General features: G+C 64.0%; 201 protein-coding genes and 3 pseudogenes (2 of these 204 only partly in view). 83 read left to right on the top strand and 121 right to left on the bottom strand.

Annotated elements, in window-relative coordinates; translation table 11 throughout:
- On the bottom strand, window positions 1-98 hold the beginning of the coding sequence (locus tag ACSKT0_RS10475) for a TspO/MBR family protein (protein ID WP_437773683.1). Its footprint begins 442 nt before the window's first position; only the first 98 of its 540 coding nucleotides appear in the window; the start codon lies at window positions 96-98; the stop codon falls past the left edge of the window.
- A gap of 804 nt (window positions 99-902) precedes the next feature.
- Here ACSKT0_RS10475 and ACSKT0_RS10480 point away from each other — a divergent pair.
- The 7 genes and pseudogenes from ACSKT0_RS10480 (at window position 903) to ACSKT0_RS10510 (ending at window position 5,393) form a co-directional block, all read left to right on the top strand.
- On the top strand, window positions 903-1,622 hold the full coding sequence (locus tag ACSKT0_RS10480) for a DUF4397 domain-containing protein (protein WP_437773684.1): 720 nt from the start codon (window positions 903-905) through the stop codon (window positions 1,620-1,622).
- A gap of 182 nt (window positions 1,623-1,804) precedes the next feature.
- Complete coding sequence (locus tag ACSKT0_RS10485) at window positions 1,805-2,377, top strand: RNA polymerase sigma factor (protein ID WP_437773685.1); 573 nt, start codon at window positions 1,805-1,807, stop codon at window positions 2,375-2,377.
- A complete protein-coding gene (locus tag ACSKT0_RS10490) occupies window positions 2,364-3,197 on the top strand; it encodes an anti-sigma factor (RefSeq protein WP_437773686.1) in 834 nt (277 codons plus the stop codon). Before ACSKT0_RS10485 ends, ACSKT0_RS10490 begins: the two co-directional genes overlap by 14 nt.
- 311 nt (window positions 3,198-3,508) lie before the next feature.
- Window positions 3,509-3,653 (top strand): annotated as a pseudogene (locus tag ACSKT0_RS10495) (transposase); the annotation flags it as partial.
- A 240-nt stretch (window positions 3,654-3,893) separates the two neighbouring features.
- Window positions 3,894-4,247, top strand: a complete 354-nt coding sequence (locus ACSKT0_RS10500) for a MarR family winged helix-turn-helix transcriptional regulator (RefSeq protein ID WP_437774011.1) — start codon at window positions 3,894-3,896, stop codon at window positions 4,245-4,247.
- Window positions 4,248-4,488: 241 nt separating this feature from the next.
- A complete protein-coding gene (locus tag ACSKT0_RS10505) occupies window positions 4,489-5,073 on the top strand; it encodes an SOUL family heme-binding protein (RefSeq protein WP_437773687.1) in 585 nt (194 codons plus the stop codon).
- A 104-nt stretch (window positions 5,074-5,177) separates the two neighbouring features.
- A complete protein-coding gene (locus ACSKT0_RS10510) occupies window positions 5,178-5,393 on the top strand; it encodes a hypothetical protein (RefSeq protein WP_437773688.1) in 216 nt (71 codons plus the stop codon).
- Window positions 5,394-5,944: 551 nt separating this feature from the next.
- Here the strand turns inward: ACSKT0_RS10510 and ACSKT0_RS10515 are convergent.
- On the bottom strand, window positions 5,945-7,465 hold the full coding sequence (locus tag ACSKT0_RS10515; protein WP_437773689.1) for a GH1 family beta-glucosidase: 1,521 nt from the start codon (window positions 7,463-7,465) through the stop codon (window positions 5,945-5,947).
- Window positions 7,466-7,698: 233 nt separating this feature from the next.
- Here ACSKT0_RS10515 and ACSKT0_RS10520 point away from each other — a divergent pair, with 233 nt between their 5' ends.
- The gene (locus ACSKT0_RS10520; protein ID WP_437773690.1) at window positions 7,699-7,902 is read left to right on the top strand and encodes a hypothetical protein; all 204 of its coding nucleotides are present in this window, start codon (window positions 7,699-7,701) and stop codon (window positions 7,900-7,902) included.
- 113 nt (window positions 7,903-8,015) lie between these two features.
- On the opposite strand, the gene ACSKT0_RS10525 is transcribed toward ACSKT0_RS10520, so the two are convergent.
- The 11 genes from ACSKT0_RS10525 to ACSKT0_RS10575 all read right to left on the bottom strand — a co-directional run bounded on the left by ACSKT0_RS10525 (window position 8,016) and on the right by ACSKT0_RS10575 (window position 21,217).
- Complete coding sequence (locus ACSKT0_RS10525) at window positions 8,016-10,412, bottom strand: hypothetical protein (RefSeq protein WP_437773691.1); 2,397 nt, start codon at window positions 10,410-10,412, stop codon at window positions 8,016-8,018.
- Between the two features lie 6 nt (window positions 10,413-10,418).
- On the bottom strand, window positions 10,419-11,060 hold the full coding sequence (locus tag ACSKT0_RS10530; protein ID WP_437773692.1) for a peptidoglycan-binding protein: 642 nt from the start codon (window positions 11,058-11,060) through the stop codon (window positions 10,419-10,421).
- A gap of 1,246 nt (window positions 11,061-12,306) precedes the next feature.
- Window positions 12,307-14,514, bottom strand: a complete 2,208-nt coding sequence (gene glgX / locus ACSKT0_RS10535) for a glycogen debranching protein GlgX (protein ID WP_437773693.1) — start codon at window positions 14,512-14,514, stop codon at window positions 12,307-12,309.
- A gap of 699 nt (window positions 14,515-15,213) precedes the next feature.
- Complete coding sequence (locus ACSKT0_RS10540) at window positions 15,214-15,465, bottom strand: protein kinase domain-containing protein (protein WP_437774012.1); 252 nt, start codon at window positions 15,463-15,465, stop codon at window positions 15,214-15,216.
- A 103-nt stretch (window positions 15,466-15,568) separates the two neighbouring features.
- Window positions 15,569-17,020: a D-alanyl-D-alanine carboxypeptidase family protein gene (locus ACSKT0_RS10545; protein WP_437773694.1), complete on the bottom strand. Its 1,452-nt coding sequence runs from the start codon at window positions 17,018-17,020 to the stop codon at window positions 15,569-15,571.
- A 786-nt stretch (window positions 17,021-17,806) separates the two neighbouring features.
- Window positions 17,807-18,082, bottom strand: coding sequence for a hypothetical protein (locus tag ACSKT0_RS10550; protein WP_437773695.1), 276 nt, complete (start codon window positions 18,080-18,082; stop codon window positions 17,807-17,809).
- Window positions 18,083-18,167: 85 nt separating this feature from the next.
- Window positions 18,168-19,073 (bottom strand): SDR family oxidoreductase, encoded by a 906-nt coding sequence (locus ACSKT0_RS10555; protein WP_437773696.1) that lies wholly within the window; start codon window positions 19,071-19,073, stop codon window positions 18,168-18,170.
- Between the two features lie 98 nt (window positions 19,074-19,171).
- The gene (locus ACSKT0_RS10560; RefSeq protein ID WP_437773697.1) at window positions 19,172-19,471 is read right to left on the bottom strand and encodes an MBL fold metallo-hydrolase; all 300 of its coding nucleotides are present in this window, start codon (window positions 19,469-19,471) and stop codon (window positions 19,172-19,174) included.
- The gene (locus ACSKT0_RS10565) at window positions 19,468-19,983 is read right to left on the bottom strand and encodes an alpha/beta hydrolase fold domain-containing protein (RefSeq protein ID WP_437773698.1); all 516 of its coding nucleotides are present in this window, start codon (window positions 19,981-19,983) and stop codon (window positions 19,468-19,470) included. The genes ACSKT0_RS10560 and ACSKT0_RS10565 overlap by 4 nt, the downstream gene beginning before the upstream one ends.
- Window positions 19,984-20,166: 183 nt before the next feature.
- Window positions 20,167-20,886, bottom strand: coding sequence for an SDR family NAD(P)-dependent oxidoreductase (locus tag ACSKT0_RS10570; protein ID WP_437773699.1), 720 nt, complete (start codon window positions 20,884-20,886; stop codon window positions 20,167-20,169).
- Between the two features lie 82 nt (window positions 20,887-20,968).
- Complete coding sequence (locus ACSKT0_RS10575; protein ID WP_437773700.1) at window positions 20,969-21,217, bottom strand: hypothetical protein; 249 nt, start codon at window positions 21,215-21,217, stop codon at window positions 20,969-20,971.
- Between the two features lie 329 nt (window positions 21,218-21,546).
- Here ACSKT0_RS10575 and ACSKT0_RS10580 point away from each other — a divergent pair, with 329 nt between their 5' ends.
- The 3 genes from ACSKT0_RS10580 to ACSKT0_RS10590 all read left to right on the top strand — a co-directional run bounded on the left by ACSKT0_RS10580 (window position 21,547) and on the right by ACSKT0_RS10590 (window position 23,527).
- Window positions 21,547-22,200, top strand: a complete 654-nt coding sequence (locus ACSKT0_RS10580; RefSeq protein WP_437773701.1) for an alpha/beta hydrolase — start codon at window positions 21,547-21,549, stop codon at window positions 22,198-22,200.
- Entirely contained in the window at window positions 22,197-23,231 is a 1,035-nt protein-coding gene (locus ACSKT0_RS10585) for an LLM class flavin-dependent oxidoreductase (protein WP_437773702.1), read from the top strand. Before ACSKT0_RS10580 ends, ACSKT0_RS10585 begins: the two co-directional genes overlap by 4 nt.
- An 89-nt stretch (window positions 23,232-23,320) precedes the next feature.
- Window positions 23,321-23,527 carry a CPBP family glutamic-type intramembrane protease gene (locus ACSKT0_RS10590; protein WP_437773703.1) on the top strand — a complete coding sequence of 69 codons (207 nt, stop codon included), beginning with the start codon at window positions 23,321-23,323 and terminating at the stop codon, window positions 23,525-23,527.
- Between the two features lie 165 nt (window positions 23,528-23,692).
- Here the strand turns inward: ACSKT0_RS10590 and ACSKT0_RS10595 are convergent, their stop codons facing one another.
- A complete protein-coding gene (locus tag ACSKT0_RS10595; RefSeq protein WP_437773704.1) occupies window positions 23,693-24,628 on the bottom strand; it encodes a LysR family transcriptional regulator in 936 nt (311 codons plus the stop codon).
- A gap of 127 nt (window positions 24,629-24,755) precedes the next feature.
- Here ACSKT0_RS10595 and ACSKT0_RS10600 point away from each other — a divergent pair, with 127 nt between their 5' ends.
- A complete protein-coding gene (locus ACSKT0_RS10600) occupies window positions 24,756-25,895 on the top strand; it encodes a PrpF domain-containing protein (RefSeq protein ID WP_437773705.1) in 1,140 nt (379 codons plus the stop codon).
- 62 nt (window positions 25,896-25,957) lie between these two features.
- A complete protein-coding gene (dctA, locus tag ACSKT0_RS10605; protein WP_437773706.1) occupies window positions 25,958-27,268 on the top strand; it encodes a C4-dicarboxylate transporter DctA in 1,311 nt (436 codons plus the stop codon).
- A 191-nt stretch (window positions 27,269-27,459) separates the two neighbouring features.
- Here the strand turns inward: dctA and ACSKT0_RS10610 are convergent, their stop codons facing one another.
- The 6 genes from ACSKT0_RS10610 to ACSKT0_RS10635 are packed head-to-tail and all read right to left on the bottom strand — an operon-like array spanning window position 27,460 to window position 32,992.
- The gene (locus ACSKT0_RS10610; RefSeq protein WP_437773707.1) at window positions 27,460-28,290 is read right to left on the bottom strand and encodes an alkaline phosphatase family protein; all 831 of its coding nucleotides are present in this window, start codon (window positions 28,288-28,290) and stop codon (window positions 27,460-27,462) included.
- The gene (locus tag ACSKT0_RS10615) at window positions 28,287-28,949 is read right to left on the bottom strand and encodes an HAD family hydrolase (protein ID WP_437773708.1); all 663 of its coding nucleotides are present in this window, start codon (window positions 28,947-28,949) and stop codon (window positions 28,287-28,289) included. Before ACSKT0_RS10615 ends, ACSKT0_RS10610 begins: the two co-directional genes overlap by 4 nt.
- On the bottom strand, window positions 28,946-30,058 hold the full coding sequence (locus ACSKT0_RS10620; RefSeq protein ID WP_437773709.1) for an ABC transporter ATP-binding protein: 1,113 nt from the start codon (window positions 30,056-30,058) through the stop codon (window positions 28,946-28,948). Before ACSKT0_RS10620 ends, ACSKT0_RS10615 begins: the two co-directional genes overlap by 4 nt.
- Window positions 30,055-30,906, bottom strand: coding sequence for an ABC transporter permease (locus ACSKT0_RS10625; RefSeq protein ID WP_437773710.1), 852 nt, complete (start codon window positions 30,904-30,906; stop codon window positions 30,055-30,057). Before ACSKT0_RS10625 ends, ACSKT0_RS10620 begins: the two co-directional genes overlap by 4 nt.
- Window positions 30,894-31,835 carry an ABC transporter permease gene (locus ACSKT0_RS10630; RefSeq protein WP_437773711.1) on the bottom strand — a complete coding sequence of 314 codons (942 nt, stop codon included), beginning with the start codon at window positions 31,833-31,835 and terminating at the stop codon, window positions 30,894-30,896. The genes ACSKT0_RS10625 and ACSKT0_RS10630 overlap by 13 nt, the downstream gene beginning before the upstream one ends.
- Window positions 31,835-32,992 carry an ABC transporter substrate-binding protein gene (locus ACSKT0_RS10635; protein ID WP_437773712.1) on the bottom strand — a complete coding sequence of 386 codons (1,158 nt, stop codon included), beginning with the start codon at window positions 32,990-32,992 and terminating at the stop codon, window positions 31,835-31,837. The genes ACSKT0_RS10630 and ACSKT0_RS10635 overlap by 1 nt, the downstream gene beginning before the upstream one ends.
- A gap of 165 nt (window positions 32,993-33,157) precedes the next feature.
- Here ACSKT0_RS10635 and ACSKT0_RS10640 point away from each other — a divergent pair, with 165 nt between their 5' ends.
- Window positions 33,158-33,943, top strand: coding sequence for a GntR family transcriptional regulator (locus tag ACSKT0_RS10640; RefSeq protein ID WP_437773713.1), 786 nt, complete (start codon window positions 33,158-33,160; stop codon window positions 33,941-33,943).
- A gap of 235 nt (window positions 33,944-34,178) precedes the next feature.
- On the opposite strand, the gene ACSKT0_RS10645 is transcribed toward ACSKT0_RS10640, so the two are convergent.
- The gene (locus ACSKT0_RS10645) at window positions 34,179-35,084 is read right to left on the bottom strand and encodes a LysR family transcriptional regulator (protein WP_437773714.1); all 906 of its coding nucleotides are present in this window, start codon (window positions 35,082-35,084) and stop codon (window positions 34,179-34,181) included.
- Between the two features lie 166 nt (window positions 35,085-35,250).
- On the opposite strand from ACSKT0_RS10645, the gene ACSKT0_RS10650 reads away from it, so the two are divergent.
- Entirely contained in the window at window positions 35,251-36,318 is a 1,068-nt protein-coding gene (locus ACSKT0_RS10650; RefSeq protein WP_437773715.1) for a YeiH family protein, read from the top strand.
- Window positions 36,319-36,342: 24 nt separating this feature from the next.
- On the opposite strand, the gene ACSKT0_RS10655 is transcribed toward ACSKT0_RS10650, so the two are convergent.
- The 16 genes from ACSKT0_RS10655 to ACSKT0_RS10730 form a co-directional block, all read right to left on the bottom strand.
- On the bottom strand, window positions 36,343-37,545 hold the full coding sequence (locus ACSKT0_RS10655; RefSeq protein WP_437773716.1) for an acetyl-CoA C-acyltransferase: 1,203 nt from the start codon (window positions 37,543-37,545) through the stop codon (window positions 36,343-36,345).
- Between the two features lie 69 nt (window positions 37,546-37,614).
- Window positions 37,615-38,088, bottom strand: a complete 474-nt coding sequence (locus ACSKT0_RS10660) for a MaoC family dehydratase (protein WP_437773717.1) — start codon at window positions 38,086-38,088, stop codon at window positions 37,615-37,617.
- Window positions 38,085-38,843: an SDR family oxidoreductase gene (locus ACSKT0_RS10665; protein ID WP_437773718.1), complete on the bottom strand. Its 759-nt coding sequence runs from the start codon at window positions 38,841-38,843 to the stop codon at window positions 38,085-38,087. The genes ACSKT0_RS10660 and ACSKT0_RS10665 overlap by 4 nt, the downstream gene beginning before the upstream one ends.
- A 53-nt stretch (window positions 38,844-38,896) precedes the next feature.
- A complete protein-coding gene (locus ACSKT0_RS10670; RefSeq protein ID WP_437773719.1) occupies window positions 38,897-39,550 on the bottom strand; it encodes a histidine phosphatase family protein in 654 nt (217 codons plus the stop codon).
- A gap of 163 nt (window positions 39,551-39,713) precedes the next feature.
- Window positions 39,714-40,955: an MFS transporter gene (locus ACSKT0_RS10675; RefSeq protein ID WP_437773720.1), complete on the bottom strand. Its 1,242-nt coding sequence runs from the start codon at window positions 40,953-40,955 to the stop codon at window positions 39,714-39,716.
- Window positions 40,956-41,046: 91 nt separating this feature from the next.
- Window positions 41,047-42,372 carry an MFS transporter gene (locus ACSKT0_RS10680; RefSeq protein WP_437773721.1) on the bottom strand — a complete coding sequence of 442 codons (1,326 nt, stop codon included), beginning with the start codon at window positions 42,370-42,372 and terminating at the stop codon, window positions 41,047-41,049.
- Window positions 42,373-42,529: 157 nt separating this feature from the next.
- Window positions 42,530-43,690, bottom strand: coding sequence for an acyl-CoA dehydrogenase family protein (locus ACSKT0_RS10685; protein WP_437773722.1), 1,161 nt, complete (start codon window positions 43,688-43,690; stop codon window positions 42,530-42,532).
- A gap of 64 nt (window positions 43,691-43,754) precedes the next feature.
- Window positions 43,755-44,642: a 3-hydroxyacyl-CoA dehydrogenase family protein gene (locus tag ACSKT0_RS10690; RefSeq protein WP_437773723.1), complete on the bottom strand. Its 888-nt coding sequence runs from the start codon at window positions 44,640-44,642 to the stop codon at window positions 43,755-43,757.
- Window positions 44,642-45,448, bottom strand: coding sequence for an enoyl-CoA hydratase/isomerase family protein (locus tag ACSKT0_RS10695; protein WP_437773724.1), 807 nt, complete (start codon window positions 45,446-45,448; stop codon window positions 44,642-44,644). The genes ACSKT0_RS10690 and ACSKT0_RS10695 overlap by 1 nt, the downstream gene beginning before the upstream one ends.
- The gene (locus tag ACSKT0_RS10700; protein ID WP_437773725.1) at window positions 45,445-46,674 is read right to left on the bottom strand and encodes an acetyl-CoA C-acyltransferase; all 1,230 of its coding nucleotides are present in this window, start codon (window positions 46,672-46,674) and stop codon (window positions 45,445-45,447) included. Before ACSKT0_RS10700 ends, ACSKT0_RS10695 begins: the two co-directional genes overlap by 4 nt.
- Before the next feature lie 67 nt (window positions 46,675-46,741).
- Window positions 46,742-47,944: an acyl-CoA dehydrogenase family protein gene (locus ACSKT0_RS10705; RefSeq protein WP_437773726.1), complete on the bottom strand. Its 1,203-nt coding sequence runs from the start codon at window positions 47,942-47,944 to the stop codon at window positions 46,742-46,744.
- 74 nt (window positions 47,945-48,018) lie between these two features.
- Window positions 48,019-48,729, bottom strand: coding sequence for an SDR family NAD(P)-dependent oxidoreductase (locus ACSKT0_RS10710; protein ID WP_437773727.1), 711 nt, complete (start codon window positions 48,727-48,729; stop codon window positions 48,019-48,021).
- Window positions 48,729-49,589 (bottom strand): alpha/beta fold hydrolase, encoded by an 861-nt coding sequence (locus ACSKT0_RS10715; RefSeq protein ID WP_437773728.1) that lies wholly within the window; start codon window positions 49,587-49,589, stop codon window positions 48,729-48,731. The genes ACSKT0_RS10710 and ACSKT0_RS10715 overlap by 1 nt, the downstream gene beginning before the upstream one ends.
- A gap of 49 nt (window positions 49,590-49,638) precedes the next feature.
- Complete coding sequence (locus ACSKT0_RS10720) at window positions 49,639-51,552, bottom strand: flavin-containing monooxygenase (RefSeq protein WP_437773729.1); 1,914 nt, start codon at window positions 51,550-51,552, stop codon at window positions 49,639-49,641.
- A 49-nt stretch (window positions 51,553-51,601) separates the two neighbouring features.
- Complete coding sequence (locus ACSKT0_RS10725) at window positions 51,602-52,414, bottom strand: alpha/beta fold hydrolase (protein ID WP_437773730.1); 813 nt, start codon at window positions 52,412-52,414, stop codon at window positions 51,602-51,604.
- Window positions 52,407-53,291, bottom strand: a complete 885-nt coding sequence (locus tag ACSKT0_RS10730) for an ABC transporter ATP-binding protein (protein ID WP_437773731.1) — start codon at window positions 53,289-53,291, stop codon at window positions 52,407-52,409. Before ACSKT0_RS10730 ends, ACSKT0_RS10725 begins: the two co-directional genes overlap by 8 nt.
- 347 nt (window positions 53,292-53,638) lie before the next feature.
- Here ACSKT0_RS10730 and ACSKT0_RS10735 point away from each other — a divergent pair, with 347 nt between their 5' ends.
- The 21 genes from ACSKT0_RS10735 (at window position 53,639) to ppsA (ending at window position 76,620) form a co-directional block, all read left to right on the top strand.
- Complete coding sequence (locus ACSKT0_RS10735) at window positions 53,639-54,472, top strand: SDR family NAD(P)-dependent oxidoreductase (RefSeq protein ID WP_437773732.1); 834 nt, start codon at window positions 53,639-53,641, stop codon at window positions 54,470-54,472.
- A 42-nt stretch (window positions 54,473-54,514) separates the two neighbouring features.
- Window positions 54,515-55,366, top strand: coding sequence for an ABC transporter permease (locus ACSKT0_RS10740; RefSeq protein ID WP_437773733.1), 852 nt, complete (start codon window positions 54,515-54,517; stop codon window positions 55,364-55,366).
- 91 nt (window positions 55,367-55,457) lie between these two features.
- Complete coding sequence (locus tag ACSKT0_RS10745) at window positions 55,458-55,760, top strand: hypothetical protein (protein ID WP_437774116.1); 303 nt, start codon at window positions 55,458-55,460, stop codon at window positions 55,758-55,760.
- On the top strand, window positions 55,757-55,879 hold the full coding sequence (locus ACSKT0_RS10750) for a hypothetical protein (RefSeq protein ID WP_437774013.1): 123 nt from the start codon (window positions 55,757-55,759) through the stop codon (window positions 55,877-55,879). Before ACSKT0_RS10745 ends, ACSKT0_RS10750 begins: the two co-directional genes overlap by 4 nt.
- Window positions 55,880-56,000: 121 nt before the next feature.
- The gene (locus ACSKT0_RS10755; protein WP_437773734.1) at window positions 56,001-56,903 is read left to right on the top strand and encodes a LysR family transcriptional regulator; all 903 of its coding nucleotides are present in this window, start codon (window positions 56,001-56,003) and stop codon (window positions 56,901-56,903) included.
- A gap of 297 nt (window positions 56,904-57,200) precedes the next feature.
- Window positions 57,201-59,423, top strand: coding sequence for an acetate--CoA ligase family protein (locus ACSKT0_RS10760; RefSeq protein ID WP_437773735.1), 2,223 nt, complete (start codon window positions 57,201-57,203; stop codon window positions 59,421-59,423).
- Between the two features lie 2 nt (window positions 59,424-59,425).
- Window positions 59,426-61,000 (top strand): acyl-CoA carboxylase subunit beta, encoded by a 1,575-nt coding sequence (locus ACSKT0_RS10765; protein WP_437773736.1) that lies wholly within the window; start codon window positions 59,426-59,428, stop codon window positions 60,998-61,000.
- A 12-nt stretch (window positions 61,001-61,012) separates the two neighbouring features.
- Window positions 61,013-62,398: an acetyl-CoA carboxylase biotin carboxylase subunit gene (locus tag ACSKT0_RS10770; RefSeq protein WP_437773737.1), complete on the top strand. Its 1,386-nt coding sequence runs from the start codon at window positions 61,013-61,015 to the stop codon at window positions 62,396-62,398.
- A 2-nt stretch (window positions 62,399-62,400) separates the two neighbouring features.
- Entirely contained in the window at window positions 62,401-62,622 is a 222-nt protein-coding gene (locus ACSKT0_RS10775) for a biotin/lipoyl-binding carrier protein (protein WP_345449386.1), read from the top strand.
- 3 nt (window positions 62,623-62,625) lie between these two features.
- Window positions 62,626-63,642, top strand: a complete 1,017-nt coding sequence (locus ACSKT0_RS10780) for an NADPH:quinone oxidoreductase family protein (RefSeq protein WP_437773738.1) — start codon at window positions 62,626-62,628, stop codon at window positions 63,640-63,642.
- 70 nt (window positions 63,643-63,712) lie between these two features.
- A complete protein-coding gene (locus ACSKT0_RS10785) occupies window positions 63,713-64,834 on the top strand; it encodes an ABC transporter substrate-binding protein (protein WP_437773739.1) in 1,122 nt (373 codons plus the stop codon).
- Window positions 64,835-64,842: 8 nt separating this feature from the next.
- Window positions 64,843-65,916, top strand: coding sequence for a phosphotransferase family protein (locus ACSKT0_RS10790; RefSeq protein ID WP_437773740.1), 1,074 nt, complete (start codon window positions 64,843-64,845; stop codon window positions 65,914-65,916).
- Entirely contained in the window at window positions 65,917-67,146 is a 1,230-nt protein-coding gene (locus tag ACSKT0_RS10795) for an acyl-CoA dehydrogenase family protein (RefSeq protein WP_437773741.1), read from the top strand.
- A 182-nt stretch (window positions 67,147-67,328) separates the two neighbouring features.
- Window positions 67,329-68,345, top strand: a complete 1,017-nt coding sequence (locus ACSKT0_RS10800; RefSeq protein ID WP_437773742.1) for a PDR/VanB family oxidoreductase — start codon at window positions 67,329-67,331, stop codon at window positions 68,343-68,345.
- A 10-nt stretch (window positions 68,346-68,355) separates the two neighbouring features.
- Window positions 68,356-69,573 carry a cytochrome P450 gene (locus tag ACSKT0_RS10805; RefSeq protein WP_437773743.1) on the top strand — a complete coding sequence of 406 codons (1,218 nt, stop codon included), beginning with the start codon at window positions 68,356-68,358 and terminating at the stop codon, window positions 69,571-69,573.
- Between the two features lie 116 nt (window positions 69,574-69,689).
- Window positions 69,690-71,342 (top strand): amidase, encoded by a 1,653-nt coding sequence (locus ACSKT0_RS10810; protein ID WP_437773744.1) that lies wholly within the window; start codon window positions 69,690-69,692, stop codon window positions 71,340-71,342.
- A gap of 54 nt (window positions 71,343-71,396) precedes the next feature.
- Window positions 71,397-71,714 (top strand): hypothetical protein, encoded by a 318-nt coding sequence (locus tag ACSKT0_RS10815; RefSeq protein WP_437773745.1) that lies wholly within the window; start codon window positions 71,397-71,399, stop codon window positions 71,712-71,714.
- 69 nt (window positions 71,715-71,783) lie between these two features.
- The gene (locus ACSKT0_RS10820) at window positions 71,784-72,185 is read left to right on the top strand and encodes a GlcG/HbpS family heme-binding protein (protein ID WP_437773746.1); all 402 of its coding nucleotides are present in this window, start codon (window positions 71,784-71,786) and stop codon (window positions 72,183-72,185) included.
- An 88-nt stretch (window positions 72,186-72,273) separates the two neighbouring features.
- Window positions 72,274-72,879, top strand: coding sequence for an NIPSNAP family protein (locus ACSKT0_RS10825; protein WP_437773747.1), 606 nt, complete (start codon window positions 72,274-72,276; stop codon window positions 72,877-72,879).
- Between the two features lie 374 nt (window positions 72,880-73,253).
- Window positions 73,254-74,072, top strand: a complete 819-nt coding sequence (locus ACSKT0_RS10830) for a pyruvate, water dikinase regulatory protein (RefSeq protein WP_437773748.1) — start codon at window positions 73,254-73,256, stop codon at window positions 74,070-74,072.
- A 148-nt stretch (window positions 74,073-74,220) separates the two neighbouring features.
- Window positions 74,221-76,620 carry a phosphoenolpyruvate synthase gene (ppsA, locus tag ACSKT0_RS10835; protein ID WP_437773749.1) on the top strand — a complete coding sequence of 800 codons (2,400 nt, stop codon included), beginning with the start codon at window positions 74,221-74,223 and terminating at the stop codon, window positions 76,618-76,620.
- 459 nt (window positions 76,621-77,079) lie between these two features.
- On the opposite strand, the gene ACSKT0_RS10840 is transcribed toward ppsA, so the two are convergent.
- The 5 genes from ACSKT0_RS10840 to ACSKT0_RS10860 all read right to left on the bottom strand — a co-directional run bounded on the left by ACSKT0_RS10840 (window position 77,080) and on the right by ACSKT0_RS10860 (window position 82,196).
- Window positions 77,080-77,508 (bottom strand): cupin domain-containing protein, encoded by a 429-nt coding sequence (locus tag ACSKT0_RS10840; RefSeq protein WP_437773750.1) that lies wholly within the window; start codon window positions 77,506-77,508, stop codon window positions 77,080-77,082.
- 238 nt (window positions 77,509-77,746) lie between these two features.
- Window positions 77,747-77,935, bottom strand: a complete 189-nt coding sequence (locus ACSKT0_RS10845; RefSeq protein ID WP_437773751.1) for a hypothetical protein — start codon at window positions 77,933-77,935, stop codon at window positions 77,747-77,749.
- A gap of 90 nt (window positions 77,936-78,025) precedes the next feature.
- Window positions 78,026-79,246 carry a formaldehyde dehydrogenase, glutathione-independent gene (gene fdhA / locus ACSKT0_RS10850; protein ID WP_437773752.1) on the bottom strand — a complete coding sequence of 407 codons (1,221 nt, stop codon included), beginning with the start codon at window positions 79,244-79,246 and terminating at the stop codon, window positions 78,026-78,028.
- A gap of 233 nt (window positions 79,247-79,479) precedes the next feature.
- Complete coding sequence (locus tag ACSKT0_RS10855; RefSeq protein ID WP_437773753.1) at window positions 79,480-80,895, bottom strand: ferredoxin reductase; 1,416 nt, start codon at window positions 80,893-80,895, stop codon at window positions 79,480-79,482.
- Complete coding sequence (locus ACSKT0_RS10860; protein WP_437773754.1) at window positions 80,892-82,196, bottom strand: aromatic ring-hydroxylating oxygenase subunit alpha; 1,305 nt, start codon at window positions 82,194-82,196, stop codon at window positions 80,892-80,894. The genes ACSKT0_RS10855 and ACSKT0_RS10860 overlap by 4 nt, the downstream gene beginning before the upstream one ends.
- Before the next feature lie 159 nt (window positions 82,197-82,355).
- Between ACSKT0_RS10860 and ACSKT0_RS10865 the strand changes: the two genes are divergently transcribed.
- Window positions 82,356-83,288, top strand: coding sequence for a LysR family transcriptional regulator (locus ACSKT0_RS10865; RefSeq protein WP_437773755.1), 933 nt, complete (start codon window positions 82,356-82,358; stop codon window positions 83,286-83,288).
- A gap of 77 nt (window positions 83,289-83,365) precedes the next feature.
- Here the strand turns inward: ACSKT0_RS10865 and ACSKT0_RS10870 are convergent, their stop codons facing one another.
- The 8 genes and pseudogenes from ACSKT0_RS10870 to purU all read right to left on the bottom strand — a co-directional run bounded on the left by ACSKT0_RS10870 (window position 83,366) and on the right by purU (window position 93,829).
- On the bottom strand, window positions 83,366-84,166 hold the full coding sequence (locus ACSKT0_RS10870; protein WP_437773756.1) for an IclR family transcriptional regulator: 801 nt from the start codon (window positions 84,164-84,166) through the stop codon (window positions 83,366-83,368).
- Window positions 84,167-84,467: 301 nt separating this feature from the next.
- Window positions 84,468-85,784: a molybdopterin molybdotransferase MoeA gene (locus ACSKT0_RS10875; RefSeq protein WP_437773757.1), complete on the bottom strand. Its 1,317-nt coding sequence runs from the start codon at window positions 85,782-85,784 to the stop codon at window positions 84,468-84,470.
- Between the two features lie 85 nt (window positions 85,785-85,869).
- Window positions 85,870-86,085, bottom strand: a pseudogene (locus tag ACSKT0_RS10880) (GTP cyclohydrolase I); the annotation flags it as partial.
- Window positions 86,086-86,136: 51 nt separating this feature from the next.
- Window positions 86,137-88,464, bottom strand: coding sequence for an FdhF/YdeP family oxidoreductase (locus tag ACSKT0_RS10885; protein ID WP_437773758.1), 2,328 nt, complete (start codon window positions 88,462-88,464; stop codon window positions 86,137-86,139).
- 285 nt (window positions 88,465-88,749) lie between these two features.
- On the bottom strand, window positions 88,750-89,625 hold the full coding sequence (locus tag ACSKT0_RS10890; RefSeq protein WP_437773759.1) for a bifunctional 5,10-methylenetetrahydrofolate dehydrogenase/5,10-methenyltetrahydrofolate cyclohydrolase: 876 nt from the start codon (window positions 89,623-89,625) through the stop codon (window positions 88,750-88,752).
- Window positions 89,622-90,248: a cyclodeaminase/cyclohydrolase family protein gene (locus ACSKT0_RS10895; protein ID WP_437773760.1), complete on the bottom strand. Its 627-nt coding sequence runs from the start codon at window positions 90,246-90,248 to the stop codon at window positions 89,622-89,624. The genes ACSKT0_RS10890 and ACSKT0_RS10895 overlap by 4 nt, the downstream gene beginning before the upstream one ends.
- Before the next feature lie 119 nt (window positions 90,249-90,367).
- Window positions 90,368-92,860 (bottom strand): GcvT family protein, encoded by a 2,493-nt coding sequence (locus ACSKT0_RS10900; RefSeq protein WP_437773761.1) that lies wholly within the window; start codon window positions 92,858-92,860, stop codon window positions 90,368-90,370.
- Between the two features lie 54 nt (window positions 92,861-92,914).
- The gene (purU, locus tag ACSKT0_RS10905; protein WP_437773762.1) at window positions 92,915-93,829 is read right to left on the bottom strand and encodes a formyltetrahydrofolate deformylase; all 915 of its coding nucleotides are present in this window, start codon (window positions 93,827-93,829) and stop codon (window positions 92,915-92,917) included.
- Between the two features lie 119 nt (window positions 93,830-93,948).
- Between purU and ACSKT0_RS10910 the strand changes: the two genes are divergently transcribed.
- Window positions 93,949-94,629, top strand: a complete 681-nt coding sequence (locus tag ACSKT0_RS10910) for a GntR family transcriptional regulator (RefSeq protein ID WP_437773763.1) — start codon at window positions 93,949-93,951, stop codon at window positions 94,627-94,629.
- Between the two features lie 130 nt (window positions 94,630-94,759).
- On the opposite strand, the pseudogene ACSKT0_RS10915 reads toward ACSKT0_RS10910, so the two are convergent.
- From ACSKT0_RS10915 to ACSKT0_RS10945, 7 genes and pseudogenes are all read right to left on the bottom strand, one after another.
- Window positions 94,760-94,930 (bottom strand): annotated as a pseudogene (locus tag ACSKT0_RS10915) (MFS transporter); the annotation flags it as partial.
- A gap of 209 nt (window positions 94,931-95,139) precedes the next feature.
- Entirely contained in the window at window positions 95,140-96,117 is a 978-nt protein-coding gene (locus ACSKT0_RS10920; RefSeq protein ID WP_437773764.1) for an ABC transporter substrate-binding protein, read from the bottom strand.
- A 71-nt stretch (window positions 96,118-96,188) separates the two neighbouring features.
- On the bottom strand, window positions 96,189-98,222 hold the full coding sequence (locus tag ACSKT0_RS10925) for an ABC transporter permease (protein WP_437773765.1): 2,034 nt from the start codon (window positions 98,220-98,222) through the stop codon (window positions 96,189-96,191).
- Complete coding sequence (locus ACSKT0_RS10930) at window positions 98,222-99,256, bottom strand: quaternary amine ABC transporter ATP-binding protein (protein WP_437773766.1); 1,035 nt, start codon at window positions 99,254-99,256, stop codon at window positions 98,222-98,224. The genes ACSKT0_RS10925 and ACSKT0_RS10930 overlap by 1 nt, the downstream gene beginning before the upstream one ends.
- On the bottom strand, window positions 99,253-100,806 hold the full coding sequence (locus ACSKT0_RS10935) for an aldehyde dehydrogenase family protein (RefSeq protein WP_437773767.1): 1,554 nt from the start codon (window positions 100,804-100,806) through the stop codon (window positions 99,253-99,255). The genes ACSKT0_RS10930 and ACSKT0_RS10935 overlap by 4 nt, the downstream gene beginning before the upstream one ends.
- Entirely contained in the window at window positions 100,803-102,500 is a 1,698-nt protein-coding gene (gene betA, locus ACSKT0_RS10940; protein ID WP_437773768.1) for a choline dehydrogenase, read from the bottom strand. Before betA ends, ACSKT0_RS10935 begins: the two co-directional genes overlap by 4 nt.
- Window positions 102,501-103,572: 1,072 nt before the next feature.
- The gene (locus tag ACSKT0_RS10945) at window positions 103,573-104,382 is read right to left on the bottom strand and encodes an IclR family transcriptional regulator (RefSeq protein ID WP_437773769.1); all 810 of its coding nucleotides are present in this window, start codon (window positions 104,380-104,382) and stop codon (window positions 103,573-103,575) included.
- Between the two features lie 542 nt (window positions 104,383-104,924).
- Here ACSKT0_RS10945 and ACSKT0_RS10950 point away from each other — a divergent pair.
- Window positions 104,925-106,313, top strand: a complete 1,389-nt coding sequence (locus tag ACSKT0_RS10950) for an HIRAN domain-containing protein (RefSeq protein WP_437774014.1) — start codon at window positions 104,925-104,927, stop codon at window positions 106,311-106,313.
- A 39-nt stretch (window positions 106,314-106,352) separates the two neighbouring features.
- Here ACSKT0_RS10950 and ACSKT0_RS10955 read toward each other — a convergent pair whose 3' ends face one another.
- Both ACSKT0_RS10955 and ACSKT0_RS10960 read right to left on the bottom strand, forming a co-directional pair.
- Entirely contained in the window at window positions 106,353-106,694 is a 342-nt protein-coding gene (locus ACSKT0_RS10955) for a hypothetical protein (protein ID WP_437773770.1), read from the bottom strand.
- Window positions 106,695-106,743: 49 nt separating this feature from the next.
- On the bottom strand, window positions 106,744-107,754 hold the full coding sequence (locus ACSKT0_RS10960; protein WP_437773771.1) for an aldo/keto reductase family protein: 1,011 nt from the start codon (window positions 107,752-107,754) through the stop codon (window positions 106,744-106,746).
- Window positions 107,755-107,980: 226 nt separating this feature from the next.
- On the opposite strand from ACSKT0_RS10960, the gene ACSKT0_RS10965 reads away from it, so the two are divergent.
- Together ACSKT0_RS10965 and ACSKT0_RS10970 are read left to right on the top strand one after the other, a co-directional pair.
- Window positions 107,981-108,964: an aldo/keto reductase gene (locus ACSKT0_RS10965; protein ID WP_437773772.1), complete on the top strand. Its 984-nt coding sequence runs from the start codon at window positions 107,981-107,983 to the stop codon at window positions 108,962-108,964.
- A gap of 200 nt (window positions 108,965-109,164) precedes the next feature.
- Window positions 109,165-109,596, top strand: a complete 432-nt coding sequence (locus ACSKT0_RS10970; RefSeq protein ID WP_437773773.1) for a hypothetical protein — start codon at window positions 109,165-109,167, stop codon at window positions 109,594-109,596.
- Window positions 109,597-110,132: 536 nt separating this feature from the next.
- Here ACSKT0_RS10970 and ACSKT0_RS10975 read toward each other — a convergent pair.
- The 4 genes from ACSKT0_RS10975 to ACSKT0_RS10990 form a co-directional block, all read right to left on the bottom strand.
- Complete coding sequence (locus ACSKT0_RS10975; protein WP_437773774.1) at window positions 110,133-110,429, bottom strand: hypothetical protein; 297 nt, start codon at window positions 110,427-110,429, stop codon at window positions 110,133-110,135.
- A gap of 22 nt (window positions 110,430-110,451) precedes the next feature.
- Window positions 110,452-110,826, bottom strand: a complete 375-nt coding sequence (locus ACSKT0_RS10980; protein WP_437773775.1) for a hypothetical protein — start codon at window positions 110,824-110,826, stop codon at window positions 110,452-110,454.
- Between the two features lie 34 nt (window positions 110,827-110,860).
- Window positions 110,861-111,316, bottom strand: coding sequence for a J domain-containing protein (locus ACSKT0_RS10985; protein WP_437773680.1), 456 nt, complete (start codon window positions 111,314-111,316; stop codon window positions 110,861-110,863).
- A 213-nt stretch (window positions 111,317-111,529) separates the two neighbouring features.
- Window positions 111,530-111,955 carry an Hsp20/alpha crystallin family protein gene (locus ACSKT0_RS10990; protein ID WP_437773681.1) on the bottom strand — a complete coding sequence of 142 codons (426 nt, stop codon included), beginning with the start codon at window positions 111,953-111,955 and terminating at the stop codon, window positions 111,530-111,532.
- Between the two features lie 133 nt (window positions 111,956-112,088).
- Here ACSKT0_RS10990 and ACSKT0_RS10995 point away from each other — a divergent pair, with 133 nt between their 5' ends.
- Entirely contained in the window at window positions 112,089-112,379 is a 291-nt protein-coding gene (locus ACSKT0_RS10995) for a MerR family transcriptional regulator (protein WP_437773776.1), read from the top strand.
- A gap of 319 nt (window positions 112,380-112,698) precedes the next feature.
- Here the strand turns inward: ACSKT0_RS10995 and ACSKT0_RS11000 are convergent, their stop codons facing one another.
- The 6 genes from ACSKT0_RS11000 to ACSKT0_RS11025 all read right to left on the bottom strand — a co-directional run bounded on the left by ACSKT0_RS11000 (window position 112,699) and on the right by ACSKT0_RS11025 (window position 119,079).
- Entirely contained in the window at window positions 112,699-113,391 is a 693-nt protein-coding gene (locus ACSKT0_RS11000) for a GntR family transcriptional regulator (protein ID WP_437773777.1), read from the bottom strand.
- A 39-nt stretch (window positions 113,392-113,430) separates the two neighbouring features.
- Window positions 113,431-114,885 carry an NAD-dependent succinate-semialdehyde dehydrogenase gene (locus ACSKT0_RS11005; RefSeq protein ID WP_437773778.1) on the bottom strand — a complete coding sequence of 485 codons (1,455 nt, stop codon included), beginning with the start codon at window positions 114,883-114,885 and terminating at the stop codon, window positions 113,431-113,433.
- A gap of 27 nt (window positions 114,886-114,912) precedes the next feature.
- Window positions 114,913-116,166, bottom strand: coding sequence for an aspartate aminotransferase family protein (locus ACSKT0_RS11010; RefSeq protein WP_437773779.1), 1,254 nt, complete (start codon window positions 116,164-116,166; stop codon window positions 114,913-114,915).
- A 79-nt stretch (window positions 116,167-116,245) separates the two neighbouring features.
- On the bottom strand, window positions 116,246-117,379 hold the full coding sequence (locus tag ACSKT0_RS11015; protein WP_437773780.1) for an FAD-dependent oxidoreductase: 1,134 nt from the start codon (window positions 117,377-117,379) through the stop codon (window positions 116,246-116,248).
- Between the two features lie 3 nt (window positions 117,380-117,382).
- Entirely contained in the window at window positions 117,383-118,150 is a 768-nt protein-coding gene (locus tag ACSKT0_RS11020; RefSeq protein WP_437773781.1) for an amino acid ABC transporter ATP-binding protein, read from the bottom strand.
- On the bottom strand, window positions 118,147-119,079 hold the full coding sequence (locus tag ACSKT0_RS11025; RefSeq protein ID WP_437773782.1) for an amino acid ABC transporter permease: 933 nt from the start codon (window positions 119,077-119,079) through the stop codon (window positions 118,147-118,149). The genes ACSKT0_RS11020 and ACSKT0_RS11025 overlap by 4 nt, the downstream gene beginning before the upstream one ends.
- Window positions 119,080-119,302: 223 nt before the next feature.
- Between ACSKT0_RS11025 and ACSKT0_RS11030 the strand changes: the two genes are divergently transcribed.
- From ACSKT0_RS11030 to ACSKT0_RS11045, 4 genes are read left to right on the top strand one after another with little or no spacing between them, the layout of a single operon-like run.
- Window positions 119,303-120,580, top strand: a complete 1,278-nt coding sequence (locus ACSKT0_RS11030; protein ID WP_437773783.1) for an NAD(P)/FAD-dependent oxidoreductase — start codon at window positions 119,303-119,305, stop codon at window positions 120,578-120,580.
- 17 nt (window positions 120,581-120,597) lie between these two features.
- Window positions 120,598-122,145, top strand: a complete 1,548-nt coding sequence (locus tag ACSKT0_RS11035) for an aldehyde dehydrogenase family protein (RefSeq protein ID WP_437773784.1) — start codon at window positions 120,598-120,600, stop codon at window positions 122,143-122,145.
- Window positions 122,142-123,278, top strand: a complete 1,137-nt coding sequence (locus tag ACSKT0_RS11040; RefSeq protein WP_437773785.1) for a tartrate dehydrogenase — start codon at window positions 122,142-122,144, stop codon at window positions 123,276-123,278. Before ACSKT0_RS11035 ends, ACSKT0_RS11040 begins: the two co-directional genes overlap by 4 nt.
- Window positions 123,275-124,255, top strand: a complete 981-nt coding sequence (locus tag ACSKT0_RS11045) for a D-2-hydroxyacid dehydrogenase (RefSeq protein ID WP_437773786.1) — start codon at window positions 123,275-123,277, stop codon at window positions 124,253-124,255. Before ACSKT0_RS11040 ends, ACSKT0_RS11045 begins: the two co-directional genes overlap by 4 nt.
- A gap of 23 nt (window positions 124,256-124,278) precedes the next feature.
- On the opposite strand, the gene ACSKT0_RS11050 is transcribed toward ACSKT0_RS11045, so the two are convergent.
- Window positions 124,279-125,301 (bottom strand): LacI family DNA-binding transcriptional regulator, encoded by a 1,023-nt coding sequence (locus tag ACSKT0_RS11050; protein ID WP_437773787.1) that lies wholly within the window; start codon window positions 125,299-125,301, stop codon window positions 124,279-124,281.
- A 162-nt stretch (window positions 125,302-125,463) separates the two neighbouring features.
- Between ACSKT0_RS11050 and ACSKT0_RS11055 the strand changes: the two genes are divergently transcribed.
- Together ACSKT0_RS11055 and ACSKT0_RS11060 are read left to right on the top strand one after the other, a co-directional pair.
- Window positions 125,464-126,399 carry a dihydrodipicolinate synthase family protein gene (locus ACSKT0_RS11055; protein WP_437773788.1) on the top strand — a complete coding sequence of 312 codons (936 nt, stop codon included), beginning with the start codon at window positions 125,464-125,466 and terminating at the stop codon, window positions 126,397-126,399.
- A gap of 123 nt (window positions 126,400-126,522) precedes the next feature.
- Window positions 126,523-127,890 (top strand): MFS transporter, encoded by a 1,368-nt coding sequence (locus ACSKT0_RS11060; protein WP_437773789.1) that lies wholly within the window; start codon window positions 126,523-126,525, stop codon window positions 127,888-127,890.
- Between the two features lie 108 nt (window positions 127,891-127,998).
- Here ACSKT0_RS11060 and ACSKT0_RS11065 read toward each other — a convergent pair whose 3' ends face one another.
- From ACSKT0_RS11065 to ACSKT0_RS11090, 6 genes are all read right to left on the bottom strand, one after another.
- Complete coding sequence (locus ACSKT0_RS11065) at window positions 127,999-128,277, bottom strand: hypothetical protein (protein WP_437773790.1); 279 nt, start codon at window positions 128,275-128,277, stop codon at window positions 127,999-128,001.
- A gap of 294 nt (window positions 128,278-128,571) precedes the next feature.
- The gene (locus ACSKT0_RS11070) at window positions 128,572-128,961 is read right to left on the bottom strand and encodes a lipopolysaccharide assembly protein LapA domain-containing protein (protein WP_437773791.1); all 390 of its coding nucleotides are present in this window, start codon (window positions 128,959-128,961) and stop codon (window positions 128,572-128,574) included.
- A 688-nt stretch (window positions 128,962-129,649) separates the two neighbouring features.
- A complete protein-coding gene (locus ACSKT0_RS11075) occupies window positions 129,650-130,183 on the bottom strand; it encodes a hypothetical protein (RefSeq protein WP_437773792.1) in 534 nt (177 codons plus the stop codon).
- 340 nt (window positions 130,184-130,523) lie between these two features.
- Window positions 130,524-131,234: a hypothetical protein gene (locus ACSKT0_RS11080; protein WP_437773793.1), complete on the bottom strand. Its 711-nt coding sequence runs from the start codon at window positions 131,232-131,234 to the stop codon at window positions 130,524-130,526.
- A 117-nt stretch (window positions 131,235-131,351) separates the two neighbouring features.
- Entirely contained in the window at window positions 131,352-132,773 is a 1,422-nt protein-coding gene (locus ACSKT0_RS11085) for a glycosyltransferase family 2 protein (RefSeq protein WP_437773794.1), read from the bottom strand.
- Window positions 132,774-132,866: 93 nt separating this feature from the next.
- Window positions 132,867-133,262, bottom strand: a complete 396-nt coding sequence (locus ACSKT0_RS11090) for a hypothetical protein (protein ID WP_437773795.1) — start codon at window positions 133,260-133,262, stop codon at window positions 132,867-132,869.
- Between the two features lie 673 nt (window positions 133,263-133,935).
- Here ACSKT0_RS11090 and ACSKT0_RS11095 point away from each other — a divergent pair.
- On the top strand, window positions 133,936-134,583 hold the full coding sequence (locus tag ACSKT0_RS11095; protein WP_437773796.1) for a helix-turn-helix domain-containing protein: 648 nt from the start codon (window positions 133,936-133,938) through the stop codon (window positions 134,581-134,583).
- A 34-nt stretch (window positions 134,584-134,617) separates the two neighbouring features.
- Here ACSKT0_RS11095 and ACSKT0_RS11100 read toward each other — a convergent pair whose 3' ends face one another.
- Window positions 134,618-135,730, bottom strand: coding sequence for a tetratricopeptide repeat protein (locus ACSKT0_RS11100; protein ID WP_437773797.1), 1,113 nt, complete (start codon window positions 135,728-135,730; stop codon window positions 134,618-134,620).
- A gap of 660 nt (window positions 135,731-136,390) precedes the next feature.
- On the opposite strand from ACSKT0_RS11100, the gene ACSKT0_RS11105 reads away from it, so the two are divergent.
- Entirely contained in the window at window positions 136,391-136,897 is a 507-nt protein-coding gene (locus tag ACSKT0_RS11105) for a hypothetical protein (protein ID WP_437773798.1), read from the top strand.
- A gap of 44 nt (window positions 136,898-136,941) precedes the next feature.
- Window positions 136,942-137,097, top strand: a complete 156-nt coding sequence (locus tag ACSKT0_RS11110; RefSeq protein WP_437773799.1) for a response regulator transcription factor — start codon at window positions 136,942-136,944, stop codon at window positions 137,095-137,097.
- Between the two features lie 279 nt (window positions 137,098-137,376).
- On the opposite strand, the gene ACSKT0_RS11115 is transcribed toward ACSKT0_RS11110, so the two are convergent.
- Window positions 137,377-139,962 carry a fibronectin type III domain-containing protein gene (locus tag ACSKT0_RS11115; protein ID WP_437773800.1) on the bottom strand — a complete coding sequence of 862 codons (2,586 nt, stop codon included), beginning with the start codon at window positions 139,960-139,962 and terminating at the stop codon, window positions 137,377-137,379.
- Window positions 139,963-141,096: 1,134 nt separating this feature from the next.
- Here ACSKT0_RS11115 and ACSKT0_RS11120 point away from each other — a divergent pair.
- Window positions 141,097-145,131, top strand: coding sequence for a choice-of-anchor D domain-containing protein (locus tag ACSKT0_RS11120; RefSeq protein ID WP_437773801.1), 4,035 nt, complete (start codon window positions 141,097-141,099; stop codon window positions 145,129-145,131).
- A gap of 148 nt (window positions 145,132-145,279) precedes the next feature.
- Here ACSKT0_RS11120 and ACSKT0_RS11125 read toward each other — a convergent pair whose 3' ends face one another.
- Both ACSKT0_RS11125 and ACSKT0_RS11130 read right to left on the bottom strand, forming a co-directional pair.
- Window positions 145,280-145,477: a hypothetical protein gene (locus tag ACSKT0_RS11125; protein ID WP_437773802.1), complete on the bottom strand. Its 198-nt coding sequence runs from the start codon at window positions 145,475-145,477 to the stop codon at window positions 145,280-145,282.
- 90 nt (window positions 145,478-145,567) lie between these two features.
- On the bottom strand, window positions 145,568-146,314 hold the full coding sequence (locus tag ACSKT0_RS11130) for a maleylpyruvate isomerase family mycothiol-dependent enzyme (protein ID WP_437773803.1): 747 nt from the start codon (window positions 146,312-146,314) through the stop codon (window positions 145,568-145,570).
- A gap of 97 nt (window positions 146,315-146,411) precedes the next feature.
- Between ACSKT0_RS11130 and ACSKT0_RS11135 the strand changes: the two genes are divergently transcribed.
- Window positions 146,412-147,080 (top strand): TetR/AcrR family transcriptional regulator, encoded by a 669-nt coding sequence (locus tag ACSKT0_RS11135; protein WP_437773804.1) that lies wholly within the window; start codon window positions 146,412-146,414, stop codon window positions 147,078-147,080.
- Between the two features lie 316 nt (window positions 147,081-147,396).
- Here ACSKT0_RS11135 and ACSKT0_RS11140 read toward each other — a convergent pair whose 3' ends face one another.
- The 11 genes from ACSKT0_RS11140 to ACSKT0_RS11190 all read right to left on the bottom strand — a co-directional run bounded on the left by ACSKT0_RS11140 (window position 147,397) and on the right by ACSKT0_RS11190 (window position 161,802).
- On the bottom strand, window positions 147,397-147,948 hold the full coding sequence (locus ACSKT0_RS11140; protein ID WP_437773805.1) for a heme-degrading domain-containing protein: 552 nt from the start codon (window positions 147,946-147,948) through the stop codon (window positions 147,397-147,399).
- Between the two features lie 64 nt (window positions 147,949-148,012).
- Window positions 148,013-149,035: a LacI family DNA-binding transcriptional regulator gene (locus ACSKT0_RS11145; protein WP_437773563.1), complete on the bottom strand. Its 1,023-nt coding sequence runs from the start codon at window positions 149,033-149,035 to the stop codon at window positions 148,013-148,015.
- 74 nt (window positions 149,036-149,109) lie between these two features.
- A complete protein-coding gene (locus ACSKT0_RS11150; protein ID WP_437773564.1) occupies window positions 149,110-150,558 on the bottom strand; it encodes an MFS transporter in 1,449 nt (482 codons plus the stop codon).
- Complete coding sequence (locus tag ACSKT0_RS11155; protein WP_437773565.1) at window positions 150,548-152,185, bottom strand: GMC oxidoreductase; 1,638 nt, start codon at window positions 152,183-152,185, stop codon at window positions 150,548-150,550. The genes ACSKT0_RS11150 and ACSKT0_RS11155 overlap by 11 nt, the downstream gene beginning before the upstream one ends.
- Window positions 152,186-152,190: 5 nt before the next feature.
- A complete protein-coding gene (locus ACSKT0_RS11160; protein WP_437773566.1) occupies window positions 152,191-153,405 on the bottom strand; it encodes a glycoside hydrolase family 88 protein in 1,215 nt (404 codons plus the stop codon).
- Between the two features lie 28 nt (window positions 153,406-153,433).
- A complete protein-coding gene (locus tag ACSKT0_RS11165) occupies window positions 153,434-154,951 on the bottom strand; it encodes an aldehyde dehydrogenase family protein (RefSeq protein WP_437773567.1) in 1,518 nt (505 codons plus the stop codon).
- A gap of 44 nt (window positions 154,952-154,995) precedes the next feature.
- Window positions 154,996-155,808 (bottom strand): enoyl-CoA hydratase/isomerase family protein, encoded by an 813-nt coding sequence (locus ACSKT0_RS11170; protein WP_437773568.1) that lies wholly within the window; start codon window positions 155,806-155,808, stop codon window positions 154,996-154,998.
- Window positions 155,805-158,072, bottom strand: a complete 2,268-nt coding sequence (locus tag ACSKT0_RS11175; RefSeq protein WP_437773806.1) for a gluconate 2-dehydrogenase subunit 3 family protein — start codon at window positions 158,070-158,072, stop codon at window positions 155,805-155,807. The genes ACSKT0_RS11170 and ACSKT0_RS11175 overlap by 4 nt, the downstream gene beginning before the upstream one ends.
- Before the next feature lie 33 nt (window positions 158,073-158,105).
- Window positions 158,106-159,740, bottom strand: coding sequence for an acyl CoA:acetate/3-ketoacid CoA transferase (locus ACSKT0_RS11180; RefSeq protein ID WP_437773807.1), 1,635 nt, complete (start codon window positions 159,738-159,740; stop codon window positions 158,106-158,108).
- 18 nt (window positions 159,741-159,758) lie between these two features.
- Complete coding sequence (locus ACSKT0_RS11185; protein ID WP_437773571.1) at window positions 159,759-160,769, bottom strand: Gfo/Idh/MocA family protein; 1,011 nt, start codon at window positions 160,767-160,769, stop codon at window positions 159,759-159,761.
- Window positions 160,770-160,779: 10 nt separating this feature from the next.
- Window positions 160,780-161,802: a LacI family DNA-binding transcriptional regulator gene (locus tag ACSKT0_RS11190; protein WP_437773808.1), complete on the bottom strand. Its 1,023-nt coding sequence runs from the start codon at window positions 161,800-161,802 to the stop codon at window positions 160,780-160,782.
- Window positions 161,803-162,072: 270 nt separating this feature from the next.
- On the opposite strand from ACSKT0_RS11190, the gene ACSKT0_RS11195 reads away from it, so the two are divergent.
- The 6 genes from ACSKT0_RS11195 to ACSKT0_RS11220 all read left to right on the top strand — a co-directional run bounded on the left by ACSKT0_RS11195 (window position 162,073) and on the right by ACSKT0_RS11220 (window position 167,828).
- The gene (locus tag ACSKT0_RS11195; protein WP_437773573.1) at window positions 162,073-163,368 is read left to right on the top strand and encodes an ABC transporter substrate-binding protein; all 1,296 of its coding nucleotides are present in this window, start codon (window positions 162,073-162,075) and stop codon (window positions 163,366-163,368) included.
- Window positions 163,369-163,445: 77 nt separating this feature from the next.
- Window positions 163,446-164,453, top strand: coding sequence for a carbohydrate ABC transporter permease (locus ACSKT0_RS11200; RefSeq protein ID WP_437773574.1), 1,008 nt, complete (start codon window positions 163,446-163,448; stop codon window positions 164,451-164,453).
- 2 nt (window positions 164,454-164,455) lie between these two features.
- Window positions 164,456-165,364: a carbohydrate ABC transporter permease gene (locus ACSKT0_RS11205; RefSeq protein ID WP_437773575.1), complete on the top strand. Its 909-nt coding sequence runs from the start codon at window positions 164,456-164,458 to the stop codon at window positions 165,362-165,364.
- Window positions 165,361-166,329 carry a sugar kinase gene (locus ACSKT0_RS11210; RefSeq protein WP_437773809.1) on the top strand — a complete coding sequence of 323 codons (969 nt, stop codon included), beginning with the start codon at window positions 165,361-165,363 and terminating at the stop codon, window positions 166,327-166,329. The genes ACSKT0_RS11205 and ACSKT0_RS11210 overlap by 4 nt, the downstream gene beginning before the upstream one ends.
- Window positions 166,330-166,376: 47 nt before the next feature.
- Window positions 166,377-167,015 (top strand): bifunctional 4-hydroxy-2-oxoglutarate aldolase/2-dehydro-3-deoxy-phosphogluconate aldolase, encoded by a 639-nt coding sequence (locus ACSKT0_RS11215; protein ID WP_437773810.1) that lies wholly within the window; start codon window positions 166,377-166,379, stop codon window positions 167,013-167,015.
- A gap of 111 nt (window positions 167,016-167,126) precedes the next feature.
- A complete protein-coding gene (locus tag ACSKT0_RS11220) occupies window positions 167,127-167,828 on the top strand; it encodes an HAD family hydrolase (protein ID WP_437773811.1) in 702 nt (233 codons plus the stop codon).
- Window positions 167,829-167,988: 160 nt separating this feature from the next.
- Here ACSKT0_RS11220 and ACSKT0_RS11225 read toward each other — a convergent pair whose 3' ends face one another.
- Window positions 167,989-169,710 (bottom strand): AfsR/SARP family transcriptional regulator, encoded by a 1,722-nt coding sequence (locus tag ACSKT0_RS11225; protein WP_437773812.1) that lies wholly within the window; start codon window positions 169,708-169,710, stop codon window positions 167,989-167,991.
- A gap of 109 nt (window positions 169,711-169,819) precedes the next feature.
- On the opposite strand from ACSKT0_RS11225, the gene ACSKT0_RS11230 reads away from it, so the two are divergent.
- The gene (locus ACSKT0_RS11230; protein ID WP_437773813.1) at window positions 169,820-170,476 is read left to right on the top strand and encodes a peroxiredoxin; all 657 of its coding nucleotides are present in this window, start codon (window positions 169,820-169,822) and stop codon (window positions 170,474-170,476) included.
- A 191-nt stretch (window positions 170,477-170,667) separates the two neighbouring features.
- Here ACSKT0_RS11230 and ACSKT0_RS11235 read toward each other — a convergent pair whose 3' ends face one another.
- The gene (locus ACSKT0_RS11235) at window positions 170,668-171,528 is read right to left on the bottom strand and encodes a universal stress protein (protein ID WP_437773814.1); all 861 of its coding nucleotides are present in this window, start codon (window positions 171,526-171,528) and stop codon (window positions 170,668-170,670) included.
- A gap of 257 nt (window positions 171,529-171,785) precedes the next feature.
- On the opposite strand from ACSKT0_RS11235, the gene ACSKT0_RS11240 reads away from it, so the two are divergent.
- Complete coding sequence (locus tag ACSKT0_RS11240) at window positions 171,786-172,268, top strand: DUF805 domain-containing protein (RefSeq protein ID WP_437773815.1); 483 nt, start codon at window positions 171,786-171,788, stop codon at window positions 172,266-172,268.
- A 23-nt stretch (window positions 172,269-172,291) separates the two neighbouring features.
- Here ACSKT0_RS11240 and ACSKT0_RS11245 read toward each other — a convergent pair whose 3' ends face one another.
- The 5 genes from ACSKT0_RS11245 to ACSKT0_RS11265 form a co-directional block, all read right to left on the bottom strand.
- A complete protein-coding gene (locus ACSKT0_RS11245; RefSeq protein WP_437773816.1) occupies window positions 172,292-172,762 on the bottom strand; it encodes a GbsR/MarR family transcriptional regulator in 471 nt (156 codons plus the stop codon).
- A complete protein-coding gene (locus ACSKT0_RS11250; RefSeq protein WP_437773817.1) occupies window positions 172,759-174,381 on the bottom strand; it encodes an ABC transporter permease in 1,623 nt (540 codons plus the stop codon). The genes ACSKT0_RS11245 and ACSKT0_RS11250 overlap by 4 nt, the downstream gene beginning before the upstream one ends.
- 1 nt (window position 174,382) lies before the next feature.
- Window positions 174,383-175,363 carry an ABC transporter ATP-binding protein gene (locus ACSKT0_RS11255; protein ID WP_437773818.1) on the bottom strand — a complete coding sequence of 327 codons (981 nt, stop codon included), beginning with the start codon at window positions 175,361-175,363 and terminating at the stop codon, window positions 174,383-174,385.
- Window positions 175,364-175,442: 79 nt separating this feature from the next.
- On the bottom strand, window positions 175,443-176,396 hold the full coding sequence (locus ACSKT0_RS11260; protein ID WP_437773819.1) for a hypothetical protein: 954 nt from the start codon (window positions 176,394-176,396) through the stop codon (window positions 175,443-175,445).
- Window positions 176,393-177,100: a cytochrome b N-terminal domain-containing protein gene (locus ACSKT0_RS11265; protein ID WP_437773820.1), complete on the bottom strand. Its 708-nt coding sequence runs from the start codon at window positions 177,098-177,100 to the stop codon at window positions 176,393-176,395. The genes ACSKT0_RS11260 and ACSKT0_RS11265 overlap by 4 nt, the downstream gene beginning before the upstream one ends.
- Before the next feature lie 312 nt (window positions 177,101-177,412).
- Between ACSKT0_RS11265 and ACSKT0_RS11270 the strand changes: the two genes are divergently transcribed.
- Window positions 177,413-177,856: a pyridoxamine 5'-phosphate oxidase family protein gene (locus ACSKT0_RS11270; RefSeq protein ID WP_437773821.1), complete on the top strand. Its 444-nt coding sequence runs from the start codon at window positions 177,413-177,415 to the stop codon at window positions 177,854-177,856.
- 30 nt (window positions 177,857-177,886) lie between these two features.
- Here the strand turns inward: ACSKT0_RS11270 and ACSKT0_RS11275 are convergent, their stop codons facing one another.
- Window positions 177,887-178,765, bottom strand: coding sequence for a universal stress protein (locus ACSKT0_RS11275; RefSeq protein ID WP_437773822.1), 879 nt, complete (start codon window positions 178,763-178,765; stop codon window positions 177,887-177,889).
- A gap of 63 nt (window positions 178,766-178,828) precedes the next feature.
- Entirely contained in the window at window positions 178,829-179,272 is a 444-nt protein-coding gene (locus ACSKT0_RS11280; RefSeq protein WP_437773823.1) for a pyridoxamine 5'-phosphate oxidase family protein, read from the bottom strand.
- Between the two features lie 209 nt (window positions 179,273-179,481).
- Between ACSKT0_RS11280 and ACSKT0_RS11285 the strand changes: the two genes are divergently transcribed.
- On the top strand, window positions 179,482-179,730 hold the full coding sequence (locus ACSKT0_RS11285) for an SHOCT domain-containing protein (protein ID WP_437773824.1): 249 nt from the start codon (window positions 179,482-179,484) through the stop codon (window positions 179,728-179,730).
- Between the two features lie 410 nt (window positions 179,731-180,140).
- Here ACSKT0_RS11285 and ACSKT0_RS11290 read toward each other — a convergent pair whose 3' ends face one another.
- The gene (locus ACSKT0_RS11290) at window positions 180,141-182,549 is read right to left on the bottom strand and encodes a phosphoketolase family protein (protein ID WP_437773825.1); all 2,409 of its coding nucleotides are present in this window, start codon (window positions 182,547-182,549) and stop codon (window positions 180,141-180,143) included.
- 294 nt (window positions 182,550-182,843) lie between these two features.
- On the opposite strand from ACSKT0_RS11290, the gene mgtA reads away from it, so the two are divergent.
- Complete coding sequence (mgtA, locus tag ACSKT0_RS11295; RefSeq protein ID WP_437773826.1) at window positions 182,844-185,522, top strand: magnesium-translocating P-type ATPase; 2,679 nt, start codon at window positions 182,844-182,846, stop codon at window positions 185,520-185,522.
- Window positions 185,523-185,526: 4 nt separating this feature from the next.
- Here the strand turns inward: mgtA and ACSKT0_RS11300 are convergent, their stop codons facing one another.
- Window positions 185,527-186,684, bottom strand: coding sequence for an acetate/propionate family kinase (locus ACSKT0_RS11300; protein ID WP_437773827.1), 1,158 nt, complete (start codon window positions 186,682-186,684; stop codon window positions 185,527-185,529).
- Between the two features lie 176 nt (window positions 186,685-186,860).
- On the opposite strand from ACSKT0_RS11300, the gene ACSKT0_RS11305 reads away from it, so the two are divergent.
- Entirely contained in the window at window positions 186,861-187,769 is a 909-nt protein-coding gene (locus ACSKT0_RS11305; protein ID WP_437773828.1) for a universal stress protein, read from the top strand.
- Here the strand turns inward: ACSKT0_RS11305 and ACSKT0_RS11310 are convergent.
- From ACSKT0_RS11310 to ACSKT0_RS11325, 4 genes are all read right to left on the bottom strand, one after another.
- The gene (locus ACSKT0_RS11310) at window positions 187,766-189,667 is read right to left on the bottom strand and encodes a heavy metal translocating P-type ATPase (protein WP_437773829.1); all 1,902 of its coding nucleotides are present in this window, start codon (window positions 189,665-189,667) and stop codon (window positions 187,766-187,768) included. The genes ACSKT0_RS11305 and ACSKT0_RS11310 overlap by 4 nt on opposite strands.
- Window positions 189,668-189,742: 75 nt before the next feature.
- The gene (locus tag ACSKT0_RS11315) at window positions 189,743-190,810 is read right to left on the bottom strand and encodes a zinc-dependent alcohol dehydrogenase family protein (RefSeq protein ID WP_437773830.1); all 1,068 of its coding nucleotides are present in this window, start codon (window positions 190,808-190,810) and stop codon (window positions 189,743-189,745) included.
- Window positions 190,811-190,863: 53 nt separating this feature from the next.
- Complete coding sequence (locus tag ACSKT0_RS11320; RefSeq protein ID WP_437773831.1) at window positions 190,864-191,328, bottom strand: pyridoxamine 5'-phosphate oxidase family protein; 465 nt, start codon at window positions 191,326-191,328, stop codon at window positions 190,864-190,866.
- 64 nt (window positions 191,329-191,392) lie between these two features.
- Window positions 191,393-191,863, bottom strand: coding sequence for a pyridoxamine 5'-phosphate oxidase family protein (locus ACSKT0_RS11325; RefSeq protein WP_437773832.1), 471 nt, complete (start codon window positions 191,861-191,863; stop codon window positions 191,393-191,395).
- A gap of 167 nt (window positions 191,864-192,030) precedes the next feature.
- On the opposite strand from ACSKT0_RS11325, the gene ACSKT0_RS11330 reads away from it, so the two are divergent.
- Window positions 192,031-193,746, top strand: coding sequence for a GAF domain-containing protein (locus tag ACSKT0_RS11330; RefSeq protein ID WP_437773833.1), 1,716 nt, complete (start codon window positions 192,031-192,033; stop codon window positions 193,744-193,746).
- A gap of 35 nt (window positions 193,747-193,781) precedes the next feature.
- Here the strand turns inward: ACSKT0_RS11330 and ACSKT0_RS11335 are convergent, their stop codons facing one another.
- On the bottom strand, window positions 193,782-194,480 hold the full coding sequence (locus ACSKT0_RS11335) for a response regulator (RefSeq protein WP_437773834.1): 699 nt from the start codon (window positions 194,478-194,480) through the stop codon (window positions 193,782-193,784).
- Between the two features lie 194 nt (window positions 194,481-194,674).
- Here ACSKT0_RS11335 and ACSKT0_RS11340 point away from each other — a divergent pair, with 194 nt between their 5' ends.
- The 4 genes from ACSKT0_RS11340 (at window position 194,675) to ACSKT0_RS11355 (ending at window position 197,634) form a co-directional block, all read left to right on the top strand.
- Window positions 194,675-195,193 (top strand): universal stress protein, encoded by a 519-nt coding sequence (locus ACSKT0_RS11340; protein ID WP_437773835.1) that lies wholly within the window; start codon window positions 194,675-194,677, stop codon window positions 195,191-195,193.
- Between the two features lie 268 nt (window positions 195,194-195,461).
- Entirely contained in the window at window positions 195,462-196,847 is a 1,386-nt protein-coding gene (locus ACSKT0_RS11345; protein WP_437773836.1) for an MBL fold metallo-hydrolase RNA specificity domain-containing protein, read from the top strand.
- A 40-nt stretch (window positions 196,848-196,887) separates the two neighbouring features.
- A complete protein-coding gene (locus ACSKT0_RS11350; protein ID WP_437773837.1) occupies window positions 196,888-197,208 on the top strand; it encodes a DUF3040 domain-containing protein in 321 nt (106 codons plus the stop codon).
- 123 nt (window positions 197,209-197,331) lie between these two features.
- A complete protein-coding gene (locus ACSKT0_RS11355; RefSeq protein WP_437773838.1) occupies window positions 197,332-197,634 on the top strand; it encodes a universal stress protein in 303 nt (100 codons plus the stop codon).
- Between the two features lie 395 nt (window positions 197,635-198,029).
- Here the strand turns inward: ACSKT0_RS11355 and ACSKT0_RS11360 are convergent, their stop codons facing one another.
- The 4 genes from ACSKT0_RS11360 to ACSKT0_RS11375 all read right to left on the bottom strand — a co-directional run bounded on the left by ACSKT0_RS11360 (window position 198,030) and on the right by ACSKT0_RS11375 (window position 200,624).
- A complete protein-coding gene (locus tag ACSKT0_RS11360) occupies window positions 198,030-198,248 on the bottom strand; it encodes a hypothetical protein (protein ID WP_437774015.1) in 219 nt (72 codons plus the stop codon).
- 144 nt (window positions 198,249-198,392) lie between these two features.
- Window positions 198,393-198,815: an Hsp20/alpha crystallin family protein gene (locus ACSKT0_RS11365; RefSeq protein WP_437773839.1), complete on the bottom strand. Its 423-nt coding sequence runs from the start codon at window positions 198,813-198,815 to the stop codon at window positions 198,393-198,395.
- 177 nt (window positions 198,816-198,992) lie between these two features.
- Window positions 198,993-199,421, bottom strand: coding sequence for a pyridoxamine 5'-phosphate oxidase family protein (locus tag ACSKT0_RS11370; RefSeq protein WP_437773840.1), 429 nt, complete (start codon window positions 199,419-199,421; stop codon window positions 198,993-198,995).
- Between the two features lie 129 nt (window positions 199,422-199,550).
- A complete protein-coding gene (locus tag ACSKT0_RS11375) occupies window positions 199,551-200,624 on the bottom strand; it encodes a LacI family DNA-binding transcriptional regulator (protein WP_437773841.1) in 1,074 nt (357 codons plus the stop codon).
- Between the two features lie 121 nt (window positions 200,625-200,745).
- Here ACSKT0_RS11375 and ACSKT0_RS11380 point away from each other — a divergent pair, with 121 nt between their 5' ends.
- The 6 genes from ACSKT0_RS11380 (at window position 200,746) to ACSKT0_RS11405 (ending at window position 208,843) form a co-directional block, all read left to right on the top strand.
- Window positions 200,746-202,056, top strand: a complete 1,311-nt coding sequence (locus tag ACSKT0_RS11380; RefSeq protein WP_437773842.1) for an ABC transporter substrate-binding protein — start codon at window positions 200,746-200,748, stop codon at window positions 202,054-202,056.
- Window positions 202,057-202,059: 3 nt separating this feature from the next.
- Window positions 202,060-203,034 (top strand): carbohydrate ABC transporter permease, encoded by a 975-nt coding sequence (locus tag ACSKT0_RS11385; protein ID WP_437773843.1) that lies wholly within the window; start codon window positions 202,060-202,062, stop codon window positions 203,032-203,034.
- Window positions 203,031-203,927 (top strand): carbohydrate ABC transporter permease, encoded by an 897-nt coding sequence (locus ACSKT0_RS11390; RefSeq protein ID WP_437773844.1) that lies wholly within the window; start codon window positions 203,031-203,033, stop codon window positions 203,925-203,927. The genes ACSKT0_RS11385 and ACSKT0_RS11390 overlap by 4 nt, the downstream gene beginning before the upstream one ends.
- Before the next feature lie 94 nt (window positions 203,928-204,021).
- Window positions 204,022-204,801, top strand: coding sequence for a Gfo/Idh/MocA family protein (locus ACSKT0_RS11395; RefSeq protein WP_437773845.1), 780 nt, complete (start codon window positions 204,022-204,024; stop codon window positions 204,799-204,801).
- 153 nt (window positions 204,802-204,954) lie between these two features.
- A complete protein-coding gene (locus ACSKT0_RS11400) occupies window positions 204,955-207,663 on the top strand; it encodes a LuxR C-terminal-related transcriptional regulator (protein WP_437773846.1) in 2,709 nt (902 codons plus the stop codon).
- Window positions 207,664-207,820: 157 nt separating this feature from the next.
- Complete coding sequence (locus ACSKT0_RS11405) at window positions 207,821-208,843, top strand: DUF4386 domain-containing protein (RefSeq protein WP_437773847.1); 1,023 nt, start codon at window positions 207,821-207,823, stop codon at window positions 208,841-208,843.
- A gap of 151 nt (window positions 208,844-208,994) precedes the next feature.
- Here ACSKT0_RS11405 and ACSKT0_RS11410 read toward each other — a convergent pair whose 3' ends face one another.
- The 3 genes from ACSKT0_RS11410 to ACSKT0_RS11420 form a co-directional block, all read right to left on the bottom strand.
- A complete protein-coding gene (locus tag ACSKT0_RS11410; protein WP_437773848.1) occupies window positions 208,995-209,858 on the bottom strand; it encodes an SDR family oxidoreductase in 864 nt (287 codons plus the stop codon).
- Window positions 209,855-210,862 carry a helix-turn-helix transcriptional regulator gene (locus tag ACSKT0_RS11415; RefSeq protein WP_437773849.1) on the bottom strand — a complete coding sequence of 336 codons (1,008 nt, stop codon included), beginning with the start codon at window positions 210,860-210,862 and terminating at the stop codon, window positions 209,855-209,857. The genes ACSKT0_RS11410 and ACSKT0_RS11415 overlap by 4 nt, the downstream gene beginning before the upstream one ends.
- 119 nt (window positions 210,863-210,981) lie before the next feature.
- The gene (locus ACSKT0_RS11420) at window positions 210,982-211,566 is read right to left on the bottom strand and encodes a helix-turn-helix domain-containing protein (RefSeq protein WP_437773850.1); all 585 of its coding nucleotides are present in this window, start codon (window positions 211,564-211,566) and stop codon (window positions 210,982-210,984) included.
- Between the two features lie 121 nt (window positions 211,567-211,687).
- On the opposite strand from ACSKT0_RS11420, the gene ACSKT0_RS11425 reads away from it, so the two are divergent.
- Window positions 211,688-212,740, top strand: coding sequence for an NAD(P)/FAD-dependent oxidoreductase (locus tag ACSKT0_RS11425; RefSeq protein ID WP_437773851.1), 1,053 nt, complete (start codon window positions 211,688-211,690; stop codon window positions 212,738-212,740).
- Here ACSKT0_RS11425 and ACSKT0_RS11430 read toward each other — a convergent pair.
- From ACSKT0_RS11430 to ACSKT0_RS11440, 3 genes are all read right to left on the bottom strand, one after another.
- The gene (locus ACSKT0_RS11430; RefSeq protein WP_437773852.1) at window positions 212,720-213,736 is read right to left on the bottom strand and encodes an aldo/keto reductase; all 1,017 of its coding nucleotides are present in this window, start codon (window positions 213,734-213,736) and stop codon (window positions 212,720-212,722) included. The two genes, ACSKT0_RS11425 and ACSKT0_RS11430, sit on opposite strands and share 21 nt — an antisense overlap.
- A gap of 19 nt (window positions 213,737-213,755) precedes the next feature.
- Window positions 213,756-214,640, bottom strand: coding sequence for an aldo/keto reductase (locus tag ACSKT0_RS11435; RefSeq protein WP_437773853.1), 885 nt, complete (start codon window positions 214,638-214,640; stop codon window positions 213,756-213,758).
- An 83-nt stretch (window positions 214,641-214,723) separates the two neighbouring features.
- Window positions 214,724-216,184, bottom strand: coding sequence for an MFS transporter (locus ACSKT0_RS11440; RefSeq protein WP_437773854.1), 1,461 nt, complete (start codon window positions 216,182-216,184; stop codon window positions 214,724-214,726).
- A 93-nt stretch (window positions 216,185-216,277) separates the two neighbouring features.
- On the opposite strand from ACSKT0_RS11440, the gene ACSKT0_RS11445 reads away from it, so the two are divergent.
- From ACSKT0_RS11445 to ACSKT0_RS11455, 3 genes are all read left to right on the top strand, one after another.
- Window positions 216,278-217,159, top strand: coding sequence for a helix-turn-helix transcriptional regulator (locus ACSKT0_RS11445; RefSeq protein ID WP_437773855.1), 882 nt, complete (start codon window positions 216,278-216,280; stop codon window positions 217,157-217,159).
- Window positions 217,160-217,194: 35 nt separating this feature from the next.
- Window positions 217,195-217,695 (top strand): hypothetical protein, encoded by a 501-nt coding sequence (locus ACSKT0_RS11450; protein ID WP_437773856.1) that lies wholly within the window; start codon window positions 217,195-217,197, stop codon window positions 217,693-217,695.
- Between the two features lie 84 nt (window positions 217,696-217,779).
- Window positions 217,780-218,742 carry a 5'-3' exonuclease gene (locus tag ACSKT0_RS11455; RefSeq protein ID WP_437773857.1) on the top strand — a complete coding sequence of 321 codons (963 nt, stop codon included), beginning with the start codon at window positions 217,780-217,782 and terminating at the stop codon, window positions 218,740-218,742.
- 17 nt (window positions 218,743-218,759) lie between these two features.
- On the opposite strand, the gene ACSKT0_RS11460 is transcribed toward ACSKT0_RS11455, so the two are convergent.
- The gene (locus tag ACSKT0_RS11460; RefSeq protein ID WP_437773858.1) at window positions 218,760-219,851 is read right to left on the bottom strand and encodes a hypothetical protein; all 1,092 of its coding nucleotides are present in this window, start codon (window positions 219,849-219,851) and stop codon (window positions 218,760-218,762) included.
- A gap of 102 nt (window positions 219,852-219,953) precedes the next feature.
- On the bottom strand, window positions 219,954-221,063 hold the full coding sequence (locus tag ACSKT0_RS11465; protein ID WP_437773859.1) for a fatty acid desaturase family protein: 1,110 nt from the start codon (window positions 221,061-221,063) through the stop codon (window positions 219,954-219,956).
- 267 nt (window positions 221,064-221,330) lie between these two features.
- Here ACSKT0_RS11465 and ACSKT0_RS11470 point away from each other — a divergent pair, with 267 nt between their 5' ends.
- Window positions 221,331-221,855 (top strand): hypothetical protein, encoded by a 525-nt coding sequence (locus ACSKT0_RS11470; RefSeq protein ID WP_437773860.1) that lies wholly within the window; start codon window positions 221,331-221,333, stop codon window positions 221,853-221,855.
- Window positions 221,856-221,858: 3 nt separating this feature from the next.
- Here ACSKT0_RS11470 and ACSKT0_RS11475 read toward each other — a convergent pair whose 3' ends face one another.
- Window positions 221,859-222,767, bottom strand: coding sequence for a prephenate dehydratase (locus tag ACSKT0_RS11475; RefSeq protein ID WP_437773861.1), 909 nt, complete (start codon window positions 222,765-222,767; stop codon window positions 221,859-221,861).
- 257 nt (window positions 222,768-223,024) lie between these two features.
- Window positions 223,025-223,780 (bottom strand): SDR family NAD(P)-dependent oxidoreductase, encoded by a 756-nt coding sequence (locus tag ACSKT0_RS11480; protein ID WP_437773862.1) that lies wholly within the window; start codon window positions 223,778-223,780, stop codon window positions 223,025-223,027.
- Between the two features lie 248 nt (window positions 223,781-224,028).
- Between ACSKT0_RS11480 and ACSKT0_RS11485 the strand changes: the two genes are divergently transcribed.
- Together ACSKT0_RS11485 and ACSKT0_RS11490 are read left to right on the top strand one after the other, a co-directional pair.
- Entirely contained in the window at window positions 224,029-224,532 is a 504-nt protein-coding gene (locus tag ACSKT0_RS11485; protein WP_437773863.1) for a hypothetical protein, read from the top strand.
- A gap of 205 nt (window positions 224,533-224,737) precedes the next feature.
- On the top strand, window positions 224,738-225,455 hold the 5' portion of the coding sequence (locus ACSKT0_RS11490; protein ID WP_437773864.1) for a DUF5996 family protein. The gene runs 209 nt beyond the window's last position; 718 of the gene's 927 nt are visible here — the first part of the coding sequence; it begins with the start codon at window positions 224,738-224,740; its stop codon lies beyond the right edge, outside the window.

A 225,455-nucleotide genomic window follows, 5' to 3' on the forward strand; every position in this document is an offset into this window, starting at 1 on the left:
GAGAGAACCAGAAATCCCAAAAGTGCCGTGATTTGGCGCCCGAGTCCCGTTCTGGCCGTCGCTATGGGCCCGCTCGTCTGTTGGAGTTCAGCCGACACTTGGTCCACCTTGTTCGATCGAGGGTTGGACTTACAGTCTGGCAGGCTGCCGGCTTAACGGGGTGGTCCCATGTCTCATCGTCGGGTTCGCCGTTTCGGCTGTGGTTCCTCCGCCTCCTCGCGGGGCACCCCGGAGCGCGTTCGGCAGGCGGCTCGAATTCGCGGCGAGCTTGTGAAAAAACGTGCCATATCCGGGCACCAAGGTTTTGCCGGGCATCGTAGGGGCCTGTATTTGCCGGGTTGGATGTGGTCGGCGCGGCCAAGTGTCGATTCCCTCGAAGACGACAGGGCCGAACACGCCCACCGCGGCTGGGAACGGTTCCTGTGGCTGATCTAGGCGACCGGGTTATTCGTCACGATGCTGCTGATCTGGTACACGACCACCCGCTGACAATCTGCGCTCACGCAGAAGAAACCGATGAAGGCGGTCTGCATCCAGACCCTGCGTTCCTTTCCCCGGGTTAGTTGACTGTCATCCGAACGATTGGCTCTACTTCCTGCGATCGTCAGTGACTCCACGGAGGGGACGAAACAGGCTCATCAGACCGGCCCCAACAACCCACGATCTCACCACCAAGAATCCAGCGCGTCCTGACCTCCTCGTCCTCCCCGCCGCGCGGAATGCAGGCCCGCGCGCGCGCTGGTTACCCGAGAAGGTTTGGTTAGCTCGTGGAAGCGAACGGCCGGCGTCCACGGCAAGCCGAAGAAACTTCCGTAAGGGTGCATCCGGGGATGGTCTTCGGCCGGTAGTAAGGGTGTAAGCAAAACCACCGCCCCCACTCGGGCCCCTTTGAGGAGTTGGAAATGCGCAAGAAAATCTTTGCAGCCGCCGGAGCAATGACGCTGCTGGCATCGCTGGCCTTGGCCGTCCCGGCCCAGGCCAGCACGTGGCATCACCACGACGACGGGACAGCAAAATTGTCCGTCCTTCACGGCGTCCCTGGCCTTACGGTGGACGTCTGGGTCGACGGCAAGCGGGCCCTGGACAACTTCAAGCCGGGCATGCTGGCGGGCCCGTTGACCGTCCCCGACGGCGACCACAAGATTGCTATTACCGGCGCCGACGCCACGAGCGCCGATAACCCTGTGATCGGCCCCGTGACGGTCGACCTGGAAGCAGGCCGGGACTACACGGCGGTCGCGCATCTGGCCGCTGACGGCACCCCGACGGCCACGCTCTTCACCAATGACACCTCGGCCAGCCCTGATGGAAAGGGCAAGCTGACCGTCAGGCACGTCGCTGCGGCGCCCGCCGTCGATGTCCTGGCCGGCGGGACCGCTGTCATCAAGGGACTGACCAACCCGCATCAAAAGGCTCTGACCCTTAATGCCGGGACCGTCTCCGCTTCGGTCGCCGCCGCCGGAACCACCGCCCCGCTGATCGGTCCCGCCGATGTCAAGGTCGCGGAGGGGAAGAACACGATCGTCTACGCCTGGGGAAGCCTCGCCGAGAACAACCTCGGAGTTGCCGTGCAGGTGGTGGACTCCTCATCGCGCGGACGCGACAACAACCACGAGGAGTAGACGTCCGGAGCGCCCGCTGCCATCCCGTTCCCACTGCCGGTTGGGGCCCGTCGACCACGGCCCCAACCGGCATGTGTTCCGTGGCATCCCGGGCGGCGGGCGCCGTTCGGCTATGGCGGAGCCACGATGGTCGGGGCATAATGTGCTTCAACAGGACCCGTTGCCGTTCAAAGGAACACCCGATGGAGGCTGCCGCAACGCATGATTGGGACGCCGGTCTCGATCACGCGTTTGCCGGTGGCGACGAACGCATCCTCGCGGAGGCGTACCGCCGGTTTGGTCCGTTGGTTTACACGCTGGCGCTGCGAACCTTGGGAGAGCGTGCCGCGGCCGACGACGTCACCCAGGAGGTCTTCATCCGGGCTTGGAAATCACGGACCAGTTATCGCCCCGAGGCGGCACGACTGCCCGCTTGGCTGATCGGCATCGCCCGCAATGCCATCTCCGATGCCTTGTCTGCTCGCTCCCGCCAGCGCCATCTCGAACAAGCAGCGATTCTCCTGGTTGTTGACCCCGTCCCCGGCCCCGATGCCGGGGACGTCGAAGAAGTCGCCGACCGCCTGACCCTTGAGGAAGAACTGGAACATCTAGGGGATCCGCAGCAGGAAATAATGCGGCTGGCATTTTACGAAGACCTGACCCACGACCAGATCTCTTCGCGCCTGAATCTTCCGCTCGGTACCGTCAAAAGCCACATCCGGCGCAGCCTCACCCGGTTGCGCACCCGGCTGGAGGTGGAACATGGAACACCTTGACGCCGAGCTTCTCAGTCTGATTGCCCTCGGGGAGCCCCTGGCCACAGACTCCGACGCAGACCACCTCGCAAGCTGTCCCACATGCAGCGAAACCCTCCGGGGCCTGCAGCACGCCGTTCACATCGCCACCCTCGATCCGGCGGGCATCGACCTGGAGGAACCAGGCAGCCAGAACTGGACCGCCATCCATCAAGCCCTCGGCCTCTCACCGAGCCTCGCGGCAGATCCCCTGAGCCGCCAGGCCGGCCGGGACCCGTCCCCGGCCATCGGGCCGGCCACGCCCGACGCGCCATCGAAACACGGCAACGGATCTGAGGGGGCACCGGTTCCGCTACGGTCCAAAGACCGCCGTGCCCGTCCCGGGCTCTGGATTGCCGTGGCCGCCGGCATCGTCCTCGGCACGGCTGCCGGGTGGGCCGCCGCCGGAGCCCTCCGGGACACCGGAATCCCGGCCCCCGTGTCCACCGAGTCGGCTCCTGCAACCGTCATCCTGGCCCAAACAACCCTGTCCCCGCTGCCCGCGCACACCGGTAGCGGAGACGCACGCGTGGAGCAACTCCCCGATGGGACCCGCCGGCTCGTGGTCAGGCTCTCCAACGACCACATCGCGGGATTCCGTGGAGTTTGGGTCGGCTCTGCCGACTTGTCCAAAATGGTCAGCCTGGGCGTCCTCGCCAATGACTCCGGCAGCTTCGCCATCCCGGCAGGGATTGATCTGGCCCAGTACCCCATTGTCGATGTCTCCGACCAGCTGTACAACGGAGATCCGGCCCACTCCGCCGACAGCATCGCCCGCGGAAAGCTCAAGCCGAAAAGCTGACCCCTACGGCCCCGTCCTGGCGCAGCGAGAAGATTCCGGGGAGGGCAATCTCCTATGCTTTATGGTCAAGCGGCTTGGGAGTCTTTGCATGATCGAGGGTTCCGTTTTTGAGCATGGCCAAGAGAACGATTCAGCGGCGCCGGGCCACACAGATGACGGCGGCGTTGTGCTTCTTGCCTTGGGGGTGTTTCCGGTCGTAGTGGGCCTTGGACGATGGTCGCGGCATGAGCCTATCTAGGTAGATCTGAGGAGTGCCTTCTTGAGTTGTTTGCTTCCCGAGCCATCCGCGATATCCAGCACCATGAGGAGTCCACCATCAGGAGTCCACGATCAGGACCGAACTCTCACACGAGACCCTCTCCAAAATCACCGACGACGTGCTCGATGAACTTACAGCTCTGGAAGCGCCGGTCCCTTGAGCCGATCCTCTATCTGGACGCGATCGTGGTACCGATCTTCAGCTGGCGCGTCGTTGGACTTCCGGACAAGCCGTCGTCCGCAGATACTCCGGTGACCCCACATAGGAAGCAGGCTTACTATTCTCGGGGTATGCCGGACTTAAATGACTGGACAACTCCACGGCTGCTCTCCACTGCCGCGCGATTGGTCGAGCATGCCTGGAATGAGGAGCTTGCCGTCCTGGGCCTGACCCATGCGGGGGTCATAGCGCTGGAAGTTCTCGATGCGGAAGGGTCCATGGTGCAGGCCCGGCTTTCAGCCAAAGTCCGGGTGCAGGCGCAAACCATGGGACAGACACTTTCGAGGCTCGAGGCGCACGGGCACATTACCCGGGAACGAAGTCGCGTGGACGGGCGCTCGCAGCGGGTGGCTGTTTCCGAGTTGGGCAAAACGGCCCTTGCCCAGGCTCGGACGCTTGCCCGGAATCTGGCTCCCGGCGTCGATATCGGTGTGGAGGAACTGCGCGACATGCTGATAGCCGTTATCCGCCGACTCGGGTCTGCCCGCTGGGGCGGAGAGATGCCGGAGGCCGGAGCAACAGCAAAAAAATCAAGAATCTGCCCGAGCAGGGCTAATGCGCCAGCGCTATGAATAGCCGGCAAGCCGCGGGGCGCCTTCGGTACTGCGAAGCGGTCCCCGCCACGGGGCCTCACCGATTCTTCGACCGGCACCGGCAACCTTCGTCTGCCTCTTTTGGCCTCGATTGGATAAAGAGAACGCCGTGGAGTTCGAGCGCGAATTCGAGACCCGGGAGGCTGGCGGCTACCTACCAATCTTCACCATCCTCAGGAACCTCATGGCCTGGGCAACGCCGCGGGAGTAGCGTGATGCCATGACGGCGCAGCAGCCTTACCAGATTGTGCGAAGCTACGACGATTTTGAGGTTCGAAGGTATCCCGAACACCTACTGGCCGAGGTCCTTGTCGAAGGCACTTTTGAAGACTCCGGCAACCGTGCGTTCCGCTACCTGTTTGCCTATATCAGCGGAGAGAACCGCTCCAAACAGAAAGTGGCGATGACTGCGCCGGTGGTTCAGGACTCAGCTCCAGAAAAGATCGCGATGACTGCCCCGGTCGTGCGGCAGGGAATCGAAAGGCAGCCGGGTGAGACAGGAGAGCCAAAATTCCGGGTTGCTTTTGTTCTGCCGGAAGGTTTCACTATCGAGAACGCACCCGTCCCCACCGACCCGAACGTGCACTTGCGGACAGTTCCCCAGAGCCTTGCAGCGGCAATCCGTTACAGCGGGCGCTGGAGCGCGGTGAGCTATCAGCGGCATCTTGAGAAGCTGAACAGTGCTTTGCGGGCGGCTGGGCTCACCCCTGCCGGGACTCCGCGGTCCGCGCGGTTTGATCCACCGTTCAAGCCATGGTTCATGCGACGCAACGAGATAGTGATTGACCTGGAGACCCCTAGCTGAGTCGGTCAGGGGAATATGGCTCTTCGTTCAGGGCCTTGGCGCCGCGTAATTAGGCGCCCCGTAATTAGGTGCCCGTTTGATGTCAATGCGATGTGGAGCACTCCTTGATCGACGTAAAATGCAGCTATGGCATCCAGGCTGGCGCCCTACTTGAGCTACGCCGACGCCTCTGGCTCATGGTGCTCCTGGTGTGGATCAGCAGTTACAGGCACGACTTCGGCGCCGACGAGGGCTGCGATCTGTATTGGGCCGTGGCCGCGGGCGACATCGATTTGCCGCGCAGCGCCGTCCTGATCGAGAAACACCTGATTCGACGGTAGGTCCGGTGGGTGGGATTCCAAGCTGATTGTGGGAAATTGCAAGCGGTTGGCGGGGAGTCTGGAGGGCGAGATTTGGGGTATGTACAACACACAACACCTTGGCCTTTGGACTGAGCCATACATCGGCCGGATTGGGCCGAACCGGCTATGTTTCCGGGAGTTCCCAGTGTTTTCGGGTCCCTGAATGCGGTTTCGAATCACACCTCTGGCACAATGTTGTCGCAGCTCAGGGGCCTTTGGCCCTCTGACCGTGCACAAATCAGGTTTTTGTGTGTTCCTTCGGGGGTCTTTTGTCGGGTCCTCTGCCTTGCCTTCTGTGGGTGGGGGATGGTCCGTGGTCTAGTTTCTTCTTCATGGTGGGGTGGGGACCGGACTGCATGACTTGGGTATGTCAGTCTGATGGGGCCCCCGTTCGGCCTTCTACCGCCGGTGGTGGTGCAACGGCGGCCATTCGTGGGCGCCTTCTCGGAATCTTTCGTTGTCGAGTCGTCTGGTGTTCCACGGGAACCGGGAGGCATTGTCCTGATCGATTGGAAGGACCGGATCGGAAGTCAGTTGTCGGCGGCGTGTTTGGTGCCCTGTCCCGGATCCGTGTCCTTGGTGGTGTGGGCGCGCGCCGGGGCCGCTGAGTTTCGTTCGTCAATGAGTTCCTGAAGCCAGAAGTAGGACGCCTTGGGCGTCCGTGCCAGGGTCTGGAAGTCCACGTGGATCAGGCCGAACGGTTGACTGTAGCCGGCGGACCATTCGAAGTTGTCCATCAGTGACCACACGTAATAGCCGCGCAGGTCTATTACCTCGGCTGGTCCGCCGGGTGCCGTGGCCTTCAGTGCGGCCTCGAGGTGGTCGGATAGGTACTTCAGCCGCCGCTCGTCCGGGATGAAGGTGGTGTTCGTGCGCGTGTCCCGGACGATGATGTCCTCGAAACTGGCACCGCCCTCGGTGAGGATGACGGGGGGGAGGTTGGGGTACCGTTCGGCCATCTCCCTCAGGGTCACGCCCAAGTAATCGGGCTTCACTGGCCACCCATAGGCGGTGATGTCCGCTTCCGGCCACGCTTCAAGGTGGAATGGAGTGCTGCCACCAGAGGTGGCGCTCAAGTCGTCTCCCATGGCCTCCGCCATGTTGGCCGGCACGGTGCCGTCGCCGGCGCCCGCGGCGACTTTGGTAGGCATGTAGTAGTTGAGCCCGTAGAAGTCCAGCGGCTGGGAGATGATCTTCATGTCCTCGTCGGGGTGGTCGAAGGAGCCAAAGAACTTGGCGGCGCGGATCAGGTCCGGGTACTTGCCTGTGAGCACTGGGTCCGCGTACAGGCGGTTCTGCGCGATGTCCATGAAAGCGGCGCTCAGCTTGTCCAGGGGATTGATGGAGTTAGGAACCATGGGCGAATAGACGTTGGTCATTCCGATCTCCCCGGGAACGCCGGCGGCCCGCAATGCCTGGACAGCGAGGCCGTGGCCCAGCAACTGGTGGTGGACGGTGGGCAGCGCCCCGAGCAGTAGGGATTCCCCGGGCGAGTGTAGCCCCAGGGTGTAACCATTCGTGGTGACCGTGGCAGGCTCGTTGATGGTCACCCATCGGGCCACTCTGTCCCCAAAGGCTGCGGCGGCGATGGCGGCGAACTCGCCGAGTCGGTAGGCGGTGTCCCTGTTGAGCCAGCCGCCGGCGTCATCCAGGGGCAAGGGCGTGTCCCAGTGGTAGAGGGTGACCATCGGGGAAATCCCGTTCGCGAGCAGTTCGTCCAGGAGACGGTCGTAGAAGTCCAGTCCGGCCCGGTTCACTGGACCGCTGCCACCGGGCTGGACGCGCGGCCAGGATAGGGAGAAGCGGTACGAATCCACGCCCAGCTGCTTCATCAGCGCAACATCCTCGGGCATCCGATGGTAATGGTCGCACGCAACCGCGGGGCTGTCACCGTCCACGACCGCCCCGGGGCGGGCCGAGAAAACATCCCACCCTGCCGGACCACGGCCATCCTCGTTCAGCGCGCCTTCGATCTGGAAGGCCGCCGTGGCCACACCGAGTGTGAAGTCTGCCGGAATGAGCCTGGCCAGGCCCTTGGCTGTGATATGCATTGATTCAGCCCCTCGTCACAGAGGTAACGATGCCACCGGATCCTTGACCCACGCAACGTACGGACCATATTTTCCCATGGTTCCCTGAGTTACCGACGGGTATGCCGATTCGGATGCGGACCGCGCCGAACACGACCGCCTCTACGATCTCGCGCGCACAGCGAATACCTCGGGCCGGAAACGCCCCGCTAGCGCTGCGGGATCAGCCCGGTCCCGGCTGTAAACACCGCTGCGTGGCCGATGACACCGATGTTACGCAGCTGCGCGTCGGCGATGACTTCATTGACAACACCCGGAATTATGCCCTCTGGGGTATGAAGGTCAAGGATGTAACCATCGCACCTGTTGTGGATGATCGGGGCCGGCCCGGCGAAACGGGGAGTTGCGGCGGCGTTACTGGTGAAATTATCAATTCCTCGTGGGCTTATCAGCAATGAGCGTCATGAACCCCTTTCATCCCCTGTCCCTTGGTCACCCAATAGTGGGGCAGGGAAGCGCGGCGCTCGGTCTCCTGCTGATCGAGGGCTCTCAGCGGCTCGGGCGGGCGATGTTAGCTGCCGGGTACAGCGGTCGCGGGGGGCGTCGCCGGAGCCGGTGTCGGCGCCGGGGCTGTTTGTGCCGGCTGGGCGGTGGCCGGCCCGGGAGCTGCTGTTAGTACCGGTTGGGCGGTGCCCGGCGGGGAGGCTGCCGGGGTCGGTTGCTGTGTGACCGGAGCCTGTGTCGGCGCGGACCCGGGTAGGGGAGACGTGCCCCCGTCGGGGGGTGCGGGGGCTGTGTTTGATGGGGTGTTACTTGGGCCCGGAGCGGTTGTCCCGGATGCGGATTGGGTTGCGGAGGGGTCGTGCGTGATGATCTGCTCGATGCGGGTCTTGTAGTCAGCGAGCCGGGACTGCAGTTCTGACAAGGGTAAGTTTTCGATGTTTGCCTCGAAGTTTCTGACTTCGTCCCATATTTTCGCCAGTTGCTCCGTTCCCGCTGGGCTCAGTGGGCGGTCGAGGGTCAGGACCAGCTGGTTGGCGAGTGCGTAGGTGAGGCATTGGACGCAGTTGTAGTTGGCGGCCGCGGCGAGATTCTGCGGAACGATCACGTTCGCGTGGCCCACAACGAGCACCACTTGGAAGCCGATCGCAACGGCGCCGCAATCGCGACAACTGGCGAAGGCGTACGCTTCGTTTTTGTTGATCGCCTGGCCGTCGTCAACCCAGACGAGGGCGAACGCCACGTCATAGGCCACGGACCCGTCTTTGGTGTTCACAGCCAGTGCCTGGTTCCCGCCGTCGCCCGGGGGCAACGGTTTGTCGAAGGGGAAGACCCAGGCGGGCGCTGCGGCGGGGGCTCCGGTATCTGCGGCGGTTGTTTGCGGGACCCGGGGGATCAGTATCATGGCCAGTTGCGGCTTGTCCGCCGTCGGCCTGACGCTGCCGGAGGGCCAGATGGCTGCTACTTTTCCCTGCGCTCCGTCTACGAGCCGGTTGGGTTTGGGCATTACCAAGGACACGGCGTCGGTGATGGTGCCGCGGTCATAGCGCTGGATTGGCCGGTAGGTGGAGGCGTTGGGCCACCAAGCGGTAATCAGCAGGGCGCAGACAAGGGCGCCGGCGACTGCGGCGCCGGCACGTCGGCCTGGACGGCCCCGGGTTTTCCGCCAAACCGCGCCGGCGCCTTGACGTACCATCCTGACGAGGACGATGCCTGTGCCGAGGATGGGAAGGGCAGCGGCGAGAATCATGAGGATATGCGCCGCGCCGCCGGGCAGGTCCCCATGGCCCCAGGCATCGCCGAGGAGGCTCTGTTGGCGTGCGATGCTCACCACAGCGGTGGCGAGCACGCGCGGGAGTGTGAGAATCATCATCACGATACTAAGGAGCAGGAGAGGCACTACGATCAGGACCCAGACGCTGACGACGGCGCGGGCCCAGGGTTTGAGGGCTTTGGACTCCGGCCTGCCCCAACGCCAGGGAAGAAGGCCCAAGAGGGTGGGCTTGATCCGATGGAAAAGATCCGGTACGCCGGTGAGGTCGGCGAGCACGTGGTATCCGTCGAAACGGACCAGAGGTGTGAGCTGGCGCAGCATCTGCAGGATCTGGGTCAGCACGACCAGAAGCAGCGCGTCGTAGCCGGTGGCACACCAGATCCCGGCGATCAGCACAGTGACGATAGCGTTGAAGTAGAGGCCGCCGAGGTCGGTCCTGACCCGGCCAGCGCGCCCGAGCCGGTATGAGTCCGTCACGTCCGTGTAAAAGGCAGGCCAGAACAGGTACAAGCCTGCGCCCATCGCTCCCGGAGTCGCTCCTCCGTAACGTGCTGCGGCGGCATGGCCGAATTCGTGGAAACCGGAGGAGAAGATCGTCACGGCGACTACAAGCAACAGCAGGGCCGGGTTCTCGAACGCGTCGTGGGTTGCCGATCCTAGTCCTTTTAGTGCCAGCACCCACCAGCAGACAAAAAGGAAGGCGCCCAGCACGGGCACGGCGATGAGTGGATGGAACAGGTGAGCAAACGGTGCGGTCAGCCGCCTGGTTTTCTCGGCATCCGTCACGGCGTAACGGAAGCGCAAGCCAAGCAGCGGATTGGACTTCTTGACTTCCGGCTGTGAGCCGTCCGGGCGCACCAGCAGACCCAACGGCCGCAGCTGGGAGTCGATCAGGGTGCGGACGTTCTCCTCGGAGACCCGGCGCCCGGATTTTTCGCTGACGCTCTCAGCAAGCTGCGCAGCGCTGCTTCGGCCGTCCACGGCGGAGAACACCATATAGAGCAGCCGCGTCAGCTGAAGGGTCTGTCCGTCTGCCCGGCGCACCAAAGACGGCGGTTCCCGGTAGCCCGATCCTTCCATTTCACCGATCAGCTCAACCCCGTCCGCACGGGACGGGTAGCGTTCGTCCGCGCCCGTGTCCGGTGAGCTGGCATAGTCGGCGGGGTCGAGCGGGCCTCCGGGAATCACCGTCACCGGGTGCTACTGCTGCAGGGTCGAGTGTTGGTTCGACGTGGCCGTGGCAGCCCCGTCGATGTGCTGGTTGATCACGGCGTCCTGCTGGGCGGCGGCCACGGCATTGCTATCGATCGCGCCGATGTTTGCTGCCACCCCGGCGTTGATCGGTGCCGAAACATTGGCGTTGGCGGCAACAGCGCCGTTGATGGGGGCAGCGATACCGGCGTTGGCGTCGAGTTTCACATCCACATTCAGCAGGTTCCCGTTCACGGCGGCGGTCGGATCGGTGACCGTCCCGCCAGCAGGAGCGGCCGGGGCCGGCGCGGCCGCAGCCTGTGGCGCTGTGTGGCCGATGCTGCTGTCCTGCGTCGAGTTCGCCGTCGCGTCGGCATTGATACCCTGATCGATTAGTGCGCCCTGATGGGCCACACCCGCGGCCGTGGAACCGGCCGAGAGAACGTTGGCCGATGCGGAGGCATCAATCGGTGCCGCGACGTTGGCGTTCGCGGCCACGCCAAGATCGATCGGCGCGGCCGCCTGGATTCCGAGGTTCAGGTCGGCGTTGAGGTCAAGGATGGACGCAACTTCCTTCGCCGGCAGCGCGGTGATGCCCTCCGCGGCCAGTTCTTCAGCGGACAACGGCTCAAGTTCCTGCTCTTCGTTCATCACAAACTCCATTTCCGGCGAAAGTATCCTGGCCGTTCAGCTCTATCGACAAACACTTCACCCACCGCTTCGGTGACTGATTTCGCACACAGAACCGCACCGGGAAATGGATCAAGGAAGAGCTCACCACCCCAGCGCCACGCTCTCCGATAAATAGTAAGGGTACTTTTCATTATTTGCGACCGGACATCTGTCCGCGCCTACACGGAAAGGTCAGCGCCAACAGTCGAATGGTTCGTCGATCCCGTTCAGGAAAAACTAAGCTTGCTTAGTATTAAGTCTTTCAGGCAAGAGGTGGAGCAAGATTCAAGATCGGGGATGGGCATCGGCCCGGAGCTCTAGCCGGGAGGATATGCGGTCGTCGCGTGGCCCTTTGGTCCGCTCGCCACGGCAGCAGGTGGGGCCCGGAGGGAGGGAATCGAGTTCGGGGGTTGGTTCCCCGGCCGAGAAGTCCGAGGCCAAGAAGTTGCTGGTTAGGGGCTTGTCGTATACGAAGCAGATTCGGCGGGTCGAGGTCCCCAGGGCGTGCTTTGATTTCCGACAGGCCTTGGATCTTGCTTTGGAGTGCGTTGTGGCCGCCGAAGCCGGTCTCGGGGTCCGCCGGCCAGGGGTGGCCGGATCTGACAAGGATATGGGCCCGTTGTGGCCGCCTCCAGCTGCGGTCACGTGGCTCGCTTGCCAGCTGTGCAGGGAGCTGGGCGAGTATCGGTTGGAGGTATCCCTGATCGAACGATGGCTCGCGCACTCAAATGCCGATCACGGAGAAGATCATGCCGTCGAGAAGATGAAATGGCGACTGGCCACAGCGAGTGAGCTCCTGCGGACCGGCCGTCGCCCGGCCTGGCTTCAGTGCGCGATCCTAAGCAACGCCCGGCCTTCGGGAGTTGCCGGGGATCGCCGCGGCCAGAATGCCGGCCACCATGCCCCTTAGGGGCGAGCCGTTGTCCCCGGTCCAGAATGTCTTGCAGGAATTCCCCCCCTGTAGCCCTACCTTGGCGGCCGGCTGCAACTCCCGGAGTTTGGGGCGCTTCTGACGTTGCCAAAGGGAAAGCATCGTCCACCTGATCTGTTGAAGTCGCAACCCGGCTACGGAAGTGGCAGAGCCGGGCCTGAAAGGAGGTCAGGTCCAGCCTGACGAAAGCCGTTTCGGAATTCTCGGCGCCGGTGCGGTCTCCAGGGCAGCTTCAGGGGGTGAGTAACTTTCACAGTCATTCCTCACCGTTTTCTCGCGGGTCGCGGTCTTGGGTTAGGGCACCGCCGGGACTGTGAGGGCTGCGGTTTCGGCAGTGGCCGTATGGGTGAGCGCGGCGAGCGAGACGGCCACGGAGTGGTCGGGCTCTTCCTCCGGTGTGCTGTGGGCTCGGAGCACCACGAGCGACTTCGCCGCGAGGGACACCATGCCGTCTGCTTCAATGGGCGCCGAGTCGGCGCCCACCCCGGCTGTGTCGATGAGGATGTCCCACGCCGGAGCATATTCGTCCGGGGGAAGCACGAACTTGACCTCGTCATCATGGGCGTTGAAGTAGAGCAGGAAGTTGACGTCCGTGATGCGCCGGCCCTGGTTGTCCCGGCCGCGGATTCCGTCACCGTTGAGGAACACGCCCACGGAGCGGCCGAAACCGTTGTCCCAGTCCTCCGGCTGCATGAGGGCTCCCTCCGGGTCAAGCCAGACAATGTCCGGAAGCGGTTCTCCCTCGCTCCTTTGCACGGGCCGTCCGTCGAAGAATCGGCTGCGCCGGAAGGTGGGGTGCTTGGCGCGCAAAGCACTGACCGCGGCCGTGAACTCCACCAAGGGCTGGTCCACGCTGTCCCAGTTGATCCAGGTCAGCTCGGAGTCCTGGCAGTAGCCGTTGTTGTTGCCCCGTTGCGTCCGGCCGAGCTCGTCACCGTGCAGCAGCATCGGGACTCCCTGGGACAGGAGCATGGAGGCGATGAAGTTCCGCTGCTGGCGGGCACGAAGGCCCAGGACCTTCGGGTCCTCCGTGGGCCCCTCGACGCCGCAGTTCCAGGAACGGTTGTGGGATTCGCCGTCGTTGTTGCCCTCGCCGTTCGCCTCGTTGTGCTTCTCGTTATAGGACACCAGGTCGGCCAAGGTGAAGCCGTCGTGGGCCGTGACGAAGTTGATGGAAGCCACCGGGCGGCGCCCGGAGTGCTCGTAAAGGTCCGCCGATCCGGTCAACCGGGAGGCGAACTCACCGAGGGTGGAGGGCTCGCCACGCCAGAAGTCGCGGACGGTGTCCCGGTACTGGCCGTTCCATTCCGTCCACTGCGGCGGGAAGTTGCCCACCTGGTAGCCGCCGGGACCGACGTCCCACGGCTCGGCGATCAGCTTGACCTGCGAAACCACCGGATCCTGCTGGATAAGTTCGAAGAACGTGGACAGCTTGTCCACGTCATAGAATTCGCGGGCCAGGGTGGATGCGAGGTCGAAGCGGAAACCGTCCACGTGCATTTCGGTGACCCAGTAGCGCAGTGAATCCATGAGCAGCTGCAAGGAATGCGGGCTGCGCACGTTCAGCGAGTTGCCGGTGCCCGTGTAGTCCATGTAGTGCTTCTCGTCGCCCTCCATCAGGCGGTAGTACGCGGAGTTGTCGATCCCCTTGAAGGACAGCGTGGGGCCCAGGTGGTTGCCTTCGGCCGTGTGGTTGTACACGACGTCGAGAATGACCTCGATGCCGGCCCGGTGGAGGGACCGGACCATGGCCTTGAAGTCCTGGACCTGCTGGCCGGTATCGCCCTTGGAGCTGTAGCTGTTGTGCGGGGCAAAGAACCCGATGGTGTTGTAGCCCCAGTAGTTGTTCAGCCCCTTGTCCTGCAGGATGCCGTCGTTCGTGAACTGGTGCACCGGCATGAGCTCGATCGCGGTGATGCCGAGCTTTTGCAAGTGGGAAATCACCGCCGGGTGGGCGACGCCGGCGTAGGTGCCGCGCTGCTCCTCAGGAACCTCGGGGTGGAGCTGGGTCAGGCCCTTGACATGCGCCTCGTAAATCACGGAACGGTGGTACGGGATCCGCGGGAGGTGGTCCCCGTCCCAGTCGAAGAACGGGTTGATGACCACGCCCATCATCATGTGGGGCGCGGAGTCCTTGTCGTTGCGGGAGTCCGGATCCCCCATGTTGTACGAGAAAAGCGCCGGGTCCCAGTCGATCTGACGGTGGATGGCCTTGGCGTAAGGGTCCAGGAGGAGCTTGTTGGGATTGAAGCGCTGCCCGTTGGCCGGGTCATACGGACCGTGCACGCGGTAGCCGTACTTCTGTCCGGGCTGGACGTGCGGGAGGTAGCAATGCCATACGTAGCCGTCCACCTCGCTGACGGTGTAGGAAATCTCTTCCCCGTCGTCGTCGAAGAGACACAATTCCACCTTTTCCGCCTTCTCGCTGAACAGCGCGAAGTTGGTTCCCGTGCCATCGAAAGTAGCCCCCAACGGGTATGCGGATCCTGGCCAAACGTCCATTCGTGCTCCTATTGCTTGGTCCAACACGGAATCCGGCAGGAACCCACGCACCTGCTCGGATCTGACCCGAATGCAGCCGCTGAGGGCGCCTTCTGTCTAAATTGCTAAGCATACTTACCTTACACTGTGCTTGGACTCCATGGTGGGGCAGGTTTTCGTGCTGCGGACCCGGTAATAAGGGCGGTGGCAGAGCGGTGCCGACGGCGGTTTCCCGGGCGGTGCGGCCTACTTCAGTCCGGGAACAGGCCTAGGCCGAACCCGTCTCTCCGGCCAGCGACGTCCACTATCTCGGCCCGGTCCACCAGCGCGGCGACGATGCCAGCCAACAGGGACGCGGGCCAGCCGCCTCCCGTTGCCTCCCGTGGGCTTGATTGCTTTCGCGATTGCTCGTGCGATCAGACCGGGATTGGTCCAGCCGGTGGTTCCATGTGTCCTGCCTGTCTGGGCAGCCGGAGCGGGTGGGTTCTGCGCGCCGGTGCCGGGTTGTTTGTTTCTGTGCCGGTGGCCTCGCTAAGGCGCAGGATGATTCCCGCGGCTTTCCTGGCTGAAGGCCGTTTGAGAGGGGCGGGGTTTGACATGTCGAGCAGTACCCTGGCCCAGCGCCTGGGCACGTTGCCGGGAACACGGGGCTCGCGCAGGGTCCTGGCGGCCATCGTTTCCAGAGGTGTTCCCGGGTAAGTTTTGGTGCCGGTGAGGCATTCAAAAGCGACTAGCCCGGTGGCGTAGATGTCGCTTGCCGCGGTCGGCGGGTGGCCGCGGGGCCTCTTCCGGGCTCAGGTAGTGGGGTGTTCCGGCGGAAGGATCCCGCGCGCGGCGTCTGCCGCTGGTCGCGATTCCTAAATCCGAGAGCTTCGCCAGGCCCGCCGTGTCGTTGCCGGATGAAGCACCGATGAGGATGTTTCCGGGCTTAATGTCGTTGTGAATGATGCGTCTGAGGTGTAGATGGGCCAGTCCTCACGCCCCGCCCGGCCACCGCCATGAAAGGCCGAGGCTAGACTAACGTCGCGGGGCGCGGCACTGCGGCCGCGCCCCGCGATACAAAGGGTGCCCAAGGTCAGTACGTGGGCGCGGCGGCGATCGTGAAGTACCGTTCGAGGGTGGACACGCCCCAAGCGTGAATCTGGCGCGCCGCGTCTGGGCCGATGTACCTCAAGTGCCATGGCTCATACGTATATCCCGTGACGTCCTGGTATCCGTCCGGATACCGGACAATGAAGCCGTAGCGCCACGCGTTGTTTGCCGCGAAGGCCCCGGCCGGTGTGGTCTGGAAGCAAGCTTGGAGGGCGCACGACCCGTCCGGGTTGCCGATGTCCATCGCGAGCCCGGACTGATGCTCGCTGTAGCCGGGCCGGGCGGAGATGATGTCGGCATAAGTCTGTCCGTATTGCGCAACGTACGAGTTGTAGACCGACGCCTGCTCTTCGTATGAGCGGTAGCCGCTTATCGTCGCTATGGTGACACCAGCCGCCGCGGCATCGTTGATCATTCGCTGCAACGCGTTGGCCGCATCAGATCGCATCTGCTGGCTTCCGACACCTACCAGCGCGGACGGGACGTACGACGGCGGGCTGAGCGGCAGCCGCTTGTTGATCGCCGCGAGCGGATTCCAGTCCCAGAGCGTGTACGACATGGGAGCAGAGGGATTCCAGGTAATGCGTCCACCCCAGAAGTCCTGAGAGCAGCTGCCCGAACAGGCCTCCCCTGACGTCGGGTATCCGAACGGCCCGTTCTCCCACCCATAAGTCGCCCAGTAGGAGCCGATGCTGCCCCAGACGGGATTTGTGCCGAACGCGGGCGACCAATAGATCTTCCCGGCTTGGAAATCCTGATAACAGCCACCGCCGCGCAGCCCACAGTGCTCCCCACCAACCGCATACCCGAGCGGCCCAGTCTCCCAGCCCAACGAGGCATACCGCTGAAGAATCGCCCCCCAGACCGGATTCGCACCCACCGCAGGCGACCAATAGATCTTCCCGCCTTGGAAATCCTGATAACAGCCACCGCCCCGCAGCCCACAGTGCTCCCCACCAATCGCATACCCGAGCGGCCCAGTCTCCCAGCCCAACGAGGCATACCGCTGAAGAATCGCCCCCCAGACCGGATTCGCACCCACCGCAGGCGACCAATAGATCTTCCCGCCTTGGAAATCCTGATAACAGCCGCCCCCCAGCCCACAGTGCTCCTCGTCGAGGGGGTACTCCAACTGACTCCCTTCCCACCCCAGCTGCGCCCAACGGTTCTCGATCCCGCCCCAGGTCGCGTGGGCGCCGGATGCCGACGACCAGTGAATGCTACCTGCTTGGTAGTGCCGCACGCAGCCGTTGTCACGCGATCCACACCAGCCGACGTCAAGGGGTTGGCCGAGTCTCCCTGTGCTCCCGCCGAGCCGCTGGTAAGCAGCATCGATAGCTCCGCCGTCGTCGAGGGCCAGCGCGGCTGGTGCAATCGTCGCCAGAGCCAGGAGAGCGGCGAGGACTCCGGCGATCCGTCGGACCAATGGCTTCATGCGTCCCCCTATTTGTCCCAGACCGGCCGCTCGGCCTTGTTTCGATTCGTCATGCTAGATCCGTTCACCCGCTGCTGACAAGGATCCGAGTTGCCTTATGGAAAACCTCCGCATAGCGGCGTGGTTAGCGGGTGCAGGCGACTAGTGGCTATACCCGTTTCCACGGAGCTGACAGTGAATGGGCTCTGCGGCCGGGCTTCGCCCTCGAGGGCTTCCGCCAGTACGGCGGGGATACGCGTTGTCATGCGCCAATCCTCACCCAGCGCAGGGACATTTCCCGACACACCGGGCATGTCGTTGGCGAAAAAATCAGCGAACCCACCTTTTCGGCCCAAACGGGCCGTGACCGTCCCGGTGGGGATCCCTCAGCGGGCGCTGACCGGTATCTTCTCGCCGGTGTGACAGCATGTGTTTGTGTCCTTCGACACCGGCCTGCACGACGGCCCGCGTGTTCTAGGGGTGGTGCGGGCCGGTGCTGAAAATGACACGCAGGAATGCGAGGCGGGGAAGAAGGAACTTCAGGCGGCGGGCTTGATGTCGACGCCCTGGGTGGTGACATCAAGGGTCGCTGCGTGTGTGAGCGCGATCCGGATAGACCACTCTGGGCTCGTCGAACTTCCGGTGCGGCCGAGGGTATTGGTGACGTGCTCCGAGTCCGCGTCAGTGATCGCGGCCGCGGGCAGCGCGCGTTGGAGGGCACCTTCCGGGGTGAACGTCGTAGTCCTTGTCGCCTTCCGTCCTGCCGGTCTCGTTCGGCGTTGGGTTGTTCGGTGTCGGGGAATGGGGTCAGCGTGGGAGGTGGAGGACGAGCCCGAGGACGCCTGCGGCGGCCCAGTCGGTGACGGCCTGGCTTGTGAGGACGACGACGGCCCCGGCGAGGGCGACCGCCGCCGTGGCCGTTGCCCCGGCGACCAAAGCCTGGACGCGCCGGTTGTCGCGGTGACGTATGAACCATTTGCAGAGGATGACGACCGCGGGGTAGATCGGAGAAACCAGGCCGGTGCTGTCCCCGTCCCGGACAAAGACCATGCGGTAACCATCCCATTTGGGCTGAAAGCTCATGTCCCCAGGCCGGGCGGCGGGAACCAAGTTGACGGCTTCCGCCAGGGCGACCTGGACCGGCGGCCGCACCTGCTCAAAGCCGAGTTCAGGCCCGGTACAGGGGAGTCTGGCGCGCTTGCTCCCGGAGGAAGTCGCTGGCAGCCCTCGGCACGATGCCGCGTCGGCGGAGCGGCTGGTCGTCCCATCTCACTTCGACGGTGTCCATCAGCACTCCGTTGCCGAACACTGTTGACAATGCGTCGTTCGGACGCGCGAGCAGCCGGGCAGCGAGCCTGGCGAGAGGTCGCGGTACCCGTCGGACCTTCATCCGGCGGCCTGTAAGTTCCTCGGCGATTTCGACGGCTTCGTTCTTCGAGAGCGGCTCGGGTCCACCGACCTCGATCAGCGTCGGCGGATCGGGCTCCAGAGCGACTGCTGAGATGAGTGCTGCAACGTCGTCGGTTGCCACGAAGCGGACCTTGTTGTCGCCTTTGCCTATGATGATCGCCTTGCCGCGGGCGATATCGAAGCGTCCGACCGGCCCGAGGTGGATCTCCTGGAAGGCATCCGGGCGGATGATCACGCGCTGCATCGATGAACCGGCGAGGCGCTGCTCGATCGTATGTTTTGCGTGCTCCAACGCGGTGCCGCGTCCGGAGTCCACGCCCGAAAAGGACACGTAGACGAACCGCTTCACCCCGGCCGCCTCGGCCGCTGCGACGAGTGAGGCGATGCCTTCCTCGTCAACTCGCTTGATGGTTGCGGTGCTCGCGCCTGCGAGTCGCCTGACGAGAGTGCTGGCCGTGGCGATGACAGTATCGACTCCCCGGCATGCGGCGTTCAGGCTCGGCGGGTTCGTCAGGTCGCCGCGTACGATTTCTGCTCCTGTTTCCCGCGGTGTGCTGTCGTCGGTCTGCCATCGGACCAGGCAGCGCACGTCCTGTCCTTTGGCTCGCAGTTGGCGGACGACTCTTCCGCCGAGTTCTCCGGTTCCGCCCACGACCAAGATCATCTTTGACCACGTCCCTTCATCGTGTTCGGATTTCTGCGAGTACTGCTATTGTCTCCGTGCGGCGAGAAGTGCACCATACGTTCTTTTGCCTACTGCGTTTATCCCGACGGCAGAGGGACAGGCACCGTGTCGGGCGAGACTACGGCTGATCCGGCGGGGTGTTTCCCGGTGAGCTCCCACAGGGCGTATGCGCCGATGTGTCCATGGGTCAGCAGGATCCAGCGGACGTCCTCGATCCGGCGTCCGATTGCCTCCAGTGCCGGCACCATGCCTACGGCGGGCGAGGACGCGATCCCCGTGTCGACGATGGCCGGTTCGGCCGCGTCGATGAAGAAGCTGTAGAGGCCGAATCGGCCCCAGGGCGACACGAGTGGATGTACATCAACCGGTTTCGTCATTGGCGGGCCCTTGCGTTCAGGAATTCACCGGTCTCCTCGAATGCCCTGTAGAGCTCCGGGATCCAGGAGAAATGCTGGACGAAACCGTGGTTGGCGCCGGGGTAGCGGGTCACTTTTGTCTCGACGCCGGATTCCGGCAAGCGCTCACCGTAGAGTTCGCCCTCATCCCGGAGGGGGTCGTGCTCGGCGGTGATGATCAGCGCTGCCGGCAGGCCGGCGAGATCTTCCCGCTTGATCGGCGAGACGAGCGGATCCGCAGGGTCGGCCCCGTTCTCTAGGTAGAAGGAGTTGAAGGGTTTGAGGCCGGCCGTCTCAAGCCCGTGTCCTTCCGCGTTTTCGCGCAGTGAGGGGTAACGCTCGACGTCGAAATCCAGGTCCACCGACGGGTAGAACAGGACCTGGTGGGTGATCCTGTCGAACCCGTCGTCGTGGGCTTTCGCGGCGACGGCGGCAACGAAGTCTCCTGCATCGCTCTCAGTAGCAGTTCGGAGCGCCTGGGCGAGCCGGTGCAACCGCGAAACCCAGCATAGACCCGGAAACCCCAGCGGGGGAGTGCTGTTCAGTCCCGGACAGTTTCCTCCGAGTGCGCCGCGCACCGGACCGTGGCGGCATGCGGGGCGCCGTCGCCGGTCCGAAGACCTTTGGCCTACGCCATCCGGGACATGCTCGGGCGTGCGCGTGCTGCCTGCTTCGGGTCAGACGGCCGTATAGCCGCCGTCGATCGGTATGGTCGCGCCGGTAATGAACTTCGCCTTCTCGCTCGCGAGGAAGGTGATGAGGTCGGCGACTTCCTGGGCCTCGCCGACGCGACCGGCCGGGTGCAGTGTTGCATACTGCTCGAGAGTCGGCTCGTCGATGAGCGGGGTGCGGATGACGCCCGGCGCTACCGCGTTCACGCGGATGCCCTCCTTCGCGTACATCGTCCCTGCGGCGCGGGTCATGTTCACGACGCCGCCTTTCGAGGCGGAGTAAGCGATGTTGTTCGAGACGGCCACGAGGCCGAACATCGAAGCGATGTTAACAACGACGCCGCCCTCGCCCTGTTTGAGGAGCTGCTCGATGACGTACTTGTTGGTGTAAAAGACGCCTGAGTAGTCGATGCCGTTGGTGCGTTCCCAGTTTTCGACGGTCGAGGTGACGACGTCGCCCTCGCCGCCGACACCTGCGGAGGCGACGGCAATGTTAAGGCTTCCGAATTCCTCGACGGTCTTCGCGACGGCGGCCTCAACGCTCTCGGCCTTCGAGACGTCGCCCTGTACGAACTTTGCGCCGATCTCGTCGGCGACTTCCTGCGACTTGGGGTTGAAGTCAAAGATCATGACCTTCGCACCTTCGGCGATGAAGGTCTTCGCGGTGGCGAGACCGAGCCCCGATCCGCCGCCGGTGATGAATGCGACCTTTTTCTCGAGCTGCATGAGTCAGTCCAATCTGTAAGCGATTTTGCGGTCACTGTCGTGCCGGTGTTTCCGCGGTACGCGGTTATATATGCGTATGCATTCAGTTTGGCACTAATACTTGAAAAGTCAACCAATGGGTCGCGTTCGCGGACCCTACTTGACTCTTTTTGATTTGCCCTACGCTGAGCCGGCGCTCGACGTTGTAGATGGTGTCGGTTCCGTGCGCGTTGGCCTCGTCCGCCAGTGCTGCCAGTGCCGCGGATTCGAAGCCCTCCCCGGACTCGGGCGAGTCGGGCTGCAGGCCCAGGATCGGCCCCAGCGGGGCCACGCCGAGGTGGCGAGGGGGCAATCCGGCCAGGGCTTCTCCGTGTGTCTCCGGGGCGGCGCAGGTGACCGTCCTACCCGCACAAGGAGGTCCAAGCAAGGGAATATCCGTATGGGGTTCCGATGACACCAGATGCCCCTCTCGGTGAGCCAATAATTCGCGGGCATCCCCAATACGAGTCGAGGATCATATAGTTGAAGCTGCAAGTAATCGGTGTATTGTTTGAAGCAGTTGACCGCCGGTGCCGTGCTTGTGGCTGGCGATCGCCGTTGGTTCCATACCTCCTCCGATCTGCGGTCTGCTCGACCCCACGCCGTACCCGGATTTCCCCGACTCAAGGAGTGACCCTTCGAATGAACACCCCATTGCGCGACGTGCGTTCCCAAAACTGGAGCACCGACGCGGTTCCCTATGCGGTCGCACTCTTCCTGCATGGCTTCGGTTCCAACGAGCACGACCTGGGCCCGCTGGCGCCGGCGCTTGGGTTGAACCTGCCCTGGGCATCGCTGCGGGCACCGCTTGAGCTCGGCAACGGCGGAGCGGCCTGGTTCTCGATCATCACACCCGGAAACCCCGAGGCCGGGGCTGTGGAGAAAGCAACCGAGTCCATCTGGGCCTGGGTCGATGCAAACGTGGAACCCGGCAGCCTCATTGTTCCCATCGGGTTTTCCCAGGGAGGGCTCATGGTCAGCCAGCTGCTGCGGACCCGCCCCGAACGGGTGCTGGCCCCCGTGGTGCTGGGCGGATTCGTGCTCGGCGCACCGCAGCCAGGCGACGAGACACTGCGCACCGGTCGGCCGACCCTTTTCTGGGGACGGGGCTCGGAAGACCGTGTCATCGCGCCCATGGCGATTACCCGCAGCAACGAATACCTGCCGCAACACACTTCGCTGATTGAGCGGGTATATCCAGGACTGGCACACGGCATCAACGCACCCATGCTTGACGACGTACGCGATTTCCTCGCCATCGAGGTCGGTTCCCCGGCGGCGGCGGCCCGCGCATGAGCGCGACCACCCCGTTCGAGATCGGCATATTCACTTTCGGCGAGCTCACCCGGAACGCTGCGGGGAAGCCGATGGATGCAGGTGCGCGCACCCGCGACATCCTTGAATGGGCGCGGGTCGCCGACGAGGCGGGGTTGGATGTCTTCGGCGTTGGAGAGCACCACCGGGAGGACTTCGCTGTGTCCTCGCCCGCGGTACTGCTGGCCGCAGCGGCCGCGCAGACCAGGAGAATCCGCCTGACCAGCACCGTCACGGTCCTCTCGAGCGCCGATCCGGTCCGCGTTTTCGAGGACTTCGCAACGCTGGATCTCATCAGTGGAGGGCGCGCCGAAATCACCGCCGGACGTGGCGCCTACCTGGAGTCCTTCCCGCTCTTCGGTCAGCCGCTGGAGCGCTACGACGAGTACTTCGAGGACCGGCTCGAGCTACTGCTGCGCATCCGCGCCGAAAACCCTGTCACTTGGAACGGAACCACCCGGCCCCCGCTGACCGATGCGGGAATCTGGCCGCGCCCGGCCCAGACCGCACTGCCGATCTGGGCTGCGGTCGGCGGGACGCGTTCCTCGGCGGTGAGGGCCGGAAGGCTTGGGTTGCCGTTGTACCTGGCGATCCTCGGGCACCCGGAGGGGTTCGGACCCCTGGCCGAACTGTATCGACGCTCGGCGGCACAGGCAGGCCAGATGCCGGGGCGGATCGGCGTGACCTCGCATTTCTACGTCGAGGAGACTTCCCAGCGGGCGAAGGACACGTTCTTCCCGCATTATTCCTCGTACATCCACCAGAACATGCCGCGCACCGGGAGGCTCGATCGCGCGGGTTTCGAGGCCTGGGCGGCCCCGCGAGGCGCGCTCTTCGCTGGCAGCCCTGCCGAAATCGTCGACAAAATCCTTTGGGAGCACGAGATTCTGGGCCATACCCGCTTCCTCGCCCAGGTCGGTCTGGGTGGCTTGTCACAGGCCGCGACGCTGCGCTCCATCGAACTGCTGGCGACAGAGGTGCTGCCTGCTGTACGGACGGCACTTAAGCAATAAGGACTCCTCCCGCGATATCTGGAATACCACAAGAGTGTCGCTTAACGGATGGCTTCTTTGGGCATTAGGCATTCTTACTGTAGACAGCTTTGGACCAGGCGGCAGTCTTCGCGACCTGGCACGTCGGCGTGACCTACACGGCCTCCGCGCTCGTCTTCATCGTGCTGTTCGCCTTCCCACTCGGCCTGATCGGCGGCTATCTCACGCGCAGCTCGGGCAGCATCATTCCCTCCTCCCTTTGCCACACAGGCGCGGACATTCCGATCTACCTCGGTTTCCTGTCATACGTCTCCTAGCGCTTCCAGAGCGTTCCCGCTGATCCGGATCGATTCCCCAAGCGAACTGAATGCCGGTCCGATGCCGGATGTCAGCGGATGAGCCGAGGCCGGTCAACTGCCAGGCGCACGTGTCCAGGTTGGCGGCTTAGGGACGAGAACCTGCGCCTACTGGCTGCAAGGGATTCACGAACTGGGGTTGCCTGCTGCGAGTGCGGGGGCTTGCAACCGTTTGGCCGTTGACAGGAACACGGTCACTGCCTGCTTCCCGGAGGGGCTGAGCCTTCGGTTCGCGAGGTGGGCGAGGAGGATCCTGCGGGTCGGGGAGCCTGTGAGCGGAACGGCGATGATGTCGGGGCGGAGGGCGCTCAGAGCGAGCTGCGGGGCGAGAGCGATGCCGATGCCGGCGGCGACCATGCCTTGGGTTTCCTGGTAGTCGTTGGCGGCGAAGGCGATGCGCGGTTCGAAGCCGGCATCGCGGCAGACCCGCCGGAGGACGTCGGCGACGGGGTGTTCGTCCCGGACGATCCACTCCTGGTCGCTTAGCGCGTCGATCCGCACCGAGCGGCGCGCGGCGAGGGGGTGGCCGCTTGGGACAAGCAGCATGGTGGGGTCATTCATGAGCTGGACAAAGCTCAGGTCCTCGTCCTCGATGCGCTCCCACGGGTAGTCCCACAGGAGGGTTAGCTCGATGTCCCTGCGCCGCAGCCGTTCGAGGAGGCCGTCGCGACGGGCGCTGACCACCGTGACGGCGACTTCCGGGTAGCGCGCGCGGAAGGCGAGCACGACGTCGGGCATGAGGGAGGCGCCGACGGTGGGGAACGTCCCCATGCGCAGTTGGCCTCGCCTCAGCCCGGCGAACTCTGCCATTTCGGCCCGGGCTGCCTCGATTGTCCGGTCGATGTCGTCCGCATATCGCAGCAGCGCCTTACCGGCATCGGTGAGCACGACGCCGCGCGGATGGCGGTCGATCAGCGCGACGCCCACTTCGTGTTCAAGCTTCGCGATCTGCTGGGATACAGCTGACGTCGTGAAGGACAAGGCCGTCGCGGCGGACGTCAGGGAGCCGGAACGGCTTACCTCGCGGAGCAGATGGAGACGGTGCAAATCGAGGTCGGCCATGATTTGAGTTTAGCAAAAGTGAACGGTAGTCCAGAATCCTGTGATTGTGCTCAACGCGCGGGGCGTGGATCGTGGAAGGAGCAGGCGCCGTGAGGTGCAACAGAACAACACGTGAAGGAAAAAGACCATGCAACTCCGCGGTCACTGGTACCGGGGCGGCACGAGCAAGTGCTGGCTCTTCGACGCCGAAGATGTAGCCCTCCACGCCGGGAGCCGCGCGGAGATCCGCAGCCTTCTGGCCGATGCTTTCGGTGCAGCGGATGCCCGCCAGCTCGACGGCGTCGGCGGCGGCACGTCAACGACGTCGAAAGCGGCCGTCGTCCGGGGGACCCCCGAGGGGCCCGCGGATCTGGACTACCTCTTCGCCCAGGTCGGGATCGGGGACCCGACGGTGGAACTTGGTTCCAATTGCGGCAATTGCGCCACCGCGATCGCGCTGTACGCCGTCCAATCGGGCATCGTTCCTCCCCAGGCGGGATCAACTCGGGTCAGGATGCGCAACCTCAACACCGGAGCCGTGCTAAGCGGCACGATCGCGACCCCCGGCGGCCGCATCCCGGCGTCGGGCCCGGCCCGGGTTCCTGGCAGCAGCGCCCTGGGCGTTCCCGTAAGCCTCTCGTTTCACGCCCCCTGGGGGCGGACCACCGGCGCCGTACTTCCAACGGGGAGGGTGGCCGACCAAATCTCCGCTGACGGTTTCATTCTTACGGCAACTCTGGTTGACGCCGGTGCGCCCGCGGTGATGATTCCGGCGGACGAGGCAGGCATCGATCTGTCGGTGATGACGGGCAACCTGTCAGAGCGCCTGCCCATGCTCGTGGCAGCCCGGGCGTCGGCCGGTCTGATGATGGGGCTGAGGAAGCCCGGAGATCCTCCGCAGAATGCCGTGCCGAAGGTCGGAGTCGTGGCAGCGCCCGGCGACTACACCGCGGCCGACGGAACCAGGATCACTGCGGACACCCACGATCTGCGGGTGCGGATGCTCTCGATGCTCGCACCCCACCCCGCCATCGGCCTGACCTCCGCCGTTGCTGTCTCGCTCGCATCCGCCCTGCCGGGATCGGTGGTGGCGAAGGTGCTGCCTCCAGCAGACAGCACTAACCGAGGATCCCGGCTTCTGCGCATCGGCACACCTGCCGGTGTCATCACCACCGAAGTCGTCACCGACAACAACGGCCACGTCAGCGAGGTCGCCCTCCATCGGGCGGCCCGCCATCTCGCCGTGGCCGACATAGACGTCGCCCAACCGATCGCTCAGACGGCCTAGTACCTCCAACCCTGCCCCTGCCATCATGGATGGAACGGGGCACTCACCCAGGAAGTTGTTCAATGAAGATCAAATCCATCCTCGGACACCTCTATGTCCAGGTGCTCATCGGCGTCGGGCTCGGCATCCTCGTCGGCGCGCTGTGGCCCGACCTTGGGTCCTCCCTCAAACCGCTCGGCGACGGGTTCGTCAAGCTCGTGAAGTTCATGATCGCACCGATCGTCTTCTGCACCATCGTCAGCGGCATCACCTCACTGACGGACACCAAGAAGGTCGGCCCGACCCTACTGCGGTCGCTGGGCTTGTTCTACGCGCTCACGGCGGTGGCCCTGGCCATCGGCTTGGGTGCTGTCATCCTCTTCCAGCCGGGCGCGGGAATGCACATCAACCCGGCCCACCTCGATACCTCCGTCGCCTCGAAGTACACAAGCCAGCTGCCCAGCAGCAACCCTGTGGACTTCCTGCTGAGCATCATCCCCGCAAGCTTCGTCGGCGCCTTCGCCGACGGCGAGGTCCTGCCCGTTCTCGTCATCGCGCTGCTCTGCGGCTTCGCCTTCAGCAAGCTCGGCGCACCGGGCCAGCTCGCTCTTAACGTCGTCAACAGCTTCAACAAGCTGCTGTTTGTCGTGTTCGGCTTCCTCATGAAGGTCGCTCCCATCGGGGCGTTCGGCGCCATGGCGTTCACGGTCGGCAAGTACGGAACCCATTCGATCGGCAACCTCGGGATGCTGATCCTGGCCTTCTACGCCGCGTGCATCGTCTTCGTGGTCCTCGTCCTCGGAATCCTGGCAAAGCTCACCGGCTTTAGTCTCTGGCGGATCCTGCGCTACTTCCGCGACGAGTTCCTGATCGTCCTCGCCACATCCTCAAGCGAACCTGTCCTTCCTCGCCTGCTCTCCAAGCTCGAACGCATCGGCTGCGACCGCGGAGTCGTCGGTCTCGTCGTCCCGACAGGCTACTCCTTCAACCTCACCGGCACGGCCGTCTACCTGACGCTCTCCTCGATGTTCATCGCCCAAGCCTGCGACATCCACCTCAGTTGGGCTCAGATCCTGCTAATGCTCGGAATGATGCTGCTGACCTCCAAGGGTGCCGCTGGCGTGACAGGCAGCGGCTTCGTCGCCCTCGTCGCCACTCTGACGGTCATGCCCACGCTGCCCGTTGCCGGCGTGGCACTCATCGTCGGCATCGACCGCTTCATGAGCGAAGCCCGCGCCCTCACCAGCACGGTGGCCAACATCGTGTCCTGCGTCGCAGTCGCCAAGTGGCAAGGAGCGCTCGACACCGAAAAACTCCGTGCCGAGCTCCAGACAGGTTTCGTGCAGACCGAGGCGGAACGGCTCCAGCTGAGCGAACCCGCGCTGGTGCACTGAGGGAACCCCTGCGGCGCAGGCTCCTGAACCTGCCCCTGCAGGAGCCTGCGCTCAACCGACGGCTTTATCCTACGAAGAGCTCCACCAAGCCGCACCGGGCACGGGCCCTGCATTCCATCGCAACAGGTAACCCGAAAGTCGGGCGCAGGGACCGGTTCCGGTGCCAATGTGGCGGTGATGTTGCGTGGCGATCAGCGGTCCGTGGCCCTCTCGGCGAGCAGCAGCCCGGCCAGATCATGCGGTGCCACCAGCGTGGGCCAGGGGCTGAGGTCCCCGCCGCTCGCCCAGCGGAGGATGAACGATGCCCGTTCCTCCGGGGAGTCCCCGCCGTGTCCGCCGGCGTCCACGTGTCCGTGATCCGCGACCACCACCAGAAGCCACTCTTCACCATGAGCGGCCGCGCGGTTCCGGACGGCGGCCCGGATGCGGGCCACGTGCCGGTCCACCCTGGCCAGCGCCTCCTGGTACTGCGGGCTAAGCGCCCCGTAGACATGCCCGGCGTCGTCCACGTCGCAGAAGTACACGAAGGATACGTCGGGCACCCTGTGGGAGTTCAGCGCCGCGAGGGTGAAGTCCGTGATCTCTGCGTCGATCCGGATGAAGCCGTGCGTTTCGCCGTCGCGGGAGACGACCGTGTGAAGCCCGGCTTTCTGCTGCTCCATCCGCTGGTGGATGACGGGTCCCAGCCCTTCCGGGGAGACCAGCGGCGGCCAGCCGGCCGCGGCGAACGTCCGGGTGGAGGTGTCTTGGTAGAAGGCCCGGGACAGCAGGTCGGGGTGGCCGAAGAGGCGGTGCCCCACGAAGGTGTTGTCCCGGACGCCGTGCTGTGCGTGGGTGGTCCCGGTAAGGAGGGAGGACCAGCCCGGGCCGGACAGCGTGGGCACGTCCATGGTCATGTCCCGGTGGTCGCCTTCTGCGGCCAGGGACCTCAGGGTGGAGGCGGAGTCCGAGTCCGCGGCAAGGTCCCAGCGGAGCCCGTCGATGCCCAGCAGGATGATGCGGGGCCGGGCGGTGGGGCTCATCGGGCGCCGTCCAGGGCTTCCGCGAGGACGGGGAGCGTGACGTCCGCGAGTGAGCCGAGGAGCGTGCGGCCGCGAGCCGCCTCGATCGGGACGGTGGAGGGCACGACGACGACGGGGCACCCCGCCGCTTCCGCCGCAGCGAGGCCGACGGGGGAGTCCTCCACCACCACACAGTCGGCGGGTTCGGCTCCCAGCCGCCGGGCCGCCTCCAGATAGGGGTCAGGGGCGGGCTTGGACGCGGGGGTGTCCTCGACGGCCACCACGAGCGTGAACAGTTCACGGCCCAGCCGGTCCCGGACCAGTTCCACCACGCGGCGTGGCGAGGCGGAGACGATAGCCGTGGGGATCCGCTCCGCGGCCAGGAGCCGCAGGAGGTCCATGGCCCCGGGACGGGGTACCACCTCCTGTGCCACCAGTTCGGTGAAGGCCTCATCGAGCCGCACGGAGAGTTCCTCCGCGCTCGGGGCGCCCGCGGAGGGCATGGTGGCTAGGAGGTGGGCGGCTGTGTGCCCGGAGGGGCGGCCCAGGACATCGGGCCCGTCTTCGGGTCCCAGTTCCCGGCCCAGGTCGAATGCTACGTCCGCCACGGCGTTCCACCAGAGGCGTTCGGTGTCCACGAGGGTCCCGTCCATGTCGAAGAGTACGGCTGCGGGCATCATGCGGTGGTTTCCTCGTTCCGGGCCTGGTCGATCAGTACGGGGCGTTCCGGCAGGCCGAGCCGGATGCGCGCCCCGGTGGGGAGGGTGGATGCGTGGGCGGTGGGGACGTCCGCCACCACATCGCGCCCGTCGTGCAGGCGGATGGTGAGCCGTGTAGTCGCGCCCAGGAAGGATGCCGCCACCAGCTGCGCCGGGCCGTCCGGGTCCGCGTTGACGGTGAGGGCTTCGGGACGGATCAGGACGTCGACGTCGGCCGTGCTGTCCCAGCCGGGCAAGCCTCCCTGGACAGGGCGGCTGATACTCAGGACATCCACTAGAGCGCCGTCGCCGCTGAGCCGGCCCGGGAGCCGGTTCATTGTGCCCACGAATCCGGCGACGAAGGGAGTGGCGGGGCTGTTGTACAGCTCCTCCGGGGTGGCGCACTGCTCCAGGTGCCCGTCCCGCATGACAGCCACGCGGTCCGCCATGGACAGGGCCTCCTCCTGGTCATGCGTGACGAAGAGTGTGGTGATGCCCAGTTCCAGCTGGAGGCGGCGGATCTCCTCCCGCAGGGACTGGCGGACCTTGGCGTCCAGGGCGGAAAGCGGCTCGTCCAGGAGCAGCACCCGGGGTTCCAGGGCCAGCGCCCGAGCCAGGGCCACGCGCTGCTGCTGGCCTCCGGAGAGCTGGCGGGGGTAGCGGCCGCCCTGGCTTGGCAGGCCGACTAGTTCCAGCAGTTCCTGGGCGCGGGCGCGGCGCTTGGCCGTCGGGACTCCCTGCATGCGCATCCCGAACGCCACGTTGTCGGCGGCGCTGAGATGCGGGAAGAGGCTGTAGGACTGGAACACCATGCCGATGTCGCGGCGGTGCGACGGCGTGCCGGTCACGTTCACGCCGTCCACCAGGACTTCCCCGGAATCCGGGATCTCGAAGCCGGCCACCATGCGCAGCGCGGTGGTCTTCCCGCAGCCGGAGGGCCCTAGGAGTGCCAGCAGTTCCCCGGGATTGAGGCTGAGGTCCAGCCCGTCCAGGGCCGTGGTGGCGCCGAAAGAACGGCGCAGTCCGCGGAATTCCAGGGTGGCGCCGGTGCTTGAAGCCGGTGGCCGGGGGGTGAGGGTGGGCGCGGTCATGAGGTCTCCTTGGAAGCTTTGGAACGGCCGAGTTTCGCGACCGCGAGGAGGATGAGCCAGGTGCCGATGAGGCCGACCATGGAGACGGCGACGGACAGCTGGGCGTGGGAGCCGCTGATGGCGACGGTCCAGACGGCGAAGGGCTGAAAGCCGAGCAGGGCGGACACTGCGTATTCGCCGAGCACCAGGGCGATGGTCAGGAACGCGGTGTTCAGCAGGGCTTCCCGGAGGTTGGGCAGGACCACCAGGAACAGGGTCCGGAACCAGGAGGCCCGGCAGGACCGGGCTGCCTCCACCAGGACCTTCACCTCGATGGCGTTGAGACCCGATTCCAGGGTGGTGTACGCGAGGGGCAGCGCCATGAGGGTATAGGCGAGCACCAGGATGACCGGGAAGCCCGGCTGCTGCAGGGCCGCGAGCAGCGGGAAGCCGGGCGCGTCATAGAGCCAGTCGGTGGCCCAGCGCAACACGGTCGTCATGCCTGCGCCCAGCGCCACCGCGGGTACCACCAGGGGGAGCATGCAGACGACGGCCACCAGGGCTTTCGCCCGAGGCGCGGCCAGGCGCACGGCCAGGAGAGCTGGAAGCAGCAGGCCGAAGACCAGGACGACCGTGGCGCCGGCCAGTAGCAGGGTCAGCCCGAGGCTCTGGGCCAGGCCGTCCGTGGTGAAGATGGCGGCGTAGGCGTCCAGGCCCGGCTTCTGGCGGGGGTCTCCGAGTCCGACGGTGAAGGCCAGGGCGCACAGGATGGGCACCAGGAAGTAGACGCCTGCCGAGGTGAGGGCGGCGGTGCGTCCCAGCCGCGTTTCGCGGGCACTGCAGCGGCGTGATGCGGTCACGAGAGCCATGCCGATGTCCTCCGCTGCAGCAGGAGCTGGACGCCCATCACCAGCGCGGCCACGATGATCATGTCCATGCCGAGGGCCAGGGCGATACCGGCCTGTCCCACGAGGACGTCACCCGTGAGGGCTGCGGCGATCTTCACGGTGACCAGGGGGATGGAGCTGCCCACCATGGCGGCCGCTGTGGCGTAGGCGCTGAAGGCGCTGCCGAAGAGGAGCACGAAGCCGCTGAGCAGGGTGGGGAGCAGGATGGGGAAGGCCACGTACCGCCAATATTGGAAGCCCGTGGCGCGGCTGTTCCGCGCGGCTTCCCGCCACTGGGGCTTGAGGCCGTCCAGCGCCGGGGTGAGGGTGAGCACCATGAGCGGCACCAGGAAGTACAGGTAGACGAGGGACAGGCCCCAGAAGTTGTAGAGGCTCCAGCCCTTGTCCGCGAGTCCGAAGAAGCCGGTCAGGACACCGGCGTTGCCCAGGGTTGCCACGAAGGCAAAGGCCAGGGGCACTCCGCCGAAGTTGGCGATCACTCCGGAGGCGGAGAGCACGGCTTCCCGCAGGCCGCGGAGCCGGGAGGTGACGATCGCGTAGGCGATCGGCAGGCTGACTACCGTGGCGACGAAGGCGGTGAGCGCGGAGAGGCGGACGCTGCCCAACAGGCTTTCCAGATACGGGCCGTCGAAGGTCGCTGCGAAGTTGGCGCCCGTGAAGGAGGCGACGCCGGCGTCGTCGGTGGTAGTGACGGACCCGGCGGCCATGGCGGCCACCGGGAGGCCGAGCACCACGGCGGCGAAGGCCAGCAGCGGGAGGATGCCGAGCCAGCTGGTGAAGGGGCGGGCGGCCCGGCGGCCGGGAGCCTGGGGCTCCCGGCCGCGGGTTTGAGCGCCCGCATCGGCGACGACGGCGCGGTGCGCGACGACGTCGGGTGCGGCAGAGTTCATCAGGAGACGGCCTTCGTCCAGCCGTCGGACACGGTGGATTTGGCCTTCTTGCCCTGCTCCTCCGTAGGGTAGTCGGTCTTATCCTGGGCGATCTTGGGCAGGTGGGCCAGGGCGGCCTTGTCCACGGTGCCGTCGGCGACCATGGCGGGCAGGAGGACCGGGCGGGCGTAGCCGTTCAGCCAGAGGTTCTGGCCCTCGGTGCTGTAGAGGAATTCCTGCCAGAGGCGGGCGGCGGCCGGGTGCGGGGCCCACTTGACGATGGCCTGGGAGTAGTAGAGGGAGAACACGCCGTCCTCCGGGATGGCGACCTTCCACTCGATGCCTTTGGCTTTCAGTTCATCGGCGTAGGCGGCGTTCCGGTAGTCCCAGACGACGGCGATGGGCGTCTCGCCCTTCTCCATGGTGGCAGGGGTGGCTTCCACGGGGTTGAAGTTGCCGATCTGCTTCAGCTTGGCGAAGAAATCGAGGCCCGGCTGGACGTTGTCAAATGAGCCGCCGTTGGCGAGTGCGGCCGCGAACACGGCGCTGTAGGCCGAGGAGGACTTGGCGGGGTTGCCTGTCAGGGCCACCTTGCCCTTGTACTGCGGGTCGCTCAGTTCGGAGAACTTGGTGGGGCACTTGGCCACCCGGCTTGCGTCGCAGCCGATGGACACGTAGCCGCCCATGTCGTTGTACCAAAGGCCCGTGGCCTCTTTCTGGAAGTCCGGGATCTTGCCGAAGGAGGCGACCTTGTACGGGGTGAGTAGGCCCTGCTTGGCGGCCTGGAGATCGAAGTCATGCCCCACGTCGACGACGTCCGGAGAGCGGTCTTGGCCCTTCCGGGAGGACACCGCGTTGAGTTCGTCCGCGCTTGAGGCGTCCGGGTTCTCGACCTCCACCTTGATGCCGTACTTCTTCTCGAAGGTGGAGATGACCTCGCCGTAGTTGGCCCAGTCGTTCGGGAGGGCGATGGCGTTGAGCTTGCCTTCCTTCTTGGCGGCGGCGATCAGAGCCTCCGTGCCGCCTCCGGCCTCGGCGGAGGGTGCGGTCTTCCAGTCGATGGCGCCGTCCTTGGACGACGAGGCGCTGGTGGTTCCCGATGAGCAGGCGGCCAGCCCTGCCAGCAGGAAGGCTGCAGAACCAAGGGCGGCGCAGGTGCGGCGAAGGGTGGTGTTCATGAAGTCTCCTAAGAAGTTGGCTATACAACTTGCCGTGACCACTGTCAGGGCCGCAGGTGTCCATCAGGTGAACAAGGGGGAGTGAGTAAGCGAACTACCGGAGCATTTTAAGGAATTAATCGCTGGCTTGCTGGGGATTTTAAGCTCAAGCTGTACCGTGGAGGGATGGGTGAGAAGGCATTGGAACGGGGTGGCGGGGGCGTGAAGAACGAGGGCGCGCAGTACAGGAAGTTGGCAGCCAATATGCGCCGCGAGATCGAGGCGGGCGAATTTGGCAACAACGGACGGCTCCCCAGCGAGGAGAGCCTGGCTGAGCAGTACGGGGTGTCCCGGGGTACCGTGCGCAACGCTCTTGCCCTGCTGCGGGCCAACGGGCTGGTGACCTCCCGGCGCGGGACCCGGCGCGTGGTGCTGGGAACGGCGCGGACCCAGAGTTTCCAGGAGCTCCTGAGTTTCACGGCCTGGGCCCGGGCACAGGGGGAGGAGCCCGGCGCCCGCACCATTCATAGCCGCGTCCGCCCGGCGACCGTCGCCGAACGGGAGGTTCTCCAGCTCGCCCCCGGGGATGAAATCACCGAGGTCCTCCGGCTGAGGCTCCTCGGCAGGGTCCCCGTGATGCTGGAGCGCACCGTGTATCCGGCCGCGGTAGGCGCGGTGGTCGAGCGGCTGGCCCCGGACTCCCTTTCTCATACCGAGGTCCTCGACGCCTCCGGCGTCGTGTTTGCGGACAGTGAGCACACCATCGACGTCGTGGCCGCCGACCAGGCCGATGCCCAGGCGCTGGGCTGCGTCGAAGGTGTGGGCCTGCTCCGGGAGATCCGCCGTGCCACCGATCCCGCGGGCGTGCCCCTGCTCTGGTCAGAGGACAGATTCCTGCCAGGAACAGTGTCCTTCGCGGTGCACAACTCGGCGTCGGTCAGTTCACTTGCCCGCCGCCGCGGAATCCGCTGAATCAGGAGTTCCCGGTAGTTCCTGCGTGGGACGTTCGCCTAGCACCAGCGGTTGACCGATTGCTTGGCTGACGGGCTTCCCCGGCGCTGAACCTGAGGCCAGCAGACCCGCTCCCGGTCTGTGGACAACGACCGAATCTGCGGCCGACGCAGTGTGGCATCCTCCGCAACGGTGGCGACCGATTGCGGGGACGCGAGTCCTTCGGATCTTCCTCGGCCGATGTTGTTTCCGAAGTCTAGTTCTGGGATGTTCTCGGGCTGCGAACAAGCCGGACGAGCTCTGCTTCTGGACCTGATAGTTGACGGGGGCCGTCCCACACTGCACGCAACGCCCGATGCAGGACAAGATCTTGGACTGGCACGATCTTTAGTTCTCCGGTCTTTACTTGGTCTGCCACTGCAAGGGTGCTCATCACTGAAGGACCCATACCGGCCAAAACGCTTGTACGGATAGCGGCCGCGCTGCCAAGTTCGAGCAACGGAGCTGCACGCGGGTACTCGGCCAATGCAAGGTCAAGAGTGATTCGAGTGCCCGACCCCGGTTCGCGGACCAGCAATGATGTTGATGCCAGTTCTGCAATTGAGATTGGCTCCCGTCGCCGGGTCCACGGGTGTTTAGGATGAACGACGACGACGAGTTCGTCGCGGGCCACGGTGAGGCTATGCAAGGTGCGGGGGATGGTTGGGGATTCCACGAAACCTATATCGCAGGCCCCGCTGGTCACATCCTCAAAAACCTGCGCGGAATTATGGACAAGCAGATGTATCCGCACCTCGGGGTGCAGCCTTCCAAATGTGCCAAGCCAACTGGGCACAAGGTGCTCGGCGACGGTCATGCTTGCGGCTACGGTCAGTGCGGTCCGCCTCTCAGCGCGCAGGGAATCGGTAGCCTGCAACATCTGCCGTGCTTCTGCGAGGATTCTCCGCGCCCAGTGGGCCACGACTGTGCCCTGCGGGGTAAGCGTGGAACCCGCTGGACTGCGCTGAAGCAGGGTCATGCCCAGCTGGCGTTCCATCAATCTGATCGATCGGCTCGCGTTGGGTTGAGCTAGGCCAGCCCGTCGGCTGGCAGCGCTGAGGCTTCCGTAATCGTCCACTCCAACCACTAGTTCCAGTACGGTCAGATCCGGCCACTTTGCCATGCGCAAAGCATATAACAGTGCGAAACGTGTTGCGATTTTGATATATCCCTATGCCAAGAAGACGGCTATCCCCGGACCGTATCTCGGCCGAGAATTGGGAGATGAGCAGCCAGGAGATCCAGAGCGAGCCTGGCGCATGCCGGCTCCGGGAGGATCGCAGACAAATATGAGACAAGACGTTGCCACACCCGCAAAAGGCGTACGGCAGGGTGCACTGCTTCCCCGAGGCTTGAGGAACAAGCTGTTGCCCGGACTGGCCGCGGCGGCAGCCGCTGTAGCTGTTGCCTGGCTGATCCATTCGACCGTGCCGGCGGTGCCTTTCCTCACAGCGGCAGTAATGCTGGGAATCCTTTCTGCAAATCTCCCCGGGATCAGTACCGCCGTGGAAGGAGTCCTGCAGCCCGGGCTGGTACTTTCCGCCAAGCGGTTCATGCGGCTGGGAATCATTCTGCTGGGACTCAAACTCAGCCTGATCGATGTTGCTGCGCTGGGCTGGAAGACGCTGGCGATCGTGGTTGGCATTGTCCTGCTGACCTTTGTGGGAACGCTGGTCCTGGGCAAGGCACTTAAACTTCCGGGCGATCAGCCCTTGCTTCTCGCTACAGGATTTTCCATCTGCGGCGCCTCCGCCATTGGGGCCATGAGCGGGGTCACCAAAACGGATCACCGCGACACCGTTGTTCCAATCGCCCTTGTGACCCTGTGCGGCACGCTGGCCATCGCGGCCCTTCCCGCACTCAAGGGGCCCCTTGGCCTGGACACCGTTCAGTTCGGATATTGGGTGGGAGCCAGCGTCCACGACGTGGGGCAAGTTGTGGCAACAGCGCAGACGGCGGGTGCGGCTTCCCTTGCAGGGGCGCTCATCATCAAACTCACCCGTGTGCTGATGCTTGCGCCGATGGTGACCGGAGCCGCGCTGGTGGGACGCTTCCGCCGTCGACGGACGGCAAACGCCACCGAAGGCACGGGCATCAAGCTTCCTCCGCTGATCCCGCTCTTCGTGGCCGGGTTCATGGCAATGATCGTTCTGCGGACACTGGGGATCCTGCCGCCCGCTGTCTTGGAAGTTGCCGGCACGGTCCAGGACCTGCTGCTTGCCGCAGCCCTGTACGGGCTTGGGGCGTCAGTGCAGGTCCGGGCACTCCTCCAGACCAGTGGCAGGGCGATCGTCGCGGCGATGCTCTCCTGGGGTCTCATCGCAGCGCTGGCATTTGTCGGCGTGCAATTCATCTGAAGTGCCGTATTTGGTGCGTACCGTCTAGCGTGCGACTTCGAAGAGGCCCGCGGCCCCCATGCCACCGCCGACACACATTGAAACCACGACAAATTGTTGATCTCGGCGCCGCGCCTCGAGCAGGGCGCTGCCCACGGCCCGCGAGCCCGTCATCCCGTACGGGTGCCCCAGGGCGATCGCGCCGCCGTTGACATTCATCTTCTCCGGGTCGATCCCCAGGAAGTCCCGGCAGTAGACAGCCTGCGAAGCGAAGGCCTCGTTCAGCTCCCACAGCCCGATGTCCTCAACGCCCAGCCCATGGAGCTTCAGGAGCTTCGGGATGGCGGTGACCGGCCCGATCCCCATCTCGTCGGGCTCGCACCCGCTGACGGTGATGCCGCAGTAGTAACCCAGCGGCTCCAAGCCCAATGACGCCGCATAGTCGCTGTTCATCAGGACGTTGGCGGAGGCTCCGTCGGACAGCTGCGAGGCATTGCCGGCGCTCACCGTCGGATGCGCGGTGAATTCCCCGGGTTGCAGGACCGTGCGGAGTCCTGCCAGGGTACCCGCGGTGGTGCCGGCGCGAACGCCCTCGTCCCGGGACACCAGTTGCTCGAACTCCGTGACCTCGCCGGTTTCCTTGTTAGTCCGCAACGTGGTCACCCGGATCGGTGCGATTTCGTCGTCAAATAGGCCGTTCGCCTGGGCGCGCGCGGCCCGCTGCTGGGACAGCGCACTGATCCGGTCCTGCGCCTCGCGGCTGATGCCGTAGCGCTCTGCCACGAGTTCAGCCGTCCGTAACATCGGCATGTAGGTGCCGGGGTGGTTGGCCTCAAGCCACGCATCCCTGCTGCGGTATTTGTTGAGGTGTTCGTTCTGCACGAGCGAGATGGACTCCACTCCGCCGCCCACGGTCACCGCCATGGAGTCGACGAGAATCTGCTTGGCCGCGGTCGCGACCGCCATCAGGCCGGAGGAACATTGCCTGTCGATGGTCTGCCCCGGAACCGTTACCGGCAGCCCGGCGCGCAGCGCTCCCTGGCGGGCGATGTTGAAGCTTTGCGTCCCCTGTTGCGCGGCGGCACCCATGACGACGTCCTCGACCAGTGTCGGGTCGAGCCCGGTCTTGGCCAGCCCCGCAGCGATCGCGTGCCCTGCAAGCTCGGGGGCCGAGGTGTTGTTGAAGGCCCCGCGGTGCGCCTTGCCAATGGGGGTACGGGCGGTGGCAACGATGGCTGCTCTGGTCATGGGTGCTCCTTAATTTGAGCGGGTCTTTGACGTAACGGGGCAGCCGGGAGTGGGCACAGCGCCTCGGATTCAGGCGGCAGGTGCCTCGTACAGCCGGGAGACGACCTCGGCGACACAGCCTGGCTTCTTCGCCTCCCCGTTGAGTTCCTGTTCGACGGTGACCTGGACTGTTGCCTGTGCCCACGTGTCCTCGCGGTCAAGGGACACCAGCTTGATCCGGCCGCGCACACGCGAGCCGACCAGGACGGGGGCCGGGTAACGGACCTTGTTCGATCCGTAATTCACGCCCATGGACAGCCCGTCGATGCGGTACGTATCGAAAAGGAACCCGGAGACCAGCGAGAGCGTCAGGTAACCGTGCACCAGCGTGGTGCCAAACGGGCCCGAGGCTGCACGCTCGGTGTCGACGTGGATCCACTGGTGGTCGTTGGTCACCATGGCGAAGGCATTGATGTCTTCCTGGGTGATGGTGCGCCATTCCGTGACGCCGATTTCCTCATCCACATGTTGTGCGAAGTCGTCGATGCCGTTGAAGATCCTCATGCCTTCGGGCCACCTGCCACGTACAGCACCTGGCCGGAAACGAACCCGGCGTTCTCGGAGGCGAAGAAGGACACGGCGTTGGCGATGTCCGCGGGCTTTCCGGTGCGGCGCACCGGAATCGCCGCGGCTGCCTTGGCAGTGAAGTCCTCGAAGGTGACGCCCATCCGCTCGGCCGTGGAGGCGGTCATCTCAGTTTCGATGAAGCCGGGGGCGATCGCATTGGCGGTCACGCCGAAGGGGCCTAGTTCCAAAGCAAGGGTCTTGGTGAAGCCCTGCAGCCCGGCCTTGGCCGCCGAGTAGTTGGCCTGGCCGCGGTTGCCCAGGGCCGAGGTGCTGGAGAGGTTGACGATGCGGCCCCACTTGGCCTCGACCATGTGCTTCTGGGCGGCGCGGGCGACGAGGAAGGATCCGCGCAGGTGCACGTCCATGACCAGGTCCCAGTCGGAGACAGTCATCTTGAAGAGCAGGTTGTCACGGATGATGCCTGCGTTATTGACCACCACGACCGGAGGGCCCAGCTCGTCTGCCGTGCGGGCGACGGCGGCCTCGACCGCGGTCTCGTCCGAGATGTCCGCGACGATGCCGATGGCTTGGTGTCCGGCTGCGGTCAGCTCGGCGGTGAGGGCTTCAAGCCCGGCCTTGTCGACGTCGATCGCTGCAATGTTGAATCCGTCGGACGCCAGGCGCCGGGCAATTTCGGCGCCGATGCCTCGTCCTGCTCCCGTGACCAGCACCGTGCGTTGTTGTTCAGTCATGGTGAAACCTGTTTCCTTACTCTTGGGTGAAGTCGTTGCCTCTCCCTGGCCGCCTAGCGGTACGTGACCCAGGAGCGGGGAAGATGGCCATGGTCGTTGAATGTCACCATCGTCTTCCCGGATGAACCGGTGACGATTTTTGTAACACCGGAATTTATGGTGACCCGGTTGAGTGCGAGCCATTGTGGAAAGCCGCCGTTGACAAGCCGGGCCGCTGCCCAGGCAATTGCGCCTGAGCTCGAGACGACCACTGCGTCCCGACCCGATCCGAGCCCTTCGACCGCGTCGTCGAGGGCGGTATCAATCCGCTGTGTGAACGCGGAGAACGACTCCAGATAGTCGGCGTCGTGGTGGTTGGAGGCCCAGCGGGCAGAGGCTTTCTCGAGCAGCCGCTGGAAGGCTCGCGAGTCGGTTTTGGCGTTGGGGTCTTCCTCCGGATAGGCGTTCAGCAGGTCGGTTGCGTTGAATTCGTCCCAGCCCGGATCGACGACGGCGGTCGTGTCCCAGCCGGCAGCCTCGATGAGCCGCAGTGCCGTCTGGCGCTGGCGTTTCATACTGCCGCTGATGACGCGGGTCGGAGTGGTACCAGCCCCCTGCAAGTATGTGCCGAGGGCTTGACTCTGGTCTTTGCCGCGTGTTGACAACCGGTCGTAGTCCTCGGTGCCGAATGATGCCTGTCCATGCCGGACCAAATAGAGAACACTCACAGTCCCGACCGTAGCCAACGTGGCGGTCGGGAACCATCCCTTGTTGGCTATCGGGGTGCCAGCAGGATGCTTGCACTACCCGTGGAGCGCGCCGGGATCCTCGGTGTCCACGTTGTCTTTGAGGCGCATCGGTCCAGCGAGGATTCGGTGAGCCGCGCGAACGTCACCTGGCGGTCTGCCCGCCCGCGTGTACTTCTTCTCTGGGTTCATCGGGAACAGCCAGCCTGCGCAGGCCAAGCGGTGCCAGGATCATCATCACGCTTGCGGCCAGCAGGCTTACCCAACTGGCGGAATACCCCGTGTGGTCGGCCAGCATTCCGAAAAGGACCGGACCTGCGGCGAAGCCGGCGAACAACCCCATGGAGATCCGTCCCGTCGCTGCGCCAGCCTGGGACCCGGGGACCAGGCGCATGACCACGGTGAGCAGGATGACCATGGCGGCGGTTCCGGACAAACCATAGAGCGCGGTTCCTGCCCACATGAGGACTTGTGTTCCCCATAGCGATGAACCCGCTACCAGCCCTACGGCCACGGCGCTGAAGACCGCGATCAAGGCCAGCGGCACCCCGGGGGCCTTGAACCGCTCCGTCAGCCGGCCCCAGACCAACCGTGACACCAGGCCGCTCACCCCTAACACCACGCCGCACAGGGCAGCGATTTCGGCCCGCAGGTGGAGACCCTCGAAGGCGAAGAGCGGCAGGTAAGTGGCCAAGGTCTGGTACTGGACGCCGGAGAGGAATGCGTAGGCCACGAGCCACGCGAGTCCGACCGCCTTGACGTGGCGCGGCCGGTTCCGGGATGCACGTGTTGGAGCGGCGCATTGGGGACGGACGCGGAGGTAGTGCAGGGCAACCCAGAGCGATATTAGGGTGACCACAGCGCCCACCAGGAACCCTGCCTGCCAGGACACAACCGTGGCAGCCAGCGGGTAGGCCAGGCTGGTGAACACCTGGATGAGCTGGACGCCCGTTTGTTTCACGCCCACGAACATGCCGCGGCGGCCCGGCTCCACCCGCAACGCCACCATTCCATTGGTCAGCGGATTGGCGAGGCCAAGGGCTGCTCCGCCGAAGACAGCACTGACCCACAAGCCGGCCATAGACTGGGACAAGGCTGCCGCTGCCATGGCGCACAGCCCGAAGCCATGGAGCATCAGGATGCCGGTGCGTTGTGACAACCGGTCGGCAGCCCAGCCGAGCGGGGTGGACAGGAGCGCCGCGGAGACACAGGCCACTACGGCGAAGGAACCGAACTCCATGCGCGTCAGGTTCAGGTCCCGGGCCAGCAAAGGGCCCAGGGCACTCACACCCGTGGTGAGCAGCGGTCCAATCCCCGTGGCCAGGGTCAGGACCGCGCCGAGGCTTATCAGGCCCGGGGTGGCGGATCTTGCAAAAGCGGTGGTCACGGTCGGGTTCTCCTCAGTATGTGGCAGGACAGGTGGGCCTGTTTTGCCCTAGCAGGGGGGTCCAGCACCGAGCCGCGGTGACATGGCCTGATCAGGCAGTCCTAAGCTGTGCCATCACTCGCGCCGAGTCGCGGTCGGGATTCACCAGGATCATGGCCAAAATGGCGCCGACGATCGCAACAATGCCGAATATCTGGAAGGATTGCGCGTATCCGACAGCGGGTGAAACTGCCTGATCCACGATCATTCCAGTCAATGGCGGAGCAACGATGCCACCAATGGCCATCAAGGCAAGGAACATGCCCAGCGAACCAGCTACTTGATTTCTGGGAGAGATCTGTGAAATGGCTGCGTTCATGATCGGAGCGAGGATGCAGCCGATCCCGTAGCCGATTGAGACAACTGCGACGACAACGGTCGGCGTGCCAATGTAGGGCAGCACTGCCATCGACACGCCGCACACAAGGAGTCCCATTGCCGGGACGATTCCCCTCATGATCCTTGAGCTCACGCCCCGGCTCATGAACTTGTCACTGAGGTACGTGCTGGAGAACATTGCGAGTATTGCCGCGACGCTGGGGAATCCGAACATGGCTCCGGCCTGGAACCGGGTGAAACCCAGTCCGACTTCGAAGTACGACGGCAACCACGTGAGGACAACGGTCAGCAACGCGTACATGGGGATAACGGCTGCAAGTGCACCCAGGAAGGTCCGCGTGCGGAAGATCGACATCCACGGAACAGCGGGAGCTGGAGTAGTGGCCGAGCCCTTGACGCCCGGAATCCGGACTTCGCCGTAGGGTCCCGGCCGCCAGGTGAAGTACCACAGAGCGCACCAGCCCAGGCCGACGAGCAGCATGGCAACGAAGGCCGAATGCCAGCCGAATTGAACGATGAGGAAGGCCAACGCCGGTGCAGCGGCGATCTTTGCCAACGAACTTGAGGACGCGATGAACGCTCCGGGCATGGACCGCTTTTCCACGGGGTGCCATGAATACACAGCCGTATGGATGAGCGCACCCGATGGGCCTTCCGTCAGGCCGAGCAGGAATCGGCTGGCCAGGAGAACCGCGAAACTGCCTGCGACGATTATGGGGACCATGCAGGCCGCCCAAATGACGGCCAATGCCATCAGGGACCATTTAAGAGTGGCCCACCTGTTGATGAGTCCGGCAAAGAACCCCCCGGCCGAGAACGCGAAGAAGAACGCGCTCGCGGTCAGTCCGATTTGAGCTGATGTGAGCCCGAATTCGTCTTTGAGGGGCTGGGCGACAAGTCCGAGCAGGATCTTGTCGCTGTAGTTGATGGTGTAGAGCAAAACCAAGACGGACGTCAGGCCCCACGCCTTTGCGCGTGACCCTTGACCCGGTGGCGTCATTATTCCCGGCACTGCCTGCCGTATGGTGACTTTTGACATGTCATTACCCTTCTAGTGTTGCGCACCTTCGCCCAACAACACGGACGGCTGATGCCTGGTGCTTGGCTGGCGCGTGTCATCCCAACGGGGGCGCCTTGCCCGCCAAGCTCCCAAACCTGGCCGGGATCGGCGGGTTTCGAGGGCTGCCGCTCCGGGCTCAGCGGAAGGCGGAGACGCCGGTGAGGCGCCGGCCCAGGATGAGGGTGTGGATTTCGTCGGTACCCTCGTAGGTCCGGACAGATTCGAGGTTGTTGGCGTGGCGCAGCGGTGAGTAGTCCAGGGTGATGCCGTTGCCACCGAGGATGGTGCGGGCCTCACGGGCGATCTTGATGGCTTCGCGGCAGTTGTTGAGTTTGCCCGCAGAGATCTGGTCCGGCTGCAGGCGGCCGGCATCCTTGAGTCTGCCCAGGTGCAGGGCGAGCAGGAACCCCTTATTGATTTCGAGGGCCATGTCCACCAGCTTCTGCTGCGTCAGCTGGTAGCCGGCCAACGGCTTGTCGAATTGCATACGCCCCTTGGAGTAGTCCAGGGCGGCCTCGAACGAGTCGCGGGCCGCGCCCATCGCACCCCAGATAATCCCGTAGCGGGCCTCGTTGAGGCAAGAGAACGGGCCTTTGAGTCCGACGACGTTCGGCAGCACCGCGGATTCGGGCAGCCGTACGTCGGCGAGTTCGATGTCGCACTGGATGGAGGAGCGCATGGACAGTTTCGGTCCGATCGGGGTGGCGGTGAATCCCGGGGTTGATGTGGGCACCAGGAAGCCCCGCACGCCGTCTTTGGTCTGGGCCCAGATGATGGCGATCTGGGCCACGGACGCCAGCCCTATCCAGCGTTTGGTGCCGGCGAGAACCCAGTCACTGCCGTCGCGGCGGGCGAAGGTAGTCATGCTGCCAGGATCGGACCCTGCGGTGGGTTCGGTAAGGCCGAAGCAGCCGATCGTCTCGCCTTTGGCCATGGCCGGCAGCCATTCCTGTTTTTGTTCCTCGGAGCCGTGCTTGTAGATGGCGCTCATGGCCAGGGAGCCCTGGACGGAAACAAGGGTCCGCGTCCCTGAGTCTCCGGCTTCCAGCTCCGCACCTGCCAGGCCGTAGTCAACGGCGGAGCGTCCGGCGCAGCCGTAGCCTTTCAGGTGCATGCCCAGCAGGCCGAGCTTGGCCAGTTCCGGGACGATCTCCACCGGGAAGTGGCCCCTTTCATACCAGCCTGAAATGTTCGGCTTGATCTCGCTGTCCACAAAGGACCGGACCAAATCGCGCAGCGCAAGCTCTTCCGTGGTCAGCAGGGAGTCAAAGTCAATCAGGTCACTGATGTCAGACATGGGGGGCCTTTCGCCGTGGTCGAGTGGTCGGGGAGCGAAGGGGCGCCGAGGCGCCGCCGCGGCATCAGCTCCAGTTGTAGAAGCCCTTGCCGGTCTTGCGGCCGAGGTACCCGGCAGCAACAAGGTCGCGCAGGATTTGCGGCGGTGCGAAGCGGTCGCCCAAGGTTGAGTGAAGGTACTCGGCGATGCCGAGGCGCACGTCAAGCCCCACAATGTCCGTTGTCTTCAGGGGACCGGTGGGGTGTTTGTAGCCCAGGACCATGGCATTGTCGATGTCTTCGGCGGAAGCGACGCCTTCCTCGAGCATGCGCATCGCCTCCAGTGCGATGGCGACACCGAGGCGGGAGGACGCAAAGCCGGGTGCGTCCTTGACCACGACCGCGGCCTTCCCGAGACCGGAGACCCAGCGCTTCGCGGCAGTGACGGTCTCGCAGGTGGTCCTTTCACCCACAACTACTTCGATGAGCGTGGAAGCGGGAACAGGGTTGAAGAAATGCAGGCCCAGGAACGACTCAGGTCTGGGCAGCGCATCGGCAAGCCTGCTGATCGACAGGGACGACGTATTGGTTGCCAGATAGGCGTGCGGGGAAACGTGTTCCGCCACGGCGCTGAGTGCGGTCGCTTTCAGCTTTGCGTCCTCGGGAACTGCCTCGACGACGAGGTCGCAGGAGGCGAAGGCGGCGTAGTCGGTACTCGTATCGAACCTTTTCAGGACCTCATCGCGGTCCCCTGATACGGCGCCGCGGTCAAACGACGCGGCGACCGAAGCGGCGACGCGCTTCCGGGCGCCGCGGGCGGAGTCGTCGTCGCGCTCGACGACGGTCACTTTCGAACCGTTGAGAAGGAAGGCATGGGCGATGCCGGCACCCATGCGGCCGCCGCCCAGTACCCCGACGGTGGCGGGCAAGAGCCCGGAAGGCGTGTCGAAGGGTGCCGCGATGGTATTTGTCATTATTGCTTCTTCCTGTCCAGGAACTGCTGCATGCGGTCGAATTTGGCCGCGGATTCGAAGAGGATGCCTTGGGCCAGGTCGTCGATGAGGGGATGGACCTCCCGCGGCGAGTGGAAGACGGTTTTTGTCAGGCGCACGGCGAGAGTGTCCTGCCGGGCTATGCGGTCGGCCAGGGCATGGGCGGCATCCAGGAGGTGCCCGGGTTCAACGAGTTCCGTGATCAGTCCGGCGCTGAGGCATTCCTGGCCCGTCAGGGTGCGTCCGGCGAGGAGGATTTCCTTGGCCAAGGGTTCCCCGACGAGCTCACGCAGTCGCCATGTTGCCCCGGCGGCGGCCATGATGCCCAGCCCGGTTTCCGGGTTGCCCATCCGCAGGCCCGGCGTGCCGATGCGGAAATCGGCCGCGTAGGCCAGTTCCGCGCCGCCACCGAGCGCGAAGCCGTCCAGCGCCGCGATGACGGGCATTGGAAGCTTCGCGATCCGGTCAAAGACACCGGAGTTGATCCCGGCCAAGGCGTCATCCCGACGCCGTCCGCGCAACTGGGAGATGTCCGCACCGGAGGCAAAAATGGCCTTTGTTCCCGTGGCCGGCTCACCGGGAGTGCCGGAGAGAATCAGGACCTTGGGTGTCCGTTCAAGGTGCGCGCAGACTGCATGCAGCTCATTGACAATGGTCTGATCAATTGCATTACGCACCTCCGGCCTGTGCAGCCGGACCGCCAAACGGTCCCCGCTTTCCTCAATCAGCAGCGCCGTGAAGGACGATGCGTCCAGCGAGATCCCGGCGTCGTTCACCACTGCCGTCATCCGACACCCTCGATGAGCAGGGCTGTTCCTTGGCCGACGCCGACGCACATGGTCGCGAGGCCGAGCTTGCGGGCGTTGCCGGTGAGTTCGCGTTCCATGCGCCCGAGCAGGGTCACGACGAGCCGGGACCCGGAGGACCCGAGCGGATGGCCGAGGGCGATAGCGCCGCCGTCGGAATTCACGATGTCCTCTTCCAGCTTGAGTTCGCGCATGACGGCGAGCGACTGGGAAGCGAACGCCTCGTTGAGTTCGACGGCGCCCAGGTCCCCGACCGAGAGCCCGGCGCGATTCAGCACCTTCCGGGTGGCGGGGACGGGACCGATGCCCATCACTTCAGGCGCCACTCCCGCGGAGCTGCCCTCGAGGATCCTTGCGCGGGGCGTCAGCCCGTATTTCTGCACAGCGGCCTCGGAGGCGACGATGATGGCGGACGATCCGTCGTTGAGGGTGGAGGCATTGCCGGCAGTGACCACCGAGCCGCCTCTGACCACGGGCCTGAGTCCGGCGAGGACGTCCATTGTGGTTTCGGGGCGGGGTCCCTCATCGGTGTCCACAAGAGTGATGGCGCCCTTGCGTCCGGTCAAGCTCACGGGCAAGATCTCGTCGGCGAACCGGCCGGCGGTGATGGCCGCCAGGGCCCGTTCATGGGACCGGACGGCAAAGGCGTCACAGTCGTCACGCGACGTGCCGTAAACCCGGGCCACTTCTTCGGCGGTCTCCGGCATGGAGAACGCGGCCTTGCCGTCGCGGGAGCGCTGCCCGGAGAGGAACGCCGGGTTGGTGAAGCGCCAGCCGATGGACGTGTCGAAGACGGCTCCGGGTTTGGCAAAGGCCCTGTCAGGCTTTTCCATGACCCAGGGGGCACGGCTCATCGACTCGACGCCGCCGGCCACCACGATGTCCGCGGCGCCGGCCTTGACCATGTGGGAGGCCATGATGATGGCGGACAGGCCGGAGGCGCACAGGCGGTTGACGGTGATGCCCGGGACGCTATCCGGGTAGCCGTTCAGGAGCCAGGCCATGCGGGCCACGTTGCGGTTCTCCTCACCGGCGCCGTTGGCGTTGCCGAGGATCACCTCATCCACAACGGTCGGGTCAAAACCGGCGCGTTCGACGGCGGCGCGCACTGTGAGTGCCGCAAGGTCGTCAGGGCGCATAGACGAGAGGGAGCCGCCGTAGCGGCCCACGGGCGTGCGGGCGCCACCAATCAGGAAGGCCTCAGCCATATCTTCTTCATTCCTTAAGTTCGTGTCTGTGGTCGTTCTGTCGATCCGCGGTAAGGGACCGGGAAGCTCAGTTGAAGGCGGAGATGCCGGTTATGTCGCGGCCCACGATGAGCGCCTGCATGGAGTCGGTTCCCTCATAGGTGGAGACGACTTCCATGTCGGTCATGTGGCGGATGACGTGGTTCTCCAGGAGCAGGCCGTTGCCGCCCAGCAGGTCGCGTGCCTCGTTGCAGATCCACTTGCCTTTTTGGGCGGTGGCCATTTTGACCATGGACGCCTGGGCATTGGTGAGCTGGCCGCGGTCGGCGAGCTCGACCATCCGCGTGCACAGCAGCTGCATGGTGGTCAGCTCGCTGAGCATGTTCGCCAGCCGGGATTGAACCAGTTGGTAGGACCCGATCGGCTTGCCGAACTGGTGGCGGGTCTGGGCGTACTCGGCGGCAATCTCGAAAACTGCCATGGCATGGCCGACGGCTTCCCAGGCAGCCCCGCCACGGGTCGCCTGCAGGACCCGGGACACGTCGCGGAAGGAGTGGCAACCTTCCAGCCTGGCGGCCGCGGGCAGGCGCATTTCCTCGATGACGATGTCGGCCTGCAGGATGGCCCGCTTGCCCACCTTGCCGGTGATCACGGTGGGGGAGTAGCCCGCCGGGTAGCGGCCGTCGTCGTTCTTTTCGACAACGAACGCGTTGACGTTCCCGTCCTCGGTGTTGCGGGCGAACAGGACAATGATGTCCGCGACATGTCCGTTGCCGATCCACCGCTTGTGCCCGGTGATCACCCACTCGTCCCCGTCACGGCGGGCATGGGTTTCCAGCGCGACGGAGTCCGAGCCGTGGTCCGGTTCGGTCAAGGCGAAGGCTCCTGTTTTTTCAATCCGTGCCAGGGCAGGAAGCCAGCGTTCCTTTTGCTGGTCGCTGCCGAGGATATTCAGTGCTCCCATGCAGAGATTGGAGTGCACACCAAGGAAGGTGTTCAGGCTGCCGTCCGCGCGGGCCATCTCACGGGCCACCATGCCGGCGGCTTTGCGGCTCATGCCCGGGCAGCCATAGCCCTGGATGATAGTGCCGGTGATGCCCAACTTGGCCAGCGGAGGCAGCAGCATGGCGGGGAACTCTGCCTTCTCCCAGTACTCGTTGATGACAGGCAGAACTTGATCCTCGGCGAACGCCCGGACCTTGTCCCGGATGCCGATCTCCTCCGGGCTGAGGTCATCATCCAGTTGGAAGTAGTCGGAGGTTGCTGTTTGACGGTCGGCCGTTGTGCTCATCTGTAAACCTTTCAAATGCAGTATTGAGCCGGTCTGCGCCGGTGCCGGTGGGGCTGTGGTGTGGACCTTGGAGGTCAGCGGCGGATCGAGCCGCCGTCGACCACCAGCGTTTGCCCGGTCACGAACCCGGCGCCCGGGGAGAGGAAGAAACGGGTAGGGCCAACATAGTCCTCGACCACTGACGCCCGTTTGATGGCCCTGGTCTCGATGTTCTTGGCCTCGCCACCGGCAAGTTGGGTGGCTAGCGGCGTCATGACCAGGCCTGGGGCGATCACGTTGACCGTGATGTTGCGGGCACCCATCTCCGCGGCGAGGCTGCGCGAGAAACCGATGATACCGGCCTTGGACGCAGCGTAGGCTGCCGCGCCGGCGGGCGCCTTGAACACGGTTCCGGAGGAGAACAGCACGATCCGGCCGCCATCCTCCACCAAGTCGGCGACACCCTGGATGAAGTTCAGCGTTCCGTGCAGATTAAGGATGAGCGCACGTTCCCACTCGGCCTTGGGCATGCCCATGAACGGGCCGAAGACACCGACGCCTGCGCAGTGGACCAGCGAGTGGATGCTCGTGCGGCCCTGCGCCGCGAGGGACTCGCGCACGGCGGCCGGGGCGTCACCGGCAACATCCCCGGCTACGTAGTTCACCCCGTCAAGCGGGTTGTTGGGCAGGGACCGGGAGACAGATGTGACCTCCCAGTCGTTCCTCAGGTCTTTGGCTAAGGCTTCGCCGATGCCGGATGAGCCTCCGCTGAGGACCAAAGCCGGGCGATTGCTGTTGTCCGCCATCATTTGCCGCCTTCAATAGTGGACTCAAGGAATCCGATAATCAGGTTCCAGGTCTCCTGCGGGTGGGTGATATTCGGGCAATGTTTGTATGGCAACAACTCGGCTCGGGCGTTGGAAAGCACCACCTGAAGGTTTTTGGACCAGCCGCTTTCCAGCAGCGTGTCCCCTGTGCACTCCACGAGGAAAACTGGGGTTGCCACGCCCTGAAGGGGTACGGGGTACGGGTCGGCCGGCCGCTCAACCTTGAGGGCCTCCGGTACCGGCATGTGTGGTGCCCGCATCGCAGTGAAGTGCCCGGGCGCCGTTGCCCAGTGCATGCGGGCATCGAGCTGGTCTACCGTGCCGGCGGATTCATCGCACAGGATGTCCACGATCTCTTCGAGACGGGCCCTGGTGCCATCGAAGTCGCCGATTGTGGCCATGCCCGGTGCTTTCCACGGGCCGCCGGTGCCGTTGATGGTGGTGACCGAGGCGATCCGCCCGCGATATGCCTCATCTGCAAGTGCCCGCAGGGCAACCGAACCGCCAAAAGAGTTTCCGACGAGGTGCACGGGCCCGGTGATGCCGAGCTGGTCCAATAGGGCGAAGATGTGGCGGATGCGGAAGGCGAACGGCGAGACGTCCACCCGGATCGACTTGGCCGATCCACCGTAACCGAGGAAGTCGGGGGCGATGACGCGGAATTTCTCCGCGGCCAAGGGAAGAATGTGGCTCCAGGTCACGTCGGAGCTGCCGCCCCAGGCGCCGTCGTGCAGGAATACAACGGGAACCCCGTCCTCGGGGCCTCCGGAGAAGTACCGGGTTTCTAGGTTGGCGACGATCGTCGTCGTTTCAGTGATCAATGATGTCTCGGTGAGCAAGGGAGTCTCCGGTGATGTGGTTTGGGATGGTATGTGGGAGGGGAGCTGGTCAGTCGAGGTCGTAGTCTTCCGTACGCACATGGCTGGTCCGTTCAAAGTATTCGCGGGCCGGCAGCGGCCACATGATGGTGGAGCGGCCCTCGGCGTTCATGTACCAGCTGTGGGTCTTGGACCAGCCCCAGGTGCGCTTGGCGCTGGCTTCGGTGATCTCTTTGTCGTATTTGGCAAACACGTCAGCGCGCACGGACATGGCACGGTGGCCGCCGACTGCCAGCGTCTTCACGGCATCGATCATGTAGTTGGCCTGGCATTCGAGGAAGAACACCAGGTTTCCGTGAACAACCGTGTTGGTGTTGGGCCCGTACATGCAGAAGAAGTTCGGGTAGCCAGGCAGCGTCACGCCCAGGTAGGCGCTCGCGTCGATGCCCCAGGTCTCGTGCAAGTCCTTGCCGCCGACGCCCGCCACGGACATGGGCAACAGGAAGTCTGACGCCTTGAAGCCGGTGCCGAGCAAAATGATGTCGGCCGGGATGTGCTCGTCGCCAAGCCACACACCGTCGGAGTCGATGCGGTTCACTCCCTGGCTGATCAATCGGACGTTGTCCCGCTTGAGCGTCTTCACCCACGTGCCGTCGTCGCAGATGACCCGCTTGGCGGCCGGCGGGTAGTCGGGGGTAATCTGCTTGCGCAGTTCCTCGTCGTCCCCTGCCTGCTCTTCCAAGTACGCGGTCAGCTCTTGGCGCAGTGCCTCGTTGGCGGCGGAGACCGAGACCTCGGTAGGCGGGAAGTCCGGGTCAACGGTAGCGGCCGGCAGGTTGCCGATGAGCCGGGGCAAGAAGATGGAGAAGCGGTAGTAGGCGCGGTACTGGTTCAGGTTGCGCAGAAGCCAGCGTTCACCGTATTCGATTTCCTGGCGCAGCATCGGGGTGGGACGGAGCCACGGGGCGCTGCGCTGGAAAATGGTGACTTTCTCGGCGACTTTCGCCACGGCGGGTGCGAACTGCAGGGCGCTGGCGCCCGTGCCAATGACGACGACGCGCTTGCCGCTGAAGTCGACACCGTGGTCCCACTGGGCCGAGTGAACTACGGGGCCCTTGAAGGCATCCAGGCCCGGAAGGTTGGGGATCGAGGGCCGATTGAGCTGACCCACGGCACTGACGACAATGTTGGATTCGATCGGTTCCACGACGCCTGCACCGGTCTTGGTTTCAAGGGTCCAGGTTCCCGTTTCCTCGTCCCAGCGGGTGGCCGTGACCTCAGTGCCGAAGACAACATGCTCAAGCAGGCCGTTATCGGCTGCGAACTGGTGCAAGTAGCCATGGATCTTGTCCTGGCGGCCATAGTGGGTTTCCCAGTCGTGCTGGACAAAGGAATAGGTGTAGATGTGGCTCCGGACATCGGTGCGGCAGTCGGGGTAGGTGTTTTCCCACCAGGTGCCGCCGACGTTCAGGCTCTTCTCAATGATCTTGAACGGAACACCCGCCTGCTTCAGCCGCAGGCCGGCCAATAGGCCGGAGAACCCTGCACCGATCACCACGGCGTTGAGTTGAGTGTCCGGGGCGATGTCCTGGAGCTTCCACGTGGGCTGGCGCGGGTCCACGTTGTTGGGGGTGAACGCGACCGGAGCCATGGCCTGGGCATCGTCGTTGTCGCCGCCCATCAACCACGTGGAAAGCGTTCGCCGCAGCGACTCGTCAGGGACAGCTGCCCATCCGTCCTGGGTGGCGAGGAAGGGCGCGAGCAGTTCGATGCAACAAGCGCGGGCTTCCGCCTCGGTTGCCGGATCCAGGCCGCTGAGCGGAAGCGTCTTCAGGTTCGGCCGCCATTCATCGCGCAACACCGAGGTGTCGCCAGTGACGTGGGCCGTGAGCATGACCAAGGCCGGCACCTGGGCAGACTCGAGGTGGGCGGCGAGTTCTTCTTCGGTGACCTGCGTCGAATTGCGATCCAGGGTCTTGTTCATTTCTTCTCCGTAAGGCAGTTATATAAGGGAGCAGCGGGCTCGTCGGCCGTCAGCGTGTCCAGCAATCAAGGCTGTCAAGGAATGGCCGCACCGTTGCGGCGACCTCCTGCGGGTTTTCGAAGGCGACGAGGTGTCCGCCTTTCGCAAAGCGGAGTTCGGCACCTGCGATCGAAGCAGCGAGTTGTTCGATGGCCGCACGGGGGGTGCTCCGGTCGTCATTGCCGCCGACGACGAGGGTTGGTGGCGGTGAGTCCGTATGAAAGGCGCCTACCTGGGTCATGGCCTCGAAATATTCGGCGATGATGCTGCCGCCTGCCCTGAGGAACTGCGCGCGGGCCTGCCGGACCAGGGGGTCGGCCGCGTTTTGCGACTTGTCGCCGAACCAGCGGTGCATCGTCATTTCCTCGGCCCGTTCGAGCCCGTTCGGGGACCGGACCTCGGCTGCTCGTGCCAGGGTTCCGCGGGTTGCTGCGTCGTCGTACGCTCCCCGGGTTGCCATCAGGATCTGTGCGTCCACGCGGTCCGGAAAACTGCCAGTGACGGCCTGGGCAACCATGCCGCCCAGCGAGATGCCCAGGATGACCGAGCTCTCGACGTTTTCGGCGTCCCACATCGCGGCGATGTCCTGGGCAACGAGTCCCAGGGTGGGGGCGTAATCTCCGTGCGTGCTGCTGCCATGTCCGCGGAAGTCCAGAGCGAGCAGTCGGTACTCTTTGCCGAGCGCCTCAGCCAAGGGTGCGTACCAGGACCCGTCCAGCGCCAACGAGTGCAGGCAGGTGATCAGGCGCGGACCTTCGCCGTACTGGCGATAGGCCAGAGTGGTTCCATCGGTGCCGGCAAGCTTTTGCAGGGCCTCAGCCAATCTGGTTCTCCTCCCTGATGCGCTGTTCGGCGAGTTCGACTTCGCTCCGAAGGCGGTCGGACATGTCGTGGAAATAGGATTTGAACAGATCAGAGTCCCTGCGCATCTCCTGGCGTCGAGGCCGCTCGAGCTCGATCTTCATATCCACCACCATGCGGCCGGGCCGGCTGGCCATCAGGATAACGCGGTCGCTGAGCAGGATTGCTTCTTCGAGGTCGTGGGTTACAAATATGACCGTGGGCCGTTCCGTTTCCCAGAGCTGGGTGAACTCCTCCTGCTGGATCGCGCGGGTCTGTGCGTCAAGGGCTGCGAACGGCTCATCCATCAACAGGACCTTCGGGTTCTGCACCAGGGTTCGTGCGATGGCAACGCGCTGGCGCATGCCTTGCGAGAGGTGCAGGACATCGGAGTCGGCAAACTCGTGCAGACGGACCCGGCGGAGCCAGGCCTCGGCACGTACGCGCCGATCTTCCTTGGGCACTCCGCGGATTTCCATCCCGAGCTCGACGTTGCTGCGGACCCGGCGCCAGGGAAGAAGAGCGTCACGGGCGAACAGGAAGGCCGCGTCGTTGCTTCCGGGGCGCACCTCGTGGCCGTCGATGCGGACCTTGCCGCTGCGAGGCTTCAAGAGGCTGCCCACCATGCCGAGGGCCGTCGTCTTGCCGCAGCCAGACGGGCCCACAATGCTGACGAACTCGGAAGGTTCGATTCGCAGGTTGAAGTTGTCCAAGACCCGCACCGGCCGGTTGCCGTGGAGGAAGCTGTGGTTCACGTTCTCGAACTCGACGGAAACCCCTTTGGCTGCGGTGGGCTGCGCTGCCGTTTCAGTCACGACAGTCTCACTATCGCCGTTCGAGCGGAGGGTGGTATTGGGCATTATCGCTCCAGTCATTATGTGGGGGCCGACCCGGTTGGCAGTCTTCCTTGGCTGACGTTGCTGAGCCGGCACCAAGGATGATCACGCTGGAACAGCAAGAACATGAGGAAACCGGAAGGCTGATCCTGTGGTGCACGTCACCCACTGGTCCATGAATCGTTGAACACCTCGGCAAAAGAGTCAAGGAAAAGGCGGCCCATCCGGGGCTATCGCCTCGATAGCGATTAGGACATTGCTCCCGGTCGCGAATGGACGGAAGCTTTCTCAAACGCACCATTGCCACGAAGGCCCGCCGTGCGTGGGAACAGCCGCACACACAGGGCGCGCATCAATCAGGAGGACGTCGGATGACGAGCACAGTCACCACCACCCGCAAAAAGTCGGGCCAGACCACATTCGATTTCACCGGCCAGGTCGTCATCGTGACGGGCGCTTCCGGAGGCATCGGTTCGGCTCTTGCCGACAAGTTCGCCCAGGCCGGCGCTGATCTGGTGCTGCACGGGCGCAAGGCCGAGGCGCTCGAAGCGAAGGCCGCCCAGATCCGCGAACTCGGACGCAAGGCGGTCGTGGTTACCGGCAACATCAAGGAACCCGAGACCGCCGATGCGCTGGTCCGCGCCGCCCTAGAGGAATTCGGCCGCATCGACGTCCTCATCAACAACGCTGGCGGCAACTTCGCAGCACGCCTCGAAGACCTGTCCGCCAACGCCTGGAACGCGACGATCGGCACCAACCTCAGCGGCGCCTTCCACGCCTCGGTCGCTTGCCTCCCGGTCTTCGAGAAGCAGGGCGGCGGCAACATCGTCAACGTCGGCTCGGGTTCTGCGAACTACGCCGACCCGATGCGCGGCGCGTATGCAGCTGCCAAGGCAGGGCTTGCCTCGTTGACCAAGACCATGTCCTGGGAATGGGCAGACCGCGGCGTGCGCGCCAACTGTGTCGAGCCTGGCGCCACCCTGACCCCGTCTTCGCGCTTTTCCTCGCCGGACGTAGAGAAGTCCTTCGGTGAGTTCCTGGCCCTGGGCCGTGTAGGCCTGCCGGAGGAAGTTGCCGACGCCTGCCTGTACCTGTGTTCCGACGCTTCGAGCTTCATCACCGGAACGGTCCTGCAGGTCACCGGAGGACCGCACACCTCGTCGCCTTTGGACTCAAAGCTCGTCCGGGCGCCGCGCAATGCGTAACTCATCCAGCATTACCCAAGACTGCAAGGGAACGGGTTTGACATGAGAACGATCGCCAAGGCGGAAACTCTGCCCGCCTCCGCAGACTCGCCAGCCTACAATGTCAGCACGATCCTCGCCGAGCGCCGCCGATCAAAGATCAAGCGGGAGCTGACCGTTTGGGCGCTGCGGATCGGCGCGCTCGTCGTCTTCGTCTTCGGCTGGGGCTTCGCGACCGGTCAGCGGATCGTGGATCCGACGCTGGTTTCGACCCCCAGTGAAGTCGGAAAGTCCTTTATCAAGCAACTGGGGGATGGAACCTTCTGGGTTGATGTGACCGCGACCTTCAGCGGCGCCATGGCCGGCTTGGTCGCCGGTGCGGCCTTGGGTATCCTGGCCGGCGTCATCTTCGCCCGCGTCGAGGTTCTGCATGTTGCGGCCAGGCCTTTTCTGACCTTGATGAACAGCCTTCCGCGCCCGGCACTGGCGCCGATCTTCATCCTCTGGTTCGGTCTGGGATTCGGCCCGAAGGCCCTTGTTGCCTTCAGCGTTGTGTTCTTCGTGCTGATGACCAGCACGATGGGTGCCTTGCAGAGCATCGACCACGACATCAAGCAACTGACTCAGTCGCTTGGTATGACGCGCAGGCAGCGCTTCTTCAAGATCGAACTGCCTTCGGCGCTGCCGTCCATCGTTGGCGGCCTGCGGCTTGGCGCGGTGTACTCGGTGCTCGGGGCAGTGGTCTCGGAAATGGTCGGCGCGTACACCGGCCTGGGCCAGCGGCTGGTCGTAGTGACAAACAACTTCCAGGTTTCGGAGACCTTTGCCATCCTGCTCGCGATGGGCTTCCTGTCGATGGTCCTGGACCTTTCCATCTCGGTCCTGCAGAAGCTCGTGACCAAGTGGACGCGATAGCCAGGCCTCGGCCCGGCAATCGTCCATATTAGAGCGGCATCGGCCGGGGCGACGCTGCCCTGGCCGGCGCCCGTTTAACGAAAAGGACGCCATGCACATCGTCGACACCGGCCAAGCAATTCCCGCCCACCAGGTGGACCACTCTCGGCTGTTCAGCCTGGCTGGCAGGTCCTATGTGGTCCTTGGCGCCGGCGGCGGGATCGGTGAGCACGTCAGCAGGACGGTCGTTGGAATGGGCGGCCGCGTCCTATGCGTGGACATCAACGAGGAGCCGGTGGCTGCGGTTGCAGGCTCACTGCACCCAGATACCTGGCCAGGGAACGAAGCAGCAGCGATGCGCAGGCACTGGCTGCCCGCCCGCTGCTCAGGCGGCTCGGCCAACCATTCGAAATAGCCGCAACCATCGTGTTCCTGTTGTCTCCGGCAGCTGGTTACATCACGGGCACAACCATCCCGGTCGAGGGCGGTTCCTTGTCCAGGGACTCAACGGGACTTGATGCCTTGCTGGGATGATTCCAGGGGGATGCGCGGCCGAAGCGCTTTGTGACCAACGAGGGATTCCCCCGTGGGGAGTGTGGGCGGAGTAACGTGGCCATCAGCGGCCTGTGGCCGTGACAGACAAGGAAAGGGCACCATGAGATTTGCGCAGCTGCGCTACCTGGAGGCAGCGCTTCGGACCGGTTCGTTCCGGCAAGCCGCCAAGGAACTTGATATCTCGCAGCCGACCATCACCAACCAAGTGCAGCGGCTCGAAGAGGATTTGGGCGTTATCTTGGTGACCCGCGGCGCCAAAGGCGTCCGGCCGACCTACGCGGCCGACAGGATCCTGCCCCACGTCGTCGCCGCAGTCCAGGCCGAGAAGATGCTGCGCGCCGAAGCCAGTGCGATTGGTGGGCTGAAACTGGGGACAGTCCGGCTCGGCACGGTGCCGGCCGCGTCCCAGACGATCCTTCCCCGGACGGTCAAACGCCTGCTGACCGAATTCCCCAACGTGCGTTTCGAGGTCGACGAGGGCCCGTCGAAGCACGTTGTCCGCGGCGTCCTCAGTGGCCAAATCGACGTGGGCCTGGTGACTCGCCTGCCCGGCATCGAGTTGACCCCGGCCGAGGACGCCTTGTTGCACCATATCGACCTGATCCAAGGCAGGCTGGTGCTGGCGGTACCTGAGGGACATCGGCTCGCCGAGAAGGACGACTTCCAACCGTCCGACCTGGAGGGTGAGCCGCTGATCTTCCCCGCGGAATCAAGCATCCTGCGTGTGGCGTGGGAACGGTTGCTCGAGGGCATCGAGGCGAGAATTGTCTACACCACGCCCAATGCGGAGGCATCGCAAGCCATGGTGCGCGCCGGCGTCGGCATCTGCATGGCGAACACGCTTCTCGATTCGACCGTAAGCGGAAACGGTGTTTCCCTCGTTCCGCTGCCCTTCGAGTGGGCGCATGCATGCACCTCTGCCATCGTCAGGAAAGACGAGGCCAGGTCCTCGGCCGTCCAGGCGTTCCTGCGCCTCCTGCGGGAAGCCGCCAAGACCTTCTAGCCGCGAGGCCGCCCCCAGGACGGCGGCCTCGCCGGGTTGGTGATGCCGCCGTCGTGGGGGCCATTCGCGCGCCCCCACGACGGCGGCTGGCACCTTCCCCATTCCGCTGACCCCGCTTCCGTACGGCCCCGTGTGCGCGCCGTCGCTGTGCCGTGTCCGCAGTTCTCCCGATAGCGCAGTGGTATCACCCTGCCACGGTTGGCGGCCTTCCCAGGGCCGGATTCACTCACGAGACTGAAATCACACCGGGCGTGACCGCTATCCGCCCGGATCCGACGTTCAGTGAGGTGCCCCCAGTTGTTAGTTGACACAGCCCAGACGAGTAGCCCCGACACCATCGTCGAGTTCATCGCCCAGGCCAAAAACAGAGAATCGGCCATGTTCACCGAAGCCGAAGGAAAATTCCTGCTTTCGACCTTCGGAATCGATACCCCTCAGGGTGTTGAGATCGAAGTCGGCCAGGAACTTCCCGGACATCTACGCGAACCCCTGGTCGTCAAGGCAATCTCGACGACGCTCGTGCACAAATCCGACGCCGGCGGAGTGCGTGTGGGGGTATCCCGCGCCGAGCTCAACAACGTTGCGCTGCAGATGCGCGGTAGCCTGGCCGAATTCGGGCACCAACTCGATGGCGTGCTTGTCGAAGAGATGGCGCCGGCCGGCCACGAAATCATTGTTGGGGCGGTCCGTGCGCCTGGACTCGGGTGGACCGTCATGGTCGGCCTCGGGGGTGTCCTCGTGGAGGTCTTCGAAGACGTGGCCTTCGGCCTGGCCCCGTTGTCCGAACCCCAGATCCTGGACATGTTGCAGGAACTGCGCGGCATGAAGGTGCTCGACGGCGCACGCGGCGGCGTGAAGGCCGACATTCCGGCACTGGTCACGCTGATCTCCCGCCTCGCCGGCCCCGAGGGCTTGCTGGCCGCATTGCCCGCGGACGTCGTCGAAATCGATCTGAACCCGGTCATCGTCTCCGGCACCCGCGCCGTGGCGGTCGACGCGCGCTTCGTGGTCGGTGCCCAGGACGCCACCGGAGCGCAAGCCTCCGCGACCGGGAACGGCCAGGCCACCGATTTCTCCCCGCTCTTCCACCCACGCCGCATTGCGGTCCTTGGGGCCAGCGGCAAGCGCCCGAACCTCGCCAACCGGTTCATCCGCAACCTCCGCTCCGGCGGCTTCGACGGCACCATCGTGCCCGTCCACCCGGCCGCCGACGAGATCGAAGGCCTGCCCACCGTCGCCTCGCTCGCCGATGTGAACGAAACCCTTGACTACGCTTTTGTGGCGCTGCCCGGGGCGAGGGTTGCCAAGGCCCTAGGCCAGGGCGCCGGCAAGGTGCGTTTCGCCCAGGTTGTTTCCAGCGGTTTCGGCGAGGTCGAAGAGGGCAAGGACCTCGAATCCGCGCTTGTTGCAACGGTGCGCGAGGCGGGCATCCGCCTGATCGGTCCGAACTGCCTCGGGACCCACGCCTCGGCAGGAAAACTTTCCTTCGTCCCGGAGGCCCCGCTGACGCCGGGAACCACGGCCGTGGTCTCCCAGAGCGGCGGACTGAGCGTAGACATCCTACGGGTCGGCGCCGCCAGCGGCATCGATTTCCACTCCGTGGTCAGCATCGGCAACGGCGCCGATGTCAGCGCCGCCGAACTCGTCTCATCCCACCTGGGCAACGACGAAGTCCACGTCATCGGCCTGTACCTGGAGTCCCTCGGCATTGCCCGCGAGGTACTGGATGTGCTCAGCGCTGCCGAAACCCGCAAGCCTGTGGTGCTGCTGGCGGGCGGTCGCACCAGCGGCGGATCGCGCGCCGCCACCAGCCACACCGGCGCCCTGGCAGGCAACCACCGGCTGTGGCCGGCCATCGCCCGGCAGGCCGGAATCACCCTCGTTGATTCGCTCGCCGACTTCGCAACCGCGCTTCATGCCCTCTCGACCGTTGACCTGAGCGTCAAGCCGAACGGCAACGAAGCCGTCCTGTTCGGCAACGGCGGCGGAGCCAGCGTGCTCGGCGCCGACGCACTTGACCGGCAGGGCATTTCCACCAGCCCGCTTCCGGAATCGGTTACCGCCGAACTGGAATCCCTTGAGGTTCCGCCGGGCAATGGGTTCCACAACCCGATCGATGTGCCGGCCGGAACGCTGGCCGTCAAGAGCGGCGGCGTTGCTGCGGACATTCTCAAGGTAGTCCTGGCAGGCAGCGAACCCGCGGTGCTGATCACCCACCTGAACGTGGGCATCATTCAGCGCAACCTCGGGGCCACCCACGGCGACGTGACAGGAACCATTATCGACTCTATCGCCGCGGCCCGCGACGAATCACAGTCAAACACCCACCAGCTCTTGGTGCTGAAATCCGATGGTAGCGACGGAACCGGCGACATGGTCAAGGCCTACGCCCGGCGCGCACGCCGGATCGGCATCCCGGTCTTCGGAGCTTTCGAAGACGCGGCGCTGGCCTCGCGGGCAGTGCTCGAACAGAGCAAGCAGATCCACCAGGCGTCGCTCGGCGCAGACGGAAGGCAGTAGAGATGACAACCGAAGCAGTCAAGACCGACGTGGTCGACATCGGGGAGACCAAGCTCACCCGCGAGCAGGAGCACGAGAAGAAGCGTGCAGCGGCATTGGCCATGGGTGGCGCCAGGAAGCTTGAAGACCGCGCAGCCAAGGGCGAGCTGAACGCACGCGAGCGCATCGCGCTGCTGCTGGACCCGGGAACCTTCCGCGAGAGCGGTTTGTTCGTGACCTCGGCCGTTCCGGCGGACCGCGACAAGACCCCTGCCGACGGCAAGATCACCGGTACCGGCGAGGTTGACGGCCGGCGCGCGAGTGTTGTTGCCTACGACTTCACTGTCAAGGGATCATCGTCTTCCCCGATCAGCAACAAGAAGATGGCCCACTTCAAGGAACTGGTTGTCAAGACCGGCCAGCCGCTGGTCTACCTCTCCGAGTCCACGGGCGTTCGCATGCCCGACGCCATGGGCGGCACCGGCATGGGCAGCGCCAGTGGCAAGACCCGGTTCCTGCGCCAGCGCGAAAGCCCGTGGGTGTCCGCGGCCTTTGGTTACTGCTTCGGGTCGGCCGCCTGGCACACCGTAGCTGCCGACTTCGCGGTTTTTCGCAAAGGCAGCGTGCTGGCTGTCTCCAGCCCCGGCCTCGTCAGCCGCGCCACGGGCCAGCAGGTCGACGCCCAGGAACTCGGTGGCTGGAAGGTTCACGCCGAGGTCACGGGTTACGCCGACGCGGTGGCCGAGACCGACCAGGAAGCCATTGAACTGGTCCGCCGGTTCCTCTCCTATCTGCCCTCGCACAATGGCGAGACCCCGCCGCTCGCGCCGATTCCACAGGGATCCGGCGAGCGTGCGGAGGAGATCAAGTCGATCGTCCCCGAATCCCGCACCCAGACCTACGACGTGCGCAAGGTCATCGACATCGTCGCCGACACCGGCTCCGTGTTCCCCATCAAGGCCCGCTACGGCAAGTCCCTGGTGACTTCCCTGGCTCGCATCGGCGGCCAGTCGGTCGGCATCATCGCCAACAACCCGATGTTCAAGGGCGGCGCGCTGGACGGTGCCGCCTGCGACAAGGCGACCAGTTTCCTGGTCCTCTGCGACTCCTACAACATCCCTGTGGTCATGCTCGTGGACCAGCCGGGCTTCCTGATCGGCCTCGAGGCCGAGCGGAGCAAGGTTGCCGGCAAGATCATCAACTGGATGAACGCTCTTTCGCTGGTCACCGTGCCGAAGATCGCGGTCACTATGCGCAAGAACTACGGCCAGGCCCTGATCAACATGGGTGGCGGCGGCACCGCTGACGCCACCGCCGGCTGGTGGTCTTCCGAGGTCAGCTTCATGGATCCGACCTCGGCTGTCTCCGTGGTCCACGGCATCACCCCCGAAAGCGACCCCGAGATGTACGAGTTGCGCCTCGCGGAGATGAACAAGGGCACCACCGCCTATGACGTCGCCCAGGTCTTCGGCTTCGAGCAGGTCATCGATCCGTCCGAAACGCGCGAGTTCATCCTCGGCGCCCTGAAGGACCACTACCGGGCCCGGAGCAACGGCGTGGGCGAACACCTGTTGCGCACCTGGCCGACGAGCTTCTAAGGAGAGATCACCGTGAATTCATTTCCGGAAAGCCTGCTGATCGCCAACCGCGGCGAAATCGCCCGACGCATCATCAAAACGGCAAACCGCCTCGGCGTCCGTACGGTAGCGGTCTACCACAAGGTCGATGCCGGCCTGCCATACGTTTCGGAGGCCTCAGTGGCCATCGAGCTCAAGGGAGACGTTCCTGTGCAGTCCTACCTTGACCGCGGGCAGATCATCGCGATCGCCAGGGAAGCAGGAGCCACCGCCATCCACCCCGGCTACGGGTTCCTGGCGGAAAACGCCGGGTTTGCCCGCGAGGTCGCCGACGCCGGCCTGACCTGGGTGGGCCCTTCGGCCGACGTCATAGAGGTCATGGGCGACAAGGTCGAGTCCCGCCGGGCCGTCGCGGCTGCAGGCGTGCCGATCAGCGGCGACGCCGGTGCGGCCCTGAAGACCGGCGAGGAGGCCGTCGAGGAAGCAGGACGCGTCGGCTACCCAGTAATGGTCAAGGCCTCCGCCGGCGGCGGCGGCATCGGCATGGCCGTGGCCCACGACGCTGACGAACTGCGCAAGGCTTTCGAGAACACCAAATCGATGTCCGAGCGCAGCTTCGGCTCCGACCGCGTCTTCGTCGAGCGCTTCGTCGAGTCCGCACGCCACGTCGAGATCCAGGTCCTGGGCCTGAACGACGGCACCATCGTTGCCTTGGGGGAGCGCGATTGCTCCACGCAGCGCCGCCACCAGAAGCTGATCGAGGAATCCCCGGCGCCGCACCTGGCTCCGGAAACCCGCGCGCGGCTCATCGAATCGGCCATCGCGGCCGCAGGCTCGGTCGGCTACCGCAACGCTGGCACCGTCGAGTTCTTGCTCGACACCCGCACGGGCGAATTCGTCTTCCTCGAGATGAACACCCGCATCCAGGTCGAGCACCCGATTACCGAGCTCACCCACGGCATCGACTTGATCGAGCAGCAGCTGAGCATCGCGGCTACGGGCACTACCACGGCGGACTTCAACCCGGTGTTCCGCGGACATGCGATCGAGCTGCGCATCTGCGCCGAGGACCCCAAGAAGTTCTTCCCGCGCCCGGGCCCGATCGACAGCTGGATTGAACCAAGCGGTGAGGGAATCCGCGTGGATTCCGGCTACGCCGCCCGCACCGAGGTCACCGCACACTTCGACTCGCTGATCGCCAAGGTCTGCGTGTACGGGGAATCCCGGGAGGACGCACTGGCCCGGGCCATTAAGGCCTGCCAGGACTTCGAGATCGAGGGACTGGTCACCAACCAGCCCTTCCTTGAGGAGATCCTCTCCGATGAGGAATTCGCTGATGGGCGGTACGACACCGGCCTCGTGGAACGTATCCAGCAACGACTCAAAGAACGGGCCAAGCTGGCCAAAAGGAGTGCATGAAGATGGCAGAGACAATTCAGGCAGAAATGGGCGCCAGCGTATGGAAAGTTCTCGTGGCGCCGGGGGATCGCGTAGAGGAAGACGACGTCTTCATGATTCTTGAAGCCATGAAGATGGAGATCCCGGTAACGGCAGAGGACTCAGGCACTGTCTTGGCCGTCCACGTGTCCGTGGGCGACGTGGTCGCTCCTGGACAGGCGCTGATCAATTTCGAGGCGGAGTAAGACATGTCGATTCCCAGCGCCCTGAAAGCGTGGTCCGTCATGGAACTCGGTGAACCGGTCGATGCCCTCCAGCTTGTCGAACGCCCGGTGCCAGACCCGGGCGCCGGGCAGGTGCTCGTGCGCGTCCTTGCCTCTGCCGCCAACTTCCCGGATGTGCTGATGTGCCGCGGGGTGTACCAGGTCAAGCCGGAGCTGCCCTTCACCCCCGGTCGCGAAGTCTGCGCCGAGGTTGTCGCCGCCGGGCCGGGCGTTACCCGTGCGGCGGTGGGCGACCGGGTGTTGGGCCTGACTACGCTTCCGTATGGCGGATTCGCCGAGTACGCGCTCATGGACCAGGACAAGGTGCACCAGGCCCCCGCCTCGCTCGATGACGCGCAGGCTTCCTGCCTGTTCATCGGCTACCAGACCGGATGGTTCGGGCTGCACCGGTTGGCCAGGATCCAGCCAGGCGAGACGCTGCTGGTCCACGCCGCCGCAGGCGGGGTGGGCAGTGCCGCGATCCAGCTCGGCAAGGCAGCCGGCGCGACTGTCATCGGCGTCGTCGGTGGCGCGGCCAAGGCCGAATACGCAAGGAAGCTCGGCGCCGACCTGGTGATCGACCGCCGTACGCAGGACTTCGTCGGGCAGGTCAAGGTTTTCACCGGCGGCAAAGGCGCGGACGTCATCTACGACCCGGTCGGCGGAAAAACCTACCAGCGCTCCACTAAGTGCATCGCCTTCGAAGGCCGGATTATTGTGGTCGGTTTCGCCGGCGGGGAGATCCAGTCCGCTGCCTTGAACCACGCGCTGGTGAAGAACTACTCGATCATCGGCATCCACTGGGGCCTTTACAACACCAAGAACCCTGCGGCTGTCGATGAATGCCACCGTGAACTGACCAGACTGGCGAACGCAGGTGCCATCGACCCCTTCGTCAGCGAGAGATTCACTTTGGACAGCGTGCCTGCGGCGCTTCAGCGGCTCGCAGACGGAAAGACCGTTGGCCGGGTCGTCATGGAACACGCCGGGACCGAGCAGTAGGAATCCGCATCAACGAGGCACCTGGCACAGCCATGTCCGCCAGGCATGAATCCACTACAAAGGAGTAGCAATGTTTGAGTTACAGAAAGACGGATCGCCCTTCGGGGATCTGCTGGCGTTGGATGGCGGAGTCTCACGACGGGCGCTGTTGCAGTATTTCGGCCTCGGTGCTGCAGCGATTGGCTCGGCCTCATTTCTGACGGGGTGTGGGGGCGGCGGAAGTTCGGCTTCCGCGGCCGAGCCCCAGAAATTCGCAATCGCTTCCTTCCCTGGCGACGCGTACTTGCTTGATGCAATTAATCTTGCCAACAAGGATTACGCAAGGCACCAACTGGATGTCCCGAAGCATCTGAGCCCACAAAGCGGCGTCCAGGCATACCAGTTGCTGGTTGCCGGCGCCGTCGACGCGTATGCTTCGGACACGCTGCTGCTGATGGCAACCCACGCGAACAGTTCGAAAGGCAAGCGCCCGCTGCTCGTAGGGTTCCGGACCCTCGAAACGACTTACGGGATCGTCGGCAGCAAGGAGCTCAACTGGCCCGGGTCCGGGGCCCGCTTCGAAGAGAAGATTGGTTCCCTGAAGGGCAAGCGCATTGGCGTCTCGAGCGTCGGTTCCGGCGGCGACCTGCAATTGAAGCTCGCCCTTGAGTTGGCAGGCATGAAGTACAACGACGTCACGGTGCTTGCTGTTGGCCCGACTGCGCAGGCGATTCCAAACCTGAATGGCGGACGCATCGATGCATACGTCACGGTCCAATGGACTGCAACGCGATTCGTCGCCCAGGAGACCGGTGGGAAGGTCCTGATCGACTTCGCAGAAGCGGACGTGCCCGAGCTAATGCGCAACCAGGCTGTGGTCGCGATGGGTGTCCGCGAGGAAATGGTGCAACAGCATCCGGATGTCGTCAAGAACTGGTTGGCAGCCCAGGATGATGCCAGCAAGTGGATCATCGGGAACAAAGCGGCGGCGGCCGACTTGCTCAACACCTCCGGGCTTGGCGGCAAGGCGCCAGCCATCGCTGCGGCCTATGTCGACCACTACGCGAGCGACGTGGCACCCAAGCTCAAACCGACTTTCAAAGCAACGCGGGAGACTGTCGACCACATGGCTCAACTTGCGCTGCGTTTTGGAAGCGTCAAGGAAGGCGACATTACCTACGAGGCCCTCGTTCCGGAGTTCGCCCGGGCATGAGTGACGCGATGCAGACAGCAAAGGACAGCGGAGTCACGACCCGCCATGAATCTCCCGCCGGTCTCGACCTTGATCGGCTGAAGGATTGGCTGGTGGTGAAGTGCCCCGGGCTTGTCCAAGGGGAGCTCTCGGCCAGTCTGATCCAAGGTGGAAAGTCGAACCTGACCTATGAGCTAACCGACGGGAATCACCGGTGGATTGTGCGCCGGCCCCCGCTGGGTAAGATCATGGCCACCGCCCACGACATGCGCCGTGAGTACAAGGCAGCCGATGCGCTTCGACACACGGACGTTCCGGTGGCCAGGATGATTGCCTACTGCGACGACAACGACGTCCTGGGTACCGATTTTTACTTAATGGAGCGGATCGCCGGCGTGCCGTACAGGTACGCCGACGAGATCACGCCGCTCGGCGAGGCACGCACGCGGGCCATCGGGACCGAGCTAGTGCGTACCCTGGCAAAGCTGCACCGGGTGGATCCCTCCGCGGTCGGCCTGAATCACTTCGGTAGGCCCGATGGGTTCCTCGGCCGGCAGGTGAAGCGCTGGAAGCAGCAGCTTGATGCATCCTTCACCCGCGAACTTTCAGGTGCGGACAAACTTTACGAAAAGCTCGCCGCCGCGGTGCCCTCCGTGTCCGCCTCGGGCATCGTCCACGGGGACTTCCGTCTGGACAACGTGTTGATGGGCGCCAACGACCTGCCGGCCGCAGTCATCGACTGGGAGATGGCCACGCTCGGGGACCCGCTGCTGGACTTGGCGCTGATGCTGACCTATCAGCGGCGCGCACGGATCGTGGCAGCCCGGGCGTCGACGGACCCGGCCACCTACGAGGTGACAATGGCGCCCGGCTACCCCTCCGAGGAAGAGATCATGGCGCTTTACGAGGCCGAGAGCGGCCGCTCCCTTGACGGATTCGGATTCTACCTGGGACTGGCCTGCTTCAAGCTCGCTGGTATTTCCGAAGGCGTCCGCTACAGACACATCAACAGGCAAACCGTTGGCGAGGGCTTTGAAGACAGCGGCAGCACTGTGCCCTTGCTGCTGGGACTCGGGCTCGAATCACTCAAGGAGTACAAGTAGATGGAATTCTCAACAGACGAGCGGACAGAGCTTCTGAAGAAGGAGCTTGTCGACTTCATGTACGCGCACATTTACCCGGCCGAAGCGGCATACCAGGAAGAGCTGGAAAACCTCGAGAACCCGTATGCGTGGTCGGAGTCGCCCATCCTGCAGAAGTTGCGGGCCGAGGCACGCCGCCGTGGCCTGTGGAACCTGTTCCTACCCGGCGACGAGGGGGCAGGGCTGACCAACGTACAGTACGCCCCGCTTGCCGAAATCACCGGTCGCAGCCGGATTCTCGCCCCGGCGGCCCTGAACTGCTCGGCCCCGGACACCGGCAACATGGAATTGTTGGCCGAGTTCGGGACCAAAGAGCAGAAGGAGAAGTGGCTCAAACCCTTGCTCGACGGGCAGATTCGTTCGGCCTTTGCGATGACGGAGCCAGCCGTCGCCTCCTCCGACGCGACCAACGTAGAGACAAGCATCGTGCGCGACGGCGACGACTACGTGATCAATGGCCGTAAATGGTTTATCACCGGCGCGATGAACCCCAACGCCAAGATCTTCATCGTGATGGGCAAGACCGATCCCACCGGCGAGCGGCACCGCCAGCAGAGCCAGATCCTGGTGCCGCGCGATACCCCCGGGGTCGAAGTCAAGCGGGCCATGAAGATCTTCGGGTACGAGGACCACTACAACGGCGGCCACGCCGAGATCGTGTTCACGAATGTCAGGGTCCCGGCAGGGAACCTCATCGGCGGCGAGGGCGACGGTTTCGCGATTGCCCAAGCGCGCCTGGGCCCCGGCCGCATCCATCACTGCATGCGTGCAATCGGCATGGCCGAGCGCGCCATCAAGATGATGTGCGAACGTGCCGACGAGCGTATTGCATTCGGCAAGCCCCTGAGCGAGCAGGGGGTGATCCGTGACTGGATCGCCGAATCCCGCGTCCGCGTCGAACAGCTGCGCCTGATGGTCCTCAAGACTGCCTGGCTCATGGACACAGTCGGCAACAAGGGCGCCCACACCGAAATCCAGGCCATCAAGATTGCCACCCCGTCCACCGTTGAATGGATCCTCGACAAGGCCATACAGGTACACGGCGCAGGCGGGCTCTCGCAGGACTTCTTCCTGGCCTCGGCCTTCGCCTATGCGCGCACCCTCAGGTTCGCCGACGGCCCGGACGAGGTGCATAAGAACGCCCTGGCCCGCAATGAGCTGAAGCGCCAGCGCGCGCGACGCAAAGGATAACGACGCAACTCCTAAGCGGGTTCAACGTCCCCTTCACCACAACCCGTGGTGAGGGGGACGTCGGCGTGTCCGGAGAATTCATGGGAAAACGCTGTCAAGGGCCAAACCGTCACAATGCGCCTATCGCCTCGATAGGCCGCGCGAGATTGCTTGTGTACGGCCCCGTTGCGCATGATCTTGATATGACTACTACTTCCGATTCGCTCAGCGTCGACGAATCCTTGACCTCCAGGCCCGCTGCCGGTCATCCTGGAATCCAGTCCCTCCGGGTCGCGCGGAAGGAAGTCATCGCGGACGGTGTTGTGCAGTTGCGACTCGAGGAACCGCACAACGGCCGCGTCCCTGACTGGGCACCGGGTTCACACATCGAACTGGTACTCCCGACCGCTGACGCGGGATCCCTCTCGCGCCATTACTCCCTGTGCGGCGACCGCCGCGACCCGCACGCATACGAGGTCGCGGTCCTGAACGAACCGAACTCGAAAGGCGGTTCGCGCTACATCCATGACCAGCTCGCCGTCGGAGACATGCTCACAGTTGGAACTCCACGGAATAACTTCCCGCTGTCCCAGGCGACCCGCTACGAATTCATTGCCGGCGGCATCGGGATCACGCCGATCATGACCATGATCGTCGCCGCGGAGCAACTCGGCATCGACTGGCACCTGCACTACGGTGGGCGCACGCGTGCCTCGATGGCGTTCCTGGACGAGCTGGCCCAGTACGGCGACAAGGTCACCGTCTGGCCGCAGGACGAGAACGGCCACCTGAACCTCGCATTCCTCAATGAACCGCTCGACGGCGGAAGGGTTTACTGCTGTGGACCGGAGCCGTTGCTGAACGCAGTGGCCGGCGCCGCTGCCGCCTGGCCGTCTTGGGCGGTGCGTTTCGAGCGCTTCGTCCCGGCGACGCTCCCGGCCCCGGTGCGGACCGAGCCGTTCGAGCTTGAACTGGCCCTCTCCAAGAGGCGAATAACCGTCGGGACCGAGGAGACGGTTCTTTCGGCGTTGAGCGACGCCGGAGTCCGGGTGCTCTCATCGTGCAACGAAGGCGTGTGCGGCACCTGTGAGGTTGGCGTCCTGCGAGGCACCCCGGAGCACCGTGACTCGCTGCTCAATGAGGCGGAGCGCGCCAAGAACGACCGAATGTTTGTATGTGTCTCACGCGCGATCACCGATCGCCTCGTGCTGGATCTTTAGGAGATACCCGATGTCGACAGCAACGAAGTGCCCCGTCAACCACGGAACGATTCCGGTCCTCGACGATGACCCGTTCTCGCCGGAAATCCTGGAAAACCCCTTACCATTTCAAGAGCGCTTGCGCGAGGCGGGCCCCGTGGCGTTCCTGTCCAAGTACAACGCCTATGCGATCGGACGATATGCGGACCTCTCTGCCGCCGTCGCGAACTGGCAGGAGCTGACCTCGGGATCCGGTGTGGGGCTCAACGAGCCTTGGCGCGCCCGTGGCCTCCTGCAGATGGATCCGCCGCAGCACGACGCGCCGCGCGAAGTGCTGCAGGAGATCCTTTCCTCGCGGGTCCTGCGCTCGATGAAGGACGCCTGCTTGGAGGTAGCCAGAGGGCTGGTTGAGGACCTGCTGGCGGGCACAGGCCCTGGCGGGCAGGTCGAGGTCGATGGCCACGGCGACATCGGTTCGAAGCTCCCGGTGAACTTCTTCCCTGAGGCTTCCGGCATCGACGAGGAAGACCGCGAAAACCTGGTGCCCTACGCCGACCACATCTTCAACGCGTTAGGTCCCGACAACGAGCTCGTGGAGCAGGGCAAGTGCAAGGCCGCCGAATACAGCGAGTGGGCCACCGCCAAGTGCCAGCGCGACTCGTTGAAGCCAGAGGGTTTCGGCGCCGATATCTGGGCCGCTGCCGACCGCGGCGATATCCTGCACGAGCAGGCCCCGCTGCTGACCCGCTCGCTGCTCTCAGCCGGGGTGGACACCACCGTCTACGGGATTTCGGGGATGCTCTACGCCTTTGCCTCCAACCCGGAACAGTGGGAGGCGCTTCGCAAGAACCCCAACCTGGCACGTGTTGCCTTCGACGAATCGTTGCGCTGGGAATCCCCTGTCCAGCAGATCTTTCGCAAGACCTCCACGGACGTCACCATCGGCGGAAGGACTATTCCCGAGAGCAGCAGGGTCATGCTGTGCTTCGCCGCGGCAAACCGCGATCCGCGGCGCTGGGATAACCCGGACAAGTTCGACCTCTCCCGCGACCCCTCCGGGCATCTGTCGTTCGGCATGGGCATTCACCAGTGCGTCGGCCAGCATGCAGCCCGCCTCCAGGCTGCGTCGCTGCTCGAACAATTGGTGCCCCGGATCAAGAGCATTGAGCTTGCCTCGGCTATCGGCCGCCACCACAACAACACCCTGCGCGGTTGGGACTCGGTTCCGCTGCGGCTGACGCTCGCCTAGAACAGTTGAAAGAGCCGTATGCCGACGTCGGGGTCAAACGCTCCCGACGTCGGCATGCGGCTTATTGACGTGCCCGCGGCCCGCGCTGGACTTTCGAAAACGAAGGAGCTGAACAAATGACCGCTGCCGATGAAACTGCCCGGCTCCACCAACTGACACTGGCAGAAGCCGGGGAGCTCATCGGATCAGGCCAACTGTCCCCGGTGGAGTACGTCGAGGCGTTGATCGGGCGAGCCTATGCCGTCGACGGCCAGGTGCAGGCATACGTCACCCGGACCTTTGAGACCGCACGCAGCGGGGCGCGCGAGGCGGCCGCAGAGATTGCCGCCGGCAGGTATCGCGGTGTTCTGCATGGTATTCCCTTCGCGCTGAAGGATTGTTTCAACACCGCGGGCATCCTGACCACTGGGCACTCCCGCGTACTGCAAGATAATGTGCCGGTCCGGGACGCTGCCGTGACCGCGCGGTTGAGGGAGGCCGGCGCACTGCTCATGGGCAAGCTGGCGCTCCACGAGTTCGCCCATGGCGGGCCGTCGTTCGACGTGCCCTGGCCGCCACCGCGGAACCCATGGAACCTGAGCCGGGTCACCGGAGGGTCTTCGAGTGGTTCCGCGGCCGCGATCGCGGCGGGGATGGTCCCGGCAAGCATCGGCACCGATACCGGCGGTTCCATCCGTGTGCCCGCCTCCCGCTGCGGCATTACCGGTCTGATGCCCACCACAGGGCTGGTGGGCCGCTCGGGGGTGATTCCCCATTCACATACGTTCGACCGCATCGGTCCCATGGCGAGAACCGCCGAGGACTGTGCGATTCTGCTCCAGGCCATAGCCGGCCACGACCCGGCCGACCCAGCCAGCGTGGCCCGCGGCGTTCCGGACTACCGGGGTGCCCTGACCGGGGACTTGCGTGGACTGCGGATCGGGGTGTTACGGCACAACTGGGAGGAAGAAGTCCGGACCGGGGCGGACGAGCGCCGGGCCATGGAGGAGGCCCTTGGTGTTCTTGCGGACCTGGGTGCCACGCTGGAGGACTGCCGGATCCGGCCAATGCGGAGCTACGGCGACATCAAGACCATCATTGCCGAAACCGAGGTGTTCAATGTGCACCAGCATGAGCTGATCACCCGGCCCGTTGATTTCGGCTCGGACATTCTGGCCCGCATGCTGCCGGCCGTTCTGTTCACGGCCAACGACCTCATCCGGGCGGGCAGGGAACACCAACGGGCCGTCGCGGAGATGGGACCACTGTACGGGCGCTTCGATGCCTTCATCACCATCTGCGCGGGCGAGGCTCCGGCCTTCTCCGCGCATGACCCACTGGACTTTTGGAAACAGGCCAACCACTACACCGCGGCCAACGTCACCGGCCAGCCGGTCCTCGCGCTGCCGAACGGCTTCGGTCCCGACGGGTTGCCGCTAGGCATGCAGATCCTCGGCCGGCCCTTCGGTGAAGCGACGGTTCTGCGAATCGGCCATGCATACCAGCTGGCTACAGGATGGCACCGGCAACACCCCCAATTGGCCGACAACGCCGTTGCACCGTCGGTGGAGGAGCCCGCCTTGACGCCGGTTACCCCCGCGGAAGCCAACGCAGTCCTGCGCAAGGCGTGCCGTGCGGCGGCAGGCCGTGCCGGACTCGTTCTGGGGGAGCGGATGTTTGAACAGTTGGTTGAAGGCGCGCCGTACGCCTTGGCGATGGCCGAACGGATGCCACGTGACCATCTGTACGCCGAGGCGCCGGCCAACGTGTTCTCCCTCCGCTCACGGTAAAACTTGCCCCGCCCTCACCATGCCGCCGCCAGGTGGCCGTCGAAAGGTAAGCACTTGAAGGAAACCACCGAATATCTGTGGCTCGTCCAGCTCGATATCCCGGAGGAATTCGAAGATGAATTCAATCGCATCTACAACACCGAGCACGTTCCGTTCATCGCCAAAGTCCCCGGTGTGCTGGGCGTCCAGCGGTATGTCCTGGAGCGGTCCAACGCAGGCATCCAGCGGTACGCCACGCTCTACCGCGTGGACTCCCCGGACCTGCCGCAAACGGAGGCGTGGAAAGCCGCCTCCGCGCAGGGCGATTGGGCGTCGAAGATCAGGCCGCACACGGCCAACGCCTCGTTGTCGATGTTCCGGGCAATTCCCTAGGCGCGCCGGCTCCGTGGCTACGTCAGCGATTCCCGAGGCCCCACTCCGAAACAACCCGAAAGACAGGCCATGACACTCACCCTCGCCCAGGCAAATCTCGTCATCGCACACGCCATCGAAAAGGCCCAGGAACTGGATATCAGGATCAGCGTCTCGGTCTGCGACGCCGGAGGCCGGCTGCTCGCCTTCGGGCGGATGGACGGCGGGCACTGGGGCGCAGGCTACGGTTCCCTGGGGAAGGCCGTCGCCTCCGCCGGGTTTGCCAAACCCAGCGGCCTGCTCGCAGAACGGGCGGCTGCGCCGATCATGCAGGGCATCGCCCAGGCCGAAGGGGGCCACATCTTCTATGCCAAAGGCGCGGTCCCGATCTTCAGTGGCGGCGTCCTTGTCGGTGCCTGCGGCGTGGGCGGCGGAACGGGCGAACAGGACGAGGAATGCGCCGGCGCCGGTGCCGCCGCACTGAAAGGCTGAACCTTCCGGTCCAGGCCCCACGGAATCGAAAATCGGTGCAGGGAGCGCGCACAAGAATTTGCCCAGCAAACGCGAGAAGGATGTATCAATGATCCATGAAATCCGTACTTACCAGGTGGCTTCGGAGAATGTGCCGGAGTTTGAGCGGCGATTCGGCGCCGGCTATGTTGACCGTGCCGCGTTCTCGCCTTTGGCGGGCTTCTGGCGCACCACGGACCAGCCGGTGAGCGAAGTGGTCCACGTGTGGCCCTACGAGGACCAGGCCGAGCGCACCGAGGTGCGGGCCCGCGCCGCCCAGCACCCGAACTGGCCTCCGGCAACGGGTGGATTCGTCAACCGGATGATGGTGGAATTGGTCGTCCCTTTCGACTTTGTTGAAGAGCGGGCACCCGGCGCCATCGGGCCCGTTTTTGAAATCCGGTACGACTACTTCATCGTCTCCGAACTTCGCGCCGCCGGCGAGGCATGGTCCAATGCGATTAAGGAGCGCAGCCAGCACGACTCGCTCGTTCTGGCCGGGCGGTTGGAATTCGGTCAGACCAACGGGATCGTCCAGATCTGGGCGCACCCCGACGGGAAGAAGCGTGCGAGTGGAGCCATTGGAGCCGAAGCAATGCCTCCGGTTGATGGTCCGGTGCCGACATCCACGATGGTGAAGCGCCTGGCGCCGTCGGTATTTTCGCCGTTGCAGTAGGGGAGTCGGAGCGACCTACAGCCAGCTAAGGCCTGCCCAGGGTATGGAACAGGTGCCTGCGCTCTTTTTGAGGCTGGGCAAGTACTTAAGTTTCCTTGGAGCTGAAATCGACGAACGGCACGCGCGCTTCTTGGTCTCTGGGTTCCGGTCCCGGCAAGGAGGTCGAAGTTGGATCGTCTCGTGTGATCGGCCCAATCGTGGGCGCCTACAACACTCCTTCGACGAATTTAGGAAAATGTAAAGTCCGAAATACCCGAATTTGGATATGTGTGGAAGTCGATGCGTTGTGAACCAAAGGGGTGAGAAGAGGCGCGAGATCCCGCGCAGATGGTGACGGCACGCACGGGACGTCGCCATGGTGCAAGAATGCGGTCATGAGCAATGACGATCTCAGGCCTGTCTATTTTCTTTCCGACAGCACAGGCATCACCGCGGAAACGCTCGGCAACACACTGTTGACGCAGTTCCCCGCAAACAATTTTGACCGCATCACAGTCCCTTTCATCACGACCATTGAGCAGGCCAGGACCGTGGCCGGTACCATCGACGGGCTCGCCGATGCTGGCCTGCGTCCGATCGTCTTTTCGACTGCGGTCAGCAGCGATATCCGCCATGTCTTGGCGACGTGCAAGGGAATCATCGTCGATCTCATCGGGGCTCATCTCGGGCAATTGGAGGAAGCACTCGGTTCGCTGGCCAGTGGCGAACCCGGCAGGGCCCACGGCTTGGGCAACGCGGAGCGGTATCAATCCCGGATGGCCGCGGTGGAGTACGCCATGGAACACGACGATGGGCAGAGCCTCCGGGCGTTGGAAAAGGCCCAGGTTATTCTGGTAGCCCCGTCGCGTTGCGGCAAGACCCCAACCACCATGTACTTGGCTCTTCAGCACGGCATATTCGCGGCGAACTTCCCTCTCGTGGACGAAGACTTTAAACGTGAGGGCCTACCCAAGCCTCTTCGGCCCTTCGTTGAGAAGTGTTTCGGCCTCTCATCCAACCCGCTGCGCCTAAGTCAGATCCGCACCGAACGACGTCGCGGTTCAGCATACGCTTCACTCCGGCAGTGCGGCTTCGAGTTGCGCAGCGCCGAGCAACTGTATGTATCCCACAGAATCCCATACTTGAATTCCGCGACGGTATCCGTGGAGGAAATGGCCGCTACCATCCTTCAGCGAATGAATCTGAAACATTAGAAAAGCGTGTACACCCTGATGTGTCACGGCCCACATCTGGTGGAAACTACACTGACAACCTGCCATGGTGTAGAGAAATGTGCCTCCATCCATCCGTGCGGGCTGGGTGGCCCCCGTGCACGCCATCAACTGCAAAGGAGCAGTAACTATGACGAATGACATCCTGTGGTTTTCCGAGCTCGGGCTCAAGGACCTGGACCGGGTGGGCGGAAAGAACGCCTCTCTCGGTGAAATGGTCCGCAATTTGACCTCAGCCGGGGTCCAGGTCCCGGACGGCTTCGCCACAACAGCTGACGCGTACCGCAACTTTCTGGCGGATTCCGGCCTGGACCAGAAGATCGCCGACCGGCTGGTCGGCTTGGACACCGACGACGTGACAGCCCTTGCCTCTGCCGGACAGGATATCCGGTCCATGATGCGTGAGACGCCGTTCCTGCCGGACTTTGAGGAGCAGATCCGGAGCTCCTTCCGGACGCTGGTGGACAAACACGGCGGTGCCAAGGACCTCTCCTGGGCCGTCCGATCCAGCGCTACCGCGGAAGACCTTCCTGATGCATCGTTCGCCGGGCAGCAGGAGACCTTCCTGAACGTCCGCGGCATCGACAACATCCTGCTTGCGATCAAGGACGTGTTCGCGTCCCTCTACAACGACCGGGCCATCGCTTACCGCGTGCACCACAAGTTCGAACACGCCGACGTGGCACTCTCCGCTGGCGTTCAGCGCATGGTGCGCTCGGACGTCGGCGCCTCCGGCGTCATGTTCACCATGGACACCGAGTCCGGTTTCCAGGACGCCGTCTTCGTCACATCTTCCTACGGTCTGGGCGAAGCCGTCGTCCAGGGCGCCGTGAACCCTGATGAGTTCTACGTTTACAAACCCGCGCTGCAGGCTGGCCGACCTGCGGTTCTGAAACGCGGTCTGGGGGAGAAAGCCCTCCAAATGACGTACACGAACTCTTCTGAAGTCGGCCGCACTGTTGACTTCGTACCGGTGGAAGCCGAGTTGCGAAACCGCTTCAGTCTCAGCGATCACGACGTCGAGCAGCTCGCCCGGCACGCCGTCGCCATCGAAAACCACTACGGTCGCCCCATGGACATAGAGTGGGGAAAAGACGGGATCGATGGTGGACTCTACATCCTTCAGGCACGCCCCGAAACCGTCCAGTCCCGACGTGCTGCGGGGAACCTGAGCCGGTTCCGGCTCAACGATGAAGGCCGCGTGCTGGTTGAGGGCCGCGCCATCGGCCAGCGCATCGGCGCCGGCAGCGTCCGCATCCTCACCGCGATCGAAGAAATGGCCGCCTTCAAGACCGGCGACGTTCTCGTCGCCGACATGACCGACCCGGACTGGGAACCGATCATGAAGCGCGCCTCGGCCATCGTGACAAACCGCGGCGGGCGCACGTGCCACGCGGCCATCATCGCTCGTGAACTCGGCATACCCGCCGTCGTGGGCACTGGGGACGCCACGGACGTCCTCTCTGACGGCCTCGAGGTGACCGTTTCCTGTGCTGATGGTGAGACCGGCGTGATCTACGAAGGGCTCCTGGATTTCAGCGTTGAGGAAACGGAAATCACCCAACTGCCTGAAGCGCCGGTGAAAGTCATGATGAATGTCGGTACCCCGGAACAGGCGTTCACCTTCGCGCAGCTGCCCAACCACGGGGTAGGGCTTGCCCGCCTGGAATTCATCATCAACCGGCAGATTGGCATCCACCCCAAGGCGCTGCTGAACCTCGCCGACCAGCCTGCCGGCATCGCCGCCGAGATCCGGGAGCGGATTTCCGCATACGATGGCCCTCGCGACTACTACATCAAACGCCTGGCCGAGGGCGTGTCCACCATTGCGGCGGCCTTCGCGCCTGAACCCGTCATTGTCCGGATGTCCGATTTCAAGTCCAACGAATACGCGAACTTGATTGGCGGACCCGCTTACGAACCACACGAAGAGAACCCGATGATCGGGTTCCGCGGCGCCTCACGATACTTGGAGCCTTCCTTCCGCGACTGCTTCGATCTCGAGTGCGAGGCCTTGTCCTTTGTCCGCAACGAGATGGGACTCACGAACGTGAAGTTGATGATCCCCTTCGTGCGCACCCTGGACGAGGCCAAAGGCGTCATTGACCTGCTCGCCGAAAACGGCCTCAAACGCGGCGAAAACGGCCTCGAGGTCATCATGATGTGCGAGGTTCCGTCAAACGCCCTGCTCGCCGACGAATTCCTTGACTACTTCGATGGATTCTCGATCGGATCCAATGACATGACGCAGCTGGCCCTGGGCCTGGACCGGGACTCCGCGATCGTTTCTGGAGGCTTTGATGAACGAAATCCAGCTGTGAAGAAGCTACTGAGCATGGCGATCAAAGCTTGCCAGGCCCGCGGCAAATACGTCGGCATTTGCGGCCAAGGTCCCAGCGATCACGCGGACTTTGCCGAATGGCTGGTAGAAGAAGGCATTCATTCCGTCTCCCTGAACCCTGACACCGTTGTGGATACCTGGCTTCGACTCGCCGGAAGTACGTCTCAGACGGCTGCCGCCTCCCAATGAACCACCGCACCAGCGCAGTTACCAGGAAAAGTAGCTGCGCTGGTGCAGTTGGTGGGGAGACTTCCGCCCGAATTGCTCGCATTGGGTTCGCTGCGGGGCGCGGCTGGCATATCGCAACCTGGGCTGGGGCTTTTGACAGCTACGTCAGGTCCCGGTGAATTCCGGCTTGTCGGTATGTTTCGGCGTCGTTCTGTGAGCGGAGCCTTGGCTGGGTTGAGGGGCCGGAGTGCAACTTGGGGTACCTGGAACAGTCCAAAAGTTCGCGAGTAGACAAGCGACGCAGGAGGGTCGGGCGTACTCTCACAGGCTCTGGTTAAGAGGGAAACGGTCCTGGCCCCGATTTCCCGCCGTTTCAGAGTCGTAGCTGTCTCATACGGTCTGTCTCTATCCCATTGAAGCGGGATCCTGGAAGCCGTAAGGGGATGGGCCGGTCACGGCGGCCGGTTACCGGCGTTCCGATCAAAGGTCGCCCCGATCAAGGGGCGCCTCGGTTCTTGCTATGCGGGCCATCTTGGCCGATCCAAAGTTGGAGTAATCGGCCGCCCGTGGCTCGCCCCAGAGGACCAGCATCTTGAGTGGCCCCTGGCCGGTGTTGCGCAGATCGTGCCGGCAGCCCACCCTCGCGAGGACCGCGTCACCGACTCCTATCGAAAATGTTTCGTCTTGGACGGTCATTTGACCCATGCCCTCCGTGACAACGTAAATCTCTTCCAACGGGCGCCCGGGCTCGGCATGTGAATGCATACCCTCGAAGCCTCCGGGAGGCAATTCCCAAGTTTGCAAGACCACAGGCAATTCGGACTGACCGTAAAAAAGCCACTGCATCCGTAGCGGCGAGCCCTCATGCAGGTTGTAGGGAAACGCGTATGTTCCGGATCGCTCAAGCATCGATATCTCCTCATTACGTCTAAAGCATCTTTAGCCGAGCTGCCTTTGTTCATGCCGGGATGGGCATCATTTCCTCCGGGAGCAGAGAGACCACCGGAGGACACGTTGCTTATCCTCCGATGGTGCTGATCCTGCGACCCGGTAGAACAAACTACGGGCAGTCCGATCGTCCGTACTGGGATTCCCGGTTGGACTCACGGCATTACGCTTTGACTCAGGACCTCGGACGGCGCGGCAGTCAGCGGATACCAAGATCACTGTCGACGTAGGAGCCGGGGCGGTTTCGGTTGTCGTGCTGGAAATTGCAGCCACCATCCAGCTGCAGCCGAACAGTTACGGGACTGGCTGACTCCAACTCGATATCAACGAACTCGTTCCCGATACTGCTAATCCGGAGGGTAGGTGCCTGGTCTTGGTGCTGGGACATGGAGATAACCCTTACTTTGTGTTGGTGGTGGGTGTGCTTAGGCGGCACGGGCCGGTAAAGCCGCCTGCCGCCTAGGCGGGTTCCTATTTACTAGTTGCTGAGGTAGCCGTTCGGGTTCAGTACATACTTCGTGGCGGCTCCGGCATCGAATTCCGCATACCCCCGCGGGGCGTCCTGGAGCGAAATGGCCGTAGCGTTGACCGCCTTGGCGATTTGGATCCTGTCATGCAGGATCGCCATCATCAACTGCCGGTTGTACTTCATCACCGGGCACTGGCCGGTCGTGAAGGAGAGGGACTTCGCCCAACCGGTGCCCAGGGATAGGGACAGGCTGCCCTTCTGGGCCGCCTCGTCCGCGGCACCCGGATCCCCGGTGACATAAAGGCCGGGAATGCCCAGCGACCCGCCGGCGGCGGTGAGGTCCATCAGCGAATTGAGCACGGCGGCCGGTGCCTCCTGGGCCCCGGCACCGTGTCCGTGTCCGCGGGCCTCGAAACCGACTGCGTCGATCCCGGCATCGACCTCCCTGACGCCGAGAAGCTGCTCGATCTGGTCAGCCGGGTCGCCGTTGGCCACATTGACGGATTCGCAGCCAAAGGACCGGGCCTGGGCCAGGCGATCCTCATTGAGATCCCCCACGATGACCACGGCGGCCCCCAACAGTTGGGCGCTGGCCGCCGCGGCAAGCCCCACAGGACCGGCCCCGGCAACATAGACAGTGGACCCGACGCCGACACCTGCCGTGACGGCCCCGTGAAAACCGGTCGGGAGGATGTCCGAGAGCATGGTCAGATCCATGATCTTCTCCAGGGCCTGATCACGATCGGGGAACCGCAGCAGGTTCCAGTCCGCGTAGGGGACCAGGACGAACTCCGCCTGCCCGCCGACCCATCCGCCCATGTCGACATAGCCGTAGGCGGACCCGGGACGGTCCGGGTTCACGTTCAGGCAGATCCCGGTTTTGCCCTCCTTGCAGTTTCGGCAGCGACCGCAGGAGATGTTGAAGGGGACCGAGACGATGTCCCCAACCTTGATGAACTCGACGTCGGGCCCGGTCTCGATGACTTCGCCGGTGATCTCGTGCCCCAGGACGAGACCGGCCGGAGCGGTCGTTCGGCCACGAACCATGTGCTGGTCCGAGCCGCAGATGTTGGTGCTGACGGTGCGCAGGATGACCCCGTGCGGGACCTTCCGACCGACATTGACGGGATTGACGCCGGGGCCGGCCTGCAGTTCAAAGGTGGGAAACGGGGTATCGATGATTTCCACGATCCCCGGCGCCTTGTATGCAACGGCTTTGTTACCTGACATTGAATGGCTCCTATGGGTTGGCGATCGAACCCTCACGGTGATGCTGGACGCATCAGACTGTCCGTGAGGTAGTTGTTGTCAGTTTTCGTGAAGCAGGTTGGTCACTTGATACGCGCAGGGCGGAGCCCGCGGATCCCTAGGAGGCAAGCGAAACCAACGCGTGGCATTCCCGCGCTTGTCTCCTTGCCGGAAAAAGTCCCTACCGCAGTCTGGCCTGGAGCAGCTGGAGGCGGCTAGGCATCGATCACCAGATCGGTGCGCGCGGTAGAGCAGCAGGGCAGGAACTTGCCTGCATCGATTTCCCGTGCGCGGATCCCGCCCTGATGGTTCATCTCGACCTCCCCGGAAAGCTTCACGACCTTGCAGGAGCCGCACATGCCCTCCTTGCAGTTCGCGCCGATCCTGACGCCCGCACGCTGGGCCACCCCGAGGATGTGTTCAGTGGGGTCGATGCGTACGTTGATGCCGGTGCGCATGAAGGACAGCGTGAGGCTTCCCGTTCCGACCGTATCGAAGCTCGAGGCATCAGGGGACCCGGCCCCCGGTCCCACGTCCGGACCGTCGTCGAGGGCTTCGGGGAAGAGAGCGTCCGGGTCGATGGTTTCCAGCCGCAGCCCCGTGGCCTGAAGGGTTCCCTCGGCGTCGTAGCCGGGTTCGTAGAGCCCGAACGCGGTGGGCTGGCTTTCGTAGTAGTCCTCGGCGGAATGGGCGATTTCCTCGGCGATTTCCTCCGCAATGTCCACTGCGAGCGCGAGTTCCGCCTGGTATTCAAGGATCGTCTGGCGGTCTCCCGAGAAGAATTCCATATAGATGGAGGTGTCGTCGACGCCGACTTCCTGGAGGAGCTTGGTGGCGGTGTTCAGGTAACCCTCGGGGCCGCAGGCATAGACTTGGCGGCCGTTGGCATCGGGAGCCACTTCGTCGAGCATGGCCGACGTCAGCCTTCCGGTGAGCCCTTCCCACCCCTCGGGTTTGCTGCGGTCGCCCAGGGAGTAGAAAACTTTGACTCGCGAGTCCACGGAGGCGATGTAGGCGAGCTCCTGGTGGAAGGCAAAGCCTCCGGCCGCCGCTCCGTGGTAGAGCACCACGACATCGGCCTGTCCCGGGAGCGAGTGGATGGTCCGGACCATCGACATGATGGGGGTGATGCCGGCGCCGGCGGCAAGGAAGAGGTACCGTGCCCGCCGGTCGGCGTCGGGCAGGTGGAATGCCCCGACAGGTCCGAGCATGTCGAGAACGGTGCCTGGTTTGACGTTCTCGTGCACCCACGGCGAGACCTGTCCGGTGGGGTCGCATTTGACTGTGATGTTGAAGGTCCAGGGCTTGGTGGGCGAACTGGACAGCGAGTAGCTGCGGTCCACCGCGTCCTGGTCCTCGCCGTTCACGGGAAAGGCGACGTTCACGTACTGGCCGGGACGGAACGCCAGCGGCGCACCGTCGCAGCGGCGGAACACGAAGGTCATCATGCCGCCCACCTCGGGAACGGTCTCGACACATTCGGCCATGAACTCCTGCGGATGCCAGGGGCCCAAAGCGCGGGCGGCACCGGCGGGTCCCTCGGTGCTGCCCATCACCCTGTTCCACGGCATCTCTAGACCGCGGATGCGCTGTGGTTCCCGGATCGCCGTGATGGTGCCTAGTTCAATCATGCCAAGTGCTCCTGCACGCGCTGCACGTACCAGTTGATGAACGCCTCGACCTGGTATTCGCTCTTCATGTACGGGCCGGGCTCGTAAGCGGGGCTGTTGGCGCCCTTCTGGCATAGCTCCACGAACGCCTTATCCTGCAGATTGGTCTGCTTCCAGGTGTAGGTGAGTTTCTCCAGGTCGTAGTCGACGCCTTCCTCGGCGTCGTCAGCCACCAGCCAGGTGGTGCGTACAAGTGTCTGGTGTTCGTTGATGGGGAAGACGGCGAACGTGATGACGTGGTCCCCGAGGAAATGGAACCAGCTGTTGGGCTGCAGGTGCATCGAGCAGCGGCCAAGGCGGAAGTCCCGCAAATCGCCGAGCAGCTTCTTGGAGAGCCTGCGCCCGTCCGGTGAGAACGATTCGCCTTCGCCGTCGAGCGAGTCCCGTGAGATGCGGATTCCCGCTATGCGGGTGTCGAGCTCCTCGATGACCTCATAGGGAAGGCCATAGCGGCGGCAACGCTCCTCGAGCGAGGACTGTGCTTCCTTGTTGCGGTCCCACACTTCTTCGAGATGGGGTGGGATAAGGCCCTCCGTCAGGCCCCAGGTGGGAAAGAGGGAGCAGGCGAGTTCCGGATGGCCGTCGCAGTGGTAGCACTCACGGTTGTTCTCCATGACGAGCTTCCAGTTGCCCTCCTCGATGATGTTCTGCTGGTAGGCGATTTTCGTCTTCGACAGATCGTGGGGCGCGAGGTAGGGCTCGAAGATCTTTCCGGTTTCGTCGAAATCCGTCGGCGGTTCGTCTGCAATGCAGACGAAGATGAGTCCGGCGAACACGCGGCTGTGGGCGCGCTTGAGGCCGAAGCAGCTCTTGTCGAACTTCGTTTCCCCCGGTGCCGAGGCGTGGATCAAATCGCCGTTGGGGGAGTAGGTCCAGGAGTGATAGCCGCATACCAGGTTTCCAGTGGTCCCCGCGGGTTCGGTCAGGACGCGGGCGCCGCGGTGGCGGCATACATTGTGCAGGACGTTCACGCTGCCGTCGTCGTTGCGCAGCACGATCAGGGAGTAGGGTCCGTAGTCGACGGTGACGTAGTCGCCCGGCTCCGGCAGTTCGGCGATGCTGGCGGCAAAGATCCAGTGCTGGCCAAAAATGGCCTGCATGTCGATGTTGAAAATCGTCGGGTCGGTGTAGAAGGGGGCATCGAGCGAATATCCCACGCGCCGGAAATCGAACAACTCGGTGATTTCCGCCACCTGCTCGGCAGGCAATGATGAAGCGAGTTTTCCGCGTGAATTGAGCGGCGCGTTCACTAGAGCAGACATGGGTTTCCTCCCGGGAGGGCTGGGCCGGTGTGCGAGTCGTGGGGCCCACGGAATTGGCGAGGCAACCGGCGTTGTCGAAACGTTGTAGTCATGAGATTAGGGACGATCGATCTGCAATAAAAGCGCAAGATTTCGGAAATAACCATGCATAATAAGTGCATGATCGATCCGCGGCTCTTAACACTTCGGGTGTTTGCCCGGTGCGGCACCGTTGGGGCAACCGCGGAGCTCACGGGGTACTCTCCTTCCGCCGTGTCCGCGCAATTGCGGGAGCTGCAGCGTGTGCTTGGAATGCAGCTACTGACGAAGGACGGCCGGGGGGTGCGGCTGACCGCCACGGGCCGCTATCTCGTGGCGGGCTCGGACGCGCTCATTGCGGAGTGGGAGAGCCTGCGCGCCGCGGCCATGGCGGCCGGCGACCAAGTGCAGTCGCATTTTGGGCTTGGCGGATTCTCCACAGCGGCTGCCCAGTTGCTTGCGCCGCTGGCCGCCACCCTGCGCTCGACCCGCCCCCTGCTGGACGTACACGTACTCGAGGCCAATCCTGCCCGCTGCTTCGACTTGTTGGTTGCCGAGCGAATCGACCTCGCGGTCATCGTCGCGATGCAGTCCGACACCTATGTTGAGGACGATCCGCGCTTCGAGCAGACCGTCTTGCTCGACGATCCCTTGGACGTGATCATCCCTTCCGACCATCCGTTGGCATCGCGGGAAACGGTGACGCTTGAAGAGCTGGCTTCGGAACCGTGGATCACCGAGGCCGCCGGTTCTACCTACCATGCCCTATTCACCGCGGCGTTCACGGCAGTCGGGGTGACACCGCGGATTGCCCATGAGGCCGTTGAATGGGAAACGCAGATCGCCTTCGTTGGTGCGGGGCTGGGAGTGGGCCTGCTGCCGCGGCTGGCGCCCCTGCGTAGTGCCGAAAACGTGGTTAGACTCCGCATTACGGGCAAGGGGAAACCCGCGCGCCGCATTGTCGCTGCGGTGCGCAAGGGCAGCATCGCATCGCCTCTGATCCAGGAGTCGCTCGGCATCCTGCAGGTCAGCGCCAATCGGATACTCACCGCCCGGCCCGAAGCCGATCTCTGAGACCGGACGGCCGCGATTTGTTGCCGACAAGGCCAGCAGGTCCTGATGGCGGCGACGCGTCCGCCGGGGGCCTTGGACTATCGGGGTCTGTAGCCCATTTTCACGCTAATCGACAGTCCAGCCGCGCGGAGCCCTTCGATGAGTCCGGGGTCCTCTTCCGGAGTGAATCGGAAGGCAGGACCGGAGATACTCACGGCCGCGATTACATTCCCAAGATGGTTACAAATGGGAACTGCGACCGCTGACAGGCCGATTTCGAACTCCTCGCGGACTGTCGCATAGCCTTGCCGGGAAATTTCGAGCAGCTGCTTCTCTAGTTGCGCACGATTAGTCACGGTACGCGGAGTGCGTGCCGGCAGGCCGACGGTCTTGAGGATGGTATCCCTTTCGTCGGCCGGAAGGGCAGCAAGCAGAACCTTGCCGCTCGACGTGGCATGCAAGGGCGTGAGGCTGCCGACCCAGTCGTAGGTTGCGAGCGTGGAGGGGCCCATGGCCTGGTCCACGTTGACGGCGTAATTCGATCGCAAGACGGCCAAGTTCACTGTTTCCTTGTAGCGCGCAGCGAGACTCTCTAGAACCTCGCTGGCCTCTCGCACCACGCTCAACCGGCCTGGGATGGACGAAGCCAATCGCAGGATCCCAAAGCCCAGCTGATACTTGCCGCGTTCGCTGTTCTGGCGGACCAGTTCGCGACCCACCAGGGACCCCACGAGGCGGGATACTGTGGATTTATGGACGCCCATCTCCTCAGCGATCTCACTGACGCCGGCATCACCCACACGGGCGAGGATATCCAGGATCTGGAGGGCACGGTCCACCGATTGGACGCCGCCGCCCTGTGCGTCTGCGCCCTGATCCGGGTCGTTGCGTTCGGCCATGTCGCCTCGTGTCCTTGTTCATGCGGAGTACCGAGGCCTGGAAGTCCCAGACGAACTGCCACCTCATCATGTTTCATCCTAGACCGGCTCATGCGCCGGCTCTTCAACCGGCACCTCAGCCTCCACGCGGCCGAGCAAGTCCAAGGTTAAAACAGGGGCGCCCCAAAATGTGGGGTGCTCCCGAGATAGCGGCGTGCGTCGGCATGCGAGAACAAGGGGGCGTGCAACTGATATCGCGCCCGTGTTGGGTATTCGGTGCCTGAATCGTCGGCACGAAAGCGGTGAATCTTCCTACACTGAGTCATTCGTCCCATGCGATGCTCCGTGCTCGAGACTTTATGGAAACGATGGTCTCGTTCGACTGCGTCCAGGGGAGCGGGAGCACCGGAACGGGCTCACCGGACAGGACGCCCTCCGGGGGAACGGCCATGACGCCGTCCGCCCAGGCAAGACCGCGCATCATTCCCGGTCCTACATGCGAGACCGGAAATGCCAGTCCCTGGCTAAACGTGCAGGGGATGAGGCGCGTATGCCCCCGGTTGGGATCAACGTCAGCGCCCGAGATCACGTGTCCAACCGCGCTCATGGACATGTTTCCGAGGGCTGCCAGAAGCGGCTCTGCGAGCGTGGCCAGCGCCATCATTGCAGCGAGGGGGTTTCCGGGAAGGCCGAGGAGGAACCGACCGTCGGGGAGTTCGGCCAAGACAGCGGGGTGGCCAGGGCGCATGGCGACGCCGTCCAGCAACAGCCGGCCGCCCAGCGCGGCTACCGCGGCGCGGAAGTGGTCTGTGCCGGATCGGCCGGTTCCCCCGGTCGTTATGGTTACATCGGGTCGCTGCCCGGTGATGGATCCAGAATCTCCGAGGGCTGAGAGCCAGTCTTGGTAGGAGTCGCCAATACGGAAGGGGCTGCCGGGTGTGGCTCCAAGAAGGGAAATGACCGACGCAAGTTGCGGACCCAACGTGTCCCTGACCTGTCCCGGGGCCGGAACGCCGGAGGTGATGACCTCAGAACCAGTCAGAACTATCGCTATCGTCGGTCGTCCGTGGACCTGCAGTTCGTCGTTACCTGCTACAGCAGCAAGGGCAATGTGGGCCGGGTTCATTATCGTACCCGCCGGGATCAACACCTCGCCCGCCGTGGCCTCTTCGCCCGCACGGCGGATGTGCCGACCGGGCAGTGGCTCGCCGTGCTTCGCGTGGTCGTTGAGCGTCAGCAGGAGCTCGCCATCCGCGTTGTGGGTGAGATGGCCACTTTCTGTGCGGAGTATCGAGTCGGCGCCCGACGGTACCAGCCCACCGGTGGCTATGGTGCTGGCTTCGCCGGGCGACAAGCTGGATCCCTGTGTGGAAAGGCTCCAGGGGCCGGGGCCTTTGACGGCCCAACCGTCCATTGCCGAGGAAGCGTAGTGGGGAATGTTCTGCCGGGCGATGACGTCCCGGGCCAGTGTCCGGCCTAGTGCTGAAGCGAGTGGGACGCACACGGGCGGGAGTGCTGATGCGCAATCAAAGGCAATCTGGCGGGCTTCGGACCAGCTTGGGTCGGGCCTTCCGGCATGCTGGCGGATAAGGGTGGACGCGGAAGCGCGACCGCCTGTGGCTAATTCATGAGCTTGCATGGCGGGCCTTTCGTGACTGTTTCATGCGCCGTGGGTGTTCGGCCCGGAACTTAGCGTCCGTGTATCAGGCTGAGCGCCTCAGCCCGGTAGTCAGCCGCTCCTGGACTTGGGGCCGACGTGCGTAGACATCCACCAGCCGTGCGAGTTTACTCAGCCCAGTGACAAGGCCCTCAGCGGACGGGATATACCCCACATGGGCTACGCCGTGGAATGGAACCAGGTGGTGCTCGCAGGTGGAGTAGAACGGGATGTCCTTAACGATGACCATTTCTCCGTGCCCAAGGTCAAAAGTCTTATCCAACCCGCGGCCCGTCCACACCCTTGGACGCTGTTGCCGTCGTCATGTCGGCGCTCACGCTTTGGTCCGTTCCAGCCGCACGATGACGGACTTTGACGTCGGTGTACCGCTGGTGTCAGCTACCGAATCGAGCGGCACAAGCACGTTAGTCTCCGGGTAGTACGCTGCCGCACAGCCCTTCGGTGTCGAGTACGAAACGATCCGGAAGTTGTCGGCCCGCCGCTCTGTCCCGCGGAACTCTGAAATCAAATGAACCATGTCACCGTCTTTGAAGCCCAGCTCAGCGATGTCAGCTTCGTTAACAAGAACCACCCGACGTCCACCGTGGACACCGCGGTATCGGTCGTCCTTGCCATAGATGGTGGTGTTGTACTGGTCATGTGAGCGCAGGGTCTGAAGGACCAGCCGCCCCTCGGGTACCTTGATGTATTCCAGCTCGTTGCCGGTAAAGTGCGCCTTGCCGGACGCGGTCTCGAACTGTCTGGCGTCCCGCGGAGGGTGGGGAAGAACAAAGCCGCCAGGGTGCTCGATCCGATCCTCGAAATTTTCGAAGCCGTGGATGACCGCCTCGATGTGTTTCCGGACGAGGGAGTAGTCGGCTTTCATCGAGAGCCACGCAGCCTTGGGTGTGTTGGGCAGCGGGAGGCCGTCACTGTCGGTGAACAGCTTGTGGGCGAGGTTGCACACTATGGCCACTTCTGAGTGGAGGTGCTCGCTGGCCGGCTTAATGCGTCCGCGGGACGCATGGACCGCGCTCATCGAGTCTTCCACCGTTACCCTCTGGTCACCGGTGCGCTGCGCGTCCTTTTCGGTCCGACCCAGCGTCGGGAGGATCAGCGCGCGTCGGCCCGTGGACACGTGGGAATGGTTCAGCTTCGTGGAGATCTGTACAGTCAGGTCCGTGTTGGCCAATGCCCGCTCCGTGACCTCGGAATCCGGGGCCGCCCGGACGAAGTTTCCACCCATTCCAATGAACACGCGGACCTTGCCGTCCCGCATGGCGCGAATCGCTGCAACCGTGTCGTAGCCGTGCTTGCGGGGGGAACGGAACTTGAACTCCTTGTCCAGCCTGTCATGGAACGCCTCTGGCATCTTTTCGAAGATGCCCATGGTGCGGTCGCCCTGGACGTTTGAGTGGCCGCGGACGGGGCAGACTCCCGCTCCGGCCTTTCCGATGTTGCCCTGAAGAAGCAGCACGTTGACCACGTCACGGAGGGTGGGAACTGAATGCTTGTGCTGCGTCAGGCCCATGGCCCAGCAGACGATGGTGGCGTTAGAAGCCAGCAGGCGTTCGCCTGTGGACTTGATTTGCTCCAGGGTCAAGCCGGTGGCTTCGACGATGTCATCCCACTCGACCTTTTCGAGGTACCGCAGGTATTCCTCGATGTCCACGGTGTGGTCCTCGATAAATTCATGGTCGAGGACCGTGGGCAGTCCAAGGGTCTTCCTACCCTGGGCCTCCGCCTCCAGGAGGTACTTGCCGAGCCCTTGGAAGAGGGCCTGATCGCCACCGGCCCGGATCTGCAGGAAGTCGTCGGTCAGTTGCGTGCCCACGAGCGTGCCGGAGATGGTCTGTGGATTCTGGAACCGGAGGAGCCCAGCCTCGGGAAGTGGATTGACGGAAATGATGCAGGCACCGTTCTTCTTCGCTTTTTCCAGTGCGCTGAGCATGCGAGGGTGGTTGGTGCCCGGATTTTGCCCGGCCACGAAAATCAGCGAAGACGTCTCCAAGTCGGTGAGACTGACGGAGCCTTTGCCGATGCCGATGGTTTCAACGAGGGCTGAACCCGAGGACTCATGACACATATTGGAGCAATCGGGGAGATTGTTTGTGCCCAGTCCCCGCACGAGGAGTTGGTAGAGGAAAGCTGCTTCATTCGATGTCCGCCCGGAAGTATAGAAAACTGCTTCGTCTGGGTGGTCCATGCCTTTGATCTCTTGGGCGATCAGCTCGTAGGCAGCGTCCCATTCGATGGGTGTGTAGTGCGTTGCGCCCTCATCCAACAGCATCGGCTGTGTGAGCCTGCCCTGCTGGCCCAGCCAGTAGTCGTCCCGCGTTTTCAGGTCCTCGATGGAATGCTGGGCGAAGAATTCGGGCGTGACGCGGCGGCGGGTGCCCTCTTCGGCTACTGCCTTGGCTCCGTTCTCACAGAACTCGGCTGCGTTGCGCTTTTCGTGCTCGGGCCACGCGCAGCCCATGCAGTCGAACCCGTCGGTCTGGTTGACTGCCAGCAGTGTTTGGACACTGCGCAACGGACCCATCTGCTCAAGGGAGATCTTCAGCGAGTTGACGACCGCGGGAATACCAACGGCCTTGTTCTTGGGTTTGGTGACGGTCAGCTTTGACTCGTCGATATTCTGTTGAGGGGCTTTTGAAGCCATGTGATCTTCCCTTCAGACCTTGCAGGAAAATGGGTGTGGGCGGCGACTCTTTGAGGCAATGTGCTTGCTAAGCCAGTAGTGGCCTTCGATGGCATCGCCGCAGCTTCGGCGGGAACTTAGGGACTTTGCCCGCGAAGTCGGGCAGCTTCTGCAAACGCGGATTTGGAGCCTTGTGCTGGAAGAGCTTCCGCCAGTGTCGCAGCATAGTGAACTTCTCGAATGCATCGCCGAAGGGGACTCCGAAACAGCTGCGCGGCTGACAACGCCTTCAACGTCCAGGACGGATCATCCGGTAGTTCCAAGGATCAAGGTGCGCGACTGTTTCCACGCGGCCTCGGTTGTGTGCAGGAGAAGCAGGGATGTGGTGACGGAGCCGACGCCGCCGGGGACGGGTGTCAGTGCCGCGGCAACGCCGCGCACGCTGGCTTCGTCGACATCCCCCACGAGGGTGCCGTCGGGAAGGACGTTGGTGCCGACGTCGATCACTACGGCAGCAGAAGAAACGTGGTCGCCATTCAACAGGCCGGTCCGCCCGGCAGCGACGACCACGACGTCGGCGGTCTTGGTGTAGTTCTCAAGCGGACCTGACTTGGAGTGGCAGACAGTGACGGCGGCGTCGCGTTCCAGCAGCAGCAGGGACAGCGGCTTCCCCACGACGGCGGAACGGCCAATGACGACGACGTTCCGGCCTGCGATTGGGATGTCGAAGTGGTCAAGGATCTCGATTACGGCGCGGGCCGTGGCAGGTGCGAACGAGGGCTGGCCGACAGCCAGTCGGCCAAGACTCAACGGGTTCGCGCCATCGATGTCCTTCTCCGGGGTAATGTGCCCGACCAGCTCATCTGTCTCGACCCCGGGGGGCAGAGGAGTCTGGAGGATGATGCCGTTGACTGATGGATCAGCGCTGAACCCCTGAAGTGAAGCGGCTAAGACCTCGCCGGTAGCATCGTGGCCAAGGTCCACAATCCGGCAACTGATCCCGGCCCTTTCTGCGGCCCGTTCGATGGACCGGACATACCAATGCGTGGAGCCGTCGTCGGTAGCCACAACCACTGCGAGCGTTGGGTGCAGGCCGTCGGCGTCGAGGCGCCGGGCCTCATCGTGGGCATTCTGCTGAATGGTCTTCGCCAGTGTCTTTCCGGAGAGGAGTAAGGTGCTCAACCGAAAATCCTTTCGCGCACGCGCCGTACGAGGGAGTCCGCTGGCAGGATGACCTTTTCCTCCAGGCCGTCGGTCTGGTCAGTCAACCGTGAACGGGCTCCGGCATCTTTGATGGCTACGACGTTAATGTCGATATTCACCCTTGCGGTGGTGGCGGCTGCGCGGGCCGCGTCGGCGGCCGCGGCGATGTCGCTGATCACGTTTGCGTTCGCGACCTCGAAGAGTTCCGTGGCAAGCTCCACGATGGCGCCGGCGAGCTTGATGAGCTCGGCCGGGGGGTGCGCGGCCAGGATGAGGGCTTCCTGGATGGCTGCGGTTCGAGCGGCCCTGAGATCTTCCTTTCCGGACGGAAGCTTGTACGAATCGATGACGCCTTGGAACGCCTGTTGGTCGGCGTCAGCCAGGCGAAGTGCCTCGACTACCAGTCCGTCGGCGGCGCTGATGATCCGTTGAACGAGTTCGGCGTGTTGCTCGTATTTCGCACCGGTGGTGTATCTGGCAACCATGGCGACGAGAGCCGCCCCCTGAGCGGCGTGGAGGGCCGCAGCTGCGCCGCCCCCTGGGGTGGGTTCCCGTGAGGCAAGGCCGGCGAGGTATCCGGTGATTGTTTCTGAACTGATCATGTGTCTTCCTGGGCTGAAGCTCGAGCCGACGAGGCGGGATTGGGGGACAAGCCATCGAAGAGCGGCGGCCCGGACTCCGGTGGGTCCGGGCCGCCGGCCCTTTAATGGTTCGGAGGGGGTTAGCCGCGGAGCCTGGTCATCGTGGGGTCGTAAAGCGGATCCGCGGTGACTGTAGCCTGGATGCGTCGTCCGAAGTACTCGATCTCGACTGAGTCACCCACGGACACAGCGGCCGGGAGGTAGGCGTAAGCGATCGGTTTGGCGACGGTGTAGCCGTAGGCGGCACTGGTGACATAGCCGACCGCCTGGTCTTTGTAGAAGACCGGTTCCTTGCCCAGCACAATGCTGCGGCCGTCGTCGACCGTCAGGCAGCGCAGGCGGCGGGCGGCGGATTCCTCGGTGCGGCCTTCCAAAGCGGCCTTCCCGACAAAGTTATCCTTGGTCATTTTGACGGCGAATCCGAGGCCGGCTTCCAGCGGGTCGTGCTCGGTGGTCATGTCAGTGCCCCACGAGCGGTAACCCTTTTCAAGACGGAGCGAGCTGAAGGCGGCCCGGCCCGCGGCAATAACGCCGTGAGGCTGCCCGGCCTTCCACAGGGCATCCCAGAGGCGCTGGCCGTTGTCTGCACTGGTATAGAGCTCCCAGCCCAGCTCGCCGACGTAGGACAGGCGCATCGCGGTGACGGTGACGCCGCCTATGACAACATTTTTGGCGCGGAAGTAACGGAGACCGTCGTTGGAGAAATCGTCGCTGCTGACGGTGCTGATCAGGTCCCGGGCCAGCGGACCCCACAGGCCGATGCAGCACGTGCCGCCCGTCGTGTCACGCACCTGGACCCAGTCGCTGGCGCTCCCGCTTTCCGTCTGATGGCGGGCTGCGCGCTCAAAGTAAGCGGCATCGATATTTCCGTTGGCTCCGAGTTGGAAGGTGTCTTCGCTCAGCCGAGCCACGGTGATGTCGCTTCGGATGCCGCCGGCGTCGTCCAGCAGGAGCGTGTAGGTGACTGCGCCGGGCTTCTTTGCCATGTCCGCGGTGGTGAGTTCCTGCAGCATCTTCAGCGCTCCCGGGCCGGAGACCTCGAGGCGCTTGAGCGGAGTCATGTCGTACATGGCCACCGCGGTGCGGGTCTTCCAGGCTTCGGCGGCGGCAATGGGCGAGCTGAACATCCCCGACCAAGCGTCACGGGCCGGGGGCTGCCAATCAGCCGGCATCTCCTTGAGCAGCTCCGCGTTGGCTTCGAACCAGTAAGGCCGCTCCCATCCGCCGCCCTCCAGGAAGAACCCTCCCAGAGCCTTGTGGCGGGCGTAAAAAGGGCTGACCCGGAGGTTGCGGGGGGAGAGCTTGGACTGGAGCGGGTGGAGGACGTCGTAGATTTCCACGAAATTCTGTTGTGACGTTTCGCTGACGTATTCCGGTGTCAGCTGGACCTCTTCGAAGCGGTGAATATCGCAATCACCCAGATCGATCTCCGACCTGCCGGTGGTCAGCAGTTCGGCAACGGCGCGGGCGATACCGGCAGAGTGGGTCACCCACACGGCTTCCGCGACGAAGAAGCCGTCCAGTTCCTTGGACTCGCCCACCAGGGATCCGCCGTCGGGAGTGAAGGAGAAGATGCCGTTGAAGCCATCCTCGATGTCGGTTTCCCGCAGCGTAGGAAGGATGCGCTTGGTGGCTTCCCATGCCGGGAGGAAGTCCTCCAAGGTGAAATCGAGCCGCGAGGGCATGTTGTGTTCGCTCATCGCGGCGGGATCAAAGGTGCCGAGTTCGTCAAGGTCCACGGGCATCGGGCGGTGGGCGTAGGAACCGATGCCGTAGCGTTCGCCGTGCTCGCGGTAGTAAAGGTCTTGGTCCTGGTGTCGCAGGATGGGCAAGGAGGCCCCGTTGGGCAGTTCGTTCTTGCCCTTCAACCCCGGCACCGGGGTGGTCTTGACGTACTGGTGGGCCAAGGGCAGAAGGGGGACGGACATGCCGATCATTTCGCCGATCTTGGCACCCCAGAAGCCTGCGCAGGAAACCACGATGTCCGCGGGGACAACACCTTCAGACGTCTGGACGCCCGTGACCCGCCGGCCGGACTGTTCGATACCCGTGACCGTGGTGTTGCCCCGGTACTTGACGCCCGCGGCTTCCGTACGCTTGATCAGCAGCTGAACCGCGCGGGCGGCGTTGGCCAGGCCGTCGCTGGGGACATGCAGGCCTCCCAGAATGTCTTCCTCGTTCAGGAGCGGGTAGAGCTCCATGCACTCTTCACGCGAAAGGATCTTGCCGCTAATTCCATACGATGCTGCGTATCCGAGCTTTCGCTTCAGGTCCGCGAGACGGGTCTCGGTGGTGGCGACCTCGAGGCCACCGACCTGGTTGAAGCAACTGACGCCGTCCTCGGTCAAGGACAAAAGCTTCTCCACCGTGTACTTGGCGAAGAGCGCCATGGACTTTGAGGGGTTGGTCTGGAAGACAAGACCTGGGGCGTGAGACGTTGAGCCCCCGGGCATGTTCAGCGGCCCTTGGTCCAGGACCGTGATGTTGTTCCAACCCCGGGTGACTAGTTCATCGGCCAGGTTCGTGCCGACGATTCCAGCTCCGATAATGACAATGCTTGGCGTCGAAGCCATGTGGTCTCTCCTGCTGATATTCGTGCGTTGTCTCTGCTGGTTTGGTGGCCGTGCTTAGCGGAACACGACGGTGCTGGTGTGATCCAGCAGCACACGGTGTTCGCAGTGCCAGCGCACGGCACGGGACAATGCCAGTGCCTCGGCGTCCTGCCCCACCGTTGAAAGGGCGGTCGGACCGTAGCTGTGGTCGACCCTGATGACCTCCTGCTCGATGATTGGCCCCTCATCCAGTTCCGCGGTTACGTAGTGGGCCGTGGCGCCCACCAGCTTGACTCCACGGTCGTACGCCTGGTGGTAGGGGCGTGCACCCTTGAACCCGGGGAGGAAGGAGTGGTGGATGTTGATAGCCCGCCCTTCCAAAGAGCGGCAGAGGTCGTCGGACAGTACCTGCATGTACCGGGCGAGCACGACGAGGTCGATGTTGTGCTCATCCACCAGTTCCAGGAGGCGCCGTTCGGCATCTGACTTTGTCTCAGCGGTTACCGGGAGGTAGATGAAGGGGAGGCCCGCGGCTTCGGCCATGGCCCGGTGGGTTTCATGATTGGAAACTATGAGGGCTATGTCACCCCCGAGGCTGCCGCCGCGCCAGCGGAAGAGCAGGTCGTTCAGGCAGTGGCCGAACTTGGACACCATCACGAGGACGCGTTGCTTGGTCTGGTCATGAAAGCTGAATTTCATGTCGAACCGGTCAGCGATCGAACTGAATTCTTCCTGGAGACTCTCTGGGGTGTGGTCCGCCGAGCCCGAAAAGGAGGTGCGCAGATGCAGCGTCTGGCGGAGGCCGTCGTCGAACTGCTGGTGTTCATCGATGTTAAAGCCACGCTCAAAGAGAAAGGTGGTGACCGCCTGGACGATGCCCGCGCGTTCGCCGCACGACAGTGTGAGCACGAATTTCTGCGTTTGGGCTTCCGCTCGGGCTTCTGACTGGGTCAGCGTGCTGGTAGATGAGTCTGCCGCCACTAGGGTCATGTCTCCTCCTTAGATATATTTTGAGATTCATAACTGATATATTAACCTGACATTCAGCGTATACTGGTCAATGGGTGAGGTCAATAGCGTTCTTGGCTTGAATGAAAAGGAAACCAGTTATGGCTTTTGAAGGTCTGGCAATCGCCGACGATGCGGCAAAGAGGTCGTTGGCTGACGTCGCCTATGAGCGCATCCGGGACAGGCTGCTGATGCTTGACATCAAGCCCGGCGATCTCCTCAATGACGAAGACCTCGCTAAGGACCTCGGCGTCGGGCGGACCCCGGTACGTGAAGCCTTGAAGCGGCTGGAGCTCGATCGCCTGGTAGTTTCCTATCCGCGAAGGGGAACTTTTGCGACGCGAGTTGAGGTTACCGACCTTGCGTTCATTTCCGAAATACGCGCCCAACTCGAACCCGTTGCCGCCGCCCGGGCTGCTCGCGTGGCGACGGAATCGATGAGGGAGCGATTGCGAGGAGTCATGCGCGCTGTCGAGTCTTTCGACACCGGTACGGCGTCCGTGGTCGAAACCCTGCGGCTGGATGCTCGGGTGCACCAAGGCATTTACGCCGCCGCCGGCAATCCCCATCTCGAAGACGTTCTGATTCGCTACGACAACCTCGCGATCCGAATCTGGTGCCTGGTCTTGGATCGGCTTCCCGACCTTTCGCGCCACGTGCATGAGCACGTGGACCTGCTTCGTGCGGTTATCGACGGGGATGAGATCCAGGCGGCGGAGCTCGCGCGCATCCACGTCAGCGGCTTCGAGCACGCTGTTCGCGAAGCTCTTTTCGCTGCTTAGACCAGACCTTCAGCAGGAACTGCTGCGACAGCAGGTCACCCCGAAGGTCAAGGTCATCGAGTGCTGACCCAGTGAAGCACCGGTAGCTCCAGGCGCGAAGGAACCTGGGGCCGGGACTCATCCGAGTTGATCAGGCTGTCTCCCCTTGGGCTCCCACCAATGCGCGTGCCTCGGCCATCGTGTCCACGCTGGGCGTTGAACCGGGGAGAGCGCGGCGCGCCGACTCCGGCAGGAAGTAAATGGCGATCGCACCTATCACCGAAGTGCCGATCAGATAGTAGGCCGAAGCCATGTCATCGCCGGCAGCATTGAAATGTTCCGAGCAAGAAGAGGGTCTGCACGGACCTGTCAGCTTCCGGGAGGAAGACGGGCCCAAGGTGGTAATGAGGTAGCGGGTTCGCCCACCCGCCCACGGGTGACCCGTGGGCGGGTGGGTTTACTGGACCGGTACCTGAAATATGTGCGACAGAACCGGGAAGATTTGCCGTCGCATACCTACGACGGTCTGGCCTAGCTGAGCCAGGCGTTCACTGCATCTTGGTGGGCGTCCACCCATTTCTTGGCCGCTGCCTCGGGCGTCATTCCGCCCTGGATGTCGGTGGCGACGGCGTTCTGGTCTTCGTTGGTCCATTTGAAGGCTTTCGCGAGCTTGGCTGCGGGCGAGCCGCTGTCCGCGAACTTCTTCGAAATAACCTTGTTCAGTGTGTACGTGGGGTAGTCACAGGCGACTTTTTCTGCGTTAGCGTCGCATCCCTTCGTCCACGCAGGCAGATTGACCTTCTTGAGCGGGACCTGGGACAGGAACCATTGCGGTTCGTAGAAGTAGCCCAGGATCGGTGTCTTGTTTTGCTCCGCAGTCCGGAACGACTGGATCAGGGCGGCCTCCGAGCCGGAGAACACTACCTTGTAGTCCAGGTTGAGGTTCTTTACGAGGGCCTCGTCGTTGGTGACGAAGGCGGGATCGCCGTCGAGCACCTGGCCTTTGCCTCCGGATTCAGAGGTAGCGAGCATCGAGGCGTACTTGTTCAGGTTCTTCCCGTCCGTGATGTCCGGGTACTTTTCTGCCATCCAAGGCGCCACGTACCAGCCGATGTGGCCGATGTTGCCGGTGGGCCCGGCGTCGACGGCGACTTTCTGATCGGTGATGTATTGCTTGGCCAGATCGTCGTGGCCCCAGTTTTCCATGACGACGTCGACCTCGCCGGAGGCAAAGCCCTGCCAGGAAATCTGCTCGTTCAGGTCCTTCTGCACCACAGTGCAGCCGAGTTTGTTCTTCGCGACATAGCTGTACACGGCGGCATCGGCCGTGTACCCCACCCAGGCGTTCATCGCGACGTTGACACTTCCGCAGGCGGCCGCGGCGGCCCCGGAGGCAGGAGCGGCCTGGTTCACGGAGGCACCGCCGCAGCCTGCGAGCAGCAGGGCTGCGGCTGCAGCTCCAGCCACGACCGGGACAGTTCGTTTCAACAGCAGTCCAGCTTTTTTCATGGTTGGTTCTCCTTATTGGGGGAAATGCGCGGATCCTGCTTGCCGTGCGGGGGCGCAGGACGGTTATGCGGTTAAGTTGTCGAGGTTTTGGGCGAGGGGATTTTCCGCGCCGGGGTGGCTGCGGCCGCCTGGGTCATCCTGTCCAGCAGGATGCCGAGGAAGACGATGGCAACGCCTGCGGCGAGGCCCTTGCCGAAAAGGGAACTTTGGACGAAGCCGGCGACGACGTCATACCCGAGGCCACCTGCGCCCACGAGCGCACCGACCACAACCATGGCGAGGACATAGATCAGGCCTTGGTTGGCTGCGAGGGCGAGGGTCTGCCTGGCCATTGGCAGCTGGACCTTGGTGATGACCTGCCAGGGTGTGGAGCCGCTGGCGACGGCGGCCTCAACTACGGTGGGGGAGATCGCTGCGATTCCGTCGGCGGTGATCTTGATGGCCACGGGGGCGGCGTAGATGATGCCGGCGATGATGGCGGTGAAGCGGGTGGCGCCGAAGAGCCCAAGGAACGGAACCAGATAGACGAAAGCAGGCATGGTCTGTCCTGCGTCAAGCATGGGCCGCATAATCTGGTCCACTCTGTTGGACCGGCCCATGGCCACGCCGAAGACGATGCCCAGGACCATGACAACCGCGGTGGCCACCAGGGTTCCTGCCAGGGTGACCATCGAGTCGCTCCAGAGGCCGAGGTAAATGATGACGCCCAGGCAGGCCGTGGTCAGGGCCGCGAGCTTCCAGCCGCCGAGGGCGTAGGCGGCGATGGCTATGACGGCGACGAGTATGTAGAAGGGAGTGTCAGTGAGCAGCGACTGGAACGGGTTGAGAATTCCGAGGGTGACGGTTTCCCGGAATGACACTGTGAACAGGGACAGGTTGGACTGCATCCACTGGCTGGCCGTGCCGACGGCATGGACGATCGCCGGGCCGACGTTGAGCTCTGCCGGGAATGCTGCGGCCCACAGCTGGGTCCGGGACAACTGCACCATCGTCAGGGTAAGCACCAGGGTGATGCCAAGGAGGATGTACCTGGTTCTGCGGGGGATCCTGCGGTTGCGGGCCGCCCCAGGCTCCGCCCGGCGGCTCGCGGCGGTGGTCACCCGATCCAGCACTATCGCAAGCAGGACGATGGAGAGCCCGGCGTTCACAGCCGTGCCGACGTCCAGCGATTGCAGCGCCCGGACAACCACCTGGCCAAGCCCGGGAGCTGCGATGAGAGCGGCGATGGTGACCATGGACAGAGCCGCCATGGTGCTCTGGTTGATTCCCATGACGATGGTGCGCCGGGCCATGGGCAGCTGCAGGGTGAGGAGCCGCTGCAGGCCTGTCGTGCCGAGCGAATCGGAGGCTTCGCGGGTGTTCTCAGGGATGCCCCGGATCCCGTGCGCCGTCAGGCGGATCACGGGGGGTGCCGCGTAGATGACAGTGGCGATGACAGCCGATGCCGGGCCAATGAGGAAGATCAGGGCAAGCGGGGCCAGGTACACGAACGTGGGCAGCGTCTGCATGAAGTCCAGCACCGGCGTGATCACCTTTGCAACCCGGCCGTAGATGCCGGCCAGGACGCCGAGGGGGATTCCGACGAGCAGGGTCAGCAGGACGGCGGTGACCACAAGGGCGAACGTGTACGTTGCCTCGAGGAACAGGCCCTGGAAGCCGAAGAACATAAAGACGGCTACGGTGAGCAGTGCGACCCGGGCGTTGCCGAACGCGAACGCAATCCAGCCTAGTAGGCCCACGGTTCCGAGCCAACCGATCTCCGGCAAGCGAAGGCCAGTGGAACTTGCGGCGAAGAGGGTAACGAACAGGCTGGCGACGGCGTCGACGGCGGCACGCAGGGGCGTGAAAACGTAGAGGAAGACGGGGTTGTCGCCCCGGTTTGCTGCCACCCAGGCGTTGAACTGGTTCAGGGACCGGTGCAGGTCCGTCAGCTCTGAGGCGGGCAGGGTCAGGGTGGCTGTTCCCTGCAGGACGAGGAATCCCAGGATCCAGACGACGGCGGCGCCCCCCAGCAGGAGGGTGCGCCGGCTGGGCCTGCGGCGGGGTTCGCGGGCGGGGGACGGCGTGGGCTGGGCCGTGGCCCGATCCCGGACGAGGGTCGACATCAGGCCGCCGCTTCCGTGGGCTGCAGGACCGAAAGAATGCTGTCGCGGTCGATCTGCCCTGTGATCTTGCCGCCATCTTCAACCAGGACGGGGCAGGAGGAGTCCATGACCGCCGCGATGGCGTCCCGGATGATCGTTCCGGCGCTGAGGACGGGAGCATCGCCCGGGGTTCCGTCTGCCACGGGCCGGGTGATCCACTTCAGGGTCAGGACGTCCGCGCGGGGGACTTCGGACACGAAGTCCTCAATGTACTTGTCCGCCGGTGACCCCACTAGTTCGTCTCCCGTGCCGCACTGGACCGTTTCGCCGTTGCGCATGATCAGGATGCGGTCGCCGAGCTTGAGTGCCTCGGAGAGATCGTGGGTCACGAACACCATGGTCTTGCCCATTTCTTTATGGAGCCGGGTGACTTCCGCCTGCATGTCCCGGCGGATGAGCGGATCCAGCGCGGAGAAGGGCTCATCGAAGAGGATGGTGTCCGGATCTCCGGCCAGGGCCCGTCCCAGGCCGACGCGCTGCTGCATTCCTCCGGACAGCTGGTCCGGGTAGTGCTGTTCGTAGCCTTTGAGGCCAACGAGTTCGATGATTTCACGGGCCCTGGCATAGCGTTCGGTTTTGGCAGCCCCGCGGATCTGCAGTCCGTAGGAGACGTTGTCCAGCACGGTGCGGTGGGGGAGCAGGCCGAAATGCTGGAACACCATGGACATCTTGCGCCGGCGCAGTTCGCGGAGCTCGGCAATTCCTGCCTGCAGGACGTCCTTGCCGTCCACCAGGACTTGCCCGGAGGTGGGCTCGATCAGCCGGGTTAGGCAGCGGATCAGGGTGGATTTACCGGATCCGGAGAGTCCCATGACCACGAAGACTTCGCCCTTGGCGACGTCGAAACTCAGGTTGCGAACGGCGGTCACACAGCCGGTGCGCTCAAGCAGTTCCGCGGACTTGAGGGCCGAGAGTTCAGGATTGCCGGGAATCTTGTCGCCTCCCGGTCCGAAGACCTTCCAAAGGTTGCGCACTGAGATATCGGGACTGTTCATTGCTGTACTCCTGCCTGAGGAGGCTTGAACCAGTGGCTGGGCCTGGGGTTGATGTTTTGCCAGATGTGCTTGGTTTCCCGGTACTCCGCGAGACCTTGGAGCCCCAGTTCGCGGCCGTTTCCGGACTTGCCGAAGCCACCCCACTCTGCCTGGGGTACGTACGGGTGGTAATCGTTGATCCACACTGTGCCGTGCCGGAGGGCCCCGGCCACGCGCTGCGCGCGGGACCCGTCCTGAGTCCAGACGGCTCCGGCCAGTCCGTAGGGGGTGTCGTTGGCAAAACTGATGGCTTCGGCCTCCGTGCTGAAGGTCTCCACGGTCAGAACTGGTCCGAACGATTCTTCCTGGACGACGTTCATCGAGGTGTTGCAGCTGCCCAGAATGGTGGGTGGGTAGTAGCTGCCGAGCGCGAGCGCGCCGGAGGAGGGGATATAGCCGCCGCACAGAACGGTGGCACCTTCGTCGATGCCGGCTTGCACGTAGGCATGGACCTTCTCCCGGTGCGCGGCCGAAATCAGCGGTCCGGTCTCGGCGAACTCGTCGAAGGGGCCGCCAAGCCGGATGGCCTGCGCACGCCGCACCAGGTCCGCCACGAAATCGTCGTGGATCGACTCTTCGACGATGAGTCTGGTTCCGGCCGAGCACACTTGGCCCGAATGCAGGAACACCGCGGTGAGGGCGTTGTCCAAGGCGGACTCGCGGTCGGCGTCGGCGAAGACGATGTTCGGATTCTTCCCGCCCAGTTCCAATGCGACCCGTTTCACCGTGCTCGCTGCGGCCTTCATGATGCCGATCCCGGTGGCCAGGCCGCCGGTGAACGAGATCAGGTCGACGTCGGGGCTTTCGCTCAGGACTGCGCCGACGTCGGGACCGGTGCCGGTGACGAGGTTGGCGACCCCGCCCGGCAATCCGGCCTCACGAAGGGTATCCATCAGGAGGATGGCGGTGGAGGGAGTCAGTTCGCTGGGCTTCAGGACGAAGGTGTTGCCGGCCAGCAGAGCCGGGGCCACCTTCCAGGAGGCTTGCAGGAGGGGGTAGTTCCATGGCGTGATGAGCCCGCAGACCCCTACCGGGGCGTGCACCACGCGGCTGATGGTTCCGGGGTTGCCGGTGTCGATCACGCGGCCGGCGTCCGTCCCGGCGATCCCACCGTAGTACCGGAAGCAGGCGGCGATATCGTCGATGTCGTATTCCGCTTCGACGTAGCGTTTGCCCGTGTCGAGGGCTTCGGCCCGGGAATAGAGTGCTTTGTCGCGTTCCAGCAGTTCGGCAGTGCGAAGCAGGACCTGGCCACGTTCTCTCTCGCTGGTGCCGGGCCACGCGCCGCCGTCGAACGCCCTGCGGGCGCTGGCAACCGCGGCCTCGGCATCGGCGGCCGTGCATTCGGCAACCTCGGCGACGTTTTTGGCGTCCGCCGGGCATGTGATGAGCCGCGTTTTCCCGGCTTTTGATTCGCGCCACTGGCCGTCGAGGAACAGGCCCCGTGCGGGTGCCGCTTCCTGATCCGGCACGGTCCGGCTGTTGATCCCGGCAACCCCGACGGCGCTCATGCGCGGCCCTGGCCCGGGGCGGCTTCGGTTGTGGCAGCGGAGCCGTGCCGGTAAAAGTCCTTATGCTCGGGTGCCAGCGGCGCGCGTCCCAGGATGAGGTCCGCGGCCTTTTCGGCGAGCATCATTACCGGGGCGTAGATGTTGCCGTTGGTCACATAAGGCATGGCGGAGGCATCTGCCACGCGGAGCCCCGAGGTGCCATGAACTTTCATGGTGAGCGGATCCACCACGGCCAGGGGGTCCGTGGCCGGGCCGATCTTGGCCGTGCAGGAGGGGTGGAGCGCCGTTTCGGCATCCCTGGCCACCCAGTCGAGAATCTCCTCGTCCGTCTGAACGGACGGTCCGGGGGAGAGCTCGCCGCCGCTGTAGGGGGCGAGAGCCGGCTGGGCGAGGATGTCGCGGGTGACCCGGATGGCTTCCACCCATTCGCGCCGGTCCTGGTCCGTGGACAGGTAGTTGAACTGCATGGACGGGTGCTCGGCGGGGTCCGTGGAGGTGATCTTCAGGCTCCCTCTGGCGTCGGAGTACATGGGGCCCACGTGGACCTGGTATCCGTGCTTGGCGTCGGCCTTCTGGCCGTCGTAGCGAACGGCAACCGGCAGGAAGTGGAACATCAGGTTGGGGTAGGCGACGTCCTCGTTGGAGCGGACGAACCCGCCCCCTTCGAAGTGGTTGGTGGCCGCGGGGCCCTTGCGCCCGAACAGCCACTGGAGTCCGATAAGCGGGTAGCGCCAGAGGCTCAGGTTCGGCTGCATGGATACTGGCCGGGTGCAGGAGTGCTGGACGTACACTTCCAGATGGTCCTGTAGGTTTTCGCCAACTCCCGGCAGGTCGACAACCGGCGTGATGCCCAGAGACTTCAAATGCGCGGAATCTCCCACTCCGGAAAGTTGCAGCAGCTGAGGGGTATTGATCGCACCGCCGCAGAGCACCACTTCCTTGGCGTTGACCGTGTGCAGCCGGCCGTTCCGGCGGTACGTGACTCCTGTGGCCGTGGTGCCATCGAAATTGACCTTTGCCGCCAGCGCCCTGGTGCGGATCGATAGGTTTTTCCTACCCTTGTTGGGGCGCAGGTAGGCACGTGAGGCCGAGAGCCGCTGGCCCTTGTGCACGTTCCGGTCGAATGGGCCGAAGCCCTCCTGCCGGTACCCGTTGACATCATCGGTGCGCTTGTGTCCCGCTTCCGCGGCAGCGCGGAAGAAGGCCTGGAACAGTGGATTGCGGGCTGGCCCGCGCTCCAGCACGAGGGGTCCGTCGTGGCCGCGCAGGTCATCGTCTGGATCCGCGGCGAGCGCGGTTTCCATGCGCTTGAAGTAGGGCAGGCAGTGCGCGAAGTCCCAGGTTTCCATCCCGGCGTCGGCTCCCCAGCGTTCGTAGTCCAAAGGGTTGCCGCGCTGGAAAATCATTCCGTTGATGGAGCTGGAGCCGCCCAGCACCTTGCCGCGGGCGTGCGCGATCCTGCGGCCGTGCATCCGCGGTTCTGGGTCGGACTGGTATTGCCAGTCGTAGAACCGGTTGCCGCTGGGGAAGGTGAGGGCCGCCGGCATCTGGATGAAAAGGTCCCACGGGTAGTCGCTGCGGCCCGCTTCAAGGACCAGAACGGTGCGCGTTCCGTCGGCGCTGAGCCTGTCCGCCAGCACCGATCCGGCGCTTCCACCGCCGACGATCACGTAGTCGTAGCTCTCGTTCGTCATGGGGTAGATCTCCTTGGGCGTGGTCTGGGAGTCATTTCGAAGGGCCGGCAACGGTGAGGACGAACCGCGTCTCCCCAATGCCCGGACACTGTCCATGACTGACCGTAGGGGGACAGCGGAGCGTGTCCGTTCGTGCAGCTTGTTGCTCAGTTGTAGCCTCAAGAGTTCCGCCTCTTAGCTTGGAGTGGAGTACTGCCTGGTGGTGCTAGACGATGATGCTGACGCCAGGGTGTCGTCGACAGCGATCTGCTCACCGTCGTTTGTGGAAGATATTGACCGTTGGTGATGTGTTGAGCAAGGGGTCGTTTCCGGGGCCGGTACTGTCAGCGGGCACGGGATCCGCTGATAAACCTTCCTCCCGCCTAACGGGCTCTGCCCGTCCTGTCCGTTGTGGCATCATCAACATGAATCACCATACGCAACAGAGTGATCTACGCCACGATCATTGTCAAGGTTTCTGTACGCGCTGAAGCGGCCCCTGTGACGGCACTGTCGCAGTGCGTGTGCGTCGCCCCTCTCGGATGCAGAATTCGCATCTCGTGATGCGCAACTCCTTGTTGCATCTTTAGGAGGCACCTGCCTGATTGGCAGGAGGTGCAGCGGCCCCAAGACGGGCCGCGTGGTGAATGTTCCTACCCTGCGGACTTTGAAATCCGCGCAGAATCTTGGGTCCGCGCGGACAGGGCAGGCTAGATCGATCATGGCGGAGGCCGGCTCGATCGGCCTCGAGGGTGCCGCCGCCAGCCCTCGGAGTTGCAGGGCGGCTGACCCGCCATGGCTCCACTTCGGTGAAGAGATGGCGGCGACTCCGGCCGCTTTACATGGAATTTACGTGGCCGGGCTGATTTGTGACGCTACCATCGAGTCCTATTACGCGGCGGGGACGTGAGTGAGGGGCTCCGCTTCGTTGGCGGAGGCTATGTGCGGGGCCGACGTCGTTCTAGTGGTCCACCTGTGCTGTGCCCTACACGGTCAAGCGGCGGCTCAGGCGTTGCGGTGCCAGCCTGTGAAGGGACCCGCTCAATGAGGCATAAGCGGCTAGCCCGCTGGAATTGTTCACCTAATGCGCTTGCTACCGAAGGGTGTAGCCCAATTTGGCACTTATCCGCAGCCCCGCCTCCCTCAGTGCTTCCAGAAGTCCCGGCGTCGTTTCCGGGTCGAAGCGGAAGGCTGGTCCGGAAATGCTTACTGCACCAACCACAGTTCCCGTGTGGTTGTAGACCGGCGCCGCTGCGGCGTTCAATCCGATCTCGATTTCATCCCTCGTCACTGCGTATCCGTTGCGTGAGACGTCGAGAAGCTGGTTTTCCAGTTCTTCGCGGCTGGTGATCGTCCGCGGCGCCCTAGGAGGCAGCCCTGTTTCCTCTAGGATCCTGCCCCGTTCGTCGGCTGGAAGAGTTGCGAGCAGTACCTTTCCGCTAGAGGTGGCATGCAGAGGGGTCAGGCTGCCCACCCAGTCGTAGGTGGCAAGCATTGAAGGGCCCATGGCCTGGTCGACGTTGACCGCAAAGTTGGAACGGAGCACGGCAAGGTTCACCGTCTCCTCGTATTTCTCGGCCAGGCTTTCCAATACCGGACGGGCTTCATAGACCAGGCTCAGCCTTCCGGGGATGGTACTTGCGATCCGTAATATTCCGAAGCCCAGCTGGTACTTGCCCCGTCCGCTGTTCTGCTGGACCATATCCCTGCTCGCGAGCGACGCCAGCAGACGGAAGATCGTCGATTTGTGGAGGTTCATCTCCTCCGCTATTTCGCTCACGCCGGCATGGCCGTCCCTTGCGAGGATTTCCAAGACCGCAAGGGCGCGGTCGACGGACTGGACGCCCCCTTGCTGAACTCCGCCTGTTTCAACAGCAGGTTCAGCATCATTGTTCGAAGGCATGCTGCACTCTCTCGAGTAGTTGAGTGGTCTCCAGTTTCATCGGAGTCGGATGCTTATCAGGTTAGGGAGGTTGAGACTCATATACCAGTTGTAGTTCTAAAAGATACCACCGGGAGTCTTTCGTCGTAAGCGTCCCGGCAATGAGGGAGAACTGTCCCGTAGTCGGAGTGTTGTGGCGTACGGGATTCGGCTTGTGACGGGCACGCTCACGGGACGCAAACCCATTCGCGACTCCCTGAGGCCTAGAATCTCCGGTACGGGGACAGGTGCTTCCTCGTGTTTGCCTATTTTGGGGGTGCGAGTTGGGTTTTCGTTACCGCAAGTCGAAGAGCTTCGGGCCTGTGAGGATCACGGCGTCCAAGCGCGGAGTGAGTGCGAGCATTGGGGGCGGTCCGTTCCGGGTGACGAAGTCCACGACAGGCCGCACCACGAGTACGGTGAGGGTCCCTGGAACGGGAGTCTCGTATGTGACCACCAGCTCGAACCGCCGGTCAACACGGAAGGACGCCGCTCGGCCATCTCAACCGGCCCGCCGTCAGGTCGTGCATCAGATCATCAGCGACGAGGCATGGCGGGAACTCCTCGCTGCAGATGAGACGGCTCCGGCATCGAAGTTCCAGCGTAACTTCGTTCGCGCGGCCGTGGCACGGGCAACGGGCAAGCGCCCGAGCCTGATGCACCTGACCTTGGGACAAGCCGCCAAGGTCCTGGAATATGTCGGTCAGAGCCCGGTCAAGCTGACCTCCGGCGGCCGCGGAGTGCCGGGGCTGGAGAAGGCCGGGACTGTGGCCCAGTGGACTTTGCTCGGGTTGCTGGTGGTGATGGTGACGGTGTCCTCGCCCGCGGGGTTCCTGCTGGCTGCGGGGATCGTCGGGCTGATGTTCCTGTTGCGGAAGCGGCGCCGTGGCCGGCAGGCGTGGGAGGACGCGACCTGGTCGGGGAGTCCGGTCGGCACCGTGCAGGGAATCGCGGTTCCCGATGCGCGGATCGAGGCGCCGGCGAATCACGCCGCGCCACAACCGGCTGCTGTTGAGGGGCAGGCACCGATTTCGCCAGTCACGCGGCCCGTTATTTCAGGCCAGGGGTTGTACCGGGTCTCGCTCGGCCGTTCGGAATGGCCGAACGTCGACGTCGTGGGCGAGCACGCGTACAGCACGGCTATCAAGGCTTCGCTCCGCGCCAGTAAGGGGCCCATGGCCGTAGCTCGCGATGGTGAAGCTGAAGGCGTTCGGGTTGAACTCGTGGCCGAGCCGGATAACCCGTTTGACCAGAATGCCGTCAGCGTTCGTTGGCGGAATCAGGTCCTGGGATATCTCAGCCGTGAAGACGCGATCCGCTACGCGCAACCGATCAGGAGAATTATTGCCAGCGGGCTCGCTGCGGCCGCGACGGCCCGCATCTGGGCGTACGACGGCGGCGACCGGCTCCAGGCCCGGGTCACCGTGGCGTTGCCGGAGCCGGAGCTGATCGCGCCGCTGAACGAGGCCCCGGCGGGCGTCACCACTCTTGTGCCGTGGGGATCGGCGATCCAAGTCCTCAAGGAAGAGGACCATTTCGATATCCTGTGCAACCACGTGCCACCGGAAGGGGTCGGCCTCCTGCTGGTCAGCCTCCACGAGGTTATCCGCACTCTCAGGAACGGTACCGAGCGTCCATTTATCGAAGTCCGGCTCGACGGCGAACGGGTCGGTGAGCTCAGCAACGTCACCTCCTCGCATTTGTTGCCGCTTCTCGAGCACACCGAGACGGTCGGGGAAACCGCTCTCGCTTACGCCAAAATCACGGGCTCTGCCCTTGCTGCGCAGCTTGTGCTGCACGCGGCGAAGGCCACCGAGATCAGCAACGATTGGTTATCCGAGGGGCCGCACCCCGCCCCGAAGCTCGTCCCGTGGGCCACGGGATATGACGTCCCACCCGCTTACGCCACATAGGAGATGCACCGGGCGGATACTAGGACAAGAGATCGAAGGTCATGCGCCTGTCTTGTGAAGACTATTCGCCGGATTCCGGCTTGAGGGTGGTGCCTGCGTCGAGGGCGTCGTCGACGACGATGAGTGCGGGTCCTTGAGCCGGGGGCTGCGCTGGAGCAGCGGCCTCCCGGCCTTGAGGGACGCGGCGGCGTAGTCGGCGAGCATCTTGATGGCGAACTCGAAGTCCCGCGAGCCGATCAGCGGGGTGAAGGTTTCGGCGTAGTCCCGCCATGCCGGATCGTAGTCGCTGCCCCGGGGCATAGGATCGGAGGCGGTCAGCGACAGCCCGAGGGTGTGGAGGACGGCCATGGCCTTGCCGGGTTCGGCCCGTTCGTGGCCCAAGGTCCCCTGCTGAAAGGTGGGCGTCCGGCCGTCCTCTGCCGTTTGGTGCTTATGCTTCCCGGGTGGCGGGTGAGGAATCTTTGGTCCGGGCGGGGTCGCGTTCGGCGAGGGCGCCGATTGCGGTGTCGATTTTGTCCATGATCTCCTGATCCAGTTTCACTCCGGATGCGGCCACGTTGGCCGCGACCTGCTCGGGCCGGGACGCGCCTGTGATGGCCGAGGCCACGTTCTGGTTCTGCAGGACCCAGGCGATGCTGAGCTGGGCCATGGTCAGTCCGGCTTCTTCCGCGATCGGTTTGAGCTTCTGGACGCCGGTCAGGACCTCGTTGGCCATCCAACGCTTGATCATCTGCGCTCCGCCCTTTGTGTCGGTCGCGCGGCTGCCCTCGGGAGCAGGTTTCCCGGGCTGGTACTTGCCGCTCAGGACGCCCTGGGCCATGGGGGACCACACGATCTGGGAGAGTCCGAGTTCTTCCGACGCCGGCACCACTTCGGCCTCGATGACCCTCCACAACATGGAATACTGCGGCTGGTTGGATATCAGCTGGAACCCCAGATCTTTGGCCAGTGCGTGGCCGTCACGGATCTGCTCCGCTGTCCATTCGCTCACGCCGATGTATAGGGCTTTGCCTTGCCGAACGATGTCCGCGAAGGCCTGCATGGTTTCTTCCAGCGGGGTCTCGAAATCGTAGCGGTGGGCCTGGTAGAGGTCCACGTAGTCGGTCTGCAGGCGCCTGAGGGAGCCGTTGATGGATTCCGTGATGTGCTTGCGGGAGAGCCCGAGATCATTGTGGCCCTTGGGCCCGGTGGGACCGAATACCTTCGTGAAGATCTCCAGCGACTCCCGACGTTCGCCCTTCAGGGCGTTGCCGAGGACGGTCTCGGCCGCGGTGTTGGCATAGACATCGGCCGTGTCGAAGGTGCTGATTCCGGCGTCGAGCGCTGCTCGGACGCATGCGGTGGCGGTGTCGTTCTCGACCTGGGAGCCGTGGGTCAGCCAGTTGCCGAACGTGATTTCCGAAATCTTGAAGCCGGAGTTGCCAAGGTACCTGAATTCCATTGTTTTCTGACGCGCTTTCTCTTGTCCGTGAAGTAGCCGGCCGTGTGGCGGCACCCCGGGCCCTGACCACGTCGTTCCATGAGCGGACCCTATGCCGGTAGCCGTTTTTCGAGACTACGCGTCCGACAGCATCTTTTGTCCCGGCGTGGCTGGCCCTTCGGGTCCTAGGATCAGCTGGCCCCCTTCCCTGGGGACGGGGCCGTTGTGCCGTGGTTATAGCCGAAGGATGAAGCAGCGAGTATTGGGCAAGACAGGGCGGTCCGTCTCCGTTGTGGGGCTGGGCACATGGCAGCTCGGTGCAGACTGGGGCAACGTGGATCCGAAGGAAGCCAACGACATCCTGGAAGCCGCCGTGGATTCCGGGGTGACCTTCTTTGATACCGCCGATGTCTACGGCGACGGGCGGAGCGAGCAAACCATCGGGAAGTACCTCGCTGCCAACCCCGGACTGGACATCACGGTAGCCACCAAAATCGGGCGGCGCCTGGAACAGAAACCTGAGAACTACACACTGGCCAACTTCCGGCAGTGGGTTGACCGTTCCAGGCGGAACCTCCGGACGGAGTGCCTCGACCTGGTGCAGCTGCATTGCCCGCCGACCCCGGTTTACAGCCGCCCGGAAATCTACGATGCGCTGGAGACGCTCGTCAATGAAGGCGCAATCAAGGACTACGGCGTCAGCGTCGAGCGGACCGAGGAAGCACTCGAGGCCATCAAGCACGGCACGGCCACCGTCCAGATCATGCTGAACGCCTTCAGACTCAAACCCCTGGACAAGGTCCTGCCCGCGGCGAAGAACGCCGGAGTCGGCATCATCGCCAGGGTTCCTCTGGCCTCAGGCCTGCTCTCGGGAAAGTACTCCAAGGACACAGTCTTTGCCGAAAATGACCACAGGAAATATAACCGGAACGGTGCGGCTTTCGACGTCGGGGAGACCTTCTCCGGAGTTGACTTTGAACAGGGCCTCAAAGCGGTGGAACATTTCAAAAAGCTTGTCCCGTCCGGAGCAACCACAGCCCAAGCGGCCATCGCCTGGATCGCGGCACAAGACGGGGTCAGCACCGTCATACCAGGGGCCCGAAACCCTGAACAAGCCCGCGCCAACGCCGCCTCCAGCCAAATACTGGACCACCTAGGCCCGGACTTCGAGAACAGCGTCAGGGAAATCTACGACACGTACTTCCGCGAGATGATCCATTCACGCTGGTAAACCCCGGAAGGTCACGTCCTTTCGGTCCACGCCCGAAGGGCCGCAGCCGTGCCCGCCGGCTGATCGTTCAACGGTCCTGCGCCGGAATGCCAGGCCCCGGCGGTTCGCTGGGGAATCCTCCTCGGATTCCCGTCTGGCCGCGGAGATCAACCGCTATTCCGCAAGTTACCGGTAGTCAGGCACGACGATAGGGTTGGTGAATGAGCGCACCGGATACCACACACGACTGGCGGCCCCTGTGGGCGCGGCTCAACGATGGCGAGGAAACACTTCCCGTCGGCGTCCTGATGACCGCCCCGCCGGGCGAGGTCAACAGTGCGCCGCCGCTGGAGTCCGAGTTCGGAGTGCTCGAGGCGCCCTTGGAGGATTACGACGTCGTGGAGCTGACCCGCTTTGACCGCCCACTGGCGCGGGGCCGGGTGGCGTTCGGCGATGGATTCGCTGTGGTGGGCCCTGTGCGCGCAGTGGACGGCGACGCTGTGGCGCTCGATCACGAGGCCGTGGTCCTGGCCCACCTGGCGGAGGAAGCCTTCGTCGAGGGCGCGGATGTTGTCTACGCGCCCGTGGACGCCGGGGCAGCGGACCGGTACGAGGCCCTCGGCTGGACTCGGGCGGGCGAACTGGCCCCCTAAGAGCAATACCGCTTGCTTAGGGTTCGCTTGTGCTAAATTCTCGGCATGGCGCGTAGCGGAGAATCGAGGCCGTGGCGCAAGAACGGGTGTGCACAATGATGCACACCCATGCCGCTGGACTGAGCCGTACATTGGCTGACCTTGGCGCGGAAGTTGCCTGGAAAGCTACTCCCGGTCGTAGCGGGGAGTTGTGCCTGTCCGCTTGTCCTGCCAAAGGGGGTTGGACAGCGTCCACACTTATGTCTGCTTGGTAGATGTGCTTATTGCGGTCCGCCCTGAGTCTTCGATGTGGGGGCGTCAATGCACGCCCGGGCCAGGGGTTCCTGCGACAGCCCCCAGGTCGCCTCGGACACGTCACTGCCACAAGGGCTGCCAAAACAGGTAGCCGGCACTCAAGTGCCGGGCCGGTTCCGCGGCCTACGATCGGGGCGAGGGCGTTTCCCTGGAACATGCTCTCGGCGGTAGCTGCGCCAGTGCCCGGCACAGGGTGACACCGGGCATTGGCGCGTTACCTTGGCCCCGGTCCATCACCTGCTCTACCTGGGGTCCGCCGGGGTTTGGGCGCTGCTGTTGAGGATGTAGTCCACTGCGGCTGGTCCGGTCATGCGCAGGCCTTGGAAGACTCTCTTTTTGCCCTTCCGGTTTTTTCCCTTAACAAGGCCGGCGAGGCGCAGGGCGGTGCGGAAGGCGTGGTCGGGGAGGGGGATTTTGCGGTTCAGGGAGCACGAGCTGACGTAGAGCCCGTAGAGCGCGTCGGCGTTGATCCCCGAGTCGCTTGGGTCATCGTGAACAATGCATTCCTGGAGGAACTGGCTGATCTGTGGAGGGGTCATGGTGTGCTCCGGGGAACGGTTTTCAGGGTTGGGTTCCGTAGATGAATTCCTTGGCGTGTGCGACGGCTTTTCGGAAGGCGTCGTTGCGGAGGGTGGCTTGCCCGGGGTTTTTGGGGTCGGTTTCGAGGTAGTTTGTGTAGCCGGGCCGCAGGATCCAGATGTCGCCGGCCGGGGGTAGGTAGAACACGGCGAAGGAGCGGTGCTGGGGGTCTTCGGTCCAGATGGGGACGACCGCGACTGCGGCGCCGGTGTCCGGGTTGATCCATTGGGCCCGGGGGGTGGGTTGTTCGTGGGTTTCGGGGTCCAGGAACGGGGCTGTTCCTTTGCCCCACCGTTTTTCGAAGCGTTCGTAGAACGCGGGCATCAGTTGGTTGTCGTAGGGTCGCCAGGCACTCATGGGGGCTCCTTGGGCTGGTGTGGTTTTCCGGCTCTCAGCGCCTGATCTGCAGGATGAGCGTGTAGCGGGTTGGCGGATATGACGGTTGCCGGAGCGGCGTTCCCGGGGACCGTCGGGCGGGCGGCTCCCAGATGACCGGTCCGATCAGCAGCGCCGTGGCGGGAGGCAACTGCCTTGGGATCCGAACGGGGCCGGGGCGTTGCGGCGTGGCGTTCGCGGCTGGACGCGGGTGCTCCCGGTCGTAGGCGCCCCGCTTTTCCGGGTTGCCGAGGATGGCGTAGGCGGCCATGATGTCCCGGAGCTCCTGCAGCTCTTTTTGGGTCTTCGTCTCCGGTTCCGTCGGGCCGGGGCCGGTGGGGTGTTCGCGGGCCGCCCGGGTGTCGGGGTGCCGGCTGCGGATGAGCGTGCGGTAGGCGCGGGTCACCTCGCGTGCCGTGGCGGTGGGGGCGATCTGCAGGGTCTCGTAAAGGTCGGGGCCGTTGTTCCTCATGGTTGGCGGTGGTGTGTGTTTTGGATGCGGGGTGTTTCCGTGGGCGGGGATGGTCCCCGGCCTGTTCGGCCGGGGACCATCGTTGCGGGAGTCATCCTCGGGGCCTCATCCATCCGTGCGCTGGCTGCGCTGTGGCGTGGTCTGTGAACCCGACCGCCCTCTTTGCATGGTGGGCCGCTGTGGTGCTCCCGGTCCGGGAGGGTGCGCCGGCGGTCAGGCGTTGATTTCCTGGCGCTGTTTTCCGGTGGTTTCGATTTCGATGCGGCGCGGTTTTGCTTTTTCCGCGACCGGGATGCGCAGGGTCAGGACGCCGGCGTCGTAGTTTGCTTTGACGCCTTCGGTGTCCAGCGCGTCGCCGAGGATGAGCTGGCGGCTGAAGATGCCGCGGGGCCGTTCGGAGGCGATCAGTTCCGTGTCCTCGCCGACGGGGTCCGGGCGTTCGGCCTTGACGGTCAGGACGTTGCGTTCGACGTCGATGTCCACCGAGTCCACGTTGACTCCGGGCAGATCGAAGGCGACCACGAAGTCCTCGCCTTCCCGCCAGGCGTCCATGGGCATGGCCGCCGGCCGGGCTGTGGTGCCGAGTACCTGTTCGGCGAGCCGGTCGAGTTCACGGAAGGGGTCCGTTCGCATCAGCATGGTGTGTCACTCCTTGCAGATCGCAGTTTTTTGTTGTCAACCCAGCTGATCTATGGTGGCTGGTATATATTTCTTATAGCACTGCATATGGGTCAGGGCAAGCCTGATTTTCGAAGGATTTTGGAGGTGCCCGATGGGGCAGGCCGGGGACCGGGGGAGGGGCGTGTATGCGATTTCCGTTGCGGCCGCACTGGTGGGAACGGGTCAGCAGAACCTGCGCCTCTACGAACGCAAGGGCCTGCTGGAACCGGGCAGGACCCTGGGCGGGACCCGCCAGTACAGCGAGAACGACCTTGTGACCTTGCGGCGGATCGGGGAGCTTCTGGAATCGGGCTTGAACCTGGCCGGCATCCGGATGGTCCTGGTCCTGGAGGCCGACAACCGGCGCCTCGAGGCGGAACTCAAGTCCGCGAACGGCGCTTGAGGACCTCCGCGAGCTGGGCCGTCTCGATTAAATCGATCCTGAGGACGGCGTCGTCGCTGTCTGTGGGCATGGGGATTCAGTGCCGGATCAGGGCAGCGCGAAAGCGTCCAGCTGAGGCAGAGGGGAGTTTGAGGCTGGTGGCTTGCAGGGTCCCGAGCGTCACACCAAGCGGCACTCTCCCGGCCCACCGAGAGGCGTCCGGGGCCAAAGCGGGGTTGTCGTCACGCTGAGGACACGCAATATCTGGAACATTGAAGAGAAAAACTACGGGTCCAGTTCACTTGAACCGGGCCCGTAGTTTTTATGGAGCTAACAACATTTACGCGGTGACACCACTTGGCTGCCGTGTCGAAGTGAGGTCCTCGACGGCTTTCTGCATGTGCCGTTTTATGGCTTGCTGAAGTCCGCTCTGGTCGCGCCTCTCAAGAAGGTCCAGGATGTCTTGGTGCTCCTGCACCAGCACATCTATGCGGGGATACGCGACTTCCAGGCTGAGGATACACATGCGGGACTCCGCGGCGAGGGTCTCGTAAATCCGGATCAATCGCGTGTTTCCAGTGCCGGAAACGAAAGCGGTGTGGAATTGCATGTCGAGCCTGGCGATCGCCTGCCAGTCCGACGCCGCAACCTGCTTCGCCATGTTCTTGATGATCCCCTTGAGCTCTCGACAGGTGTCCGTGACCTGGTCCGGACCGGAATGGAGGAGAGTGTTGGCGGCGGCCAGTTCCACTGCCTCGCGTACGGCGTAGATCTCTTTGATGTCTTCGTTTGAAAGCTCCAACACAAAAACGCCGCGGTTACGCTTGCTCACCAGGATGCCTTCCTGGCATAAGCGCTGCAGAGCTTCCCTGAGGGGCCCCCTTGAGGTGTTGAGCTGGCTCGCCAAGGCAGATTCGTTCACCTGCTGACCGGGGCTGAAAGCCCCTTGGACGATGAGCTCTCGGAGTTGGTCAGCGATCAGCTGCGCCGTGGGCCGGCCCTCCAATACGAACATTCGCTCCGGTGCCGCCATTGACATCCCCTCATTTCATACTTCAGCAAGTTGAATCTACTAGACCGCTATCGCGGTGTACTTGTATTCCAGGAATTCTTCGATCCCGATCTTTCCGCCTTCGCGTCCCAGGCCTGACTGTTTGACGCCTCCGAAAGGAGCGGCGGGATTGGACACGATGCCGGTGTTGAGGCCGACCATTCCGACCTCCAGTTCCGCTGAGAACCGCATGGCCTTGTCCATGCTTTCAGTGAACACGTAGCCCACCAGGCCCCATGCGGTGTCGTTGGCCATGCGCAGTACTTCGTCCTCACTGTCGAAGGGCGTAATGGCTGCAACCGGGCCGAATATCTCCGTGGTCATCAGGTCGGATTCCAGCGCCACATCCGTCAGGACAGTGGGGGAGTAGAAGTAGCCGGGACCCTCCGGGCGGCTTCCGCCAGTAAGCACCCGGGCACCCTTGGACACAGCGTCGGCAACGAGTGACTCCACCTTGTCCAACCCTGACTGTTCGATGAGCGGGCCGACTTCTGTTCCTGCCAAAGCGCCGTTGCCCACCTGCAATTCTGACATCTTTTTGGAGAACTTCTCGCCAAACTCCTCTGCAACGGAGCGGTGGACGAAGAAGCGGTTTGCGGCCGTGCAGGCTTCGCCCATGTTCCGCATCTTTGCCTTCATGGCTCCATCCACCGCCTTCTCGATGTCGGCATCGGCGAGCACAATGAACGGTGCGTTCCCGCCGAGCTCCATGGAGGAGCGCATGACGTTGTCCGCGGCCTGCCTCAGGAGGATTTTGCCCACCTCGGTGGAACCGGTGAAGCTGATCTTGCGGGCGATTCCGCTGTCCGTCCACGTTCGTACGACGGCGGAAGCGCTCGACGTCGTCACGACGTTCAGCACGCCGTCAGGAAGTCCGGCTTCGCGGAAGATCTCCACCAGGGCCAGGGAGGTCAACGGCGTCAGCTCGGCCGGCTTGAACACCATGGTGCACCCCGCGGCAACTGCGGGGGCGATCTTGCGCGCTCCCATGGCGAGCGGAAAGTTCCAAGGCGTGACCAATATCGAGGGCCCGACGGGTTCCTTGGTGATGAGGATGCGCGTATGTCCGTCCACGGAGGTGGTGCTGTCACCGCCGATCCTCACGGCTTCTTCCGAGAACCAGCGAAGGAACTCGGCGCCATAGGCTACTTCGCCCTTCGCTTCGGCGAGGGGTTTTCCCATTTCGGCGGTCATGATCGACGCGAGCCGGTCGGTGTTGGCAATGACAAGATCGAAGGCACGCCGCAGGATGTCGGCCCGTTGGCGTGGCGTGGATTTGCTCCACTGTGCCTGTGCGCGACCTGCGGCCTCGATGGCCAAGGCGGCGTCTTCGGGACCGCCGTCGGCAACGTGGGCAATGACTTCGTTCGTGGCCGGGTTCTCTACCGGGAAGGTGGCTCCGCCAGCAGCGCTTTGCCACGTTCCGTCAATGAACAAGAGTGTCTGGAGAGTGGTGGGATCGAAGGAGAGGTTCATGTTCGCTCTTTCAGTGATCAGGGGGGACTAGGAAGCGGCCGACTTGAGCGCCTGCGTGAATTTGGACAGACCCGTCTGGATTTCATCGCTGCTGACGTTAAGGGCGGGGATGAGACGGATGACGTTGCCATGCGGGCCGCAGGTGAGGAGCAGGAGCTCTTCCTTGATGGCGGCCTGCTGGACCGCGAGTGCAGCTGCCGCATCTGGAACGTTGCCTTCGGCGGTGAATTCGACGCCCTGCATGAGGCCCCGTCCGCGCACGTTTCCGATTCCCGTGAATTCCGCCTGCAGTGTGTCCAACCCTGCCCGCAGCTCATCGCCGCGGAGCAAGGCATTTTCCACGAGGTTTTCCCGCCGAATGACGCCCAAGGTGGCGACGCCGGCTGCCGCCGCAACCGCGTTTCCTCCATAGGTACCGCCTTGGGAGCCTGGCCACGCCTTGGCCATCAAATCCGCCGACGCGGCAATTGCCGAAATCGGGAAGCCGCTTGCGAGGCCCTTTGCAGTGATGACCACGTCGGGGCATATCCCGGCCCAGTCGTGCCCCCAGAACTTGCCCGTCCGGCCGACGCCTGCCTGGACCTCATCGAGGATGAGCACGATCCCGTGCCGGTCCGCCCGTTCCCGAAGTCCTTGGAGGAAGGCGACCGGCGTCGGGATGTATCCGCCGTCACCGAGGACAGGTTCGATGATGAAGCCTGCCGTATCAGCCGGGGTGCTGACGGTCAGAAGGAGGTGGTCCAGTTCCTTCAAGGCAAACTCGACAGCCGTGGCTTCGTCCCATCCGTAGCGGTACCAGTGCGGGAAGGGAGCTATGTGCACCCCGCCCATCAAAGGAGAGAATCCTGAGCGGAACTTGGTTCCGGCGGTGGTCAAGGACGCTGCTGCCACCGTCCGCCCATGAAAGCCTCCCTGGAAGGAGATGATGTTGGGGCGGCCGGTTGCCATGCGGGCCAAGCGGATTGATGCTTCCACGGCTTCAGATCCGGACGTCGCGTAGAAGACACTGTCCAATCCCTCAGGCAATACGGTGCCAAGCAGCTCCGTGAGCTCCAGCAAGGGCTTGTGCATCACGGTCGTGTACTGGGCGTGGACAATTTTGCCCACCTGCTCGCGGGCTGCAGCCACCACATCCGGGTGGCAATGGCCAGTGCTGGTGACACCAATCCCGGTGGTGAAATCGAGGTACTTCTTGCCGTCGGTCGCGTGGATCCAGCTCCCGGACGCGTAATCGACGACGACAGGGGTCGCCTGCTTCAGGATGGGGCTAAGTGCTGCCATGGCTTCATACTTTCTTAGTAACTGTAGATTGTCAACAATACGCGATCTTGAGTTCACCCAGGGAACCCACAGGAAGGCGCTAGATCTTCTCGAACCTCTGCGGCCGAACGAAGTCGAGGCCGTCAAACCAGCGCTTGCCAAGGGCTTCGCTGGCTGCGATCTCTCCGTATCCGGAAGCCATTTTGAACCCGGCACCGGAGAAACCAGTGGCGGCGTAGATCCTGCTGGAATTGTGGAGGAAACCCAGCAAAGGCTGGGAGTCCGTGGTGTAGAGATCCGGGAACGCGTCCGAGCGAACGATGTTGGGGAACAGGCCGGGCAGGAACTCAATTACCGTCTCGGTGGTTTCGGCGATTTCCGCTGCGGTGAGATCCCTTGGCACTGAGTCAGCCGCAGGCGTTGGCGCGCCGCGACCATCCAGGGTGGCTTTTACCGTCACTCCGTCAACGCTCGGTGCGCCGTACATGGAGCGGTCTCCGGAAATCCTGATGAAGACGGGGAATCTCTCAGGTGAGAATTCCGTCGCGTCTCTGGCCACGAACCAGGACAGGAAGATCCGCCGCGTCCCAGTTGCCGCTTTCAGATAGTCGGGCATGAGCTTTTGGGACCAGCCGCCGGACGAGACGATCACGTTTTCGAAGGTCCAGGACGTGTTGTCCGAGGTGACGACCACGCCGTCGTCAGTTTCCCGGATACTGTCGATCGTCGTACCGGTGATCGCTGTGGCCCCGTTTGCCTGTGCGGCGGCAACTGCCGCCGTTACTGCACGGTCAGTGCGCAGGGCGCCGGCCTGCGGATCGAGCAAGGCGCAGTCATCAGGCCGAAGGTTGTGCTGCGGATACCGTTCCGCCATGGCGTCGCGGCTCAGGATCTCATGCTCAGCCCCGTTTATTCGAGTCGTTTCGAGCAGGGCGGCGATGTAGGGGCCATCGACCGTCCCGATCGATAGCCCGCCGCAGCGCGTCAAAATGTCCCGGCCTGATTCTTCCTCGAGTTCGGCCCAGAGGCTGCGGGAACGCTGCAGGATGGGGTAATAGCTGGGGTTGCCGCGGTAGATCATGCGGAACAGGCGGGTGTCGCCGCCAGCGGCGCTCCGGGCGTGACCCGGTGACTGCGCCTCGAATCCGACGACGGAATCGGTCAAACGGGATGCCTGCCACAGAGCCATGCTTCCGATGCTGCCCAGGCCGATAACGGCCAGTTTTCCGTCCATGGTTCAGAGCACCTGCTTCAGGAAGGCTTGGGTCCGGGGTTCTTTGGGGTTGGCAAGGACCTCCCGGGCATCGCCGCGTTCGACGACGAAGCCTTCATCCATGAAGATCAGCGAGTCGGCGACTTCGCGGGCGAAGCCCATTTCATGGGTGACGACGACCATGGTCATGCCTTTTTTGGCGAGGTCCTGCATGACCATAAGGACTTCGCCGACTTTCTCGGGGTCCAAGGCGCTGGTGGGTTCGTCGAAGAGCATGATCTCCGGATCCATCGCCAGGGAACGCGCGATGGCGACGCGCTGCTGCTGTCCGCCGGAAAGCTGGGCCGGGTAGTGGTCGCCGAAAGCGCCGAGGCCGACGCTGGACAGCAGATCATTGGCCCGTTGGGCAGCCTGCTTCTTGTCACCGTGTTTGACCAGTACGGGGCCGGCCATGACATTCTCCCGTGCCGTCATGTTGGGGAAGAGGTTGAACTGTTGGAAAACCATGCCCACCCTGGTGCGCTGCTCGGCGAGCTTTTTCGGACTGAGGGCGTGGTAGGCAGTGTCGGTCTCGTAGTAGCCGAAGTCTTCACCGTTGACCTTCAGGACTCCTGAGTCGACAGTCTCGAGCCCGTTGATGCAGCGAAGGAGCGTTGATTTGCCGGAGCCGGACGGTCCGATGATGCAACAGACCTCACCGCAGGCGATGTCCAGGTCGATGTCCTGCAGGACTGTCTTGTAGCCGAACGATTTTTTGATCCTACGGGCGTGAATGGTGCCGTCGGTAGTCATCGGGCAACACCTTCCGGTTCTGTGAGCACGATCTTCTTTGCCTTCCTGGGAAGTCTGGAAGATGTTCGGGAGTATTTTTTCTCGAGCAGGGATTGCGGGTAGCTCAGAAGAAGGGTCATCACGAGATACCACAGGCTGGCAACGATCAGCAGCGGGATGGTCTCGTAAGTGCGGGCGTAGATGAGTTGGGCGCTCTGCAGAAGCTCTGCGACACCCAGCACGCTGACCAGTGAGGTTTCCTTGAACATGCCGATGAATTGGTTGCCGGTGGCAGGGATGATCGATGGCATGGCCTGGGGAATGATGACCTTGCGCATTTTCGTGGCGCCGCTCATTCCCAATGAGTCGGCAGCTTCAATCTGGCCCTTCCCGACAGCCGAGAAGCCGCCGCGAATGATTTCTGCCATGTACGCGGCTTGATTGAGGCTCAGGCCAATCAGGGCTGCCGTGATCGGTGCCATCAGGGCGTTGATGTCGACCGCAGTGCTGATGTTGGTGAAAGGAATCCCGATGGTCAGGTTCGGGTAGAGGGCGGCAATGTTGAACCAGAAGATCAGCTGGACCAGGACCGGTGTACCCCGGAAAAGGGTGATGTAGACGCCAGCCGTGGTCGCGATCGGTTTGATCCGTGAGGACCTCATGATCGCCAGCGCCAGACCCAGAATGGTGCCCAGGAGCATACTGGCGACCGTGAGGAAGATCGTCAGCATCAGCCCATTGATGATCGTCTGATAGGTGAAGTACTTGGCGACGACGTCCCACTTGAAGTTGGGGTTGGTTGACACGGAAACGAGGATGCCCAGGCCAATCAGGCTGCACACCACCCAGGCCACGTATTCGAAGACGCTCCGTCGGCGCAGCCTGGGCTTGAGGGCCGGGTCGGTCCCCTCTGTCTTGTGACCGCTTCCGCGACTGATGGTCTGCACCATGGAAGCACCCCTCCTAGTTGAGCTTGGCATCCGTGATGGCACCCGATTCGAGGCCCCAGTTCGAGAGCGACTTCTTGTACTCCGGGCTGTTCAGGACCGACTGGACGGCAGCCTGAAGAGCGGGGGTCAACGCCGAGCCCTTCTTGAGGCCGACCGTTAACTCCCTCGACGAGCTCAACAAGCACCTGGGTCTGTAAACCGATCCTGAGCTGAAAGGTCAACCGTGAAACTCACCCCGTATTGGCTGGATACTGCCGAACCGTCCGGAGACTACAGGCGCACTCCGGTGCCGGAGAACGTCGACGTCGCGATCATCGGCGCCGGATTTACCGGACTATCCGCAGCCCTTGAGTTTGCCCAGCAAGGCGCAAGCGTCGCTGTCTTCGAGCGCCACACTGTTGGCTGGGGCGCCTCCGGACGTAACGGCGGCATGGCAACGACCGGCTTGGCCATCAGCTTCAATACCGCGGTGAAGCGGTACGGCAGTACCCGTGCTGTTGAGATGTTCCGTGAGTACAACGACGCGATCGACAGCATCGAGAAGCTCGTCCAGGACAACGGCATCGACTGCGACTACAAGCGCTTTGGCAAACTTTCACTGGCCTTCCACAAATCGCACTACGAGGGGATGCTGAAGTCCCAGGAGCAATTGGCAAAACTTGCCGACTACCACGTGAAAGTCATTCCCGAGGCCGAGATCTACAGCGAAATCGGTACAGATTTCTATCACGGCGCCATGCTTGATCCGCTGGGGGCCGGCCTCCACGTGGGCAAGTTCGTTCACGGATTGGCCGGTGCAGCCGCTGCTGCCGGGGCTGACATTTGTGAGAACGCCGGCGTCACCGAGCTGAAGAAAGTCTCCGGCACGGTCCATGACGTACACACCACCCGTGGCATTACACGCGCCAAGCAGGTTCTGATCGCCACAAGCGGATACACAGGCAATGTCACACCATGGCTCCAACGCCGCGTGATCCCGGTAGGCAGCTTCATCATTGTCACCGAACCCTTGCCGGAGGACGTCGTGAACCGCATCCTTCCGCACAGGCGCCAAGCCTCGGACAGCAAGATGCTGACGTACTACTTCCGGATCACCCCGGACAACAGGCTGCTGTTCGGTGGCCGTGCCCGATTTGCGCTGTCCAGCCCGGATTCAGACGTCAAGAGCGGCGAGATCCTGCACAAGGCGATGACTGAGCTCTTCCCGTATCTTGCCAACGTGAAGGTGGACTACACCTGGGGCGGCTTGGTGGACCTCTCCATGGACCAAATGGTCCATGCCGGCGCGCACGATGGCCTGTTCTACTCGCTCTGCTACAGCGGCCACGGCGTGCAAATGGCCGCCCACATGGGCAAGAAGATGGCCCACTATATGGCCGGTGACAAGCAGGCGAACGTGTGGGAAGACCTTAAGAACCCGCCCGTGCCCGGCCACTTCGGCCCGCCGTGGTTCCTGCCCTTCATTGGCGGAGCCGCGAAGATTATCGACCGATTCAGCTAGGCAAGAGAAGGTTTCCTATGAGTTCGTCAACAACCGTCGCTGAACGGCGCCCAAAAACAGCGGAAGAAACGGCCTACAGGCGGGCAAACATTGCCGCGCTTCCGGGTGGCGCATTCCTGGAAGGCCTTTGGGAGAGAGCCGAGATGGTCCTGGAGGTCCGGGATCCCGAAGACGGCGTCCTCTTGGGAAATGTGTGTTCCTCAACCCCGCAGGATGTACGGCGGGCCATAGCCTACATTCATCGGCACCTGGAGGACGGTGAATGGCCCGTACGGGCCCGCCGCGAGGCTTTGGAACGTGCGGCCGCGCTGTTGGCGGAGCAGTCCGTTCGCTTCGCGGAGATCATTGCCGCGGAAAGCAGCAAGACCATCAACGAGGCCGAACGTGAGGTGCGCCGCTGCACCGAAACGTTGCGGCTCTCCGCTGCTGCGTCCAGCGAACTCAATGGTGAAACCCTCGCTTTTGACGACAGCATGGCCGGAGCAAACAAGATCGGATGGTACAGCCGCAAACCGGTGGGAATCGTCGCCGCCATCACACCGTTCAATGATCCGCTCAACCTCGTGGCACACAAGCTGGGGCCAGCGCTCATCGGAGGCAACGGCGTCGTACTTAAACCCTCGGGCCGAACGCCGCTGACTGGGCTGGCCTTCGTCCAGCTGCTGCTGGACGCCGGTGTCCCTGCCGGACGCATCGCGGCGATTGTCGCCGGACCCGGAGTCTCCGAGGCGATCGTGACGGACCCACAGGTGGACCTCATTTCCTTCACCGGCGGCCCAAAGACGGCGGACCGTATCGCTGCTGCCGCAGGTGCCAAGAAGATCCTCTCGGAACTGGGCGGCAACAACGCCACGATCGTCTGCGCCGATGCTGAACCAGCGAAAGCCTCGGAGGCAATCGTGGCCGGTGCGTTCGGAGTGGCCGGCCAGAACTGCCTGTCCGTCCAGCGCGTCTACGTCCACATTTCCCTGTTCGACGAGGTCCTCCAACACGTGATCAGCGGGACCAAGGCGCTCCGCGTCGGGGCGAAATTCGACCGCGGGACCGACATCGGCCCCCTTATTACCGAGACAGAGGCACGCCGGGTAGAGGAATGGGTGGACGAGGCCAAGGCTGCGGGCGCCACCGTCCACGTGGGCGGGCAGCGCCGCAACGCCTTCTACCAGCCGACGGTTCTCACCGACGTGCCGTCCGACTGCCGGGTCATCCGCGAGGAAGTGTTCGGCCCGGTGGTCAGCATCATGCCGTTTATCCAGGTCTCCGACGCCATCCACGCAGCCAATGATTCCGAGTACGGGCTCCAAGCGGGCGTTTTCACCGAATCACTTGAGCTGGCTTTGGCGATTGCTGACAAGCTGCTCGTGGGGGCCGTGGTGATCAACGAGACCAGCGACGTCCGGATCGATTCCATGCCGTTTGGCGGGTTCAAGAAATCCGGTGTTGGGCGTGAAGGCGTCAAGCACGCCGTCCGTGAGATGACCGAACCCAAAAGCACCATCATCAAACTGACCGAGCCGGCCACCGGGTGGCAACAGCTGACGACCGCAGAACGGAATGCATCATGACCACCCACCAAATCGCGGTGATCCCGGGCGACGGCATCGGCAAGGAAGTTGTCCCGGCGGCCATCGAATGCCTTGAACGCATCGCTGGACTCCACTCGTTGAACCTTGAGTTCACCTATTTCGACTGGGGATCGGACTACTACGCCGAACACGGGCGCATGATGCCGCTTGACGGGCTCGAACAGCTGTCAGCGCACGATGCCATTTTCCTCGGTGCCGTGGGTTCTCCGGCTGTGCCGGACGCAGAGTCCCTATGGGGTCTGCTGATTCCTATCCGCCGGGAATTCCAGCAATACATCAACCTCCGCCCGGTGAAAACGCTCGACGGCGTGAAGTCACCCCTTGCGTCCAAGGAACCGATCGATATCCTCATCGTTCGTGAAAACAACGAAGGGGAGTACTCGGAGGTTGGCGGCCGGACCTATCGCGGGCTGCCGCATGAAACCGCGGTCCAGGAAACCATGTTCACCCGCCTGGGAGTATCGCGGGCCGCACACTACGCCGCATCGCTCGCATCCTCCCGGAAGGGCCGACTGACCTCGGCAACCAAGAGCAACGGCATCATCCACACCATGCCGTTCTGGGACGAAGTGGTGGAAGAAACAGCCCGCCTCTATCCCGAAGTGGCGCTCACCAGCGAACTTGTGGACGCGTTGGCCGCGCACCTGGTCCTGAAACCCTGGACCTTTGATGTGATCGTTGCTTCCAACCTGCTCGGCGACATTCTCTCGGACTTGGGTAGCGCCGTCACCGGCTCCATCGGAGTTGCCCCGAGTGCCAACCTCAATCCCGAAGGTGACTTCCCGTCCCTCTTCGAACCTGTCCACGGATCAGCACCGGACATTGCAGGCAAAGGCCTGGCCAACCCCGTGGGCCAGATGTGGTCGGGGGCCATGATGCTTCAGCACCTCGGGCATTCGGAAGCTGCCGAGCACCTCCAATTGGCCTTCGAGTCTGTCCTCCGCGAGGGGCTTGGCACACGCGACGTCGGAGGACCGTCCTCGACGTCCGAATTCACCGCAGCCGTCCTGGTCGCCATTGACGCCATCCGCGCCGTTGGCGCCGTTGGCGCCGTTGGCGCGATGGACGCCATGACCGGGAACAAGCCGGCGGCAGCAACGGCGTCGTCATGACAGCTACGGAACGCGAGCGGCCCGTAGTCGTAGCACTGTACCGTGAGGCTTTGCCGCCCCGGCTGCAGGAGATCGAGGAGCTGGCGGATGTCCGCCTTACCAAGGCCGACGGGCTTGCTGAGGCGCTGGACGGCGCGGACGTGTTGTACCAGTGGCATTCATTCTCACCTGCCTTGAAGGAGAACTGGGCTGCAGCCTCGTCGCTGAAGTGGGTCCATGTCTCGGCGGCAGGCGTGGATCAGCTCCTCTTCGAGGAGCTGATCCAGAGCGACGTTGTGTGCACGAACTCCCGGGGTGTGCTGAGCCGGGCCATCGCCGAATTTGCCCTTGGTTTCGTCCTGGATTTGGCCAAGGATATGCAGGGTTCGTTCCGGCTCCAGCAGCAACAACGCTGGCAACACCGGGTCACCCGAAAGATTCAGGGCCGGAGCGTGCTGGTAGTGGGCACAGGCTCCATCGGACGTGAAACCGCGCGCCTGTTCCGTGCCGTGGGCATGGAAGTCAGCGGTGCCGGACGCACAGCTCGTCCTGGGGACGATGAGTTCGACTGGATCTACTCCTCCCAAGACCTGCCCGGCATCGTCAATGACTTTGATTATGTGGTGCTCGCCGCTCCGCTGACTGCGGAGACCAGAGGGCTGGTGAACGTCGACGTGCTTGCCTCCATGAAACCGTCGGCGCACCTGATCAACGTCGGCCGCTCCGAACTTGTTCACACCGGCGCCCTTACTGAAGCACTGGCATCGGGTTCCATCGCCGGTGCCGCCCTCGATGTCGTACACCCGGAGCCGTTACCTGGGGGACACGCGCTTTGGAGCATGGAGAACGTCATCGTCACCCCTCACATGAGCGGTGACACCGAGGACCATCTTGACGATCTCGGAAGACTGTTCGTGGACAACCTCCGTCTCTTCATTAAGGGCCAGCAGCTTCAAAACGTCGTGGACAAGTCCCTCGGATTCGTCTCAGTTCCCTGACCTTCCTGTTTCAATGGATCCCGTCACGCGCGTCTTGGGGCGCCGCTGGATTCCCTGGGGATAAGGGTGGGCATGGATTTCCGGATGTGGGGTTCCTTGCCCTGGTTGACGATGAGATCAATGGCGGTGCTGGCGATCTGGGCTAGGGGCACCCGGACCGACGACAGTGGGGTGGAGAGCCTGGCCGAAAGGGGAGTGTCGTTGTATCCGACGAGCGACAGGTCCTTCCCGACGGTGATCCCGAAGCGGTGCGCTGCGGCGATGATGCCCAGCGCTATGTTGTCGTTGGCCGCGAACACGGCCGTCGGCCGCTTCCCGGAGCCTCCGCCTAGCAGCGCTTCTCCGGCCGTGAATCCGCTCTCAATTCCATAGCCGGCGGCGATCAACCATTCCCGGGGAGGGTTAATGCCGGCTTCGTCGAATGCCCGGTGTGCGCCTGCGAGACGCCCGACGCCGCTGGAGGTGAAGGAGGGTCCGGTCACCACTGCGATGTCGCGGTGCCCCAGATCGAGGAGGTGCCGGACGGCGAGGTATCCGCCCACTTCGTCGTCGCCGATTGCGGAGGGGCTCACGCCGTCGGTGCGCAGGACCAAGGCGTGCGTGACGCCGCGTTTGCGTAGCAGGCGGGGCAGGTCGTCGTCGAGCCGGGCTGTTGCCAGGATCAGCCCGTCAACGTTGCGGTCCAGCAGGGTTTCGGCGGCGCGGCGTTCGTCTTCGGGGTCATCGCCGCTGGTGGCGACCATGGCAAAGTAGCCGCGGTCCGACGCCGCGCGTTCCAGTTCCTCGAACAGCAGTGCCATGACGGTGTCGCTCAGGCGCGGCACGAGCACCCCTAGCGTCCGGGTTTCCCCCCGGCGCAGGCTTGATGCGAAGGAGTTCCGGCGGTAGCCGAGTTCCTCGGCAATCTTCCGGACGTGCTGGGCGGCGACCGAGCGCGATACCGGCCCCCGCTCGTCAAGGGCGCGGCTGGCGGTGGAAAGACTCACGCCACTGGCCGCGGCAACATCCCGCAATGTGACGCTTGCGCCTGGTTCGGCCGGTTCCATGTGAATACTCCTGTTCGGGATTGTCCTAGAAGACACTCTATTTCCTCCTTGTGTTTGGCAGGCCCTTGACAGTGAGCCGGAACACACCACACAATGAAAACGTTCCCGCAAACGTTCTCACATTGTAGCGGGACTACGATCAAGAAAACAGAGGAAGCTCTCATGACCATCGATCTTCGCGGGCTCGTTCCCGCACCTGTAACCCCGTTCAACCGGGACGGCAGCGTCGACGTCGACGCGATCCACCGCCTGGGTGGCTGGCTCGCCGGCGTCGAGGGCGTCAAGGGCCTGGTGGTCCTGGGCCACGCAGGCGAAGGGACCTTCTTGACCCAGGAGGAGCAGGTCCTTGTCATCCGGGAATTCAAGAACGCCGTCAATGGCGAAATCCCGATCATCGCCGGCATCACGGGGGAGGGCAACATGGTTGCCGCCCTTGAAGCCAAGCGCGCGGTCGAGGCCGGAGCATCTGCCGGTCTGGTCTACCCATCCCACGGCTGGCTGCGCTTCGGGTACCAGAAGGGCGCCCCGCAGACCCGCTACAAGGAAATCTACGAAACGTCCGGGCTGCCGCTCATTCTCTTCCAGTACCCGGATGCCACGAAGGCCACCTACGATCTCGAGACCCAGCTGGAGATCGCCGGGCAGGAAGGGGTGTTCGCCACCAAGAACGGCGTGCGGAACATGAAGCGCTGGGACACCGAAATCCCCGTCCTTCGCGCCACCTTCCCGGAGCTGCAGATCCTGACCTGCCATGACGAGTACCTGCTGCACACCATGTTCGACGTCGACGGTGCACTGGTCGGCTACGGCGGGCTCGCCCCCGAACCGCTTGTGGAGCTGATCGCGGCCGGCAAGGCCAAGGACTACGCCGCGGCGCGCGCCATTCACGACCGCCTCCTGCCGGTGACCAAGAACGTCTACCACCGCGGGTCCCATATGGAAGGTACCGTCGCCCTCAAGGAAGGCCTCGTCGCCCGCGGCATCCTGGAGCACGCCACCGTCCGGCCGCCGCTGCTTCCCTTGGCTGAAGGCGCCAGCGATGAAATCGCACGGGCCCTGAAGTCCGCGAACCTGGGCAGCGTCACCGTTCCCGCCTGATCCTCAGCGATCCCAAGGGTGGCGGGCCAAGCGCCCGCCATCCTCCCCCCCAAATTTTCACTCTCTCCAACCTTGGTCAACGACGACCCCCAGCACCGCAGCTGGAGAAGGAGGACTCGCAAAATGCGCGAGCTGAACAAGACGGCCCCCGCCTTTAAGGACTACCCGGCGCAGGCGGCCTCTGCAGCAGGTGCCGCGCCCTCGGGCGGCACGTCCACGTTCTACACCCGCAGGGAAATCCGGTTTATCCTGGCCTTCGCCCTGCTGGGAACCCTGTTCGACGGCGCCGAGCTGAACCTGATCGGTTTCCCTCTCGCGTACATCTCCGACAGCCTGCACGTCTCCACCATCGCCCTGATCACGGTCGCCACGGTGCAAGGCTTCGCCTCCATCCTGGGCGGATTCGTCTTCGGCACCCTCGGGGACACCCTCGGCCGGCGCCGCACCTTCGCCATCTCCGTCCTGGCATTCGGTGTCGCCGCTACCCTCGGCGGGCTGGCAACCAACTACGAAATCTTCCTTCTGACCCGGGTGCTCGCCGGCATCGGCATGGGTGGCCTCTTCGGGCTTTCGTTCTCGATGTTTACCGAATGCTGGCAGACCAAAAAGCGCGGCACCATGGGCGGCATCATCCAGTCCATGTACTTCGTCGGCGAAATTCTCACCGCAGGCCTCATTTACCTGTTCCTGTCCACCCTGGGCCACGACCTGGGTTGGCGGGCCGGTTACATCGCGATCGGCCTGGTCAGCCTCGTGATCGGGGCAGCATCCCTGAAGCTGCTGCCCGAATCCAAGCAATGGCTCGCCTATCAGGAACACCGCAGGAACGGCACGCTCCCTCCGGAGCTGCGCCGCTCCAAAGTTCCCGTTATCGACATCTTCCGCCCGCGTTTCGCCTATGGGACCGTCCTGTTCATGATCCTTTCGACGGCGATGTTCCTGACAACCAACTCGGTGGGCGCCTACCTGTCCACCTATCTGCTCAAGACCCAGCAACTGCCCCTGGACACCGCGAGCCTGATCGTCCTGCTCGGCTACGTCTCCACGATCATCACCTACTCGACCACCGGCTTCATCTCCGACCGCATCCGCCGCAAGTACGCATTCACGGCAGCCTGCCTCTTCGGAACAGTCGGCTTCGTCTGGTTCCTGTCCCTGCTCACCTCGGGACACGCGCACATCACCGGCGCGTTCTGGACAGCCCCCGCGTTCTGGGCACTCATGATGTGCGCCGGAGGGGCAGGAGGATTCGGCGTCCTCGGTGTCTGGATGTCCGAATTCTTCCCCACCCGCATCCGCTCCACCGGATCCAGCGCCAGCTACTACGTAGGACGTGGCCTCGGCGCCGGAGTCTTCCCCCTCTTCGCACTCACCCTCGCCGGCACCGTCCCGTTCGCTCTCGCACTCGGCATCATCGGCCCCGTGGCAGGCGTCGTCTTCTCCGTCCTCACGCCCGACCGCACGGGACGCACCATCGCCGACCTCGAATAGCGGCAACAAGCCGGAGAAAGGAAAACCGGGGGATGGTCTGAATAACGGTGGATTCAGGGTTGGCCTGACACGCCGGGCAGCGTGCCTGGCGGTGTTGACAGAGGGTGATCAGGTGCTGGTGATGATGGAGTAGGCGTCGAGGTAGTCGCGGGCGTATCCGCGCGAGTAGACGGCGAGAAGCTTGGACGCGACGGGGTCTTTCAGGGAGAGGTCGACGTCGTTCGAGGGGCGTTCGGTGATGCCGTGTTCAATCAGGGCCTGGCCGCCGGCGAGGAGGAAGGCGTCGTCGGCCAGGACCTCGAGCGCGATCATGGTCGGCCACAGTGCAGTCAGGCGTGCCGCATGGACCGTGCGGAAGATTTCCTCGATGGACCCGGAATTCTGCAAGGTGAGTTGTTACAGCACCGAACAGCTACGGTCATCGTCCACGTCGTAGCTTCTTTCCGGTCCCCAGTCCAGGTGCAGGGGGAATTCCATGGTTCCGGTCGCGGGGCCGTGCAGGTCGTCGAAAACGTCCGGGGGACCAGGTGGGCGAGGGAGTCGGCGATCGTGTGCCGAGGTGTCCCTGCCGACATGACGTGCTCCTGCCTTCGAGAGTGTTCTGGCCTCATCGACAAGTCTGCGTGGTGTCATGACACCCTGAAAGATGGTGACGACGACTTTGGCTATCGTGCTCGGGACTCACTCTGGATTCGGCTTATTGCGCGTCTTTCGTATTTTGCGGGCGTCGGACCGGAGCTGAATGATCCGTGCTGCACCGGCCGCGGCTACGAGGACCCCTCCGGCGACTGCGGCGATGAACAACGCCATGCCCAGGGGGACCGTGACAGCCAGTCCGAGGAAAAAGACGTTGACCGGCTGCTGGTTCTGCAGGATGAAAATGATCAGCAATATCAGCGCAAGCAAGCCCACGACGACTGCGGCCCAAACGACGCCGGCACGTGTGGTTCTCGGCTTTGGGGCGACGGAAGCGCCCTGCGGCGCGCCGGCTGTCGGTGAGGTGGATCCAGAGAGTGGGGGACCGCCGGGCTGCGGATCGGGTATTTCGGGCATCGCTTGGTTCGAGGTCATGATTGGTCATCCTTTTGTCGATTTGTTGCCTGCCTATCAAGCATCGCCTGGCCGGGTCAAGGAGATATGGCGTGCGATTGAGTCCTTGTCCGGTCCCGGGACGGGTCAGTCCGCCTCCCGGTTGTGCCCGCTAAGCCTCTCGCCGTCGACGATGTGTTCTTCTTCGTGTTTCTCGAGTTTCTCCCCTGCGCGTGGTTCCACGGGGTGGGAGCTGGATGGTTTCTTCGGCGTCGAGTCCTGCCGGCAGTTCCCGCCCGCGTTCCATTTCGGCGTCGAACTCTGCGCCGAACAGGAGGGTGCACGGCATCGGGATGTCCCACCGCTAACATCGCAGGCTTCAAACGGTCCTGGCCGGACAAGGGGACACTCACGCCATCGATCGCCGCCCTGAGCTCGTCTCCCATGTTGTGCTCATCGGCCCGGTGGTGGATTCGGAGCACCGGACCGTCCTGCGGCAGTCTCTCGCAATGGGCTTGATTCATTGTTGGAAAGCCACTCGGGCAATGCCATCGTGTTCACCGATTACGTCAGCTCCGGCGTGCGCTGGTACCTGACCGAACTTCCAGTGATGATGTCCTACGATCTGAGATACCGGGCAAACCGCGCGTCGTCCAGCACGGGGCGCCCGTGCGGATGGCGGCTGGAATACTCGCAATCTCCCGCGTTTGAAGCTGCACGTGGCAAGGCGTCAGCGGAGGCCCTTGAGAACGTTTTTGGGCCGCTGCATCTCACCGTGCTTCGCCCCGAGGACGATGACCCAGGCGGCGAATGCCGGAATGGCGAACTGCAGCAACTTCAACTGTTTCTGCGCTGCCTGAAGCTCTTTCGATGCCCCTGCACGGGGCTCGGTGGCACCACGCGCGCCTTCGTCTGCCATCTGCTCGACTTGCTTACCCAGGGTGCCCGCGTACAGGGTCACGGCGGCGCCGGCCAAGGTGACTGCCGTCTTGTAGACGGTGTTGACGCCCACGCCGTCTTGCTTGGCAATCCGGCCCTTGTTCTCCCATGCGATGGCGACGTCGGCAATAAGATGCGTGGCAAAGGCTGCTGTTTGAACCGGCGCCCATTTCATCCAGCCGAGGCTCGAAAGCCGGGTGCGTTCGGCAGGGTCCCTGGCCTCCGCCGCAGCTCCGTTCAGGCCGATGGCGCCCATCAGAGATCCGCCGAACCAGGCGGCCGCGGACAGATCGTGAACAGCGCGGGCCAGTAGATTTCCTGCCATGATGTGGTTCCTAACGAAAAGGTCGAACATGAAGTGGGATCGAAGGTGGAGCCGAAGAACGCGGACTCTGCGCCCTAGGTCTGCCGCGAGGGGCTGTAGCGCCAAAGTCACGCTTGGGAACATACTAAGCACACTTATTACTTGAATGGTAGTCCCGGCTGCGGCCGCCAAACCATTCGCGGGGGAAACAGGCTGTGCAAGTCTGTGGTGCCTGTTCTAGTCGCAAGAGTGCTGGTCGCGTCCTAGTGCATAGGTGTTCAGGGAACGTCGCGGAGGCCCGACGGGCGATCAGCCGCATACCTCCGCAGGTCGCACTGGTGCCGGCCCGCAGCCTTTGGGGCTAGGGGGCGGGTGTGACGGTCGCGGATCCGGGCTTCGCGTAGCCGATGTTCAGGGTGTCCAGGACCGTTTGTCGGGCGTAGATGCCTGATCCGGGGGCGGTCTCGGTGAGCAGGTCGAAGGTAAGCAACAGCTGGGTGCTGTGTGCTTTGGGGTTTGATGGAACGACCACGCCGGAGGAATAGCTGAAGGGCGGGGCGACGGTGAATTCACCAGCGTCGTTGGCGAGCACAGCCGCGAGGCTGTCTGCCCGGACGTTGAATCGTGTCACCTTGATCGCGTTGCCGTTGTCGGGGCCGTCAATCCGGGCATTGAGTCGGATGAGGGGTGAACTTTCCGGCGTCCAGGATGCCGGGTCCTCATTGGTCCAGTAGTCGATGATCAGGGTGTGCGACGCGGCGTCAACTCGATGTGTCACGGAGCCGGTTCCCAGATCGTTCTTCGCCGGAACCCATGCTGGAGCTGCCGGAGGGGTGACGATAGCGGTGGGGCTCGGAGACGGTGTCGGGGCGGGCGTGGCGGCAGGAACGGGGTCGGTGGTGTGGACGCCGGCGGCGACGACCCGTTGCATTTCGGGCGCGCCTGGTGCCCCGGTGGCTCCGGGGAGGCCGGGAACAGCGCAGCCGGCGAGGGTTAGCGTCACTGCGGCGGCGATGACGGGAATGCCGGCAGGGCGCCGGGGCTGCCGGGATGCGGAGTGTCGTGGAGTCATGGCTTTTCCTTTGGTGGGAGGGGTTCTGGGCGTGCCGGGCTGCTGCAGCGCACCTCTGGAAGGCGAGGCTCTAGAGGGCCAGCTGGTTTGGGGGCTGTGGTCGCGGGCTGCGGGGTGTCAGACATGAAATCCCCGGTGGCGGCGGATTGCCTTGCGGAGCATGAAGGCGGTCTGGACCATGGTGGTGATGTAGAGGACCGGCCAGCCCACCGACAGGATGGCGGACTGCACGTCCACGGGTTGCTGCAGCCAGGCTGCGATCAGGCCGATGCTGATGATGGCGAACACCACCGCGGGCATGATGTGGGCGCTGCCGGCTCCCCGTTCGGCGCGGGCCTGTGCTGCCCAGTTGTCGGTTTGGGTGCTGGTGAAGAATTTCGTCCAGGCGCGGACAAAGTGCCCCATGCGGAGCCAGAGGTATATTTCCGCCGGTATGGCGAGGAGGGCAAAGGCGATGTCCTTGCCGGATTTGCCCTGGATTGAGGTGGCGATGCGGAGATTCAGGATGATGGCCACGAGCGGGGGGATAAGCCAGACCGGGTAGAAGACGTAGGCCTGGATGCTCAATGAGGCCGCCAGGAGCATGATGAAGGAGAGCCGGGTGAGGATGTTGAACAGCATCGAGATGTTCTCGCTCCAGCGCAAACGCAGGTTTGGATGGAAGGGCTGGCCGGCGGTGTTGCTGCGCTGTCCGGGCCACATCAGGTCGATCGCTCCGTAGTTCCACTTCACTTGCTGGCCGTCCAGGGAGCGCATGGTGGGCATGCCGCCGACGGTGGCCCGGGCGTTGGCGGAGATTTTTGTGGCGTAGCCCAGGTTCTTGATCTGCAGGGAGAGCAGCGAATCCTCTACCTCGGAGTCTTTGACCCACGGTGTTGCCTGCCGGTTGTCGATCATGACGTTTTTGAGTGCTTCCATGGACAGGATCGAGCACTGCCCGCCCAGGACCGCCATATTGCGTCCGTGCAGTAGGTTGTCCATGTTGAACGCGGCGAACTGCGCGCGCTGTCCCGCGGTCAGGAACTTGGCTGTGAAACCTTCCGCTGCTGACTCTGAAACCGTGTAGATGGCGGAGATGCCGCCGATGCGCGGGTCGGAGATGATTTCGGCTTCGAGCCGTTCCACCGCCATCTTGTCGACGACGGTGTCGCCGTCCACTCCGAGGAAATAGTCGTACTCGTCGCAGACCTGGGCGAAGCCGTAGTTCAGTGCCCCGACCTTTTTGTCCTTGTTGGAACCGATGTCATGGACGAAGACTTCCGTGCGGTAGGTAACGTCCTGGTACGTGTGTTCGTGCGGGCCGGCGAACTCCCGGGCGAGGTAGAAAGTGTCGTCGTCGCTGTTGTTGATGATCACATGGATCACGTCCGGAAGCCGGCTCTGCCTCAGCAGTGCGCGGAGCACTTCGACGATGCTCTCTTCCTCGTTGTAGGCGGGGATCACGCAGGCAATCGTGGCCCGGGCCGTATCCTCGGCCGTGCTGCGGGGGGCGATGGTCAGATAGGGGTTCTTGGTGCTGTTTTCGAGTAGTTCTGTCATAGCTGTCTCCTGGGCATAGTGCAGTGGCGGGCCTGCTTGGTGGCTGGTCCGGGTCTCGTACGAAAGGGTTCCGGGGTGAGGCGGGCTTCGCAGTTATGCGGAGCCGGAAGCGAAGTCGCGGGCGGCGGCCAGAACCCTGAGCGGGGTCTCGTCGCCCTCGCCGTCACGCAACAGCCGTGCCGGCGAGGAATCGCCCAGCATCGGGTTCATGGCGTCGAACCAGGCTTGAACTACCTCCGGGTTGCATGATTCGGACAAGGAATGGGCAATCTGGTAGGTGTCGCGGAGTCGTCTCACGGTGGGTGCGGATGGGGCGCGCTCATGGGCAATCCACTGACGCACGGCCCGGGTTTCCTTGACGGCGCCGATCTGGGCCACCAGACGCGGCCCGAGCAGATCACAGAGCGCTTCCACCAACGCGGGGACCTCCATGCTCACGGCTTCCCGGTAGGCCTTCTGCCCGCCTTCGGGTTGCTTCGGCATCGTCATTGCGGGGCTCCGGAGGCTCGGGCGTTCCCTGACCGGTCGCGGACACGGTGAATCACACTGGTTTTCGGTGGTTTCGATCGATGGATTGCACCCATACGTGCCCGGCTCCTGTCCGTTTTGTTTGGTTTCCTTCGTGTTGGAATCTATGCGCGGGAAGCTGCCGCGGCCCCGAGTGGCCGCTACCCGAATCCGGCGCGGAACGTCTGGGTGGCCGGACAAGTGCACTTGCACGGCGTGTGCCTGGGGGCGGTCGTTTCGACCGCAACACTCGGAAATCGCTACTTGGAAGACACTGAGACGCGCTTGACGGGACAGGTGTGATCGAGACGCGATTTGCCTGTGAAATCCCTTGGATTTCAACGTTGAAACGCCAGTGTGAATCCCTCTCAGGTAGCGAGATCCACCCTCCGGGTTTCGGGCGCGCGGTTCAGGGGGAGTGAATTTCCTGGTCCGAAACCGCTCCGCGGCAGGGACCACAGCCCGTCGTCGGGCTTTCCGCGTACTGCATCGGCAAGGACTTCCTTGGAAGCGCAACGACCCCGGATACTAAGTAGGCTGAGTGTTTCCGTCCGAATCGACCACCAGAAATCAAGTAGCCGCTACTCGTGCCACTACTTACCCGTGGGCTGTTTGCTCTAACCAGGAACCTTGATGCCTTTGGGGAGGACATGGGATGGATGCTGGAGTGCCGTCACGGGAGGCTCCGTTGACTTTGCGGCAAGCAGCCATGCGGGCAGGGCAGGACGTGATGTCCTTCAAAGCCCTGGCTGATGCACTAAACGGGACGGCGGCTGATCTGCGTCTGCCCGGGAACCGTGGCGCGGCCCGGTACGACCCGGTGCAGCTCCGCACCTGGCTCAGCAGCCGGGGGATGCCCGAAGAGTCCCCGGTGACGGTTAAGATCAGGGCCACCTGGGACGGTGCGAAGTGGACCATCTGCGATGTTGAAAGGTCTGTGAGTGTCACGGGCCCCCGCCTGATGGCCGCGCAACGGTCCTTGGCCGAGCGGCTCTCCGATATCCTGCGGATTGGAAGGGACCAGATACTCTTCGACGTCGTCTATGAGGCTATGTGCCCTGGCATGCTCGCATGGATGCAGGCCGAGTCCTTGAAGATCCGGGCCGACGAACTGCTGAATGAGGCCGGGCAACGGCGGGTGCACGCGATCGGGGGACTGATGGATGAAGGCATGACCCCTCCGGAAATCGCCGAGGTCGTCGGAGTGTCCTACCAGCGCATCCAGAAGATCCTGGCCGGTGCAAAAGATGCAGGATCCAAGAACTCCGGCACCGGGCACAGGGGCCCAGGCCCAACGTGCTGACGAACCGGCCACGATCCGCGGAGCGATTCCCTACCTACAGTTTGCCTATGCCGGACGGATCCGAAGCGAGTCGGCGTCTCGCCCGTTGCAAGTTGGAGGCACAGACGACGACGTCCGGGTGCCGGTCGCCCACCGCGGCTTTGAAGATGCGCAGGGCGTCAACGTAGAGGCGCATAGCTTCCTCGAGGTCTCCCCTGTCCGTCTCCAGCGTGCCGAGGTTGTTCAGCAGGGCCGCGATCTCGCGGTGTGCCGGCCCGAGCACGCGCTCCTTGATGCGCAGTGCTTCCTGAAACTCCGATGCTGCCGTTTCGAACTGGTGCTGCGCCTGGTGGATGACTGCCAGCCCGTTCAGCTGGACGGCGACCTCGTAGTGCTCGTGACCTAACCGTGTGGACCAGATCGCATTTGAGCGTCGGAACGAGTCCTCGGCCTGGTCAAACATGTTGAGGCCGATGAGCACGGTACCGAGTACGGACTGGTCCGAGGCTAGTCCTTCCGCGTCGGGAGGGCGGGCCTTCATGCGGAGCGCGACGGCCCGGAGTGCCGGGGTCGCGGCGTCGGCGAAGCGTTCCTGTGCACAGAGAAGCCCGGCAAGATTGTGGTAGACGCCAGCGAGCTCCGGTGCCGCGGGGCCGAGTTGAGACTCTATCGCCTTGCGTGCCATGGTGTAACGCTCTGAGGCTTCAGGGAACCGGCCCGTGTCTTTGGCCAGGATGCCTTGGTGGTTCCGTACAGCGGCCAGCCGGAGCGGCCGTGCCAGGTCTGCTGACGCGAGGCGCTCAGCGCGCTCAAGTACCAGCCTTGACTGGTCGTAATCTCCGGCGAGTCGAAGTTCGTTCCCGAGCCGCAGGAGGACCTCTGCCAGCCATCTGTCTCGGCCCTTCGATCCGGGCAGTCGCAGCAGCAGGTGCTCGGCTTCCTGCAGGTTGGCGATCGCCGTCCCGTGATCGCGGAGTGCCGCAGCGGCGGACGCGAGGGCCATGAGCACCCCGCTGCGGCGGGCAACGGCCGCGAGGTATGGAGGCGTCTGCGCCGGTAGCAGTCCAAGCGCCGAACCCGCGAGACGCGCCGACTCCGCCGGAGCTGCCCGGCTCAGCGCATGGCAGGCCCGCACGAGGGTCCAACTGGTGCGCTCTTCCCTGACCATTTTTCCCCCTGCAATCGCTGCCGTTTGGTTCCTGGGTTGGCTGGGGGACTTCCCGCGACGTGGCTGGGAGGAAGGCTGCCGCGACGTGCGTTCGCGTGATGGTGGGCTTCATGTCCGGCCTCCTGGCATTGTTCATGATGAGGCGGCCCCGGACTTCAGGGGTGCAGGGCCGCCCCTCGCTTCAGCGACGTGTTAGCGGCTCAGCGTGGTTATTGCCGGAGCCGGCGAGGGCGGGACCTGCCGAGACGACGACGGCGCCGATGCCTGCTGCGGCAGCCAAGAGGGCCCGCTTGAGGGTGAGTTTCGTTTCAGTCTCCTTTCCGATACGAGGTCGTGGGTGTAGGTGGCCGGGGGCCTCTCCAGCATGCTCGTTATCTGGCGATGCGGATGTCCTGTACACGCTTTTGCGCCCACGGCCCTGATGCTTTTTACCGGCCCAGCCCCGTTTGGTTCAGAGGGGTGCTGTGAGACACGGATCGCTCCCCTCTCCCTGTTTCAAGGCGACGAGTCGAATGATTTCAGCTACATCGTTCCGCTCTGTTCAAGAATCCGTAAATACGCTCTTGTACGTATGGACGGCCCGGTCCTAACCTTCTTGTACGTCGCGGTGGGCGCGGTTATAACCTTCCGCAGCCTTCCCGCCCGCTTCGAGGGGGAGCAATGGACCCTGCAGCCGACTTCGCCGCGCAGCTGAACCACCTGGGGGACCGGGAAGCGTATCTGGACGCGGCCAGCCAGCTCCTCCTGAAGCTCTTCCCCTCAGACCACGCAACCTGGAATTCCTTGGACGCGCGAGCCGGCCACGTGGAGATATTGGCCTACCCTTACTACTCTTGCCCCGAGGTGCCCAAGATGCTGCTCGAGAGGTATGACGAGCACCCGCTCGTTGTCAGCTTCCAGGCTGACAGCGTGGATGGAGATTGGCGTCCCCGCCGCCTGAGCGACGTGATCTCGGACCTCGAGCTGTACCGAACCCGCGCCTTCCAGGAAGTACTTTCGCTGCTTGACGTGAAGCGGCAGCTGGCGCTTCTCACGGTGGGCAGCCGTCTGGATTCGTTTCACTGCTGGACAATGACAACGAGGTCGAGCTGGCCCGGCAGGTCCAGCCAATGCTGCAGCTGCTCGATTCTGCGTATGCAGGCAATGCGGACAGTTCATCGGAGATAGCCGGTGCGGAAGCGTTCTCTCTCACCGCACGCGAGCAGGATGTCATGCGCTTGCTCGGTCAAGGTCTCAAGACGGCCGCAATCGGGCACCTGCTCGGCTGTAGTCCCAGGACCGTTGCGAAACACCTCGAACACGCCTACGCCAAGCTCGGGAGCAACAACCGGGTGGACGCCCTCCGCCGCCTGAGGGGCGAGGGATGACCTATGCTCAAGCTGCGCTCCGGCGCCCCATCTGCCCCGATCGCACCGTCGGGATGACTACCTCGTCTTGACTGACGCCTCCCGGGGCGAAGCATTGGTACCGCTACGACGCTGAACGAGGCCCAGCGGTCCCGCTACCTTGACGCGCCGTACACCATCGGTAATTCGATGATCTGGCCCGGCAGGTCGAGGGACCGACCCACTATGGACACTGCACGGCTCTGGTGGTTGTGGAGGTCATGAGCCCTCGGTCGCGGCGGACGGTTGAGACCCAGCAATTCACCTGGTGGTGAGGGTGATGTCGTCGAGGTACATCCAGGTGTCGTCGGCGGGGCTGGAGCCGTCGAGGTGGACGTTGAACCACAGCGTGATGGTCTGTCCCTTGTAGGCCGAGAGATCGGCGCTGAACTGGGTCCACGTGCCGGAGTCACTGGAGAGTTTGAACAGGCTGGCCAGGGTGGTGCCGCTCGTGGAGCGGAACTGCGCTTCCATCCAGTCGTACCGGCACGTGGTGCCGTTGCAGGTGTCGTCATTCGTGTGCGGCTGGTACCAGAAGGACAGGGTGGTGGTTCCGGTGGCGGGGACGGTGATGGTCTGGGACAGGCTGCTGTCACCCAACGGTTCCGCCCCGGAGGCCAGACCGAGGAGCGCGGAGCCGGTGCCGGTGTGCGCGGTGGTGGAGGCGACGGGTGCCCTGACGCCGCCGGTGGTCCAGGAGCTGAGTCCGGATTCGAAGCCGCCGTTGGTGATGGCCGAGCTGGTGGTTCCGGTGGGGGTGACCGGTGCCGAGGCCGCCGAGGCAACGGAGGTGCCGATGGCGTTGGTGGCGGTGACGGTGAAGGTGTAGGCGGTGCCGTTGGCCAGGCCGGTGACGGTGGTGCTGGTGGCGGGCGGGTTCCCGGTCACGGTGACCGGGGCCAGGGTGGTGGCGCCGGCGTGCGGGGTGATGGTGTAGGAGGTGATCGGGGAGCCGCCGTTGGCCGGGGCGGTCCAGGACACGGTCGCGGAGCCGTTGCCCGCGGTCGCGGTGACCCCGGTGGGGGCGGCGGGTGCCGTGGCCCCGGCGGTGGGGGTGACCGGCGCCGAGGCCGTCGAGGCCGGTGAGGTGCCGATGGCGTTGGTCGCGGTGACGGTGAAGGTGTAGGCGGTGCCGTTGGCCAGGCCGGTGACGGTGGTGCTGGTGGCGGGCGGGTTCCCGGTCACGGTGACCGGTGCCAGGGTGGTGGCGCCGGCGTGCGGGGTGAGCGTGTAGGAGGTGATCGCGGAGCCGCCGTTGGCCGGGGCCGTCCAGGACACGGTCGCGGAGGCGTTGCCCGCGGTCGCGGTGACCCCGGTCGGGGCGGCGGGTGCCGTGGGCGTGGTCTGGGTATTGGTGAGGGCCACGTCGTCCAGGTACATCCAGGTGTCATCGGCCGGGCTGGAACCGTCGAGGTGGACGTTGAACCAGAGCACGATGCTCTGCCCGTTGTAGGCCGAGAGGTTGGCGCTGAGCTGGGTCCAGGTGCCGGAGTCGCTGCAGAGCTTGAACAGGCTCGCCAGGACCGTGCCGCTGGTGGTGCGGACCTGCGCTTCCATCCAGTCGTAGCGGCAGGCGGTGCCGGTGCAGGTCTCGTCGGCGGTGTGCGGCTGGTACCAGAAGGACAGGGTGGACGTCCCGGTAGCGGGGACGGTGATCGTCTGGGACAGGGAACTGTCGCCGAGCGGTTCGGTGCCGGATGCCAGGCCCAGGAGCGCGGAGCCGGTGCCGGTGTGGGCGGTGGTCGAGGCCACCGGTGCCCTGGCGCCGCCGGTGGTCCAGGACGTGAGCCCGGATTCGAACCCGCCGTTGACCACGCCCGGAACCGGGGCCGTCGGGGTGACCGGGGCCGAGGCCGCGGAGGGCACGGAGGTTCCGACGGCGTTCGTGGCCGTGACCGTGAACGTGTAGGCCGCGCCGTTGGTCAGCCCGGTGACGGTCGCCGTCGTCGAGGGCGGATTCCCGGTAACCGTCACCGGAGCCAGAGACGTGCCCCCGGAGGTAGGCGTCACCGCATACGAAGTGATGGGGGAGCCGCCGTTGGCCGGCGCCGTCCACGACACGGACGCCGAGGCGTTGCCCGCCGTCGCGGTCACGCCGGTGGGCGCGGCAGGCGCGGTCGGCGCCGCTGCCACGGTGATCGTGAGGGGTGGGGTGACCGCGTCGGGGCCGGCCCCGTTGGTCGCGGCGACCGTGAACGTTGCCGTGCCGGCCGTCGTCGGGGTGCCGGAGAGGATCCCGGTGGTGGGGTCCAGGCTCAGCCCGCCGGGCAGGGCACCGGAAGACACTGCAAAGGTCGGGGCCGGGCTGCCGGTCGCGGCGAAGGTGTAGCTGTAGGCGGTGCGGGCGGTGGCGGTGCCCGGGGGAGTGTCCGCGGTGAACACCGGAGGTGCCGGTATACCGGCAGCCACCGTCTTCAGAATAATGTCATCAGCGATCATGTCGCCATCCTGCACCGCGTGCTCTGCTCCCAGCTGGAGCACATTCATCGAAGTATATGAACCGAGATCTATAAACCCGGTCGTGCTGTTCGAACGGTCAAAGAGTTTCGTGCCGTCCTGCCATACCTGGACCTGGCTTTGCGCACCATTGACTACCAGGTGAATTTTCAGGGCAAACTTTTGGCCGACGGCTACATTACCCACGCCCACGATGGTGAAGCCGGAGCCGCTAGCCCACCTCACGAACAGGCTGCCCGATCCGTTTTGACGCGATACGTCAAACAGGCGGTTGCTGCCGTTGAAGAAGCGCAAGGTGGGAACGTTACTGTTCGAAGCGCTGCCTTCGCGCGTGATGTCAAACCAGCCGCTGGCCCAAACCTCGCTGGCCGAAGCCGGCAAATTTTTCACCACGTTAGCCTCGGAACCGCTATTCCCCGTCACATGTATTTGTGCAGCGCAGGCGGGGGAGTTGGAAATTGCCGATTGCACCGTGGCGGTGGCGTCGCCCAACTGGGTGACAGTCGTCCATCTACTGAAATCATTGGTTTCAAAGTTATCGGCCACTACCACTGTGCCGGGGTCAGCGTTAGTGGGAGCCGGAGCGGTGGGGTTACAGGGGGACGTACTGGCCTGAACGCTGCCTCCCGAACCAAAGCTTGCATAAATCACTAAAGCGGCCATTACAAGCGAGGCTGCCAGAGCCGGGCGGCGCCCTCTTCGTGCCGAATTTCCCTTATGCCCCGTATTTGCCATGGGAGTGTCCCTTATGAGGTGGTATCGGTGCAGGCGCTATACCTGAGAACTGTGCGGCACGGACCACTCCCACTCGCCCCGGAGGGCTGTGTTCCTCCGGGGGCTGGCACTGGTACGCCGGAGGGCGAGGTGCCGGCTTGCCGGGACCTCGAGGGTGCCGCTGACCGGTCAGAGAGCTAGCCCAAGGACCACCGCCGGCGTTAACGACTTCATTGGTGATCCAGGCCCGCATCATGACCTCCTGTGGATGGACAGAGCCGTTCATAGTCAGCACCTCGGTGGCCGCGCGATCGAAAGCTCTCCTCATGTCATTTGGGCCCGCCTCATGACGGCCGTGAAAGCGGCCCGATCCGGAGCCTAGGTGCCGGCCAGTGCCTGGGGCGAGAGTGGGCGGCACCTGTTTTTGTGTGGGAATACTCGCATGTCCTGGGTACTGGAGCGCTCCCAGCGACCGGACTTCGAATCCGGCGCCGTTGAAAGTGTTAACACTTTCGGCTTCGGAGTGGGTCGCCAGTGCCTACTCGAAGCCGGAGGATCTCAAGTCCTCGTCGAATGCGGTCTCTAATGCGGTCTTTGTCGACCGCAGATTGGCCTCATGCTCTGGCCTGCGCGGTTTCGACCAAGCAAGTAGTCACGCGGATCTGCACACACAGTGCAGGTAGTGACGGCTCAGGAATAGGGTGTCCTGCGCCACAAAGTCGGGCACGAACCACTCCTGTGCGGCCCTTTTTCCGCGCCTAGGCTCCACGCAATGAGTCAGTAGCCAAGGGTCAGAAACAGGTCTCTCACATGCGTGGTCAACCCAAACCGCTGCCCCGCCACGTCTGGGCGGCATTCGTGTCAACACTGCTCGTACTCACAGGGCTGTCCATTTGCGACACCGCCGTTGCGGACGTAGGGACAGTCGCCCACGATGCGCTGCGGACGGGGTGGGACAGCACCGAGAGCGCGCTTTCGCCGTCGTCAGTTGCGTCCTCAACCTTCGGCAAACTGTTCTCCACGGCTGTGGACGGGCAGGTGTACGCCCAGCCGCTCGTCGTCGACAGTACCGTCATCGCAGCGACGGAGAACAATGCCGTTTACGGGTTGGACAGCACCACAGGGACGGCGAAGTGGGTACGTACCCTCGGTCCGGCCTGGCCGGCGTCGACAGTGAGCTGCGGCGACCTCACGCCTTCCATCGGCATCACGTCCACTCCGGTCTTCGACCCGGCGACAAAGTCCGTTTTCCTGATGGCCAAGACGAACGACGGATCGAGCCCGCAGCTCCCGCACTGGTACATGCACTCCCTCGATCCGGTGACCGGGGCCGAGAGGGCGGGGTTCCCTGTCCTCATTGGCGGAGCCCCGAGCAATGATCCGACCCATCCATTCAACGCCATGACCGCGATGCAGCGGCCAGGACTGCTGCTCATGAACGGGGTCGTCTACGCCGGCTTCGGCGGCCACTGCGACTACGTTCCCTTCGTCGGGTACATCGTCGGGGTGTCTACAAACGGCCGGCAGACGACGATGTGGGCCACCGAATCGGGCAACAGCAACGCGGAGGGCGGGATCTGGCAGTCCGGCGGCGGCCTGGTGTCCGATGGCGCGGGCCAGATCATAGTCACCACCGGGAACGGCATTTCCCCGGCACCGGGTGTGGGCACCACTCCACCAGCGACGCTGGCGGAGTCCGTGGTCCGGCTCCAAGTGGGTGGCGACGGCAACCTGACGCCGACCGACTTCTTCAGCCCCGCCGCCAACGCCAGGCTGAACCAAAACGACGCCGACCTCGGTTCCGGGGCCCCTGTCGCCATTCCGGACGGTTACGGCACGGCGCAGCACCCGCACCTAATGGCCCAGGTCGGAAAAGACGGCCACGTCTACCTTCTGGACCGCGACCGTTTGGGTGGCATGGCGCAGGGCCCCGGCGGAACCGACGCCGTCCTCGACGAGGCCGGTCCGTACGCCGGAGTTTGGGGGCGGCCGGCATTCCTCGGGACCAGCGGCGGCGGCTACCTTTACGACGTCGAGAACAACGGCTACTTACGTGCTTTCAAGCTCATGCCGAACAGTGCGGGCGGGGTTACCCTCGCGTCCGTCGCGACGTCCCCCGGCACCTTCGGGTACACCTCCGGTGCGCCGGCAGTGACCTCTAACGGTACGGACGGGTCTTCCGCCCTTGTCTGGGTTGTCTATGTCTCTGGACCCACCGGTGCCAACGCAGAACTGCGCGCCTACAGCGCGCTTCCGGACAGCACCGGTCACCTCCAGCAGGTGTTCAGCAGCCCACTGGGCGTAGGTTCCAAGTTCTCCTCCGTGGCCACCGACGGCGGTCGCGTGTTCGTGGGCACCCGCGACGGGCACGTGCTAGCCTTCGGCTCCCCGACAACCGCCGCAGTAGGTGCGACGGGCACCGACCTAGGCCAGGTCCCGGTAGGTGCCGCGCAGACGGGTGTAGTGACGATCACCGCGTCCAGGCCGGTATCGATCAGCTCCGTCACGGCGAGTGCTCCGTTCCAAATCGGAACCTCCCTCACGCTGCCTCAGACTCTGGCCGGCGGCGGCAGTCTCGCTGTCCCGGTGACCTTCTCGCCGTCGGCTGCCGGCCAGGCCGACGGCACGCTGACCGTCACCACGGCCGACGGCGAGACCGACATCCTCGGCGTCCACGGCGTCGGCACGAAGGACGGCTTGGGCTCGACACCGCCCGCGTTGCAGTACACGAGCGTGCCGACCCAGACGATCAGCCGGCGGACCGTCAGCATCGTCAATACAGGCACAACGGTTGTCACGATCACCGGAATCACCCTCCCGGCCAATGCAGAGCTCAGCGTGGACACCGGCACAGCGCCGGTCGTAGGTCAACAAATCCAGCCCCTCGCCTCGGTCCCGGTGTCCCTGACGTTCAGCCCCGCCACAGCAAATCCTGTGAGCGACCAGCTCGTTGTCGTCAGCGACTACGGCGCGGTGACCGTGCCGATCACCGCGACCGCCATCTCAGGGGCTGCGCACCTGCAACTGCCGCCCACGCTGGATTTCGGTGACATACCGGTGGGGACATCGACAACCCGGGACTTCAAGATACTCAATACCGGCAACATCCCGATGACCATCACCAAGGCGAAGGCGCCGCTAGGACTTTTCTCAACGACCGCACCCATCGCTGAGGGCCTGACGATTCCCGCGGGTGGCTCCGCATTCCAAAGCGTGACCTTCGCGCCGACCGCCGTCGGGCCCGCTGGAACTCAGAACACCTTCTACCTGATCACCGCCGACGACGGCCAAGGGCCACTCACTGTGATGCTCACCGGCAACGGCGTGGACGACCCAATCGCGGTCAAGGCCCAGCAGGTCGGTGCCGGCCAGCTGCAATCGAATCTTGGGAGCGCGCTTTCTTTGCAATACCCCGTGGCGTCAGGGAAATGTCAGGATTTCGTCCGTGGCGTGGTCTGCTGGTCCCCGGCGACGGGGGCGCATGAGGTCCATGGTGCGGTCTATACCCGGTATCAGGCTGCCGGCGGGGCGGCCGGGAGCCTTGGCTTCCCGACCACCGACGTCATGGGCACTCCTGACGGGGTGGGTCAGTACACCCATTTCACCGGTTCCGGGGGCTCTTCGATTTACTGGTCGCCGGCGACGGGGGCGCACGAGGTCCAGGGGGCCATCCAGGCGAAGTGGGCCGCGCTGGGCTGGGAACAGGGACGGCTGGGCTACCCGCTGACCGATGAACTGGCAACGGCTGACGGGGCGGGCCGGTACAACGATTTCTCTGGTTCCGGGGGCGCTTCGGTGTATTGGTCCCCGGCGACGGGGGCGCATGAGGTCCATGGTGCGGTCTATACCCGGTATCAGGCTGCCGGCGGGGCGGCCGGGAGCCTTGGCTTCCCGACCACCGACGTCATGGGCACTCCTGACGGGGTGGGTCAGTACACCCATTTCACCGGTTCCGGGGGCTCTTCGATTTACTGGTCGCCGGCGACGGGGGCGCACGAGGTCCAGGGGGCCATCCGGGCGAAGTGGGCCGCGCTGGGCTGGGAACAGGGACGGCTGGGCTACCCGCTGACCGATGAACTGGCAACGGCTGACGGGGCGGGCCGGTACAACGATTTCTCTGGTTCCGGGGGCGCTTCGGTGTATTGGTCCCCGGCGACGGGGGCGCATGAGGTCCATGGTGCGGTCTATACCCGGTATCAGGCTGCCGGCGGGGCGGCCGGGAGCCTTGGCTTCCCGACCACCGACGTCATGGGCACTCCTGACGGGGTGGGTCAGTACACCCATTTCACCGGTTCCGGGGGCTCTTCGATTTACTGGTCGCCGGCGACGGGGGCGCACGAGGTCCAGGGGGCCATCCAGGCGAAGTGGGCCGCGCTGGGCTGGGAACAGGGACGGCTGGGCTACCCGCTGACCGATGAACTGGCAACGGCTGACGGGGCGGGCCGGTACAACGATTTCTCTGGTTCCGGGGGCGCTTCGGTGTATTGGTCCCCGGCGACGGGGGCGCATGAGGTCCATGGTGCGGTCTATACCCGGTATCAGGCTGCCGGCGGGGCGGCCGGGAGCCTTGGCTTCCCGACCACCGACGTCATGGGCACTCCTGACGGGGTGGGTCAGTACACCCATTTCACCGGTTCCGGGGGCTCTTCGATTTACTGGTCGCCGGCGACGGGGGCGCACGAGGTCCAGGGGGCCATCCGGGCGAAGTGGGCCGCGCTGGGCTGGGAACAGGGACGGCTGGGCTACCCGCTGACCGACGAGTACGCAGTTCCCCTCGGTCGGGAGTCGGATTTCGGCGGCGGCCGGCTGACATGGAACTCGCAAACAGGAACGGTCAGCGGCTAGCTACTTGCTCGAAGAGCGCCCCGTCGGGCTGCAGGCTTAACGGTTCTGCAACCACGGGTCGCGCGGCACGAGCCAGCAGGGTGCAGTCCGGCCGGGCCGGAGCACGAGCCTACGCCGCCTTCGAGAGAGCAGGCAACGCTGGAACGCCTCAATGTCTGGCCGTCAGCCGGAACTTCCAAAGTTCGCGTGAATCGAGCGGGAAGCTGCTCCAGGGCTCATCCATCTTGACTTGCGTCCAGCCCTGAGGAAGTGCCTTGTCGGTCGTGATTTCAAGATGGGCACGTATCGGTTCGCCGGGCAGGTGCAGCAATCCCACGCTCAAAAGAATCCCCGCAACAAGCATCATGGGGTGGTGAGCGGCACCGTTCCGTGTACTTTGCAGAGGCATGGTTTCCTACGATTCTTGCGGTTCGCAGCGTGTCAGTGGTGGCCGCGACTAGAAAGGTACCCCGATGGTGAGCAGCCCGGTGGCTTTGACGCGTCCGGACAGAACCCGGGCGAACTCGATCGCCTCCAGACAGATCTGCTGCCCGCCGATACCGGAGGACCAGCGACCGCCTGCGGTGCCGGTGAGTTCCAGCTGGAACGGCTTCCGGTGCTTGGCTGCCCACTCGTGGACGATGTCCCCGACAATCCGCCCGTCATGGGCCGCAGTCGTGGCCAGGCTGGCGCCGGTGGCCCGGCTGATGTCAATCCGGTGCATCCAGGCATCACGCGTGTAGATGCGGTCCATCAGGTATCCGACGGACCGCACGCCTAGCGGAGGCCCCCAAGGCACCGGTATCGCCCGGACGGCAATTGGAATCTTTCGGCGCGCCGCCACCGCACGAATTGACGCCTCGGCGAGGTCCGTGAGGAGCCTTGCCGGGGCATGGCTGGCACGCTCGTGGACCTGGAGCGCATTCATCCGGTCGACGACGGGGCCGCCTGGGTGCAGCTTCTTTCCGGCCCGCACCTGATGCATACTTTCGCGGGGACTCGCCGATGCCTCCGCGGCTCCGACCAGATGCGCCACCAGTCTGCGGACGTCCCATTCGGGACAGTCCGTGGTGGCGGACCAGGCGTCCTTCGGCAACGCGGTCAGAAGGGCCAGGATGCGCCCGTATTCCTCTGTTGCCCTGTCCATCCATTCCGCGTGGCTAAGCGTGAACGTTGCCGAATCCTCCGGCTGAATTCCCCGCATGGCATTGCCTCCTGGTATTTGTTTTTCCTAATATGAATAGGACACCCGCGCTAGACTGAAGTCAATAGGTTTACCTAATGTGCGTAGGAGAATGATGATGAAGTCCCAGCAGCCGGCTGCACCGCCTCGGGAGCCAGCGCCTGCGCGGCGACAGGACCGGCGCGCCCGCAGGCATCAGGACACGCGCAGTGAAATCCTGAGCGCTGCGTGGGAAAACGTCCGGAAGCGAGGAGTCGCCGCCCTGTCGCTGCGCGAAGTCGCCGACGAGGTCGGCATGCGCCCGCCGTCGCTCTACGTCTACTTTCCCGGAAAGGCGGCCATCTACGATGCGATGTTCGACCAGGCGGCCCGGGAATTCCTGACAGTTGTTCTCCAGTCCGGCCCTTCAGGAGCCCCCCGGGCCACGCTTCTGGCAGCGGCACGGATGTTCTTCGATTTTTGCACCGCCGACATTGCCCGCTACCAGTTACTGTTCGAACGCCCCGTCCCGGGCTTTAGGCCGAGTCCGGAATCCTACTCCAGCGCCGTCCGCGCCCTCGAGGAGGCCTCCGCCTTCCTCGCCGGCGTCGGAGCCGACACGCCCGATGCTGTCGACCTCTGGACAGCGCTCATCACTGGTCTGGTCAGCCAACAGCTCTCCAACGACCCGGGAGGAGACCGCTGGCGGCAACTTCTTGGGGATGCCGTCGACATGTTCCTTGCGCACATCACCCGGCACTACCCGCAGGCTGGCGAGGAAGATGGACCTGATCCTGGTCTGCGTTGAGCCGGAACCGTTTGCGAACTCAACCGTCCCGTTTCAACCGCTAGACGCCCGTAGGTGGCCCGGACAATTCCCAGACCTGGCCGACACTCGATATTCGACGGCCCAGGCGGTAATCCACCTCCCTAACTACCGATGCCGATCGACCGGCTTGGGGGACGGCCTCTGACCGTCGGGGCGGGGTAATGGGATGAGGAGTCCGATCACGACAAATGCGAGCAGGCGGCTATGGGCCTACGTTCACTCCCTGCAGGCGCGGCCCGGCACGGCGGCCGAGGGGTGGTGTGCGCAGAAAAGCGGTACCACCCCTCAGTCGGGGCTAGCGCCCGTCCTCGATTGAAGCCAGGAATGTGGTCAGTCCTTCGACGACGAGGTCGTGGTCGGCTTTTTGCGGGAGCCCCGAGACCGTGACGGTGGCAATGTGTCCGGTGCCTTTGACGAATATCGGGAAGGCCCCTCCGTGGGAGGCGTAGCGCATCTCGTCGAACCATCCGTTGTCTTCGAGTCTGCCTCCGCCGAGCCGGCCTTTGAGCCCGACCAGCAGGGATGGTTCGGCGTACCGCTCAGTTGTTCTGCTCTTTCTCTGGACCCAAAGCTCGTTGTCGGGCGTCGCGCCGGGGAGGGAGACGTGGAAGAGGACGTGTCCGTTTCGGCGGATGTCGATGGCGACCGGGAGGTTCCGCCGGGTGGCGAGCTTTACCAGCAACAGACCCAGGGCCAGGGCGTCAGCTTGGTCGAAGCTGTGCAGGTGCAGGTCGCTGACTTCGTTTTCGAGGCGTTTGATCAGCGCTTTCAGTGCGGCTTCGGGCTGTTCGGCACGGGAGTCCGGGTCGAATTCCTGCTCGGAGGCGACGACAGTGTCTTGGACCATGATGGGTTGTTCCTCTCTGTTGGAACGGTTTGCCGCCCTCGCAGCAGCGCTGCCCCGGGTGTGCCTATGTGCGGGTGCGCCAGGTCGCGGTTGAGGACCGGATCTTGAGCTGCGGCTGGATGAGGGTCAGTTGGGTGGGGATGTCCGCATTGCCATCAGCCAGGCGGGTCATGAGCATCTCGGCGCCTTTCGCGCCGACCTGTTGCGGGAATCCCGCCACGGACGTCAGAGGAGGGACTTGGCCGGCGGCGATGCGGGTGTCATCAAAGGATGCGACGGCGATGTCGCGACCAGGTTCGAGGCCACGCCGGCGCATTTCGTCGTAGATTCCTTGGGCGACGATGTCGTTGTACGCGATGATCGCGTCCGGTAGCCTGCCCAGGTCGAAGAGCCGGGCGACGGCGGCTGAGCCACCCTCGGGGGTGATGGGGCTGCGCAATTCATCCGGGCTCCAAACGTCGCAACCGTTGGGTTCCAGTGACTTGCGGAGTCCTTCTTCTCGTTCCGTCAGGGACGAGGCGCTGCGGCCACCGAGGAAGGCGACGCTTCTGCAACCCAAAGCGGCCAGGTGCTCCCCGAGTAGTGTGGCGCCCTTGACGTTGTTGCTGCCGACGTAGTCGAATCCAGGGAATCGACGGGCGAGCAGTGCGAGCGGGACGCCTGCCGCGTTGACCTGTTTGGCGAGCTTTTCGGGGTCGGTGTCCGGGGCCGGGAGCAGCAGGAGCCCATCGACCTGCCGTTCGATCATGGACGCAATGATTTCGTGCTGACGGTCCGCAAGGTCGCGGCTGTAGCCGATGAAGATGGTGTACCCGGCTTCGTGGGTGATCTCGTCGACGGCCATTGCAAGTTCGGCGAAGTAGGGATTGATGATCTCGGTGACGACCAGTCCAATGGTCATGGAATGGCTTTGCCTCAGGTTGGCGGCCGACCGGTTGTAGACGTATCCGAGTTGATCCATGGCCTCGCGCACTTTGGCGGCCGTGCTTTCCGGGATACGGGAGCTGCCCCGAACTACGAGTGACGCGGTCGATTTTGACACTCCGGCGGCTTTGCTGACGTCTTCGAGGGTGATGCGCGGGGTCATTCCAGGTTCCTGCCGGTGAGGTCGATAGGCGGGTTAGCGGTGCTGCCCGCCTATCGACCTTATCAATCCGCGGTCTAGGAACTTTGTAGCTGCGCGCCGTGCTTTTCGTGGATTGCGTCCCGGGGGTCTTCCAGGCTTCGCCCTTTGGTTTCGGGGACAGCAAAGGTGGCGGCGATGGTGATGGCCGTCAGCAGGGCCAAGTATCCCGCGATGGGGAGCCAGGCGCCGGCTCCGGCGCCGTGGACTGCGCTCCCGCCGTCGGCGGTGACAGCCAGTGACATGAGCCAGGCGCCAATCAGGGGCGCTATGCCGCCGGCGATGACCGCCGAGGCCTCCCTTGCTATCGATACGCCCAAGTAACGCTGCCTGGAGCCAAAGAGTTCGCACATCAGGGCGCTTTGCGCGCCGAACATTCCCCACGTTCCAACACCGAGTCCGATGGAGACTACGACGATGGTCAGCACGGTGTCGCCGAAGCTCAGCGCATACCAGATGGGGAAGGCTGCGATCAGTTGGAAGATGGCGAAGGCACGGTATGTCCGGACGCGCCCGTATCGGTCGGTCAGCCAGCCGGCGAGGGGCACGACGGCGGCGCCCACCGCGGCGGCGAAGACGAGCGAGAGTGCCCCGATGGGTCCTTTCATGCCGATCGCGGCACTGGAAACGTACGCAATCGCAAGTGCCTGGTAGATGGACGAGCCGCCGTTTTCGGCCATGCGCAGTCCGATTCCCAGCAGAACCGTCTTCCCGGAGCGGTTCAGGAGGGTTCTGAGTGGCTTTTCGGTGACCTGCTCGTGGGGTTCCAGCTTGGCGAAGGTGGGGGATTCCTTGAGGCGTAGCCGGATGTAGATGGCGACGCCGAGGATCACGACGCTGGCCAGGAACGGCACCCTCCACAGCCACGTATCGGTGATCTTGATGGCCTGGTTGGTGTTCAACAGCAGGAAGTACACGAGCGCCGCGGCGACGGTGCCCATTTGGACGCCCAGGAAGGGCAGGGAGGCGACGAAGCCGCGTCGGCGTGCGGGAGCGTATTCGGTCATCAGGATGGACGCCCCGGCCATTTCAGCCCCGGCCCCCAGGCCCTGCATCAGGCGCAACACGATGAGCAGGATCGGTGCCAGGATTCCAGCGCCCGTTCCGTACCAGTCACCGGCCGAGCCGTTGTAGGTCGGCAGGACGCCGATGAGCGTGCTCGCCCCTCCCATGAGGAGGACGGTGGTGAGCAGCACGAACTTCCGCCCAAGCCGGTCGCCGAGGCGGCCGAAGACGACACCGCCGAGCGGCCTGATGGCAAAGCCGAGGAAGTAGGTGCCGAAGCTGAGGATCAGGCCGGTCGCGGGGTTGTTCCCGGGGAAGAACAGCGGGCTGAACACCAGGGCGGAGGCCAGGCTGTACAGGGCGAAGTCGTAGTATTCCAGGGCGCTGCCGAGCGAGCTCGCCCAGGCTGCCCTGGCGAGGTCCCTGGTCGAAATACTGGCGGCTGGCGCCTGCGGGTGGGTTGTTGGGGGATTAAGGCTCACGACGGAGTGCACCTAACTGTGGGGTGGGATGTGGTTGATGAACGGAACCTGTTCGGGGCTTGAGGTCCTTGAGGATGGTGTCCGCGACGCGCAGTGCGTTGGCTGCGATGGTCAGGGCCGGGTTGAGGGCTGCCGAAGAGGGGAAGAAGGAGCTGTCGACGATCCAGAGGTTGTCCAGATCGTGTGCCCTGCAGTCAGGGTTGAGGACACTCGTGCGGGGGTCGTCGCCTGCGACGGCCGTGCCGCATTGATGGGAGTTGGTCTCGATGCCCATGCGTTCGGTGAAGATCAGCGGGTAACCTGCCTTGCGGACGGCCCGGCGGACGCGCCGCACCAGCTCTGCATGCGGCTCAAGGTTGTTCGGCTCCCACCAGACGTGGATCTTGCCATCGACGACGCTGATACCGTTGCTTCGCCGCGGCAGGTCTTCGGTGGTGAGGTAGATGTCGATGCTGCGGTCCGATACCGCCTTCAGCATCGGGGTGGGCGCCCAGGCGCGGGCCATTTTCAGCATGCTCGCCCGCAGCTTCCCGAGCATCTGCAGGTTGCCCAGCGGGTACGGGGTGGTAGGGCCGGCCTCATACCAATCGTTGAGACCGAGGGTCTTCTGCCACAGGGTCCGGTTGACCTTGAATGGATTGATTCCGATGAAGAAGGTGCTGTTGTGGACCATGTAGTTCCTGCCCAGCAAACCTGAGGAATTGGCCAGTCCTCGCGGATGCCCCGTGGTGGCGGAACCCAAGAGCAGGGCCGCGGAGTTGACTGCCCCGGCGGCGAGAATGAACCTGGTGGCCTCGATGCGGATGACTTGGTCGTTGCGTTCTGCCAAGGCGGCGACGATCGTACGTCCATCGGCCCCGAGAACCAGCCGGGTGACCTTGGTGTCGGTCATTAGCGCGACACCGGCCTCCACTGCGGGGTCGATGGCGACCTTCTCGGCGTCGGACTTCAGTCCCGCTTCATTCGGCGCGCCGTCGCTCGTGGCGCACAAAGCACGCTTCTCCGGAGTGTCGGCGTCGAGCCCGTTGGCCATCCTGAAGGGATGGAGCCCTTTGCTCCGCAGGGAATCCGCCAGGCCCTGAATGGCGGGTTCGTGGTCCAGCGCAGGATACGGATAGCCCTCGGAGTGAACCGGTTCGGTGGGATCTTCGCCGATCTGGCCCCGGACCTTGAAGAGCTTTTCGGCCCGCGTGTAATACGGTTCAAGGTCCGCGTAGCTGAAAGGCCACGCAGGAGACACACCGTCTGCATGCCGGGTTTCCTCGAAGTCGCTGGCACGGAACCTCGGCAGGCAGGCGCCGTAGACCTTCGTGTTGCCTCCGACCCAGTAATAGACGCCGGGTTTGAAGGATTCGCCGGTGCGACCATTGAACCAGGCCTCGGCATTCTTGTAGCGGCCCTTGAGATAGACCTCGTCCAGATCGGAGTTCTGTGGCTCCGCCGGCAGGCGGTGACCACGTTCGATCAGCAGGACCCTGGCACCGGAGTCCTTCAGGGCGTAGGCCATGGTGCCGCCGCCCATGCCGGATCCGATGATGGCGATGTCGGTACGGATCACCTCGTCCGGGGACGCCGGTTCTGCCGGTGTCCCCGGACGAGGTGCCTCGTCGATGGTTTGCCAGGACACGGTGCTTACCGGCCCTGCCGTGCCTCGGCGTACTGCTGGATCTGGTCCACGGTGTCCAGGAACCAGTAATCACCCCACATGACGGATTCGTCGACGCCCAGGTCCTTGCCTTCGTGGTAGCTGCCGTGCTTGAGTACGCCTTCCCAGCCCTCGCCCGGACTGGCCAGGAAGTCGTCCGCGCTCAGGCGTTGCAGGATGTTCACTGCGTAGTCGGCATAGATTCCGGCTTTGGTGCGGTCCTGGACGAGGCCTGCGAGCTGCCAGAAACCGCCTGCCGCCGCGGCCGCTGCAGAGGTCTCGTAGGGGCGGACGGGGTTGGGTTCTTCCCAGTCGTTCGGCGGCACGAGACGGTCGCCGGTCTTCTCAAGGTAGAAGTCGGCTGCGGCGATGGCGGTTTCGAGGAAGCGACGGTCGCCCGTGAAGCGGTAAACGGTACCGAAACCATAGAGGGCCCAGGCCTGCCCGCGTGCCCAGGAGCCGTCGTCGGAGTAGCCCTGTTGGGTGGTCTGCTTCAGGAACGCGCCGGTTTCGACGTCGAACATGCCTTCGTGTGAAGCGGAACCGTCGCCGCGCATCAGGAAGCGCCGGGTGGTAAGGCAGTGGTCCACGGCTTTGCGGGCCATGTCCTGGTCCCCGGTTTGCTGGGCGGCGTAGAGGGCCATGTGGATGTTCATCATGATGTCGATGAACAGACTGTCAGGTTGGCGGAAGCTGGGCATGTACTTTCCGGCTTCACGGTAGCGGCTTGCGGTGGTGCGGCCGGCCTCGACCACGACGTCGCGCTTGGTGGTGTCACCGGTTGCTTCGAACCAGCGACGGTACGTGGACCAGAACAGGAATCCGAGGTCGTGGACGGTGTCATCGCTCTTTCGTTCTTCGATGAGTTCGGAGTAGTGCTCCGCGGCGGCGCGGAAGCGTGGCTGGTCTGCTTCGTCGGCGCGGCGGGAGAGCATCCAGAGCTGGCCGCCAAGGAAGCCCTCGCACCAGTTGGTCCAGGCTTCGCCGTCGACGACCCATTTGCCTTCCTCGGTGTACAGCGGGAACCGGTCAGGGTGCGCGGTGATGAGTCCGGTCAGTTTGGCTGAGGCGGTTTTCCAGGCTTTGGAGGCGGCTTCGGCGAAGCCCGCCGGGACTTCATAGCCCGTCGGGAGCGTGAGCGGCAGGATGGCGGGCAGCACAGCGGGTGCGTGTGCCGGTGCGGTGGTTGTGGTGGCAGTCATGTTCGTTTCCTTTGGAGGGTTCTGGGGGTCAGGCGCGGGGAGCGTCGGGGGCGTCGACCCACCGGGTGTGCCGGGTGCCGACCTGCAACTGGATGGTCTTGAGTTCGCTGAATTCGGCGAGGGCCTGGCGGCCAAGCTCACGGCCGATGCCGCTTTGGCCGTATCCGCCGAACGGCACTTCGGGGTAGCCGTCCATCCAGCGGTTGACCCAGACGGTGCCGGCGCGCAGGTCTCGGGCAGCGGTGAGGGCCTCGTTGATGTCGTTGCTCCAAATCCCCGCGGACAGCCCGAACGATGTCGAGTTCGCGATGCCGATCGCTTCTTCGAGGGTGTCGTAGGGCAGTACGGACAGGACGGGACCGAAGATTTCGTCGGTGGCGATGGACATCTGTGCCGTGACGTCCGTGAAGACGGTGGGCTGGTAGAAGCGGCCGTCCAGGCCGGTGTCGAGGCGGCCGCCGCCGGTGAGCAGGTGGGCGCCGGATGCACGGCCCTCGGCCACATAGCGTTCGACGACGGCGAGCTGGGTGTCGTTGACGAGGGAGCCTACCAGGGTGTCGGACTTGAGCGGATCGCCCACGCGCATGTGCTGTGCCCGTTCGACGACTGCGGCGGCGAACTCGTCGGCGATGGAGCGGTGCACAATGAGGCGGCTGCCGGAGTTGCAGCACTGGCCCACGTTGAAGTAGCCACCGAACACCCCGGCGTCCACTGCGGCCGTGAAGTCGGCGTTGGGCGTGATGATCTGCGGGTTCTTCCCGCCCAGTTCGAGTTCGACCTTCTTCAGGTCCCGGCCGGCCGTGGCGGCGATGCTCTTGCCGACACCGGTTGAGCCTGTGAAGCTGACCATGTCGATGCCGGGGTGTTCGGCGATGGCCGAACCCACCACGCGGTCGCCGGTGACGATGTTCACGACGCCTGCGGGGAAGCCGGCTTCGCGGATGAGGCGGCCCAGCATCACGGTGGTGGCGGAGGTGCTTTCGCTGGGCTTGATGACGGCGGTGTTTCCGGCGGCGAGGGCGAACGGGAGCTTCTGGCTGATGATCAGCAGCGGGAAGTTCCATGGCGTGATCATCCCGACGACGCCGATCGGTTCGTGGACCACGAGCGCCAGGGTGTCGGGCCCCAGGGTGTTGTGGGCGTCGCCCTGTGTGTTCCGGGCCAGGCTGGCGGCGTATTCCCACAACTCGGCCGTGCCGGCGACTTCGTTGCGGGACTGGGTGATGGGCTTGCCGGTTTCGAGGGTTTCCGCCAATGCCAGTTCTTCCGCGTCGCGGCGGACAAGGTCGGCGACTTTCAGCAGCAGTTTGGAGCGCTCGGATCCGCTGGACTTCCGCCAGCCGCCCTCCAGCGCCTTTCGTGCGGCGAGAACGGCACGGTCGACGTCGTCTTTTCCGCCTTGGGGGAATGAGGTCACCTCGACCTCGTGTGCCGGGCTCAGCCGTGTGAAGGTTTCGCCGCTGCGGGCCTGGACGTCTTCACCGTCGATGATCATCGGGCGGTAGGTGGGCTCGACGTCGTCGAGCGTGTAGTTCCTGGTTTCCATTTCGGGTGTCCTTAGAAGATGTTGTGGGTTGCCGGCTGGTAGTGTCAGTTGTCCGTGAAGTGCGCGGCGCGCTTTTCCCGGAAGGCTGCGACACCCTCGGCCAGGTCGTCGGTGGCGGCCGCGAGGCCGCCGGCCAGGGCTTCGAGCACGCGGGACGGAGCGCCGTCGGCAGCCGCGTCGATGAGTTGCTTGCCCAGTTGCACGGCCAGCGGGGCTCCGCCAAGCAAGTCATCGCTGAGCTTTGCGACGGCCTTTTCAAGCTCCGCTTGGGGCGCGACGGCGGTGGCCAGGCCCCAGCCGACGGCTTCCTCACCGGAGAGTTGCCTGCGGGTCAGGACAAGTTCCTTGGCCCGTGCCCGGCCCACCAGCTCCGTGGCGCGTTCAGTGCCACCCCAGCCGGGTACGGTGCCGAGTCCGGTTTCGGGAAGGGCAACGCGTGCCTCGGCAGCGATAATGCGGAAGTCGCAGGCGAGGGCCAGTTCCAGCCCGCCGCCGAACGCGAGGCCGTCGACGACGGCGATACTGGGCTGGCGGAGTCCGGCGAGGGCATCGAAGGCCCGGTGGCCGGTGGCGATCCAGTCCCGCCACATGCCGGCGGCGGAGAGATCGGCGAAGTGGTTGATGTCCGCGCCCACGCAGAAGACCTTTTGACCGCCAGTGCGCACGATGACGAGCCGGGCCGTGGAGGCGGCGACTTCGCGGGTTGCCGCGGCGAGGGCCTCCAAAAGGCCCAGGGTAAGTGCGTTGAGCTTGGCCGAGCGGTCGATCAGGATCGTTGCGGTGTGGCCATCCGCGGAGTACTCCACGGTCACCTGTTCGATGGCTTCTTTGGTGGCCGGTGCTGTTTCGGTGCTCATGGCTGCTCCTTTCGCTGGCCACCGAGCTCGCCGGCCAAGTGCTCGGCGGCGCGCATGACGATAGCCCAGATGGTCAGGGTGGGGTTGATGCCGGGGCAGCTGGGGAACGCCGCACCGGAGTACATGTAGAGGTTGGGGGTGTCGTGGACCGCGAGGTGCTCGTCCAGGACCGAACCGGCAGGGTCGTGGCCGAAGCGGGCACCGCCGAGGTCGTGGCTGGAGCCAACCCCGGTGAAGTAGGGGCCTTGCCAGGTCTTGGTTGCTCCCATGTCTTTCAGGAGTCCGGTTGCACGGTCTGCCATCCAGGCGGCCAGACGGCGCTCATTCTCGCGCAGCCTGTACGTCACCCGGACCAAAGGCATGCCGAGTCCGGAGGAGTCCCGGTGCCGTGGGTCGATTTCCAGGCGGTGCGAGGCGTAGGGCAGGGCGTCGGGTTGGATGCGGATGACCCCCTGCTGGGACCAGAGCTTCAAATGGTCACGGTAGCCGGCGCCCCACCGGCGGACGTCCCCGGGGAGGGTTTCGCGCGCGATCTGAAGGGGCAGGGCCTGCTGTTCGGCGCCGAGGGTGGCACCGCCGATGAAGCCATGGTCCAGGGACCTGAATTCGGGGGAGAGGTAGTCGTCCAGGACCACGCCCTGGGCGGCAGGGCCGGTGTGGCGGTTGAATTCGGTACCCGGGAAGAGGGCGTCCACGTGGCCGAACATCTTGGTCATGTAATGCAGGCCCAGTTGGCCGGTGTTGTTGCCGAGGCCGTTTTCGTGGCCGGAATCGGCCGAAAGGTACATCAGGCGCAGGTTTTCGTAGGTGTAGGCAGAGAGAATGACGGCCCGGGCGTACTGGCGGCGGACCCTGCCCAGGGGATCGACCCACTCGACGCCGCGGGCGGCACCTGACTCATCCATGATGATCCGGGTGACACGGGAGTGGGTGCGCAGCTCGAACTTGCCGGTGGCGATGGCGGCAGGCACCGGGCCAAGGCCCGGGTGCCAGCGGTCGCCGCGGAAGGAACCCAGCCCGTTGTTCCACGCACTGTAACCGGTGGCAGCCCGCCCGCCGTAGGACTCGGTGGTGAATCCGACGGGAACAGGGTGCGGGTGCAGTCCGGCCGCCTTGCTTGTCTCCGTGAACTTGTTCCCCAGGATGAACGGCCGGGTGGGCGGCAGCGGGAGGGGCTTGCTGCGCCGGACGAACGGGTTGGATTCGTCGCCGGCGATGCCGATCAGGTGTTCGAGTTTCGTGTAGAAGGGTTCCAGGTCTTGGTAGCTGACGGGCCAGTCGGCCAGGGTGCAGTCCTCGGGCAGCGCTTCGGGTCCGTAGAGGCCGTCGTAGTGGCTCTTGGGGGCGAACTGCCAGGGGTGGAAGCGGCGCAGCCAGGATCCGTAGTGTCCTGCGGAGCCGCCGACGCCGTTGACCATCCGGCCCAGGGAGAAGGTGGCTTCGCGGCTGTCTTCGTCTTCCGCGGTTTCGCGCCAGCGGGGGGTCTCCTGCTGGAACTTCGGTCCCAGGCCGCCGCGCGTGTAGTAGGCGTGTTCGAGTTCGTCGGGGAGGAATTCGTCCAGGGGACGGAACGGTCCGGCTTCCAGGCCCACCACGCTCAGGCCGGCCTCGGCGAAGACCTGGGCGCTCAGCCCGCCCATGGCCCCGACGCCGACGAGCAGAACGTCGACCTCGTCCGTCATCTGCGGGTTGACAGCCTTTTCGTAGCCGAGCTGCTTGAGCTTGTGCCCTTCGGTGTCGCGGGGGATTTCCTGCATGGCATCGGCAAGGGTCTTGATCACTCCACCTTTGGTCACATGCTCGGTGCTGAGGTTTTCCTCGGCGGAGTTTTCCAACCAGACGCCGGGGTGCTTGAGGAACTTCCAGCCGACACCGTCCTTGTTTCCACCGTGGGCAGGATCCGCGAACAGGCCTTCCTGCAAGTGGGCGACGACGAGGCCGAAGAGCTCCTGCTGTTCCTTCGCAGGAAGCTGATCGGTCAGCTCGCCTTGTTCGAGCAAGACCAGCACATCGGTGCGTTCATCCAGTGTGAGCGCGGCGAAGTTCCGGCCGTGCTTGTCCTCTGCATACCGGTCCAAGGCACCAAAGAGCCATTGGTACCGGGGCAGTTCCTTCCGTCCGTAGCCTTCCAGGGTCAGATCCAGGTAGGTGGTGACTCCGGCGTCGCGGACGTCGGGGCTTTCCCCGTCGGTAGGGAACATAGCTTCGAACAGCGCGTCGGCAAGTTCGGTTTCGTAGGGGGTAAGAATGCGGAAGCTTTTCATCGCGGGAGTCCTTTCAAGTGTTTCGGCCGTGCGTCAGTGCGCGGCCAGTGAAGGGGAGCGCTGTTCGATCCGCTCGTGCAGCGGCAGCGTCGGGAGGTGGATGCCGACCGGTGCGTCGGCGAAGAGGGCGAGGTCCATGGTCCGTAGATTGTCGGAGACGATCAGCGGGAACTCGCTGCGGTCCAGGACGTCTTTTTGGAGGTCCACGCCGGGGGCGATTTCGGTGACGACGAGTCCCTTGCCGGTGAGCTCCAGCACTGCGCGCTCGGTGATGTATTTGACCTTCTGGCCGCGCGCCAAGGCACGGGGTCCCGAGAAGGTGACCGCCGAAACGTCGTTGACGAGCTTGGTGAAGGGACCATCGGTGCGGATGTCCAAGCCGTTCCCGCCGGCCACGATGTCGCGGCGTCCGGCGGTGAAGGCGCCCATGAAGATGATCTCGGGAGCCGAGGAGGTGATGTCGGCGAAGCCGCCGACGCCCGCGGTGACGTGGCGCTTCTTAGGCAAGTGGTGGACGTTGACATTGCCGAGCCGGTCGATCTCCAAGAAGGACAGCAACGAGCGGTGGAAGCCGCCGCCTTGCAGGAGGGTGAATTGGTCGATGCTGGGCATGATCGCGTCAGGGTTCTGGGCGCATCCGAACGCGAAGTCCAGCAGGGGGATGCCGCCCACGGCGCCCTGTTCGATGACCCAGCTGACTTCCCGTCCCTGGTCTTCTTCGACGAGGATGTGCGGGACGAGGGCGGAGACGCCGAAGCCGAGGTTGACGATCTCGCCAGCCCTGAGTTCCTGGGCGGCGCGACGTGCGGTGATCTTCTCGATAGAGAAGGCGACGTGGGGGAGCGAGCTCAGGGGCCTACGCAGTTGCCCCGAGATGGCGGGGTCGTTGGCTGTCAGGGTGGTCTGGAGCTGGTCCTCGGCGATGACAATGGCGTCCACGAGGATGCCGGGAACTTTGACATGCTGCGGGTGCAGGCTTCCTGCCTCGGCCAGGCGCTTGACCTGGGCGATAACGACGCCACCGTTGTTGTGGGACGCGTAAGCCAGATCCAGGGCCCCAAGGGGTGATCCTTCGTCTTCGAAGGTCAGGTTGCCGTATTCATCGGCGGTGGTGGCGCGGATGATGGCGACGTCGGGGATGACCGAGGGGAAGAACAGCCATTCCTGCCCGGCGACGGTGGCGGTTTCGACGTGGCTCGCCGGGGTGGTGTTGTTCATCCGTCCGCCTTGGAGTCGGGGGTCGATGAAGGTGTCCAGTCCGACTTGCGTAAAGACGCCGGGCTGCTTTGCGGCGGCGGTGCGGTGCATCTGGTAAATGACGCCCGAGGGGAAGTTGTAGGCCTCCACTTCCTCGCTCTCGATCATCTGCCAGATCAAGGGCGGCTCCGCGCTGGAGGGCCCCGAGGGGTAAGACCCGGCAATGACTTTGCGCAGCAGTCCGGGGCGGGCGATGTGGTCGATGCCCTTCACTCCGTACATGTCGCCCGCGGCGATCGGGTGCACAGACGTGAGGTTCGTCGGGTGGGAGGTTTCCTCGAACCGCTGGCCGATCCCGGCCAGGACACTGTCCGGGCACCCGAGGGCGCTGGAGGAACTGACGGTGATGACGTCGTCGTCGTTGATGAGCTCCGCTGCTTCGCGGGCCGTGAGGATCTGTACCTTCTGCATGGTGTTCTTTCTGGGGTCTTAGTTGATGTGGACGGTGCGTCCGGTGCTTGCGGATTCCTGGGCTGCGAGAGCGACTGTCAGGGCCAGCAGCCCGTCCTTGCCGCTCGCCGTCGGGATGCCCGTGCCCTCGACAGCGGACGTGAAGGCACGCAGGTTGATGACATAAAGATCCTCGGAGCAGTCGACGTCGATGGTTTGGCTTCCTGACTTGGTGTTCAGGATCAGCTGGCCTTCGGTCTCCTGTGTCATGGCGTCGGTGACAATGAGGGTGCCGTCGGTGCCGTGGACTTCCAGGGAAGTCTTCGCGTAACCGACGGTGAAGGAATCATGGGTCTGGGCCAGGACGGGAGGCTGGCCGTCCCGCTCGTACCGGATCACGGTCATGGCGGCGTCTTCCTGGCCGCCCGTGTTCCAGGCTGCTTGCTGGACGGCGACGGCGCTGACCGACACCGGAGTGCCGAGCAGCGGGTTGAGGACCGAGGCGTCGTGGCAGGTGATGTCCAGGATCACTCCGCTTCCGGGGGTGCCTTGCCCGAGCCGCCAACCGCGAAGGCGTTCCGGCAGGAGGACGGCATGGGCAACCTTTGCCGACAGGACGGAACCGATAGTTCCGGCGCTCACGAGCTCGCGGACTTTCGCGTGCAGCGGACTGCCTGGCAGGTGGTGGTTCGCAGCCAGGACCAGGTCCTGTTGCTCCGCCAAATCCACCATCGCCGTTGCCTCGTCCACGTTCAGGGCCAGTGGTTTCTCGCACAGCACGTGCTTGCCGGCCCGAAGTGCCTTGGTGGCCTGGTCGAAATGCTTGTCATTGGTGGAGGAAATGTAGACCGCGTCAATGTCCCAGCCCAGGAGCTCGTCCAGAGCGGTGGTGACATTGGGCAGTCCGTGGCTGGCCGCTAAGTCCCGCGCCCGGTCTCCGGATCCGCTGTAGATCCCGACGGCGTCGCCTCCACTTGCGCGGATGGCGCCGATGACCCGGGTCGCAGCGATGTCGCTGGCGCCGATGAGGCCCCATTTCAGTGCTGGCATTGCTTTCTCCTTAAGTTCTAGGTCGCCATTGGGCGGTGGAAGCGCGGATCTTCAGCGCCGGTTCGATGAGGGATCGTTGGGGATCCAGCGAAGAGTCCCTTATGCGGTTCAACAGCATCTCCGCTGCTTTGCGGGCGATGAGTTCCGGGTAGGTGGCCACGGAAGTCAGCGGCGGGAGCAGCAGTTCGGCCATGGCGATGTCGTCGAAGCTCGCCACGGACACGTCCCGTCCCGGTTCCAGGTTCCGCCGGCGCAGCTCGGCATAGATCCCGAGCGCCACCGCGTCGCTGTAGGCGATGATGCAGTCCGGCCAGATCCCCTGGTCAAGCACCCGGGCCACGCCCTCGGACCCGCCGGCAGCATTGTTCGTGGTGGTAGCGGCGGACAACGATGCGTCGAAAGCCAAGCTGCTTCCCGCAAAGCCGGTTTCCAGGCCCTGGATCCGTTCGGTACGCGCCGAAGAATGTTCAGGGCCCCCAATCAGCACCGCCGACGCGGCGCCGAGGGAGGACACGTGCCTGGCCAGCTGCTGCCCGGCAGCAACGTTGTCCGGGCCGACGTAGTCCATTTCTTCGGAAAAGTAGCGCGCCAGCTGCAGGACCGGCACTGAGGAGCGGTCAACGATCTGGCAGACCGGGGCCAGCTCGGTTCCCTCAGCGGGCAGTAGAAAGATTCCATCGACTTGTTGCTGGACCATCGTCTCGAGCTGGGTGGCTTGCCGTTCGACGTCATCCCGGCTGTAGCCGACCAGCAGGGTGTAGCCGGCTTCATGCGCGGCTTCCTCGATGGTCATGGTGAGCCCGGCAAAGTAGGGGTTGCGGATGTCCGTCACGATCAGTCCGAGAGTCATGGACTGGCTGCGGCGCATGTTGGCCGCGTGCCGGTTATAGACGTAGCCCAGCTCTGCCATCGCCAGCCGGACGCGGTCCGAGGTCGCTTCCGGAATGCGGGAACTCCCCCTCAGCACCAGCGAAGCGGTAGATCGAGATACTCCAGCCGCTCGGCTGACATCGTTCAGGGTCACTTTATTCATCAATCCGCACCTCCTTTCGTGCTTGGTCTCACATTTCTATCACGTTTCTATGTGCAACGATAGATCGATCTACTGAAAATCTACCGCCGATAATCTGCACAAATTCGCGGTGGACGGTGTCCTACCATCATCGGAATCCGCCGACCTAGGTCGCCGTGCGCGACTTGCGAACAAAAGTATTGCATCGATCTACTTAAATATGTAACCTGAACCACAACGCAGGCTGAAGCCGGCCTTGTCCGGCGTCTGACAACCCAAAGGAGAGTAGTCATGCGTTCTTCCAACAAACTCAAGATTTCACTGGCCGCAACGGCGGCGGCAAGCCTCATCGCCGTCACCGGATGCGCCGCCAACACTCCCGCCGGAAGCTCGAGCGGGGCCGGCACCGACAAACTTGAGATCACGTCCTGGTGGACCTCCGGTTCAGAGGCGGACGCGCTCAATGTGCTCATTGACGGGGTGAAAAAGGCCTCGCCTGGCCTTTCTGTCGACAACGCCGCAGTGTCCGGCGGCGGCGGATCCAACGCAAGGCAGGCACTGGCGGCACGGCTTCAGGCCGGCAGCCCGCCTGACACGTGGCAAGTGCACCCGGCAGGACAGCTGAAGAGCTACGTCGATGGGGGCCAGGCCGCAGACCTGACGGCGCTGTGGACTGAGGGGAGCTGGGCTTCCCAGATGCCCAAGGACGTCGCCGAAGCACAACAGGTCAACGGCAAGTACTACACGGTCCCCATCGGGGTCCACCGCGGCAATGTTCTATGGACCAACCCCTCAGTGCTCGCCAAGGCGAACGTCACAATCGACCCGGCCGCCGGCGTCGACGGCCTGATCAGCAGCCTCAAGCAGGTCCAAGCAACGGGTGTAACGCCGGTGTGCCTGGGGGACAAGGACATCTTCGCCTCCGCGGAACTGCTGGAGTCCCTCATCATGTCCAGGGCAGGCGCGGATAACTGGAAGAAACTCTTCACCAACCAGTACTCCTTCGACGCCCCCGAAGTGAAACAGGCGCTGGAAGACTACAAAACGATCCTCTCCCTGGCCAACAAGGACCACTCGGCCATCACCTGGGACGAGGCCGCCAAGAAGATGACCAACGGCTCCTGCGCCGTCAATCTCATGGGCGACTGGGCCTACGGAGAACTTCTCAACGCCGGCAAGAAGCCGGGGACGGACTTCACATGGGTGGTGTTCCCCGGGAAAGAAGACATCTTCGACTACGTCGGGGACGGGTTCTCCATCCCGGCCAGCAACATCCCGCACGCCGATGCGGCAAAGGAGTGGCTGAAGACCTTGATGGATCCAAAGATCCAGACAGCCTTCGCCTCCAAGAAGGGATCCATCCCAGCCCTGAGCACCGCTGACGTCTCCGGGCTGTCGCCATACCAGCAATCCGCCGCCAAGAGCTTCAAGTCCGCGGCAGTGGTCTCCTCCCTGGCACACGCGCAAGCAGCCCCGGCTGAATTCGCCCAGACCTATGCCGACGCCGTCTCCACCTTCAACGGCAGCGGCAACGTCGCCGCCTTCACCGCCAGCATGACGCAGGCGCAGAAGAGCCAGCTGAAGTAGCCGGCACTCCAACCACGTCGTAACGGGTGTGGCTGCGGGCCTCCGCAGCCACGCCCCCGGACAGGATCAGTTCACACATGACAACCTCAACAGCACGGCCCCCATCGCCGGTAAGCCCCTCACCCCGGTCCAAGAAACAGGTACCCCACAACGTCAAGACGTCCCGACGAGCCGCTTGGATCTTCGCTCCCAGCCTCCTGGTCAGCTTCGTCTTCGTCTACGTCTTCATCGGCATTACCGTCTACATCTCCCTTTCGAACTGGAAGATCGGCACAAGTCCCGATCTGAGCATCCGCCAGCCATTCGGAGGGACCTACGGTGAGATCGTCCAGGAACAGCGCTTCCAGGCCGATATCCGCAACGTCGTGATCTTCACAATCGTCTTCCTGGTCCTGGCCATCCTCGGCGGACTGGTTGCAGCCCTCTTCATCCACCACGTCGCGGTAGGCAAAGGCCTGTTCCGGACGGTCTTCCTCCTGCCCTATGCCTTGTCCTTCATCGTTACCGGTGTCGCCTGGCGCTGGATCTTCTCGCCCTCCACCGGGATCAACGAAATCCTGCGGAACATGGGGATCCAGAATCCCCGTGGCTGGACAACCGACACCACCGTCCTCGGTGCCCTGAATGACCCCACCGGCACCGACTTCCTGAAGGTCCAGTTCGGTATTCCCGTCGCCCTGCTGCCCATCATCTTCGCCGCCGCCTGGCAGCTCGTCGGTTTCGCCATGGCCATGTACCTGGCCGGCCTTGCCTCCATCCCGGAGGAACACCTGGAAGCCGCAAGCGTCGACGGCGCCAACACCTGGCAACGCCTGCGCCACATCGTCCTTCCCCAGCTGTGGCCCTCGACCATCACCTGCTTCGTGCTCCTGCTCCACGTGGCGTTGAAGATCTTCGACCTCGTCATCGCGATGTCAGGCTCCGGCCCCGGATTCGTCACCGATGTCCCCGGCATCTACATCTACAACTACCTCACCAGCCGCTACGACAAAGCCTCAGCGATGGCGATCATCCTGCTCCTGCTGACGCTCGTGGTGATCGTCCCCTACCTCATCCGCGGCTACCGGAAAGAGCGGAAGGCATAGAAATGGCCGTCGAAACACTTCAACCGACCACGCACGGCCCAACCAACTCCTCACGCCGGCGTTTGGCTCCCGGTAGGCGCAAGCCCCGTTCGTGGAAAATCCCCAAGACCCCCGGTGGCTGGATCGTCCTCGCAGTCTGCGCCGTAGCCACCCTCGGCATGTTCATGCCGGTATATGTCATCATCTCCACGGCATTGTCAGGAAGCAGCGGAGCACCTAACTTCTTCCTCGCATTCCCCGACGCGCCCAGCCTGGACGCCTTCAAAGGGGCGTGGACGAAGCTTCACGGATCCCTGATCAATTCACTCCAGATCACCGTCCCGGCGGCATTGATTTCGTGCCTGCTCGGTTCAATCAACGGATACATCCTGTCCAAGTTTCCGTTCAAAGGGTCCAACGCCCTTTTCACGGTCCTGCTGGTGGGGATGTTCATCCCGTTCCAGGCCGTCATCATCCCGGTCTTCCAGTTCCTGAACATGCTGCACCTCCAAGGCAGCATCGCCGGCCTGATCGTGGTCCACATCATCTACGGCATCCCGATCACCACGCTGATCTTCCGCAATTACTACGAAGGTATCCCCAGCGCCATCATCGAGGCGGCAGCCATCGACGGTGCCGGGATCTGGAAGACCTACTTCCGGGTGATGCTCCCGCTGTCCGTTCCCGGGTTCGTTGTCGCAGGAATCTTCCAGTGCACCAACATCTGGAACGACTTCCTCTTCGGCTTCATCCTGGCCTCCCCGGCCGCTTGGCCGGCCACCGTCACGCTGAACAACCTCATCGGCACGACAACTGTCAATTACTCCGAGCTGATGGCCGGCGCCGTACTGGTCGCCGCACCCACTGTCCTGCTCTACCTCGTCCTGGGCAGGTTCTTCGTCAGCGGCCTCACCGCCGGAGCCGTCAAATGACAGCGATTGATGTCTTGTGCGTCGGCGAAACCATGGCCGTCGTCACCCCTGCGAAAGCCGAACCACTACGCGAAGCCGAGGAATGCCTGCTTGGTTTCGGGGGAGCGGAGTCCAACGTCGCCGCCCACTTGGCTGAATTCGGCTACCGTGCAGGCTGGGCCAGCCGCCTCGGAGAAGATCCGTTTGGGGATCGCATCGCCGAGGGCCTGGCCGCCCGAGGAGTGGATGTCAGCAGGATAATCCGTGACCCGGCGTCCAGCACGGGAGTGTATTTCAAAGACCCGGATCTTGGGCACGGAGCCCGCACCCTCTATTACAGGGCAGGTTCCGCGGCCTCCCGCATGGCGCCGGAGGATTCCCGCGACTGGTTCCTCGAGCAGACAGGCTGGATCCACACCAGCGGCATCAACCCAGCCCTCTCGAGCAGCTGCTCGAAACTCACCGAGCATCTTCTCAACAAGGCCCAGTCCGCAGGGTACAAGGTGTCCTTCGACGTCAACTACCGCCCGGCATTATGGACCGTGGAGACGGCTGGACCCCGGCTTCTCGAGCTGGCCTCCATGGCTACAGTGGTCCTCGTCGGCCTCGACGAAGCCCAAACCCTGTGGGGCTGCTCCACCGCGGAAGACGTCTCGGCACTCCTTCCCGCGCCACGGCACCTGGTCATCAAGGACTCGGCAACCGAAGCCGTGGAATTCATCCGCGAACCAGGCAAGGACGAACTGGTCTTCCGTGTCCCCGCACACCGGGTGGACGTCGTCGAACCCGTCGGCGCCGGTGACGCGTTCGCCGCCGGCTACCTCGCCGGACTGCTCCGCGGAGACGAGCCGGTCGAGAGATTGGCCCTCGGCCACTCCTTCGCAGCGTGGACCCTGGGTACCCGCGCGGACTTCAGGCCCGGACATGGAACAAAGCCCCGAATATACCAGCCCCAGCAGACACCGGCAGCCGCCACCAAAGCCTGACCGCCGGAACCCGGCCCCCACTGGCACCACCTCCCAAGGAGAACACTTTGCTACACAAACACCCCAACAACTGGTTTGCCGATGACTTCTTCAAAGTCCCGGTGATCGCCGTGCTCCGCGGCCTCACCCCCGCAGAGGCGGTCAGGTCTGCCACGCGGGCCTGGGACGCCGGCGTCGAGCACGTCGAAGTCACCATCGAAACACCAGACGCGGTCCCGACGCTGGCCGCCGTCGCCAGCGAAGCCGCCGAAAGAGGGCTCGCCGTCGGCGCCGGAACCATCATCCGCCCCGAACAACTGGCCGCCGCCGCATCAGCCAACGCATCGTTCACCGTCTCGCCAGGCCTGGATGAAACGGTCCTCCAGGAAAGCATCCGACGCGGCCTCCCACACCTGCCCGGAGTGGCCACCCCCAGTGAGATACTCCGCGCGAAGGCCCTCGGCTTGACGTGGCTCAAGGCGTTCCCGGCCTCTCTGCTCGGACCCGAATGGATCAGGGCCATGAAAGGACCCTTCCCGGACATGCAGTTCGTCGCAACCGGAGGCATGAAAGCCGCGACAGCCGCTTCGTACCTCTCTGCGGGAGTCAGCGTCGTCGGGCTAAGCTCCGACTTCTCCTCCGACGCCGGTGCAGCGTCCGTGCGCGAACTCCTCGCATCCGTCTCAGACGCGAGCGCTCCACACTGAACCCATCGAACCGGGGGCCCAGCGAGGGTCCCGAACCGCCCGGTCGCGGGACTATCATCACATCAACGTCTCGTTGGCCGGGGGCCAGACATGCCAAGAACGGATACTGCCATGACTTCTGACAAGACGGACCGCCTTCAGGCGGTCCTGTGGGATATGGACGGCACGCTCGTGGACACGGAGCCCTACTGGCTGGCTGCACAAACAGAGCTCGCGCAAGAACACGGAATCACGTGGACCACCCACGACGCCCGGGCCACAGTCGGGCAGGCAATGCCCGTGACGGCGGCAATACTGAGGGAAAGCGGGGTGGCCCTCTCCGTCACGGAGATCATCGATGACCTCGTCGAACGCGTTGTCGCAAAACTGCAGGGCGGAATCCCTTGGCTTCCGGGGGCGGAACGGATCCTGGCCGAACTCGTCGCCCAGCACATTCCTTCCGCGCTGGTGACCATGGCCTTCAGCCCCGTCGCTACCCGCGTGGCCGCAGCCGCACCCATCGGAACCTTCCACGCAGTGGTCGCCGGAGATTCGGTCCCGCAAGGCAAACCCCACCCGGCCCCATACCTCGCCGCAGCAGACCTCCTGGGCGTTGACCCTGCGCACTGTGTCGCGGTGGAGGACTCAGTCAGTGGCACCACCAGCGCCCAGGCCGCGGGCATGGAAGTCGTAGTTGTGCCCGGGATCGTGCAGCCGCCACCCGGACCCGGGCGTCACTTCGTCGCGTCGCTCGAGGACCTTACAGTGGAGTGTCTTCGCGGCATTCTTGGTGATCCGGGCGCCGGCGACCTCCGGCCTGCATCCGAAGCCTGAACAAAACGCGCACCCCTCCGCGTGCGCGCCCACTGGCTCAACGCTACGCAACGTTCGATGGCCCTCGGGGATATGCGTGCAGTCGGTTGGCGAGGGCCGGTTGCTTCCCTAATACCGACGAGAAACCGCCGGCGATCTTGAGTAACGCACGGAATGCCGCTTAGCCGGCAAGAGACTTTCCGCTGGTCATTAGCGACTTTTCTGCTCGGGCGAGACAGCGTTGCTCGTCTTGGCACCTGCCGAGTGCGGCAAAACTATCTGCCGCCTCCCGAAACAGGGCGATGGCTTGATTCTCGTGACCCTCGGCGCGGCGCAGGATGGCTCGTGCTTCCCAGAGGGCGGCGTGCCATGGGCCGCCAGGCCACATGCCGGCGAGCTGTTCGGCTTTGGCAAGCCGACGACGTGCGGCGTCCAGCTTTCCTGCCAATGCAAAATTCCTCGATGCGGCGACTTGATAACCCATCGAGCACGGTGGACAGACGCTTCTACCGGCCAGGACGGCGTCAGCTCGCTCGATGATGTGGACTGCTTGCTCCGGAGTTCCGGCTGCCTCGGTAAGCACCTCGTACAAGCGAACAACGAGGTGCGGCTCAAGCCACGTGGACGCGGCGGCAGGCAAGGCGCGACTTGCTGCCCGAGCGGCCTCCGCCGGCCGATCCTGTGCGAGGTCAACCTCAGCCAGTCGTTGCAATGCGACGATCTCGCCGGCCCGGGCCCCGGCCTCCCGGTGCAGCTCGAACGCGGACTGGAGCAGGCTGCGCGCGTCGCCGAGTTCACCGGAGAACAGGGCCGCTTCGCCTAGCAACAGGTCCGCGATGGCCTGGCCACGCACCGAGCCTGCTCGCTCGGCAATCGTGCGCAGACGCGCTACTCGCCGCGCAATGTTCCGATACCCGTCCGGCCCACACAAGCAGAACTCAGCGAGGCACAACTGTGCGTCGAGAATGTAGCCGGAGCGCGCGGAGCCGTGTCGCGTGAATTCCACGAACTCGGCCTCGAACTCCTCGGGCCAGCGGTTCTGCATGTTCGCCGCGATCGCCAGCACCGCGCTGGCCTCGCCGATCTCGCGGTCCAGGTTCGCTTCCAAGGCCAGCTCGCGTGCACGCCGCGCGTATGACGTTGCTTCGATGGGGTCGCCGGTGTTTAGAGCGATGAGGGCTCTGGCCAGCGTGGCCCGCGCGCGATTCTCCGCACGACGGCTGTCCCCGGCGATGGCCTTCTCGTAGACCGAGACCGTAGCCGCTCCTGGGCCGACACCCAAGTCGGCCCGCAACTGCCGGCAGAGTCGCTCGAACTGGCGGATCGCGCCTTGGCGGTCGCCCGCGTCGAGTGCGCGAATCATGAGTGCACGGTGGGCGTCCTCGTCCGTTGGGTCAGCCAGTACCACGTCGTCCCACCGCGCTGCGGCCTTGAGTAGACGCAGATGCAGCGTGCGCAACCGATCGCGGCGATCCTCGGCCCATACCGCGAATCGATCATCAGGAAGCAGGTCCCCTCGATAAAGGGCGAGCGCCTCGGCAGCGCCGGCCGAGGCGGCGAGCGCGGCGCGCCCGACCGACTCGAATCGTTCCGCGTCGATTGAGATCTCGGCATCGGGAACCAACACCAGAAGGTCTCCGCGCGCCTGCACGGCCTCCGGCGATCCGAGGGCGGCCCGCGCGAAATGCATTGCCTTGCGTAGGTTCGAAGCAGCGGCTTGTGTCCTGAGATCGGGCCAGAGCAGGTCGGCGACGACGTCCCTGTGCAGCCGGTGCCCTTCGGCGAGCGCGAGGATCTTGACGAGCCCGGCCGCTTTGGTGCGTTTCCAGGCGTCCTCTGGAACCGTGCGGCCGTCAACCTCGACACGGAACGCGCCCAGCATGACGACGGCGCAGGTCTCCATGCCCTCATGGTATCCGGGGGAACGGTGGGGGAACAGGGTTGCGTTACCGTCAGAAATGACGGCGAGCCAATTGGCTCCGTCATCACATCACAACGCACAGGAGGACACGATGGGACTGCAACTCGGAGAGATCGCACCCGATTTCTCCGCCAAGACGACTGCTGGAGACATCCGCTTCCATGATTGGCTCGGAGACGCATGGGGAGTGCTGTTCTCGCACCCGAAAGACTTCACCCCGGTCTGCACAACCGAACTCGGGTACATGGCCAAGATCAAACCCGAGTTCGACAAGCGCGGAGTCAAGATCATCGGCCTCTCCGTGGACTCGACAGTCGATCACGAGCGGTGGAGCGCCGACATCGAAGAGACGCAGGGAACTCGCCTCAATTACCCCTTGATCGGCGACGAGGATTACACCGTGGCGAAGCTTTACGGCATGCTCCCGGCAGCCACGTCTGGGGACGCCAAGAGCCGTACGCCCGCGGACAACCAGACCGTCCGCAACGTGTTCGTCATTGGGCCGGACAAGAAGATTAAGCTGATCCTTGTCTACCCCATGACGACTGGACGCAACTTCGATGAAGTGCTTCGCGTAGTCGACTCACTTCAGCTCACTGCAAAGCACCGGGTCGCGACGCCGGTCAATTGGAAGCAAGGCGAGGACGTCATCATCGCCGGCTCCGTCCCGAACAGCGAGGCCCGGGAGATCTTTGGCGATTGGAAAGAGCCCAAGCCATACATTCGGGTCGTTCCGCAGCCCGTGTGATGGAACCTCGGACGATAGACGGTGACGGTCTGTCGAACCGCGAGCACGGCGGGTGGACCAGCGCCCGCTCGCCGTCGTGTTCGTGGCGGTCGGGGGGAGAAGGGGGTGACGGTATAGGGAATCGTTCTGGTGCGATGCCTTAGGAGATGGCGGCGCAGACGTCCACCGCTTGGCCGGAGGTCCTGAACCCGTTAGCCCGTAAGTTTCACCCGCCGCACCCGGGTAATGACGGTTGGGCAGGGCAGGGACCTGAGTACCGTGTGGGCAGTCGATCCCATGAGGAGGCGTTTGAAGCTGCCCTTTCCACGGCTTCCCAGCACCAGCAACCTGGCGTTGGCGGCGGCATCCGTGAGTGCTTCCGCCGGTTCGTTGTTGGACACCAGAACCTGATGGACAACCATATCGGGGTAGTTTTCGGCCAGACCGGCCACGGTCTCGGCGAGGACGATTCGTTCTTCTTCCAGGGTGGTCTCGGCAACGTCGGCCGCCGGCATGACGCGCTGAATGAGCGGCGGGGCGAGGACGGCGTGAACTACTGTCAGCTCCTCCTTGTCCCTGTCCGCTTCTTCGGCCGCGAAGGAAACCGCCTGCGTTGATTCTTCGGAACCGTCAGCGCCGACCACGATGCCGCGGCGCTCCGTCATGTCCTGCTCCCCGACTACTGCCACAGGGCACAGCGCGACGGCGGCGATTTGCAGCGCCCTGTCAGCCACGGGTCCTCCAGGCCAGTTATGCCCGGTTCCGATGACAACCATCGAGGCGCCTTTCGAGTGCTTCCTGAGCGCCTGCCCGGGGCTACCGGAGAACAGTAAAGTCTTTACCTGGACCGACGGCTCCAATTCGCCTGCATATGCTGCGGTTTTGCTCAGCAGCTCGTTTGCTGCGGATCTGACCACCTCGCTCGAACTGTCTGATTCGTCAAGCCATCGACTGTCGACCGCGTGAACGAGCAGCACCGGTAGTTTCCGTCGTGCCGCCCGGCCCATCGCCCAAGCCAACGAGGCCCGGCTCGCCCGGGTGTCAACGACGCCGACAACGATTGGTTTTTTCATGACTCTGTCCGCCTCCATGAAATGTGGCTCCCGCCGTCCGGGTGCTGTCCGCACCATTTTCTGCTCGTTCGGCCCGGCCCGGCAGGGCCGGAAGTCCCGCAAATGAAGCTTTTGCGGGCGCCGCGGCCAGTGACCGAACGCACTCGGGATCCCAACATCGTCACTCGCCCAAGAAGGGGCTTTGTGCCCTGTTCTGACAGGCCGGACTGCGCCTAGCATGCCGGTGTCGAATAAGTCCGCATGGAAGGGCTTGAATCATGTCCAGCTATCAGCCTCAGAATTTTCCCCCGGGTGGAGTCCCGCTTGAGCTGCCATACTATGGAGCCCCGCCGATCGAAGCCGTCAAACGATTCTGGAAGAAATACGCAATCTTCCACGGGCGGGCGAGCCGCAGTGAGTATTGGTGGTGGTTCCTCGCCTCAGCCGTCGTCTCAGGGGTCATCAATGCAGCCGGTGCGACAGCGAACGGCAACACCAGCACCTCGACGGCCCTTGGCGGCCTGTGGTTCCTGGCGACGATCGTGCCTTCGCTCGCCTTGGCTGCACGGCGCCTGCACGATGCGAATCTGAGTGCGCTCTTTTTGTTGCTCGCCCTGGTGCCTGTGCTCGGATGGATCGCGCTGCTTGTGTTTGTGCTGCTGCCAGCCAATCCCAGGGGGCAGCGCTTCGACCGACTGGTGCAGGCATATCCGCCGCCATATCCGCCGAACCCGCCGCAGCCGTATCCGCCTCAGGCTTGAGGCTCAGGCAATGTCGGAGGAGGCTAGGCTTCGGTTCGCATGTGTTCCCACTCATCGAGGAGCCCCGGCATCCGGGTCATGAGGAACCGGTAGAAGGCGCCCATGTCGGTGACCCTTGCCTTGGCCGCTGACCCTTCCGGGAGGCTTGACGCGGTGGAGTCGGCGAGGTCCGCGAGGCGCTTGTACACGGGGTTCTGCCGGAGGGAGGCGACGTACCACGCGTCGTCGGGGAGGGCGTAGCGGTCGCGGCGGCTTCCGGGCTGCGAGACCCGGTGCACGAAGCCGACGGTCTGCAGGTACCGCACGGCTCCGGAGACGGCGGCGGCGCTCGCGCCCAGTATCTCGGCGAGCTCGGCTGCGGTCAGGGAGCCGTCGTCGGAGACCACAAGGGCCATGAGGGCGCGGGCCGGCATCTTGGGGAAGCCCGCGGCCGTGAGTACAGCCGCGGATGTCTCGGCGGCGTCGGGCATGCGTTTGCTCCCTGGAACTGTCACGCCGTGCCTACCTCCCGGCTGCGCACGGCCACGAGCGAGAATGCCGTGAGGACTGCGGCAACGCCGAGCATCCAGAAGCCCCCGCTCCAGTCGGTCCCGATATTGGTGGTGACGGGGCTGTGGGTAAAGGGTGAGAGGTCCCGGAGGGTCTGGTCAAGGCCGAGCATGCCGCCGTAGATCCCGAGGACGACGCCGACGCCCAGAAGCGCCCACGCGGCAGGGATGGTGGCACGGGGCCAGACGACGAAAACGGCGGCGGGAAGTGCAAGGTAGATGAGTGCTGCTGGGACCTGGTCGACGGCAGTCTGCCACACATCGCCGACGGCGCTTGAGGTGTCTCCGAACGCAATGAGGGAGAGCCACGCTCCAAGGGCCGTGAACGCCATGACGAACACGACCGAGACGGCGCCGAGGCCGAGGAAGCTCCCGAGCCAGCGCATCCGGCTCACCGGCCCCGCCACGACCGCCTCGGCGGTTCCGGCTACCTCCTCCTGGCGCAGGCGGAGGATGGCCTGGAGGCCGCACACGGCGGCAAGTATTCCGGCTACCTCGAACAGTGCGGCGACGAGGAGCTGGGTCATTGATGTACCCTGTGCCTCGATCATGCCGCGAAGGACGGCCGTGATTTGGGGGTTGGAGGTGATTGAGGACTGGATCGCGGACCCGAGCGAGCCCGTGAGCAGGCCGGTCGCGAGGCCGCCGATGCACCAGCCGATGATCGCGCCTTGCTGCAAGCGCAGCGCGAGGGAGAAGCTCCCTCGCAGCCAGGGTCTGGCGTCGGCGCGTCCGGATCGCCCGGCGAGCACGCTCGCCCCGACGTCCCGGCGCGCCATGATTGCTACGACGGAGACGGTGCACGCCGCCCATAGTGCGAGGGGAAGGAGCAATGGCCACCATCGGTTGCCTGTGTAGGCGAAGGTTTGTTGGCCCCAGCCAATGGGGGAGATCCAGCTCGGCCATGCGGCCGTCACAGTCGTCCCGTCGGGACCAACCTGTCCGGTGGCGTCGCCGAAGCCGCGCAGCAGGTACGCGAGCATCACGAGAGCGGACGAGATGCCGTTGGCCCCCCGTGATGTGCTGAAGAACTCGGAGGCCAGCAGGCCGACGCCGAGGAAGGCGAAGCCCACGGCGCCCGTAGCGAAGCCTGCCACAAGCGAGCCGGCCGGGTCGAGCCCTCCGGCCGCGAAGCCGAGTGCCGTAGCGACGGCCACGAGCACGTTGGCCACCGCGCCGTGAAGGACAGTTGCGCCGAGCGGGGCCCACCGTCCGGCTGCCGTCGCGGACACGAGCTCGGCCCGGCCTGACTCCTCTTCTGCCCGGGTGTGCCGGACGGCCATGAATGTATTCATGAGTCCGGCAAGGACGCCCAGGAATGCGAAGATTTCGAAAAACGTGAACGAATCGAGCGCCGGACCGCGGGGGAGGCCGCGCAGCACAAGGATCGCGGGAGCCGCGGTCGCGAGCTGAAGCACCTGTGCGCGCGTCGCGTCGTCGCCGAAGGTCTTCGCTATGGCCGCGACGGCGAATAGTGCGAGCACTCCGATCGAGAGGACCCAGACAATGACCTGCCAGCGGTCGCGGCGTAACCGCTGCCGGTACAGGATCCACAGTGCGCCCATCTCAGGCTCCCGCCGCGGCGCGGTGGCGCCTATGGTGGCTGCCGCCGTCGTCCGCTGCCTGCAGGGCAGGCGGGGTGACCGTGTCGCCGTAGTGGCGCAGGAAGAGTTCTTCGAGCGACGGCGGAGCGATGAGCAGGCCTTTGACCCCGAGGCTGCCCAGAAGCGGCAGGACCTCGTGGACGCGATCGGAATCGGCGCCGAACTTGACGCGCCCGTCGGCCACGGTGAGATCGTGGACCTGCGACAGCGTGTCCAGTGCGTGGGTGTCAACACTGTCCTGGGCGAACGAGATTTCCGTGCGGGTGAGGTGGCGCAGTGCGTCGAGTGTGCCGCCGTCGACGATCCGGCCGGCGCGGATGATGCTTACGCGGTCGGCGAGCTGCTCGACTTCGGAGAGGATGTGGCTTGAGAGCAGGACTGTGGCGCCGTTCTCGCGCACGATCCGCCGGATCTCGCGCGTGAAGACTGCCTCCATGAGCGGGTCAAGACCGCTCGTCGGCTCGTCGAGGAGATACAACTCAGCGTCCATGACGAGGGCGGAGATGAGCGCGACCTTCTGGCGGTTTCCTTTCGAGTAGGCGCGGCCCTTCTTGCCCGGGTCGAAGTCGAAGAGTTCGCAGAGGTGATGCTTGCGCTCCTTGTAGGTGACTTGGCCCACAGAGCTGCCACGGAGGCGGGAGAGGAGGTCGATGGCCTCGCCGCCAGAGAGGTTGGGCCAGAGGCTCACGTCTCCCGGGATGCTCGCGACGCGCCGGTGGAGTTCGACGGCGTCTGCCCAGGGATGCATGCCGAGGACTGTCGCGCTGCCCGACGACGGCCGGGCCAGGCCGAGAAGGATGCGTAGCGTGGTGGTCTTCCCCGCGCCATTCGGCCCGAGGAAGCCGTGGATCTCGCCTTCGTGGACCTCAAGGTCGAGGCCGTCGAGCGCTTTGACGCGCCCGAAGTTCTTGTGCAGGTCGACAGTCTGAATGACGGTGTCCATAACCACAAACGTACGGAGTTTTCACAAAGTATTGAATGGTCGAAAGGCCCTTGTGCTCCGGTGCAGTTCGTGCGTTGGCCTAGCGGTGCTTGTAGTAGTCCCTCCAGATCAGGCGGTGCACGGGTATGCGGCGGGGCAACGACCTGAGTCCGGGGATTAAGGGCACGAAGGTCAGGAGGAGTGTCAGGATCACCATGGAGAAGACGACGAGGACATCTGCGTTCGGCGCTGATTTGAAGGGTTCCACTTGGTAGAGGCCCGAGAAGAGCCACAGCCATGACTGGCCGGGGTAGTTGCCGGTTTCATTCATCATGCCCCACTGGTCGCCGGTCAGATGCTGGGCATCGGCGAGGCCAGGGAAGTAGCTGCCGTCGCCGAGGAACAAGATGCTGGCTTTGTAATCGGTGTTGTAGAACGAACCTCTTGCGCTCAGGACCGGATCAAGAGTCCCTTGCTGCGCCATGGCCAGAAGGGCTCCGGTGAGGGCCGGTACCGGGCCGTAGTCGCCGGGCGGAACCTTCGCCGGGTCGTTGTCCGGGGCTTTGCCGAGCGCGTCCCCGTACGCGGTGGTCCAGGCAGCGTGCTGGGCGTCGCTTGCCTTCGTCCATTCGTCGATCGCCGCCGGAGGCGCCGGTAAGGTTTGGAGTGGACCGATGACGAAGTCGTTGGCGGTGTCGATCGGAAGCCGTACGCCCGAAAGACTCTGCAGGTCGACCGGGCCGAGCCTTTGAGTGGCATCGGGCGTCGAATTGTACGGCGGTCCATACCCTGCGGTGCGGCTCGTGCCCCCGAGTTCCGTGGTGGCTGTCGCAACGAAGTCCGCGGGGTCGGCCATGGCCCAGGACTTCAGGGTCACACTCGGCTCGTCCGGCGAGCTGAAAACCGCCGAGAGTCCCAGGACAAGCAGGCAAACAACCACCAGCCCCGCAGCAAGTTCCTTGAACAGGTCGTATTCGCGCGTCGCGCCGGGCCATGGCCTGCTGGCGATGTCGTTTCTTGCGCGCCACGAGGTTGACGCCAGGGACTTTGTCACTTCGTGTCCTCGCTCTCGACAGCCGCATTTGGCGCCGCTGGGCGCAGCTGGGCGTCAGATTCCGCAGCCTCCAACGGGGGCACTACACCGTGCATCCGCACGAGAACAACATGGAGGGCGACGACGACGGCGACGGCCAGCGGGAGGAGCGTGATGTGCCACATGAGTATCTGGCCCAGATCGGCGACGTTGAACCACGCCCCCACACCGACGGCATTGAGGGCGTCTTTGGCTTGGAAGGCAATCCACTGCGAGTCGAAATTGGTCTGAAGCAGATAGCCGGTAAAGGCAGTCACGATCGAGACGACAAACGCGACCATCCCGGTGATCCAGGTCAGCACGCGCCCGCCCCGCCATGCAGCCATCCAGAATTTGCCCCAGAGGTGGATCACCATGAACATGAAGAACAGTTCAACGCTCCACAGATGGGTGCTGTTGATGAAACGCCCAAAGGCCGAGGCATGGAACCACGTGGGTCCGTTCAAGGCCAGCACGGCGCCGGAAGCGAGGACGTAGACGAACGCGGCAACGGCGCCCATGCCGAAGACGTAAATCCAGGACGACACGTAACTCGGCTGGCCTTCTGGAAGCAGCTTGTCCGGCGGTAGTCGGCGCAACGCCCAGCCTCGGGCCTTTCCTGTCCAGGTGGAGAATCGTGGTTCACCGTCGTCGGCAGTCGAAACCGGGCCGTGGTCCGCGGTCATTTCCGTTTCCTTCCGCGCGGAAATGGAATCACCAACGCGAGAATGAATAGCACGACCATCGTGGCAATGACCACCAGATTGCCGAATTGGATCAGGAAGTCACCCCACTGGAAATAGATTCCGGTATCCGCCTGTTTTATTCCGAGCATCACGGCCTCTTTCGATGAAAGCGAACCTTCTATGGGAAGCCTTCCTATGAATGACGCTACAAGCTTGCCGGTCAGTAGACACGGGTCCAAGGACCCTATTGGATGACGCCGGCCGCGCGCATGCTGGAATGGCTTGGAATGCCGACCATCGAAAGGACCCACCATGTCACCGGATACCGCAAACCCCGTGGAAGTCCTGAACGAAGAAGAATGCTGGAATATCCTTTTGGGTGCTACGTTGGGGCGGTTGGCACTAAGCATCGCCAACGAACCGGAGATCTATCCGATCAACTTCGTCGCCCACGACGGAAAAATCCTCCTCCGCACGAATCCCGGGGAGAAGCTGTTCGCACTCACGATCAATGACAAAGTTGCGTTGGAGACCGACGGGGTCGGTAGCCAATCCGTCTGGAGCGTCGTGGTCAAAGGCAACGCACGGCAGCTTGAGTCCGGTGCCGAGATTGAAGCGGCCGAAAGGATTCCCCGCCAGCAATTGACCTCTACAAAGAAGCGGGTTTTCGTTGAGATCGTCCCGACGTCAATCACCGGGAGGCGCATTCACCGGGGACCGGAGAACGACGAGTTGGCCCCTGGCGACCTGTACTGAACACATCTGATTCACCGGGACACATCTGATTCACCGGCGGCCCGGGCTGGGTCGACGCACCAGCAGGACCGGGCAGCTTGCGTGATGAAGCACAGCATGGGCGGTCGAACCGATGGTGCCCCGAACGAGTCCGTGTCCCTGGGTCCCGACGACGATGATGGAGGCATCTTGAGCCTCCGCCAAAATTGTGCCAGGGATGGACGTGCCGATCGGTGATCTCATGTCGAGATCGAGGCCCGGAAATGTGTCGTGGGCGCTCCGCTCGGCGGCGTCGAGAAGCGACTGGACCCGGGGTTCCTGTGGGCCTTGAGTCGAGATGCCCGCTTCAGAGATGGGGCGCGGAATCCGGTGCTTCTTCCGGACGTGCACCATTCGAAGGGCTGCACCGGCCAATGCGGCTAGCTTGCACGCCTGCCGAAGCGGTAGCTCCCAATCGTCGAAGTCGACGCCGACTACAATTGGACCGCCCAGGTGTTCTCCGCCACGGATGACAGCGACGGGGCAATCGGCTGTTGCCGCTAGTTCCAAGCTGACGGAGCCGATCAGTAGTCCCATGAAACCCCCCGCGCCCCTGGTTCCGACGACCAGCAATTCGGCGCCGGAAGAGAGTGTCCTGAGGTGTTCGGCCGGCCACCCATAGAACAGCGTCGTCTTGACAGCCAATTCAGGAACCGCATCGTGGATCCGTGCCACGCCCTCGGCAAGAATGTCCTCGGCCGCGCGTCGCAAACCGCTGCCTTCGACGCCCGGCACGGGACCCAGATCGCGGGTGATTGCCGGCCACAGGGTGCTGTGGACCAGATGAAGTCCGCAGTTCCGCCGAACCGCCTGAAGGGCAGCCCATCGGACTGCCGGGACAGCTGCGGCGGACCCGTCGTAGCCAATGATGATTTCTTCCGCGGTGTCCATGGTCTCCCTACCCGCGAGCGTGCTTGAACGTGGAATGGCTTCGGGCTCACGCCAGATGTGGGTTCACTCCAGATGCACGTGGCGGCCGGTGACCTCGTGAGCCTGGATCCGGACAAAGAGATTCCGTTCTCCGCCGGCCCACGGCTCCGCCATGACCTTTCCCCATAACCTGGTCAGCAGATCCTGATCCTCAACACGGGACGAAGCCCCGCTGACGAGCACAGACCAACCCTCGCTGCGATCGGCACGTGAATCGTCGATCTGAAACGACGAGCCGAGAGAGGGGACTGCCTCAGCGATAGATCCATCCCCGGCCGTGCGGAAGTAAATGGACTGGCCGTCGACCAGATAGTTCACCGGAAGGATCACCACCCTGCCTTGCTGGACAAAGCCGAAACGCCCGGTGGTGTTTGAGCGCAGGAGATCCCAGCACTGTTCCTGGCTGAGTTCTTCCGCGACGTGCAGTCCGCCGTCAACGCGGCCTGCGTCCATGCTGGGGAGTGACATGTCTGCTCCTATGTTCGTCTAGGTCTATTCCTTTTTCGGGCACACGATCGCGGGTATGAAGACCTGCAACTTCCTGCAGCCTATTGAGCGCCCTTCTCCTGCTGTAGGGCCGAAAGGCCCGGCGGTGTGACTAAATACCCTGTGGAAGGGTCCGGAAACCGGCGACACTGGACGCAGGTTCACAATCCGAATTCAAAGGGAGATCGGCCATGATGTGGGGATGGGGTGGAAACATCGGCATCGGCGGCTGGATCGCCATGGGGCTGATGATGTTTCTGTTCTGGGTTGGCATTGCCACCTTGGTGATCTTCCTACTGCGCGGGAACCGCGCGGGCGGATCGGGTTTCCAGGGGCCAACCGATGATTCCGAGCGTATCCTCAATGAGCGCTTCGCCCGGGGCGAGATCGACGAAACGGAGCTCACGGCGCGCCGCGCTGCTCTACGGCGCCGGCAGTGAGCACTGTTCCCGCAGGATCCGGGGCTACTTTCCGGGCGTTTCGCCGGCTCTGGAACCGATGAAGGGCTTCGACAACGAGGATTCCGCCGAGGGCACTTCCAAGCGCTGTCAGAAGAAGATCGTTCCGGGGCCATTCCAAGCCGAAGAAGTCTTGGAGGAGGGGCATTGTCAGCACAAAGACCAGGCCCAGATACATCGCTCCGATGATGGCTGCGCGTCGCAGGTTGAGCGCGCGCGATGTCCGCTTCCTTAAGCGCCAGTGCGTCGTTGACCCCGCCCCCGGTCATGGCGACAGTATGGCTTCCCCGCTGCAGTGAAAGAACCATATCCCTCTTCTGTTCCGGGGTGACCCGTCTGTTGGGTCACAGTTCTCCGCACTCCTCCTCGACGGCACCTTCCTTTCCCGCCCGCTAGGGAAGGTGCGGCGTCCAGACCCAGTCCCGGATTTCCGGGAGGTCTTCGAAATGCTCCCGGATGTATCGCGCATGTGCATCCAGTTGTCTGCGGCAGTAGTCGACGAGTTCATCTGCGCCCCTGACTTGCCGGTGGACGCGACGCAGCGCTTCGAGGACCAGGTGGTAGCGGCTCATCTTGTTCAGGACCACCATGTCGAAGGGGGTAGTTGTGGTTCCTTGTTCGTTGTAGCCGCGGACATGGAACCGTTCCGGGCGGGGTCTTCCATGCAGGAGTTGGTGCAGGGCCCGGGCGTAGCCGTGCCAGGCCATGATGACTTCTCCGTCTACCGTGAACAGCTCTTCGAACTTCTCACCGGACAGCCCGTGGGGATGGGTGTCGCGGGGCGGGAGGACCATGGCATCCATGACGTTGACAACGCGGACCACAAGTCCGGGCAGATGCTCTTGCAGCAGCCAGGCTGCGGCCAGTGTCTCCTGAGTGGGGATGTCCCCTGCACAGGCCAGGACGACGTCGGGCACTGCCCGGGCGCCGTCGGGCTGCTCGTTCCCTGCCCAAGACCAGATGGACGCTCCTGCCGCGGCGTGGCGCCTCGCCTCCTCCAAGGTGAGGTACTGCGGGTGCGGCTGTTTGTCTACGACCACCAGATTGACGTAGTCCTTGCTGCGAAGGATGTGGTCGGCGGTGACGAGGAGGGTATTTGCGTCCGGTGGCAGGTAGACACGGGTGACGGTGCCCGACAGGGACAACACCGTGTCGATCAGTCCGGGCCCTTGGTGGCTGAATCCGTTGTGGTCGTTGCGCCAGCAGGTGGAGGTCAGGAGAATGTTCAGGCTCGGAACGGGGGCTCGCCATTCAAGTTCCCTCGCATGCTGGAGCCATTTGGCGTGTTGGACGGTCATCGACGCGCTGACCATTGCGAAGGCCTCATAGCTGGCGAACAGTCCGTGGCGGCCTGTGAGGAGGTATCCCTCCAGCCAGCCCTGGCACAGGTGTTCGGACAGGACTTCCATGACCCTGCCTCCCGGCGATACGTGGTCTTCGGCCCGGGCATGATCGCCGGCCCTGGCCGGTTCCAGGAGGCAGCGGTCGGTGGCCTCGAAGACAGCACCGAGGCGATTGCTGTTGGTTTCGTCCGGGCAGAAGAGCCGGAACCGCGGATCCGGGATGGTCGCGACGTAGATGTCCCGGAGCAGTTCCCCGAGCGGCCTGGTGGTTTCGTGGACGACCGACCCCCGCGGGGCCGCCGGTACCGCGTATTGTTCCAGCTCGGGGATCTCAAGGGCAGTCCCGGTCCCGCCGCGTCCTGCACGGGTTGCGCCCATGCGGAGGCTGCCCTCCGGGGCGAGTGCGGCCAATTCGGGGACGAGCCGGCCTGTGCTGTCGAAGAGGGTTTCCGGCTGGTAGGAGCGCATCCAGGCCTCAAGCTGCGCCAGGTGTTCGGGATTCTCGCGAATGCTTGCCAGGGGCACTTGGTGGGAGCGAAAGGTTCCTTCAATGGGAAGCCCGTCCACTATGGCTGGCCCGGTCCACCCTTTGGGCGTCCGCAGGATGATGGCAGGCCATCGCGCCGGGCCGTGCACGCCCTGGCTACGCGCCGTGGATTGCAGTTCGCGGATGCGCCCATAAGACTCGTCCATCGCGGTGGCCAATGCGCGGTGGACAAGCACCGGGTCGTCGCCGGAAACTGTCACCGGATCCCAGCCATGGGCCCTGAGCAGCCCCTCCACATTCTCGTCGGATTTGCGGCCCAGGACGGTTGGGCCCGAGATCTTGTGCCCGTTCAGGTGGAGTATCGGCAGCACGGCGCCGTCCCGGGCAGGATTGAGGAACGATGGCGCCTTCCATGATGCTTCAAGCGGGCCGGTCTCGGCTTCGCCGTCACCGATGACGCAGGCGACAATCAGTCCGGGGTTGTCCATGGCCGCGCCTGTGGCGTGCATCAAGGAGTAGCCAAGCTCGCCGCCTTCGTGGATGGATCCGGGAGTGGCCGGGCCGACATGGCTCGCGATCCCGCCCGGCGTCGAAAATTGCCGGACAAGGCGCCGGAGTCCCTGGAGGTCCATCCCCACTTTGGGATAGATCTCCGAGTAGGTGCCCTCAAGATAGACGTTGGCGACGACGGCGGGACCGCCGTGGCCCGGACCAGCGACGAACAAGACTTCCGCCGAGGTTCGCCTGATCAGGCGGTTCAAATGGGCATAGATCAACGACAGCCCCGGGCTGGTTCCCCAGTGGCCCAGGAGCCGGGGCTTGATGTGGCGCGGGAGCAGCGGCTCTCTCAGAAGCGGGTTTTCCTGGAGGTAAATCTGGGCCACCGTGAGGTAATTGGCCGCGGACCAATACCGGTTCAACAGCTCCAAGTCTTCGCCCGACGCTGCGGTGACGGGGGTTCCGGTTTCCATGGGCTTGCCTCTTCCAGGTTCGACGGCGTGCCGAATGCACGCGTTTCCGGACCTGGACTGCATGGTCCTCACCGTGCTGGTCTTCACGGTGTCAGATACGCGGCGTGACGGTTAGGGCCATAGGGCCCTAGGCCGCGCCGCCACGGCACTGCTATCACAACTCCACGTAGCCATTTCCAACCGCTCGACACAACCCAGCAAACAACACTTTCCCATCCGCTCAAGGCACCCTCCCCAAGCCTTACCCTTATCCCAGGGCGACTCCCTCAGGCGACGCATTCGAACGGATACGGCATGTCAGATATCAACGTCAAGGAACGGCACTCCATCCAGCTGCCGATCAACGAGGCCGCATGCCTTCCTCCGGACCAAGTGCTCGAACACCTCGGCTCCGGCCCGACCGGACTGACAGACCAAGAAGCCGCGGAACGCCTTGCAGAACTCGGCCCGAATGCCGTGCGGACGCACCGTGCCAACGGCTGGGCAGTGTTGGGCCGGCAGTTCGCCAGCCCCATCCTGATCCTGCTGATCATCACGGCAGGGCTCTCCCTCTTCCTGGGCGATGCCACGAATTCGATCGTGATCGGCGTGATCCTCCTGGTCAGCGTGGGTTTGGGCTTCACCAACGAATTCCGCGCAGAACGTGCCTCCGAAGCCTTGCATTCCCGGGTCACCCACCGCGCCGTCGTGCTGCGCAACGGAACCACGCAGGACGTGAACGTCACCGCCTTGGTGCCGGGCGACGTCGTACACCTGAGTCTGGGCGCCATCATCCCCGCCGACATCCGTCTCCTCAGCACCAAGAACCTCCTCTGCGACGAAAGCATCCTGACGGGGGAGTCCCTGCCAGCCGCCAAAGATCCGGCCCCCGTGGCGCCCGGCTCGTCCCTGGGCGACCTCGCATCCTGCGTCTTCATGGGAACCGTCATCCAGTCCGGCGGCTGCACCGGCGTCGTCGTAGCCACGGGCGGCCGCGCCGAATTCGGCCGTATCGCGCTGGGCTTGGGAGAACGGCAGCCCCAGACCGAATTCCAGCTCGGGCTGAAGCGGTTCTCGTTCCTGCTTTTGCAGGTGGCTATCGGGCTCACCACGCTGATCTTCATCGCGAACCTGCTGCTGCACCGCCCGCTCATCGAGTCGCTGCTGTTCTCCCTGGCAATCGCCGTCGGCATTACGCCCCAGCTGCTGCCCGCCGTCGTGAGCACCAGCCTGGCTACCGGCACCCGCCAGCTGGCCCGGCGGAAAGTCCTGGTCAAACGACTGGTCTGCATCGAGGACCTGGGCGACATGGACATCCTGGTTACCGACAAGACCGGCACCCTCACCGAGGGGCGCATCAGCTTCACCGGCGCGCTGCCCGCCTCCCCGGAAGTGTCCGACGCCGAACTCCTCACCTTGGGTCTGCTGGCCACCGAAACCGACTACTCCGAGGCCAAACAATCCACGGCCGGGCAGAACCCGCTGGATGCCGCACTGTGGGAGAGCACCGGGGCCGCAGCCTTTGATCCGGCGCACTTTGAGCGCCTCGACCTAATCGACTTCGACCACCAACGCCGCCGCACCAGCGTGCTGGTGCGGGAAGCCGGCGGCCCCGCACGCCTGGTCACCAAGGGTGCCCCTGAGGACGTGCTCGCCCTCTGCGGGCCGACTTCGCCCGACGTGCAGGCCATGCTTGACGAACAGTTCGACGCCGGATCGCGCGTCGTCGCGGTGGCTACCCGCCCAGCCGCGGTGCTGAGTAAGATCACGCCTGCTGACGAAAGGGACCTCGTCCTGGCAGGCTTCCTCGTCTTCCTCGACCGGCCCAAGGCAAACGCGAAAGCGTCTCTGGAACAATTGGCCACGCTGGGTATCTCCGTGAAGATCGCCACCGGAGACAACGCCAAAGTCGCCGAAAAAGTATGCTCCGAACTCGGCGTCATTTCGGACGGAACCCTCACCGGCGCGGACGTGGACGCACTGTCCGACACCGAGCTGGCCGCCGCCGCCCGGGAAGCCACCATCTTTGCCCGCGTCTCGCCCGAGCAGAAGGCGCGGATCATCACCCTGCTGCGCCAGAGCGGCGGAGCCGTGGGATTCATGGGCGACGGTGTCAACGACGCCCTGGCCCTTCACAAAGCCGACATCGGGATCTCCGTGGACAGCGCCACCGACGTCGCCAAGGACGCCGCCGACATAGTGCTTTTGGAAAAGGACCTTGGCGTCCTGGCCGAGGGCGTGATGGAGGGCCGGAGGATCTTCGCGAACACCATCAAATACGTGCTGATGGGAACGTCCAGCAACTTCGGAAATATGTTCAGCGCCGCCACGGCGTCGGTGGTGTTGAGCTTCCTGCCTATGCTGCCGGGGCAGATCCTGCTCAACAACCTGCTCTACGACAGCGGTCAGTTGGCCATCCCGGGCGACCGCGTGGACAAGGAACAGTTGCTGGCACCCTCGCACTGGAACATCGCCTTCATCCGGCGCTTCATGTTCCTTTTCGGGCCAATCAGCTCAATCTTCGACTTTGCGACCTTCGCGCTCATGCTTTTCGTCTTCAACGCCGTCCCGGGGGAGTTCCGGGCAGGCTGGTTCATCGAATCCATCGCCACGCAGACCCTCATCATTTTCGCCATCCGGACCCGACGGGTTCCGTTCCTGCGAAGCCGCCCCTCGCTTGGACTATTGAGTGCATCCTTGGGCGTGGTGGCCGCGGGGATCTTCCTGCCGCTGTCTCCAATGGCGGGCCTGCTGGGCTTCGATCCATTGCCGGTGCCGTTCTTCCTGTCACTACTGGGAATGATCGTGGTCTACATGGTCTTGGTGGAATTCGCCAAGCAATGGTTCTTCGCCCGGGCCGCGCAGCAGCTGCCGGAGCTTCCGACGCCTGTCCGCCGTCGGCCGGATACCCACCACATCTCCCGCCGCGCCGCCCGCTTCAGCGCACCGGTTGTCGGGATTGTGCCAAGGCGTCCATCCGTCACTCTTCGCTGAGGCTTCAAATCGCTGATTCCTCCGAAAATACGACGGCGGCTGTCGCCTCGGCGATGGCGCGTTCCTCGTCGCTCGGGACCACCAGGACCGGAAAAGCCGATGCGTCGGTGCTGATGATGCGGACGCCGCTTTCGTCGGAGCGGTTCCTCACTTCGTCGATGAAGAGGCCGAGCGGTCCGAGCAGCGAGATGACCTGGGATCTGAACTCACCGGAATGTTCGCCGATGCCGCCGGTGAAGACCAAGGCTCCGGCCCCGCCGATCACCATGTTGTAGGCCGCGATGTACTTGGCCAGCCGGTAAGTGGCCATGTCCGAGGCGAGGATCGCACGGGGGTTCCCCTGCCGCACAGCGTCCTGGATTGCGCGCATATCGGCTGATCCGACCAGGCCCAGCAGGCCTGCCTGATGGTTGAGGAGGTCATCGATTTCGTCCGGTCCAAGGCCTCGGCGCTGCAACAGCGTGACAATGGACGGATCCAGATCACCGGAGCGTGTACCCATGACCAACCCCTCCAGAGGGGTCATGCCCATGGACGTGTCGACGCTGCGGCCCTCCCGTACAGCGGTAACCGAGGCGCCATTGCCAAGGTGCGCCACCACCGCATTCAAGGAGCCCGGCGGGACGCCGAGATACGTCCCCGTATCGCGGCAAACCATCTCGACGGAGATCCCGTGGAAGCCGTAGCGCCTGATCCCGTATTTCGTATATAGCTCCTCCGGAACGGCGTAGCGGGAGGCATGGTCGGGAATCGTGCGGTGAAAGGCCGTGTCGAAAACGGCTACCTGGGGCGTGCGCGGCCAACGGGCGGCCGCGGCACGCATGCACGCCACGCTTGCCGCGTTGTGGAGCGGCGCAAACTCGCCTAGTTCCTCGACGGTCCCCATGACGTCCGCGGTGACGCGGACCGGAGAACTGAAGCGATCCCCGCCGTGGACCACCCTGAGCCCGATTGCGTCAGGGCGTTCCCCGCCCGTGATGTCCCGGACGGCCGCATCGATCTCGTCGAACACGTTGCCAAGGAAGCCGGGATCCAGCGTGCCCCCTTGCGGGCCGTCGATGGCCCGTTCCAGCAGGATCACGGGCTTGGCTTCAGATGGCCCGATTCGACGCAGCTGATACTTCAAGGATGAGGAACCTGGATTCAATACAAGGATCAGCACGCCGATGTCCTTTCACGCAGACCGCGCGGTACCGGGCTTTGGGACGCGATACCCCTCGAAGACCATAACCCTGCTACTGGGTTCGCTGGGAGGGTCTTCCGGCCCTTGCGAGTCACCGATGCAGCCGACGAAACTGGGAAGAGATTGCTGCTGGTTCCAGGAAGGCACGTGTGCTCGTGAAGAACAAGATCCTCGTTGGTGTCGATGGGTCCGTGGTCGGCAGTGCTGCCGCGGACTGGGCTGCCGAACGGGCACGTGATCTTGGTCTTCAGCTCAACCTCGTCCATGCCGTTCCTGAGCCATGGGCGTTCCCGGGGAAGGCCCTCCACGACGGTGCGACTGCACAAGCAAAGGACCTGCTTAAAGGCGAGACAGCGCGGGTCACCGCACGGTTCCCCTCCCTGGAGGTAGTGACGACACTGAGTTCCGGAGAGCCCGCCGAGACCATGCGCAAGCTTTCTGCGGATGCGGAAATGGTCGTTGTGGGAACCGATAGACGCCCTGGCAACCACGGCGAAGGATTTGGTTCGGTCAGCTTTCAGATCGCGGTCATCAGCCATTGCGCCGTCGCGATTGTGCCAGCCCGCTCAACGCGCGAGTCATCCGGCGTAGTGGTTGGTGTCGATGGTTCCCGGGACTCCGAACTCGCCGTCGAGTGTGCAGCTGACGAGGCGCGGCGAATGGGGCAGGAACTCGTGATCGTCCATGCCGGTAGCGGCCGCGATCCTGCCCCGTCCGGGAGATCGGGGCGCGGGACCGGGCCTGCAGAACCTGGACTCGATGGGCACGCGCTGTTGTCCAAATCGGTCCACGGACTGGAGGGGCGGCACCCGGGATTGGTCATACTCAAGATCCTGGACCTTGAGCGCGCGCCGGCCGAAGCGCTCCTGGACGCCAGTACACGTGCACGGCTGCTGGTCATGGGCTGCAAAGGAAGAGGGGGTGCCCGCGTGCTCGTCGGCTCCGTGGCTCAGCATGTGCTGCTCAACGTCCAGTGCCCGACGCTGATAACCCGCCCCGCCTTGCCAGGGGATGCACCGGGCGGGCCTGAGCAGGGAAGGAAGCGGCACCTTCAAACAGGCTAGGGCCGAAAGTCACGGTCCAATTTTCGGAGCCGGTCAAGAGGGACTCGCCCTGGCGAATCGACCCCCGGCTTTCGGCTGTGCCCCAAAGCCCGGAGCGCATTCAGGATCGTCGCGAGATCCACCAGCTCCTGCAGGAGAGCCCCGGCCACTGCCGGGACGAAGCCGCATGCCGCCGCGGCCATCAACCCCACGCTGAGGAGAATGCCTGTCCAGATGCTGGTTCGGGCGATGTGGACGGTGTGCCGGCCGATGTCAACGGCAGCGGCCACCTTGGATAGGTCATCGAGCATGATGACGACGTCGGCCGATTCGCTGGCCGCGGTTGCTCCCCTGGCACCCATTGCTATCCCGACGTCGGACGCGGCGAGGACGGGGGCGTCGTTGACTCCATCACCGACCATCAAGACCGGGCGGTCGTTCAATTCGGCGACGGCGGCCACCTTGTCGGCAGGCAGGCAATCGGCCAGGACCCGGGTTATCCCGGCTTCGGCCGCGATATGTGACGCGATGGAACGGGTGTCACCGGTCAGGAGCATGGTTTCCCGCACGCCGAGGCGTCGCAGCTGGGCCAGGGTGGCCACCGCGTTTTCCCGCAAAGGGTCGCTCATGATGAGCGTGCCGGCGAAACGCCCGTCCACGCCGACGGAGATCCCAAGTTGTCCGCTGGCCACGTCTGCCGTCTCGAAGCCGCTCGTGGCTCGGCCGACGAAGGCAGCTTTGCCCACCTTTACAGTCTGGCTTCCGCAGACAGCCGTGACCCCCTGGGTTGCGTGCTCGTTGGCGCTGGTGACGGGCAACAGATGGAGGCCGCGGGACCGTGCGGCATCAATCACGGAGGCTGCCAGCACATGGGAGGACGACTGTTCAGCGGACGCTGCGAGTTGCAGTATCCGATCGGCTGACATGCCGTGCGCGGCTGTCGCGGAAACCTGTATCGCGTGCAGGGCGGGGCGGCCGTGCGTGAGTGTCCCGGTCTTGTCGAAGACCGCCGTCCTGACGCGGGCGAGTTGTTCGAGGGTGCCGGCATTCTTGATGATGATCCCCGAGCGGGCTGCCCGGCTGGTGCCGGCAAGGAACGCCACAGGTGCTGCAATCAACAAGGGACACGGTGTCGCAACGACGAGCACCTGGGCAAACCGTTCTGGATCGTGACTGAAGTACCAAGCGATTCCGGCCAGCAGAAAGGCGAATATCGTGAAGCGAACGGCGTATCGGTCCGCAAGCCTGACGGTGGGGGCGCGGCTCGCCGCGGCTTCTTGGACCAGGGCCACGATCCGGCTGTACTGGGAGTCTGCGGCGGTGGCGCTTGCAACCATGCGAATGGCTTCTTCGCCGTTGACTGATCCACTCATAACGGTGTCGCCCTTGCCGTGCTCGACCGGCAGGCTTTCGCCAGTCAGGGAGGATTCATCGAAAGTCCCGACGGGGGAGAGCAAGAGACCGTCTACCGGGACGATTTCGGACGGTTTGACCAACAGTGTGTCTCCGGAACGGACCCTCCCCACGGGGACCTCTTCCACAGGGTTGCCCGGGGTCTCGCGGTGCGCAGTCCGGGGAGCCCGCTCCAGGAGGGCTTTCAGCTCGTGCGTAGCCCGGCCGTGGGCAAATTCCTCCAAAGCGTCTCCTCCCGTGAGCATGAGGACGATGATGAGGGAGGCAAGGTATTCCCCGACCACGAGGGTGCTGGCGATGGCCGTCACCGCCAGCAGGTCGATGCCCCACCGACCCCGAAAGAGGTCCCTCAGCATGGATAGGGCCCGGTACGCGGCCACGGCCAGTGCATAGATAGTCGCTGTTGCCTGTGCCGCTGGCATTAGACCGAGGCCCAGCAGTACCCCGACGCACGCTCCAGCGAGGAGCGTGGAGGCTACAAGGGGAAAACGAAGGATCAAGGCCATGGGAGCTGCCCGCTTGGGTGTGCCTCTCCAGGGAAGGAGCGTCAGGGAGGTTGAAGTGAAGGTGTTGGGGGTTGCCTAGTGGTGGGATTCCCGGCTGAGGATGACCTTCAGGGCATGTGTTTCAGCTGCCCTGGAGAAGGTGTCGTAGGCGTCGATGATCTGCGCGAGGGTGAAGTGGTGGGTCGCGAATTTCTCGGCGGGGATCTTGTGCTGGGCCACCAGACGTAGCAGCATCGGGGTCGTGTTGGTGTTGACGAGGCCCATGCTGATGTTGATGTTGCGGATCCAGAGGTCCTGGAGGCGCAGTTCAACGGATTTTCCGTGCACGCCGATATTGGCCACATTCCCGCCGGGGCGCACGAGCCGCAAGGCCATGTCGAAAGTATCGGGGATTCCGACTGCTTCGATGGCGACATCCACGCCTGCGCCGTCGGTGTAAGACATGACGTCGCTGATCCAAGCAGGACCGGAGGGGTTCACGACCCCTGTTGCGCCGAACTCCCGGGCCCGGGCAAGGCGCCCTTCGTCCGGGTCGATGGCGATGATCGTGGCGGCGCCGTGGAGGCCTGATGTTGCTATTGCGGCGAGGCCGATGGGGCCTGCTCCGATGACGGCGACGACGTCACCCGGTTTGATGTGACCGGCTTGGACGCCGATTTCGAACGCCGTGGGCAGAATGTCGGAGAGCATGACGGCTTGGTCGTCGGTGACCCCGTGGGGCAGTTTGTAGAGCGAGTTATCCGCGTAGGGGACGCGTACGTACTCGGATTGGGTGCCGTCAATGAGATGCCCGAATATCCAACCTGTTCCGGCCTGGCCTTCCTCCCCGGAGCAGTGCGAGTAGAGGCCCTTCTTGCAGTTGGCGCAGTGCCCGCAGGACTTGATGCAGGAGATGAGGACGCGGTCTCCGGTCCTGAGCCCGGTGACGGAGGAGCCCACTTCGGTGACCGTTCCGACGCCCTCATGCCCGAGAACCCGTCCCTCCTGGACGGCCGGAACGTCGCCTTTGAGGATATGAAGGTCCGTCCCGCAGATCGTGGTGGTATCGATGCGGACGATCGCGTCGGTGGGGTTGACGATGTGGGGATCCGGGACGTCCGTCCAGGACTTTTGTCCGGGTCCGCCGTAGACGAGTGCTTTCATGATGCTCCATCAAAGTATTGCAAGAGGTACCGTCGGCGATGCCGACAGCAAAGTCAGTGGAACAGCTCGGACCGGGCATCCCACAGGGGAGTGTTCCAGATATCGGGCCGGGTGGCCTTGAACCGTCGACCAGTGAGAGCGTCCAAGCTCAAACGCAGATAGTGGCTCTTGCTGCCCGGCTGCCAGGGATCCAGGTGGAGGGCATCGGCTGCGGCCTTTTCCTGCAGGTCGACGATGAGGTGCGCCTGCCCTCTGGCGACGACGCTCCAGGCCTTCGTGGTGCCCGCATCGAAACCATCGATTTCGAGCGCGCAGGGATGGCGCATCGTGTTCCAGAATTTCGTGCCGGTGCCTGTGCGGAAGACGATGGATCCGTGGTCCACGACGTAGTTCACGGGGAAAACGTCCGGATGGTTCTCGACAATCACGGCCAGCCTCCCAACAGTGGTTTGGCCAAGCAATTCAAAGCATTCGTCAGGGCTCAGTCTTTCGATCGCATCCGCTGATTGAGGGTTCATGACCCTGACGCTACTGGCGGCCGTCCGCCGTCGTTAGGGGCTTTAGACCCGCCGGGCGCCCCGATCATTCGAGTCCGGCGCGGGTGGCGTCGTCCAGGGGACTCCACCACGTCAGGGGAGGGGTCACCGTGAAGCGGCGCCCGGTGATCGACGTCGGGACAATGCGGACGAAGTGGTCTTTGCGGCCCGCTTGCCAAGGGAAAAGGAGCAGCCCGACCGTATCGAGCACCTCCTGGGTCAGCTTGATGGCAACAGCGTGACCTTTCACGACCACGCTCCACGCCACCCCGGTGTCCGGGTTGACGCCGTCAGCCTCGAGCGCAACAGGTGTTTCGCCGAGGGCCGAGTGGAGCTTGGTTCCTTCTCCGGTCCGGAAAACGAGGGTGCCATGGTCAACCATGTAGTTGATCGGGAAGATGTCGGGGTGGTCTGTTACCCAGACTGCGAGGCGTCCCACCGAGACGCCTCGCATCAGTTCCCAGCATTGCTGAGGTTGCAGGACTTCTGGCTCCGGTGTTGATGGTTTCTTCGTCATGTCGGAGAGGCTACGCCCGGGCGCGAGCAGGAAACAGGGCATAAAGGCCCTCGCCTCAGAGGCGGCTGGGCGAACGCGTGACTCGGGAGTAGTCTGGCATCGGATACGCCAGCTGCCACGACACGGGTACCTGCCCCGTCTGGGCTGCACCGCTCGAAAGGCAGTAAATGAACGGCTCTCTTCCAGATCCTGTGCGGCCTGATCGTCTTCATGTCACGGGAACCCGGATCGAAGACCTGCTCAGGGACTTTCTGGCCAGGGCCGGAGAACTCTTGGATGCCCAGGAACAGATGCGGGCACTTCTGGAAGCGGTTGTGGCGGTCGCCGAAGACTTGAGCCTGGAAGCCGTGCTGGACCGAGTGGTCAATTCCGCGTGTCGGCTGCTGCATGCCCGCTACGGCGCGTTGGGTGTCATCGGTGAAAACAAATCGCTGAGCCACTTCGTCACGGTCGGCATCGACGAGGACCTTGCAAGCCGCATCGGACCGTTACCTACAGGACACGGGGTTCTCGGTCTGCTGATCAGCGAACCGGCGCCTCTTCGCCTTCATGATTTGCGCGAGCACCCGAAGTCTTACGGATTCCCCGAAAACCATCCACCGATGAAGTCTTTTCTTGGTGTCCCGGTGAGGGTCCGGGACGTCGTCTTCGGCAATCTGTACTTGACGGAAAAAGAGGGCGGTGGCGATTTCACCCCGGAAGACGAGGATCTTGCCGTGGCCTTGGCGGCTGCCGCCGGCGTGGCCATCGAGAATGCCCGCCTTTATGAGGACGCCCGCCGCCGTGCGTCCTGGCTTGAAGCATGCATGGATGTGACCGGCCGGATGCTCGGCGACGACCGGGCGGCGGAGCCGGAGAATGTGGGGCTTGACCTGATTGCCGACAGGGCGCTCCGGGAGTCGGGTTCCCAGTTGGCCCTGATCCTTGTTCCAGATGGAGGCGCAGGTTCGTACGGCGTCGCAGGTGCCGCGGGAACGGACAGCGCAAATTTCGCCGGGAGTATCCTGCCGATGGATTCCGGCGTCATCAGGTCAGTCGCCGCGACCGGGATGCCAGCCTGCTTCGACGAGGCCGGAGACATCCTGGGACCGGCTGACGGCTTGTCTCTCGGAAAGCTCCTGGCGATCGATCTCAGCGCCCAAGGCGCCCATCATGGGCTTCTGATTCTGGTTCGAGCCCCCGGAACGGGGCCGTTCGCGAAGACGGATGTGGAGATGGGCGCCGTCTTTGGCTCACACGTGGCCTTGGGCCTGGAGCTTGACCGGATTCACCGGCTCCGTGAACAGCTGGTGGTTTTCTCAGACCGGGACCGCATTGCCCGGGACCTGCACGACCTCGTCATCCAACGCCTTTTCGCTTGCGGACTCAGTATCCAGAGCCTGCGGCGGTTCACCACCGGCGAACCTGCCCTGACCCGGATCGATGCGGTCACGGCGGAACTTGATGAAACCATCAGGGACCTCCGAAACACCATCTACTCGCTACATTCTTCCGGGGAGCAGGAGTTGCTGAGCAGCCGGATACTTCAGACTGTCCGCACCGCCACCAGGTCACTGCACTTCGCCCCTCACCTGACGCTCACTGGGGCGGTCGATTCAGTGCTCGACGACGAAACAGTCACCAACGCGCTCGCGGTAATCTCCGAAGGCCTTAGCAATGCGGTCCGTCATTCCGAAGCGCAAACAATCAGCGTTTCAGTGTCGGTGGAAGACGGCATGCTGACCTTGATCATCGAAGACGACGGCAAGGGCTTCAGGGATACGGTCCCCGGAAATGGCCTGGTGAACATGCAACAGCGGGCGTCGGAATTGCGTGGTTCGTTTGAGGTGACCAGCGCCCCGACGAAGGGGACAACCGTGCTGTGGTCTGTGCCGGTCTGCTGAAATTGCCGTCCGCCGAGGCTGCGTCCGCCGGTGCGTCAGCGAACCGGTCCTCTCGGCATCTCTGTTCCATGGGCAACATAGACAGCGGCCTGGGTGCGTCGTTCGAATCCCAGCTTCGCCAACATAGAGGACACGTAGTTCTTTACGGTTTTTTCGGCGAGCTGCATTACTTCACCGATCTGCCGGTTTGTCAGGCCCTGGCCTACAAGGTCAAGGACCCGCCGCTCCTGGGGCGTCAATGAGGCGACCCTAGGGTCCACTCGCTGCGGTTCCGTGAGTCCCTGGATGATTTTCGCCTTCACTGACGAGTCAAACAGGGATTCGCCCCGCGCGGCCCGGCGAAGCGCACCTATCAGGTCGGTTCCGCCGATTTCCTTCAGGACGTACCCCGCCGCGCCGGCAAGGACGGCTCCCCGCAGGGCTTGTTCGTCGTCGTAACTGGTCAGGATCAGGCAATTCAGCGTGGGATCGACGGAGCGCACGTCACGGCAGACTTCAATGCCGGTGCCGTCGGGCAGCCGGGCGTCCAAGACTGATACGTCCGGGCGCAAAGCGGGAATGCGCCGGGCCGCTTCCTCCGCGGAACCGGACATGCCCACCACCACAAAGCCTTCGCTTTCCAGTAGTTCCTGCAGCCCCCGGCGGACAAGCTCATGATCGTCAAGGACATAGACGCGGATTGGCGGCGCGCCAGGGACCCGGGCGTCGCTTGGGGGCGATAGTGGGCGTTCCATGATCCTCCTGTCCGGCAGCCCGTGGCCGCTGTCCCGCCGGTTCGTCATGCTTGCCCGGCTATGTCATTGTTCATTGCCAGCCAACGGCAAACAAGGGCCGAAGGACCCAATCCGGGGCCATGACTTTCGGCCCTGTTTGGCCGCCCCACTTTCTGCCCATTCTTAGAGAAACTGCGGGAACGGAAAGGAACCCCATGGCCACGCGAACCGGGCACGAAAAGATCATCGTCGGCGTCGACGGCTCGGATGCCTCCGTCGAGGCCCTTCGCCAAGCGCACCGCCTCGCATCGGCACTGGGATCGAACGTCGAGGCCTGGACCTGTTGGGACTTTCCCGTGGGTCATGAGGCCTACGAAATGATGGGGCGGGATGGATTCAGCCACCAGGCATCCGAGATACTCCATGACGCTATGGCCCGGGCCTTCGGGCCGGACCTTCCCCGGAACGTCCGGACCAGGCTTGTCCTCGGCGCCGCCCGGCAGTTGCTCGTCGACGCCAGCAGGTTCGCGTCTTTGCTGGTCGTCGGACGGCGCGGCCACGGCGGATTCAAAGGCCTGCTGCTTGGTTCGGTCAGCGCGGCCTGCGTCGCGCATGCCCATTGTCCCGTTCTCGTCGTCCACGAGCTCGAAGCCGCCAGGCACCCCGAGCCCCTTCCCGGCGCAGCGGGGACGGCCATCCGAAATACCCAAACCGATCAAAGGAGCACAATCTAGATGAAGAAGTGGACCCGGGCGCAAGCCGCGTTCGCTGTGGTCCTCCTCCTTGCGCCATGGCTTGAGGCTTCACCTCCATGACAGGGGCTGCTTGGAGTGCGTGGATTCCGGGCGCGGTCGCCCTGGTCGTCACGGCCTTTGCGATCAAGCCCAGCACCGAGGAACACCGTCACCACCACGTGATGCCGGCCCCTTAGCCGTGCAATTCCCGGAACGGGCATCCGGCAACCGCCGGATGCCCGGCACTGCCGATATCGAGGAGACCAGGATGAACAACACGCACCCGGCCCGTCTGCGGTTTTTGGGGGCGACGGACACTGTCACAGGGTCCCGCTATCTCCTCGCAACCCGGGACACGCGGATCCTGGTCGACTGCGGTCTCTTCCAAGGCTTCAAACATATCCGCGACCGCAACAGGATCCCGTTTCCCGTTCCGCCCGGTTCGATCGATGCTGTGCTGCTCACCCACGCGCATTTGGACCATACCGGATACGTTCCCGCGCTTGTGCGCGACGGCTTCACCGGGCCGGTCTACGCCACCCACGGGACCAGTGAGCTATGCAAGCTACTGCTACCGGACAGTGGCCACCTCCAGGAAGAGGAAGCCCGCTACGCCGATCATCGGGGTTCCTCGGTGCATGTTCCCGCGCTTCCGGTCTACACGGCGGCCGATGCGGTCAGGTCCTTGAACGCATTCGAGCCCCGTGACTTTGACGTTCCGCTTGAAGTTGGAGATGGCATCGAGGCCACCTTCCTTCCGGCCGGACACATTCTCGGTGCCGCCCAGATCCATGTTAACGTCGATGGGCATTCCATACACTTCACCGGAGACCTGGGCCGTGCCGACGATCCGCTCATGTACCCGCCCCGGGAACTGGAGGAGGCCGACATTCTTGTCACGGAATCCACTTACGGAAACCGGAGCCACCCGGACCAGGACCCGGCGGCTTCGCTTGCTGCGGTCGTGTCCCGTGTCGCCAAACGTGGGGGAGTCATCATGATCGCCGCATTCGCCGTCGGCCGGGCAGAAACTCTGATGCTCCATCTTTCCCGGCTTCGCCGCAAGGGCCTCATTCCGGACATTCCGATCTATCTCAACAGCCCCATGGCCATTGACGCTTCCTACATGTACCGGCAACACCCCGACGAACACCGACTCCTCGTTGACGAGTTTGAAGACATGTACAAGCTGGCCACCATGACGCGTACCGCCGACGATTCCAAACTTCTCAACCTGAGGGGAGGGCCCATGATCATCATCTCGGCGAGTGGCATGCTCACAGGGGGAAGGATCCTTCACCACCTCGAGGCCTACGGTCCGGATCCGAAAAACGCCATCGTCCTCAGTGGCTACCAGGCCGGAGGAACACGCGGCGCCGATCTTGCCGCCGGAGCGAAGGAACTCAGAATCTACGGGCAGGACGTCCCCATCCAGGCCGAGGTCATACACATTGAGGGATTCTCAGCGCACGCCGATGCCGACGAAATCATCCGTTGGATGCACACGGCAAACCAGGCACCGTTCATGACGTACATCACCCACGGCGAACCCACGGCCTCCGATGCCTTGCGCCACCGCATCAAGCGCGAACTGGGCTGGAACGCCAGAGTCCCCGAACATCTTGAAGCAGTCCCGCTCGACAACCCGCTCTAGCAGCAATAAATTCCACCCACCCCGGCAAAGGAGGCCCGTGATGGCTCTCTCCGAATACGAAAAGAGGGCCCTGGAACAGATGGCCCAGGAACTCGAACGCGATGACCCGAAATTCGCGTCAAAGATGAGGTCGATGACCCAGCCGGCTAACGGGAGGCGCCTGGCGTCCGGCATCTTCACCGCACTCGCCGGATGCCTTGTCCTGCTGACCGGCGTCGCGGCCCGCGCCCCGGCTTTGGGAATCATCGGGTTCGCCATCATGGGCACGGGGGCGTACCTGGCATCTAAATGCGTCGGTTCCCTGGCGATCCGACGGCGTCCGAGCTCTTCCCCGTCCATGGGGTCGGCGGAAATGGGGTAGCGGGGTGGCCCGAATGAGCCTGCAGGACTTCCGGCCCTAACAGCCGGGGGCGAGCGGACGGACACTGAACGTGCAACGGCCGGGCACTGGCCGGAGACGACCTCAGCGAAGAACGGACATGCCATGAAGGTACCAATAGTTGTCTGTGTTGACGATTCCGGGGCGAACGAGGCCGCTGTGGCCTGGGCGATGCACCGGGCCGCGGCAATGAAGTTGCCCGTGGACCTCGTGCACGCGGTGGACGACCGGTGGACGTCACAGTCCCTTGCTTACAACGAGATGGCCAAGAAGGAGGCGAACGAGCTCTTGGGCAAGGCAAAAGCCCACGCCGCCGGCGTGGAACCTGGTGTTGATGTCCAAACACTATTGATCTCGGGGAGCCCGGGTATGCCCTCCGCAAGCGGTCCAAGAAGGCGTCGCTCTTAGTTATTGGTTCCGGCACGCGTGTCAGGCCCGGAGGTCGGCTCACCGACCGGGCGCTGCAGATCGCTGCAGTAGCACTGTGCCCTGTGGCCGTCGTCGGAGAGGGCGGGGTGACCAACCGTAAGGGGGTTCTCGTCGGGGTTGACGGTTCGGAGGAGTCGACGCAAGCGGTGGCATTCGCAGCCGCGGAAGCAGACCGTGAAGGGCAGGAGTTGACGGTGCTGCACGTTTTCCGCGCGTTTCGACCCTGGGTGAAATTGGCACGGTCGGAGGGCAACTTAGCCGAGCAATTGCTGGAAGAAGAACGGATCACACTTTCGGAAACGGTGGCCGGTCAACTGCCCATGCCGTTCTTTCCCAGTTGCCCTGTCCGACGATCATCACCCGCGTACGCCGGGTCAAGAACAGCACGTAGCGCAAGAACAGCACATAGCGCGCGATCCGGGCAACAGCCCGCCAAATCCTCCGTGGCCACGCCTGCCGAGATCGATCATGTCGGCTTCCCGGCTAGGTTCCAAAGGCACCGCAAGGCTCTGGGCCTGCCTCAGTGCCTCCAAAGAGGCTTCCGATCCATCAACACCAACAACGATCCTTGCCCTGGATGCTTCCCCGCCCATGACTTTCCTTTCCGCGATAAGGGGATTCCCTACCCGCTAGCGTGACCCGTTGCGATTCCGGTTTGTAGGGCCGAAAGTCACGGCCCGGTCCGTGACGCGCCCCCCGGAAAGGCACGGTCCAGCCGGGCGGCCGGACCGTGTGTCTTACTCCCGTGTTATCGGAATTTTGTGCGCGGAGGAGGGTTGCACCCTTTCCGGAATCGGAGCCCTCACTTCGAGGACACCGTCCTTGTACGAAGCGGAGACGTTGTCCCGTTGGACAGTGTCCGGCAGAGGCAGCCTACGGACAAAGGAGCCGTAACGAAATTCCGAGCGGTAGCTGCCCTTGTCCTTTTGTTCCGTCTTCTCCTGCCGCTCAGCCTTTATTTCAAGGAACCCGTCCCCAAGCGTGATTTCAACATCTTTCTCCGGATCGATCCCCGGCAGTTCGGCGCGAACGACCAAGGTAGTGCCTTCAACCAATTGTTCGACCCGGATCCCGGATGCTGCCACATCACCTTCGAAAAGCCGTTCGATCATCTCAATGGGTGAGCGACGGTTATCGAACCACCTGATTAAGTCCGACATTCCTGACCTCCTTGTCCTGGAATCCGGCCAGGCCAGAACCGGCCTGACCCTTCCAGAATGCGAAGCACGGGGAATGGATCCCAGAGTCTTTGGTCCCTTACGCCCCGCTTCGAAGTTCGCATTGCGGTCAAGGAGGGGACGGGGCGGCTGGATCAGGGGTCAGAATCCTGTGGCCCGTCATTGGGAGGTTGCGCTGATCACGAACCTTCGGCCACTCAGTTCCGCAGGCGTGACCCGGACCAGATGGGTTTTTGTGCCGGGTTCCCACGGAGAGAGTTCCATTGCTGCGGACTCCTGAAGTTCGTCAGCTTTCGTGACAATCTCGCCATATCCTTTGACGATTACGCTCCAAGCGATGGTGCCATAGGTGTTGAAGCCGTCGGCCTCCAACGTGATCTTTTGCCCGGCCAGGACGGCGTCCAATTTGGTGCCAGGTCCGGTCCGGAATATTACTGTTCCCTCGTCAGGCAGGTAATTGACGGGAAAGATCTCCGCATTGTCGCCACGAGCGACAGCAACCCTGCCGACGGAGGAGGAACGGAGGTACTTCCAGCACTCATGGACACTGAGTACTTCGGTGTCGGGCCTCGACTCTGAATTCTCCATAGGGCTGAGCCTACTGAGACGGTCCACACGGAAATAGAGGAATAAGTCCCCGGAACGGATACTGAAGCACCCCATGATCGGTCGATGCCGAGCGAGCCGATGGTATCGTCGGCTGACCCCCTGCATCAGTCAGTTATGTGTGCGCTTGTGCTCTGTGGGGAAGCTGGTCGAACCCCGTGTGATGAGCCGTGTAGCGAGCTCAATCCTGGGCCCGTCCGTGTTTGGGCCGATGCCTTCTCGCTGATTCGTCAAGCGCAGGAGCATGCGAAAGGCGGTCGCTCCCATTTCCTGAATAGGCTGCCTGACTGTGGTCAGTTGTGGTGTCGCCCAAGTCGCTTCGGGAACGTCATCGAATCCGACGACGCTGACGTCCCTGGGGATGTCGAGCCCGAGGTAGCGCACCGCGTCGTAGACCCCGAGAGCCATCATGTCCGATGCTGCGAAGATGGCCGTGGGCCTATCCTCCCGGTCAAGGATGTCGACGGCGAAATCGCGCGCCTCGTCGCGGTTCCAATCGGCAGCACCGACCAACCGAGGCTCGACTTGCAGGTCCATGGCCGACAGGGCGGAACGAAAACCGTCGAGGCGGGCTCGACTGTAGAGGTGATTCTTCACGCCTCCGATGAGGGCAAAATGCGTGTGCCCGAGGCTCAGGAGGTGCTCCGCCGCAATCCGTCCACCTTCCCAGTTCGCCACGCCCACGCTGGCGGCACTGCGCGGAGCAGGGCTCATCGGGTCGATGAGGACGACGGGTATGCCGGCCGCGTCGAGTGCACTCAGCTGCGTCGACGTCGGATCGACCAGGACCACGATGGCGCCGGTTGAGGGGCGGCGCAGGAGGCGGCCCACCCAGTCGCGGCCCGCGCGGGCGATCGTGAGGACCACGTCGCAGTCCGCTACCGCCGCGGCTTCTTCGACGCCGGTGAGGATGCTGTTGGGCCAGGAGCCTCCGATGTTGCTCACCACAAGGTCGACGAGGCGGGGCGCGTTCGCGGGCAGCCGCCCCACAGGTTGTGATCGCTTGGTCTTCGCGTAACCCATCTCCTGTGCGATCCGGACCACGCGCTCACGCGTTACGAAGGACACGTCTGTTGCTCCGCGGAGAACCTTTGACACTGTCGGTGTGCTGACGCCAGCCGCGGCTGCCACGTCGGCCAAGGTCGGGTTCTTCCCATCCGCCGCTGGACTGGTGTTTTTGCGCAAAAAAATTATCCTTTGATCTCTGAATGTCGATCTGTATACTCACTCTGCGCAAAACGATAATCGAAAATTGCGCAACTTTTCAAATTGCGATGACCCGGTAGCGGGTCGAGGAGGAAAGTCGATGGAGACTTCACGTCTTACTACATCGAGGCGGGGCTTCTTGGGCCTTGTCGGAACCGGCGCGGCCGTCGCCGCTCTTGCGGCTTGCTCGACCGGGGGCGGTGGCGCTGGGGCAAGTGCCAGCTTGAAGTTCTGGAACATGCCTTGGGGTACTCCCGCGTTCAACACGCTCGACAGCAAGATCACCCTTGGCTTCAAGCCGGAGTCGGGGCTTCCTGCGGCGACTTATCAGGCGATCCAATGGGCAAACTTCAACCAGACTTTCTCGTCTGCCCTCGCATCGAAGACCGGGCCGGCCATCTCCTCGGGAGGCGGAACCCCGGCTTTCCTGTTTGCTAAGCAAGGCTTCATCGCTCCCGCGGACGGCCTTATCGACAGCTGGAAATCCAATGGCATCTACGATGACTTTCTCCCTGGAGTCCTGGACACGATGAAGACCGACGCTGGATACGTCGCCGTTCCGTACAACCTTGACATGCGGGTGAATTGGTACAACAAAGAGCTCCTCGAAAAGGCGGGCGCTACTCCTCCAACCGACTGGCAGTCCTACCTCGACGCCGCAGCCGCCCTCAAGAAGATCGACGTGTACGGGTTCGCGGCGAACGGCAACGCCAGTGGCGGGAACGCCTTCCAGATGATCGTGGGCCTGATGATCAACAACGGTGGCGGCATCTTTGACGAGGAGCACAAGCCGAATCTAGTGACCGCTGCGAACATCGAAGCGCTCGAGTTCGTGCGCGAGAACGTCAGCAAGGGCTACATGGACCCCGCAGCCATCAGCTACACGGCGACGAACGCGAATTCGCAGTGGAAGGCCGAGAAGTTCGGCATGGGTTTCGACGTCCCCAACCTCGCGGCCAACGTCGGGGGAGCGGCAGCATCCCAGCTGGTCGTAAGCGATCCGCTCACTAGCGCCAGCGGGAAAAAGGGTGCCCTGTATTTCCCGAACAACATCATGATGTACAAGAACACGCCCAGCCAGAAGGGCTCGGAGGCGTTCATGACCTATTACTACCAGAACATGAAGGCCCTGTGGACCCAGAACACCGGCATCGGGCTCCCGGTGCTGAAATCAATCGCGGCTACCCCGGAATTCCAGTCGGACCCAAACGCAGTCAAGATCGTCAAGATGTGGCAGCCCATCGCCAGGACCTGGGCCGCGCCTGGCGGAACCGCCCTTTTCTCGAACATCTCTTACGTCGACAGCACACCCGCCATCTCCGACTTCGGCCAGAACGTTCTCTCAGGCAAGTCTTCGAAGGACGCACTGGCGACATTCCAGACGACGCTCACTTCGCTCATCAAGGACTGATCCATGACCTCCACGAGCATCGCCGAGAGCGTCAAACGTGCACGCCGCGGCGTCGGACCGGCCGGGGCGGGTCGCCAGCCCGGGCTGGCGACCGCCGGTCGGGCCAAGAGGCGGTTTACATCTCGGACCTGGACCCTCATAGTGTTCGCAGCACCGTCCCTCATTCTCCTTCTGCTCCTCAACGTCTACCCGCTCGTCTATGCCTTGGTTCAAGCACTCCATGACGGCACCCTTCTCGAAACCGGCCCCTTCGTCGGATTGAAGAATTTCGGCGACGTACTCGCCCAGCCCTCGTTCTGGTCAGCGACGTCCTTCACCGTCGTCTTCACGGTCGTCGGCGTGTTCGGCTCCTGGCTCGTCGGACTCGCGCTGAGCCTGCTGCTTCGCACCCACATCCCTGCGGGCGGACTGTTCAAGGTACTGCTTCTCCTGCCGTGGATCGTTCCCACGGTGGTCTCCGCGACGTCGTGGAACTGGCTGGTGGCAACACCCCAGAGCCCGCTTCCGGTGATCGCGGAGCATCTAGGCTTCGGAAACGTGCTCTTCCTGGCAGACCCGATGCTTGCGCAGGTGGTTGTCTGTCTCTTCAAAGTGTGGATTTCGTTCCCGTTCATGATGATGATGATGTCGTCCGCTCTCGCCTCAGTCGACACGAACGTCTACGAGGCGGCGAAGGTCGACGGGGCGACAGCGTGGCAGTCGTTCCGGCTGATAACGCTCCCGCTGATTGCGCGCACGACGTTTGTGTCGTGGATTCTGATGACGATCTTCTGCGTCAACGACTTCCCGACGATCTTCCTGCTCACCGGTGGCGGCCCGGCACATGCGACGACGTCGCTGGTCCTCCTCGCCTACCTCACTGTCTTCCAGAACTTCCAGACCGGCCCCGGCGTCGCCATCGCGTTCTTGATGACGTTCGTCCTCGTGGTGATCTCGGTTGTTCTTTACCGCCAGATCCGAAAGGTCAACGTCGAATGATAACGACCAGTGCTCCTCAAGAAGAAGTCCGAACGGGAGCCAGGGACAGGGCCGATACTCCTGCCGGCCGCCAGACCTCACAGGACATCCGTGAGAGAGGCAAATGGCCTCGCTTCGTCTTGATCCTGCTCATGACCGCCGTGGTCCTGGTCCCGATCGTCGCCGTCTTCGGACTGTCGCTGACACCGTCACTCGGCTCGAACGCAGAAGGCTTCACCCTCGAGAACTTCGGGAACATCTTCACGCAGACGGCCGTCCTGACCTGGCTCGGCAACAGCCTTGTCATCACCGCCTTCACGGTCGTTGTCGCCGTCGCGGTTGCGGCTCCGGCCGGTTACGTTCTGTCCAGGGCCCGCAACCGGCTCGTGTCGGGATATTCGCTCATCCTGTTCGTCGTGCAATCCCTGCCTGTCGTCACCTCGGCGATCCCGCTCTTCATCTTGTTCGCAAACCTCGGGTTGGTCGACAGCCTCTTTGGCGTCGTTATCATCTACGTAGGTGCCACGATGTCGGTCGCCATCTGGATGATGGCCGCCTACTACGATTCCATCCCCATCGCTCTTGAAGAAGCCGCCTGGATAGACGGTGCCTCGATCTTCGGTTCGTTCACCCGCATCGTCCTCCGGAACTCCCTGCCTGGAATCCTCTCAACCGCGATCTTCTCATTTCTCCTAGCCTGGAACGACTACCTCATCGCCGTCGTGTTCCTCCGGTCAGATCCGAATTACACCCTTCCGGTCGGGTTGGAGTCCTTCTTCCAGCAGAACGCCACGAACTGGGGCCTCGTCATGGCGGTCGCCGTCGTAATGATGCTCCCGCCGATCATCCTGTTCGCGTTCCTCAACAAGCACTTCTCGGTCGGCGGAATCGGCGGATCGCTTTCCAGTCGCTGAGCGACGCCCGCAAGAACGCATCAACGAACTATGTCGCCTCAAGCACGTCTTTGCCGAGAAGCCCCTTGCGCTGTCCCCGGAAGAAGCCCTCCCCATGCTGGAGCTGGCTGACTCTTTGGGACTTCGAGTCGGGAGCGCCCCCGATACCGTCCTCGGCACCGGCGTCCAAACTGCACTGGAGTTGCTCAACGCAGGTACCATCGGCGCTCCAGTAGCGGCGCAAGTTCACTGGTCCGCGCCCGGACACGAACGCTGGCACCCGTCACCACACTTCTACTACCAACCGGGCGGCGGCCCGCTATTCGATATGGGTCCCTACTACCTGACCAGCCTCGTCATGTTCTTTGGACCCGTCGTCCGCGTATCGGGAGTGGCCACAAGGTCCGAGCGTGCGCGAACCGTCGAGACCGGCCCCCTGGCAGGCACGCCGATTCCCGTGGAGATCGACACCCATGTCAGCGCCATCCTTGAGCATGCGAACGGGGTGACAACCACGATTACGGTCAGCTTCGAAGTCTGGGCTACCCGGACACCGCTCTTCGAGATCTATGGCACCGATGGCACCATCACAGTCCCGGACCCGAACCGATTCTCCGACCCTGTCGAACTGGTGACCCGGGAAGAACCGGAACGGCGCGAAGTGCCATTCTCTGCTGGCTATGAGGATGCCGGGCGAGGCTACGGTCTCGCAGACATGGCCAGGGCTATCGAGACAAACCGCCCCCATCGTGCCTCCGGGCGGGTGGCGTTCCACATCCTCGAGGTCATGGATGCCATCACCCGCGCGAGTCGGGAGCATCGGGTCATTGACGTCGACAGCACGGTCGACAGGCCGGCCGTTGTGCCCTTTGGTGCGGCACCTGACACCTGGTAGGAGCAGATCGGCTAAGCTCCGCTTGTGTGGTGAGCCTCGTGGCAAATGCAGCCTCCTAGCAGAACCTTGGCGCAGAAGTCCGGGCCCTCACCCCCACTACACTGGGATCACCCGGGCAAAGGCAAGGTGACCGGCTGTCGAGGGAGGTCCGTGATGGCAGGTCCGTTGCTTGAGACCAAACTGCATGCCCCCGGGCCACGCCGCGGTCTCGTGAGGCGCCCGAGGCTCAGCGACCGTCTGAGCCACGCCGACGAGCAAACGCTGATCCTCGTCTCAGCGCCCGCCGGCTTCGGGAAAACGACCGTGCTGACCGAGTGGTTGGCAAAAGCAACCGCCCATGGCCGATCGGTCTCCTGGCTCTCGCTCGACCAGCGGGACAACGATCCCACGCTTTTCTGGACCTACCTTGTAGCTGCGCTGGACAAGGCATCGAACGGTCTGGGCGCCAAGGCGCTCGCAACGCTCCGATCCCCGCAACCGAGCACTGATGCCTTCTTGACCACCCTGATCAACGAGTTACAGGCCGCCACGGACAGATTCATTTTGGTGCTCGACGATTACCACGTCATCGAGAATCAGGACGTGCAGGAGGGGCTTGCCTTTCTCGTCGAGAACCTGCCCGCGCAGCTGCAGCTGGTCATCGCGGGCCGTGCCGATCCGGCTTTGCCACTCCCGCGACTCAGGGCACGCGGCAGGCTCCTTGAGATCCGTGCCGCCGATCTCCGCTTCACCCCGGAGGAAGCTGGCGTCTACTTCAACGGCGTGATGGGACTGAGTCTCACCGCGCAGGATATCGCCGCCCTCGAAGGTCGGGCCGAGGGTTGGATCGCTGCGCTCCAATTGGCGGCGCTCTCGATGCAGGGACGGGAGGACGTCGCCGGCTTCATCGCGGGCTTCGCAGGCGATGACCGCTACATCGTCGATTACCTCGCGGAAGAGGTACTTCAGCGCCAGAACGACGACGTCCGGAACTTCCTGCTGCAGACCTCCATCCTGAACCGGCTCAACGGTCCGCTTTGCGACGCCGTGACCGGGCAAAACACCGGAAAAGCAACGCTCGAGTGGCTCGATCGAGGGAACCTGTTCATGGTGCCGCTCGACGACCGCCGCTGGTGGTACCGCTATCACCACCTCTTCGCCGACGTGCTACGGGCACGACTCATGGACGAGCAGCCGGGCCGCATTAGCGAACTGCATGGGCGCGCAAGCCTCTGGCACGAACAAGACGGCGACATCCCGGAAGCTATCCACCACTCAATGGCCGGCAGGGACTTTGAACGGGCCGCGGACCTGATCGAGCTCGCCATCCCCGCCATGCGCAAGGACCGCCAGGAAGCCACGCTGAGCCGCTGGCTCCAAGCGCTCCCCGGCGAAGTGATTCACGCGCGCCCTGGGCTGGGCGTTGCCTACGCCGGGGCGCTCCTCGCAAGCGGCGAGCTCACCGGCGTCGACGCCCGCCTCAAGGAGGCAGAGCAGTGGGTAAGTACGACGGCGCAAGGCGGCGACGACGGGAACCTCACCAGTTCGATCGCGATCTACCGTGCAGCGCATGCGCTCGCAGGCGGGGACACCGCCGGGGCAATAATGCACGCGACTACCGCGCTCGGCCTTGTCGGGAAGGACGATCATCTCGAGCGCGGAGCGGCATCAGGGCTGTTGGCGATCGGCCACTGGACGAACGGCGAACTGGGCGTAGCGTACGAACTGTGGTCCGATTCCTATTCCAACCTTGAAAAGGCCGGGCACAACTCGGACATGCTCGGTTGCTCCATCGCACTGGCCGACATCCGGATTACCCAAGGCCGGCTCCATGACGCAATGGCCATCTATGAGCGAGGCCTTGAGGTCGCGGGAAGGCACCCGGCGCAAACGCTCCGTGGAACGGCCGACATGCACGTAGGAATGAGCATGCTCCTTCTTGAACGCGGCGAACTTGAAGCCGCAAGGCAGCACCTGCTGGCCAGCCAGAAGTTCGGCGAGGATGCCGCGTTGCCGCAAAACCCGTACCGCGCGCGGGTCGCGATGGCCCGGGTCCTCCAAGCAGAAGGGGAAGTGGGCGGCGCGCTTGAGCAACTCAAGGAAGCGGAGCGCCTCTACGTCGGCGACTTCTTTCCCGAGGTACATCCGGTCGCGGCCGTGCGGGCGCGGGTTTGGATCTCGCACGGAAGGACGTCCGACGCTCTCCGCTGGGCGCGTGAGCGCGGCGTTTCGGCCGAAGATGAGCTCTCCTACCTGAAAGAGTTCGAGCACATCACCTTGGCCAGGGCACTCTTCGCACAGCACGAGGCAGGGCAGTCGGAGGACTATGTCGGACGGGCCATCGCGCTGCTTGACCGCCTGCTTCGGGCAGCAGAAGAAAGCGGCCGGATGGGGACCGTCGTCGAACTTCTGGTTCTTATGGCACTTGCCCACCAAAAAGAAGCGGACGACGGCGGGGCACAGGCAGCGCTGCAACGCGCGGTAGCGCTCGCGGAACCAGAGGGCTACGTTCAAGTGTTCGTCGATGAGGGTGAGGCCATGGCGAACTTGCTGGAAGCGCTCGCGAAGCAGGGGAGCGCCTCGAACTACGTAAACCGGCTCTTGGAGTCGTTCGGGACAAAGACGCGCAGAACCCGGGACCAGATCACCCCAGCACCGCAACGCTTAGTCGAGCCCCTGAGTGAACGCGAACTTCAAGTGCTTCGGCTTCTTTCCTCGGAGCTGGACGGCCCGGACATCGCGCGCGAGTTGCTCGTTTCCCTCAACACCCTCCGGACACACACCAAGAACATCTATGCCAAGCTCGGCGCGAACAACCGCCGCTCGGCCGTGCGCCGGGCCGAAGAGCTGGGTCTCTTGTCGCGAAGCCGCGACGAGCGCTAACCCAGACGGGCGGTTCGCCCGGCACTTCTTCCGAAAAGATCACCACAACAATCACCAGATGTGGTGATCCCTGCTCACCACATCTCCTTCTACCTTCAAGGCTAAAGGAAGTCATCCGCAAAGGCGGCTGAAATCCACTAAGGCAGAAGGAGGGACGATGAACGTGAGATCGGTAGGCCGGGACGAGACACCGGTCGAGTACGAGGTCCGCGTCGAAGGCCGTCTTGATTCCCGCTGGGCCGCTTGGTTCGAAGGACTGAGCCTCACCAACGAACGCGACGGAACCACCATCATTCGCACCCGGAACGTCGACCAAGCCGCGCTCCACGGTCTGCTGCAAAAGCTCCGCGACTTGGCGCTACCGCTCTTGGCAGTCAACCAAGCCGGAGCCACGCAACCCAGCCAGCCGGCGTCGAACACCCGTATCTTCATCTCCCAGAAGGACCACACCATGAAAACCACAACCCAAACCCCGACAACTGATCGTGTCCGGATGGACCCGCTGCGGAAGACCGCGATGGTCGCAGGAATCCTGTACCTGGTCACCTTCGTCAGTTCGATCCCGGCACTGTTCCTGATTTCCCCCGTCCTGAACGATCCGCACTACATCACGGGCTCCGGTGCCGACTCAACCGTCATCTTCGGCTGCCTCCTCGATCTCGTCAACGCGGTTTCCGCCGTGGGCACCGCCGTCGCACTGTTTCCTGTCGTCAAACGGCAGAACGAGGGCATCGCGCTCGGCTTCGTCACCGCACGGATGTTTGAAGCCGCGGTCATTATGATCGGCGTCGTCAGTCTCCTGGCTGTGGTCACTCTGCGCCAGAAGGGCGGAGCGGACCCGGCCTTGGTTCCCGTGGGCCAGGCGCTCGTGGCAGTCCGTGACTGGACGTTCATTCTTGGGCCGAGCCTGGTTCCGGGGGTGAGCGGGCTGCTGCTCGGATACCTGATGTATCGTTCGGGGCTCGTGCCGCGCGTCATTCCCCTGCTTGGACTGATCGGCGGCCCGCTGCTGCTTTTGTCGACGATCTCAACGATGTTCGGTATCAACCAGGGGATCTCGGTGTGGTCGGGACTCGCAACCTTGCCGATCTTTGTCTGGGAGTTGTCGCTGGGCGTGTGGATGGCGGTCAAGGGCTTCAAGCCGTCGCCCATCACCACCGGGCAAGTGCGCGCAGCCTGAGGGCCTACAAACTCCACGTAATGAGTCCCGCGGCCAGACTGGCCGCGGGACCCATCGCGTTGCAGGACGCCGGCCAGTCCGAAGTTCAATACCGGAGGAATGAGCCTCGGCAAGTTCAACGCCGACGTAAGACTTATGCCGATTGATGATGTCAGGCGTCGCTGTGGGCGAGGTTGCTGGAGAGTTCGCGGTGGGCGTTGGCTTGGTCCTGGAGTTCCTTGGCCCGGGAGTCGAATAGCCCGACGGCGTCGGCGCCGGCGGCGAAGCGCAGGGGTGGCTGCTCCAGTTCGGCGAGTTGGATCAGGGCGTCGGCGAGTTTGGCGGGGTCTCCGCCCTGCAGCCCGTTCATGCTCTTCCATGACGTGACGGTCTGTTCGGTGCGTTGGGCGTAGTCCTCGATGATGGATTCGGCGTAGCGTGTGGATTCGGGGGTGAGCAGTTCGGTGCGGAAGAACCCCGGTTCGACGAGCATGGTACGGATCCCGAAGGGTGCGATTTCGGGGGCCAAGGACTCGGCCCAGCCTTCGACGCCGAACTTGGACGCGGCGTAGGCGCTCAGGAACTCCCCGCCGGCGATGCCGGCGGTCGAGGAGATCGTGACGACCAGGCCCGAGCGTTGGGCGCGCAGGATCGGCAGGGCCGCGCGGGTGACGTTCATGGGCCCGAACATCGTGGTTTCGATTTGTGCCCGGAAGTCTTCGGGGGTGATTTCTTCGAAGAATCCGGCGTAGAAGTTGCCCGCATTGTTGACGAGAACGTCGATCCGGCCGAAGCGGTCGACGGCGGCCTGCACGGCCGCTGTTGCGTCGGCGGGATCGGTGACGTCCAGTTTCACGGCGAGCAGGTCCTTGTTTTCGCCGATGGCCTGGGCGACTTTTTCGGGGTTGCGGCCGGTGGCGACGACCGCGTGGCCGGCGGCCAGGGCCGCCTTCGCGATGTCGGTGCCCATGCCGCGGCCGGCGCCGGTGATGAACCAGACTTTTTTCCCGGTCATGTTTTCCTTCTGCTCATTCATGGTTCTGTCTTTCCTGGGTTGGGTGTTCCCGGTTCCGCGGGGGAGCGCAGCTCGGGGAAGGTGGATCCGCCGGCGGGGGTGCCGGTGGTGGTTCCGGGAGGCGATGCCGCCCAGCTGGCGAGGAAGGCCAGCGCGTTTTCGGACGCGGAGCCGGGCTCCGCGGTGAAGGTGAACAGGGTCTGACCCTCGTCTCCGGGAAGGTCCAGCGTCTCGAACTGCAGGGATATGTCCCCGGCGATCGGGTGGTGGAAACGCTTGGTGCCCGCGGTGTGGATCCGTACATCGTGCCCGGCCCACAGGGCCGCGAACAGTCCGCTGCGGGTGGTCAGTTCCCCGACCAGCTCGTTCAGGGCCCGGTCGTCGGGGTTCCGGCCGGATTCGGAGCGCAGCATCGCGACCGTGGTGGCCGCGATAGCGCGCCAATCAGGATAGAAGTCTCCCGCGCCAGGATCGAGGAAGAGATAGCGGGCCTGGTTCGGCAACCGGGCTGGGGTCCCCGGTCCCGACTGTCCGGCGGGGCTGAGCTGTGCTGCTGAGTTCAACTGTGCGGCGGAGCTGAGCACGGGCCCGTACAGCGCCCGGCCCAGCAGGTTCGCGGCCAGCACGTCCGAGCGGCCGTTCTGGACGATGGCGACCGCTCCGGTCATCCCGTCCAGCAGACGGAGCACGCCGGGACGGACTCTCTGCTGCGGTGGCCGGCGGGGAGCACGCGGCGACGGCGCGTTGGCCGTCCTTGCCAGATCCATCAGGTGCGCCCGCTCGGCCTCGTCCAACTGAAGGGCCGATGACACGGCCTCGAGCACGGCCTCGGAGACGCCGCGGATACTGCCGCGTTCCAGGCGGGTGTAGTAATCCGTGCTCACCCCGGCGAGATGCGCCACTTCCTCACGGCGCAGCCCCGGCACCCGGCGCAGTGCCCTGTAGCTGGGGATGCCGGCCTGTTCCGGGCTGATCTTCGCCCGACGCGAGATCAGGAATTCACGGATTTCGTCTCTTCTGTCCACATCCACCACGCTACGCAGCCGCGCCGGCCGGTGGCAGTGTCCACCAGACACCCCCAAACCGGCCCGGAACATCAGGGCCACCTACATTGCGGGCGTTCAGAAGGGTCGTTGCTAAGTCGCTATGCGGGCTTGGGGCGGGCGCGTACGTGCATCCGCTCGCCCTGCTGTCCAAACAGGCTGATGAATTCGACGGTTTTTCCGTCGGCGCTGGCGAACCAGTGGGGTGTGCGGGTGTCGAATTCCGCGGCTTCGCCAGCCCGGAGTTCGAAGTCTTTGTCGCCCAGCACCAGGCGCAGCCGTCCGTTGAGGATGTAAAGCCATTCGTAGCCTTCGTGAACACGCGGATCGGGCTCTGACCCACGGGCATCACCAGCGAGGACCATCTTGAAGGCCTGCAAACCGCCCGGCCGGCGCGTGAGGGGAACAGCCGTCATGCCGCCATGGGTGATGGGCCGCAGGTGAATTCTCGGATCCCCGGTGGGCGGGGCGCCGACCAGGTCATCAAGGGGAACGCCGTACAACCTCGCCAGGGGCAGCAGAATTTCGAGGTTTGGTCTGCGTTGGCCGGATTCCAGGCGGGACAGGGTGCTCACCGATACTCCGGCTGCGGAGGACACCTCTCCGAGGGTGAGGTCCCGTTCCGTGCGGAGTGCCCGAAGCCGGGACCCGACAGCCCCGAGAACGTCGTCAAGCTCGTTTGCCATACGCGTAGTTTGCCATAACAGCAACAGAGTTTGCCAGTTTCCGTGCATGAGATGAAAGCTGGTGTTGCCACGCAGGGACGCTCGCGGCGGACTTTCAGGACACGATGGAGGGCAAATCATTATGGACACCACACAGTACGACGTTGTGATTATCGGGGGCGGCGCCGCGGGGCTCAGCGCGGCCACGACGCTGAGCCGCGCGCTGCGCTCGGTCCTGGTCATCGATTCCGGAGCGCCACGCAACGCACCCGCGGCGGGTGTGCACGGGTTTCTTTCGAGGGACGGGATGAACCCCTGGGAACTCCTGTCCATCGGACGCAGCGAAGTGCTCTCCTACGGAGGAACGGTCATTGACGGCGAAACCGTTTCGGCACGGCGCACTACCGATGGATTCGAGGTGATCCTCGGTGATGCACGCCGGTTCTCCGGCAGGCGCCTCCTGGTCACCACTGGTTTGACTGACGGGCTGCCTTCCATCGACGGCCTGCGGGAGCAATGGGGAAAGGGTGTCGTGCATTGCCCCTACTGCCATGGCTGGGAAATCCGCGGGAAACGGATCGGGGTGCTGGGCACTGGCCCAATGTCCTTCCATCAGGCACTGTTGTTCAGGCAGTGGTCCCCGAATATCACCCTTTTCCTCAATGACACCGTGGAACCCACAGACGAAGAGTGGGACAAGCTCGGCGCCCGGTCGATAGCAGTCGTCGACGGCGCCGTGGCCTCTGTTGACGCTGTCGACGGCGTCCTCACGGGCCTCACGCTCCGCCAGGGCTCCTCGTTCGAAATACAGGCCCTGGCTCTCGGTACACGGATGGAGGCCAGGTCCGAGCTTCTGGAATCACTCGGGCTAAGTAACCAGGTGCACCCCATGGGGGTGGGGCGGTTTATCGAGACCGACGCTGCGGGTGCGACGGCCGTCCAGGGTGTGTATGCAGCAGGCAACGTCTCCAATTTGATGGCCCAAGTGATCACCGCGGCGGCCGAGGGCGTCATGACCGGCGCACGGATCAACGCCGATCTCATTGAAGAGGAAACCCGGTGGGCCGTTGAAGGGCAGTTCGGCCCCTTCTCGGCGGCCTCGGAAGCAGCCGTTTCTACGATCGTGCTGGGTCATCGACAGCATGGTCTTGACGACGGGCCGAAAGCGGCCGAGTCACCGTCGTCGTGCCAGTGATGTCAGTTCGTGGGCTCCGTAGCTGTTGTCCTCGGGGTTGACTGTCACACCGGGTGCGACGAGCTTGTCGATGCGGTTCAGCACGTCGGTGCTCAGGGTGATGTCCGCGGCAGGCAGGTAGCACTCGAGCTGTTCCATGGTGCGCGGTCCGACGATGGCGGCCGTGACGCCGGGGTGGTTGATCACGAACGCGATGGCCAGCTCGATGAGCGTCAGTCCGGTTTGTTCGGCGAGCTGGGCGAGTTCTTCGACGATGTCGAGCTTGCGCTGGTTCGCCGGACTGCTCATATCGAATCGGGCGTTCGGGCGTGCGGAAGAGGTGGGTGTGGAGGCGGAGTCTTTGCGCCAGCGCCCTGAAAGCCAGCCGCCGCTGAGCGGGCTGTAGGTGAGGGTGCCCATGCCGTGGCGCTGGACCGTCGGAAGAACGTCTTCTTCGATGCCGCGGACCAGGATCGAATACGGCGGCTGCTCGGTGACGAAGCGTTCCAGGTTCCGTTCCCGGGATGCCCACTGGGCTTCGACGATCTGGGATCCGGAGTTCGACGAGGAGCCGATGTAACGGACTTTGCCTTGGCGGACGAGGTCGGTGAGCGCGCCGAGGGTCTCCTCGACGTCGGTGTCCGGGCTGGGCCGGTGGACCTGGTAGAGGTCGATGTAGTCGGTGTTCAAGCGGCGGAGGGAGTTCTCGACCTCGTGGATGATCCAGCGACGGGAGCCGCCGCGCTGGTTGGGGTCCTCGCTCATGGGCATGAAGAACTTCGTGGCCAGGAACACCTCGTCGCGGCGCGCGTCCAGTGCCTGCCCGACGATTTCCTCGGATGCCCCGCCCGAGTAGACGTCGGCGGTGTCGATGAAGTTGATGCCCGCGTCGAGGGCGCGGTGGATGATTCGGATTGAATCGGCGGTGTCGTTGTTGCCCCAGGGGCCGAACATCATCGCACCGAGACACAAAGGGCTGACTTGCACACCTGTGCGGCCGAGGGGACGGTATTCCATGGTGTTCCTTCTCTCTGTTTTAGGCTTCGGGGATGACCATGGCGAAGCGTTCCTCGCGGGCTTCGTCCGGGTCCGGACCGCTGCGGTTGCCTGTGTCGAGCGCGTCGATGACGGCGAGTTCGGCGGCACTGAGTTCGAAGTCAAAGACGTCGAAGTTTTCGGCTATGCGTGCCGGGTTGGTCGATTTCGGGATGGCTGAGCGGCCTTGCTGGAGGTGCCACCGGAGCATGACCTGGGCCGGACTCTTGCCGTGAGTCCGCGCGATGGTGGCGATTGCCGGGTCTTGCATGACGTTCCGCCGCTCCTGGCCGCCCCATCCTGGGTAGAAGGTGATCCCTCCGATGGGCGACCAAGCCTGGGTGAGGATGCCGTGTTCGGCGTCGGCGGCTTGGACGGCCTGCTGGGTGAAATACGGGTGAAGTTCGATCTGGTTTACGGCCGGGACGACGTCGGTCGAGTCGAGCAACTGCTCCAGGTGGTGCGGCATGAAGTTGCTGACGCCGATCGCCCGCACGCTCCCGTCGGCGAGCAGGGTTTCCAGTGCTTTGTATGCGGCGATGGTTCTCTCGAACCGGTCGGGTGCGGGCTGGTGCAGGATGAGCAGGTCCAGGTAGTCGACGCCGAGCTTGCCCGTCGCTTTGTCCCAGGCATGCAGGGCCTGGTCGTAGCCATAGTCACTGACCCAGACCTTGGTCTCGATGAAGACCTCCGGACGATCCAGGCCCGAGCGGCGGATGCCTTCGCCGACTTCCCGCTCGTTGCCGTACGCGGCGGCAGTGTCGATGTGCCGGTAGCCGGTGGCCAGCGCGGCCTCGACGGCGGCCGTCGTTTGCTCCGGGGCGCTTTGCAAGACGCCCAGGCCCAGGGCCGGCATTGTGACGCCGCTGTTGAGAGTAAGTTCCATGTTCATGCCTTTCACGGTATTCAGATGTGCGGGGATGTGGGAGTGCACGTCAGTACCCCCTTTGAAATAGGTGGTCCGGAGATTCAGCGGGCGGTTTCGAGCTGCGGGGCCGGCGCAACTTCCCGGGGTGCCCCGGCGCGGCGGGCGGCCAGGTCCGCGGGAAGGATGAGGGCCGCTGTGACGGCCAGGGCGAGGAGCAGGAGGATGCTGCCCGTCGTGAGGGCGGCGCTGACCTGGGCGGCCAGGTGCGCGACGGCGGAACCCGTGGTCGGGACGGTCGCTGCGGCAGCGACTGCGATGCCAAGCCCGAGGCAGGTGCCGACTTGATGGAAGGTGTTCACCAGGCCGGATGCCGCGCCGGCGTCGAACGCCGGAGCCCCGATGATGCCGAACGACGTCAGGGGCGCAAACGCGAGACCCTGTCCCGCGCCGATGAGGACCATCGGCAGGGCCACTCCGGTCAGGTATGCGGAGTCGACGCCGGCCCGGCTGAGCCAGAACATCCCGGCAAGTGTGATCAGGATGCCGGCCACGAGTGGGATGGAACCCGGCATCCGCTTGACCAGCCGGGGGATGCTCATCGCGACGGCGAAGTTCACTGCGGTCATGGGCAGGAATCCAATACCGGCCTGCAGGGGGTCGAAGGCGAGCACTTCCTGCAGGAACTGGGTGGTGAAGAAGAAGAACCCGATCATCGCGCCCAGGTAAAGGAAGCGGGCGAGGTAGGCGCCGGTTCGGCGGCGGCTCGCGAACAGCCGCAGCGGCATGATCGGCTGGGCCGCCGTGCGTTCGATCAGCACGAACACGACCAGGAGCACGACGCCGGCGCTGACGGCTGTGACCGTGACCGGCGAGTTCCAGCCGGCGTCGACGGTGTTGATGATGCCGAACACGAGAGCGCCGACACCGAGGGTCGCGCTGAGCGCGCCGAATGCGTCGAAGCGGCCGCGGGCCCGGCCTGATTCCGGGATGAAACGCGGCGCGAGTGCGATCATCGCGGCGCCGATGGGTACGTTGACGAAGAACCCTGCCCGCCAGGAGATCCAGTGGGCCAGCGCCCCGCCGATGACCAGCCCCAGGCTGGCGCCGATGCCTGCGGTGGCGCCGTACAAGGCAACTGCCCGGGTGCGTTCGCGGCCTTCCGGGAAGCTCGCGGTGAGCAGGGAGAGTGAGGCCGGCGCGACGATCGCTGCCCCGATACCCTGGACAGCGCGGCCGGCGATCGCCCACCAGCCCGCCGGTGCGACGCCGATCAGCAGGGACGCGATCGAGAACACCACCAGTCCGAACACGAACACCCGCCGGCGGCCGAGCAGGTCTCCTGCCCGGGCTCCGAGGAGCAGCAGGCCGCCGAAGACCAGCGTGTAGGCATCCTGGACCCAGGAGAGCTCACGGGTGCTCAGCCGCAGGTCCGCCTGCAGGCTCGGCAGGGCAGTGAAGATGACCGAGTTGTCCAACAGGATCATGAAGTAGCTGAGGAGGATGATCGCCAGGATCGCTCCCGGGCGGGAAGCTGTTGCGGGTTCAGGTTTCATGCTGTCCATGCAACCGTGATTCCTTACGGGCCGGGAGTCACGGCCGTTCAGGGTAACGCCAGTGCCTCCCTCGTCCCATCGACCCGGCGTAGCGTGGACGCCATGACACACAGCGAGGACGTGCGGAAGTTCCTGACCTCCCGCCGGGCAAGGATCACGCCGGATGAGGCCGGGCTTCCCGTCTACGGCGGTAACCGGCGCGTCACCGGGCTGCGCCGGGAGGAAGTCGCGATGCTCGCCGGGATGAGCATCGACTACTACATACGCCTTGAGCGCGGAAACCTCTCCGGCGCCTCTGACAGTGTCCTCGAAGCCCTCGGGCGTGCGTTGAAGCTCGACGACGCCGAGACGGCCCACCTTTTTGACCTGGCCCGTGCCGCCACCGCTTCCCCTCGGGTCCGGCGCAGGCACAGCCCGCAGACCGTGCGGCCGAGCGTGCAACGCGTCATCGATGCGATCACGGCCGCGCCGGCCTGGGTCCGCAACGACCGCGGCGATGTCCTCGCCTCCAACGCACTAGGCCGTGCCCTCTATCTGGACATGATGGCGGAGGTGACCGCCCCGCCGAACAGCGCACGCTTCACCTTCCTGAACCCGAAAGCGCGGGAGTTCTTCGCCGACTGGGAACGCGCAGCGGATGACATCGTCGCAGTCCTGCGCTCCACCGCAGGAAGGAACCCGTACGACAAGGACCTCACGGACCTGATCGGTGAACTCTCCACCCGCAGCGAGGAGTTCCGCACCCGGTGGGCCCGTCACGACGTGAAGTACCACCGCGCGGGCCGCAAACACCTTCATCACCCGATCGTCGGCGACCTGGATCTGAGCTTCGAAGCGTTGGAACTCCCCGCGGATCCGGGACTGCGCATCAACGTCTACACGGCAGATCCCGGGACCCCCTCCGAGGACGCCCTGAAAGTCCTCGCCAGCTGGGCCGCCACCCAGCGCGACACGTCACAAATGGGGGTCAAGGAGAAGAAATGAACGACTGCCGCACCACGTTGTCGACCTAAGCAGCCGTGAATGAGGCCGGCACCGCGCCGGCCGTAGCATCCACCACCTACCCGGCGCCGGGCAATGAGTACGGAACCATCAACATCACGTTCCAGCGGACCGGCGGCAAGAAGGCTTCGGACGGTGGGAGGCCCGCTCCGTCCAACTTCAGCGTTATTGCTGACGGCACCGGCGCTTTCTCCACCTCCATTACCTTCATGGACGGTGGTAACTACATGATCGGCGCCGTCGGCGCCACGTCCGGCAACAAGCGCTGGGCAGCCGTGGTTGTGAATTCCGGCAACGGCGGAGGCAACAATAACGGGGGCGGCAACCATGGCGGCGGCAATGGCAAGGGCAATTCCGGCCTTGCTGCTGTTTCCAGCGTCACCGCCGCCGGCACCGCAAGCGGCGGCGCCAACACGAATGCCGAGTCCAACCTGGTCCTGTGGTCGATTGTCGGCGCAGGCGCTCTGGCCGCCAGCGCAGCATCGACAGCGGTCATTCGCCGCCGCGCCAAGAAGTAACGCGTCTTCACAGGGGGGCAGGTGCTTCTCCGGAAAACCGGAAAGCACCTGCCCTTTGTGGGGGTGTGGATGTAAGGATCGGTTATGACTCACCGCCTGATGCTCCTCGATACGGCCTCACTGTACTTTCGCGCCTTCTTCGGCGTGCCCGATTCGATCCGCAGCGCCGACGGCACTCCGGTGAACGCCGTTCGCGGACTGCTGGACATGATCGCACGGCTCACTACCGACTATGGGGCGACGCATCTCGTGGCGTGCTGGGACGAGGACTGGCGTCCGCAATGGCGGGTGGACCTCATCCCGTCGTACAAGTCGCAGCGGGTCGCGGAGACGGTAGAGGGTGCTCCCGACGTCGAAGTGGTGCCGGATGCGCTGCAGGTGCAGGTTCCCCTGATCCGGCAGGTCCTCCGCCTTGCGGGGATCGCCGTCGTCGGGGCTGCCGCCCATGAAGCCGACGACGTCATCGGCAGCTACGCCAGCCACGCGAAGCTTCCTGTCGACGTCGTGACGGGCGACCGCGATCTGTTCCAGGTGGTCGACGACGCCCGCCAGGTGCGGGTCATCTACACGGCGCGAGGCATGAAGAACCTCGAGATCGTGACCGACGCCGTCGTCGTCGGCAAGTATCGTGTTCTGCCCGAGCAGTACGCCGACTTTGCGACGCTGCGCGGCGATGCCTCCGACGGGCTGCCGGGGGTAGCGGGGATCGGCGAAAAGACGGCGGCTTCGTTGCTCGCTGAGTACGGCACACTCGACGCGTTGCTCGCGGCCGCGGTCGATCCAGACAGCGGACTGTCTGCGCCCGTGAGGTCGAAACTCGCCGCTGCCGCCGAGTACCTGGCGGTTGCGCCCGTTGTTGTGAACGTCGTGCGCGACCTCGCGCTGCCCACTCTCGAAGAGGCGGGAGCGCTTTTGCATCCCGTCGTCGGAGAATCACGCATTGAACTCGAGCGTCTCGCTGCCGACTGGAACCTCGGCGGCTCGGTGAAGCGATTGCTCGACGCTCTCGAACTCCGTCATGGAGGGGATACGAGCCCCGCGCCATGATCGGCGCTGCTGACAAGTCAACCGGCTGGTGAAACCGGGATGGTGCCGGCCGTGGTTCGCACTTTGAGGGTGAGCGCGGTTAGGGCGAGCATTTCGAGTCCGGTCCATGCGAGCGTCCCGCCCCAGACTTCAGGGGAGAAGCTGAGTGCCCCATCGTGGAGCGCTACACCGGCGAAGTACGGGGCCCAGAACACGACGGGGCAGAGGCCTATCGCGGTCATGAGCCTTGTGTGACGGTCCGGCTTGGGTCGCACCACCGCCCACGCCACTCCGACGAGGACGGCACCGACAACGGCCGCCGGCACGAGCCAGGCGTCCCGCAGCGCGACCATGATCTGCAGGGCAACGGCGGGGAGCAGCGCCATGGCCGCGGGCACCGCGGCGTGCAGCCGCCAACGCAGCGACAGCAAGAGGACGGGCACGAAGATCACGGCAGTCGAGACGAAGAACGACGCCAACGAGACCATGATGCTCGATGATGTCGGAACCGCCACAGTAGGCTGCGCCCCGGCAGCGCCGCCGTATGTCTGGATGAGTCCATGGCGGGCGAAGACCGCGAACTCCTGCAGGATGAACGCCGCAACCATGCCGGAGAGCATGGCGCTCACGACGGCGGGCATCAGCCGCGGCCATGACCGCCGGGGTGAGTGCCACGCAGAGGAGAAGGGCGCGCTGAGGATGAGGAAACCGCCGGTAGCGAGCCCCAGATGGGACGGGCTGAATAGCGCCTTGAGGCCCTGCTCAATGCCGAAAACCGAATGCCAGGCGAAGTCGGCCGCTCCGGAGATGAGGAAGAGGAGGACCCCGGCTGCTGCGGCCCCATATCCGGCGGGGATCGCTGCGGACCACCGCGCGCCGGGGGCGTGCCGGCGCCAGGTCAGGGCGGCGATCCAGACGGCACAGGCCGCGAAGCCCGAGTAGAGGATCGCGTGCCACGGAGTGAAGAACGTTTCGAGGTCGCGGAGGTTGTTGTGCGCCCAGCCGTCAACATAGGTTCCGGTGAGGAGCCAGACCCCGGCCGCGAGGGTGATGATGTCTTCAACGGCAGTGGCGGGGCGGTCGAGTGATACCGGCGGAGTCGCAAAGGCGTGGGCTGCTGTCGCGTCCATAACTCCACAGTAAGTCTCGCCGCCTTCGGCGGCGAGAGGCAATCATCGTGGTCTTCCTGACGGCTCCGTGTCAGAGGGTGATCCGGTCCGTGTGTGCGCCGGTTACCGCCGGTACTGGCCCGCGAGGGGACAGGCGAACGGGTCCGCTGCCCTGAGTCCGACCTTGTTAAGGTAGCGGATCACTATTGCGTACGAGTGCAGCAGCCCCGTTTCGGTGTAGGCAATCCCCTCCGCGTCACAGTGGGCCTTGACCAGCTGGCGGACTTCTCGCAGGTGTGGGCGGGGCATATCCGGGAACAAGTGGTGTTCGATCTGGTGGTTAAGGCCGCCCATGAGCACGGTGACGAATCGTCCCCCAGCGATGTTGCGGGAGGTGACCACCTGCCGCGTCAGGAAGTCCACACGGCTGTTTTCGGGCAAGATCGGCATCCCCTTGTGATTCGGCGCGAAACTAGCGCCCATGTACAGCCCGAACACGGTGATCTGCACGACGATGAATGCGACGGCGATGGCGGGGGAGAGGACGAGGAAAAGCAGGCCGGCGTAGGCACCGAAGCGCAGAACCAGCAGTGCCATTTCAAGCCATCGGTACTTCACCGGCCCACGCCGGAGCAAGTACTTCAACGAGTCAATATGCAGCGTCCATCCGAGGAACAGGAGCAAAGGGAAGAGCAGGTAGCCCTGGTGCTTGCCAAGCGCCAGGCCGAGTCTTCCGCGTCTGCTTGGCATCTCGTTGTGGAAGATGACGGCACCCTGTGCGATGTCCGGGTCTTGATTGACCACATTCGGTCGGGCGTGGTGCCGTGAGTGCTTTTCGGTCCAGTACGCGTAACTCATGCCTACAACGAGGGTGGCAATGAGCCGTGCAGTCCAATCGTTCGCGGACCGGGACGCAAACACTTGCTGATGGGCTGCTTCGTGGCCGAGGAAGGCGAACTGCGTAAAGACGACGCCGGAGGCGCCTGCCACGGCCAGCTGAAGCCAGGAGTCGCCCAAGACGAAGAACACCACCCAGATCCCGGTCCCCATCACGGCCAGGACCGTCAGCAGGACGAGGTAGTAGCCTTGGCACCGCTGGAGCATGCCGGCGTCGCGGACGGTTTTCAGCAGGCCCGCATAACTGCTGGTGACCTTGTTGATCCGGGTTCTTGGCGAGGCGGGTCGGGGCGGCATCGCGAACGCGGGCACGGACGGTGAAGGCTGGTTGGTCAACGGCAACTGGTTGCCTCCTCGGATGCGCAGATGACGCGCTGCCGGGGTCCGGGGCAACACCACCAGCCTAGGCGCGATGGGCCCCACCAGTCCAGAGGAACGGGATCAGGGCGGGGAATATCGCGGCTGGTGTGACCTGCCGTGCCGACGTTGTCGGCTCGGTTGACGAGCAACGATGACTGGACGTCGCAACGGGGACAACAAGGCGAGTGAAATGGCACGTCGGACATCGATCATGTGTTGATCGGGCCGGCAGGGGTGTGCACAGTGAACACCAAGAATCATTCAAACCAGAGAATCTGGGTGGCTGGCCGCACACTGATGGTGGCCGGCACGAGACAGCGCTATCTTCCCAACGCCATGCACGAAGCGGCCCGAGCCGGCAAGCTCCTCTCTGCAGCAGCAGGTCTGGCGGTCGAGGTTACCGGTGTCCTGGTGTTCGTGGAGCCCAAGGGCATCACGGTCCGGGAACGGCCCGAGACCATAACTGTGCTGACAGACGGTCAGCTGTTGCGCTGGCTGAACCGGCGCAAACCCGTCCTCACTCCGGAGCAGCTCGCCCGCATTGTCGCCGTTGCTGCGTTGCCGGGAACCTGGCGCCGCCAGCCTGCGGCGCCCGGGGACGCCGTCGCTCTTCAACGGGGTTTTGCCGCCCTCAGGACGGAAGTCTTGGGGGCCCGACGACGGCGGGCGGTATGGGCGCTTGCCGTCGCGGCGTGTTTCGTCATCGCTGTTTTCAAACTTCCGGTGATTATCGCGTGGGTCTTGCCGATGCTCACGCACGCGGGATAGCCACTATAGCGACAAGGTGGGCTTTGGATTGCCAGCAGGCGTTGTGCCTGGATTGCCGGAATCGGTGAAGCCCAGGCTTCGGAATGGAGCAGCAGCATAAACGCCAAGAACCCTGACCTCATCAGTGAAAAACTCCAGTTCCTCGAGCGCAAGTCGCACGGGTGTGTCGGATGGGTGCCCTTCAACGTCGGCCATGAAGGTGGTGGCAGTAAACTCGTTACCCACCATGTAGCTTTCCAGGCGCGTCATGTTCACACTGTTCGTCGCAAAACCACCCAGGGCTTTGTACAGCGCCGAGGGTACGTTCCTGACCCGGAAGACGAAGCTGGTGATCACGGGACCGGGCAACTCGTCGCGGGTCTGGTGCCGTGGCTCCCTGGACAGGGCGACAAACCGGGTCGTGTTGGTGGCGTCGTCCTCGACGTCTTCTGCCAAGATGTCCAGCCCGTACATCTGGGCGGCGAGCGGAGGCGCCAGGGAGACCTTGGAAGCGTCATTCCAGTCGCGGACCTCCCGTGCGGAACCTGCCGTGTCGCCGGCAACAACTGGTTTCAGCCCCATTGACCGGATCAGCTTCCTGCACTGGCCGAGGGCATGAACGTGGCTGTGCACTTCTCGCGCCTGTTCGAGGGTGCTTCCGGGTATGCCCAGCAAGTGGAATCGGATCCTGAGAAAATGTTCGCCCACAATCTGCAATCCGGATTCAGGCAGGAGCACATGGATATCTGCAACCCGTCCGGCGATGGAGTTCTCAATCGGAATCATGGCGAGGTCCGCATCGCCGGATTTCACCAGTTCGAAAGCATCTTCGAAGCTGGGGCACGGTACTGGCTCCATGTCGGGGAACATCTGAAGACAGGCGATGTTGGAGTTGGCGCCGGGCTCTCCTTGATATGCAACTTTACGAACCATGGAGCACATGGTGTCACATTTTGCCGGGTGGGAGAGCAGCCGGGGGACTCGTCGCCAGCTCTAGAGGGCGCCGGCTGTGGAGACGAGCTGCGCCCGGCCCTCTTCGAGTTGGTACGTGAGGCCGACAACGGAGGTGGAGTAGTTGTCCACGGCGTCGAAAATCACCCATGAACTGTCCACTAGCCGTCGGTCTCATTGACGTGTTCGACGACCATGTCGTTGGGACGGTGCGCCGGGAGCCCACTTGACCCGTTGGCTCAGACGGCGGTGTAGCCGCCATCGACGAGTACGTAAGAGCCGGTCATGAAACTGGCCTTGTCGGAAAGTAGGAACGTGGTGACGTTCGCGATCTCTTCGGGCTGTCCCAGGCGGCCGAGCGGATGCTTCGCCTCGAGCCCACTGAGGACTTCTTTCGGCGCGGCGGCCAGCAGCGGCGTATCGATATAGCCGGGGCCGATCGCATTGACGCGCAATCCCTGGGCCCCATATTCAGCCGCAGCATTCTTGGTCAGGCCCACGACGCCGTGCTTGGCCGCGGTGTAAGCGGCGTTGCCGGGAGCGGCGACGGCGCCGTGGATCGACGCCATGTTCACTATGGCACCTTCGGAGGCGCCCGCGGCAAGGATGGCCGGGACCTGGTAGCGCATTCCGTAGAGGACTCCGCTCAGGTTGATGGCGATGACCCGGTCCCAGTCCTCAACGTCGATGTCTCCAACGGGAGCGTTGGCGCCCCCGATGCCTGCGTTGTTGACGGCATAGTTGAGGGCGCCGTAGCTCGCGACCGCGAAGTCGACTGCCTTCTTACTGTCCTCGGCGACCGCAGTGTTGCCCTGGAAGGGAACGGCGGTGCCGCCAGTGGCGGTGATTTCGTTGCTCACACGCGTGGCAGCGTCCAGGTTGATGTCGACGACGACGACGTTGCCACCGTTCTTCGCGAGGTCTTTGCTGATCGCTTCCCCAAGTCCGGAGCCTCCGCCCGTGACGATCGCGGTCTTGCCTTCGAAGTCACTCATAATTCCTCCTCGTGCGGCGGGATGGGTCCCGCGGATTTCAGCGGTGAGCGCTGGTTGAGCCGCTCGCTTGTGGCAACCGTACGCCGTCTCGTCAGAAGAAGCCCGGATTCCTGATCTCCTAGCGCCACAGGTAGGGGTTCTTGACCCCTTGCCCACGCGTGGAACGGCCCGAAAGTCTTCCTTCAGGTGCGAAACGGCGGCACCATGAAGGAGAGCAGAACCCGTCCACCGATGGAAGAGAGAGCAGCGTGGATGAGCGAAGATCCCGTCGACGTCCGAGGTTTCCGGGCTGGGAAGTCGGACCGGCGGCGGTCGGACTGGGCCTGGTCGCCCACCTGGTCTCGGGTGGCGTGCCCCCCGGGGTACCGGTGCTGATCGCGCTGACGGCTCTGCTGAGTATGTGCGCTTCGCTGCTCGCCCGGATAAACCTACCGAGTTGGTTATTGCTTGTTCTCTGCGGTGTCGCCCAACAGGTCCTGCATCTGGCCTTCGACCGGCTCTCCGGGACCTTCTCGGTTGGCGCGCCCGCTCAACATCAGCATGGAGCGAGGGGATTGCAGCCTGGGCAGCTGATCGCGACGCCGTCCCTTGCCGGACACTCGCCGGATTTGATGCTGGACACCCACGTTGCCGCAGCGTTGCTGACAGCGCTCCTCGTCGCCCGCGTGGACATATCGCTCGCGCGGGCGTGGACCCTGCTCCATCGCACGACTTCGGAAACTCCACCCAAAGCCCATCCGGGCACGCCTTAGCTATTTCCCACCAGCCGTCGACCTCAGGACTTAGCGGTCGCCAGCTTCGACCGGACCCGCACGAGGGGCGCGTTCGGATCCTGCGGCTGGGGGATAGCGGTGAGAGCGAACTGGTCGAAGACACCAGGCCGGTTCCGGCGGCAATGATGGCAGAATTGTCGCCACGGAGACGGAACGACCCGCGATGGTCCATTTTGGAGGCCAGATGACTCACCTTGAGTGGCCCCGGCTTCGCGTCGATGATTGGACCCCGACGCGGGAGACCGTGCACATGTGGACCCAGATCATCGGAAAAGTCCGCATGGCGCACGCCCCGATGCTTAATCACTGGTGGCAGGTGACGCTATACGTCACGCCGCGCGGGCTGACGACATCAATGATCCCGTATGCCCGCGGTGCCTACGACATCGAATTCGATTTCCTTGAACACCGGCTGCACATACGCTCCAGCAACGGAACTTCAGCATTCGTCGTTCTCGGAGCCAAGTCGGTGGCCGAATTCCACTCCGAGGTATTCGAAGCCTTGGGCCGGCTCGGTATCGAGGCGTCAATCCGCGGCATTCCGAATGAGGTGGAACCGGCCATACCCTTCGCCGAGGACCATCAGCACGCCTCCTACGACCCGGAGGCTATCCAGTTTTTCTGGAGGCAATTGGTCCAGGCGGACCGCGTCCTGAACGAATTCAGGTCCCGTTTCAGGGGGAAGACGAGTCCCGTGCACTTCTTCTGGGGAGGCATGGACCTGGCGTACTCCCGTTTCTCCGGACGGGACGCGCCCACCCACCCCGGAGGAGTCCCGAACTGCGCCGACTGGGTGATGGTGGAGGGTTACTCTCACGAGCTGAGCAGCTGTGGGTTTTGGGCCGGGGGAGGGGACGAAGGGGCCTTCTATGCCTACTCCTATCCCGGGCCCGCCGGCTACG

The organism is Arthrobacter sp. KNU40 (assembly GCF_051515115.1).
GTDB lineage: Bacteria > Actinomycetota > Actinomycetes > Actinomycetales > Micrococcaceae > Arthrobacter.

What these genes read in the sequence shown, in the direction of transcription:
- ACSKT0_RS11350 (WP_437773837.1), top strand. Translation starts at nt 196,888, where the DNA reads ATGGCTCTCTCCGAATACGAAAAGAGGGCCCTGGAACAGATGGCCCAG.
- ACSKT0_RS11250 (WP_437773817.1), bottom strand. Translation starts at nt 174,381, where the DNA reads ATGGGCGCACTGTGGATCCTGTACCGGCAGCGGTTACGCCGCGACCGC.
- ACSKT0_RS10855 (WP_437773753.1), bottom strand. Translation starts at nt 80,895, where the DNA reads ATGATTGAACTAGGCACCATCACGGCGATCCGGGAACCACAGCGCATC.
- ACSKT0_RS11405 (WP_437773847.1), top strand. Translation starts at nt 207,821, where the DNA reads ATGAACGTGAGATCGGTAGGCCGGGACGAGACACCGGTCGAGTACGAG.
- ACSKT0_RS10795 (WP_437773741.1), top strand. Translation starts at nt 65,917, where the DNA reads ATGGAATTCTCAACAGACGAGCGGACAGAGCTTCTGAAGAAGGAGCTT.
- ACSKT0_RS11060 (WP_437773789.1), top strand. Translation starts at nt 126,523, where the DNA reads ATGCGCGAGCTGAACAAGACGGCCCCCGCCTTTAAGGACTACCCGGCG.
- ACSKT0_RS11440 (WP_437773854.1), bottom strand. Translation starts at nt 216,184, where the DNA reads ATGGACAGCATGAAACCTGAACCCGCAACAGCTTCCCGCCCGGGAGCG.
- ACSKT0_RS11025 (WP_437773782.1), bottom strand. Translation starts at nt 119,079, where the DNA reads ATGGTGCAGACCATCAGTCGCGGAAGCGGTCACAAGACAGAGGGGACC.
- ACSKT0_RS11165 (WP_437773567.1), bottom strand. Translation starts at nt 154,951, where the DNA reads ATGGAAACCAGGAACTACACGCTCGACGACGTCGAGCCCACCTACCGC.
- fdhA (WP_437773752.1), bottom strand. Translation starts at nt 79,246, where the DNA reads ATGTCAGGTAACAAAGCCGTTGCATACAAGGCGCCGGGGATCGTGGAA.
- ACSKT0_RS11035 (WP_437773784.1), top strand. Translation starts at nt 120,598, where the DNA reads ATGAGTTCGTCAACAACCGTCGCTGAACGGCGCCCAAAAACAGCGGAA.
- ACSKT0_RS11205 (WP_437773575.1), top strand. Translation starts at nt 164,456, where the DNA reads ATGGCCGTCGAAACACTTCAACCGACCACGCACGGCCCAACCAACTCC.
- ACSKT0_RS10945 (WP_437773769.1), bottom strand. Translation starts at nt 104,382, where the DNA reads ATGCCTTCGAACAATGATGCTGAACCTGCTGTTGAAACAGGCGGAGTT.
- ACSKT0_RS10555 (WP_437773696.1), bottom strand. Translation starts at nt 19,073, where the DNA reads ATGATCTTGGTCGTGGGCGGAACCGGAGAACTCGGCGGAAGAGTCGTC.
- ACSKT0_RS11135 (WP_437773804.1), top strand. Translation starts at nt 146,412, where the DNA reads ATGAAGTCCCAGCAGCCGGCTGCACCGCCTCGGGAGCCAGCGCCTGCG.
- ACSKT0_RS11315 (WP_437773830.1), bottom strand. Translation starts at nt 190,810, where the DNA reads ATGAAAGCACTCGTCTACGGCGGACCCGGACAAAAGTCCTGGACGGAC.
- ACSKT0_RS10840 (WP_437773750.1), bottom strand. Translation starts at nt 77,508, where the DNA reads ATGCTTGAGCGATCCGGAACATACGCGTTTCCCTACAACCTGCATGAG.
- ACSKT0_RS10970 (WP_437773773.1), top strand. Translation starts at nt 109,165, where the DNA reads ATGAGCGCACCGGATACCACACACGACTGGCGGCCCCTGTGGGCGCGG.
- ACSKT0_RS10480 (WP_437773684.1), top strand. Translation starts at nt 903, where the DNA reads ATGCGCAAGAAAATCTTTGCAGCCGCCGGAGCAATGACGCTGCTGGCA.
- ACSKT0_RS11180 (WP_437773807.1), bottom strand. Translation starts at nt 159,740, where the DNA reads ATGCAGAAGGTACAGATCCTCACGGCCCGCGAAGCAGCGGAGCTCATC.
- ACSKT0_RS11255 (WP_437773818.1), bottom strand. Translation starts at nt 175,363, where the DNA reads ATGGACACCGTCATTCAGACTGTCGACCTGCACAAGAACTTCGGGCGC.
- ACSKT0_RS11420 (WP_437773850.1), bottom strand. Translation starts at nt 211,566, where the DNA reads ATGGCAAACGAGCTTGACGACGTTCTCGGGGCTGTCGGGTCCCGGCTT.
- ACSKT0_RS10755 (WP_437773734.1), top strand. Translation starts at nt 56,001, where the DNA reads ATGAGATTTGCGCAGCTGCGCTACCTGGAGGCAGCGCTTCGGACCGGT.
- ACSKT0_RS10560 (WP_437773697.1), bottom strand. Translation starts at nt 19,471, where the DNA reads ATGACGAAACCGGTTGATGTACATCCACTCGTGTCGCCCTGGGGCCGA.
- ACSKT0_RS11475 (WP_437773861.1), bottom strand. Translation starts at nt 222,767, where the DNA reads ATGGTTCGTAAAGTTGCATATCAAGGAGAGCCCGGCGCCAACTCCAAC.
- ACSKT0_RS11290 (WP_437773825.1), bottom strand. Translation starts at nt 182,549, where the DNA reads ATGGAAACCGGAACCCCCGTCACCGCAGCGTCGGGCGAAGACTTGGAG.
- ACSKT0_RS11015 (WP_437773780.1), bottom strand. Translation starts at nt 117,379, where the DNA reads ATGGACGGAAAACTGGCCGTTATCGGCCTGGGCAGCATCGGAAGCATG.
- ACSKT0_RS10505 (WP_437773687.1), top strand. Translation starts at nt 4,489, where the DNA reads ATGACGGCGCAGCAGCCTTACCAGATTGTGCGAAGCTACGACGATTTT.
- ACSKT0_RS10775 (WP_345449386.1), top strand. Translation starts at nt 62,401, where the DNA reads ATGGCAGAGACAATTCAGGCAGAAATGGGCGCCAGCGTATGGAAAGTT.
- ACSKT0_RS10630 (WP_437773711.1), bottom strand. Translation starts at nt 31,835, where the DNA reads ATGAACTCTGCCGCACCCGACGTCGTCGCGCACCGCGCCGTCGTCGCC.
- ACSKT0_RS11045 (WP_437773786.1), top strand. Translation starts at nt 123,275, where the DNA reads ATGACAGCTACGGAACGCGAGCGGCCCGTAGTCGTAGCACTGTACCGT.
- ACSKT0_RS10875 (WP_437773757.1), bottom strand. Translation starts at nt 85,784, where the DNA reads ATGCAAGCTCATGAATTAGCCACAGGCGGTCGCGCTTCCGCGTCCACC.
- ACSKT0_RS10895 (WP_437773760.1), bottom strand. Translation starts at nt 90,248, where the DNA reads ATGATCAGTTCAGAAACAATCACCGGATACCTCGCCGGCCTTGCCTCA.
- ACSKT0_RS10695 (WP_437773724.1), bottom strand. Translation starts at nt 45,448, where the DNA reads ATGACGGCAGTGGTGAACGACGCCGGGATCTCGCTGGACGCATCGTCC.
- ACSKT0_RS10975 (WP_437773774.1), bottom strand. Translation starts at nt 110,429, where the DNA reads ATGACCCCTCCACAGATCAGCCAGTTCCTCCAGGAATGCATTGTTCAC.
- ACSKT0_RS11280 (WP_437773823.1), bottom strand. Translation starts at nt 179,272, where the DNA reads ATGTCACTCCCCAGCATGGACGCAGGCCGCGTTGACGGCGGACTGCAC.
- ACSKT0_RS10740 (WP_437773733.1), top strand. Translation starts at nt 54,515, where the DNA reads ATGAGAACGATCGCCAAGGCGGAAACTCTGCCCGCCTCCGCAGACTCG.
- ACSKT0_RS11080 (WP_437773793.1), bottom strand. Translation starts at nt 131,234, where the DNA reads ATGACTCCACGACACTCCGCATCCCGGCAGCCCCGGCGCCCTGCCGGC.
- ACSKT0_RS10925 (WP_437773765.1), bottom strand. Translation starts at nt 98,222, where the DNA reads ATGTCGACCCTCGTCCGGGATCGGGCCACGGCCCAGCCCACGCCGTCC.
- ACSKT0_RS11130 (WP_437773803.1), bottom strand. Translation starts at nt 146,314, where the DNA reads ATGCGGGGAATTCAGCCGGAGGATTCGGCAACGTTCACGCTTAGCCAC.
- ACSKT0_RS11380 (WP_437773842.1), top strand. Translation starts at nt 200,746, where the DNA reads ATGGAGACTTCACGTCTTACTACATCGAGGCGGGGCTTCTTGGGCCTT.
- ACSKT0_RS11320 (WP_437773831.1), bottom strand. Translation starts at nt 191,328, where the DNA reads ATGAACCCTCAATCAGCGGATGCGATCGAAAGACTGAGCCCTGACGAA.
- ACSKT0_RS11265 (WP_437773820.1), bottom strand. Translation starts at nt 177,100, where the DNA reads ATGACCGCGGACCACGGCCCGGTTTCGACTGCCGACGACGGTGAACCA.
- ACSKT0_RS10990 (WP_437773681.1), bottom strand. Translation starts at nt 111,955, where the DNA reads ATGCTGATGCGAACGGACCCCTTCCGTGAACTCGACCGGCTCGCCGAA.
- ACSKT0_RS10935 (WP_437773767.1), bottom strand. Translation starts at nt 100,806, where the DNA reads ATGAGCGCCGTCGGGGTTGCCGGGATCAACAGCCGGACCGTGCCGGAT.
- ACSKT0_RS10805 (WP_437773743.1), top strand. Translation starts at nt 68,356, where the DNA reads ATGTCGACAGCAACGAAGTGCCCCGTCAACCACGGAACGATTCCGGTC.
- ACSKT0_RS11185 (WP_437773571.1), bottom strand. Translation starts at nt 160,769, where the DNA reads ATGCCAGCACTGAAATGGGGCCTCATCGGCGCCAGCGACATCGCTGCG.
- ACSKT0_RS10930 (WP_437773766.1), bottom strand. Translation starts at nt 99,256, where the DNA reads ATGAACAGTCCCGATATCTCAGTGCGCAACCTTTGGAAGGTCTTCGGA.
- ACSKT0_RS10730 (WP_437773731.1), bottom strand. Translation starts at nt 53,291, where the DNA reads ATGCCCAATACCACCCTCCGCTCGAACGGCGATAGTGAGACTGTCGTG.
- ACSKT0_RS10980 (WP_437773775.1), bottom strand. Translation starts at nt 110,826, where the DNA reads ATGAGTGCCTGGCGACCCTACGACAACCAACTGATGCCCGCGTTCTAC.
- dctA (WP_437773706.1), top strand. Translation starts at nt 25,958, where the DNA reads ATGAAGATCAAATCCATCCTCGGACACCTCTATGTCCAGGTGCTCATC.
- ACSKT0_RS10680 (WP_437773721.1), bottom strand. Translation starts at nt 42,372, where the DNA reads ATGTCAAAAGTCACCATACGGCAGGCAGTGCCGGGAATAATGACGCCA.
- ACSKT0_RS11285 (WP_437773824.1), top strand. Translation starts at nt 179,482, where the DNA reads ATGATGTGGGGATGGGGTGGAAACATCGGCATCGGCGGCTGGATCGCC.
- ACSKT0_RS11370 (WP_437773840.1), bottom strand. Translation starts at nt 199,421, where the DNA reads ATGGAGAATTCAGAGTCGAGGCCCGACACCGAAGTACTCAGTGTCCAT.
- ACSKT0_RS11325 (WP_437773832.1), bottom strand. Translation starts at nt 191,863, where the DNA reads ATGACGAAGAAACCATCAACACCGGAGCCAGAAGTCCTGCAACCTCAG.
- ACSKT0_RS11425 (WP_437773851.1), top strand. Translation starts at nt 211,688, where the DNA reads ATGGACACCACACAGTACGACGTTGTGATTATCGGGGGCGGCGCCGCG.
- ACSKT0_RS11430 (WP_437773852.1), bottom strand. Translation starts at nt 213,736, where the DNA reads ATGGAATACCGTCCCCTCGGCCGCACAGGTGTGCAAGTCAGCCCTTTG.
- ACSKT0_RS10790 (WP_437773740.1), top strand. Translation starts at nt 64,843, where the DNA reads ATGCAGACAGCAAAGGACAGCGGAGTCACGACCCGCCATGAATCTCCC.
- ACSKT0_RS11055 (WP_437773788.1), top strand. Translation starts at nt 125,464, where the DNA reads ATGACCATCGATCTTCGCGGGCTCGTTCCCGCACCTGTAACCCCGTTC.
- ACSKT0_RS11330 (WP_437773833.1), top strand. Translation starts at nt 192,031, where the DNA reads ATGAACGGCTCTCTTCCAGATCCTGTGCGGCCTGATCGTCTTCATGTC.
- ACSKT0_RS10830 (WP_437773748.1), top strand. Translation starts at nt 73,254, where the DNA reads ATGAGCAATGACGATCTCAGGCCTGTCTATTTTCTTTCCGACAGCACA.
- ACSKT0_RS11010 (WP_437773779.1), bottom strand. Translation starts at nt 116,166, where the DNA reads ATGGCAGCACTTAGCCCCATCCTGAAGCAGGCGACCCCTGTCGTCGTC.
- ACSKT0_RS11075 (WP_437773792.1), bottom strand. Translation starts at nt 130,183, where the DNA reads ATGGCAGGAAATCTACTGGCCCGCGCTGTTCACGATCTGTCCGCGGCC.
- ACSKT0_RS10595 (WP_437773704.1), bottom strand. Translation starts at nt 24,628, where the DNA reads ATGGCCGACCTCGATTTGCACCGTCTCCATCTGCTCCGCGAGGTAAGC.
- ACSKT0_RS11435 (WP_437773853.1), bottom strand. Translation starts at nt 214,640, where the DNA reads ATGGAACTTACTCTCAACAGCGGCGTCACAATGCCGGCCCTGGGCCTG.
- ACSKT0_RS11235 (WP_437773814.1), bottom strand. Translation starts at nt 171,528, where the DNA reads ATGAAAAAACCAATCGTTGTCGGCGTCGTTGACACCCGGGCGAGCCGG.
- ACSKT0_RS11050 (WP_437773787.1), bottom strand. Translation starts at nt 125,301, where the DNA reads ATGGAACCGGCCGAACCAGGCGCAAGCGTCACATTGCGGGATGTTGCC.
- ACSKT0_RS11410 (WP_437773848.1), bottom strand. Translation starts at nt 209,858, where the DNA reads ATGAATGAGCAGAAGGAAAACATGACCGGGAAAAAAGTCTGGTTCATC.
- ACSKT0_RS10490 (WP_437773686.1), top strand. Translation starts at nt 2,364, where the DNA reads ATGGAACACCTTGACGCCGAGCTTCTCAGTCTGATTGCCCTCGGGGAG.
- ACSKT0_RS11105 (WP_437773798.1), top strand. Translation starts at nt 136,391, where the DNA reads ATGGACCCTGCAGCCGACTTCGCCGCGCAGCTGAACCACCTGGGGGAC.
- ACSKT0_RS10860 (WP_437773754.1), bottom strand. Translation starts at nt 82,196, where the DNA reads ATGTCTGCTCTAGTGAACGCGCCGCTCAATTCACGCGGAAAACTCGCT.
- glgX (WP_437773693.1), bottom strand. Translation starts at nt 14,514, where the DNA reads ATGGACGTTTGGCCAGGATCCGCATACCCGTTGGGGGCTACTTTCGAT.
- ACSKT0_RS10785 (WP_437773739.1), top strand. Translation starts at nt 63,713, where the DNA reads ATGTTTGAGTTACAGAAAGACGGATCGCCCTTCGGGGATCTGCTGGCG.
- ACSKT0_RS11445 (WP_437773855.1), top strand. Translation starts at nt 216,278, where the DNA reads ATGACACACAGCGAGGACGTGCGGAAGTTCCTGACCTCCCGCCGGGCA.
- ACSKT0_RS11270 (WP_437773821.1), top strand. Translation starts at nt 177,413, where the DNA reads ATGTCACCGGATACCGCAAACCCCGTGGAAGTCCTGAACGAAGAAGAA.
- ACSKT0_RS10870 (WP_437773756.1), bottom strand. Translation starts at nt 84,166, where the DNA reads ATGGCCGAACGCAACGACCCGGATCAGGGCGCAGACGCACAGGGCGGC.
- purU (WP_437773762.1), bottom strand. Translation starts at nt 93,829, where the DNA reads ATGACCCTAGTGGCGGCAGACTCATCTACCAGCACGCTGACCCAGTCA.
- ACSKT0_RS10610 (WP_437773707.1), bottom strand. Translation starts at nt 28,290, where the DNA reads ATGAGCCCCACCGCCCGGCCCCGCATCATCCTGCTGGGCATCGACGGG.
- ACSKT0_RS11070 (WP_437773791.1), bottom strand. Translation starts at nt 128,961, where the DNA reads ATGACCTCGAACCAAGCGATGCCCGAAATACCCGATCCGCAGCCCGGC.
- ACSKT0_RS11040 (WP_437773785.1), top strand. Translation starts at nt 122,142, where the DNA reads ATGACCACCCACCAAATCGCGGTGATCCCGGGCGACGGCATCGGCAAG.
- ACSKT0_RS11020 (WP_437773781.1), bottom strand. Translation starts at nt 118,150, where the DNA reads ATGACTACCGACGGCACCATTCACGCCCGTAGGATCAAAAAATCGTTC.
- ACSKT0_RS10640 (WP_437773713.1), top strand. Translation starts at nt 33,158, where the DNA reads ATGGGTGAGAAGGCATTGGAACGGGGTGGCGGGGGCGTGAAGAACGAG.
- ACSKT0_RS11480 (WP_437773862.1), bottom strand. Translation starts at nt 223,780, where the DNA reads ATGAGTGACTTCGAAGGCAAGACCGCGATCGTCACGGGCGGAGGCTCC.
- ACSKT0_RS10650 (WP_437773715.1), top strand. Translation starts at nt 35,251, where the DNA reads ATGAGACAAGACGTTGCCACACCCGCAAAAGGCGTACGGCAGGGTGCA.
- ACSKT0_RS11140 (WP_437773805.1), bottom strand. Translation starts at nt 147,948, where the DNA reads ATGGTCCAAGACACTGTCGTCGCCTCCGAGCAGGAATTCGACCCGGAC.
- ACSKT0_RS10700 (WP_437773725.1), bottom strand. Translation starts at nt 46,674, where the DNA reads ATGGCTGAGGCCTTCCTGATTGGTGGCGCCCGCACGCCCGTGGGCCGC.
- ACSKT0_RS11225 (WP_437773812.1), bottom strand. Translation starts at nt 169,710, where the DNA reads ATGGAGACCTGCGCCGTCGTCATGCTGGGCGCGTTCCGTGTCGAGGTT.
- ACSKT0_RS11210 (WP_437773809.1), top strand. Translation starts at nt 165,361, where the DNA reads ATGACAGCGATTGATGTCTTGTGCGTCGGCGAAACCATGGCCGTCGTC.
- ACSKT0_RS11085 (WP_437773794.1), bottom strand. Translation starts at nt 132,773, where the DNA reads ATGACAGAACTACTCGAAAACAGCACCAAGAACCCCTATCTGACCATC.
- ACSKT0_RS10825 (WP_437773747.1), top strand. Translation starts at nt 72,274, where the DNA reads ATGATCCATGAAATCCGTACTTACCAGGTGGCTTCGGAGAATGTGCCG.
- ACSKT0_RS11240 (WP_437773815.1), top strand. Translation starts at nt 171,786, where the DNA reads ATGTCCAGCTATCAGCCTCAGAATTTTCCCCCGGGTGGAGTCCCGCTT.
- ACSKT0_RS11355 (WP_437773838.1), top strand. Translation starts at nt 197,332, where the DNA reads ATGAAGGTACCAATAGTTGTCTGTGTTGACGATTCCGGGGCGAACGAG.
- ACSKT0_RS11390 (WP_437773844.1), top strand. Translation starts at nt 203,031, where the DNA reads ATGATAACGACCAGTGCTCCTCAAGAAGAAGTCCGAACGGGAGCCAGG.
- ACSKT0_RS11360 (WP_437774015.1), bottom strand. Translation starts at nt 198,248, where the DNA reads ATGGGCGGGGAAGCATCCAGGGCAAGGATCGTTGTTGGTGTTGATGGA.
- betA (WP_437773768.1), bottom strand. Translation starts at nt 102,500, where the DNA reads ATGACGAACGAGAGCTACGACTACGTGATCGTCGGCGGTGGAAGCGCC.
- ACSKT0_RS10690 (WP_437773723.1), bottom strand. Translation starts at nt 44,642, where the DNA reads ATGACAAATACCATCGCGGCACCCTTCGACACGCCTTCCGGGCTCTTG.
- ACSKT0_RS11275 (WP_437773822.1), bottom strand. Translation starts at nt 178,765, where the DNA reads ATGGACACCGCGGAAGAAATCATCATTGGCTACGACGGGTCCGCCGCA.
- ACSKT0_RS10545 (WP_437773694.1), bottom strand. Translation starts at nt 17,020, where the DNA reads ATGAAGCCATTGGTCCGACGGATCGCCGGAGTCCTCGCCGCTCTCCTG.
- ACSKT0_RS11460 (WP_437773858.1), bottom strand. Translation starts at nt 219,851, where the DNA reads ATGGACGCGACAGCAGCCCACGCCTTTGCGACTCCGCCGGTATCACTC.
- ACSKT0_RS10655 (WP_437773716.1), bottom strand. Translation starts at nt 37,545, where the DNA reads ATGACCAGAGCAGCCATCGTTGCCACCGCCCGTACCCCCATTGGCAAG.
- ACSKT0_RS11090 (WP_437773795.1), bottom strand. Translation starts at nt 133,262, where the DNA reads ATGACGATGCCGAAGCAACCCGAAGGCGGGCAGAAGGCCTACCGGGAA.
- ACSKT0_RS10485 (WP_437773685.1), top strand. Translation starts at nt 1,805, where the DNA reads ATGGAGGCTGCCGCAACGCATGATTGGGACGCCGGTCTCGATCACGCG.
- ACSKT0_RS10810 (WP_437773744.1), top strand. Translation starts at nt 69,690, where the DNA reads ATGACCGCTGCCGATGAAACTGCCCGGCTCCACCAACTGACACTGGCA.
- ACSKT0_RS10720 (WP_437773729.1), bottom strand. Translation starts at nt 51,552, where the DNA reads ATGAACAAGACCCTGGATCGCAATTCGACGCAGGTCACCGAAGAAGAA.
- ACSKT0_RS11335 (WP_437773834.1), bottom strand. Translation starts at nt 194,480, where the DNA reads ATGGAACGCCCACTATCGCCCCCAAGCGACGCCCGGGTCCCTGGCGCG.
- ACSKT0_RS11385 (WP_437773843.1), top strand. Translation starts at nt 202,060, where the DNA reads ATGACCTCCACGAGCATCGCCGAGAGCGTCAAACGTGCACGCCGCGGC.
- ACSKT0_RS11125 (WP_437773802.1), bottom strand. Translation starts at nt 145,477, where the DNA reads ATGATGCTTGTTGCGGGGATTCTTTTGAGCGTGGGATTGCTGCACCTG.
- ACSKT0_RS11005 (WP_437773778.1), bottom strand. Translation starts at nt 114,885, where the DNA reads ATGAACCTCTCCTTCGATCCCACCACTCTCCAGACACTCTTGTTCATT.
- ACSKT0_RS11230 (WP_437773813.1), top strand. Translation starts at nt 169,820, where the DNA reads ATGGGACTGCAACTCGGAGAGATCGCACCCGATTTCTCCGCCAAGACG.
- ACSKT0_RS10585 (WP_437773702.1), top strand. Translation starts at nt 22,197, where the DNA reads ATGAGCGCGACCACCCCGTTCGAGATCGGCATATTCACTTTCGGCGAG.
- ACSKT0_RS11175 (WP_437773806.1), bottom strand. Translation starts at nt 158,072, where the DNA reads ATGAAAAGCTTCCGCATTCTTACCCCCTACGAAACCGAACTTGCCGAC.
- ACSKT0_RS11190 (WP_437773808.1), bottom strand. Translation starts at nt 161,802, where the DNA reads ATGAATAAAGTGACCCTGAACGATGTCAGCCGAGCGGCTGGAGTATCT.
- ACSKT0_RS10665 (WP_437773718.1), bottom strand. Translation starts at nt 38,843, where the DNA reads ATGACTGAACAACAACGCACGGTGCTGGTCACGGGAGCAGGACGAGGC.
- ACSKT0_RS11160 (WP_437773566.1), bottom strand. Translation starts at nt 153,405, where the DNA reads ATGACTGCCACCACAACCACCGCACCGGCACACGCACCCGCTGTGCTG.
- ACSKT0_RS11310 (WP_437773829.1), bottom strand. Translation starts at nt 189,667, where the DNA reads ATGGCCTTGATCCTTCGTTTTCCCCTTGTAGCCTCCACGCTCCTCGCT.
- ACSKT0_RS10800 (WP_437773742.1), top strand. Translation starts at nt 67,329, where the DNA reads ATGACTACTACTTCCGATTCGCTCAGCGTCGACGAATCCTTGACCTCC.
- ACSKT0_RS10900 (WP_437773761.1), bottom strand. Translation starts at nt 92,860, where the DNA reads ATGGCTTCGACGCCAAGCATTGTCATTATCGGAGCTGGAATCGTCGGC.
- ACSKT0_RS10885 (WP_437773758.1), bottom strand. Translation starts at nt 88,464, where the DNA reads ATGGCTTCAAAAGCCCCTCAACAGAATATCGACGAGTCAAAGCTGACC.
- mgtA (WP_437773826.1), top strand. Translation starts at nt 182,844, where the DNA reads ATGTCAGATATCAACGTCAAGGAACGGCACTCCATCCAGCTGCCGATC.
- ACSKT0_RS10910 (WP_437773763.1), top strand. Translation starts at nt 93,949, where the DNA reads ATGGCTTTTGAAGGTCTGGCAATCGCCGACGATGCGGCAAAGAGGTCG.
- ACSKT0_RS10500 (WP_437774011.1), top strand. Translation starts at nt 3,894, where the DNA reads ATGGTGCAGGCCCGGCTTTCAGCCAAAGTCCGGGTGCAGGCGCAAACC.
- ACSKT0_RS10920 (WP_437773764.1), bottom strand. Translation starts at nt 96,117, where the DNA reads ATGAAAAAAGCTGGACTGCTGTTGAAACGAACTGTCCCGGTCGTGGCT.
- ACSKT0_RS11000 (WP_437773777.1), bottom strand. Translation starts at nt 113,391, where the DNA reads ATGGCGGCACCGGAGCGAATGTTCGTATTGGAGGGCCGGCCCACGGCG.
- ACSKT0_RS10550 (WP_437773695.1), bottom strand. Translation starts at nt 18,082, where the DNA reads ATGAGCTTTCAGCCCAAATGGGATGGTTACCGCATGGTCTTTGTCCGG.
- ACSKT0_RS11145 (WP_437773563.1), bottom strand. Translation starts at nt 149,035, where the DNA reads ATGACCCCGCGCATCACCCTCGAAGACGTCAGCAAAGCCGCCGGAGTG.
- ACSKT0_RS10570 (WP_437773699.1), bottom strand. Translation starts at nt 20,886, where the DNA reads ATGCAGCTCGAGAAAAAGGTCGCATTCATCACCGGCGGCGGATCGGGG.
- ACSKT0_RS10620 (WP_437773709.1), bottom strand. Translation starts at nt 30,058, where the DNA reads ATGACCGCGCCCACCCTCACCCCCCGGCCACCGGCTTCAAGCACCGGC.
- ACSKT0_RS11100 (WP_437773797.1), bottom strand. Translation starts at nt 135,730, where the DNA reads ATGGTCAGGGAAGAGCGCACCAGTTGGACCCTCGTGCGGGCCTGCCAT.
- ACSKT0_RS10645 (WP_437773714.1), bottom strand. Translation starts at nt 35,084, where the DNA reads ATGGCAAAGTGGCCGGATCTGACCGTACTGGAACTAGTGGTTGGAGTG.
- ACSKT0_RS10820 (WP_437773746.1), top strand. Translation starts at nt 71,784, where the DNA reads ATGACACTCACCCTCGCCCAGGCAAATCTCGTCATCGCACACGCCATC.
- ACSKT0_RS11365 (WP_437773839.1), bottom strand. Translation starts at nt 198,815, where the DNA reads ATGTCGGACTTAATCAGGTGGTTCGATAACCGTCGCTCACCCATTGAG.
- ACSKT0_RS10865 (WP_437773755.1), top strand. Translation starts at nt 82,356, where the DNA reads ATGATCGATCCGCGGCTCTTAACACTTCGGGTGTTTGCCCGGTGCGGC.
- ACSKT0_RS10780 (WP_437773738.1), top strand. Translation starts at nt 62,626, where the DNA reads ATGTCGATTCCCAGCGCCCTGAAAGCGTGGTCCGTCATGGAACTCGGT.
- ppsA (WP_437773749.1), top strand. Translation starts at nt 74,221, where the DNA reads ATGACGAATGACATCCTGTGGTTTTCCGAGCTCGGGCTCAAGGACCTG.
- ACSKT0_RS10600 (WP_437773705.1), top strand. Translation starts at nt 24,756, where the DNA reads ATGCAACTCCGCGGTCACTGGTACCGGGGCGGCACGAGCAAGTGCTGG.
- ACSKT0_RS10965 (WP_437773772.1), top strand. Translation starts at nt 107,981, where the DNA reads ATGAAGCAGCGAGTATTGGGCAAGACAGGGCGGTCCGTCTCCGTTGTG.
- ACSKT0_RS11345 (WP_437773836.1), top strand. Translation starts at nt 195,462, where the DNA reads ATGAACAACACGCACCCGGCCCGTCTGCGGTTTTTGGGGGCGACGGAC.
- ACSKT0_RS10625 (WP_437773710.1), bottom strand. Translation starts at nt 30,906, where the DNA reads ATGGCTCTCGTGACCGCATCACGCCGCTGCAGTGCCCGCGAAACGCGG.
- ACSKT0_RS11395 (WP_437773845.1), top strand. Translation starts at nt 204,022, where the DNA reads ATGCTGGAGCTGGCTGACTCTTTGGGACTTCGAGTCGGGAGCGCCCCC.
- ACSKT0_RS11170 (WP_437773568.1), bottom strand. Translation starts at nt 155,808, where the DNA reads ATGAGCACCGAAACAGCACCGGCCACCAAAGAAGCCATCGAACAGGTG.
- ACSKT0_RS10615 (WP_437773708.1), bottom strand. Translation starts at nt 28,949, where the DNA reads ATGATGCCCGCAGCCGTACTCTTCGACATGGACGGGACCCTCGTGGAC.
- ACSKT0_RS11340 (WP_437773835.1), top strand. Translation starts at nt 194,675, where the DNA reads ATGGCCACGCGAACCGGGCACGAAAAGATCATCGTCGGCGTCGACGGC.
- ACSKT0_RS10995 (WP_437773776.1), top strand. Translation starts at nt 112,089, where the DNA reads ATGGGGCAGGCCGGGGACCGGGGGAGGGGCGTGTATGCGATTTCCGTT.
- ACSKT0_RS10530 (WP_437773692.1), bottom strand. Translation starts at nt 11,060, where the DNA reads ATGAACGAAGAGCAGGAACTTGAGCCGTTGTCCGCTGAAGAACTGGCC.
- ACSKT0_RS10635 (WP_437773712.1), bottom strand. Translation starts at nt 32,992, where the DNA reads ATGAACACCACCCTTCGCCGCACCTGCGCCGCCCTTGGTTCTGCAGCC.
- ACSKT0_RS10710 (WP_437773727.1), bottom strand. Translation starts at nt 48,729, where the DNA reads ATGGCGGACAACAGCAATCGCCCGGCTTTGGTCCTCAGCGGAGGCTCA.
- ACSKT0_RS10845 (WP_437773751.1), bottom strand. Translation starts at nt 77,935, where the DNA reads ATGTCCCAGCACCAAGACCAGGCACCTACCCTCCGGATTAGCAGTATC.
- ACSKT0_RS10765 (WP_437773736.1), top strand. Translation starts at nt 59,426, where the DNA reads ATGACAACCGAAGCAGTCAAGACCGACGTGGTCGACATCGGGGAGACC.
- ACSKT0_RS10580 (WP_437773701.1), top strand. Translation starts at nt 21,547, where the DNA reads ATGAACACCCCATTGCGCGACGTGCGTTCCCAAAACTGGAGCACCGAC.
- ACSKT0_RS11200 (WP_437773574.1), top strand. Translation starts at nt 163,446, where the DNA reads ATGACAACCTCAACAGCACGGCCCCCATCGCCGGTAAGCCCCTCACCC.
- ACSKT0_RS10735 (WP_437773732.1), top strand. Translation starts at nt 53,639, where the DNA reads ATGACGAGCACAGTCACCACCACCCGCAAAAAGTCGGGCCAGACCACA.
- ACSKT0_RS10960 (WP_437773771.1), bottom strand. Translation starts at nt 107,754, where the DNA reads ATGGAATTCAGGTACCTTGGCAACTCCGGCTTCAAGATTTCGGAAATC.
- ACSKT0_RS11400 (WP_437773846.1), top strand. Translation starts at nt 204,955, where the DNA reads ATGGCAGGTCCGTTGCTTGAGACCAAACTGCATGCCCCCGGGCCACGC.
- ACSKT0_RS11455 (WP_437773857.1), top strand. Translation starts at nt 217,780, where the DNA reads ATGACTCACCGCCTGATGCTCCTCGATACGGCCTCACTGTACTTTCGC.
- ACSKT0_RS10985 (WP_437773680.1), bottom strand. Translation starts at nt 111,316, where the DNA reads ATGAGGAACAACGGCCCCGACCTTTACGAGACCCTGCAGATCGCCCCC.
- ACSKT0_RS10705 (WP_437773726.1), bottom strand. Translation starts at nt 47,944, where the DNA reads ATGAGCACAACGGCCGACCGTCAAACAGCAACCTCCGACTACTTCCAA.
- ACSKT0_RS11110 (WP_437773799.1), top strand. Translation starts at nt 136,942, where the DNA reads ATGCGCTTGCTCGGTCAAGGTCTCAAGACGGCCGCAATCGGGCACCTG.
- ACSKT0_RS11195 (WP_437773573.1), top strand. Translation starts at nt 162,073, where the DNA reads ATGCGTTCTTCCAACAAACTCAAGATTTCACTGGCCGCAACGGCGGCG.
- ACSKT0_RS11220 (WP_437773811.1), top strand. Translation starts at nt 167,127, where the DNA reads ATGACTTCTGACAAGACGGACCGCCTTCAGGCGGTCCTGTGGGATATG.
- ACSKT0_RS10515 (WP_437773689.1), bottom strand. Translation starts at nt 7,465, where the DNA reads ATGCATATCACAGCCAAGGGCCTGGCCAGGCTCATTCCGGCAGACTTC.
- ACSKT0_RS10745 (WP_437774116.1), top strand. Translation starts at nt 55,458, where the DNA reads ATGCACATCGTCGACACCGGCCAAGCAATTCCCGCCCACCAGGTGGAC.
- ACSKT0_RS10685 (WP_437773722.1), bottom strand. Translation starts at nt 43,690, where the DNA reads ATGTCTGACATCAGTGACCTGATTGACTTTGACTCCCTGCTGACCACG.
- ACSKT0_RS10660 (WP_437773717.1), bottom strand. Translation starts at nt 38,088, where the DNA reads ATGAGGATCTTCAACGGCATCGACGACTTCGCACAACATGTGGATGAG.
- ACSKT0_RS11120 (WP_437773801.1), top strand. Translation starts at nt 141,097, where the DNA reads ATGCGTGGTCAACCCAAACCGCTGCCCCGCCACGTCTGGGCGGCATTC.
- ACSKT0_RS11095 (WP_437773796.1), top strand. Translation starts at nt 133,936, where the DNA reads ATGGATGCTGGAGTGCCGTCACGGGAGGCTCCGTTGACTTTGCGGCAA.